Source organism: Paenibacillus sp. FSL R7-0204, assembly GCF_038002225.1.
Lineage (GTDB): Bacteria > Bacillota > Bacilli > Paenibacillales > Paenibacillaceae > Paenibacillus_AQ.
On sequence record NZ_JBBOCA010000001.1, the window covers coordinates 4,437,131 to 4,667,816 of the forward strand.

Below are 230,686 nucleotides of genomic sequence, written 5' to 3' on the forward strand. Positions count from 1 at the left end.
CTTATTATCCCTGCTCGGTATCCTGCTGTTTCTGGCAGTCGCCGCGCTGGAGAAGATTATTCTGAAGAAAAGAGGACGTTATTCATGACTACTACCCGCTATTCCCGTTATCTGCGCCATACAATTTCAAGGCCAGCCATGCTGCTGTCCGCTCTGCTGCTCTGTATGCTGCCTGTCCTGGCAGGCTGCGCCAATACGAACAATCCGGCGGCCTCCGGCTCCTCGGCGGGGACTGGAGCTGAAGACAACGCCCATAAGCTGACGATTATGCTCGACTGGTATCCCAATGCTGTTCACTCTTTTTTGTATGCGGCAGAGGCTGAAGGCTATTTCGCTGAGGAAGGTCTGGAGGTTGAGATTCAGATGCCGGCCGATACCAATGATGCGCTGAAGCTTGTTGCTGCGGGGAAGGTGGATCTGGCACTGAGTTATCAGCCGCAGGTGCTGATGGCACGGGGCGAGCAGATTCCGGTCAAATCGATCGCTGCGCTGGTGCGCCACCCGCTGAATCATCTCATGGTTGCCGCAGACAGCGGCATTACCCGCCCCGGAGAGCTGTCCGGCAAGCAAGCCGGATATTCCTCCGTCCCGTTGTATGAAGCCATGCTGAACACGATGGTGAAAAGCGACGGCGGGGACCCTTCCTCCCTCAAGCTGGTGGATGTCGGCTATGAGCTGATTCCTGCTCTCTCCACCGGACGGGTGGATGGAATTATGGGCGGGTTCATCAACCATGAGCAGCTGATTCTGGAGCAGCAAGGTCATCCGGTCCGTTCCTTCAATCCCGTGGATTACGGGGTCCCGGATTATTATGAGCTGGTGCTGGTCGCCAGTGAGCAGGGACTTCAGGATTCACAGGGCTTTTATCAGAAATTCGTGGATGCGATCAGAAAAGGCCAGCAGTATGTAGCCGATCACCCGGATGAAGCGCTGAAGCTGCTGCTTGCCCATCAAGAGGACACCGCGCCGCTGGATGAAGCCATTGAACAGCGCAGTCTTGAGATCCTTCTGCCGCTGATGGATGCCGGCTCCCAGCCCTTCGGCTATCAGGAGAGCCCATCATGGGAGAAGGTGAACCAGTGGCTGAGCGAGAACGGCTTGCTGGCTGCGGAAGTGGATATTAAGAATGCTTTTATTAATTTTTAAAAGGGTTCTGCAAGACGTACTAAAGATTTAACAAAAAGCAAAAAGAAGCGGAGGGGAAATTTGGAACTGAAGGAGCGATAGCGACCGCCTTTGTCCCCGGATTTCTACCACGATTAGTGGTAAAAATCAAGAAATCTGGGGACAACAGCGGCCGAAAGTCCAAATGTTCACCGCAGCGACGACAATGCTTCGAGCTAATATTAAGGTCGTCTTTTTAAACCCTTATCACTAATACATCTTTCAGGAGGAATTCATATGTCTTATCTGTCCAAAGTACGCCAGGCGAACCCGCTGGTGCATAATATTACGAATATCGTAGTCGCTAACTTCACAGCTAACGGGCTGCTGGCTCTGGGAGCCTCGCCATTCATGGCCGATGCCATTGAAGAAGTAGCGGATGTCGCTGCCATGTCCGGGGCGGTTGTGCTGAACATTGGCACACTTAATGAAGCCGCCATCGCTTCCATGATCGAAGCAGGGAAGGCTGCGAACCGCCACCAGGTGCCGCTCGTGCTTGATCCCGTTGGAGCTGGAGCTACCGCCTACCGCACGGTCGTTACAGCTAAGCTGCTCAGTGAGCTTCAGCTTACTGCACTGCGCGGCAATGTGGCCGAGGTTGCCAATGTGGCCGGTGAGAGTTGGGCCAGCAAAGGCGTGGATGCCGGAGCAGGCGAAGGCGATGTAGTCGCTCTAGCCAATAAGGCGGCTCAGAAGCTGCACTGTGTCGTGATTATCACCGGCAAGGAAGACATCATCACAGACGGCAACCGCACTTATATCGCCAGCAACGGCCACTCCATCCTGACCCGGGTAACCGGAACCGGCTGCCTGCTCAGTGCTGTGGTGGGTGCATTTCTTGCCGTAAGCGGCGGGGAGGTACTTGAGGCGGCTGCCGAGGCTCTTTCCTTCTATGGCGTGGCAGCAGAGCTTGCCGCTGAAGCGGCTGAAGCCCAAGGTCCCGGCAGCTTCCAGACCTTGTTCCTGAATCAATTGTCTCTGGTGACCCCGGAGCAATACAGCAGCCGCTCACGGCTGCAGCTGCTCGCCGAAGCCTAAACCGTACAGCCAAAGGAGAGAACAAGATGACTAGCATACGCAAAGCGTTGACCATTGCCGGTTCGGACAGCGGCGGCGGGGCCGGCATTCAGGCGGATTTGAAGACGTTTCAGGAGCTGGGAGTGTACGGCATGTCTGCACTTACTGCACTCACCGCCCAAAATACACTAGGTGTCCAGGGAGTCTTTCCGATGGAGCCGGAGACCGTTGCAGCCCAGCTGGATTCGATCGGCAGTGATCTGCCGCCGGATGCCATTAAGACAGGAATGCTGTTCAGCAGTGACATTATCCGCGTAGTTGCCGGTAAAGTGCAGCAGTACGGCTGGCAGCACAAGCTGGTGATCGATCCGGTCATGGTCGCCAAAGGCGGCTCACAGCTGCTGCTCCAGGAGGCCGTACAGGCGCTGATTACAAGCCTGCTTCCTCTCTCGCTTGCCATCACCCCCAATCTTCCAGAAGCAGAGATGCTGACAGGAATGAAGATTCAGGGCCGGGAAGACCGGGAACAGGCGGCAAGACTGCTTCATCAGATGGGACCCAAGTACATTATCTTAAAGGGCGGACATGACCTGTCAGGAGATGAGGCCGTGGATCTGCTCTATGATGGACGGGAATTCCAGTACATGTCCAGCCCACGGATTGCGACGAAGCATACCCACGGGACCGGCTGCACCTTCTCAGCTGCAGTGACGGCAGGTCTTGCGCTGGGCCATTCCATGCCTGAAGCCGTCCATATCGCCAAGGCATTCATTCAAGCAGCGATTGAGGATAGCCTGAACATCGGGGCCGGGCAGGGGCCGACGAATCATTTTGCTTACGGGAACCGGATGAGATCAAGGGGGATCACGCTATGACACGGATTGACAGCGAGGATATGCGCAGACTGCTGAAGCTGTACTTCATTATGGGCAGTGTGAACTGCCGCCAATCACCGGAGGACACTTTAACCGCTGCTGCCGCTGGGGGCATCACTCTGTTCCAGTTCCGGGAAAAGGGTCCTGCTGCACTCAAAGGCGCCGCACTGCTCCGTCTCGGGCAACAGCTCCGGCAGATATGCCGGGCCTATAACATCCCGTTCATCGTGAACGATGATCTGGAGCTTGCCGCAGCATTAGACGCCGATGGCATTCATGTCGGCCAGGATGACCTGCCTGCCCGGCTGATCCGGGAGCAGCTCGGCGAGCATAAGATCATCGGAGTCTCCGCACATAATCTGACGGAAGCCCGGCAGGCTATCGCGGACGGCGCCGATTATCTCGGAGTCGGTCCTGTCTATCCTACTAGGTCCAAGGATGATGCGGAGGCCGTCCGGGGAACTACTGTCATTGAAGAGCTAAGACGAAGCGGCCTGAGCATTCCTGTGGTGGGAATCGGCGGCATCTCCCTGGAGAATGCCCAGCCGGTAATCCGGGCGGGTGCGGATGGTCTCTCCATCATCTCGGCCATTGCCGGAGCTGAGGATATACGCGAGACTACGCGGAGATTCTCTCAGCTCGTCACTGCTTCTTAATTTCAATCCAAGCACGCTGCGGGTGGAACAATGCGGGTGCCTCATGCCACGCATAGGAGTACCTCACTTTTCCATCCGTCTGCTTTGTGGCGACATATGGCGTTAACCAGGGCGCACGCACATTATGATCGGTTTTCCGATTAGATTTCGCCTACGCGGCGCATCCAGTCCAATTATGATCGGTTTTCCGATTACATTTGGCCTACGTGGCGCGCCCAATCCAATTATGATCGGTTTTTCGATTACATTCGGCCTACGTGGCGCGTCCAGTCCAATTATGATTGGTTTTCCGATTACATTCGGCCTACGCGGCGCGCCCTGTCCGATTATGATCGGTTTTTCACATACATTTAGCCTTTGTCTGCCGAGATCAGAGATCAGTAATCTTCTGCTCTGTCCCCGCGTAATCTGCCCATAACAATAGTAGAATAGAATTGTCCGTCTGCCAGCCGCTTGTCTCTGCGCAGGACACCCTCAACCTCGAAGCCAAGGCTCTCATAGAGCCGGATCGCCTTGTCATTCCTCTCCAGAACCTTCAAGCTCAGCTTATCCAGGCTGATGGTATCCGCCCAGATGATAGACTGCTCTAGCAGGCTCCTGCCGATTCCGTATCCCCAGAACTCCTGCAGCACCCCGACTCCGAACTCGGCCTGATGGGCCAGCCTGCGGAGCGGACTTCCTTGACATCTGGCGAAGCCCGCCAGCCTGTCCTGAACCTCGGCAACCAGGAACAGGTTCGTGCCGCTGGCCGTATCCGCCGCTATAAGCGACCGGAAGCCCTCCGGGTCGATGAACCCTTCCCCCTGGACCCGGTCTAAATTCTCCGTCTCCCCGTCGACCTTCAGCCTCAGCGCGGACAACTGCGGGGCATCCTGCGGCGCGGCGGATCTCACCGTGTAGCGAAGCCCTTTATTTTCATATCCCTGAGCATCAATAATCATTCTGTTCCTCTCCTCCCGAACCTAAGTCTAATGCTGCAACCTCTTTCTCCGGTTCATGCCAGCTTATCCAGTTTAGCATTTACATCCGTAAAATCCAGGCGTATAATGCCCATGTCAGACCCTGCGCCGGATTATTTTTACATATATCGCATCCTAAAAATTCAAGCAAAGCTGGTGATCCTATTGTCGAGAGGCTTCAGAGCCATGGGACCCGGAGGAGGCTTCGGGCCTGGCAAATTAAAGTTCGATGAGGAGGAGGCGAAGCCGGATATATCCAAAGCGCTGCTATTACGCATCGTCAAATATTTCGCTCCGTACTGGAAGCAGACGCTGCTGGTGATGACCGTGCTGTGCATCTCCGCAGTGCTGGGGCTGCTCCCTCCCATCCTGATTCAGCAGATCATTGACCGGGCGCTCCCGGACAAGAATCTGCAGCTGCTCTTCCTGCTGGTTGCCGCCTCGCTGGCTACAACGGTTGTGTCAGGACTGCTGGGCGTGCTGCAGAATTTTTTGAACTCTTTTATCTCCCAGAATATTGTCCATGATATGAAAAACCAGATGTACCGCCATCTGCAGAGCATGCCGCTGCAGTTCTACTCAGGCGTCAAGCAAGGCGAGGTCATCACCCGGATGACCAGTGACATTGCCGGAATTCAGGGCGTCTTCAACAGCACCATCGTCAATTGTGCCAGCAATCTGTTCATTCTGATCTCCACGGCGGTAACCCTGTTCATCATGAACTGGAAGCTTGCGCTGCTAGGCATCCTGGTCATTCCCTTATTCATCGTGCCGACCCGCAAAATGGGCAATGTCCGCTGGAAACTGGCCAAAGAGACGCAGGAGAAGATCTCGGAGCAGAATCAGATCATTGAAGAGACGCTCAGCCTCAGCGGGTACATGCTTATGAAGCTGTTCACCAGAGAGGATACCGCGCTGGCTAGCTTCCAGACCGTAAACGCCCAGGCGACACGGCTGCAAATCCGCGAATCGATGGCCGGCCGCTGGTTTATGCTGGTCCTTACCACCTTCACCAGTATCGGGCCGATGCTGATTTATCTGTACGGGGGTTATTTATTCATTCAGGGAGAGCTGAGCATCGGAGCGATTATCACCTTTGTGGCACTGCTGAGCAGATTGTATATTCCGGTTATGCAGATGACCAATCTCTATGTGGATGTGAACCGTTCGGTCGCGCTGTTTGAACGGATTTTTGACTATTTCGATATGGACCCGCTGATTGTGGATGCTAAGCTGGCTCTTCCAAGCCGGGTTGAGGGACAAGACATCGTCTTCGAGCAGGTGAATTTCGCCTACGCCCCGGACAAGCCCGCTCTGAGCGGGATCTCCTTCACGGCAGCCGCCGGATCACTGACTGCCCTGGTCGGACCCAGCGGAGCAGGCAAAACCACCATTACCAACCTGATTCCCCGGCTCTATGAGCTGGATTCAGGCGTGATCCGTATCGGCGGCAAGAACATCCGCGAGTTCACGCTGCATTCGCTCCGCTCGCAGATTGGCCTCGTCACCCAGGACACGTACCTGTTCAACGGGACGATCCGCGAGAACCTGCTCTATGCCAACGCTGAAGCCACGGAAGCCGAGCTGACGGCCGCCTGCGAAGCTGCATACATTCATGATTTCATTCTGAAGCTGCCTGAGGGCTACAACACAGTCGTCGGCAACCGGGGCATTAAGCTGTCCGGCGGTGAGAAGCAACGGATGTCCATCGCGCGCGTGCTGCTCAAGAATCCGCCCATCATCATTATGGACGAAGCCACCTCGTCACTGGACACCGTATCGGAATATTACATCCAGCAAGCCATGCATGAACTGCTGCGGGGCAAGACCAGCATGGTCATCGCCCACCGTCTCTCCACCATCATGGCAGCCGACAATATTCTGGTTGTTCAAGACGGCAGGATTGTAGAGTCGGGGCAGCACGCTTCCCTGCTGGCAGAGAATGGGGTGTACCGGGATTTGTACAACAAGCAGTTTCAGCGTGAAGATTCATAAACCAATAGGTGCGAAGCCTTAATGAAAAAGGGATTCCCGGAGCAGCATCACCTGCCCTGGGAATCCCTTCTCTTCTTGTCCGCGATCAGTACGGCTTATCGCGTAGTACGCATCGGCTTCAGCTTGTCCATCCAGCCGCTGATTTGTTCAGCCGTCTCCGTGCTCTGCAACAGCCGTTGATAATCGTCCACGTAACCGCCGTCGCCGGCAAGCTGTCCGGCCCACTCATGGAACTCTTCGAACCGTGTCAGTGCGATACTGCGCTGCCCGAGAATCAGGTAGGCGTTCAGCAGCTGCTCTAACGACTGCTCGGACGGATTGTTTTTATACTCCTGCTCACTGAGCTGAAGCTGATCGACCGCATATTGCTTGGTTAGCAGCTTATCCGGCACATAATTCGTCCCTTCCAGCTGGTAGATCCCCATCAGCGCCGGACCCAGGGGGGATTGACCCGGATAAGGACTGGCCAGCAGATCCTCGCTCCCGTCCTGATCCACATCCTCATAATTCACGCTGAACAGATCGTTAACCGTCACCTGCATCGTTCCGTCGATCTCTTCGACCACAATAGACGCGTACGCCGGACGGTTGTCCATCAGACTGAACAAGAAGGTATTCCGGTTGTTCTGCACAATCGCTTCGGCCCAGAGCTGCTCCTCTTCATTCCAAATATCGCCGCCTTCCAGGGTAAGCCCGGCCTTTTTACTGTCAAAGACCATCTTCCCCTCTTTGACGATGGCGAACTGTGTATAGCTGAACTCCCCCTTATTCCAGTAATATACCTGAAAAATCTGCCCGTTCAACTGAACCGCATCCATATGTACGAACCCCGAATACTCATCTGCTATCTCAGGGGACACTTCCGCTAGCGCCGCGGCAGCCGCATCTTCCTCCTGATGCCCTCCAGGTGCTGTTGAGAGATCCGCTGCCGGGGAAGCGGTTGGCGCTGCTGATGGATCTGCTGATCCGCCATCCCCTGTTCTTGAGCAACCCGCTATGATTGCTAAGGCTAACAATAAGGTTATAATCCGCATGTAATCCTCCTAAATGTCGTGTCGTGGTAGCATGACCTCCTGTATATCCATCCGGGAGCCCGCTTCGGAAACATATACTGGTATGTGAGTTGCGGCTATCCTTCCAATCTGGCATGAAGCTCCGCGAGCTCTTCCTCCGTCAACCGTCTCCACTGCCCTTGCGGAAGACCGCTGAGCGTAATATGCATAATCCGTATCCGCTCCAGGCGGAGCACACGATAGCCCAGCGCCTTGCACATCCGGCGGATCTGCAGATTCAGCCCTTGGGTCAGAATAATCATGAACTCCTGATCCGAGATCCGCCGGGTGAGGCATGGCTTGGTCCGGGTCTCCAGAATATCTACACCCGCTGACATCTCCGCCAAAAAGTCTTCCGTGACCGGCTTATCCACGCTCACCCGGTATTCCTTCTCATGACTATGCTCGGAACGCATCATCCGGTTGACAATCGACCCGTCATTGGTCAGCAGAATCAGCCCTTCCGAGTGCTTGTCCAATCTGCCGACGGCAAAAATCCGGGATGGATAGTTGATATAATCTACGATATTCCCTTCCACATGCCGGGCGGCTGTACAGGTAATGCCTAGCGGCTTGTTCAGCGCCAGGTAGACCCGCTCCTCCCGGTCTGGAGTCACAGTAATTCCGTCTACAGCTACCGTATCTCCAGGCTCCACGCTTGCTCCAGGCGTACAGACCTGCCCGTTAATCGTGATCCTTCCGGCGGCAATCAGCCGATTCGTCTCTCTGCGCGGATAGACACCGGTCTCACTGATATATTTGTTAATTCTCATGAAGTACCCGCTTTCAGGTCCTACATATGAAAGAACACCTGATTCACATAGCCATCAGATGTTGCCTCCAACCTATAACCCTTATATTTGGTAATTATCAATGGGCAGATGTCCGCTTATTTAGCGCCTCCGGTTTTGTTGCTGCCGCTGCTGCTCTTAGCCGGTTTGGCTCCTTTGGCACCTGGGCTGCCGGGAGGGCCGCTTCGGGCCGGCTTCACGGGTTTTGCTGTCTTATTCCAGCGGGTCCAGCCCTTGCTGCCTGTTCCTCTACCTGTGCCGCCGCCTTTACTTTTTGCCACAATATCACTCCGTCAATATTCAGTTTTCGTCGTACATTACTCTATCTTACCATTATTTCGGGCGGATTGTCAGGTCCAACTGCAAACAGCCTGCGCGGAGAGCCTCCGGCAGGCTGCATAACAGGTATCTATCCAAGAGCATAGAGTGGCTTATTTAGGCTGAATATATCCTTCGGCCTTAAGCAATTCGGCGATCAGTACCGCACCGCCGGCAGCGCCTCTTACCGTATTGTGGGACAGGCTGACGAATTTGTAATCGTACAGTGAATCCTCGCGCAAGCGTCCTGCGGAGATGCCCATGCCGTTCTCAATATCGCGGTCCAGACGGGTCTGCGGACGGTTCTCTTCCTCAAAATACGTGATGAACTGCTTAGGAGCACTCGGCAGACCGAGCTCCTGCGGACGCCCCTGGAAGCTGTTCCAGCGTTCCAGAATCTCCTCGCGGGAAGGCTTCTGCTCAAAGGAAGCAAAGACAGCCGCCATATGGCCGTCAGCCACAGGTACACGAATACACTGTGTGGTGATTACCGGCTGCTCGCTTGGTACGATCCCTTCACTGGTTACCTTACCCCAGATCCGGAGCGGCTCCTGCTCGCTCTTTTCTTCTTCCCCGCCGATGAAAGGAATCACGTTATCTACCATATCCGGCCAGTCCGCGAAGGTCTTGCCTGCACCTGAAATCGCCTGATAAGTAGTTACAACCACCTTGGAAGGCTTGAACTCATGAAGTGCATTCAGGGTAGGCATATAGCTCTGAATGGAACAGTTCGGTTTCACGGCGATGAAGCCGGTCTCTGTCCCCAGACGTTTGCGCTGCTGGGCGATAACCTCCAGATGCTCCGGGTTAATCTCGGGAATCACCATCGGAACATCAGGTGTCCAGCGGTGTGCCGAATTGTTAGAGATCACCGGTGTTCCGGTACGCGCATAAGCTTCTTCCAGCGCCTTGATCTCTTCCTTCTTCATATCTACGGCGCAGAAGATCAGATCCACATCCGCAGCCACTTCCTCTACCTTGGAGGCGTCTTGAACCCTAATGCCTTTGACTGCTTCTGGCATAGGGGTAGAGAGCTTCCATCTGCCTTGAACAGACTCCTCATAGGACTTGCCGGCTGAATTCGCGCTCGCCGCAATCGCCGTTACCTGAAACCATGGATGATTCTCCAAAAGTGCAATGAAACGCTGGCCGACCATACCGGTACCGCCAACAATACCCGCTCTGAGCTTCCTCGACATAAGAAATTCATTTCCTTTCAAGCAGCGCCTAGCGAAAGACGCTTTTTAATAACCGATTATAAAGGATAGCGGCATGTTACACAATATGTGATTATAAAGTAAGTGTTTCCTCTTCTAATAAAATTACCGCGTCATCCCCAGCCGCTTCGCCAATTCACCCAGCTCCTGGCCCTTCAGCGCCCCTTCCACCAGGACAGGCAACAGTGCCGGAGTACAGGCGAAGCAAGGCGTTCCATCACGGGCGAGCTGAGCGGCCAGCCGTTCATCATAGGAAGGCTTACCCTCATCGGAGAGGGCCAGCAGCGTCATCGTCCGCACCCCGGATTCCCGCAGCTCGCGCATCCGCCGGACCAGACCGGCCTGATTGCCGTTCTCGTACAGATCCGATACGATAATGAACAGCGTCTTCTTCGGCTCCTCGATGAACTGCTCGCAATACTTCACCGACTTATGAATATCCGTGCCGCCCCCGAGCTGGATGCCGAAGAGCATGTCAACAGGATCATTCGCACATTGCTCCGTCAAGTCTACCACCTCGGTGTCAAAAGCAACGACACGCGTGTTCAGCGCCGGGATACTGGCGAAGATCGAGCCGATCACCGACGCCCAGATCACAGAGCTGGCCATCGAGCCGCTCTGGTCAATATCCACAATGACCGTCCATTCCTTGCTGCGGCGGGCCCGGTCGAAATAGAAGAAGCGCTCGGGGATAATCATCCGCCGCTCTGCATCGTAGTGCTTCAGGTTGCGCTCAATCGTCCGTTTCCAGTCCAGCCCGCTGAGTGAAGGCAGCGGGGAATGCTGCCGCTTGTTGAGTGCACCGGTGACCGCACGGCGGATGTCGGTCTCCAGCAGCTTGACCAGCTCATCCACAAGCGCCTGGACGAGCATTCTTGCGGTATCTTTGGTTTTCTCCGGGATTTTGCCCTTGAGTGCCAGCAGCGTACCGACCAGCTGAATATCCGGCTTCACTGCCGCCAGCAGCTCCGGCTCGAAGAGCAGCTGCTTCCAGCCCTTGCGCTCCATCGCATCGGTCTGAATAACCGAGACTACATCCTCCGGGAAGAAATTCCGCACATCCCCGAGCCATTTGGACAGGTTAATCGCAGCATGTCCCGAGCCTGCACCTCTGCCCTTCGAAGCGGCAGCGGCACTCCCTTCTGCCTTACCTGCGCCTGTCTCATTATAGATAGCAGCCAGCGCTGCATCCATAATCAGCTCTTCCTCGCTTAAGCTCCGGCCGCTGCCTGAGCCGAAGCCGGGCAAGGCTTCTTCCGCTTCCTGCCCCAGAATCAGCCGCCAGCGTGTAAGGGCGCTGTTCTGGTTATCCTCCTGTAACTCTTCCTTCAGCTCTTCTTCACCCATCTACAGGTCCCCGAAGTCAAAATCATTCAGATCATCCAGCATTTTGGCTTCCTCCTCCTTCAGTTCTCCTGTCAGAATCTCGGCGGCTTGCTCTGTGTTCACGCCCCACAGCTCACCCAGCAGCTCGGCGATCATCGTCTTCTCACGCGGGGAGAAGGTACTGAACGCCCGGCGCAGGAAGACCAGCGCACGCTTGAACTCCTCATCCTCCAAGGCGTTGATATAGTCATTCAGCTGCTCCCACAGGCTCATCCGCGACAGCAGTCCATAGCGGTTACGCATGGACAGGCCTTCGAACCAGCCTGCCCCAAGGTCTGCCGGTATCCCTGGGGACAAGCGGCGCGACACCTCTGCCGCAACCTCTCCGGCGGGGATGGCTCCACGCTCCATCAGGATCGCGCAGGCGAAGCCCGACAGCCGCGGGTTGCGGTCATCCCGCTGCGCCAGCTGCAGCAGCTCCTGCAGCCACAGAGCCGTATCCGCAATCTCGCTATGCTCCTGCGAGATGTTGTTCAGGTCATTCATTGCGCCGATCATCAGCGCCGCCGCTTCATCATTACAGCCGCTGGCATCCAGCAGGAACAGGCAGCCCCGGCGGAACAGCTCCTCCAGCAGCGGTACGAACGGGGCCGTATCCACCTTGCGGATGTCGCCGTATCCGATGATCTTGGCCAGTTCCCTTGCAGCCGTGGCAATCGAGACAACATCCCGGCTGTCTACCGCAAGGCGCTGCAGCACGCGGCTGCTCTCCTCCATCTGCGTGGTCATGGCACATTCGCAGGCGGTGACAATCAGCGCAGAGGCCTCAGCGATAGAGCTGCATTCCAGCAGCTTCTCGCGCAGAACGTAGGCTGCCGCCACCTCAATGGTCTCGCCCAGCAGTGTAGACTCCACGATCTCAATCTCTACCTCCGGCGCCCACTGGAGGACCCAGTGCTCTGCCCAGGTCGCCCCGGACTGGCCGCTCGGCACATTCCGGGCGAAGTGGATGCCGAGCAGCTCCAGCCGGTGGAACAGCACCGAGCGGTGCAGATCGAGATAAGCCGCTTCACTGCTTGACACCCGGCGGTTCTCGCGCAGATCCAGCGTCAGGTCGCTGGCTACAGTCGATCTGTACTTCTCCAGCTTGTAGCGCTTCAGCAGCCGGTTCAGGTCATCCTGAATCGGCGTCTGGCTGACGCCATCGGCCAGCCTTCCGATATTCGTACCGACATCCACCCGGGCCAGCGAATCGGCGATAACGGCCAGATCACCGTGGCCGAGCAAGGTCTGTGCGGCATCGCGCAGATCGCGCAGCGTAGGTGCGCTTCCACCGTGCAGCGCCGCCAGCGACTCTGCCAGCCGCACCGCTTCAATGACTTCGGCCGTGGAGCGGTGTGTCCCTGCTCTGCGCACCATCCGGGCCACAGAGGAGAGATAGAGATGGGGCAGCTCCTCAGCGCGGCCTGAGGCCATCAGCTCCCACATCATCTGGAAGTAGTGCGGAGCCGCGTTGCCCGCACCGTAACCCGACATGGTGGAGAGCTTATAGTAGGAATACGGCATCAGCGTCAGCTTGGTAGAGCGTGAAGGCAATGACGCAAGCTCCGTATCGCTCATCCCCTCCGAGAGATCAGCCAGTGCGGCGGCGTGGTATGCACCGCAGATCACAACAATCTTCTCCGGCAGATGCCCTTCTTCAATCTTGAGCTTAATTCTCCGCCTCATATAAGATTCGCGCAACGCGTTATAAGCATATTCCCGCGGCTGCTCTGCACGCTCCGTGGACTCCGACAGCTCCCGCATCTGGGCAGAGAAGGCCAGAATCGCGGCGCGGTATGCGCCGCCGCTGGCGTTATGCTCGTAATTACGCTCCCAGTACATATCATAGTCATGCTCACCGGCAAGCCGGGCAATCCGGCTGTATACGGACTCCGGCTCACTGACTTCCTCTTCCGCCGGCTCCCCCTGTTCTTCAGCTACAGGCTTCAGCTCCGGGCGTCCGCCAGCATCCTGCCGTAAAGCATCCTGCAGCCCCAGCGTTACAGAGGAAGGCAGGTCGATGAACTCGGCCTGTGCTCCATGCTCCTGAGCCCATTTCATCCCCTGATATTCCGGGGAATACACAGCGAACGGCCAGAGCACCGTCCGTACGGGCAGATCCTCGGTGAAGGCCAGAATAGCCACCGGCGGCTTCGTTACCGCGTGGGTTAAATGACGGATCTCTCCGCTTGCATCGCTCGGCCCCTCAATCAGCACGGCGGTCGGCTGCAGTTCGTTCAAATATTCCAGGACATGCCTGGCACCGCCCGGAGACAGATGCCGGACTCCGAAGACATGAACGCCGGCAACCGCTGCCCTGCTCACTCGTTCATCTCCTTGCAGGCTTGATAGAGTCCGCGCCAGTCCGCTCCTTTTTTCTTCATTACATTATCCAGATATTCCTTCCACACCAGCTTATCCTTGTCGTCATCCTTGACGATCGCCCCTTGGAGTCCCGCTGCCAGATCCTCGTCGGTCAGTTCTCCGCTCCCGAAGCTTGCCGCCAGTGCCATGCTGTTCGTCAGCAGCGAGATGGCTTCTGCTGTGGAGATTACACCGGCTGGAGTCTTGACCTTCTCCTTCTTGTCGAGGGTCATGCCGCTGCGCAGCTCGCGGAAGATGGTGACCACCTTCAGCAGCGCTTCATCCGCCGGAACAGCAGCCTGCAGCTCATACGAGGAGGCAATCTCACCCACACGCTTCTTCACAATGGACAGCTCCGTCTCAAGGTCCGATGGCGCAGGCAGCACAATGATATTGAAGCGCCGTTTCAGAGCAGCAGACATCTCATTGACTCCGCGGTCCCGCGTATTAGCGGTGGCTATAATGGAAAAGCCCTTGCGGGCACTGGTCTCCTTACCCAGCTCCGGCACGGAGATCGTCTTCTCTGACAGAATCGAGATCAGCGCGTCCTGTACCTCGGAGGCACAGCGGGAGATTTCTTCAAACCGGGCAATTCCTCCATCCTCCATCGCCCGCATAATCGGGCTCTTGACCAGCGCCTCCGGCGTCGGTCCGTTCGCCAGGAGCATGGCGTAGTTCCAGGAATAGCGCACATGCTCTTCGCTTGTTCCCGCCGTCCCCTGCACCACCATACCTGAGTTGCCGTAGATCGCCGCTGCCAGATTCTCGGACAGCCAGGATTTCGCCGTACCCGGCTCCCCGATCAGCAGCAGTGCACGGTCGGTGACCAGTGTGGCAACCGCCATCTCGATCAGCCGGGTGTTGCCGATGTATTTCGGCGTAATCACGGTCTTGCCCGCCTTGCCGCCAGTAATGAACGTGAGAACTGAACGCGGGGACATCTGCCATCCGGCCGGAATACGCCCGGTGTCCTCCTTGCGCAGAGCCTCCAGCTCATCCTGGTACAGGATTTCGGCAGGCAGACGCATGTAATCCTGAAGCTGATCTTGTTCTGTTGACATGTACACCTCTCCTTAGTTACAGCATTGTAGTGAAAAGATAAGTCCAGATGGCTCAGGTATTAGTTGGCACTCCGCAGGCTGTTCAGTACATATTCCAGCTGCTGCTTACATTCATATCTATATTTAGGAATGACCGCTTCCAGCCGGTCCGCATAGCTGGCAGGGAAGCGCTCCATCAATTTAAATAAATAGAACTCAAACGTATAAGGCGTATGGACATTCTTATTCTCCAAGGCGGTCATCAGCAGTTCCAAGCGCTCCGACTCCGGCACTCCCGCCCTTTCAAGGCCTTTGAAGAGATTAGGAATGAAATCATAAGTTTTTCGTTTATAAGGCTCCTGCAGCTTGCCAAGCAGGTAGTCCTGTACCCCCTGATGACCCGGGCGTGCAAAGGCACTGGCCAAATTCACCGCGTCACGCTTGATGAACCAATCCAGCCAGCGGGGATCCCAATCTGCGGCAATTTCTTCGGCAGACAGCAACTCCCTGCTGTAAGGCTGTCTGATTCCTGATGCGTCCCACTCTACCTCGTAAGTCCCCCGGCGGATATCCACGACCTGCTCCTCAATCGTATCAATCAACAATTGCGAGCGTTGAGCCGCATCCTTGGCCTCCTTACCCACCAATATTTTCAATTTATCCATGAAACTTCCGCCGAACCGGTTGTACAGCTCTTTTGGACTGAGTGACTGCTTGGCGACACGGAAATAGTTCGGCAGGAACCTTGCGCTCCGTTTATCCAGCTCTTCAAGCTCAGCCAGCGCAGCTCCATCCGGAGTTCTCTCTTTATACCAGGCCGCACGGTCAATGAGTGGAATCCAGCCCAGAGACGAGAAGCGTGCATACTCCTTAAGGATATAGCTGTAGATTTCATCCAGCTGCGGGCTCCGCACGTAGCGCAGCGCGGTCATGTAGGGAAGAAGCTCATTCCACATCTTGTCGGTCAGCTTCTTGTCTGCATTCGTCTGCGGCGCAGCCTGCAGCTCCTCCATAAATAATACCGCCAGCCTGTCGCTTACCTCTGCGGAATGCCCGCCTGCCAGCACTGCGGCTAACATCTCACGGTCCTTCTTCTGGCTGAACACCTCAATGAGCCGCTCTGCTCCCTCTGCCGATCCACCTGCTGCCAATGCTGTGTAGGCAGCTTCACGGATGATTTTCTTCTTGTCAGCAGACCACCCCAGCAGGAGTCCTGTATATTCCTCATACTCTCCCAGACACTTGATGGCGGCTGCCCGGATCTCATCGCTGCCGTTCTCGGCTGATTGAACAATAACGTCCAGGTGACTGGAAGCGCCTGCTTGAGCAATGACCTCCAGCTTGCGGACCTCGCTCCGTCCCCCTGCCGGGTTGAAGGTCTCCAGCAGGTATCCGGCGATCTCGGGCCCATAAGAAGGGAGAATATGGTTCTTCGCATATTCCGCCAGCTCCGAATACGGGTCGTTCAGTGCAGAGACAGCCAGCGGCAGCAGACGCAGATCCTCAAAGACTCCTTCTTTATAGGCGTCCAGTACAATCTCATATCTGCCGCTTCCGGTAGTGGTGAGCGCTTCAAGCACAGGCGCAAGCTTCCGGTAAGTCTGATTCGTCTGCAGGGTGAACTTCCGAACCGGCAAGGGTCCGGTAGTTCCATCCACGGTTGTCGTTCCCTGAGTGTACAGAACAGACTCCAGCAGCAGAGTATTCTCCTGCAATTGAATGCCCGGGGCAGGACCGTCCGGGCTCCCCGGTTCAATCAGTGCCGTGATTCCCTCGCCTAGCTTCTTAAAGACCGGTGACCGCTCGCCTAGCTGCTGAAATTGCGGAAGCAGCCGCTTCAGGCGGAAATCTCCAGCCGCCAGCTCACTTCCGGCAATATACAGTCTTCTGTATTCCTGATGCAGCTCCTGCAATAACGCTGTGCTCATGGATTGTCCTCCCATTTGAATAAAGGTTTGTGGATAATGTTGAATTGCACTAGTACAGCAGACGAATGATCTCTTCGCCCTTAACGACAGTCAGCGGCTGGGCACGCAGACGTCCCTGGTCCAGGTCATGCTCGAACATGACCAGAACTGTACAGTCCTCGCGGGCGCCGGCCGGAAGGAACGGCAGCAGCTCTACCGTGCCTTGCGCAACTGACGGAATATCCTCCAGGAGCAGCCTTGTTCCTTCCCCGTCCGTCATAACATACTGGCCGTTCTCTGTAACGCCCAGAGCTGCGGCATGCAGCAGCATGACCGGCTGCTTGTCGCTCAGCGGGTTCTTGATCTGATTCTTCACCTTCTTGAAGACCTCCGAATATGAACGGTGAGCCTTGGCGGCCGCCCGCTCTAGATCCGTGCCTTGCACCGGTCTTGAAGACATGGACTCGTATCTAATCCGGGCATTCATATCCCCGGGATAGGTGTACAGCTGTGGAACCACGGCAATGTCGAAGAAGCTGTCTTCCTCGCGCATCAGCTTCGCCGCCTTGTAAGGGCGGTAGTTAAAGGTCCGGCGGATCTCCCCGCCTTCCGCAGAGAGATCCAGCCAAAAGCCAAGGTCTACGAACTCCTGGCGGGCCCCATCGTTGTAGCTGTAGAAGGATAACTGCAGCAGCTCTGCCCCCTCTTTCACCAGCCCGTATTCCTTCAGCTCGCTAAGCTGCCAGGCATGGCCCAGCCATTCATCAATCGTGGATTCGTGATCGAGCGCCAGCTCCGGGTCCTCGCTCCGGGCCAGCAGATACGTCCGGCCCTTCTTGATAAATGCGTGTAGCCGTGTCAGCTGCTCCACCGCATATGTATAGTTCTGCTCCTGATCCTTGCCGCTGAACATCAGATTCGCGAAGCGGCGCAGCTCAATCTGGGCACCGGACAAATAATAGTTCCCGAGCTGCTTCACATGCCCCTGAAGCGTCTTGGCCGCAGACTTGTCAATCGTGGAAAGGCCGCTGCGTACGAAGGAGAGCACCAGCTTTTCCAGCAGATCAAGCCCTTCGAGCTGCGCGTTGATTTTTTTCTTCAGGGCGGATTTGTTAACCTTCTTCGGCTTGGGATCTGCTCCTTCAGCCGCCTGCTTCACCTTGTTCTCTTCCCGCTTCTCCGCCTTCTCGCGCTTCGATGCGATGTCTTCGGGAACCGGAGCAGGTGTGAACGTCTGGCCTTCGGTAAAGGCATACAGCAGACCTAGTGCGTGCTTGCAGGGGAATTGGCGGCTGGGGCAGCTGCAGCGGAAGACCGGGCTGTCTGGTACGATGAAGTCCACTGAGCACTCATAGGGCGTTTTGCCGCTTCCGGCACATTTTCCGAATAATAGCTCTCCGTTCTCCGACTGATGGAGCTCCACAAAGCTCTTTTTGCGGACCAGCCCCTGGCCGTTCTTGATCGCAGCAGCATTGGGTGCAAGTGAATCGACGTACGTGGATGTTAGCTCTGGCAAATTAGATTCCTCCCGGCTGAATTAGGATGTAAGCAGAATGAATAATCGTGCATATAGGGCACAAGTATTTATTACCCAACTTCACATGAAACGACTACAAATAGGATCATATGTTTGCATTCATTTTAGCAAATCTTAGCGTCCGATCCAATAGAGTAACCGCTTTCAGATGAAAAATGGGTGATAGGTCCTAGATTCCCTTCTAGTCAAGCTCCTTTATAAGCGCTTTATGTAACCTCTATAACCGAACAAAAGTCGAACAAAAAAAACGGCCAGCCCTCATGAAACAGCCGCCGTTCATGCTTCCCCGCCAGGGATATTTTATTTGAACCAGCCTTTCTCCTTGAAGCGTGTAATCGCCTCGATCCGGTTGCCCACATCCAGCTTGTCCAGAATGACCGAGATGTAGTTGCGGACTGTTCCGGTGGTGATATACAGCTGGCTGGCGATCTCCTTCGTATTCTTGCCGTCGGCAATCAGCCCCAGCACTTCCTTCTCCCGCTCGGTCAGCGGATTCGCTTCCTTGCTGTAGGCTTCATCCATCAGCTCCGGCGCGTACATCCGTTTGCCGTCCATGACACTGCGGATCGACAGCGCCAGCTCCTCGCTGGGACTGTCCTTAAGCAGATAGGCATCCACTCCGGCCTTGACCGCACGCTCGAAGTACCCTGCCCGGGCAAACGTGGTCAGAATCATGATTTTGCAGCCTGCCCCCTTCAGGGCTTCTGCCGCTTCCAGGCCCGTCATAGCCGGCATCTCAATATCCATAATACAGATATCAGGCTGCAGCTGCTTCACCAGCTTCACAGCCTCTTCCCCGTTGCTCGCCTTGCCAACCACTTTCATGTCTTCCTCCAGGTCCAGCAGCGCCGACAGTGCTCCCAGCAGCATCCGCTGGTCTTCGGCTATCACGATTGATATCATTGCGCGTTCACCTCCATGTCCGGCTGCTGCGACGCATTCGGCACCTTAATCACTAGCGTAGTTCCTTCATCCTGGATCACTTCCATCGAACCGTTCACGAACTCCAGCCGCTCCCGCATTCCCTGCAGGCCATGCCCCTTATGATACAGCCTGGTCCCCTCAATCCCCGTGCCGTTATCCTTCACCTTAATCACCAGGTCTGTCCGGGAAGGCTCAATCTGGATCAGGCAGAGCGAGGCGCCGCTATGCTTCACCACGTTGGTTACGGCCTCCTTCATGCACATGCTCAGCACATTCTCGGTAATCAGCGAGGTATTGGTCAGAACGGGATCACCCTCCAGCATATAACCGATCTCCGCCGCCTGGAGGAATTGCCGGATGCGCACCAGCTCATCTTCAACCCGGATGCCCCGCATCTGTGTGATCATCTCCCGGACTTCCTTAAGCGCGCTGCGGGCGGTTACGCGGACATCGTTAATTTCGATCATGGCCTGTGCCGGATTCTTGCTGATCAGCTTGCCGGCCAGGTCACTCTTCAGTCCGATCAGTGACAGGCGTTGTCCCAGCGTATCATGCAGATCCCGGGAGATCCGCTGACGCTCTTCCATAATACCCAGCTCGGAGATCCGTTTGTTGGCATCCTCCAGCTGTTCCTCCAGCTTATCCTGCCTGTTGCGGTTATAGGTAGTGACCGGAAGCAGCACCACAGCAATGATACTGACCAACACGAACGGCAGCTGCGAGAGGAATACGGGATTGCGCATAATCAGCTCATAGTTAATGGCTACAATCGTCGTCAGCAGATGGATCGGATAGAGGGTGAAGAAGGCCGCTCTTTTCTGAATATTCCCGATAAAAAAAGCCAGAAACAGCGCAAAGTACATGTATCCGAACAGCAGCGTCATCGTAACAGAAACTATCATCTGCACACTGGTCCAGAAATAGACTACCCAGCCCCTGGCCTTAAACGACAGCACGTAGCAGGCGAAGAAGACCATAATCATCAGAATGCCATACACCCAGCGGTCCGCCGAGGAGGATCGGAAGATGAAATAGAACGGAAGAATGTAAAAAACAACCCATACATAAGGGCTCAGTCCCGTACTTTTATGAAAAATATGATGCCACTTCTGCATGTTAGCCATCCTTTTTGCCAGCAAGTTTATACCCCCATTTTAACATAAACCAGCCTCAGACCGGCAACTTCCTTCGAAACAACCTGTGTGTATTCTAAAAAAGAAAGACCAGACCCGGCATCCTGCTCCCCGGATCTGTCTTTCTGCATGTTATCAAGTTACCGCTTCTATTCGCTCTGGAACCCCGGTTTGATTACCTTCAGCCCCTCTTTCACGGCAGGCTCACTCTTCCGCAACCGCTGCTTCAACTGCTTGAAGCTGACGAAGACCTTATGCTCTTCATCCCAAAGACGGTATTTCAGCGCTTCGAGACTGGTGCTGAGTGTAATGGTGGTTGCCTTTTGCAAAGGCGGGCTGGCATTGTGAGCCAATTCCAGATTATAATTCGGCACCTTTGGACTCAAGTGATGCACATGGTGAAATCCGATATTTCCGGTAATCCATTGCAGTAGCTTCGGCAGCTTATAGTAAGAGCTTCCTTCTACAGCGGCGTTCACGTAGCTCCACTCTTCATCATGCTCGAAGTAAGTATGTTCGAACTGGTGCTGTACATAGAACAGCCAGATGCCGAGGAACCCGGACACGAACACTATTGGAAGTTGCACCAACAGGAACGCCTGCCAGCCAATGAGCAGAATAATTCCAGTATATAGAGCCACAATGGACACATTGGTCAGGTAGGTATTCATGCGCTCCTTGCGTCTTGCCCCTTTGGCATTGAACCGGTACTGGATGAGGAATACAGCAATCGGTCCGATGACGAACATTACCAGCGGGTTGCGGTAGATCCGGTAATAGAGCCGCTGAAGCGGCTTGGCAGCCACATATTCATCCACCGTCATGATCCAGATATCCCCGATGCCTCTTTTGTCGAGATTGCTGCTTCCGGCATGATGAATCGAATGACTGTGCTTCCACTGGCGGTAAGGGACCAGGGTAAGCACACCGGTGATGGTGCCGACAATATCATTGGCCTTGCGGTTCTTGAAGAACGACCCGTGACAGCAGTCATGAAAAATAATAAAGGTGCGGATGACAAAGCCGGCAGCCGGAATAGCGAACAGCAGCGTCAGCCAGTAGGACACGGATAAGCTGAAGTAAGCGGCGGTCCATAATAGCACCAGCGGCCCAAGCGTATTAATGAGCTGTTTTATGCTCGTGCTGAGGTCTGTTTTCTCATAAGGGGCTACGCTTTTCTTCAATGTAGAGAGCTGGGGTATCTGGTTGTTGGTCATCGGGATCGGTTCCTCCTCGGATGCATCCATTCAAGGATACTTCTTATATTTCCAGTATAAAGAAAGAAGTGTCATCCCCGTAAGTCATAAATATCAACTCTGATGTATGACAAATGTCATAGTCGGCTCTGGAGTGCTTGTCTGCCCGCCTCTTTCGTTCTGAGCAGCGGCAGCAGAATCAGCACCGCAATCAGGAACAACACACCGCTCCCCGTGAAGACTGCGGACAGAGAGAGCATTCCTTTAGCATAGCCGGCTACAGACATTCCAATCACCATGAAGCCCATGAACATCGGCCCCATAATGCCGCCCACCCTGCCCATATAAGCAGTCTCCGTATGACGGATCAGCAGTGTATTGATACCGATATGAATACAAGGGTAAAAGAATCCGCTAACCGTCTGGAGCACCAGCGTGAGCGCTGTGTGATGCGACCAGCCTACCCCCGCCGTTCCTGCCGCACTGATCAGCAGGCCTAGGGATAACATCGTCTGCGGCTTCATAGTTTTGCCTTTACTCATAATAAACATTCCGCCCAGCAGCATGGACGCTCCGTTGGCCATCATCACCCACTGCAGGAAGTCTTTGTCTCTGCCCAGATTCTCCATAATGATGAAGACGCCCAGCGGCTGAACCAGTCCGGCGGCAAGCCCGGCGAAGGCAAAGGTTACTCCAAGATTCTTCAACACCCGGCTTGCGCGCACATAATTCAGTCCGGATATCATCTCTGCCAGGAATCCGCTGCGGGCCTGTCCGCTCTCCTCCTTCCGCTCAGCAGGCAACTTGACCAGAATGAGCGCCGAGCAGATGAACATCCCGCCCATCACAGCAAGTGAGGCCTCAATGCCGTAATGACTATAGATGAAAGTGCCGATGACCGGACCAATGACCATGAAGAACGCCGTAAGCGACTGAAACATAGCCATTACACTCTGCAGCTGCTCTTCAGGCACATGCTGCTTAAGTAGCTTCATCGCTGAAGGCTGCGAGAACTGGGACAGGATGGCCGACACCATTGTTGCAAACAACAGGGCGCGCCATGAGCCTGACATGACCACCAGCAGTACAACAAAGATTGAGCACGCGGACAACAGATCGCTTACGATCATGGTCCGTTTGGGCCGCCAGCGGTCTGCGAAGGTTCCCCCGATGATCGCGAACAGAAAGAGCGGACCATACTCTGCCACCGAAATGAGCGAGACATAATAAGGATCATTCTGTGTAATCTCCGTCACATACAGCAGAATCGCAAAATTCCGCACCCACACCCCGAGCTGCAATAACACATTTTGACAGCATAGTCGTCCGTACATACTTGTTACTTAACACGTTAACATCCTCCATTATTTGAATACATTCTAAATAGATAAATACCTAATCTGAATATTAATATATAGACTTTAATTTACTTTGTCTATCTATTAATAGATAAATTTTATTTTATCTACAAAAACACAAATAAGGATAGATGGTCATGACGGGATGGTTCATAAGAGGCGTTTGGCCCGGCGTAACGGACTGAGGTGCGCTTATGCAGGATGAAAGTCACCCCTTGAGTAAAGTAACGGACCTCATGGAGCTTATTCTTGGAATTGCCGCTTTTAAACCTCTCGTAAAGAGACGATATGGACTTCTGTCAAGAAAGTAGACTGTTACGCAACGGATTTTTTAGTGAATTGCTTAGCAAAGCGGGCGGGGGAAAGATACCCCAGTGAGCTGTGCATTCGCTTGCGATTGTAATAGAACTCAATGTATTGGAAAATAGCATCATATGCCTGTTCCGGGTTTTTGAAGCGCGGATTACAGTAGATGAGCTCTTTCTTTAAAATACTGTGCCAAGACTCAATGCAGGCGTTATCGTAACAGTTTCCTTTACGGCTCATGCTGGATTTCATGTGGTATGTCTTTAGTTGGTCGACATATTCTTTTGAGGTATATTGAGACCCTCGGTCAGAGTGGTGCAGTAGGCCCTCGCCGGGTCGCTTCGCCGTGTACGCCGCCTGCAGCGCGTCTAAGACCAGGCTCGTCTCCATATGGTTATACAGCCGCCACCCTACAATTTCTCGCGTGCATAGATCCATGACGCTAGCTAGGTATAAGCGACCTCCACGACAAGGGATATACGTGATGTCGGTGACCCATACGGTATTGGGCTTAAGCACCTTAAACTCTTGGTTCAGTGTGTTTGGTGCAATGGGATTATTATGCTTGGAATCGGTCGTCTGCACTCGGTATGGCTTAGATACAATAGAGCGGAGCTTCATTTCTCGCATGTACACACTCACTGTGCGTTCCGTGACCGTATAGCCTTCCTGATGCAGCAGGCGGGTGATCTTCGGACTTCCATACCGTTTTTGATGGTCGTCAAAATGGTACCGGATTCGCTCCATAACAGCAGCCTTGCGGAGGGCTTGCACACTGGCTTTGGCGTTCAGCCACTTGTAATATCCGCTCCTGGATACCTGTAGGGTACTGCACATCTTCTCCAAGCGAAATGCGGAGCGATGGTCCTTCATAAACTGGAATCTTAATTCCTTGGTTTGCTGAAGATGTGCACTGCTTTTTTTACGATTGCCAATTCTTCCTCTGTATCGGCAAGTCGACTGTCTTTCTCTTGGAGCTGACGGCGCATCTCTTGGAGCTCGGCTTCGAGTTCCCGTACCCGATCCATACTGGCTACCGGTTCATTCTTTAGCTCCCGGTATTTCCCCATCCACTGGTGCAGCGTACTTTTCGGAATGTCCAGCTCTTGCGCGATGTCCCCTATGCTCTTCGTCTGCTCTTGAATGAACTTTACCGTTTGCTTCTTATATTCTTCGTTGTACCGTTGTCGTTTTTCTCCCATAGGGATGCACCTCCGTTGCCCTTATTATCCCTCCGTCCGTTAACTGTCGTCTACTTTCAATTCTAATCCCAATAAGGTCTCCTCAGTCCGTCAAACCGCACAAGGTGGCGTTTTCCTGGAAATAACGTCTTTCAGGTCCGTTAAGGCTGGATTGATGGCGTAAAAATAACTAGGTGCATAGCGAGTCGGAGAACTGGCGGATGGCCGATATTTTGGTAGGCGGTTGGTAGTCAGGCAGGATGGCGTTCAGGTGGGTGACTCTCAGGGGGGTGGCTGGAATATCCTCCTCAAGATCCATTTGGAAGACAAAGTTAATCCGTGAATGTACAAAGAAATCGCTCCTTTGGGGATGGTTGGGTGGTACCTCCATTTACCAAAACGAGCGATTTTTTTTGTTTCTTTTTTAAGGTTCCGTCCTATTCAATTGCATATTACTCACCCGGGCTAAGCCTGCTTCACATGCTCCTCACGGTACTCTGTGGGAGTCTTGCCGGTCGCTTTTTTGAATACCTGAGTGAAGTATCTCGGGTCCTGATAGCCAACCAGCGGCGCGACTTGATAGACTTTCACATTGCTGTTGCGCAGAATGTATTTGGCGTTCTCCATCCGGCAGTGGGTGACGAATTCGAGGAACGTGTAGCCGGAGATTTGCTTGAACAGGGTGCAGAAATGGCTGATGCTAAGATCGGCCACTTCGGATACCTCCTCAATGCTGAGATCCTTATGGTAGTTGGATTCAATGTACCGCTGGACCTTCTCAATGATGCTCCGGCCGTCCTCCCGGGCTGCGGTCTTATGACTCTGCTCCAGCCAGTCGCGGAAGGTGGTCTTCAGGACATTCATCATGTCCGGCAACGTGCCCAGTCCGTTCAGCTTGCTGAACAGCCTTTCAATGGACCAGTCATTATGTGTATTCAGATGTTCGAATTGCCGGTATAGCACCACACTCATCTCAATCATCAGGCGCTCCGCCAGCGGCTGGGGCAAGCTCTGGGCTTCAATGAATACGGACATCTCGTCAAAAAGAGTCAGCATCCGCTCCATATTCAGAGTACGGATGCTCTCAATCAGCGACAGCTCCAGCTCCTTCGGATACTGCACCTCGCGGTTGCCTGCCGCTGCTGTCTCCTCTTCCAGAAAGACTCCGGCCTGGCCGGAATAGAAGCGCTGGTACAGCGCCTGGGAGGCTAACGGGTAGACCGTGCTAAGCTGATCAATCCCGCTGGTGCTTCTGCTGATGCCGACCGAACAGTTCAGCTTGGAATAACGCTTAATCCCGGCAATGAGCTGCTCTCCCAGTTCCCGCTTACCGTCATTCAAGCTGGCCGGGAAGAGCAGAATCCATTCCCCGTTGTAGAACGGGAAGATGGACAATGCCCCGTTCGTAAGCGACCACTCCTCCAGGATATTGCGTACGGCAAACAGCCATAGATGCTTCTCCTCGGCGCTCCATTTCGCCGTCAAGGCGGCATAGTCGTCCAGACGGACCACGGCCATGAAGTATTCGCCCTCCAGCTCGCTGTTCTCCAGCCATTTAAGGTGCTTAAGCGGCCGCGGATTGCCCAGCGTGAATTCGGCCAGCATGCGTTCGCGGGCCAGCAGCGACAGAGTCTGCACCGAGAGCATCAACTGCTCGTTCTCCTTCTGGCGGTCCAGGCGCTCCCTGGCCCGCTTAAGCATCTCCACCAGCTCGTCATGGTCGATCGGCTTCAGCAAATAATCAAAAGCCCCCAGCCGCAGAGCTTCCCTGGCATATTCGAACTCCCCGTAGCCGCTGATGAAGATGAAGATCAGCTTGGCATTGCGCGGCAGCACCTCCTTCATCAGCGTGATTCCGTCAATCACCGGCATCCGGATGTCGCTGATAATGATATGCGGGGCGGTCTGCTGAATCTGCTGCAAGGCGGCCTCCCCGTTCTTCGCTTCCCCCACAATGCTCAGGCCCAGCTCATCCCATGGAATCGCAACCATCAGGCTGCGAAGTATAATCGGCTCATCATCAACGAGCAGGACCTTGTATTTCTCCTGCTGTTCCTTCATCTACTACACCCCCAGGCTTATTGACCCGATGAACTCCGGATCAGATTCCAATACTGCTTGGATGCATCCTGCAGCTGCTGCAAGGCCTGCTCCGCCTGCAGCCCTCCATCAATCATCTCTTCAATGACACTTAGGAAGGTCTTCTTCACTTCAGGCGATAACAGATTGTCATACGGGACGAAGCTCTGCTGATTCTCCTCCATCATATCCATCACCTGGGCGAAGACCGGTCCGGTCTTCTCCGGGTCAAATGCAATCCGCATCGACGGAATCCGGAGGCCCTCATAGACAATCCGCGTCTGAATCTCTTTCGTATAGAAGCCCTTCATCAATTCCAGAGCCGCTGTCCGCTTCGCTCCGGTAAGGCTCGAAGACAGCCCGATGCCAATCGTATACCCCCCAGCGATAGACGGCTCTGTGCCGGCCTCCCGCGCAGGGAAGGGAATGGCTCCCACCCGGCTCTGAAAATCGTCCGGGGCATTGTCCCCCGAGAATAAATTGATATCCCAGTTGCCGTTCAGGTACATGGCTGCCCTGCCTTCAGTGAACAGACGGACCGCCCCCTCAGTGGAGGTATCGTTAGAGTCTTCACTGAAATAGCCTGCCTCCACCCATCTGTTCAGGTGCCCGAACGCTTCCAGGTAGCCGCTGTTCTGGAAGCTCGACCTGTCCTCGCCTGTAATCAGCTTCTGAATCAGGTCCGGTCCGGCGTAACGGTCCATCAGATAATGGGCGAATATCCCCGCCGGCCAGCGGTCTTCGTTCCCCAGCGCAAACGGGATATACCCCGCTGCCTTCAGCTTCGCCATCACCGTATCCAGCTCGGCCAATGTATTCGGAGTATTAATGCCTAGCTTGGTGAAGATTTTTTTATTGTAATAAAGCGGTTCCGCATTGCCCTCAATCGGCAGTCCGTAGATATGGTTGTTGAATGTCCAGAGATGCAGATCCTTGAACTGGTTGCTGAGACCGTTCTCGGCTGTGAAATCGGTCAGATCCATCAGCCGGGCTGAACGCACATATGGCTCAATCTCCGCCCCGCCGAACAGAACGAACATATCAGGCGCTGTGCCGGTTACCATCTCACTCTTCAGCTTCTGCTCGCGGTGGATATTCTGATCCAGCCCCTCGAAGTTCACCTTCACATTCGGATGGCTCTCCTGGTAGCTTCGGACAACCTCCTCGAAGATCGCCAGAAGCGGCCGGTCATGCTCCTTGATCCAGAAATGCCGGAAGGTCAATGTGATCTTCTCGGGCGAGGTATCCTCAATCTGCTCCCGGTCCTCCTGCATAATGAACCATACAGCGCCGGACATCAGCACAATATAGAGGAGAATCCATCCCCAGTTGGTCAACCATCTAAGCACATGCCGTTGGTCCTTCATTTGGCTTCTCCCCCTCATGACGGCTGTATCCTCGGAATCCGGATGCAGATGGCTGATCCGAAGCCCGGTGAGGAGCAGACCAGAATACCATAGGGATTGCCGAACCGGATGTTCAGGCGCTCATGCACATTTTTCAGCCCAACCCCGCTGTCGCTGTATTTCTTGAGGTTGCTCCGCTCCTTGTCCCACTGGCTCATCAGCACTTCAAGATCGAAGCCGGGCCCGTTATCCTTCACAATAATGATAATATCCTTGCCGTTCTCCTGGGCAGTGACTGTAATCGTCCCGTGCTCCTCCATCTGCTCAATGGCATGATACAAGGCATTCTCCACAATCGGCTGAACAATCAGCTTCTGGGTCATCACGTATTTCAGCGACTCCGGAAGCTCCAGCTCATAGGAGAATTTGTCCTCGAACCGGAATTTCTGGATATCCAGGTAATGGCGGACATGCTCGAACTCCATCTGCAGCGGGATCAGCTCCTGATTCTGACTGATGCTGATCCGCAGCAGCCGGCCGAGTGAGATGACCATTTTGCTGATATCCCGGTTGCCTGCCAGCACCGCCATGGAATTGATCGATTCCAGTGAATTATAGATGAAATGCGGGTTGATCTGGGCCATCAGCGCCTGCATCTCTGCTTCCTTTTTGCGTCCCTGCTCGGTCTGGACCTGATCAATCAGCTCATTGATCTGCGAGCTCATCCGGTTAAAGCCGTCAATCAGGGAATCGCTCTCATCATTGGCCCGCAGCGGTACCGGAATCGGGGTGAAGATCCCCTGCTTGACCCGCTTCATACCGTTCACGGCACTGTTAATGCTGCGGACGAGCCTGCGGATGAAATAACGGTCGAACAGGAAGGCCGACAGCAGCGACACCATGCCGAGAATAATCGCAATATTGCGGATGGAGACCGATTCGGAGGAGATCAGGTTCATCGGCGTAATGGCCGCCAGATACCAGTCCGCGTTATGTGAAGGCAGGAAAGTGATCAGTGACCGCTCCCCTTGATAATTGTCAATGTAATAATCCTGCTCCTGGTTATAATTCTCCTGCAAAAAAGGAAAATCCGTCCGTTCCCCGATATGCTCCCCGGACTTGTTAAAGACGATATTGCCCTGCTTGTTGACCAGCAGAATATCCCCTTTCTTCAGGGTCGCAGCCTCCCAGAAAATCTGATCGAGCAGATCCGGCTTCACGTATACAACCAGATAGCCGATATCCTCCAGCGAATAATAGTCCTTAATCACTCTGGCATGGACCAGCACCGGCTTATCGCCGCTGGCCGAGCCGTTCTCTCCGGGACCGGACCATACAGGGCGCCCTTCGGCAGCCTCCATGGCTCCGAACCAGACCTGCTTGTGCATATCTGCGAAAGACATCGGCGCATTGTACTGGTATAGCAGCCGGTCTTTGCCGTACAGGCTGAACGAGGTAATCATCGGATGGTTGATCAGCAGGTTGTTGATTTCCTGCTTGCGGTCATAGGTGAGGACGAAATTCTGCTGCTTCAGCGACTGCTGAATTGCAGGCTGTGTGATTGCTGAGTTGGTGATCGATGAAATCTCACTGAGGGCAAACTTCAGCTTGCGGTCCGTCTCCAGCAGGGAGATCCAGTAGAAATTGCTGGATTTCTTCTCCATGGCATTCGAATAATTCACGTACGTAACAATCCCCATAACAATCACGGGAATGAATACAAGAAGAATAATAGCGAACAAGATTTTGCGGCGGAGCTTCATGACGTTCCCTTCCTCCTGCGGTCTATGTCCAAAAAGTCGCTGAAACGGTACCGTCCTTTAAAAGGACGGCAAAGCCGTTTCCACTTGATTATTATTCTTCACAGCATTCTGTAAATCCTCTTACATACCAAATAGACAGACAGTTAACTCTTGATGGCACCTGAAGTCAGTCCGGCAATGACCCAGCGGCTGAACAGCAGGAAGACAACCAGCAGCGGCAGCGTGGCCGTGAAGGTAGCGGACATAATCATCCCGTAATCAAGCCCGTCACGTGTAGTGAACAGCTGCTGCAATGCAATCTGAATCGTGAAATGCTCCTTGTTCTTCAAGACCACCAGCGGCCAGAAGAAGTCATTCCATACCGTCATGAAATTCAGAATACCCAGGGTAGCCATCGCCGGTGTAATGACCGGAACGGCAATTCTCCAGAAAATCCGGAAGTGTCCTCCCCCGTCAATACGTCCGGCTTCGATCAGTTCGGTAGGCACGGCCGAGGAGATGTACTGCCGCATCCAGAAGATCCCGAAGGCATTGACCATAGCCGGAACAATCAGCGCCTTGAAGCTGTCGATCCAGTGAAGCTTGGCCATAATGACATAGGTTGGCAATACGCCTAGCTGCTGCGGAACAATCAGGGTGGCGATAACGAAGACGAACAGCACATTTTTACCAGGGAATTCATATTTGGCAAAAGCATACCCGGCCAGCGTACAGAAGAACACGACCGAGACCGTCACCATGGACGAGACGAACAGCGAGTTGCCGAGCGCCTGGAAGAAGTCCGATTTGTCCAGCACCCGCTTGAAGTTCTCGAAGAACTGGTCTCCGATGGTGAGCAGCGGCGGTACGTGGAATACGGCTCCCTTGTCATTGGTCCCGACCACAAACATCCAATAGAACGGGAAGATGGAGACCAGTGCTCCGAGAATCAGTAGAAGATAAAAGCCCAGCTTGCCGAAGAAGCCGAGATCATCCGGTTTTTTTCTGAATATACGCAGTGTACTCATGCTTTTTTCCCTCCAGTCGCTCTGCCGCCGCCTCTGGAAATCAGCATATTCAAGACAGAGAACAGAATCGTAACGAGGAACAGCAGAACTGCTGTAGCCGCCGCCGTGCCGAAGAAGCCGTTGCGGAAGGCCTCACTGTACAGATAAGTGACCATCGTAATCCCTTCCTGCCGGGTAGATCCGGTCCCGGATTGGCCGAGGAAGACATACGGCTCTGTGAAGAGCTGCAGGGCACCGATAGTAGATTGCAGGGAAACGAAGATAATGAACGGCTTAAGCAGCGGCAGTGTAATGAAGAACAGCTGCTGTCTGCGGTTAGCTCCGTCGATTTTGGCGGATTCGTACAGATCCATCGGAATGCTCTGCAGGCCCGAGAGGAACAGGATCGCATTGTAGCCCGTCCAGCGCCACATGACCATGGTGGAGATGGCAATTTTGACCCCCCACCAGCCGGAGTTGAAGGCCATGCTCTCTAACCCGATTCCGTTAAGCAGCCAGTTGATCATCCCGTTATTGCCGAACAGGGTACTAAATACCAGAGTAACGGCCACGATCGAAGTGATATTCGGCATGAAATAGAGGATACGGAAGGTCTTCTTGAACCGGGTCATCCCCGAATGCAGCAGCACCGCCAGAAGCAGCGCCAGCATAACCTGCGGCACAGTACCCATAAGCCCCATAATCAGCGTGTTACTGAAGGAGATCCAGAAGGTCGGGTCCGTGGTGATCAGCTCGAAGTTTTTGAAGCCCACGTATTTCATTGGACCTAAGGCATCCCACTTGAAGAACGATAAATAGAATGTGAAGAAGATTGGATATAGTCCGAATATCGAGAACAGAATAAAGAACGGTGAAATGAAAGTATACGCAGTGAAGCGGCTCCGTCTTTGTTCAGTGAAGAAAGGACGTTTGCTCTCGGCATGCGGACTCGTAATTACGGGCTCTGCCATGTCACACCTCCAGGGAATTCATATCTAAATCCGGATTCACAGAGGGAATGCTCCGTGAATCCGGATATTTGGGGAAGCCTGTTCCCCGCAAATTACAGGTTAGCCGCGTTCTGCAAGCGTTTTTGACTGCTTGACAGCATCGTCCCATTCTTTGGCCGGATCGGCTTTCTTCTCCAGCACGTTCTTCAGCGCATTCTTGAAGAAGGTATCGGTCTGGTCATGCAGCGGTCCGTAGTATACCGGCTTCACGCGGTTAGCCGCTTTGCCGAATTCCACTGCCGTCTGCTGTCCGCCGAAGAAGTCGTCCTTGAAATCCACGAACGCAGGATCTTCGTACAGTGCAGGGATAGAAGGCATCAGGCCTTTGGTCTTGAAGGATTCCAGCTGGTTATCCTTGTTCACGAGCCACTGGATGAAATCATAGGCTTCCTTGGAGTGCTTGCCTTCCTTCGGCAGCGTGATGAACGAACCGCCCCAGTTACCGGCGCCCTCGGGAAGCTGGGCAATTTTCCATTTACCGGAGGAGTCCGGCGCGTTGCTCTTGATATTGCCGGCCATCCAGGCCGGGCCCATCACGACGGCGAACGAACCATCGTTCATGCCTTGGCCCCATTCAGGCGACCAGAGCATAACATTGCTGATCCAGCCTTCTTGTATGCCTTTAACGGTAAAATCATATGCCTTCTTCACCTGCGGATTGGTATCGCCGATGAAGCTGCCGTCTGCTTTGCTGAAATAGATCTCGTCTGCCGACTGGTCACGAAGCGCATTGTACGTCAGGTCGGTCAGGTCGGAGAAATACTTGCCTGTCTTGTCTTTGAACGCTTTCGCTACCGTAGCGAATTTGTCCCATGTATCGATGGCTGCGCCGAAGCCTTCAGGATCGCTTGGCAGTCCGGCTGCTTCAGCCAGGTCAGTACGGTAGTAGACTACAGTCGGGCCGATATCTGTCGGAAGTCCGAGCTGGAAGCTGCCGTCGATGGAGGAAGCCTGCTTCCATTTCCAGTCGAGATAGTTGGCCTGGATGTCTTTGGCTCCGAGATCATTCAGGTTGTAGAATTTGTCCTGGGCTCCCAGGAAGCGTTCCATGAAACCGATCTCAAGCTGGAAAATGTCAGGTGCGCCTGAACCCGCCGAGAGTGCTGTGGTCAGATTGTTGTGGTGGGCCGTCTGGTCACCGGTATTCTGAATTTTAATAGTTACGTTAGGGTGTTCCTTGGTGTAGGCAGCCGCCAGCTCTTCATAATTCACGTTGCCCAGCGTCCAGAACGACAGCTCAACCTTCTCTGCCTTGTCTCCTTCACCTGCGGGTGCTGATGTGCTTGACGCGTTGTTACCCTTATTTACTTCCGCAGACTTGTTGCCGCTGTTATTACTTCCTCCGCACGCTGCAAGTGAGCTCATGAGCATGATGGAGACCAGCGCCAGCGCCAGGTTCTTTGTTTTTTTCATTCCTCTGTACCCCTCTCAAAGGTTTCTTTTACAAGATTCAGTGTACCGTAGGCCACTGTTTTTTTTGAGGAGGCATATTGCCGATTTAGGGTGGAAATACTTACGATTCTAAAATAGGTGTTAACGAAAGCAAATCACTTCACGTTTTAGCTAATCATGGATGTATTTATGATTTTCTTTGAAACCGTATTTAATGATGTGCAAGAGAGTGAGTGATTTTTTAGTGATTTTTATAATCGTTAAGTTGGAAGAAAATACTGCTCTAAAACCCGTTAGTTTTTGGGATTCTCACCGTCAACCTCAGCACTTCCAGCTTCCGCTGCAGCTCTCCAATCTGACCGTAGCCACACAAGATACGGAGTGGCTGAAAGAAATAAGCCGCCGGTAAGAGGCCCTGTGGCTGACCTGGAGGGCACCATATTTGTGAAAATGACAAGGAACCCCGCCAGAATAACTGGCGGGGTATTTTTAAAGTATATATTTCCTTATTACTAATTTAATAGGAACTTGATTTGCTGCAAATACCGATTTACTTGCACCACAACCCCGCAGACCTTTAGATCTTTGTAAGGGTCAAACAATACAATGTGATCTGCTCCTACAGGATGCTGGCAGCCAAGAGCACTCGCGGCGCTCCGGTGCTCAAACATGTGTCCCGGATTCAGCCATTACGGATGCCGAGGTTTCTATTTTACGTTGCGTAATCTTTTCCGACCTGTCCTACATATATTTCCAACTATTTTCCCGACTTTCATTTTCATATAATTTTCTACAATTAAACGAACATTTGTTTTTTTGCGAGTTTCCTCACATTTAAAAATGGATTGAATTCCCAATAAACAAAAAGCCTATCGACCAGTTAAGGTTGACAGACTTTTCATCCAACACACTTTCAAGAAGTTAAAACCACCAAGAATTTATTTGAGGTTTATAGCTGGCTCGATAAAGCCAAGAGCAAGTTTAAATAATAAATTCAGTTTCTCCAATCAAATTATAACGCAATGAATCAGAGTAATTAAACGTAACAGTGCGGTGCATTCTTTGGTATGCTTTTCCATCATGATACGTGATCTTTGTGTACCAAACATTCTTAATCGCAAGAGCGATAATTCCAGTTGCAAGTGAGACTAAGCCAGCATATGGAACATTATAAAGAGCAGATAAAATAGCTGCTAGTACACTGATAATACTATAATCAGTGTTAACATCCCCCTGTATATAACTTTCATAGATCCAAACACCGCTCCAGGCCATTGGACTTACCACAGAGTTTTGTTCGCTTACTGGACTTACAGTACTATTGCTATTCAATGCCTTTCCGTTCAAATACACAGTAGTACCATCCGTTGTAACTTTGTAAACTTTACCTTCATTAGTTGATATAGAAAAAGAATCTTTTCCGTCTACAGTGGTCTTTTCAACTATGTCATTTGAACCATCAAGTTCACTACTCACTTTTATTTTTGTCCAATCATCTATTACTCCATCTATCACTTCAATATTTACGTCAGCATAAGCAGTCTTAATTTCATAAACATCATTTTCATTATTTTTTGGGAACACTTTCTGCATAGAATATTCTGTTGAAATAGATTCGTAAGCAGACGTAGCGCCGGCTGGACTTGCTGCAGAAATCGAAGATAATGGACCTGTAAGGGTAACTGTTGCAATACAAATTACCGCCAAGGATTTCACTAGAAAAGTTTTCATTTAATACCTCCCAAAATATATTTTATTTCTCTTTTGTGGTATATTATATAGTTTATTTTGTCAAATTTTGTTTTTATTAAAAATAATCCTCTCTTTTTCCTTTTAAGCAATTATTTATGTATAATGTATATGTAAAAGTATTTTTTCACCTATGGGTTATACGCAGCTCATTTCATTCATATACTTTTCAATCCTTTGTTCATTGTTATTACACCCCAAATTAAGGAAGGTTGATCTATGTGATTAAAAAAATCCTACACACAGTAACAATCTCCGGAATCATTTTATTTGTAATCCTAATTGTAATACGGAATAAGCAGAATATTAATTGGGATAGACCCTTTTTATGGATAGTTGTAATCTTTGATGCTGCTATGCTCGCGTTGACCTTGTATCTGAGATATAAGAAGAAATATTAGAACTACACAATATAATCTAGAGTCTAGGCGTTTGATTCCAGAATTTACTCAACTTATGATTATTAAGAAATACACCGTTTAACTCTGATCGGTGTTTTTTCATCATATTTAAAAAAGGAACGTAGTCTGAAATAGTTGTTTTGGAACATATAATTGTTAACGTTCCACATTTTTTTGTAGAAAGCGAGTGATGTCATTTTCAGAGAATTAAAGATTGCAATTGGAAAAACACAAGTTGAGAGTTGCCAAATCAGAGTAAGAGTGAACACTTCGAAATAATGAAGGAATAGTATAAAATATACTCACCCTATGAGGATTTAGTTGATGTGATGAGGTTAATCGCATTCCCTTAGAGGAACAAAGAATATAACCCGGCGGGTTATTTAATGTAAGCTCGAATAAATAGAATCCCGCATACCTGTTAAGATTGGTGGGATTTTAAACATACTGTCGGGCTACGTTCTCAACGCAAATTGTGTATTTAGTATAATTTATGAAATGACTTCATCAATATACTTATCTAAAGCTTGTCCACCTGATACATTTCTAATATGACTCTTCATTTCATCAATAATTTCCATTGTCTTTTTAAAATTTCTACTAGCATTATTAACTCAACTTTCGCAGCTCAAATGTCCAAACAAACCCTTGATAAATCTAGGTAAACCGGAGATCCATTCCTTTAGTTGACAAAAAACAGCTGGATACAATCGTGGTATGGCTAATCAATTGGTCAAAAGAGCGTCTCTGAAACTCTGTCCCTAGTTTCAAATAGCTTTTGGTGACTTTGAAAAAAGTCTCAATACTACAGCGCATGCCGTAGATTAGTACGATTTCAGCAGCATCCAGCGTGACATCTGTACTCAAAATCGCAAGCCACTCCCGTTTTTTATTCCGGTTGCGCACAAAAAGTGGACCGCGGTGTTTGGTGGATCACCCACGCGTTTCAAACTGCTTGTACCCGACAGGACAGGCTGTTATACGACAGTCCGTTTTGTAGCAACCCCTGCTACTTCTGGAGGAGCTGTGTCTATAGAAGAGACCAACGGGAATGTTGTGCAGATGTCTTACGGAAATTATTCAACCGGCAAAAACCAGTCCCTTGAGGTGCAGCTGACTAATCCGGAAGCGCCGGCATTCTCTGTGGAGGCCGAAAGGAAGGATGACGTTCTTACCCTTCAGTATGACATTCAAGGTACTCCGTCCTCCTGCACTTATATTGCGAAGGATCAGACCAAGTAAGTGTTAAGTGGATTTCTGGTGGACAGACGGGTATACTGATCGTATTTGCTGAATCAGCAGTTATCCCTAGATAAAAGGAGATTTATTCCATGCCCATCAACCGACCACTACTCACTGACCAGGATCTGCAGGAAGCGATTGACCGCAAGCTGCCCGTCCGCGTCTTCCAGGATGACCATCTGGTGAATTCCGGCGCTACGATAGTGCGGTTCACGGATTCGGATGTTGTGATCCAGTCGCGGGTCAGTGATCTGACCTATTACTCGCGCAGCCGCTGTGAATTCTTCGAAGTCCGGCCTTAAGATATGACTGCCCGGGCCTTGGACACTTGTGAGCTGTGCGGCCGTTCTCCTCTTGCAACTACCGTTCATCATCTGATCCCCCGCGAGAAAGGCGGCAGCCTGCTCCCGACGGCCCTTCTGTGTAAGGCTTGCCACCGGCAGATTCATGCCCTGTATACCAACAGCGATCTCGTTGTTCTTGGCCTTACGACACTGGAGAGCCTGCGGAGCGACCCGCAGATTGCCGCTTATCTGAAATGGATCATGCGGCAGGCGCCAGGCTCGGAACCGAAGCTGCGCAAATCAAAGCGGGTGCGAAGCAAGCGTTAGTCTGCCGGATGGCAGGTGCGCTCATGTCCAGGACGCAGCAAAAAGGTGCCTTCCGAGTTCCGGAAGGCACCTTTTTTGCTGTTTGTACTGAAGGCTCTATGATTTGCTGCAAGGTCTTCTTAGTAAATAGTTCTGCGGCTCTATTGCTTATTTCTTCATGCCGCCATAGCTGCTCAGCTTCTCATTGAGGACTTCCTGAAAGCTCTGGACCTTGTCTTCCTGTCTCTGCACTTTGGGACTTAGAACGGGCTGAGGTCTAAAAAACTGATGATTAAAAGCCATAAGGTTATGTACGCTCATACTCATTGAAGTTCAACCTCCTTCCATAATCTTCACCCTGAATTTGCGTGAGTGCGAAGCATCTTATCCCTTATATAAACCGCTCTTTCCAATCCTAAACAGTTTTATCTGAATTATAGGTAAGGATGCTATACATTTATCCAATTAAAAAGAGCAAGCGGTTCCCCTCATGGAGAATCGTTGCTCTATGTTACGGCTTACAAGCCGGCATCATACTCTTCAATCAACTGGACTAAATAGCGGTAATTTTCCTGCGTGATCCCGAAAGTGTTCGCCGGATTCTGCTGATAATATGCCTCTGATTTCTTTACCGTATCCTCCGGTACCTGATTTGCCTCAAGAATATTCTTTTTCCAGTATAGAACACATTTTTCCGCTCTATCATCTTTTGCAGACAAGCGGTGTTCAGCACAGAAATCCAATTCCTTAATGAAGGTATTCCAAAGCTTAAGGTTAAAGGAAGCCGGTTTGCCTTTTGGAGAATCGCCTGTATCCGGCAGCTGTGAAAAAAGCGGAAGAATATAAGGGGTTACGTCCTGTCCCCCACTAACCTTCTCCTCGAGAACGGACAGACGCATGAATCGAAGCTGCAGATCCGATAGCGCTGTCTGAATCCTGTCTTTTTCCTCACGGATAAAGAGCCTGACGTCAAAGCTGTCATTGTTAAGATATTGCTGAATATCGCTGAGCGTCATTCCCATATTTTTAAGTGAAAGAATAACAAACATGCTGGAGAAGGAATCTGAGTCATAAAAGCGGTGCCCCTGCTCATTGACATAGGCCGGAGTGAGAACCTTTATGTCATCATAGTACTGCAAGGTACGCACACTAACTCCAGTCAGCTCTGCAAATTCTTTGGTTTTAATGTATTTTTCCATAGTCATACTCTCTACTCTATCGTATTTTCTGAGATCACCTTTGCTAAACAGGACAACCTCCCGGGAATCTGCCCCCAAGGCAGTTGTCCCCATTCCTTAGCTTGATATAGCAGTTCATAAGCAGCCTTTCCCATCAATTGGTTATCTGCGAAGGGTAAGGGCTGCATCAAAATCCCTCTGGAAGCATTGTCCTCAGCGAGTATAATATGACTTGGAAGCTGCTCGCTCTGTACTGTAAAGTGAGAAAACAGCATAACAACGCTATCCATATGCGCCTCAACTGTACTAGTGTGTATCCCTGTCTCCCAATTCCCTGTCGTGACCGAGACCACAGATTTACCGTCAAACAGATCAGCGGCTGTCCCGTCAAATTCATTCATTTCAGCACTATACTCCATAGTACAATTCGCATCAGAGATCTGGCAAAAAATTGAGACGCCTTGAGAAAGCCGGAAAGAAAAACTTATTTTAGAAGGAGCATCATTGATGGAAGATAATAATGCACAATTCGTTATGATCTCCTGCAAAAGGCTGCGCATTCCGGTTGTCCCGGTAAACGCATTTAATGCTTTTGAAGCTATCTGACGGGTATCCGCAACAGCCATTCTGAAATCTTGGTTCACGGACAGCATTCGTATAATATTATTCATTTCTATCACCTCTTACACCAATCGTACTGTATCACGTTACGTGATACACAACCCCTGATTGATACAACTGGAAACGGCTTTGCCGTCCTTTGTAAGGACGGTACCGTTTCAGCGAGAAATAGAAGGACAAGTTATCGTGTGAAACATATAATTTCTTATATTTTTAAGAAAGACTTATAACGAAAAATCAGTCACGCCTTTCTTGGCGGCGTACTTCAGCATATAGGTTCCTCCGCCCTCAAAAGGCATCGTGGCGATGGTGATCCGTGTATAGTCCAGCCTGTGATCTTTTAAGACTCTCTTGACCAGAGCAATTCCGCGGGCTTCATCTGTCACTACGCAGAATAGATTAAGCACATATTTGGCCGGGTCAGCCATACTCTTGCCCATATCAAAGCCATCCACATAACCAAGTTCGGCATCTGCCAGGAACAAATTCAAGTATTCGGTCACTTTCTCTCTAAGCCATTCATCACGCTTGCTTCCCTTGGAGCTCTTTAAAGGATACTGTACCACGAGCCAATGCTTATCATTCATTTGTGTTCACCACCAGACTTAATGATTTCTTCCAGGCTACTACTTCAGGGCTGCCCAGGAAGCCTCGTTCAGCAGCTCCAGCTCCTCCGGCTCCAACCGGAAGCTCATGGCGCCGACATTCTCCCGGGCATGGCGGGCCTTGGATGCGCCGGGAATGGCAACTACAGTGTCGCCATGATAATGAATCAGCCAGTTCAGCGCGATCTGCCCGGGGGTAACCCCGTATTTGTCAGCCAGTGCAGTCAGCGAAGTGATTAGCGGCTTGCTGCGGGCCAGGCTCTTGTCGTCCAGGCCGGACATCATCCGCCGGGAACGCGAGACGGCAGCCACCTGCGACGGATCGCTATGGAAACGGCCGGTCAAGATGCCCTGCTGAAGCGGAGAATATGCGATGATCGAGATACCCAGCTCCTTGGCCACAGCCATGATGCCGTTCTGATCGATGCTGCGGTGCAACAGATTGTATTTGACCTGATTGGAGACGAGCGACAGACCGTAGGTCTTTAGCAGCCGGTGTGCTTCTGTCATTTGCTTGGCGGAATAATTGCTCACTCCGACATAACGGATTTTGCCGGCCTTCACCAATCCTGCCATCGCTTTCATCTCACTGGCAATGGAGGATAACGAGAACGGCTGGTGGATCTGGTACAGATCAATGCCTCTGCCGCCAAGGCAAGCGATGCGCTGGTCGATAGTAGCGGTGATGGAGCCTGCCGTCCGCAGCATCGGCCACCATTTGGTCGCAATCAGCGGAGCCGCATGCGGGCTGCCTTCCTGCTGAAGCTGATCCAGTACATGAGCGAGCGCCTCCTCCGACTTGCCGCCGCCATAGATTTCTGCCGTATCCACCCAGTTCATGCCGCCTTCCAGGCTGACCCGCACGATATCCAGAATATCCGCGTCTGTGATATTACTCCAGTAACGGCCTACGAATCCTTTGCCCCGGCTGAACTGCCAGCAGCCCAGGCCAAGCGGCGATACAGACAGCTCAGAGCGTCCCAGGGGACGCAGCTGCACCTTGCTTGCCAATGTCTCCATGTTTCATCCTTCTTTCTATAAGAGCTAATAAAGCTATGAGACAATTTAACTGTACACAAAGCTTATGACTTCCGCAGCAGGCTGTCAATGACAGCAGTGCAGGCAGGAGCGGGGGGGGTTATGGATCACCTGGAACTGAGGAACGGCCCCCATCCTCTTTTATCGTGGCTTCAAAAAAGGATGATATGGTATAATTACCCTGCCTATTCATATCCAACTTGCAGGAAGCGCAATCGAACCACACACGTAACGGAGGGAATTCATATTCATGATTAAAATTCTAGGTTTCCTGCTGCTCTACCGGCTGCTCGGTAATCCGATTCTGGCCCTGATTATCCTGCTGGTTGTTCTCTATTTCCTGGACCGCCGTTATGTCGGCATCCTGCCCAGCTTCTCCAAGCCATTCCGCCGCAGCCGTCAGATGTCCAGACTGCGGACTGCCATTGCCCAGAACCCGAACGATGTCACCGCCAAATTCGATCTGGCCCGGCTGCTGATTGAGCGCAAGCGCTACAGCGAGGCCAAGGAGCTGCTGACGGCCATCGCCGACCGTTATGAGACCTCGGCTGAATACTGGGTGGAGCTCGGATACGCCAACCTCAAGCTGGGCCAGCTTGCCGAAGGCGAAGGCCAGATGCTTCAAGGCCTCGAGATCAACCGCAGAGCCCAATACGGGCAGCCTTACCTTCGTCTGGCCGAGACCTTCCGGCATATCGACCAGGACAAGGCGCTCCATTATGTGAGCCAATTCCAGGAGATCCAGACCTCCTCCAGCGAGGCTTATTATCTTGCCGGGTCGATGTATAAGGCGCTGGGCCGGACAGACGATGCCAAGCGCGCTTTTGAGGAATCGCTAGCGGTCTACCGTTCCTTGCCCAAATACAAGAAGCGCCAGGAACGCGGATGGGCGCTGCGCAGTTACTTTGCGAAGCTGCGCTGAATGCGCAGATACATAGACACCATGATGAAGGCTTCCTGCGCCTGGCACTAACCACAGTAATAAAACAAACAACCTCCGGCTACTGCACGTTACCGTGCCACGGAGGTTGTTATGTACTATTTTACAGGAACAGTTATTTCAAGTTCAGGAATGTAAAGCCTATCCCTATCCCCATTCTTCAAGATGTAAGGTTTAATAGTGATGCTCTCCGGCCTCTTCTCAAAAGGTTCAAAGACACAGCTGTATGATAGCGTATCCCCGGTACCACTATAGCCACCATTTACCATAACGGCCTCTTGATCTTGCCCATCCCACAGCTCAAACCAAATATTAGGTAACCCGTGTTGCTTATATTTATCTGGAATGGCTTCCTCAATAATCTTAATATCCGCTCCGGGGTCTCCCTTGATTTCAGCTAGCAGCCTGGTCGACGTTTGGCTTAGCTCCAGCCGTGTGAACCGCAAATGAATATGGTCATGTACCTTGACCTCTCCGGGAACAAGCACAAGCTCATCCAAAGTATTCTTACTCACGGGAAACTCAAAGCGAAATGGCTCATCCATTCCATTAATAGAGACCAACATTGTGAGATCAAATTGGTCTGGGAATTGCAGATCACTTCCACTCAGTGCTGTAACGATGACAGAGTCAGGTGCACCCGTACTTCTCTTACCAATGTTGTATCCCGTATTCACCGGTTCTCCGTTCACCAAAAACTCGATATCTTTTATCCCTCCCGTTACCTGACTGGGCGGGGTCGAAGGATCAAACCAAGCACCCAAATCTTGACCACCTTCGGACTCAACACGGGTAAGGACCAGTGACAAGCGGCTTCCGTCATACATTATTTCCGACACCCTGATAGTCATCCCGTCCTGAGTGACGCTCTGCTCAACATTGGTGGTTAAGCCTGCTTCATTTGCTTTTTGAAGCCCGGCATCTCCGACAAGCTTGAATACACTTTCCATGAACGGCAACTGTTTCAAGGTCTCTGCCATGGCCGGAGAGATGAACCCCAGACTAATAATGAATACCAGCCCGGCTGCCACAGATGCTGCACTAATCAGCACCCGGGATCCCCAGCTACGTTTTCTGTTGGGCTTAGAGCGGAGCTTTTTTGCTGGAGTCTCCTCCAAGCCTGCCTCGTCCCCTCCGCCAATTATCCGGTAAGTATCCTCCATGCGCAGGTGCACAAGCTCAGGCACTTCTGGAAGACTCTCTTCCTGGAGTCCTGCCAGCCTGCTTTCGAATTGCTCACGACTCATTGGATCCCCTTCCTTTCTGCAGGTTGTACCAAAGATTCATATAAGGTTTTTCTGGCACGGTGCAGTCTGGTTTTGACCGCGCTCTCTGACAGCTCAAGCAGCTCTGCAATCTCCTGAAGCCTCAATCCCTGATAATAATGCAGCTTAACAATCGTCCGCGTTACCTCTTCCAGCCCACTAATGGCCTGACGGAGATCCATATCTTCTGCGGTCGCAGAAGAGGACTCTATGCTCTCCGGCGGTTTGGACATGACTATCACCCTCTCCCGTTTGCGCAGAATCAAGTTGCATTCGTTGATCAGAATCCGAAACAGCCACGTGTTGAAATAAGCCGCTTCTTTCAGTCCTGAGATGGCTTTAAAAGCTTTCAGCACGGTCTCTTGCATCGCATCTGCACAATCCTCGTCACTCCTGACCATGGACTTGGCGACACTATACATCCGCCGCTCAAGAATCTTTACCAGCTGGATGAAGACCTCGCTGTCACCCGCCTGGGCACGCCTGACCAGATCCTCTTGTACGCTATCCAGGGTAGATTTCCTCCCTTCCTTCGGGATGCTGCTGCTTCCCGCTTGTTAGTTGTATATATCTGTTTAGATGAAGCACAGGCGCATAAGGTTACTCGGCATTAACAAATATTTTGACTTCTTCTTACGTAAACAGCAAAGAACAGGCTCCGCTTAGTAGCGAAAGCCTGCTCTTGTAGAGTGTTCCATCATTGAGTCACATCATATAATGCTGAACATTACATATCCAGTGATTTCGGGTGATCCTCCCCAGCCGCCGGACGGAACGGCCACCAGTTAGCCCGGCCGAACATCCGCACCATCACCGGCACGAAGAACGGCAGGAATACCAGTGCATACAGTGCCAGACCGGACAATACAACCGTGGCAATCTGCATCATCGACAGCACCCCGGAAGGATACATCGAGGCGAAGGTTCCGCCCAGAATCACTACAGCCGAGAGAATTACGGTTCCCATATTGCGCATGGCATGTAGAATTGCCTCCCGCACATCCCAGGTTTTGTTCTCATTGAAGCGGTCCATCAGGAAGATACTGTAGTCCACCCCGAGGGCAATCAGCATCACGAAGCTGAAGAACGGCGTCGTCCAGGTGATTCCCGAATAGTTAAGCAGATGCACGAAGATCGCTTCAGTGATGCCCAGTGCCGTAAAGTAAGTAATTAACAATGAGGCAATGATGTACAGCGGCATAATCATCGAGCGGAACAGCACCACCAGGATGATGAAAATACCGCTTAGCATCAGAATTACTGTACGCGTGTAATCTTCATTGGAGATGGTCTGCAAATCATTGTAGGTGCTGGTCACGCCGCTCATGGCCGTTTCCGCATTCGCAAGCTTGGTACCGGCCACGGCACGGTCCACCGCTGCCTGAATCTGTCCGACACTGTCAATAGCCTTCGCGCTGTATGGATTCCCAGCGAAGACCACATCCAGGGTCATGACTTTGCGGTCCCCGGACAGATAGGTATCAAATACCTGCTGCATGCCCTTGGCCTTAAGCGCCTCTGCCGGAACCAGGAACCCGCTTAGCTCATCATCCTTGGCATCCTGAATTTGCTTGAGGTAATCCTGCGCCGAGCTTAAGCCTCCTGTGATTTGTCCCAGACCATCCGCACTTTGCGTCAGTCCGTCCGTCAGCTGTCCAAGCTGGCCCGTAAGCTCGCCGAACCCGTCGGCAAGCTGCTTCTGCCCGCCCTGGAGCTGTGTAAGCCCGGTGGTAATCGCCGGAAGCTTACCGACAATCTGCCCTTGGCCGTCAGCCGCCTGCTTCAGCCCGGACTGCAGCTTGCCGATACCGGCTACCAGCTGATCCAGCCCTTTCGCCAACGCAGCCTGCCCCGCTGCCGCTTTGGAATATCCGGCATTGGCTTCCGTCAAACCGGCCGCCGCCCCGCTTAGCTGGGCCGAGATCTGGCCCAGTCCTCCGGCAAGCCCCGCAGCTCCCGTACCGCTCTGTGTGACTGTACCTTTGATCGTCTGGTAATTCACATCCTGGAGCAGCTCCGGATAGGCGGCTTCCAGTCCGGTGAATGAAGCTCCCAGACCATTAAGCGCATCTGCCACGCCTTGAAGCTGTTTCTGCAGACCGGTAAGACCTCCGTTCAGCGCGGTCAGGCCGCTGCCGATCTTCTTGTACCCTTCGAGCAGTGAGGCATTGGCCGCTGCCAGTTGCTTCGCACTGCCTGCCGCCTGCGCCAGGCCGGCTTTGATCTCTCCGGCTCCGGCTCCGCCGCTGCGGATACCTTCCTCGATCCGCGTTAAGCCAGTGCCCAGCGCGTCAATGCCTTTTTTCAGCTCAGCCGTTCCTTCCGTCAGCTTCGCACTACCCGAGGCGGCCTCGGCAAGCTTAGGACCATTATCCTTCAGTTGCTTGCTTGCTTCGCTCAGCCCGCTCTGAATCTTGGTTAACCCTTCACTGCTCTGATCCAGACCGTCCGACAGCGTAGCCACCTGAGTAGGAATCAGGAAGTCATTAATCTGCTCCCCGGTAGGCCGGGACATGCTGCGCACAGCCTTAACGCCATCCACCTTTTCCAGCTCGCGGCTGATTTTCTCGGCAAGTCCCATATACTCTGCAGTGTCCATCCGGTCGTCATTCTTGATGACAATCTTGCCCGGCATGGATTCACCCGGACCGAAGCTCTCAGATATAATATTGAACCCTTTGACCGAGGCGTAGTTAGGCCCAATCTCATCCATACTGTTGAAGCTCAGCTTCCCGCTGTAGGTAAGCAGGAACGGTGCCACAACCGCAGCAACGATCAGCAGCGCAGCCCAGGGTCTCTTCAGCGAGAACGAACCGGCCGCTCCCCAGATCCGGCTCTCACTGTGCTCCAGCTTGCCGCGGGAGGGCCAGAACATCTTAGGACCCAGCACCGCCATGAAGAACGGCACAACGGTAACAAGTGCAAGCAGCATCACCGCTATGCCTACCGCCACCGCCACCGCCGAACGGTAGAGCATGAACTTGGACAAGCCGATTGCCACGAAGCCGACAAAGACCGCCAGCCCTGAATAGAACACCGTTCCACCAGCCTTCCGGTAAGTGGCGATAATGGCGCTTTGCGTATCCTCCGACTGTGCAAGCTCCTCCTTGAACCGGCTGATCAGCAGGATACAGTAATCGGTCCCTATCCCGAACATGACAGCCACCATGAAGATCTGGGTGAACGTCGAGAGCGGAAAGTCAAAACGGTCTACCAGGAACGCGACAATCGACTGGGACACGATATAACTCAGCCCCACCGTCAGCAGCGGCACGAACGGAGCCACGAACGAACGGAACACCACGAACAGAATCAGCAGAATAAACACGACAGTGATGTATTCCGACTTTTTCAGACCGGCTTCCGAGCTGGCAATCGTATCCTCCGTAATCAGCCCTTCGCTGGTCATATAATGCTCCGCCGTAACGTTGCCCAGCAGCTCTGCAGACTTAGCCGGGAGTTCCTTGACTGTCTCCTCTCCGCCTTGCACCGACAATGCAACCATAATCGTCTTGCCGTCCCCGGCAATCAGCGTATCCTTCAGCTCAGGCTGTGAGAACGGATCTGTAATCGCGCTGAGCTTCAGGGAACCCTTGTTCCCGGCCAGCTTCTCCACACCCTGCTTAATACTCTCGGTGTCTGCGGCCGTCAGCCCCTCAGGCTTATGGAACACCAGGGCCACCTGATGCACCGTCTCCCCGTCCTTGGCCGCAGCCACCTCCTTCATAATCTCTGCAGCCCGCGATGAGGTGTAGCCAGCCGGAACAGCAATCTGACCCTTCTCGCGCACCAGATCGGGCATCCCGGGAGCCGTGAGGAATAACACCACCGCCACAGCCAGCCACACCGCGATAACCGCCCATCTTGCCTTCAAAATCGTTCTCAATTGCTTCTCCCCCCTGTATCCTGCATCAGAAATGCCAGCTTCTCAAACATCGTAATAAACAGCTCTATATTGTGATCCTCGAAGTGGAACAAGTATGGAGAGATCACCTGCTGCATCTGCATCTCAGAGGTCTTGTAGACACTCTCTCCGTACTCCGTCATGGTCAGATACACCTGCCTGCGGTCATTCTCGTCCCGGGTCCGCTGAATCATCCCGGCTTCATCCAGCCGGTTGATGATGGCAGTAATCGAGCTTTTGCCTACGGCGACTGCTTCAGCCAGATATGTGGAGGTACACCTCTCCTGTCCGCTGATCAGCCTGAGAATCAGGAATTGGTCCGTTGTCAGACCTTCGCCAAAAATATCCCGGAGCCGCGCATTGATCTGCCTCGTAACGACCATATAAGCATCTACGTAGCGATTGATCCATTCATCTGCGTCTTTCTTCAATGCTGCTTCCGCCTTTCCATATTAGTTCACGTGTCGAACTGTTTTACAGTAAAACTATATTGTCCTTTGCGTTAAAAGTCAACTGGTTTCATGAATTTTACATCATTCTTCATTTGGACGATCAAGTAGCCCTCCCGAACACAAAAAAACCACCCGGCACGCAAAGTGCAGAGTGGCTAATATTGTTTATCTCACCTATTGCATAGCCTGATACCGTCGTCCGGCTACTCCTCATCCTCCGTCTCTTCCACCTCATAGACACAGCGGAACATTTCGATGCCAGCAGCGTTCTCACCCAGGCTGTACACCATGAAGCCCAGGCTGCGGTAAAAGTCTGCGGCAATCTCGTCCTCGGTCTCGGCTACCAGATAACGCGGCTGACGGGAGGTGACCAGCTCAAGAATCATGCCGCGCGCATACCCTTTGCCCCGGTTCTCCGGAAGCACTGCGATATGGCGGATGTCGAGCGAGCCGTCTTCGGTCTCTTCGTAGCCGGTCAGTCCGACCAGCAGCCCGTCCTCCTCCCAGCCGCACAGCTGCATGGCCGCAAGCTTACTGTATTCCTCCGAAGTGCGGATCAGCGCATCCGGGTCATCTATAACCGCATAAGCCAGCAGCTCATTCACCTGCGGTGTGCCGACAAGCGGCTTCAAATCAATCAACATATATCTCATCCTCCTAAAAATATACCTGACCCCAGACCTCCGCTATCCCCGCACCAGCCGCAGCAGTGCATACCCTGTCCACACACCCAGCAGGTTAAGCAGCAGATCATCGATATCCAGACTCCCGACATGCAGCAGCATCTGCAGCAGCTCCAGCACCATAATGCCCAGTACAGACAAAAGCGTAAGCCTGATAAAAGAGCGGTAGCCGGTCACCACCAGCGGAAGCAGAATGCCAAAAGGCGCGAATACCGCCACATTCCCCAGAAGATTCACCAGCCTGTTAGCATACGATAATCCGTTAGTCATGTCAAAGTATAAACGCACGGTCCGCAGCGGTTCAAGATTGTAACGGAGCGGCCCGTCCAGCTGAACCGTCCGTCCGAATCCGATGAACATCCAGTACAGCAGCATTCCGCTATAGGCAATCAGCAGCAGCCAGGCCAGGAACCGGCGTCCGGGTGGAAGCGCCTGCTTGGCTGTAGAAGCCTTCCCTTTCCTGCGGCCTGTATGCGGCTTAGCGATCCTGGCCACCTTCAATAATCTCAATTGTGCCGTCGCTCTTGCCGATAATCGCCAGATCGGCGATCCCGATGAAGAGACCGTGCTCGACAACTCCCGGAATACGCTGGAGGGCAAGCGCCAGCTCTGCAGCCGATTTAATCGCTTCAAAACGGCAGTCGGCGATATAATTGCCGTTATCCGTCTTGTACAGGTCTTCTCCGCTGCGCCGCAGCTCCGTCTTGCAGCCCAGCTTAGCGAGATCAGCGACCGTCCACTCCCAGGCGAACGGCACAATCTCCACCGGCAACGGGAACTTCCCGAGCGTGGTCACCGCCTTGCTCTCATCGGCCACAACGATCATGCGGGCGCTGCCCATGGCGACAATCTTTTCCCGCAAAAGCGCACCGCCCCCGCCCTTAATCAGCTGCAGTGCCCCGTCCAGCTCATCCGCCCCGTCAATCGTCAGGTCGAGGCTGTCCACATCACTGAACGCTACCAGCGGGATGCCCAGTTCGCGGGCCTGATCCTCAGACGCCTGTGAGGTAGCTACGGCCGTAATCTGCAGGCCTTCGCTCACCCGTTCCCCCAGCTTGCTGATGGCCCAGTAAGCAGTGGAGCCTGTTCCCAGGCCTACCTTCATACCGTCCTGCACATATTCGACTGCCTTCTCCGCTGCCAGCTGTTTCACATTGATACTCATTTTATTCCCTCCATGTTATCCGTTATAATGAACGAAGTGGAATCGGCTGTGCCTGTCCACAAGGAATTCTTATTCATTACCATCAGCCTGACTACTAATAATCCATCAGGAGGCATCCGCATGAGAACCGAGAACCAAATCCAATCCAAAATCAACGAAATGACGCTCCAGCGCAGATCCCTGGAATCGCGGCTGGCTCCCCTGCCTCCCGGTGACCCGCAGAGGGCCGCGCTAGACGCACAGCTGACCAGGCTGGAAGATCTGATTCTAATGCTGGAATGGGTATTGAACGCACCCGTAGGCAAATATCACGCCTGACTTCCGGGCTTCTGCCCGGACAGGCTTTTGCCGTTCAGCTATAGTTCCCAAGCATGGCCCCATACAGCCTGGCATTCTCATGCTCGAAGCAGACGAAACCGATCTGCCGCAGCGGGAGCTCTGCCGGGCTCTTCGCGCGGACATATAGAGCTACAGCTTCCAGCGCCGTCTTGCAGGCCAGCTCCTTCGGGAAGTTGTAAATGCCCGTGCTGATATTCGGAAAAGCGAGGCTCTTCACCCCATGGGCGCAAGCCAGATCAAGGCTGCTCTTATAGCATCCCGCCAACACAGCCGCTTCACCAGCCGAACCGCCCTTCCAGATCGGCCCCACCGTATGTATCACTCCGCGAAAAGCAAGCCGCCCTGCACTGGTAAGCGCAGCTTCACCGGGAAGAATGCCGCCCTTCTTCCGGCGGATTACCGCGCATTCCTCCGCAATTTCCGGGCCTCCAGCCCGGTGTATTGCCCCATCCACTCCCCCGCCTCCATACAGACCGGAGTTGGAGGCATTGACGATCATTTCGCCCTGCCAGGAGGTGATGTCCCCTTCGTGAACCGACAGGACGACATCATTAACGTTGATCTGCATAGCTGGTCTCCTCCTTCGCCGCAGTTTCCAGCGCCTGAATCAGTTCCTTTTCGCCCCTGCGGGCTGCATTCCCCGAAAAAGAAACATGCGTAAGCCGGCCTCCCTGCACTGCGGCCTGGCGGAGAATGCCCAGCATATAATTCTGCGCATCAGATAACACGAGCTCGCCCGTACCGGCGGCAACTCTGCACAGGGCACGGGTTGTTCCCGCTTCTGACTCCGGCAGGTCTTCTTCCCCTGGCTTAACCACCGTGAATTGAAACAGCGGCACCGCCTCCGGCAGCTCCTCACCCGCAGAGAATCTCTGATTATATACTGAGTACATCAGATTGCCGGTATGCGCTCTGGAAGCATCCGACTCTTGCTCCGCAAGGATTCTGCTGTTCTGGTAAGCAATAATTCCGGCTGTGACCAGCAGAAACAGCACCACTCCCGCAATTAAAGTATACATTCCTGTCACCAGCCCATCGCCTGTAATGAACAATACCGCTTCTATAGTATCATGGACAGAAGTGTCCGTGAATGGTCCTACCCGTGTAAAAACATTTTTTTCGCCCGTTCCCATAAAGTTATTTTGAAAGATTCAAATTAACAGTTGAAACTTCACGTGGCATGTCTCATAATGAAGTGGAGCCTGCTGTTTTGTCAAATCCATACGAAATCAAGGGAGGATACCTGGAAATGAAATTTTTCTTGGATACCGGAAATATTGAGGAAATCAAACGTATTACCCGCCTCGGATTAGTGGATGGCGTAACGACGAACCCGTCGCTGATCGCCAAGGAAGGCAGATTGTTTAAGGACGTAATCAAGGAGATCGTAGCTATTGTCCCTGGTCCTGTAAGCGCTGAGGTTATCGGCCTTACGGCTGAAGAGATGCTTAAGGAAGCTTACGAGATCGCTGAATGGGCTCCGAACGTGGTCATCAAGCTGCCTATGACCGAAGATGGTCTGGAAGCTTGTTATGAACTGACCAAAAAAGGCATCAAAACCAACGTAACGCTCGTATTCTCCGCTGCTCAAGGCCTCATGGCCGCCAAGGCAGGAGCTACTTATATCAGTCCGTTCGTCGGACGTCTGGATGATATCGGTGTAGACGGGATGAAGCTGATCAAGGATCTGAAGACGATTCTGACCAACTACGACCTGAAATCCGAGATCATCGCCGCCAGTATCCGCAACATTGCCCATGTGGAGCAAGCTGCAATCGCCGGCGCCCACATTGCTACCATCCCGGGTTCACTCCTGCCATCGCTCTGGAAGCACCCGCTGACCGACAATGGTATCGAACGCTTCCTGAAAGACTGGGAGAAAGTACCACAGGTTTAAAACAAAGCAAATAGTCTAAGCCCCCTTCCGCATCATGCGGAGCGGGGCTTTTTTGTTGTTGTTAGATTGGACGGATACCTTTCCTCCTTGACCCATTTACTTGTTATGCTTATACTTGTTACAACAATTAATTACAAAGGAGCAGTTCATTTATGACTCTTTCCTCTCCCCAGCAATTCCTCGGCTTCCTGCTGGGCTCGACCCACCGGAGAATCTCAGTAAGCTTCGCCCGGGCGCTGAAGCCTTATGACATCACACCCGAGCAATGGTCCACCCTGCTGATGATCTGTGACCGCAGCGGAGTCAACCAGAAGGAGGTTGCCGTTGCCTCTGCCAAAGACCAGCCGACCACTGCCCGGATCGTGGAGCTACTGCTCAAGAAAGGCTTCATTACCAAAACGGCCAACCCGGAGGACCGCAGAGCATTCCAGCTCTATGCCACCGGAGAGGGTCGGGCGTTAATTGAGAACACTATAGCGCTGGAGCAGCAGACTATAGATATGGCTGTAGCCGGGCTCGAGCCGCAGCAGCTTGAAGACCTCCGCAGTATGCTGGAGCAAATCTATCACAACACCGGAAATCTACATCAGGAATAGGAGTCAAAACACTTGAATCAATCATCTGAACGTCTATGGACAACATCCTTCATTACACTCACCCTTTGCAATCTTCTGCTGTTCATAGGACTGCAGATGACCTTATCTACCCTTCCGGCTTATGCGGAAAGTGCCTTGCATGCTTCACCCGTGCAGGTTAGCCTTGTCACCAGCCTGTTCGCCTTCAGCGCGATTGCCTCCCGCCTCTTCTCCGCCAGGGCCTTGGAGAAGGGCGGGCGCAACCTGCTGATCTTCCTTGGTCTTGCCGTTGCCCTCTCTTCGGTGGCGGGCTATTATTTCGCAGGCAGCATCTTCACCCTGCTGCTGTTCCGCATGCTGTTCGGCGTAGGCTTCGGTATGGCCAGCACGGCGTTCCCGACCATGGCCTCTGATGTCATCCCTATCCGCCGGATGGGTGAGGGCATGGGCTATTTCGGATTATCCACCAGCCTCGCCATGTCGGCTGGCCCGCTGATCGGACTCAGCCTGCTGCAAGGACCAGGCTTCGGGTCCCTGCTGCTGGGGACGGCTGTAGCGCTTGCTCTGATCCTGCCGATGGGCTTCCGCCTGGCGAAGTCACTGCCTGGCGGACATCTGGAGCCGCCCGCAGTTCCGGCTGCAGCTGCCGGAAGCAGCCCTTACCGCAGGCTGCTGCTTCCCTGCCTGCTTAACTTTCTCTTATCCATCTCTTATGGCGGTCTGCTCGGCTTCCTGGCTCTCTACGGGCAAGAGAAGCACCTCCAGCATATCGCTTACTTCTTCCTGTTCAATGCTCTAGCCATTGTCGTGATCCGGCCGCTCTCCGGCAGAATCTACGACCGCTATGGTGCGCCTGCCCTGCTCATCCCGGGAAGCCTGTTCATCGCCACGGGGTTGCTGCTGCTATCCTTCGCCTCCACAACGGCAGGCTTGTTCCCGGCCGCTCTATGCTACGGCTTCGGCTTCGGCTCCATGCAGCCTGCGCTCCAGACCTGGATGATTCAGTCTGTCGAGCCGCGCCAGCGCGGGTTAGCCAACGGAATGTTCCTGAACTCGCTGGATCTCGGTGTCGCCATCGGCTCCATGCTGCTTGGCGCTGTCGCCATGTTCACCAGCTATGCCGTGATGTACCGGTACTCGATATTGGCACCTCTCCTGCTGCTCGCTGTCTATCTTCTGGTACTCATGATGACCCGGCAGAATAGTAAGCGTAAAGCTGCAATACAGGGATAGCTTTCACATACATTTGGTCCAACACACACCTTTTTGACAGCAGCAGGAAACTATAGTTTCCTAATATTAAGAACAAAACCGCCTCGCGTCACACGCGCAGGCGGTTTTTCGTCTGTACAACTATTACTCACTTCTCCTGCGTACCAGCCGTAACCGTTTCACGCACTGCAGCAGGCATGAATGGGCTTGGCTGTCCCAGACTGTAGATGTGAAGCAGATGCATGGCCCGCGTACAGGCGGTATAGAACAGCTTACGTTCATGTTCACGCCCGTATTTCTCAGCGGAACCGTCATAGATGATTACAGCATCGAACTCGACGCCCTTGGCAAGGTAGGCCGGAAGCACCAGCGTCCCTTTTTGAAAATTAGGTGTTTCCTTCGTGACCAGCCGCACCGGCAGCCGCTTCTCCAGTTCACCGTGCACCTGTGCGCTCTCTTCTGCGGTCTTGCAGATCACGGCCACATAATGATAGCCCTGAGCATGAAGCTTAAGCACATCCTGTTCCACAGAGGAGAGCAGATCCGCTTCACTGTCCACCAGCGTCAGGAGCGGCTCCTCCCCCCGGCGGTTAAAGGGTACGATCTTCTCGCCGCCGGGAATCATCGCCCGCGTGAATTCAACAATCTCATAGGTAGACCGATAGCTGCGGGTCAAGGAGATCACCTCGGTGTTCTCTTCGCCGTAGATGCTCACCAGCCCGGCCAGATCTCCCAGCACCTCGCCTTGGGCATAGATCGCCTGGTTCAGGTCGCCCAGCACGGTCATTTTGGCCCGGGGAAACAGTCGGCGCATGAATTCCAGCTGGAACGGCGAGTAATCCTGCACCTCATCGACAATGACATGACGGATCAGGGTGTTCGTCCGGAAGCCCTGACTAAGCTCCTTCAAATACAGGAACGGCGTCGCATCCTCATAGGCCAGCTCATTGCCCCTGATCGCAGCCAGCGTCTGCGCGCAGATCTCATCCCAGGCTTCGGGCAGCGGCTGGCTTGTATCCAGGCTCTCTATCAGCTCACGACCCTCGAATAAGCGGCTGTATAGCGCCTTCACATCCACGAAGCGTCCGCGCTTGGTCCAGCCGCGCAGCGGTTTGAGGCGCTGGCTGACTACGTAGCGAGCGAGCAGAATTCGCTCCGCGTCATAATCATCGAAGCTGTCGTTATGCCCTCCGCCCTTGCGGCGCATCTGGTTGTAGGCCCGCTGATAATCGCTGTTGTCCATCAGCTCAATCTGCTCGTCTACCCATGCCGCACTCCGCTCTTCTGCGCCGAAGGCCGCAATTTTTTTGAGCAGCCAGCCCGTCATCAGTTCAATCCGGTTCGCCAGCTTGATGCCCGGGTCATAGCTGTAGAACTGGCGCTCCATCTCTTCCTTAGAGACAACGGCCTTCCCTTGGAACATCAATGGCTTGAACAGCATGCCTTCATGCTCCAGCAGATTCACATATTGCCGGATGGCGCTAAGGAAGGCAACCGATGATTTATAAGCAATGCCTTCCCGGCGGATATGGGCTTCCTCCCCGTCCGGGGCATTCAGCAGACTCTCCGTCTGGCTGAACACATCCTCCAGCTGAAATTCCTGGCCCAGCCGGTGCTCCAGGTACATCTGGAAGGTGGTCTGCTGCATATTCTCTTCCCCCAGCTCCGGCAGCACAGTGGATACATAGCTGTTGAACAAGGGGTTCGGCGAGAAGAGCAGCATCTGATCTGCCTGAAGCACCTCGCGGTACTTGTAGAGCAGATAGGCTACCCGCTGGAGCGCCGCTGATGTCTTGCCGCTCCCGGCGGCTCCCTGCACAACCAGCATCCGGCTTCTGTCATTGCGGATGACTGCATTCTGCTCCTTCTGGATGGTGGCTACGATTGATTTCATCCGGTCATCAGCGCTGTGGCTCAGCACCTGCTGAAGCAGTTCATCGCCGATGGTGACGCCCGTATCGAACATGACTTCAATCTCACCGTTATCAATCACGAATTGGCGCTTCAGCTCCATGGTACCCGTAATCTGTCCGCCCGGCGTCTCATAGGATGCAGGTCCCGGTGCCCCATCATAATACAGACTGGAGATAGGCGCGCGCCAATCGTAGATCAGGAAAGTCCCGTTATCCTCCATTAGCGAACCGATGCCCAGATAGATAGTGTCAGCCGCAGCATCCCCCGCCTCCGAGAAATCAATCCGGCCAAAATAGGGCGAGACCACCAGCTTTTTATATTTTTTGAGCGCCTTGCTGGATTGCAGATGATGGCGTTCGCGTTCGTTCAGAATCTGTGCCTGCTGCCGCAGACTGGTTGAAGTCTCCCCCAGGTCGTCGGGGCTGCTGAAGTTCACTGTGACCTCTTCCCAGAAGTCTTTGCGCATATCCACGACATCCGTGCGGTGGAGTCCCAGCTCCTCTGACAGCAGCCGGATATGGGTAGACAGCAGCTTGGTGATGCCGTTTACCCGCTCCTGCTCCTTTTGCCACTCGTGATCATGTTTATCCAATTCATTTCATCCCCTTCGGAAGGTTGACTAACAATGTTACCAACTCTGTAGTCGTTTTACAAGTTTTTGCTATATTCAGCTTGTGCTCTAGATTTTCTCGCTCAGCACTGCACTTTCCTTGTCGTCTGCGTTCATCCGGTGGATTTGGTCCGCCACCTTATCCAGACGCTCCAGCTGATAGCCGTAGTCATAGATGGCCGCTGCCACCACCGACAGCCGGAGCTGCCCGGACTTCTGCGGATCATATCCGTTGATGGCGGATTTCAGGAAGCGGTCATTGTCCTCCGCCAGCGGTTCCGAATCATTGGCCCCGGGCTTCAGCTTATCCTCGAATTTCAGCAGGATATATTCATGATACTTGATCAGCTGCTCCAGATGATGGTCGAACAGCTCATCTGTATGCTCCGTCCGTTCTGCCTGGAAATAATGCCGGTCAATTGACTCAAGCACCTGATAGCCCTTTTGCAGGGAATTCAGCAGGTTTTTGTAGACTACCATCTGCCTCGTCTGGCTGTATTTAGCCCGGCGGAGCTGCTTCTGCTCTTCCTCGAACAACGCGTACTTGTCAGCCAGCGCTTTAATTGAGCCCTCCAGACCGTTCTTCTCATCCCGGAAGACACTTTCCTTCATCTCATGCGACACCGCCGTCCGCAGCAGCAGCGACAGGCTGGTGAACACATTCTCGATCTGCTGGATGTACTGCTTGCGCGGCTGGGGCGGAAATACAGAGATATTGATAATAAAAGCCGACAAAATCCCGGTCAGGGTCAGCAGGAACCGGGTTAACGCGAACTGCCACTGGCCGGAAGCCTCCATGACGGAGATGACTGTGACCAGCGTCAGGCCGATGGTGTCGGCGCGGTTCATTTTCATGCTGATCATAATCACCAGGATGCATACCAGTCCAACCGCAATCGGTTCATTGGAGAGCAGCATTCCGCCAAGCAGCGCTATCACCGCCCCCATCGTGCTGGTCTGGATCTGATCGAGGAAATACCGCCATGATCTGTATATGGAGGGCTGCATAGCAAAGATTGCCGCAATAGCCGCACCGACAGGAGAGGCGAAGTTGAATAGAACGGACAGATAAAGGGCAAGCGTTACGGCCATTCCTGTTTTGAGTATGCGGGCACCGAAAGCCAAATCCATCCCTCCCAAGAGCTTGAAGCTTATCATAATTACTGCGGATGTTCATCCTTTATGTATATCTTGTTATTACCCATGAACTGCGCTGGCGAATTTTAGTATGTCTTAAGCCGGGCTTCAGGATTCTTTCAGCTTTCAGGGAATACTGTTATACCGGGTAGTAACTACAACATTCAGAAGAGGTGTATTCATGAAAAAAACGACCCGAACCCTAACCGCATGGGCAGCAGCCATGATGCTCGCCCTGTCTCCAGCCGCCGCCTTCGGCGAGCAGCTTCCCAAAGGCACGGCCACCCCTCCTCCGGCCTCACCGCATACCGGCAGAGAGCATACCCCTCCCCGCAGCGGGGAGCGGAATCTCAGGGCTGGAGGCCATTTCATTATCAGCGAAACGGCTGAGCTCCTCGGAATGGGCCGTGAGGAGCTGATTACCAGCCTGAAATCGGGTAAGACCCTGACGGGTCTGGCCCAGGAGAAGAAGGGCTGGAGCGAAGACCAGTATGTCCAGAAGCTGAGCGATGCCGCCAGCCTGAAGCTGGATGGATTCGTCAAGGAAGGGAAGCTGACGCAGGAAGACGCGGCGAAGCTAAAGCCGGGCCTGCCGACGCTAATCAAGCGCAGCCTCGGCCGCGTAGCCCAGCTTCACCAGGGCAAGCCGTCACCGCCGCCTGCTGCAACGAAGGCCCCCTGAACTGTACGGCACCGTCCCGGGGGGAGACAAGCTAGCCAGACTGTCCTCCTTCCGGATACCGTATACAAGAGAACAGGCACCGAATGCCCGGAGTTACTACTTCCGGGCATTCTTTGTGTGATGCGGATTCGCTTTGTAATTCCGGTAAGCCTCGAAGCAGGCCGCCGACAGCATCAGCCAGGCTCCGCTCGCGGCATAGCCGCCGATCACATCACTCGGATAATGCACCCCCAGATAAATCCGGCTCCAGCCGATTCCCCCGGTCATCAGAACAGTGAACAGTATCAGCAGGAACCGCTCGCTCCGGTTGTGCATATGCCGCCACAGCAGGTAGGCAATGACCCCGTATAACGAGAAGGCCGCCATTGAATGTCCGCTGGGGAAGCTGTAGCCTGTCTGCTCAATCAGCCTGTGAATGGTGGGACGCTCCCGGTGGAACCACAGCTTCAAGAGCGTGTTCAACAATTGGGAGCCGAGGCCCACCCACAGGAACAAGGCAAGCTCCAGCCGGTGCTTCAGCGCGAAGAACAAGATGAGCATAGTCAGCAGAGAGATCCCGATCGCCAGCTTCGAGGACCCGACCAGAGATAAGCCTTTGGCCAGCGCCGTCAGCGGCGGAGATTCCATCGATTGCACGAACCGGATCACCACATGGTCGAAGCCCTGGGCTCCGCCCAGCTTAACCAGTAATGCGATCAGGATAAAAGCCAGCAAAAACCATATAAACCGCCGGAATCCGCGGGACCAGTAATGATAATATAGCATAACTACCCCCTTGTCTATTTGTCAGGACTATGAACACATTTCCTGGGAAGGTCTGTCCCGTGTTATAATGGCCTGGAGAAATTATTTTAATTAAAGATGGAGTGCTGCCAAGTGGAAAGTCTAAAATTGCAGGAACGTTTGTTGAACCAGTGCATCTCAACAAAGATGCCTGTGACGATCTTTACAACCAACGGAGTCAAAATGCAGGGACTGGTAACCTCTTATGACGCTTATACGATCACCTTGCAGGGTCAGGGTGACGGGAGACAGAACGTACTCTTCAAATCGGCAGTCTCCACCGTGGTGCCGCTGAAGCCCGTCTCACTCAAATAAGCTGTCTGCACGGCGCACATTCTAACCTAAGCTCTTACAAATGAACAGTCCACGAACTCAAAAGGAACACCGGAGCAGCATCCCGGTGTTCCTTTTGCCGTTGTCTCCTAGGGTCAGCCAGCCCGTCCTACGCGGGGAAAACCGCCGGCATCACGCACACCGGCTTCGACAGCTCAGCTGTGTTGCCGGTGAAGCTCAGGCGGCCGCTGCCTTCGTCCAGGGAGAAGACAACCAGATTATTGCCGTCCCGGTTGGCAACAATCAGATAGGCACCGTCCGGTGTAACCGTGAAGTGACGGGGATGTCCGCCTCTGGTGGATACATGCTCTACCAGGGTCAGCCCGGCCGTCTGCGGATTCACAGCATACTGTACGATGCTGTCATGTCCGCGGTTCGAGCCGTACAGATATTTGCCATCCTTGGAGAAAGTGATCTCTGCACAGCTGTTCCGGCCGGCTTCATAGCCTTCAGGCAGTGTGGATACAGTAGCAGCCGTCTTCAGGGTTCCTGCCGCAGCATCATACAGGAATGATGTCACCGTGCTGTCCAGCTCATTAATGACATAAGCGGACTTCCCGTCTGGATGAAATACGAAATGCCGTGGTCCAGCCCCGGCATGCAGCGGGGTGTCTCTAATCGCTTCCAGCGTTCTCGCCTCTGCATCTATCCGGTAGCTGCGGATCAGATCCAGTCCCAGATCAGAGACGAACAGGTAGCGTCCGTCAGGGCTGAAGATGGCAGAATGGGGGTGGGGACGGTCTTGACCCGGAGTCCCGCCATGTCCTGTATGCTGAGCGATATCCGTCAATGCCACAGGCAGTCCGCCCTTGTCCAGCGTGAGGAGTCCGACCGATCCCCCGTGATAGCTGCACACGACCAGATGTTCATTCCTCGCGTCCCGGTTAATGTTACAGGTCGTGCTCTGGCCTTTGCCTTCGGAAGGCATAGTCTGAATCCGCTGCAATTCGGTCAGCTTGCCTGTCTCAGGATCGATAGCGAAGGTTATAACCTCCCCTTCCTTACCGCCCGTACCGTTCGGCTTCTCCCCTATGGCATACAGCTTCCGCCCGGAAGGGTCCACATTGACGAACGTAGGATTCGTCAGGCCTTCTGCGGTATCCAGCCGCTCCAGCGTGCCTCCGGCTTCACCGTCAAAGGCAAACACCTGGATTCCGCTCTCTTCTGCGGTGGCATATGAACCGGTAAATAACAGCAGCTTCGTCTTCTCGTTCATCTAGAATTCCTCCTCAAGTTAAACAGCCATCTATATAATTTACAATTTTTCGTGAGGATTGACAAATGCAACGGAAAAAGTGACAAAAAACATTTCAAAAATAAGACTTCTCAAACCATTCTGAATATGCTATAATGAAAGCGCTAACATTATTGTTAATCAAGAATAAAGGGGGAACACGAATGAGCAGCCTGCTGGAAGCCAGAAATGTATATGAGGACTTCGAGGTGGAGACAGACATTCTGTTCTTTAAGGTCGGGGACCATGACCTGGTCATTTTTCACGGCAGAAACTACAATATTAAAAAGAGAATGACTGCCGAGCAACTGAACCGCTTATTGTCGAGCAACAGCTATTATCATGTGTACGGGGGCTGCTACGTGAACCTGAACAAGATCAGCTCCATCGAGGATGACTGCATCTACTTTGGTGAGATGGGCCTCTATGCCAAGTCTGTACGGGTTCCAAGACGTAAGCAGGAGAACATCCGCCATTTGCTTAAGGGACTGAGCTCCTAAGCCGGAAAGGTTATCCTCACACATCTTGCAGTTCGGTACTCTTCTATTCGAATCATTACAGTCTCTCTCATCAGGCCGGAGCGCATATGGGGACACCCGTGCTGCTCCGGTTTTTCCTGTGTTTCACCTGTTTCTTAATGGAATCTTAAAAAGTAATTGTGCTTTTTTATACTTTCTTAAGGTTTGGAATTCTGTTTTCTGGTAAAGTTGTAGAAAGACAGGCACCACCTATATTGAAGGGAGTCATTAATTATAATGGACAAAAAAGATTTCAATGAAAATGAAAAGCTAGAAAACGGCATTACGCCGGAAGAGAACGACGCTTCTGTGATTACTCCGGAAGAAGTTATTGAACCTGCCGGAACAGCCCCTGTACCGCAGGAACCTGTACGAACAGCTCCAAGAGTTGAAGAAAGCGTTCCCGTGATGAACAAAGTCGGCGGCGGAGGTACTCCTCCTTCCTCACCTGCTCCATCCGGCGGCGGCAAAGGCTGGATGATTGCATCGCTCGTCCTGGCAGCAGCGCTAATCGTAGTGCTGATTGTACAACCATTCAAGAAGGATGACAGCAAAGTTGCAGTTGCTTCCGTGAACGGAACAGACATCACCAAAGCGCAGCTGTATGATAAATTGGTTGAAGCCGGCGGGGAATCCACCCTGCAAAACCTGATTACCACCACGCTGGTGGGCCAGGAAGCCAAGAAAGCCAACATTAAGGTTACCGATGCCGACATCAACGAAGAAATCGAGAACCTCAAGACCCAGTTCGGCGGCGAGGAAGCTCTGAATAACGCCTTGCAGCAGAGCTCGATGACCATCGAGGACCTGAAGAAGCAAATGCCGCTCCAGGTTGAAATCCGCAAGCTGGTAGAACCGAAGGTAAAGATTACCGATGAGGAAATCTCCAAATATTTCGAAGAAAACAAAGCGAAATACAATCAGGAAGAGGAAGTTCGCGCTTCCCACATCCTGGTGAAGACCAAGGAAGAAGCCGACGCCATTGTGAAGCAGCTCAAAGAAGGCGGAGACTTCGCCGCACTGGCCAAGGAAAAATCTGCTGACACCGGCTCGAAGGACAAAGGCGGCGATCTTGGCTTCTTCAAACGCGGAGACATGGTTGCTGAATTCTCCGATGCTGCCTTCAAGCTGAAGGTTGGCGAAACCAGCGGCGCAGTGAAATCCGAGTACGGCTACCATATCATTAAGGTGACGGACCACAAGGACGCCAAAGAGTATACACTTGCTGAGAAGAAGGAAGAAATCAAGAAAACCCTGATGTCACAGAAGGTATCCGAGATGTCTGCTACGTGGCTGGCTGATCTGAACAAGAATGCCAAGATCACCAATACGTTGACCGACAAACCGGATGCATCCGCTACTCCGGCAGCCAGTGAAGCTCCTGCTGCGGCAACGGAAGCTCCTGCTACGAAATAACGATTACTGTATTAGTACAAGCTATAACAATGTAGAAGGATACAATAAAGAGGACAAGCGGAAGTGATATGATCCCTGTCAAGTAGACAGTAATAAAAAAGCAATATTTAAGCAGCCTGAGTTCGGTATTCATGAGGACTCAGGTTGTTTAGTTTCGTTTGGAAACGTGCATGGTTGTAAAAATGGATGTATTGCTGCACAGCATGCTTCACCTGCTTAGCAGAGTGGAAGGAGTGGAGGTAGAAACACTCGGCTTTAAAATGACCAAAGAAGTTCTCCATACAGGCATTGTCCCAGCAGTTTCCCTTTCGGGACATACTGGCCTTTATACCGTATCGCTTCAGTAGGCTGCTGTATTGGCGGCTAGTATACTGAAATCCTTGGTCGCTGTGCAAAAGAACCCCTTCAGTATCACGCCGTTTTCTCGCCTTTTTGACCGTATCAAATACCAGTTTTAAATCATTCTTAGGGCTAATCTGGTACGCTACAATTTCATTGTTAAACAGATCTTTAATCGCAGACAAATACAGCCTTTGCCCGTTGAAGATTAGATAAGTGATATCCGTAACCCACTTTTGGTTCGGCTGGTCTGCTGTACACTCTCTATTCAGATGGTTGTCAGAGATGACGTAAGCCTCTTTCTTGCCGTAATAAGGCCTTTTCCTCCGAATGACTGCTTGAAGTCCTAGTTCGCCCATGAGTCGCTGTACACGCTTGTGATTCACGTGGATGGCGTAGGTACGCTTTAGCCAAACCTTCACCCTGCGGTATCCATAAATACCTTTTAGCTTCTCAAAGCATTCGACGATTTTAAGCTTCAAGGCTTCGTCTTCGCGTTGCTTCAGTGAAACGAACGTTTGTCGATTCAACCACTTGTAAAAGCCACTCCTAGATACCCCAGCCAGGTTGCACAGCAGGGTAAGGTTGTATTTCTTATGAAGCATTTCCTTAATCACTGTAAACTTTTTGCTGCTTGGGACAGCGTCCATTCCTCCTTTCACATCTGTAAGAGCTTTTTTAGCATTTCATTTTCCGCCTCAAGGCGCTTGATCTTGGTCTCTGGATCTTCGGGACGTGTTCGGGGTCTGCCCATTCCGGGTCCTTTCGCCTTCCCTCTTTTTTCTTCAAGACCCTTTAATCCCTCTACCTTAAAGTGCTTCACCCATCGGCGAACCAAGGAATCGTTAATCCCCATTTCAAGTGCTACACTTTTATATCCCAACCCCTTTTTGAGGTAGAGGTCTACTGTCTTTTTCTTAAACTTCTCATCGTACGTTTTCCTCATTTCACCCATAAAAAATCCCCTCCATAGTAGACAGAATAATCGGCTTGCTTTTTTCTGTCTACTATAGGGGGATCATATCAAAGAACGCCTGTCCTCTTTATTTGTGTTCAGATGTATGCCTCAACTATTGTTCGTGCAGATTGAGCAGCTAATGCCCTTTTTTGCGGATCTGCTTATCACGGTTCTCGCCCCACTCTTTGGCCTGTTCGGTGGCAATAGCTATCGCCCGCCCCTCCTCGTAGCCTTCTTCCAGCAGGGCGTTGGCGATCTCCACCGCTTTGTTGCGAACGGGGGCCATGAAGTTCTTCAGTGAATCCGGGTAGTTATCTTTATCCCATGGCATTATAAAAACCTCCTTGATCTGGCTATATTCATACTTAGCCGGATCAGGGAGGTTCTAAACTGCTTATCGCAGGGTTTCCTTACTTAATTACCTTCACGCGTTCTTCAATCGGCTGGAATTCCTTCTCGCCTGGAGGAGTCAGGATGTTACCGAATGGCATTTGGGCAATCAGCTTCCAGTCCGCAGCAATACCGAAGGTCTCCTTCACTTCATCGTCGATCAGCGGGTTATAGTGCTGAAGGGAGGCTCCCAGACCTTCTTCGGCGAAGGCAGTCCATACTACGTATTGCAGAATCCCGGAGGACTGGTTGGACCAGATCGGGAAGTTCTCAGCATACAGTGCAAAGTTCTCCTGCAGGTGCTTCACCACTGCCTGATCTTCATAGAAGAGCACAGTGCCGTAGCCGGCTTTGAAAGAGGACAGCTTCTGAGCTGTACCTTCGAATTGTTCAGTAGGAACGATCTTACGCAAAGTTTCTGCTGTAATATCCCACAGCTTATCATGTTGTTCGCCCAGCAATACTACAGCTCTGGAGCTTTGCGAGTTGAAGGAAGTTGGGCTATGTAGAACAGCCTCTTCTACAATCTTCTGAATTTGTTCATCAGAGATTGGGGATTCTTTACTGATGGCGTATATGGAACGTCTGCCTTTCACCGCTTCAAAAAAAGTCTTAGACATAAAATAACTACCTCCATTTAATTAAGTAACTTACTTTTTTTAATCATAACACTTTTCCGGTCTGAATACAACACATCGTTCACAAGTTTTTCCTGTACCAGCTCTTTATTTTGTATATCCGCTCTTAGTGTCGCTGAATTGCCTTCAATTATGCACCTTCCACTATTTTCTATAAGCTATTATAGAGGTTTAGAAACAACGGCTAACATATCGTATATACAACCCGGTCATAAATAAGCTACAATAATTCAGCTAAAATACAGAAAGAAGGTTAAGCTATGCGCGTCCCGCTTCATAAGCGTACAACTCATATGGTGAAGCTCACCTTAATGACGCTCCTCTCTTCCCTCCTAATCCTCAGCGGGTGTGAAGACTCCGCTACTACTGCCTTGAACGCTGTTCCAGCGACAGCCGGGGCTGTGACCCCTGCTACAGAACCCGGAGAACCTGTCTCCTTCTGGGTCGCCACCGATACGCATTATCTGGACAAAGCCCTGGAGGACGGCGGTCAGGCCTTCCAGACCTATGTCACAGGCGGCGATGGCAAAATGCTTCCTTACAGTGATGAGCTGACCGAAGCTCTGGTCCGGGATGTGGAACAGAACAAGCCCGCCTTCCTCATTCTGAGCGGCGACCTCACCAATAACGGGGAAGCGGGCAGTCATAAGGAGCTGGCTGCGAAGCTCCACCGGATGGAGGCTGCGGGAACCCGCGTCTACGTGACTCCGGGTAACCATGATATCAACAACCCCTGGGCCAGATCGTTCGACGGTGACAAGCAGGTCGTTGCCAAGCATATTAATGTAGAGGATTTCCTGCGCATCTATGACGATTTCGGATATAACGAGGCGGTCTCGCGGGATGCGGACAGCTTAAGCTATGCGGTGAAGGCCGCACCCGGCCTTTGGCTGCTGATGCTTGACAGTGCGCAGTATGCACATAACGAAGAATATAATTTTCCGCAGACCGACGGCCGCCTTCTGCCCTCCACCCTTGCCTGGATTGACGATAATGTGAAGCTGGCCGCTCAGGAGCATGCGTCTGTGATTACCGTGATGCATCATAATCTGCTGAGCCACACCTCCATGGCCGTATCGGGGTTCAAGCTTAATAACAGCCAGGAGACGATGAAGGCTTTTCGCCGGAACGGTCTAAATCTGGTGTTATCCGGGCATATTCATATGCAGGATATCCGCCGCGATCCTCCAGAAGCCTCGATAGATCCGGCCTTGCCTGTCTATGATATTGCTACTAGCGCCATGGCGGTGAATCCGCACCAGTATGGCAGAATGACCTTCGATCCCGCCTCACGGGCCGTGACCTATCACACCGCTCAAGTTGATGTTGACGGCTGGGCTCAGGCCAACCACAAGACCGATCCGCACCTGCTGAATTTCAAAGCGTATGCGGAGCAGATCTTCGCAGAGAACTCATATGACAAAGCGATGAACCGGCTTAAGGAGAGCAGCTTCACAGAAGCGCAGAAGCAGTCGATGGCTGAGGTGATGTCGAAGCTGAACGTGAAGTATTTTGCCGGGAACGCTGCTGATTCGCTGGAGGAGATCCGGGCGATGCCGGGATTCAAGCTGTGGGAGAGTATGGAGGGCGGCTTCATGTCCGGATATATCCGCAGTATGGCGGAGCACGCAGAAGTGAGCAATACCTCGCTGGAGATGGTTCTGACTACACAATAGCAAAGACAAAGCCTCCCTTCCGGGATACAAAAGAGAGGCTTGTTCCAGGCTTATGCTTCTATGAACTGGAGCGCACAATCCGTATGATGATCGGCAATTCCTTGTGCGAGCTGCTGGTCAGGGAAGCCTCTGTGAACTAACTTCAACCCGCCTGAGATTAAAGAGAGATGATGATGGAACTTATAGAATAGCTTCCGGTTCTCATCGAGCTGAATATCGTTCAGATAGCGGTAGTGCTCCCCAAAACGCATTTCGAGGAAGCTGTGCTCGTGTTCAATATCATAAAATTCGGCTCCTTCAATATCAATCAGGCAAGGCTCAAGCTGATCCGTTACGATCACATGATTGGGTCCAAGCTCCCCGTGAATGAATCCGTAGCTGTTTCGGGGTACTATTTTGGACTCCAGATTGTATAGCTTGTCGAGCAGCTTCCCTTGATTCTTGCGGATTGCTTCCACATGCTCTGCGGGGTAAGTTAGCTGTTCGATCCCATTGTATAATTGATGCAAATGACATTGTATGTTGTTAGGGGCAGTCTGATCCGGTTTACCGTAGGTTCTGCTCTGAATCCTATGCATGGCGCCGATCATCTCTCCCACCTGCTGGAAGACCTTATCCTGAACCTTGCGGTCGGGATGCTTGTAATACCCCCCGGCATCTTGTCCGGCTACATATTCAACCAGCGCATAATCGAAATCGTACCGGTCTCTGTCCCTGTTCAGATCATAGAGTATTGGTGTGCGGATCGCATGCTCCATCAGGAACCTGTTATTGCTCTCAAATAAATCACTTCCGTAGGACTCAGCATGTAGGTTATGATTAACGATTTCTTCTTGAAAATAATTCATGCTAAGGTCCCACACGTACAGAATACAGGAGAACCCATTGCTGCAGTCGAGCTTATAGACCACCTTCTGGGCACCGCCCTGCATCTTGCTGACCTTAACGACGCTATAACGCGTACCGAAGACCTTCTCCACATACTTCTGTAATACAGCAGCCTCCAGATGACAATGAAATTTCAAGGAACCACACTCCACTTCTTCTTGTATTGCCGGCTACTCCACTCTATTCCATTTCCGGAAAAAAATATAGACTGTTTCTTTGCGTTCTGTTATTATGTTGAATTAGGTCTTGAAAAAAATCGGCATACAAAAGCGGTCGCTATCGCTCCTACAGTTCCAAATTCCCCCTCCGCTTCTCTTTGCTTTTAATTTACGGATAACAGGACTATGCCTTACGCTTACTTTGCGGTTCGCACTGGAGTAATTAGAAAAAAAGTTGAAGAAAGATCATTCAACGGTTGTATGACTATCGGGCTCATTTTGCCGGTGAATCGCAAGCGTATGAACTCACTACTCGTACCATGTAGAATGTCTGCAACATACTTTCCATTTAGCGAGATCGTGAAATCCTCCCCGTTCTTCTCGAGTATAGATACCTCGTCCTCAATATCTCCGATTTCTGCGGTTTGGGATAACAAAAGTAGTCTGTCGGCAGCGGTCTCTAACCTTATAATACTTTCACTCGCCAATACCGTCGTCCGTTCTACCGCTTTCATCAGAGGAACTGTTCCATTTGTAATCTCTGATATAAAAGTGTGCGGAATCACATGGTGCAGGGACGGGTACTCCCCCTCAATTAAAGCAGATTGAACCATAATGTGGTTAGCAGTGAATCTAACATGACGGTTGGTTACTTCAACTTCTGTCGTTCTGTCCTCGCCGTCCATGATTTTAACCGCTTCAATTAAATTTCTGCCAGGAATAATAATATGCCTCTCGGATCTGTCGACTTCCAAAGTAACAATCCCAGAATCAGACTTACGTATTATTTCGCAGAGCTACATTACAAATCACTAGACTCAATCAGAGATCGGATAAGCTCAGACCGGGACAATTTATGCTCCGCACAATGCTGTTCGACCTTCTCCCAAAGCTCACTAGTTAAGGTTACCGAGACTTTTTTCGTTACACCTATGTTCTTGCGGCCTGCTCCCTCCCGGGGACCTCCTCGTGCAGACATGAACCCTAATTGACCTTCTTTATTGGAGAGACCTATTTTTAGATCATTTTGAGTCAATTTGATTTGTCCTCTCTTTTTTGATTTAGGTTACCTATTTCAATAATTCCTATTATTATTTTATCACATGATCTATGGGCTTACAATGTTACGAATGGATGATGAACCTGGCTGTATACCAAAAAAACTGACCTTGCAATTAAGCAATGGCCAGTTCAATATAGTGCGTACCATAAGTTATAGGTTATGTCACCACCCGATCACCATTCCACCCGCCGCACCGGCCACCACAACCAACCAAGGCGGCAGCTTCCAGAAGACCAGCATTACGAACAGAATGATAGCCAAGGCAAAGTCCAGCGGTGCGAGGATGGCTGTCGTCCACAGGGGATCGTACCAGGCGGCAAGCAGGATGCCGACCACAGCGGCATTGATTCCGGTTAAGGCTCCTTGAATCCGGGGACTCCTTCTTAAGCTGTTCCAAAAAGGCAATGCGCCTGCAACCAGCAGAAAGGCTGGCAGGAAAATAGCGAGCGTGGCCACGATGGCCCCGGGCACACCGGCGGTCATTGCTCCAAGATAGGCTGCAAAAGTGAACAACGGACCCGGTACAGCCTGCGTGGCCCCGTATCCCGCCAGGAAGTCGGCTTGGCTCACCCAGCCGGTAGGAACGACTTCTTGTTCCAGCAGCGGAAGCACAACATGTCCGCCGCCGAACACCAAAGCACCGGAACGATAAAAGCTGTCAAATATCGCGACTCCTCCCGCCTCAGCCGTCCCTCTAAGAAACGGGAGTACGATCAGGAGTAAGCCGAACAATGCTAAACAAACGGTACCAGACAACCGGTGAATAGGGACCGTAAGATTCGTCAGGTTCTCCGCAGAACTGTGGCGATACAGCCATAACCCGGCTATGCCCGCTGCAGCAATCGTTAGAATCTGACTGTAGCCGGTCTGCCATGATAATGTAACAGCTGCCGCTATAGCCGCGATGGTGACTCTTTCCCGGTCCGGGGTCAGCTTCTGCCCCATGCCAAGGATGGCCTGGGCAACAATCGCTACAGCTACGATCTTCAGTCCGTGAATCCAGCCAGCACCGGCAATATCATAGCCCTGCAGCAGGAAGGCAAATGCGACCAGCACCAGGACAGAGGGCAAAGTGAAGCCCAGCCAAGCGGCCAACCCGCCCAGCCAGCCTGCCCGTACCATTCCGATACCAATCCCCACCTGACTGCTCGCCGGACCGGGAAGGAACTGGCAGAGCGCAACCAGATCCGCATAGCTTCGTTCATCGATCCATTTCCGGCGGCGGATATATTCATTGTGGAAATAACCCAGATGGGCGGCCGGTCCGCCGAAGGAGGTAAGACCCAGTCTGGCCGATACAAGCAGGATCTCAAGTAACCCCCCAGCCTTCCCCTCCCGATGTTCTCCCGGCACCGCCTGCTTCTCTGCTTGCATACCTATTGCTCCCTTGACCCTAGAATGTATATCTCATTCCAGATTATCATCCGCGTTCAAGCATTGGATAAAAGGTGCAGCAGTGTTCCGTAAATGTTGTGTAAAGAGCGTCATCTAATGTGCAAGCTTGACACTATCCAGCCGGTCGATCAGCTTACGTAGGCCAGCTTCATCTGCTCCATACGGGCGGACATCCCCGCCCAGCAGCTTATCCACCTCTTCTCTGGTAAATGTGAAGCTGTAACTTATCCCTTCATCCGCAAGCGAGTAATGAATGATATCTGCATTATCGATCAGGGTTAACAGCAGGACCGAATTCTTCAGGAGAGGGTCGCGGCTTACTGCCTTAAGCTCATCGTTCCACATTCCGGTAATATCGTTTACTTTATAATTGATGGTTAATGCATACGGGCGGGAGCCGGTTGTCAGCTCAATGCCTGCCCTCTCCAGTCCTTCCTGCAGCGGCATTGCACCAAGCAGCGCTGTGACTTTGCTGACGTCGCCAATATAATTTGTTTTGCTCTTCAGCAGCTGATCCACCGTATAACCCGAATATAGCTGCTGCTGCGGACGCTCCACAGGCTTGGGATTAGCGGTACATCCAATCAGCAAGACTACAAGGACGAGGGTAAAAGCGGCCGCGCTCCCCGGGGTGGGCTGACGGTACGCGAGAATATGCTTGATCCTTGCCTTTACGCTGCTCTCGCCAAAAGCCAGCGGGCTGCCGGTCATAAGACCGCTCCGGCGGGCTGAGAAGCCAAGCAGGGAGCCTGAGTAGCTGCTTTTAACCTGCGGACCCAGCTTCCGGATCACAGCTTCATCGCAGGACATCTCCATATCCTTGCTCATGAGCACAAAAGACAGCCACATCAGCGGATTGAACCAATGGAGAATGACCAGCAGGAACATCAGCGGCTTGATCAGGTAATCCCGCCGGTTAATATGAGTCTGCTCATGCAGCAGGATATAGGACAGCTCCTGTCCGCTCATTCCAGCCGGGATGTAGATCCTTGGCTTCAAGAAGCCGGATACGAACGGGGTCATGATCTGGTCCGTCTCGAAGACATGCCCCTTCACAAGGGTAGCTGTACGGACACTGCGCATGACTCTCACATAAGAGAACACGCTGTACAGCAGCAGCACTATGACACCTGTCAGCCAGATCATACTGCCGGCCCACAGGAGGATCTGCACCGGATTGACGCTTGCTGCCGGTGCAGCAGACGGAAGCAGACTGTTCCACAGGCTTCCCGCTGAATCTGTTCCGGTGTTCAATGCAGGCTGCGCTTGCATCCCTATATTCTTCGGAACGAACTGCAGCTGCCCTGTGCCGGACGAGCCTGCAGGCCCTGCCAGCCTCAGGATACTGAAGCTTGAAGTGAAGCTGACAGGCAGGATCAGCCTGATCATTACTGCGGACCACAGCATATAGGAGAAGATCTTGGGGGCGCGCCGCAGCAGGACTCTGGCCAGCATTACGGCGGCGGCAACATAGCTGGCAGTAATACTCATGTTCAGCATGCTGATCCACAGGTCCGTCATTGGGAGGCCTCCTCGATAATCTTCTTCAGCTCCGCCGCTTCCTGCGCAGACAATTTCTTATCTCCGAGAAAAGCAGTCAAAAACTGCGGCAACGACCCGCCAAAGGCTTTGTCCACTACCGTCTGGCTCTCATGCCGCTGTGCTTCCGACTTCGGGATGATGGCGGTAACCATAGCCCCCTCGTTCCTGAGAATTCCCCGCTCACATAGCTTTCTTAACACGGTATAGGTTGTGGACTTCTTCCAGCCCAGTACCGCGAGACTCAGCTTCACCAGCTCTGTAGAATTAATCGGCTCATGATCCCAGATCAGGCAAGCGAATTTATATTCGGCATCATATAATTTGTATGGCTCCATCCTGTTCACTCCTTATAAGTTTATTACAGTAGACCTAATGATACTAAGTCTATTGCAGTAAACCTATATTGTCAAGGTGGCACCCGGTACCTCCAGCACAAAATAACCCCACAAAGTGGGGATTTAGCTTCGATGATAACTCAGGTACTTTGCGGGGACCCCAAAACATATAAATTCTTATCTATCAAAAAAACCGGAACCGCCTGATTGCTCAGGGGTCCCGGTTGTTTGACTATAACTGTAATACTTACGGACGTTCGATCCAGATATAGCCGTCATCATCCACTTCAACCGTAGCATGCAGGCCTTCGGCCAATACACGCAGCGGCACATTAGCATCTCCGTACTCATCTACGAATACTGCTAATGGAAGCTTCACGGTCTTGCCGGCAATTTGCGCCTGCGCGGAACCGATTTTGAATACGAGCTGATCGCCGTATACATCGTCAGTCACCTTGATCGACCGGGTAGCTCCATCCCACTCTACCTTAGCGTCCAGATCCTCTGCGACATAGCGCAGCGGTACATAGGTAGTTCCATTCTTCACAACCGGATAATAATAATCGTCGTCCGGTGCGATCATCAGGCTCTTGGAAGTAAGTGCCATCTCCTCTTTGAGCAGCTTATAAATTGAAGAATTTGGATCGAAGCTTCTCAGCGTCTCCCCTGGAGTAAGATCTCCCTTGGAGTAATCAATCGCGCCTGTCGTACTGATCGGATCAGCCGTTACCGGACCATTCACATTCCAGGTCTCGGACACCAGCTTCATATTGATGCTCTGCAGCGGCAGATCTTCACTGGCCGGAAGCGCAAGATTGAAGCCGATGTTCTGTTTGCGGACATGGAAGCCGCTATCAACGAAGATATCCGCAGTCAGCTTCGTATCCTTGCCGAGAACAGTCTTGAGTTCAGGAGTTGTCTCATAGAGGTTCTCCAGTTGCTTGTCATAGACGAGCAGGAGAGCATCCACAGCCAGCTTGGCTGCATCATGTACTACAGTGACTACTCCTTCTTTGTCTTCCAGCGGAATATCGCCCAGACCGATGCTGTTCAGATCTTCAGCTCTGTCTTTGATCAGCGGATACATATAATCATATAGACCGCTGATCAGAGCAGTGAAGCCTTCGGTATCCTTAGACACTGATCTCAGGAAGCTCTTAAGCAATACCGGCAGCTCTTCCCCTGTAATTTCCGTATGTAGCTTCGTCAAGCTGGTTGGCTGGCCGTATACGGATTCCGTTACTGACGCTACTGTGATTGCACCCGGATTCGGGAGATTCTTAATCACAAACTGCGAGAGCTGCTTGGTGAATTCCAAAGTCTTGGCTGGATCGGTTGCTTCCAGGCCAAGCAGCATGTCATTGCTCTGAAGCGGCATGTAGAACGGCTGCTTCGCGCCTTCGGCGGTGAAGACCAGGTTCTTCTGGTCCGTGAAGAGGGAGAACGGAATCTTGAACTCCTTGTAACCCACAACTCCCGTAGCCGAGACATTGCCGTTATCCTGAACCTTCACATGGCCGAGCGTAAGCGATAAGGAATTAATAAGATCAACAACTTCCCGGTCCTCTGCGGTGATGCCTGCAGCAGGAACAGCGCTCAGGGTCATCGTAGTGCTTGATTCAGAGGATTTGACATCCAGATCTCCCAGCAATGCCTTATTGACATCGAAGCCGCCAACAGTCTGGCAGCCTGACAGAATCAGCAGCAGGGCGAGAATCGGCACCAGCCATTTGGTTCTTGCTTTCATTTTCTTCATAGCATGTCTCCTCTAGCTCATAATTTGGCAACGTACCCATCATCTCAGAGGAGCATGGATTTGTAAATACAGCACCTGGAAATGATGAACCCTCATACGCTAAATAAACTCCGCCACTCTATAAATACCCATTCTTTGAAAAAGAGAAACTTTACCAACGCAAGGATTGTTAAGTGGGCCGGATAAAAGCACCACCATACCCAGCGCGGCAGACGTCTCTTCTCCAGCAGCACCCAAAATCCGGGAGTCAGCGCAATCAGAACGGTCGGAATAATGCTGGCCATCTGCACCAGCCAATTATAATAGAACAGATAGAATACATTCAGCGCCAAATGCGCCAGCACGAGCACATAAGAACGGGTATAGCGGAAGATCAGCACCAGCAGCAGGCCGTAAGCGTTGTAGTCGAGCGGCAGCGCATCCATCAGCAGCACTGCGGCAGCCACTACCGGTATACCCGCCCACAGATTCGGCAGCTTATCAAGCAAGGCAAGGACCAGCGCTGAGATCAGCAGGGTGAATACGACGTTCCAGCCTCCCGGATGGATCGCCAGATTGTATGGAATCTGCGCCAGCACAGCGATCACAAGCAGCCGACGCAGATAGCGGGGTCTGGAGGAGGTATGAATATAGCCTTGCGCCAGCGCGTAGCAGTAGATCGGGAAGGCAATTCTCCCCACATATCTCCAGGCAAGCTCCCCCGGGAAAAAGATCAGGCCGACATGGTCAATCAGCATGGTCAGCATCGCAATAATCTGCATCTGTAGCCTCCTGTTACTATATAAATTGAACTAATGGTTTTTATGTTTTGGGATTAGCCGTGACTCCAGAGAAGTTTTGGACTTCCGGCCGCTGTTGTCAGCAGATTTCTTTATTCATCCCGTTATAACGGTTGAAATCCGCAGACAAAGGCGGTCGCTACCGCTCCTCCAGTTCCAAAATTCCCTTCCGCCACTTTTCCCTTAATTTAATTTTTTAGTTCAATCTATATAGCATGAAATATAAAGCACCTTAGGTGCTATTATCCATGCCAGAGCGGGATGCTGCAAGCTTCGCGGGAAGACTTGAACGACAGGCAAGCCGGACCCGCTCCCTCAGGAGCAGTGCCGGCCCGTTTTTATCCATAGATCAAGCTGTCTTCGACTTGTTGTAGATATCAAAGCCTACGGCAAGCAGGAGCACCAGCCCCTTGATTCCCTGCTGCCAGTCAACGCCGAGGCCGACAAGCGACATACCGTTGTTCATGACGCCCATGACCAGACCGCCGATAATGGCACCGACCACGGTTCCGATTCCCCCGGACGCGGAGGCTCCGCCGATGAAGCAGGCAGCGATAGCGTCCAGCTCGAAGTTCGTACCAGCCTTAGGGGTGGCTGAGTTCAGGCGGGCCGCAAAGACCAGACCGGAAAGGGCAGCGAGTACACCCATGTTGACGAATACCCAGAAGGTCACCCGTTTGGTTTTGACGCCGGAGAGGCTTGCTGCCTTCTCATTGCCGCCCAGGGCATAGATATGCCGCCCCATGGTCATGTGGTTCATGACGAAGGAGTAAATCACGATCAGCACCATCAGAATTACAAGAATGTTAGGAATTCCGTTATATTGCGCCAGAACATAGGTGAACAGGTTGATTACGATCACCAGCGCAGCAGCTTTGGCAACAGACATCCAGACTGGAGACTGATCGAAGCCGTACTTCACCGTAATCCGGCGGCTGCGGATTTCCTGATAGATCACCAGCAGCGACAGCAGAACGCCGATGACCAGAGTCAGTACATTCAACGAGCCCACGCTTGCGACATCGGGAATGAACCCGGAACTGATCTTCTGAAAGGTCTTTGGAAACGGCGCAATCGACTGCCCGTTCAGCACGATCATCGTCAGACCCCGGAACAGCAGCATGCCTGCCAGGGTAACGATGAACGCCGGGATTTTGACATAAGCGACCCAGAAGCCCTGCCAGGCCCCGACCAGCGCACCCATCAGCAGCGAGATGATTACCGCCAGTACCGGATTCAGCTCCATATCCACCATCATAATGGCCGACAGGGCACCGATGAAGGCAGCTACCGAGCCGACGGAGAGGTCGATATGACCCGTGATGATCACCAGTACCATCCCGATCGCCAGCACCAGTATGTAGCTGTTCTGCAGAATCAGATTGGTCACGTTCAGCGGCTTCAGCAGAATGCCGTCGGTCATAATTTGAAAGAACACCGAAATAAAGATCAAGGCAATGATCATTCCGTATTGGCGGATATTTTTTTTGAACAGTTCACTAATGGCTCCCATGCGGTGTTACCCCCTGCTTCGTGTCATAAATTTCATCAAAAGCTCCTGCGTGGCGTCCTTCCGCTCCACTTCCCCGCTGATCCGCCCTTCGCACATCGTGTAGATCCGGTCGCACATCCCGATAATTTCCGGCAACTCGGAAGAGATGACCAACACGCCCTTCCCCTCTGCGGCAAGACTGTTGATAATGGAATAAATCTCATATTTCGCCCCGACATCAATGCCCCGGGTAGGCTCATCGAGGATCAGAACATCCGGCTGGGCGTAGATCCATTTGCTGAGCACCACCTTCTGCTGGTTGCCACCGCTGAGATTCACAGTTTTTTGCAGGATGCTGGGGGTCTTGATGTTCAGCTTCTTGCGGTACTCCTCTGCGATCAGCACTTCCTCGTTCTCATTAATGACGCCATGGCGGGAGAGCTTTTTCAGGCTGCTGAGCGAGATATTCCGTTTGATATCGTCGATCAGGATCAGGCCGTAATGCTTGCGGTCCTCGGTCACGTAAGCCAATCCATGCTCTATCGCCTGGCTGATGTTATTCAGGTGCACTTCCTTGCCGTGCATAAAAGTCTGGCCGCTGATCCGCTTGCCATAAGACTTGCCGAACACGCTCATCGCCAGCTCCGTACGCCCTGCGCCCATTAGCCCGGCAATACCGACTACCTCGCCGCGCCGGATGTGGAGATTGATATGATCGAGCATTTTGCGGTCCGCTTGCGTCTCGTGATAGACATTCCAGTCACGGATCTCGAAGATCGTCTTTCCCGGATTGGGTGTGCGCTCAGGGTAACGGTTCGTCAGATCACGCCCGACCATGCCTTTGATAATGACATCCTCTGTAACGGCATCCTGCTTCATATCCAGTGTCTTAATGGTCTGTCCATCCCTTAGAATTGTGACGGAATCCGCTATCTTCTCGATTTCGTTCAACTTGTGGGAAATGATAATCGAGGATATCCCCTGCTTCTTCAGCTCCAGAATGAGCAGCAGCAGATTCTCGCTATCATCCTCATTCAGCGCCGCTGTCGGTTCGTCGAGAATAAGCAGCTTCACTTCCTTGGAGAGCGCCTTCGCGATCTCTACAAGCTGCTGCTTGCCGACACCTATCGTAGAGACTCCTGTAAACGGCGATTCCTTGAGGCCGACGGTGGTTAGCAGCGCCTTGGTCTTGACCGTCGTTTCATTCCAATTGATCACCCCGCGTCTGGCCTGTTCATTGCCGAGGAAGATGTTCTCCGAAATCGACAAGTACGGAATCAGCGCCAGCTCCTGATGGATAATGACGATCCCCAGGCCCTCGCTGTCCTTGATATCCTTGAACTGGCATACCTGCCCCTGGTACAAAATATCCCCTTCGTATGTCCCGTGCGGATATACTCCGCTAAGCACCTTCATCAGCGTGGACTTGCCTGCCCCGTTCTCTCCGCAGAGGGCGTGGATCTCGCCTGCCTTCACCTGCAGATTGACTGACGAGAGCGCTTTGACGCCGGGGAATGTTTTGGTAATGCCTTTCATCTCCAAAATAATTTCGCTCATGTGCCTCTCACCCAGCTTTCCTTGTGACTGTGCAGCGGTTCTCCGGCGGATATTATTGTTGTTAGATGCCGCCGGGAAACCGCGAGAATTGCTGCTGATTATTATTGTCCGAGCTGCTCTTTGGTGTAGTACCCGCCGTCTACCAGCACTTTATCCACGTTGCCCGCATCCACAGAGACCGGCTCCAGCAGGTAGGACGGGACGATTTTGACACCATTGTCGTAGGTAGTGGTATCGTTGACTTCAGCTTCGGTCCCCTTGAGCACACTCTCGGTCATCTCCACCGCCTTCTTAGCCAGCTCGCGGGTATCCTTGAATACCGTCTGAGTCTGCTCTCCGGCCAAAATGGACTTCACGGAAGCCAGCTCGGCGTCCTGTCCGGTAACTACCGGAAGCTTCTTGTCGCCGGAGCCGTAGCCTACGCCCTTGAGTGAAGACAGGATACCGATGCTGATGCCATCGTATGGAGACAAGACGGCGTCCAGATTATCGCTTGCATAGTTCGCGCTCAGCAGATTATCCATCCGTGACTGGGCGGCGGCGCCGTCCCAGCGCAGCGTAGCTACCTTATCCATCGTAAGCTGCTTGCTGCGGACCACCAGCTTGCCGGAATCGATGTACGGCTTCAGAATCGACATGGCGCCATCGAAGAAGAAATAGGCATTGTTGTCATCCGGCGATCCGCCGAACAGCTCGATGTTGAACGGGCCCTTGCCGTCCTTCAGGCCAAGCTTCTCCTCAATATAGGAACCTTGCAGCACACCCACCTTGAAATTATCGAAGGTCGCATAATAGTCTACGAATTCACTTTTTTTGATCAGACGGTCATAGGCAATCACCTTAACGTTGGCATCATGCGCCTTCTGCAGCACATCCGTCAGCGCCTCTCCGTCAATTGAAGCGATTACAATTGCGTTCACGCCTTTGGTGATCATGTTCTCGATCTGCGACACCTGATTCTCGACCACATCCTCCGCATATTGCAGATCCGTCCCGTAGCCCAGCTTCTCGAACTCCTTCACCATATTGTTGCCGTCATTCACCCAGCGCTCCGAAGATTTGGTCGGCATCGCAATGCCCACCTTGCCCTTGGATGTATCCCCGCCGCCGGAAGAGCTGCCAGCGCTGCTGGATGAGTTGCCGCTGTTACCGCATGCAGATAAGATGAGTACCAGTGTTAGCAGAAGCATGATCATTGAATATCTTTTCATTCCTGCACTACCCCCTGAACTATTCTGTTGTCTTCCACAGGTGTTCCCGTGTGACACATCGAGTATAGCAACCGGGAGCAGGTGCCGTATTTACACTGAGACTACTATTTTTATGAAAATATAACTTATGTATTAGCCGACGAAAAAACGCCTGTAGCCGATTGACCACAGGCGCTTCACAAATAATTTAATTAGCTGTAATTATAATTCCGGTTGCTAATCTCCCTTACTCTCAGCGCGTACCTCAGCTTGCACCCCTTTACGGAACTGCAGCGGTGCCACTCCAGTCTGCTTCTTGAAGGCCGTGCTGAAATAATGCTGGGTCTCGTAGCCTGACTGCTCCGCCACCTCGTTAATACTGAGGTCGGTGGAATGCAGAAGCTGGGCGGCCCGGCGGATGCGGGTCTGGGTCAGATACGCGCCGAAGGATTCACCCACCTCCTGCTTGAACAGTCGGCTCAGATAGACCGGGGAGGCTTGAAGCAGGCCTGCTGTGGCCTCCAGGGTAAGCCCGTATTCGCTGTAATGCTCCTGGATATGCTGCTTCGCCCGGCGGACGAGCGGGGACAGCGGCTGCTCCTTGACCAGCGCCACCCGGCAGCCCCGGTAAGCAGCGGCCAGCTCTGTAATCTCTCCCTGGATCGGCCGGGTGCCGACTTCAACGGCGATTTTGAGATGGCTGCGCACCGCAGCCTCCACTCCGGCCAGGATGCGCTCCCCTGCGGCATCCCACAGCAGGATAACGATCAGTCCGGCGGCGTCCCGGAACATCACCTTGGGATACGGGTCCAACAGCTCGGCGGCGATATTCTCGATGGCGAACAAGAAGAGCTGCCGCTCCTTCTCCTTCATCGCCGGATGCTGGCCCTCCCACCTCCAGCGGATGATACCGATCAGCTCCGGCCGCTGCGAAGGAAGCTTGAGGAATTGCAGCTGCTCCCGGATCTCCGCCTGGCTCAGATTGCCGTCCAGCCATTCCTGGCAGAAGCGCTCGCGCAGCAGCGGGAAGTTCTTCATCAGCTGGCGGGAGGCCTGCTCCAGATGCTGGCTCTGCTGCCGCTCGGACTCCAGCTCATCTCGGACGCCCCGCAGCACCTGCATCAATTGCTTCGGCTCCGCAGGCTTGAGAATATAATCATTCACCTGCAGCCGGATCGACTCCTGCGCATAAGCAAATTCATCGTGGCCGGTGATCACAACAATCTTGCATCCGGGCAGCGCTTCCCGCAGTCGTTTCATCAGCTCCATGCCGTGCATAATCGGCATATTCAGATCAACCAGGGCGATATGAATAGCATGCTCCACGGCCAGCTCCAGCGCCTCCTCTCCGTCTTCTGCCTCTGCGGCCACTTCCATACCGAGGCTATCCCAGTCCACACATTGCCGGATGCCCTCCCGGATAATGCGCTCATCATCGGCAATGATTACTTTCCATTTATCTATCATCTGCGGATCCTCCTCCTCTGTCCTAATACTTCTCAGGGTAACTCTCACGAACAACCGGGTGACGTACGGTTACAAGAGTCCCCTGCCCCGGTCCGCTCTCAATCCCGATACCGTACGGCGCTCCGTAGGTCAGCCTGATCCGCGCCTGCACATTCAATATGCCATAGCCGCTTCCTGCACTGCCTGTTCCAGCCATTTCCGTCTCTGTACGCTCCAATTCTTCTGTACCTACCGCTTCGAGCCGCCCCCTGAGCTCCTTCAGCTTATCTTCAGACATCCCTGCACCGTCATCGCGTACAGTAAGATACAGGTCGTTGTCCCGTTCCATGACCGCAATATAGAGGTGTCCGGGGCCGCGGCGCTCCTTGATGCCGTGATAGATCGCGTTCTCCACCATCGGCTGCAGCAGCAGCTTAAGCACATAGAGCTCCTGTAAGTGCGGCTCCACTTCAATGGAATAAGTCAGCTTAGTGCTATAACGGACATGCTGAATTTTCAGATAGCTGACGATGTGCTCCAGCTCATCGGAGAGCGGTATGATATCGCTCCCTTTGCTTAAGCCCAGCCGAAACAGCCTGGAGAGGGACTGAACCACCTCGGCGATATCCTCCGCTCCCTTGCTGCGGGCCATCCAGTGAATCGTATCCAGCGTATTGTACAGAAAATGCGGCTTGATATGCGCCTGTAGACTGCGCAGCTCCGCCTCACGCTTTTGCCGCGCCTGAAGCTCGGTCAGGGACAGCAGCCGGCCAATCTGGGCCAGCATCGTATTGAAGCTGCGGCCGAGCAGCCCGATCTCATCGGAACGCCTGCCCCAATAGCGGATCGTCAGATCGCCGGACTGCGCCTTGCTCATGAAGGAGGCCAGCTGGCCGATAGGGCGGGAGATCGAATAGGCCAGATAGAACGAAGCCGTCATGCCCAGCATACAGACCACAAACACAAAGGTGACAACATTGAACGTAATCTCGCGGATTCCATAAGCCGACTCATCCATCGGGAACACGCCCATCGTGGTCCAGCCCGTAAACGGGGATGTCCGGTAGATCAGCTGAAGCTTGCGGCCGTCTACGGTCTCCGAGGTAATGCCCGAGGACTCGGTGAACAGGCCTGCCGGGATGGTACGCATTAAAGGGTGCTGTGGCGCATAAATCATCTCTCCGCGATTATCCACCACCGTCAGATATCCGGTTTTGCCAAGCGTGACATCTCTGGCCGTCTCCGCGATCACCCGCAGCTTCAGATCCACCAGCACCACGCCCTGCACCACCTGCGTCTCGGGATTCACAATGGCCCGTACAGCAGAGACCACCTCGCTCTCCTTATAGTCCACATGAGACCTGACCGCACGGCCATACGGATGCCCGACGATCAGGAAGATCCCCTTATTCTCTGCCGCCTGCTTGTACCAGGTCTCCTCCGTCAGCCTTGTGCCGGAACGGGTATACATCTCATTACTGATGAAATCGCCTTCACGGTTGACCAGCATAATGCCGGCAATCTCGGAGCTCAGCGTGGTGAAGCCCTGCAGAAATTTGCGGATATTGTATTCCGCCGATTCCCCGTTGCCTGCTGCGGGGTCCGGCTGTGCCGGAACCGGCGGCTCTCCCTTCAGGAACTTCTGGACGCCCGGATCGAACGAGATCAGATATGTAATTTTCTGCAAATTCTCCACATCACTCTCAATGGCCGTATTCACCTTGCGGATGAGCTGCATCGTGTTCTCGGTGCTCTGCTCTTCCACGATCCGGTCCACCGTCCAGCCAATCAACAGCCCAAGTCCAATGGAAGGCAGGATGCTAATCAGCAAAAAGTGAATAATCAGCTTATAGCGGATCGGCATATTATTCAGCTTTAGCTTCTCCATGCTCACGCCGCTCTTGCGCATCGCAGGCTCCCCCTCTACCGCCTATTTGGCATAATAATTGTCCACATTCTGCCGCGTGACCACATCAATTCCGGTATCTACAGAATCGGGGACAGGCAGGGGCTTGTTATTGGCATAGGCTTCAGGATCAGCCTCCAGATCACGGTGCAGATGAAACAGCTCAGTCAGTGACCAATACCCCATATTCCAGGTGCCCTGGGCCATGGTTGCGGCAATCTTGCCTTCCTTCACCAGATCGAGTGTGCCCTTATCCGTATCGAAGCTGATAATCTGCGGGACCGGTCCGCTGCCCGGGGCGGCTTCCACGGCTTCCGCAACCCCGATACCGCCATTACTTTCCGTGGCAAAAATCCCGGCCAGCTGCGGATACCGCACCAGCAACTGCTCGGCAGCCTCCCTGGACGCCACCTGATCTCCCCGCCCATCCTTGACCGCCACCAGCTTCATCTGCGGGTATTTGCTGCGAATTGTATTCGTGAAGCCGTCTGTCCGCTCCTGATGATTATGCTGATCCGGTGTGGTGATAATGGCGACCTCGCCCTTGCCCCCGGTCAGTTCGGCCATCTTATCCGCCGCCTTCGTTCCGGCATTATAATTGTCCGTTCCCAGGAAGGAATACGCCTTGCTGCCCTCAGCGCCCGAATCAAACAGCACCACCGGAATACCGCTCTCCACAGCCTTGTTAATCGTCGCTGTTAGCAGCTTGGAATTCACGGCCGAGATGGCAATTCCCGCCGGCTTCTTGGCGATGGTCTGCTCCAGTACCGTCATCTGTTCACTTGCGTTGTGCTGAGTGGAGCCGTGATACTCGACGGATACATTAAGCTCCTCTGCGGCGTCCTCGAAGCCCTTCAGCACGCTTTTCCAGTAATCAATGCCGATCTGGAACGTAACCATCACGTATTTGTCCTCAATATTGCCGCGCAGTCCGGTTGTCTCCCACGGATCTGCCGCATTCCCCTGCTGCTTGTAATTCAGCACGTAGAGCACGAAGATACCGATTAGCAGCACGTAGACGAGCCCAAGTTTTTTCACATATGTAACCCCTTTCATAACAATGAATTCCGAAGGCCCACATCCCCCAGGTTCTTCCATCTATGTCCAATCTAGTCTACTGGCTTGGCAGCCGTTCCGTCAATTACGTTACAGGGCCTATAGTTAAAAACTCGTTATCTGATACGACATTTTATGTCGTACCGCTTGTTCTATACTGGACAGGTACTATCAATTCAATGAAACGAGGATTACAAGAATGTCAAAAACCAAACGCGGACGGGTACTCTGGACTCTTCCTTCGCGTGGACGCGGCACCTGTCCGGTCTGCGGAACCACCCGAATCAAGCTGCTCTACACCAAAATAAAATCCGACGGCACCGTCCTGAAGGTCTGCAAGCGCTGTGACAAAGCCACGCAGGTTAGAGTAGACGCAGCTGCCCGGTAAAATGACGCAAGGATGCCCCCTGCTTCATGCTTCGTGCATGGATGCCGGACAGCATCCTTGTTTCTTGCCGGGAACGGTTGTACTGGCCTTACAAGTCATCCCCAGCTATACTGGAGGCTTACAGAAAGGAGCGGAGCCGCAGTATGAGCCATATTCACCGGATTCAGTGGTTTGACCAGCAGATCCGCCAGCTTGCTTATCCGAACAGCAGGAAGCTGGCAGAGCAGTTCGAGATTTCAGGGCGCCAGGCGCAGCGGGATATTGAATACCTGACAGAATCCCTGCGGGCTCCGCTCCAGTATGTGGCGAAGCAGCGCGGATATATATATGAGGACAACAGCTTCGTGCTGCCTCATCTGTACATTACGGACGAGGAGCAGCGGGTGCTTAAATATCTGGCTTACCGGTATAGTCACTATGATTATGAGAATGCCCAGAATATCCGCAAGGTCGGGAGTCTGCTGGAGCGGTTCACCGAGCAATCTCTTACGGATAGAGAGCTGAAGCTGCCAGTCTTTGAAGTGAATGCCCACCGCATACAGATGATGGAGATGCTGGAGCAGGCGATCGTGGCCCGCAGGGTGCTCCATGTTCTCTACAGGAACGGACAGGACACTCCGCAGGAGTTGTATCTCTGCCCCCAGCAGCTAAGCCGGCGGGTAGAGGACGATTATCTGGTGGCTGCTGTGGAGGGAGAGGGGCGAAGCGAGTATTTCAGCCTATCCGGTATCCGCCAGCTAACGCTGACCGGCAGGGTCTTCATCCCCGGGGAGGACGGCCCTGCCGCACCGGCAGAGCAGACCAGACCCTTGAAGCCATTCACGGCGAGAATCCGTATGAACAATATGCCTCAAGATAGTTCATGGGGTGGTTACAGGCTCCGCACCGCTGGTGAGGATGTCTATGAGGTTGATTTTTATGATACCAGCGCGTTCATCGCACAATTGCTCCGCGCAGAGTGGAGTGTCCTCCTGTCTCCCAAGTGGCTGAAGGACAAGCTCCGCAGCATCTGTGAGACAGTAGTGAGCCGCCTGGATGAACAGGAGAATGATAAGTGAGCAAACGATCAGGCGTAATTCTTGACGTTCAGATGAAGCGTGAATCGAAATCTTTTACCGATGCGCTCTATGCCGTACTGACTGCCGCCGGGTTATTCGAGGGTCCAAAATTCATGCTCTCCGGGCTAAGCGGCATGGCCTTCAAATTCACCGTACATGAGAAGCTCCTCCCCATGTCTGTTACGGCTTATGGACAATGGGGCACGGAGCATAGTCCGGCCGTCGATAATCTCGGGATCTTCTTCCAATATGACGGCGGGAGAACCAGACATGCTTCGTTCGGGGAGTATCAACGGATCGCTATTGACAGTGTCAAGCAGAGTCTGGACCGCGGCCGGGCCTGCATCTACTGGATACCCGAATTCGGTGTGATTCATGGTTATGATGAGGACGACCGGGTGTTCTATGTGCAGGATGGCTGGTCCGGCGAGACACAGATTATCCTGTATGATAACTTCGGCCTTAACTTCACGCCCTTCTGGTTTTGTCACTATGTGGGGGAAGCGGTGAAGATTCCGCTGCAAGATGCTGTGCTGGAGTCGCTGCGGCTTGCGCTGGGGGATTGGGAGACTCCATATAAAACACTGCCCGACTTAAACATCGCTTCAGGCCGTCTGGCCTACAGCTTCCTGATCCGGGCTCTTCGGCAGGGCGGGTTCGACAGTAACGGTGCTGTCTACATCCTGGAATCCTTCCAGACATCGCGGATTGAAATCTCCGCTTATCTGCAGGAGGTTCAGTCTGTATTGCCGGGGCTGGAGGAGGTTCAGCGCTTTTATGCTGAGCTGGTGGAAGGGCTGAAGGGGCCGCTCGCGGCTGCAATCTCAGTGAAGAACAGCAGCAAGCTGCTGAACCAGGAACAGCTTCCGTCCCTCTGCTCTGCTTTGAAGAAGGCTTTGGCGCTGGAGGAACGGGCTATGCAACAGGTTAGTGTAATCTCAGAACAGTACCCGGACCGGAAAAGGTCCACACTGCCAAGATGGGGGGCGCATACCGCACGATGAATGACCAACATAGCAAGCAAGCTTCAGGTGCGGCGAATCAGCCGCGTGTGCCGCTCGCATCTTCTTTTGCAGATGCCATGCACCAGGTCCTGTCGGCAAAAGGCTGGTTCAAACTGCCCGTCCATATGCTGTCCGGCATGACGGCCTTATGTTTCCGCCTGTCCGTGCACAGAGAGCTTCACCCGGATTCAGTAACTGCTTATAACTGGGCGGCTGAACACACGGTAGCCGCCGATTTGATCGGGATCGTTGCCTCACAGGCGGCCGGCTTTCATTTCATGCCTACGTTCCCGCTTTATCAGAAGCAGGCCATTGCGGCAATCCGCCAATCACTTGAGCAGGGCACCGGAGTGGTCTGCTGGAAAGACCGCTTCGTAGTGATTACCCGCTGTGAGGATGAGCGGCAGCTTTTCTATTACACAGAGATTGCTTCTGCCGCAGAACTGGAGCTGCCTTACGATCAATTCGGAAGGAATGAATCGCCGTATTGGTACGGCCAAATCTATGAGGGTCAGATCCAAAAGGATATGCTTCAGGTGATCCGGGAGTCCTTCATTCAAGCGGTGTACAAGGCTGAGGTTCATGAACCGATGCTGCTGGAATCGCAATATGCCTGCGGCCTTAAGGCCTATGATGCTATGCTCGAAGCCTTGACGGACAAGACCTTTGATGCTGCCGGAACCTATGAGACGCTGTTCTTCTATGCAGGCATGAAACAGGATACGGCAGCCTACGCGAGGGAAGCCAGCCTGTACTGGCCCGAACTCGAAGGCATTGCCGAACATTATACGGCTCTAGCCGCTGTCTATAATGAAATTACAGATGCCCTAAATGAGAAGCCCGTACAAGCTCCAGAGGCACCATGTTCCATTGATGATGAGAGCCTGCTGCCGCTCCTCCGGGAAGCCAAACGTATCGAGACCGCAGCCATCCAGTCCATCCGCCATCTGCTGCGGGAGCCGATCGAGAACCGCTTCCATGATGTGGGGCTGCGCTAAGCCCCGGCGGAGTGCTCAGAACATCAGAGATTCCGCGTATTTCTCCCCTTCCAGCAGATCATATTCTACCAGACGGTAGTCATTCAGTAGCTCCTGCTGCTCCGGGGTCAGCTCCTTCAGGATTCCCTTATCGCCTGCACCGATCAGCACCTGCTTGCTGAGTCCAGGAATTTCCGCTTGCACTTGATCCAGCAGCTTGTAGAAGACTGGCAGCGTCTGCCCGGATAACCGGAAGACTGCAGGACCGAGAAAGGCCGGGCTAAGCGTCCCGAGCGGCTCCTTGCCGATCTCAAAGTTAGCGAGTACCAGCAGCTTCGTCTCATGCTTCAGCCTTGGCTCCTGATCCCAGCCTGCTGCGGTATAGATCCCGGCGCTGAGCGCGGGCAGATGATCTCCCCAGAACACCGCAATGGTGGGCCGCTTGATCTTCAGCAGCTCCTGCTGGAGATAAGCCATGGCCTCGTCTGTCAGCTTAGTATCCTGTACATAAGTCTCCAGCTCATCCTTCTGCTCCGGCAGGCCGCCTTGGACGGTGATAGTGTTCGGTCCGTTCACGCCTTTGACGAATGGAAAATGATTCTGCATCGTCACCAGATGCAGAAATGCCGGGCCCGATGCCGTTTGAAGCTGCCGGACTGCCTCTTTTACAGCCGCTTTATCCGAGATATACCCCTTTGGAGTCAGGCGGTCAGCGTCCGGCAGATCCTTCTCACTCGTGAAGCGGTCGAAGCCCAGCAGCGGATAGACACGGTTCCGGTTATAGAAGGTCTCATCGAACGGATGCAACGCCAGTGCTTCATAACCTCTGTCCTTCAGAATACTGACGATCGAGGGCAGGGAGGACATTTTGACGATGCGCTGCTGATAAGGAATCGTTCCATCCCCCATAAAATACATCGACAGCCCGGTCAGGGCTTCGAACTCCACATTAGCCGTATTGCCGCCGAATTCCGGGGACAGCAAATAACCGGACGGCGTCTGCCCCGCCACCCCATGGATGAACTTCAGCGGATCTTCGCTTAATGTATACCCAGGCAGGCGCGTAGGATCAAAGAATGCCTCATTCATCATAAACATAATGTTCGGCTCTTCCTTCGGCACAGCTTGCAACGGCGCATCCGGCAATGCCGAATACTTGGCAGCCACCGCTTCCACCGCTTCACGGCTGTAGCCCTCCGGCTTGTCCATCAGGCTCTGCCGCAGATTCCCGGCGAAGGCATACACAAACCCGTTCTGGGTATAATTCACCTTCTGATTCCAGAAGATGTTTTGATAGTTCATTGCTGCAACCACAGGATATTGACCGGTGACCAGCACAAGAAACCAAGCGCTTAGCCCCACAGATATTCCCGCCAGAGTCACGCGTAAGGACAATCTGATCCGGTTCTTCGGCAGCTTCATAATCACAAAGACCAGACCGCCAACAAGCAGAACAGTGGCCCCTATAGCAAACGGAGTGATTATCCCGCTGGTAATCTTGCTCATGCCTTCGGCATTCTTCAGCAGCATCAGATCCCACGGAAACAGCGGTTCGCCTCTCGTAGCCAGCTTCTGATCACTGGCAATCCCCAGCAGCACGAACAGCGCCGAGACGACTGCCGGTCCCGCATACACATTCGGCACAATTACCGAACTTAAGAGCAAGATGAAGAAAATAAACAGGCTTCCTGTACAATACAACCAAGGAAAGGCGCCAACCCACTTTAGCGCATGGAGCACATCCATCCGAAAAGAAGCCAACTGCAAAAACAAATTCAGCCCAAACCCTACAGCAAGCAAAATAATCAATAAATACGACAAACGCTTAGATGGCAATAACCGTGACAAGTTCATTCACTCCTAACTGTTAAAGGAGTAGTATACGCCTTTTAGCTTAAAGCTGCCTTAAAATTCAGTAGCCAAATGGGCACACCCTCTGTTGATCTCCTGCGTCACCATGATTTGGATAGGAAATGTGCGCTTGTTAGAGTATCCCTCTCCAAAAAAAACTATCAACGAAGTAGATGAAGGATAATAAATGGAAAAACATATCTTAATATTCCGGTTTCTACCGACTTTACTGATGCAATTGGAAAAACTACATCTATTCAAGCGGGTTAGGCTCTTTTGCAGGAAATCCGTTTCAACAAGTGCTATTTTTCCAACTGCTTCTCGCCCAGCCTTCTTCCGCCGACCAGTAAGTGGATTTTTTCCAGCTGTCTCTGCTTCAAATAGCACTCAATAAGGCGGATGAGCTTACAGCCCGTAACCCCCCGCAAAAAGAGAGCAGCATCCAAACATCAGACGCTGCTCTCTTTTCTATTCTCATCCCAGCGGGATAGCTTGAGTTTGTATGATACACTCAGGAAATACAAACCTAACAGCGGCCGGAAGCCCAAATATTCACCGGAATGACGCCTGTGCCTAAGCCTACTTCACGTATATCCGGCTGCTTTCCTCCCAATATTCCCCAGGCTCCAGCCCGAACAAGCCGATGTCATCAGCAGGCAGATCCACCTTCGGGGCGTTCACGAGGTTGATCTGCGGCTCTGGGCAGAAGAATCCTTCGGCCCCGCCGTTGTTCCAGATCATCCATTGCTTATACGAGGTTCCCACATCATATACCAGTGTAACTCCAGCCTTACTGTCGGTGAGCTCCATCCGGTTCCGTCCATTCTGGGCGGCTGCGGTGTAGTGGTTGTCCATCGACGCGTAGAACGGATATAATCCTTCGCCGCGCAGAGCCACCTCATCGGCAGTCAGCTCCTGGAATTTGCCGGTTGGCAGCATCCGCTCGTTAAGCTCCCAACGTTCGCCGATCGTCAGCTTAACACGGTAATCCTGCGCGCTGCTGCCTGGTGCGAATGGAGCATTGATAGCCGTGTGGAACGCCAGCAGGCAAGGCATCAGCACATCGCCGTCATTGTGGACCAGCAACTGCTGGGACAGGCCGCCTTCACCGAGCGTGTAGCGCAGCTTGACCGTGTATTTGAACGGCAGGTACTGATAGGACGGATGATTCTCATCCACCTTAATGGCAACAGTGACGAAGCTTTCGCTTGTGCCGGTGCCGAATTCCTCTACCTCCCATGCAGCAGTATGTAGGAACCCGTGCAGATGGTTGCCGGTCTTGGCTTCATTAACAGGCAGATGGTAGGTCTGTCCGTTCCACGGGAACTCTCCATCCTCATAACGGTTCGGCGGGAATAACACAGGAATGCCGTGAATGCCCGGGTTAGCCTTGAATGCTTCCATCTCCTCCGCGCCCGGCTCATGCAGGAAACGGTAACCGCTCTCAGTATCACGGAAGCAGATCAGATTCCCGCCGATGCCTGGCAGAATAGCCGCTTCATAACGGCCGGCCTTCAGCCAGACAGCAGCTTCGCCCTCATAGTGTCCTTCAAATGCTGTAATCGATGTCATTACATTAATCCCCTTCCATATGTTCGAAATGACTCTCTCATAGATAGAGTACCACATCTGCCGGAATGGCAACATGCCATTTTTACAGCTGCTCCACTTCGACACTCATGACATGCTCGATTTTTTTGACATCATAATAGATTTCCGTAGCGTAATCCTTGTCTGGCGCAGAAACGACCATGTCGATCATCTGCCTGCCATCCTCAAGATCCTTGATTTTCATCCGCCGGATGGTCCGGCCGGTTTTGCGCGTTTTGCGCTGGTCGGTCATGACATTCCGCTGCTCAATCTTTTGAATAACATCAGTAAGAATATAGTTCGGTTCCATAATGATTTTGATGGAGATCTCGTGCTTGTTCAGCACTTCGGGTCCGATGGCCTTGATTAGATGAGGTACCGCGTTGACCGCAAACATAAGCAGCACCACCGCATAACCCGCCTCTACAAAAAATCCCGCGCCGACTGCAATCCCGATACCGGATGCTGTCCAGATCAGTGCTGCCGAGGTCAGCCCGGAGATGGCATCTCCGCCTCTGCGCAGAATAACACCCGCTCCCAAAAAACCGATACCGCTGACGATCTGCGCCGCCAGACGCATTGGGTCCATGCTCGGATGCTCCGGTCCGCCGAATTTGTCATACGCATGAATAGATACCAGGGTTACCAGACAGCTGGCGATGCTGATGACCATACTGGTCCGGATTCCCAGCGGTTTCTGTTTCAATTGGCGGTCAATGCCGATGAACAGCCCGAACAGCATGGCCACCAGCAGCTTAATGATTGATTCCGTATGCAGCAGGTCCATATTCATAATTAATTCCCTCCTTTCTCGCCCGTCATGGCACATAGAATCAGTATACCTGAAATACGCTGCAATCTTTACTGAAATTTTCTGCCCCCGCTCAAAAAAAAGAAACGGACGCGTATCCCCGCTAACCGGGAGCTTCAGGCAGTACTGCCTGAGGCTCCGGCAAGGAACATCGTCCGCTTCAGAGAAGACCTCACTTATCCCATCATATGAGCGATGAGTGACTTATAGAAGGATTAGCCGTGCAGAAGCGATTCTGCTCCGTCACAGTAGATTTCCGTACCCGTAATGTGATCCGAATCCTCAGAAGCCAGGAACAGCGCCAGCTTGGCCACCTGATCCGGACGCCCCGGCCCCTTCTCCAGCGGCTGCCCGCCATCCGGGAACTCCACTTCAATCTGCACTTCCTTCAGATCATCCGAAGGATAGGTATTATCATCTATATTCGTGGTAATGGCTCCCGGACAGATAGCGTTTACACGAATCTTGTACTGGGCCAGCTCAAGCGCAGCCATCTTCATAAAAGCCACCTGACCCGCCTTGGTTGTACTATAGGCAGAGAACCCGACATTGGAGAATACCCGGTTGCCGTTGATCGAGCTGTTGATCAGAATACTGCCGCCCTTCTTCTTAAGATGGGGGATGGCATATTTGACGGTGGCGAAGGTGCCCCGCAGATTAATCTGAATCGTCTGATCCCATGACTCAATGTCCATCGTCTCAATCGGTGTCATGGCGCCGTTGATCCCGGCATTGGCGAAGACCACATCCAGTTGTCCCCACTTCCGGACAACCTGCTTAACAGCATGCTCCACCTGCTGCGGATCAGCAATATCACATTCAAACACTTCGGCTTCTCCGCCCTCTTGCTTGATCTGAGCGGCCACCTTCTCCGCATTCTCCACCGTCCGGTCCAGAAGTGCCACCTTGGCCCCGCTTCTGGCGAACTCCAGCACAGATGCCCGGCCGATGCCTGAGCCGCCTCCTGTAACAATTGCTACCTTGCCTTCCAGTTTCTTAGCAGTCATATATGCAGTCGCCTCCATTGGTGTTTGATGTTCAAGTTATGATCTTTCCCTTAACTTTACCTCTCATACGCGGAAGTGAATCGGAGCAGCGAGCCACACATGGCAAAAAAGCTTGACCCGCTGCCGGTTAAACCGGCGGCAGATCAAGCTATAGCGCTAAGGAATAATGATCCCGAATCAGCCCAGCATCATCCGGTCGTCAGCCAGCTTATGGCCGCTGATCGCTTCGAATTCGCCAAGCAGACGCTCTACCGTCAGATCCTTCTTGCGCGTCTCATCGAAATCGAGGATGATCGACCCTTTATCCATCATAATGAGCCGGTTGCCCAGCCGGATCGCCTGATCCATATTATGGGTAACCATCAGCGTAGTCAGCTTCATCTCGCGGACAATCGATTCCGTTAGCGTGGTGATCAGTTCGGCGCGCGAAGGGTCCAGCGCAGCTGTATGCTCATCCAGCAGCAGAATCTGCGGCTGGGTGAAAGTCGCCATCAGCAGGCTCAGCGCCTGCCGCTCGCCTCCTGAGAGCAGCCCCACCTTGGCCCGCAGCCGGTCCTCCAGGCCGATGCCCAGGCGGCTGAGCTGTTCGCGGAACAGCGTACGTCTCTGCGCATTGACACCCAAGGACAGCCCGCGGGGCTTGCCGCGCTTGTAGGCCATGGCCAGGTTCTCCTCAATGGTCATATGCGGCGCAGTCCCGGCCATCGGGTCCTGGAAGACCCGGCCGATCCAGCGTGCTCGCTGGTACTCCGCCAGATGGCTGATCGAGCTGCCTTCAATACGCGCTTCCCCCAGATCGGGCTTCATCACGCCTGAGATAATATTCATCAGTGTAGATTTGCCGGCACCGTTACTGCCGATAATCGTTACGAAATCGCCCGCGTTCAGTTCAAGATCGATCCCCAGCAGCGCGACCTTCTCATCCGGCGAGCCGGGGTTGAACAGCTTACATACATTGTCAAGCTTCAACATTGGCGGCCCCTCCTCTCTGCTTACTGCGCTGAGCCAGCTCAGCAAGCTCTGCGGTCCGTCTGCGGGCCGTGCTCTTCTGCTTCACATACCGCTGAACCGACGGGAAGACGAGGGCAATAATGACGATAATTGCGGTGATCAGCTTGAGGTCGGAAGCCTTGAGCCAAGGTACCCGGAGTGCCAGAGCGACAACGATCCGGTACACGATGGAGCCGAGCAGCACAGCCAGTGTCGCCCGGAAGACGTTCTTCGCACCGAAGATCGCTTCCCCGATAATCACCGACGCAAGCCCGATGACAATCATCCCGATCCCCATCGACGCATCGGCGAAGGTAGAGTACTGGGCGATCAATGCACCCGAGAGCGCCACCAGCCCGTTCGACAGGCTGATCCCCAGAATGGTTGTTGTATCCGTGTTCACCCCGAAGCTGCGGATCATCCGCGAGTTGTCGCCGGTAGCCCGCAGGGCCAGTCCCAGATCAGTACGCAGGAACAGATCCATCAGGATTTTGACCAGTACAACGATAAAAGGCATGACCAGCAGCGGATTCATGGAGCTGAATAACGTATCCTCCCCCATCAGGGAGACATTCGGCTTATCCAGAATCCGCAGATTGATCGAATACAAGGCAATCATCATCAAAATCCCGGACAACAGCCCGTTGATTTTACCTTTGGTATGGAGCAGACCGGTACACATCCCTGCCGCCATTCCCCCGAGCATTGCGCACAAGGTCGCCAAAAGCGGAGTATAACCGCTGCTGATCATCACTGCAGCAATCGCGCCGCCGGTTGTGAAGCTTCCATCCACCGTCAGATCAGGAAAATCCAGAATACGGAAGGTAATATACACCCCAAGTGCCATGAATGCGTAGAGCAGGCCCATTTCCAGAGCCCCGATTAATGAATTATACATTGCTGACTTCCTCCCTCAAGCGGCAAAGGGCGCCCAGCTCGGACGCACCCTGTTTATGAACTTTGTAGGTTATTGAATAATATTATTACCCGGGTCAGCCACTTCAGCCTTCATGGCATCAGTCACTTCAATTCCCTGTGCTGCCGCTGCCTTGAGGTTAAGAACCAAGTCCAGCTTCTCCTGCATGATTACCTTCATATCGCCGGGGCTTTTTCCGTTCTTAAGCACTTCTACCGCCATTTGGCCGACCTGGTAGCCATGATCATAGTATTTGAAGCCTACCGTAGCAAAAGCACCCTTCTCCACCGTATCACGGTCTGCTGAGAAGAACGGAAGCTTGTTGTCGTTAGCCGTCTGGATAATCGAGTCTACGCCGCTAACAACAGAGTTATCAAGCGTAATGTACAGCGCATCTACACGCCCTACAAGCGATTCCGCAGCCTGCTTCACTTCCGAAGTATTGGTAGTCGCCGCCTTCACCAGCTCAATCCCGTGCTTGTCCAGTTCACCCTTGGCGATATCCGCCATAACTACAGCGTTCGGCTCCCCTTCATTTATGACAAGGCCCAGCTTCTTCACCTTGGGGAACTGCGTGGCAATGAAGTTCATCAGGCGGGTAATCGACTCAGGATTGGTATCGGATACACCGGACACATTGCCTCCGGGGTGCTCCAGATCACTTACAATTTTGGCATCAAGAGGGTCGGTTACGGCAGCGAACAGAATCGGAGTGTCCTTCACGTTCTGCACGACAGCCTGAGCCGAAGGCGTTGCAATCCCCAGCACCAGATCGTTCTTGTCACCGGCAATCTTCTGGGCAATGGACAGGTTGTTGGCCTGATCGGCCTGAGCGTTCTGAAGATCCACCTTCAGATTCTCCCCTTCAACAATCCCTGCATCCTTCAGTGCGGCCAGGAATCCCTCACGGGTAGCGTCCAGTGACGGATGCTCAACGTATTGCGAGATGGCAATCTTGTAGGACTTGGCATCGCCGGAGCCTGCATTTGAGGCTGGAGCTTCCGTCGCTGCGGCCGGGGCATTCCCGGTGCCCGCGTCATTCTTCACTGCTGCATTATTGTTCCCGCAACCGGCAGCTACGAGCATCAAGGCCATACTAAGCCCCATCCAAATCTTCTTCGTCTTCATCAGATAACCCCTCTTCTTGTACGGGTTCAGCGCGAGAACCTGGGCTAGCGGTCCAGCATTATCGCTTTCATCTTTAAAAGCATTAAAGCGAAGGCCCGTACCCTGTCCACATCCGCTCCCCGAATCTATTAAACATATATTATATGTAGGTTGAATTCCCGTCAATCATTTAAGTGGGGTCCATATTTTACAAAATGCGCACAATGAATGTCCACTCGCTTCAACAATCTGCAGTTTATCTTGACATTGTTTGCTAAAGCCTGCAGCACATAAAAAAAGCGGTCCTGCACAAACTTACCTTAAAGTTTGAAGATGGAGCGTGCCCAATGCCAATAATCAATCTGCATACAAGCAAAATTTTATTATCCTCCGCCATTCTAGTTACCGCCATTACGGGAACAACCGCCTGCAGCTACACCAGCAAGGACAGTACTCCCAAGGTTAACTCGCTGACCCCAACCGGAACATTTGCGGGCAGCTATTATGAGAAGAATTCTTTTACCGACAAGGAAGGCAAGTACTGGATTCCGCTCAAACCGGCTGCCGCCTCCATCGGCTTCCGGATGAAGGATGACACGGCAAGCGGCGGCTATACCAAGCTCGGCTATAGTGATGTCATGTATATGCTGCGGCCGGATTCCAGCCAAGTGTTCTCACTCGGCCAGAAAATCACCCTTCTTGATGTCCCTATCCGCCGTGAAGGCCAAATCTACATCACCCCTACCGCCTTATCCAAGCTGCTGCAGACAGAGGTCGGGTGGAATCCCGTTACCGGCGAGATTAATATCGCGACTCCTTCCGACAGGGAGAGTACAGAGGACTCCGGTAAGGTGGAGGCTGCGAAGCCGCTGCGGATTCAGAGTGTATCAAATGTGGACACGGGCGAGCTGGTCGCATATGCCAAGAAATTTCTCGGTGTCCCATACGATTTTGGTGCTGGCTCCTATGAGGAGACCAAGCGCTTCGACTGCTCGTCCTTTACACGCCATGTCTTTAAGAAGTTCGGGGTAGATCTGCCCCGGCTGGCCAAAGATCAGGACAACATCGGCAGACGGGTGTCACGCAGCTCGCTGGAGCCCGGCGATCTGATCTTCTTCACCGTACCCGGACGTTTCGAGAGCGACGCCGTTCCCGGTCACGTCGGTATCTACATCGGCGGCGGGAATTTCATTCACACCTGGGGTGACCCCGGCGTACAGATTAGTGAGCTGGACAGCGGATACTGGAGCAACGTAATTCTGCACATGCAGCGCGTGCTCTAGACCCGGACACAATAAAAGCAAGGAAGACTGCCCGCGCTCGCTTACTTAGCGACCGGTTCACTTCCTTGCATTTTTTTGCTGCAAATCATTGTTATTCCAAAGGTTGCTCCCAGCTGTTCATGGAAGCATTCTCCGTTCAATTCAATAATCACCTGCTGACCCCGCTGTCCCTCTGCATCCCCGCCCGCACGAACCCTTTGAACCGGCTGCCTTGGTACGACAGCTCTCCCCGGTCTCCCTCTACAATCATGGCATACGCCTTCGGCTTCACTTCAAGCTCTCTACGGCTGCCATTATGGAATTCAAAGGTCACATAATAACTCGTATGAGTCCCCATATGGCCTCTTCCGCCCCAGACCTCTGTCCGTTTGGCTACTGCCGTAACGACCCTTGATTGCAGAGGACTGGTCTGGTTCGTCAACCAGGTCTTGAGCCCTCTCCAAATAGTATATGCAACAAAGCCTGCAATCAGCAGCAGAATGAGTTTTAACAAGAACGGCCCCTCCGTGAAAAATCCGCTCTGGCTGCTGGCCGCTGCCGGGTACAAACCGTTAAATACGCCTGCATTATGCAAATTAACCGCTCCTTCCGAACATTTTTTCACAAAAAGTTCAATTTACTAAAGAATACGCAGCGTAGCAGCTCCGGTTTCGTTATTCCGCAGTCGCAGGCATTGAAATAAAAGCCTATTATATTTGGCCCTGCTAAGATCCTATGATATGCTTTAACTACAATGTACAAAAAGGGGGTGTTCTCATGAGGAGAGATTGGACGCATCTGACGCTGCTGGACTTGCTGAAGGCTGTGTTCCTTCCGTTGCTGCTGCTGATTTTTCTGATCATGGCCCTCCAGATGCTTCACGAACAAGAGTCTAAGATGCATTCTGTAAGGCCGGACCGCTATGAGCATAAGCTGGCTCAGCCGGTACGCACCCATCATACGCAGATCTATGACACACAGCCCGCCTGGCTTGCTCCCCGTGAGAACCCGCTGACGCTGGAGTCCGGACCTCCCGGGCTGCTGCTCTGTGTATCGCTGCTCCCCTTCATTTACATCCTACTGAAGCGGCTGCTGCTGATTCCGCTCAAATATAATTCACATTTCGTAGGAGTGCGGCTATGCGCTGAATGAAGCCGCAACCACCGTAATCCGCAACACAAATACCGGTTTCCTGCTGAAAGGAGGAAATCTTATGAAAGTCAGATATAGAAATGCTGCACCCTTACGTTATTCCAAGACCTTGCGTCTGCTGTCTATTGTAGGCGGAGGATTACTAGCAGCCGTTGGTCTGGAGCTGTTCCTGATGCCGCATAAGCTGCTACCGGGCGGCATTGCCGGGTTATCCGCCCTGCTGTCCCATGTGACTGAAATGCGGCTTGGATTATTCCTGTTCCTGTTCAACCTTCCGTTTATTCTGATGTCACGCAGGCAGATTAATCTCCGCTTTGCCTTGTATACGATGCTTGGTCTGATTTGTCTAACAGCAGGGTCCCTGGCCCTGCACCATTTCCCGGCGGCAATCAGTGAGCCGCTGCCCGCGGCTATTGCGGGGGGACTATGCCTCGGGTTCGGCCTGGGCATCTCTGTGCGCTTCGGCGGACTGACCGCAGGAAGCGAGAAGCAGAGCGTACGGCTGCTGAACGGAGGGCCGCCCAAATCGGCTGAGATGCCGATTATGCTGTTCAACATGCTCATCCTGCTCTACGGCGGATCATTATTCGGCTGGGATCAGGCGATGTACAGTATCATCGCGTACCTGCTCGCCTTTGAAGCGCTGCGGTTCTCCTTAAGGGACCTCTCGCTCACGCAGGCGGTGTTCATTACAAGCAGCAAATGCGAGGAAATCCGCCGCAAGCTCCAGCAGTCGCTGGACCGCGAGGTGAAGCTCGTAAAATCCACAGGACCGGAGGGGGAGCCAGGTACGGTATTCTGTTTTGCCAGCAGGCTGGAGGAAGAGCAGCTTGCCTCTATCGTGCATGACTGTGATCAGGACAGCAAGATTGTGATCAATGCCGCGCGGAACAACCGGATCTCAGCGCTTTTCCGCAATAAGCCGCCGGGCTGAGCCGTATGGCCTTCCAGGACGGCGCAGAACAAGTAAAAAGCGTTCCCGTCTGTTACTTACGGGAACGCTTTTTGGATTGCAAGCCAATCGGAGATTCCTGAATCCCGCCATTCTCAGCGGAACATCCCCCATAAGCGGATTAAGTGAAACGTATTGTTCGGATCAATCTTTTGGGCGATGACGAATTTCACAATTTGCTCTTCCTGTGCGTTCGTCAGCTTCTCATGCATCACCGACGACGCATTACGCACCAGCTTACGCACCACTGCTGTATCCTGCAGCTCCTGTTTGGAGATGCCGGTAATCATATTCTTGACGCGTTCCTTGACCGCCGGATTCTTCATCTTCAGCTTGATGCGATCCACCAGCTGGGGACTGATTCCATATTGCTGATAACCCAAGTACAGCACCTCCTGTCATATCCAATCATTCACAGTATATGAAGGCAGGTGCCCAGATGTGCCTGTTCAGTCAATTAAATCCCCCTGGAAAATTTGTTCCTGCTGCAAATACCCGCGCAGCGGCGCAACATCCGCCGAGGTCCAGAATGAAGCCTCCCGCAGCAGCACAGCAGCATCATCGCGCGCCAGCTCCAGCGTCTCGAAGTCAGCGGTCATATCCGCCAGACGGAATTCGGGCAGGCCGCTCTGCTTCGTCCCGAAGAAATCCCCCGGTCCCCGCAGCTCCAGATCCCGCCGTGACACTTCGAACCCGTCATATGTATCTGTCATCGCGGTCATCCGCTCACGACCGATCTCCGACTTCGGATCAGCCATCAGCACACAGTAGGAAGCATGTTCCCCTCTGCCGACCCGGCCGCGCAGCTGATGCAGCTGAGACAGCCCGAAGCGGTCAGCGTCCATGATGATCATCAGCGTAGCATTCGGGACATCGACACCGACCTCTACGACCGTTGTAGACACCAGAAGCTGCAGTTCGTTACTGTAGAAGTTCCGCATTACCTCGTCCTTCTCGGACGGTGTCATTCTCCCGTGAAGCAAGCCCACCTTATAATCCGGAAAAGCCTGCGACATCTGCACATGCAGATCAATCGCATTCTGCACATCCAGCTTCTCCGACTCCTCAATCAGCGGACAGATCAGGTAGGCTTGCCGCCCCTGCTCAATCTCGCGGCTGATCAGGTTCATGACCCGCTCCATCAGATCCGGCTTCACCCAGTAGGTGGTGATCGGCACACGCCCCTTCGGCCGTTCGGACAGCGTAGACACATCCATATCGCCAAAGACAGTAATCGCCAGCGTGCGCGGGATCGGAGTGGCGGTCATCGTCAGCACATCCGGGTTGTACCCCTTGCGCCGCAAGACACTGCGCTGGTTCACCCCGAAGCGGTGCTGCTCATCCGTAACCACAAGCCCCAGGCTGCGGAAGAAGACATCTTCCTGGATCAGCGCATGGGTTCCGACGACCACATCGAGCATGCCCATCTGTAGAGAGGCCAGCAGATCCTTCCGTTTGCGGCCGGTTACGCTGCCGGTAAGCAGGCCCACGGTAATACCGAAGGGCTCGAACATCCTCGTGAGCGAGCGCATATGCTGCTCTGCCAGGATTTCAGTCGGCACCATCAGTGCACCCTGAAATCCGGATCTTACAGTCGCGTAGAGCGCTATGGCCGCGAGTACAGTTTTGCCGGAGCCCACATCGCCTTGAAGCAGCCTGTTCATGCAATACCCTGAACGCATATCCTGCAGAATCTCCAGCTCCACATGCTTCTGGGCATCGGTTAGCTCAAACGGCAGGCTGCGCACGAATTGCCTTACTGTTGCATTGTCTACCGTATGAACCACGCCATCCATCCGGCCACGGTTCAGCACGCGGAAGGCTTGTACCTTCAGTTGGAACAGGAACAGCTCCTCATACACCATCCGGCGTCTTCCCTGCTGGCCCTCGCGCGTATCCTCCGGCTGATGAATCGTGGCAATGGCCCGCTTGCGTGACATGAAGTCATATTTGCGCATAATGCTGTGCGGCAGAATCTCAGGGATCAGGTCCCCGTACTGCTGCAACGCCTGACCAATAATCCGGCGAATCCAGGACTGCGTAATCTTGCCCCCGACGGAGTATACCGGCTGCAGCGTTCCTGTCTTGCCTTCGCCCCGGTCAGGGAATTCATAGTTAGTCACCGTAATCTGATTGCGCTTCTGGTCCCACTTCCCCGTCAGCACCACTTCACGGCCGACCGTCAGTTGTTCACGCGCATAATGCTGGTTGAACCACGTAGCGGTGAACATCCACGGCTCGGCCACCATCTTGCAGCTCATTCGGGATTTGCCCCCGAAGCGCTGCAGCACCGGAATGCCGATAACCTTGGCTACTACGGTCGCCTTATCGCCGTGCTTAACCTCACTGAGCGATTTTGGTCGGAAATCCTCATACCGGAAAGGGTAATACTCCAGCAGATCCTTCACAGTAAAAACGCCAAAGGCGTGAAGCTCACTTTGCTTTTGAGCGCTCACGCCAGTTATTTGTTTCACTTCAATTGAATCCAAAGTAAGCACCATGTTCATCCCCTATACTTAGGCGGGCCAGATGAATACGGCTAAGGTTCCGTTCCCGACATGGCTGCCCACAACAGGGCCGACATTGGTCAGAACCTTCTCTTTCAAGGTGAAATGTCCGGCTAATTCCCGCAGGAACTCTTCGCCGGAAGCCGGTTCAGCCGTATGACCCACGGCCACATGTATTGTATTCACACCCGGCAGATCTGCCTTGAACAGCTCGATCATGCGGGCGACTGCCTTCTTGCGCCCTCTGACCTTCTCTACCGCATAGATAATGCCTTCCGCATCAATGGACAGGATCGGCTTGATATTGAGCAGCGTACCCAGGATGGCCGATGCCTTGCCGATTCTTCCGCCCTTTTGCAGATATTCCAGTGTATCCACAAGGAAATACAGCTTGCGGGCTTGGCGCAGACTCTCCACTTTCGCAAGAATCTCTGCAGGAGCATGCCCTTGCTCCGCCAGCCGGGCGGCTTCCACAACCATGAACCCGAAGCCGTAGGAGGCGGAGAGGCTATCCACCACGGTGATAGCTTCTCCTTCCTCTTCAAGCATGGATTTGGCCAAGACAGCAGACTGATAGGTACCGCTTAAGCCGGAGGAAATATGAAAGGACAAGATTGAACTGCCCGGATGCTTGTCCTGTATACTACGGTATACATTCATATATTCTACAGGAGACGGCTGCGAAGTGGTCGGCAATTGCGGCGAGCGGGGAAGACGCTCGTAGAATTGTTCCGGAGTCATATCTACATTATCCCGAAATGCCTCTTCGCCGAACATCAGCGTCAGCGGAACGACTTCAATGCCGTACTGCTCCGCCAGAGCAGGCGGGATATCGGAGGTGCTGTCGGTAACGATTACGGTACGATTCATAATGTTCCTCCCCATACTATGATTTGGCTGCGCCACTCTGCTTGATTAGGGCACTTAAGAGTAAGAGATTCTACGGCTCAACTGAGAAAAGATAATAGTACAGCGGCTGGCCGCCTTCATGAATCTCTACCTCAACCTGCGGGTACGTCTCTTCCAGCCAGCTGCCGAGGGCATCCGTAATGTCTGCCTCGGTGTCTGCACCGGTCAACACAGTAACGATCTCGTCACCATTCACCAGCATGCTTGACAGCAGTTCTTTGCTGACCGTTAGTAAGTCATCGGCAGCTGCAACAATCTTGGAGCTCTCGATGCCGATATACTGACCGGATTTGATCTCCAGATCCTCCATCACAGTATCCCGTACAGCATTGGTAATCTGCCCGGATTTGACCTGGGCAATCGCCTCCAGCATGTTGCTGGTGTTGGTATCTACCGCATCCTCTTCCTGGAAGGCAAAGGCTGCCGAGATTCCCTGGGGAATACTCTTGCTCGGAATCACTGTAATCTCACGTTCGCCCTCCAGCAGATCCTTGGCTTGCTGTGCAGCCAGGACGATATTGGAGTTATTCGGCAGAATGTAGATATGCTTTGCGGAAATGGAAGAGATCGCATTCACGAAATCCTCTGTACTCGGATTCATCGTCTGACCGCCGGCCAGGATCGCATCGACACCCAGACTGCGGAAGATATCCGAGATTCCGTCTCCCGAGGAGACCGCAATGAAGCCGTACGGCGCCAGATCATCCGCAGGAGGAACCGCCGGGGCCTGCACGCTGGCCTTCTCTTCCGGGATATCGGCGAAGACATCCGGCATCGGAGCGATATCCATACCGGCAGTCAACAGATCGCGGTGCTGCTCACGCATGTTAAGGATGTGAATCTGGGTAATCTCCCCGTGAACGAGTGCCAGGTTCAGCACCTCTCCCGGAGTCTTGGAATGCACATGCACCTTGATCGTCTCATCATCTGAGATGACAATGATCGAATCCCCGTTAACTGATAACGCTTTCCGAAAAGCTTCCTCATCAAAATCCGCTTTCACGGATGCGCCAAGCTGACGGTTAATGAAAAATTCCATATCATATAGAAATTCAATGTCTTCCGTATGGAGCTGTGATTGCGCGGAAGACTGTACGGAGGACAACGCATGCTCAGGTTTGGTTAGCACCGGCGTCGGCACGGATACAGGGGCCGCAGCTTGTCCTTGCACAAGAGTCTGTACAGGTGCTGAGACTGCTCCGCTGGTCAGATGCTGGTGAAAGCCTTCATAGATGTAGACCAGACCCTGGCCCCCCGAATCCACCACGCCCACCTGCTTCAGCACAGGCAGCAGCTCAGGCGTATGCGCCAAGGCTTCCTTAGCTTTGGCCAGGACTTCAGTCATCAGCTCGATAATATCCGTTGTGCGGCGTGCATAATACACTGCATGTCTTGCAGCTTCCTTGGCAACCGTAAGAATGGTGCCTTCAACCGGCTTAACCACTGCCTTATATGCGGTATCTACCCCGGTCTGCAGTGCTGCAGCGAACTGCTGTGTGTTAAGCTCATCATATTGGGCCGCATAACGTCCAAGACCTCTGAACAGCTGTGACAAAATAACGCCGGAGTTCCCCCGCGCGCCCATCAATAGTCCCTTCGACAGCACTCCCGCACATTGACCGACAGAGGCCGTGTTGTTTCTCTTCAATTCGTTCGCGCCTGCGGTCATGGTCAGATTCATGTTCGTGCCCGTATCGCCATCCGGCACCGGAAACACATTCAATGAATTGACATGCTCGGCATGCTGCTGCAGCATTTCCGCACCGGCTAGTACCATTGCGGTAAAATCTGTCCCGTTTATAGAACGCTTACTCAATGAGAATTCCCCTTCCTAACTTCATGCCTAATCAATTCAATGATCAACTGGACATAATGCACTAATTTATATTGTACTATAAGAGTCTACAGAAATAAATGTTTTTGAATCGGTTGACGAAGCAATTTTTGCTGTGATATGATATTCAAGTATTGTTTTACGCAGGTGTAAGTAACAAGGAGGTGTAATCTATGTCCCGCACATGTACAGTAACAGGCAAGAAACCGGGCAGCGGTAACCACGTGTCTCACGCTAACAACCGCAACCGTCGCTCTTGGGGAGTTAACGTTCAGAAGGTTCGTATCCTGGTGAACGGCAAACCGAAACGCGTGTACGTCAGCACCCGTGCTTTGAAATCCGGTAAAGTTGAACGCGTCTAGTATCCGGTTATTGCCGGGTCTAGCGGTATCTCATACCAAGTAGAAACGGACATGCCGTCCTTTCATAGACGGTATCCGTTTCAGCGAGAATAGAAGAGATATTATATTTGTAGCAAAAAGCACCCTTTACATTCGTAAGGTGCTTTTTTTCATATTTACTTGTCTTCTTAAATCTAACTCTTCTGAAACGTGTTCAAAATCGCTTTAACAAAACCTCCCAAAAATCTTGGCAGCTTGAACGTATAAAATTTCATAATTAACCCTCCCATCAATTCATGCCGTACAGTAGGAGACTATCCTGTCTAGATGAAAAATGTACCATCGATTGCAGACCTCCGCAAAAAAGGCTACATGAGATTTCTGCTCATGTAACCATATTTATGCGAACACAACTTGGCCTATACCTTCCGTATGCGAATGCAGCAGATTGAGGGTCAATTCGTTGATTAATAAATGGGCATCATCGCCTATTGCCGGACTGCACTGTCCGCCGCCTCACGAATGGCTTTGATCGCTCCTGCGCGGTCGCTGCGGCCGAACACTGCATTACCTGCCACAAGCACATCCGCCCCTGCTTCAGCTACGAGCGGTGCCGTAGCTTCGGCCACTCCGCCGTCTACCTCGATATGCAGACCCTTATGATGAATCTCTTCAGCCCACTTCCGGAGCTGCGTAATCTTATGCAGTGTGCGCGGAATGAAGGCCTGCCCGCCGAAGCCCGGATTGACGGTCATCACAAGTACCATATCCACATCCTCCAGGACCTCACGCACTGCCGCAGCCGGTGTAGCCGGATTAATGGCCACCCCTGCCATCAGGCCGAGCTCTTTGATCTGATGGATTACACGGTGCAGATGTACGCAGGCTTCGGCGTGAACTGTAATCACAGATGCGCCCGCAGCCGCAAAATCAGCAATATAGCGTTCCGGGTTCTCAATCATTAAATGTACATCCAGAGGTAAAGAAGTATGAGCTCTCACCGCTGACACAATCGCGGGACCCAGCGTAATATTCGGCACAAAATGTCCGTCCATCACATCTACATGAATCCAGTCCGCACCGCTGGCTTCCGCTTCGGCCACCTCTGCGCCAAGCGCTGCGAAATCTGCTGACAATATGGAAGGAGCAATTTTTACCATGAGTTTAGTACCTCCGCTTTTTATCTTTCATTTCATTATAAAACAGCTTGTAATGCTCATAACGGCTATCTGCAATATCCCCGGACTCCCAGGCCTCTATCACCTTGCAGCCCGGTTCGTGGAGATGGCTGCAGCCGCGGAATTTGCAATTCTCCGCATAAGTAGCGAACTCACGGAAGCACACGGACAGCTCATCCACGCCCAGCTCCAGGAAATCCAGCTGGCTGAAGCCCGGAGTGTCGGCCACAAACCCGCCATTACCTATATCCATCAGCTCTACATGGCGTGTAGTGTGACGCCCGCGTCCGAGACGGAGGCTAATCTCCCCTGTCTCCAGCGCCAGACCCGGTACAAGCCGGTTAAGCAATGTGGACTTCCCTACGCCCGACTGTCCTGAGAAGACGCTGATGATTCCGGCCAGTCGCTGACGCAGCTCATCCGCACCTGATCCGTTCAGTGAGCTTGTGACCATGACCTCGTAACCAATCTGCTCATATAGAGCTTTGACGGCTTCCGTGGCCTGGCCTTCATCGTCGGCCAGATCCTGCTTCGTGAGCACAATCAGCGTCTCCAGGCCTGAATGCTCGATATGAACCAGGAACTTGTCCAGCAGATTAAGATTCATATCCGGCTCCCGCACGGAGAACAGCAGCACTGCCAGCTTCACGTTAGCCACCTGCGGGCGGATCAGCTCCGATTCACGGGGAAGCAGTTCATCTACCATGCCCTCTCCGTTCTCAGTCAGCACATAGATTACCCGGTCACCGACCAACGGCGCAATGCCTTTCTTCTTCAGGATGCCGCGCCCCCGGCACTGTACCGCTTCTTCCTCAGTTACAATCTGTTCATCCTTGAGCGGCTTAACATAGTAATATCCGCTTAACGCTTTAATTATGATTCCTTCAAGCATACATGCTGAGCCTTCCTCTCCTGTATATTGCGCAAATGACCCAAGTGTGTAGTCCCCCGGGTCATTTCGCTGCTTCAACCCTGCCCGTATTCCCGGCAGCCCGGCTGAAGCTTATCTGTTCTATTATTTATGGCCTTTATCTTTGCCTGGCTTGTTGTCAGGCCCCTTACCGTTACTTTTCCCCTTACCATTACTGTTGCCATTGCTGAGGGCGGAAGCCAACTCATTGTTATTCTGTCCGTTACCCGGAACATAACCCGTCTGGTCCGTCTCGCCCGGCACCTCTCCTTCTCCGGTGTCCGGCGGAATAATTGCCGGCTCAGCTGTCGGGTCGGGAGCTGGAGTCTCAGTAGGCTGAGCAGGCTCGGTAGGAGCAACCGTCGGTGCAGGCGTCTGTGTCTCCACCGGAGGCGGTTCAGGCTGCTGCACAGTGTTATTCTTGACATCGACATAAGTGATCGGATAAGTCTCCAGGAACTCCCCGTCCCGGTATACCGATACCATGCCGTCTTTATTAGGGGCAAGCAGCATGTTCACGGATAAGGTCTGGCTTTTGCCAATCGTGCGTGTGCCCCACTCCTGGTTCTCGCCGCCGTTGCGCGCATCGGCAAACACGATACGAATCTTACTCTTCTTGCCTTCAGCAGCCGGTGCTACCGGAACATTAAACGTAAATTCCAAAGCTTCCGGAGGGTAACCTGTGCTGATGTAGATCGTAATCTTCTCGCCTGGAGGGACCAGATCCCCTGCCTCGTAGGCCCACTGCTTCGTAACCTTACCCTTCTCGTAAGTGAAGCTCGGCTCTTGTTTGACCGCATCCAGCACCAGACCTGCACTTTCCAGCGCAGCCTTGGCTTCCTTCTCGGTCTTCCCTAGGAGATCCGGCATCTGGGTGTTTTCTTTGCCTTTGCTCACAATTAGCTTGATAGTTACCGTATCAGGATCATATTCTGAGTTTGCGGCAGGCTCAGAGCTAATGACCTTCCCCTTGGCAAATTCCTCACTGAAGCGTTCATCCGGTGTTGCAATTCTATCCTGGGCAATACCGAGGGCGATCAGCTCCTTGACGGCATCGTCATAACTCAGGTTGGAGACATCCTTAAGCTTAGGAAGAACCTTGGCGGCACTTACCGTCAGGATAATATGAGTTCCTTCTTTGACCATCGTATTGGTCTTGTTCTGCTTCCAGACAATATTCTCTTCGAAATTAGGATTATACTCAACCAGTGCGGGCTCCTCGGCAAACAGTCCCACCCCCTCAAGCTCAGCCTTGGCCTCCTGGAAGGTCTTCCCTGTCACTGCAGGCACCGAGACTTCATCGACCGACAGCTTGGAATTGACATACCACACAATTCCGGTCATGGCAATTAATACGACCAGCGTAAGGCTGATCCACAGTGCTGCGCGGCCCTTACGCTTCACAGCAGCAGGCGGCGGAGTTTCCTCCATACTGCGGATTCGTTCCTCTCCGCCACCACGGCTGCTTAGCCCGCGCTGGAGCGGCTTGATCGCCGGAATGATGCGTGTTCTGTCCTCATCATCATCATCCTGGAACAGCATCTTGGCTTCGCTGCGCCGTTCAGGCAGCAGACAGGTCTCCAGATCCTGCAGCATTTGCTTGGCAGACTGGTAGCGCTCCTCCGGGTTCTTGCGCATCGACTTCAGAATGACATTCTCAACGCTTTGCGGAATCAGCGGATTCAGCAGTCGCGGCTCCTCGAATTCCTCCTGCAGATGCTTCAGCGCCACGCTGATCGGACTCTCCCCTAAGAAAGGCAGTACACCCGTAAGCATCTGATACAGTACGATGCCCAAGGAGTAGAGATCCGACTTCTCGCCTGTAGTTACGCCCTTGGCATGCTCCGGCGAGAAATAATGCACGGAACCGACCACAGATCCCGTCTGGGTAATCGTTGTAGAAGTAACTGCCCGGGCGATCCCGAAGTCGGTAACCTTAACCCGCCCGTTACGTCCTATTAGTATATTATGTGGTTTAATATCGCGGTGAATAATCTGGTTCATATGCGCATGATCCAGCGCATCACAAATCTGCGAGGCAATCCGTACGGATTCATCCACCTGCATCGGTGCCCGCTCTTTAATAATTTCATTCAGGTTCTTTCCTTCAATATACTCCATAACGATATAATGAATTTCATCTTCCTGGCCGACATCGTATATGCTGACTACGTTGGGATGAGATAATGATGCAGCTGATTGCGCCTCCCGCCGGAACCGGCGGATGAATTCCTCATCATGCACAAATTGATTGCGCAGTACTTTGATAGCAACATTCCGGTTAAGCAGAATATCATGGGCTCTATAGACGAGCGCCATGCCTCCTCCGCCGATCCGTTCGATGACTTGGTAACGGCCGCCCAATTCGTGACCGATCATCTTTCCCACTCCTTTGTCTCGGGCACTGCGGCCTCTCCTTGGTGTTCCAGCATAGCAACGCTTATATTATCGCTGCCGCCCGCAAGCAATGCCAGTTGAAGTAATCGCTCCGCTCTTTCTTCCAGAGATATTTCATTAATTCCGGCTACCTTGCCCAGATGCTCCAGACTGACATAATTGCTGAGCCCATCACTGCACAGCAGCAGGAGTTCACCAATTGCAAGCGTAACATATGCCAGATCCGCGGATACCACTGTATCTGTCCCCAGCGCCCTGGTAAGCACATTGCGGCGGGGATGATTATCCAGCTCCTCCAGACTGATCTGGCCGTTCCTGAACAGCTCATTCACCAGCGTATGATCCTCGGTTAGCTGGCTGGCTTCTCCGTCCCGGATCAGATAAGCCCTGCTGTCTCCGATATGCCCGATATAGCCTGCCGACCCTTTCAGCAGTGCAGCAACGATGGTGGTCCCCATATTATGGAGCTTCTCATCGCTCTGAGCTTCTCTGTGAACTGTGTTATTGGCTTCCATGATGGCGGCAGTCAGCGCTTCCTTCAGCTCTGCCTCCGGGAGATCAGGCTCCAGCTGGTCCAGAATCCCCCTGACCGTCTCAAGTGCAAGCCTGCTCGCGGTATCGCCAGCCAGATGTCCCCCCATTCCGTCGGCAATAATGCCGAGGGTATAACCGTGGCGCGTGGCGCCGATCCAGACTGAATCTTCATTGACGGTTCGTACCCGGCCAATGTCGCTGGCTTGAACTGTTCTGATCAAATATCCTCACCCCAACTCCATATGTTTGGCGCGCAGCTGTCCGCATGCGGCCGCAATATCATGGCCCTGCTCACGGCGGATGGTAACATTCACGCCATGATCGGCCAGTATACGCTGAAATTCAAAGATATCATTGCGGGAAGTCCGGACATATTTGCGCTCAGGCACATGATTGACCGGGATCAGATTCACATGGCAGAGCATGGTCTTCAGCACACCGGCCAGCTCCTCTGCATGCTCCTTCTGATCATTCACGCCTCCGATCAAGGCATACTCGAAGCTGATCCGGCGGCCTGTCTTAGCCTGATAATAGCGCAGGGACTCAATTACATCGTCGAACGGATAACGGCGGTTCACCGGCATCAGCTTGGAGCGGAGCGTATCGTTGGGAGCGTGAATCGAGATCGCCAGATTAATCTGAGTATCTTCATCGGCGAATTTGTAGATGTTCGGCACAATTCCGCTGGTGGATACGGTGATATGGCGCTGGCCAATATTCAGGCCCTTCTCATGGATCATCAGACGGAGGAATCTCATGGTTGCATCATAATTCTCGAAGGGCTCGCCTGTCCCCATAATGACAATACTGCTGACCCGTTCGCCGCGCGCATCAAGAATCTGCTGGGAGCGGACAACCTGGGCAACGATCTCCCCTGCAGTCAGATCCCGCTTGAGACCGCCAAGGGTAGATGCACAGAAGGTACATCCGATCCGGCAGCCTACCTGGGTGGTCACACACACGCTGTTGCCGTAATTATGCTTCATAATAACTGTCTCAATCGCATGATCATCATGCAGACCGAACAGGAATTTCACTGTGCCGTCCTTGGACTCCAGCTTCGTAATCTCGGTGAGTGCCGAAATACTGAACTGGTCAACCAGCTTGGCTCTGAGTGTCTTGGAGAGGTTACTCATGGATTCGAAGTCATTGACCCGCTTCACATACAGCCAGTCAAAGATCTGCCCGCCGCGAAAAGCCGGCTCTCCGTTGTCCTTAGCCCATTGCTGTAACTCTTCTAAAGAAAAATCATATATTAAAGGTTTCATTGTATTTTTGCACCTGTGCTTTCATAAATTATATGCGTATTGTTTCTCATTCTTCCTATTTTAACACAAAACTCAGAACCGGTAAAAGAAAAGCCCGCCGCGCGGAGGAATCTGCGGGCGGGAAGCTGTAGGCCGGAAGCACAATCGCTATATTACAAGAGTCGCTCCAGCCGGGCAATATAGAAGCCATCGCTGCCATAATGATGCGGGAGCAGCTGCATGCCGTCACCGGCAGCAAGCGCGGTTCCCTCCAGCCGTTCCCAGACGGCTGACTTGAAGCTGACCGGGGCGAAGCCGGGATTGCGCTCCAGAAAATCGGCAACAACCCGGCTGTTCTCCGCCTGCTCGGTAGTACACGTGCTGTAGACCAGCACACCTCCCGGCTTCAGCAGCCCGGAGACCGATTGCAGCAGTTCAAGCTGCAGCGCAGCTACGCTTGCAATATCCTCCGGCTGCTTGCGCCATTTCAAATCAGGCTTGCGGCGGATGACCCCAAGCCCCGAGCAAGGAGCATCCAGCAGAATCCGGTCATAGGATTCCGGTTGGAGGGCGGCGCCTAGCTCCAGCGCATCCCCGCTTGCGGTGGTGATGCACTCCAGGCCAAGGCGTGCTGCCTGCTCGGCAATGAGCTTAGCCTTATGCTCATGCAGGTCATTGGCCAGTATGGAGCCCTCGTCCTTCATCAGCTCGCCCATATGGGCGCTTTTGCCGCCGGGGGCAGCGCAGCAGTCCAGCACCTTCATCCCGGCTTCGGGAGCGACAACCTCGGCTACCAGCATCGAGCTCTCATCCTGAACGGACAGATAGCCGTCCCGGTACCAGGAGGTCAGCGCCAGATTGCCGCCGCCCCTGATGACCAGCCCCGCAGGGCTCACCTTTGATTCGGCGGCATCCAGACCGGCTTCCAGCAGCTCAGTCAGCATCGCCTCCCGGCTAATCATCGTTGTATTCACCCGGACACTGACTGCGGGCGGCTCATTATTCGCGGCACACATGGCGTCTGCCGTGTCCGGGCCGTATTCCGCCGACCAGCGCTTCACCATCCACAGGGGATGGGAGTGCAGGATCGAGATCCGTTCTTCCCGGCTCATCCCCTCAGGCAATACCGGGAGATCTCCAGCCCGCAGCACACTGCGCAGCACGCCGTTGACCATACCCGAGATGCCCTGATGGCCGCGTCTCTTGGAGATATTCACAGCCTCGTTAACGGCTGCATGCGAAGGTACCCGGTCCAGATACATGATCTGGTACAGGCTTAGCCGCAGCAGACTCCGTACCCAAGGTTCCAGCTTGGTTATCCCTTTGCTGACGAAGCTGCTGAGGACATAATCGAGGGTAATCATCCGTGAGAGGGTTCCGTACACCAGCTCTGTAGCAAGTCCCGTATCCTCCCGGCTGAGGTCCGCTTTCTGGAGGCTGCTTCCCAGCAGCAGGTTGCTGTAAGCACCCTGTTGCTCTACGCGCACCAGAATATCAAGGGCAACCTCACGCGCAGAAGCTGGCGCAGCAGGCTTGCCGCCCGGACGATTCCGGCCCGCTCCGCCGGTTCTGCCGGAGGCATGCTTTGTGCCGGAGGCCGCAGGCGGATTGCCGGAAGTACGCGTACGCGGTCCGCCGCCTCCCTTAACGCCCGCGCTCAACCTAGCACCGTGCCTGGTGCGAGGGTTGCACCACGGCTGAAGTCGGCTGCGCTCATCGCTTTTTTGCCGGCAGGCTGGACGCTTGTAAGCCGAAGCGTCCCGTCACCGGTCTTCACCTCAACGCCGCGTTCGCTCACCGACAGCACAGTGCCTGGAGCTGCGCTGCCGCCGGGCTGTTCCTCCGCCTGCGGCTTCACCGCAGCCCATGCCTTGAAGGTCTCGCCGTTCCACAGGGTGAACGCACCCGAGAACGGCACCAGACCGCGAATCTGATTGTACAGCTCCAGCGAGCCACGGCTCCAGTCGATGCGTTCATCTTCCCGGCTTAGATTCGGCGCATAGGTTGCTTCACTGTCATCCTGCACGGCAGCTTCCACACGGCCGGCTGCCAGTCGCGGCATCTCTGCCTTGAGGAGATCCCGGCCAGCAATGCTTAGCTTCTCAAACAGCGTGCCTGAGGTATCGTCATCCTCTATCGCTACCTCCACCCGTGAGATCATATCTCCGGTGTCCAGTCCTTCCGCCATATACATCAGCGTCACACCAGTCACCTTCTCGCCGTTCATGATACAGCGCTGTATCGGAGCACCGCCCCGGTACTTGGGCAGAAGTGATCCATGAACATTCACACATCCGTTCGCCGGCAGCTCAAGAACGCTCTTGGGAAGAATCTGACCATATGCGGCGGTAACAATCAGATCCGGCTCATAGGCAGCCAGCTCAGCCACTGATTCAGGGCGGCGCAGCCGTTCAGGCTGAAGGACAGGCAGTCCCAGCTCCAGTGCAGCCGCCTTCACCGGGGATGGCACCAGCGTCTTCTTGCGGCCTTGAGGCCGGTCCGGCTGACTCACCACGGCCACTACCTCATAGCCCTCTTCCAGCAGCATCCGCAAGGAGGGGACTGCAAAGGCTGGTGTTCCCATGAACACTATTCTCATTTCATTCACTCCTCAGTTTCACTGCGTTCTGCTGTGTATTCATAGACCTTCTCAGCAATATCCGTGAACAGCACGCCATTCAGGTGGTCAATCTCATGCTGAAAAGCCCGGGCCAGCAGGCCGCTTCCGGTAATGGTCACTTCCTCGCCTTCGCGGTTCAGGCCGCGTACGGTCACTGTCTCCGCACGGCGGACATCCCCGTTCAGGCCGGGAATACTCAGGCAGCCTTCGGGTCCGAACTGCTCCCCTTCCATACTAACGATCTCGGGATTGATCAGCTTGATCAATCCATGCTCTTCATCGGCATCTATTACAATCAGCCGTTTCAGAATGCCTACCTGCGGGGCTGCGAGACCTACACCTTCCGCGTCATACATCGTATCGGCCATATCATCGAGCAATTTTTGTACATTGGGGGTAACAGTGGTTACCATCTTTGCTTTCTTGTGCAATACTTCATCCGGTTCTTTCACAATCAGCCTGATTGCCATATACACTAACACCATCCTTGTTGTAAACATATCATTAATACTTATCGGTTCCTTAGGGCAAAACCGCCTTACTATTGTAACACGCCGGAGAATTACATCAACATCTGAGGATCGACATCAATGCTGATCTGCAGACCCTTATCGCGGACGGAATCCTCCAGCTCCTCCGCCACCTGGCGGGCCAGCGCAATGGCATCAATTGCACCGCGCCATTTGATAATGCACTGGAACCGGTAACGCCCCTTCAGCCGGGGCAGCGGCGAGGCCACCGGTCCCAGCAGATCCAGTGCATCCGAGGAAAGTTTATCCAGACTGCCATACCAGCGCAGCTGTCTGGCTTTGCCCTGAATGCTGAGCGCATAGTTCTCCGCAAGCTTCAGCAGCAGCGGAAGCTGCTCATGCGAGAGAGTGACCAGAATCAGACGGCAATAGGGCGGGTAATGCAGCTCTTTGCGGTGCTTCAGCTCGTCCCGGACGAATGAACGGTAATCATGCCCGCTGGCATGGATAATCGAATAATGCTCCGGTGTATACGACTGCACCACTACCTCGCCGGGGAGCTGATGCCGCCCCGCACGGCCGGCAACCTGTGTCAAGAGCTGAAAGGTCTTTTCAGCCGCCCGGAAATCAGGAAGATTGAGCGCAGAATCCGCAGTAATGACCCCAACCAGAGTTACATCGGGGAAGTCGAGTCCTTTGGCGACCATCTGTGTACCCAGCAGCACATCGGCCTTCTTGTCCCTGAACTGGTTCAGCAGCTTCTCATGCGAGCCCTTCTCCGTGGTCGTGTCCACATCCATACGGATAACCCGGATGCCGGGGAACAGCTTGCCCAGCTCTTCCTCTACCCGTTGTGTGCCTGTCCCGAAGAAGCGGATATGCTCACTGCCGCATTCCGGGCACAGCTTGGGCGCGGGCTGCGCATGCCCGCAGTAGTGACAGCGCAGATTGTCGCTGCGGCTGTGATAGGTGAGCGAGATATCGCATTCCGGACAGCCGGCAACGTAGCCGCAGCTCCGGCACATGACGAAGGTCGAGAAGCCTCTGCGGTTGAGCAGCAGCACCGTCTGTTCACCGCGCTCCAGCCTGCTTACCAGAGCGGCGTGCAGGCTGCGGCTGAACATGGAGCGGTTGCCTTCCTTCAGCTCCTCACGCATATCAACCACTGCCACCTTCGGCAGCTCGTTGCCGAGTGCACGGCTCGGCATCTCCAGCAGAATTGGCGAGAAGTGGATATCACTCTGCGATCTGGCAGCATGATAGCTCTCCAGTGAAGGTGTTGCAGAGCCCAGAATAACTACGGCGCCGCCCTGCTCTGCCCTGCGGACAGCCACATCACGGGCATGATATTTCGGATTCTCCTCCTGCTTATAAGAGCCTTCATGCTCTTCATCCATAATAATGAGGCCCAGATTGGCAAACGGAGCGAACACGGCCGAGCGTGCTCCGACCGCAACCATGGCCTTGCCTTCGCGGATCTTGCGCCACTCGTCATAACGTTCGCCAACAGACAGCCGGCTGTGCATCACGGCTACCCCGCTCCCGAACCGGCCCTTGAACCGTTCCACCATCTGCGGAGTAAGCGCAATCTCAGGCACCAGCACCACAGCCTGCCGTTCCTGCTCGATGCAGCGCTGGATCGTCTGGAGATAGATCTCCGTCTTCCCGCTGCCGGTCACCCCGTGCAGCAGGAAGACTTCATGCGTCTGCTGCTCTACAGTGCGCACAATCCGCTTGTATACAATCTCCTGCTCCGCTGTCAGCGGAAGCGGGGTACTTGGCTTGAAGTCCCTTCCCTGGTAGGGGTCACGGTAGACTTCAATTTCACTGATTTCAATATAACCCTTGTCTGCAAGTGCTTTGACCGTGCCCGCAGTAACCTGGAGGATCGCCAGAATATCCTTGAGCGGCATCGGCAGCAGGGCTTCCATTTCAATCAGGTAGGAAAGCACCTCCTTCTGGCGCGCCGAACGCGCCGGGAAGCTGGCGAGCGACTCCCGCGCTGCTGACAAGCCAATAGCCAAATCAACGGCCTTGATCTTCTTTTTGCCCATCTTATCCTTAATCGACTGGCTCTCTGCCAGTACACCGCGCCGCACCATGAACTTAATCGTCTCTGCAGCCTCAGGGAAGGTGCGGGTCAGCAGCTTCATGGATACCTCACTGTGTCGCCTAACGAAGTCAATGATCTGCTGTTCTTCGTTATCCGCCTCCAGGAAGAGCGGAAAGAGCTCATCTGCGGGGGCGCTGGCCGCCGCCTCTGTACTCCCAAGCGAGATCAGCCGCTCGGCTTTGCCCTTCAAGGCAGTCGGAAGCATCGCCTGCAGTGCGGAGATCCGTCTACAGGCGTACCTTTGGCTCATCCAGTCGGCCAGCTCAACCAGCTCCGGCGACAGCGGAGGAAGCAAATCCAGCACTTCTACAATCGGCTTCATCCGGGAGACACTGCCGGTCTCGCCCGATTCCAGGGACACTACGAACCCCTGGACCGTGCGGGGACCGAACGGAACAGCCACACGGCTGCCCACCTCAATCCACAGCTTCAGTGCATTCGGGATAATATAGTCAAACGGCCGGTCGGTGCTGCGTACAGGAACATCGACAATGACCTTGGCAATATCCATTATATTAAGGCTCCGGTAACACGCTCAGCCGCCAGCCGCAGAATCCGGCGCGCCACCTCATCTTTGGAAGCCAGCGGAAGGTCAAGCACCAGACCTTCGGCATCATACACCTTGACGATGTTGGTATCCGTACCGAAGCCCGCGCCTTCTACGGCTACATCGTTGGCTACGATCAGATCGAGGTTCTTGCGGACCAGCTTATCCTTGGCATAAACTTCGGCATTTCCGGTCTCGGCGGCAAAGCCGATCAGGAACTGCTTGTCCTTGATTCTGCCCAGGCTCTCCAGAATATCAGTTGTCTTCACCAGCTCCAGCGTCATGGTGCTGCCGCTCTTCTTAATCTTCGAGTCACTGCTCTCGCGTGGTCGGTAATCCGCAACCGCCGCTGCTTTCACAAGAATATCGCATTCACTCCAGCGGGCCATGACCGCATCGTGCATCTCCTGTGCTGACTGGACGCGGACCAGATCGATACCGGCATCACGAGGCGGCGCTTCATCGGTACGCGCGGCAATCAGCGTCACCGCAGCTCCCATGGTACGCGCGGTGCGCGCGAGGGCGAAGCCCATTTTACCCGAGGAATCATTGGAGATATAACGGACGGGATCTATGCGTTCTACCGTGCCTCCTGCGGTAATCACCACTTTTTTGCCGGCAAGCGGTCCGGAGGTCTTCTCCTTCTGCAGTACAAAAAAATTCTCAACCACCTTCACGATCTCTTCCGGCTCCTCGAGCCGTCCCTTGCCCACATACCCGCAGGCCAGCAGCCCTTCTCCAGGCTCAATAAACTGAACACCTCTGTTATAAAGGATATCCATATTGCTGAGGACCGCCGGATGCTGATACATGTGGACATTCATCGCCGGGGCTACCATAATAGGGGCTGTTGTAGCAAGAAGTGTGGTGGACAGCATATCGTCTGCCAGGCCGTGGGCCATTTTGGCGATAATATTGGCCGTAGCCGGAGCAATCAGGACCAGGTCGGCAGCATCTGCCAGATCAATATGCGAAATCGAAGACGGGTCGCGCTCCTGGAACGTATCACTGTATACCTTCTGCTTCGACAACGACTGGAGCGTCAGCTCCGTAATGAACTGCTTGGCCGATGACGTCATAATGACATGCACCTCGGCCCCCTTCTGGGTAAGCTTGCTGGTCAGCGCCGCCGCCTTATACGCAGCAATTCCGCCGGTGATTCCGAGTATAATTGACTTCCCTTGTAGGCTCTTCATTTGTGCTCTCCCCCCGCTACAGAATCTATATACAGCCTCAATCTTTCCCTATAGATAGAGAAAAAAATAACAACCTTCCGGTTGTCAGGAACAGCCCGGTACGGGCTATTATTTGTTATGAGCAGCCTGCCCGGCAGAAATGGTCCTGCCGCCCTTATCGTGGCGGCACCATTTCAAGCTGGACAAGTGCGGATAGATCATACACCCATGCCTCTCCAGGCTTAGGCTGTGAATCTGTTTCTATTCCTCGCCGCGCGTTACTATAATGCGGTCTTCATAGATTTCTTCAAGGGCAACACCGACATACTTATGCGATTTAGGCGCAACGATATCGGTCTTGCCGCCTTCACGGAGTGCTCTGGCCCGGCGGGCTGAAGCCACAACCAGGGAATACTTACTGTCGACCTTAGTCACCAGTTCGTCAATGGATGGATATAGCATGTAAGGCACCTCTTCATCTTTTACTGTGGATAATGAACCAATCCTGTAGAACCGATCATCTAACCTTACAATGTTCGGCGATAATAATGCTTTCTATTCGCTTGCAAGCCAAATCAATCTCATCGTTCACCACAGCATAATCATAATGCCGGATCAGACCAATCTCATCCTCGGCCACAGACATCCGGTGACTAATCACATCAGGATGCTCTGTGCCCCGGCCGCGGATGCGGTCCTTCAGCTCGTCCATGGACGGGGGAAGAAGGAACACAAAGATGCCTTCGGGGAATTTCTCCTTGACCTTGAGCGCTCCCTGAACCTCGATCTCCAGAATAATATCTCTTCCGCTCTCCAGGGTTTTCTCTACAAAGTCACGCGGAGTACCGTAATAATTGCCTACGTACTCCGCATATTCCAGCAGCATGTCGCCTTCAATCATATCGTCGAACTGCTCTCTGGATTTGAAAAAATAATTGACTCCGTTCTCTTCACCCGCACGCGGTAAGCGTGTGGTGGCAGAAACAGAATAGACGAGTTCAGGCATCTTCGGCCGCAGCGCTGTGCATACCGTACCTTTGCCGACACCGGAAGGGCCGGATAGTATAATCAGCAATCCTTTTGACATAGTACACTCCATTTGTTGTTATTCGTCGTTATCGTCGTCTTTGCTGGATAGGCGGTGAGCTACCGTCTCAGGCTGTACAGCCGAGAGAATCACATGGTCACTGTCAGTAATAATGACAGCCCGCGTCCGCCTTCCGTAGGTGGCATCGATCAGCATATGCCTGTCTCTGGCCTCCTGGATAATTCTCTTAATCGGTGCCGATTCCGGGCTGACAATGGAAATAATGCGGTTCGCTGACACGATATTCCCAAAGCCGATGTTGATTAATTTGATTGCCATGTTCCGGTTGTTCCCCCCATAAGTAACATCATAGCTTGCTCACTGGTTCCTGTCATTCCAGGTTCGCCGCCTGCTCCCGAATCTTCTCGAGTTCCGCCTTCATATCAAGCGTCAGATTCACAACCGCCAGATGACTGCACTTCGACCCTATTGTGTTGGTCTCCCTGTTCATCTCCTGGATGAGAAAATCAAGCTTGCGTCCGGCAGGCTCGCTGCCCAGCAGCAAGGCCCGGCACTGGCCGAAATGGCTGTGAAGCCGGGTCAGCTCCTCATCTATATTGCAGCGGTCGGCGAAAATAGCCATCTCCATGCCGAATTTATGCTCATCCCAGGGGAAGCTCCCGTCATTCAGCAGGTTAAGCCGTTGCCGCAGCTTCTCGCGCTGCTCCTCCACAACCAGAGGCGCATACCTGCTGATTCCGGCATGCAGCTCTTCCAGTCGGTCAAGTCTGCGCATCAGATCAGCCGCTAAATAGGAGCCTTCCCGTCCGCGCATCTCCAGCAGAGCCTCCAGACTAAGCTGGAGACCCTGCTCCAGAAGATCTGCAAGTTCTCCGGAGGAGTCAGCAGCAGCCGTCTCTTCCTTCGGTTCCATCACACCGGGCATAGCAAGGATATCCCGCAGGGACAACTCTCCCTTGAAGCCATACTCCCGGACCAGTACCTCCGCTGCATCAAGATAGGAGCTCACCCTGCGGCGGTCCAGCACATGCGTGTCAGCAGCCCCATCGGTGAGTTCTCTATTAATAATAACATCTACCCGTCCCCGTCTGATATGAGCCTGAACCATTCTGCGCAGCCTATCCTCATACCCCGTCCATTCCCTGGGCAACCGCAGTACAACTTCGCAGTACCGGTTATTCACCGATTTGACCTCGAACGTTATCTTGTGTCCGCCGGATTGCAGGGCTGACTGACCGTATCCGGTCATACTATATGACAACGGAATCACATCCATTACACTATTGTAATTGATTATTACTAGCGAAACAAGGGGGATAACTTACGTCCTTGCTTCTCCCAAATATACTCCAGCAGCTGTACGCTCATATCATAGAACATAAACGGCGTAATCAGATAGATTCCGTTAAAATGTGCAATGGCCGCATCCAGCAGCTCCTTGGCGATCAGAACCCCTTCGGCCCGGCCCGCTTCGCCTTCGAGTCCGGCCATCCGGCTGCGGACCTCGGCGGAGAGCTGAATGCCGGGAACCTCATTATGCAGATATTCGGCATTGCGTCCGCTGGCCAGCGGCATAATGCCGATGAAGATCGGAATATCCAGGTGCTCGGTAGCCTTGGCAATCCGGGCAATCAATTCAGGGTCATACACGGGCTGGGTCATAATATAATCCGCACCCGACGCAATCTTCTTCTCCAGACGCTCGACCGCTTTGTCCAGATGCTTAACATTGGGATTGAACGCTGCGCCGATGACGAACTTCGCGTTCTGCTTGAGCGGCTTGCCTGAGAAAGCCACGCCGTCATTGAGCTGCTTAATCATACGTATAATTTCAAAGGAAGTCAGGTCATAGATCGAGCTTGATCCTGGTAGATCCCCGAACCGGGCAGGATCTCCGGTCACGGCCAGCACATGGTCAATCCCCAGCGCGTCGAAGCCCATCAGATGCGACTGGGTACCAATTAAGTTGCGGTCGCGGCAGGCAATATGCACCAGCGGCCGCAGGCCTGTGCGGGCCTGCACCAGATGCCCCAGCGCCATATTGCTCATCCGGGTTACAGCAAGCGAATTATCGGCCAGCGTCAGCGCATCGGCTCCGGCCCGGCGCAGCGCCTCTGCCCCCTTCATGAACTTCGCGATGTCCAGATCGCGCGGAGGATCGAGTTCTACGATAACAGTGTGGCGTTCCTTGACCAGATCCACAAGCGTCGGTTCGCCGCCTCCCTGCCCCTCGTCATCCGCCAGATGCTCCTGCACCGCAATTCTCTCAGGCGCACTGAAGGCAGCGGGCTCAGGCAGCGGTTCCACCACATAGCCCTTCAGGGCAGCGGAGATTTCAGCGATATGCTTAGGGGTTGTGCCGCAGCAGCCCCCGATAATCCGGCTGCCCATATCCGCGAACACCGGTGCCATCTGGCCGAAATACTCCGGCGAGGCCCCATAGCGGTACTGACCGTCTACATAATCGGCCACGCCCGCATTCGGATAGATCGACACCGGCAGCGCCAGCTTGCCCTGTAGCGTACCCAGCGCACGCTTGATCCCGTTCGGTCCTGTGTTGCAATTGAAGCCGATCACATCCGCTCCGTCCTGCTGCAGAATATGGAAGGCTTCCGGCAAGGTTAACCCGTCCAGCGTCCGCGCCGAATCGTCCACGGCCAGCTGGCAGATTACAGGCAGCGTGCTAAGCTTGCGCACCGCCTTCAGTGCCAGATGAAGCTCCTCGACATCATAGAAGGTCTCCAGCATGATTCCGTCCGGCGCTTCCTCCAGAAGTGCAGCAATCTGCTGCGAGAAGAATTTCTTCAGCTCGGAGGAGGACAGATTCGCCCGTTTGCCGGCGCGGATCGAGCCGATGGCTCCGACCACATAACCGTTCTCGCCGGCAGCCCGGCGGGCAATGCGGACCCCCGCACGGTTGATATTCGCCACCTTGGCCTCCAGTCCGAACTTCGACAGCTTGTCGTAGTTCGCGGAGTAAGTATTACTCTCCAGCAATACAGCACCTGCATTAATATAGCTGCGGTGCACATCCTCAATGACCTCCGGTGAGGTCAGATTCAATTCTTCGTAGGAGATGCCGACAGGGAAACCCTTTTGATACAAAAAAGTTCCCATCGCTCCGTCTCCGACCAACACGCCATTCTCCCATGCAGAGCGCAAATCCGGCTTCACCGCAAGAACCTCCCCTTGACTGACATTAGTTTCATACTAATGTAACATAAATCGGGATGGATGATAAGCTTTAGCAGGCAAAAGAGGCGGCCGACCGTTATTCTTGTATGCCAGTCCGGCAATTGAATCATACTACGCTTAATCTAGCCGGAAGGAGACTGCATAAATGAAGAAAAAAACAAGAAAACTGCTGCTGCGCAAATATACCGTAATTCTCCTGCTGTCGGCGCTCTCGCTGCTGTACCTGTACCTGCTGGACTTGATGCTCGGCTACGGAGCGGAGAATATCCGCTATATTCTGAATTATCTGCTCTATACTACCTCGGAGAAGCTGACTGCCGCTGTGCTGGTGCTGCTTCTGATTGTGCCGGATTCCATTTATTGGGTGAGCGGCCGTCAGCCTGGCCGGGGGGCAGAAAAATGATCCCGGACCGCGGTTACAATGACCAGCAGCACTGGAATGACTATCATTAAATAAGGATATACCCTGTACAGCAGGGTCCCGCCTTCATCGAGATGTTCAATGAAGCTGCGTGCATCCAGCATGGAGGTGAAGAGGATGATCAGTCCGCAGGGATAGAGCATTCTCCGGTACGGCAGCTTGAACAGGTCCGAGATTCCGATAAGCGCGGCAGCAAAGAAAACGGCCATTTTGAAAAATACCCCGATGATCAGCACCATAACCACGAAAATATCCACCCGCTGGATGATATCCGAAACGGAGATCTTGCTGATTGTCGGCATCAGCGGGAGCGGTGAACGCCCAACAATGTCAGCCCCCAGAACCGAAACATTCAGCGCCATCGTGAAGCTGAGCAGCAGCGCGGAGAACACCATGGCGGCGGCGATGATCCACGGTCCTTTTTTGACACTGGATAAATACGGCATCAGCATAGTGAAGCACACCATCTCCCCGAACGGAAACATATAATTCTGATGAATCACCGAGCTAAGCACGGGCTGAAAGCCATTCTCCAGTACAGGCAACAGTCTGTGCAGATTGATCGTACCGGAGAGTATCAGCATCACTGTCCCGAACAGGCCGATCCCCAGAACGACAAACGCAAATACCATGGACGTTCTGCTCAGCACCTCCACCCCCTTATGCAGCACATAAGCTCCCGAGAGCAGCATCAGGGCGCTTAAGATAAACAGCGGAGTATGATGCATGGTCGACATTGCGAGCATGGTGCTGCCATCGCGCAAATCCCGGGCGGCCAGGTTTATGTAGAGAATAATATAGAGCAGGCCTACCGGTGCCCCGATATATTTTCCGAGAATTTGCCGTGTATAGGCTGTAAAAGGCTGGTCCGGGTGCTTACGGTACAGATAGGCGTATCCCGTGAACATAATCAGCCCCGCCGCGCAGCCGATCAGGATCGAGAGCCAGGCATCCCGGCCTGCCTCCATTCCCAGATTAACCACCAGCGCCGTGCCCAGCTCGAACAGCACCGTCAGGCTGAAGAATTCGCCCAGTCCGATTTTGACCTTACCCATTTCGTGGACCTCCTCACCCGGTTACCCTACCGGCAGACTTATTGAATCTGAAAAGAGTTGCTGCGCATATCCGTATGCCGGATGACCACATCCGCATCGAACCGGATCTCACAGTCTGCGAATACGTCCTCCCATTGGTCCCTGACTTTCTTCCAGCCGCGCGGGTCCTTCCGCTGCAATGCCCGTCCAAAGCCGAGATAATCGCTGCCCAATTCTTTGGCGGTACTTATAGCTGCTTGGATATGCTTAACGCTTTCTTTTATAAGCCGTTCTGACAGCTCTTCCAGCACTTTAGGGGAGGTAAGATCGAGCGGATTCGGAGCTTCCTTGAGCGCAGCCTGCTGCGTGATCTTGACCGTAAAGACAGGATGCTCCGGGTCAGACGTATTGACCGCAAGCGACACCTGGGACTGATAGATGTTGAAGGAGAGATAACCGCCCTTCTGCTGCTTGAGCAGAACCGGGAACTCTTTGATCCGATTATGCAAAAGAACAGTGCCTAGTGCAGCGTCACCCGTAAGCCAGCCCTTCAGCTTGTCATCCTTGAACGCCGCAAGGGAGGAGACTCTCAGGATCGACCCGGGTTCGATATTCTTCAGGCTGTCATTGCTGCCCGATGCCGGAGTCCACTCTCCTCTGGTGTATACCCCGTTGATCACCGGACCGCCTCCTCTGATCTGAATCCCCCGGATCACATCGTCCACGGCCATACGGAAGTTATAGCCGAACTGCTTGGAGGTCGTCTCCAGCTTCTCCACCAGATCATTGGCCGGGATTTTGCTGAATACAGTCATTGTGGACATGATTTCACGCGCAGGCTGTCCCTTGGAGATGAAGATCAGGCTGTTCAGCCGGGTATCGCTCTCCCGCTCCAGCACATCCAAAAGACCCTTGATGCCTTCGCGGGCGAACGCCTCCGAGATCACGAGCACCCGCACATGGCCCAGGGAGAGGAAACGTGCTGTCTGGCGGGAAGCGTCTGCCAGCGCCTCGAACATCGTGCGGCCTGCTCCTGTGTAGAGAGCAACTGGTGATATGCCTCTGCTCTTCTCTCCGGAGATTTCCTCCGCTACTATCACCTGAAAGGACAACTTGTACCGCTCAGCCTCAGAGTCGCCTTTGTCGATCGCTACCCCCGACACAATCGCCCGCCGGTTTAGTTCAACACTGTCCCAACATCCGGTAAGCAGCAGCATTGGAAGGACGAACAGCAGCACCAGGCAGAAAATTCTATTCATCACGGCTGTCCTCCTCAGCCCTGCTATTCTTGCGGATTAACGGGGGGAGCTGCTCCTCATGACCGGTCGTTAGCAGCATGTAGTGCGGCATTTCCCCGCGCATCTCCGCCGGCGGCATATCCGGCCCGATCAGCCAGAGCGGCATTCTGAACAGCGTGTCCTTTTGCCCTTTAATGGAGAGCGGCACGAAGGGGAAGAGATAAGGAACACCGAAGGATCTCAGGCTGCTCATATGTGCCACCAGCAGGATCAGGCCCAGAGTAATTCCATAGAAGCCGAATATACTGGCCATGATCAGAAAAGCAAACCGGATAATTCTCCCGGCAATCGCCAGGTTGTACGCCGGAAGGGCAAAGCTGGCAATTCCGGTCAACGCCACTACGATGACCATGATGGGCGTAATTATTCCGGCCTCTACCACTGCCGTGCCCAGGATAAGTGCACCGACCACAGAGACCGTCTGCCCGATGGCGCGCGGCATGCGCACCCCGGCTTCACGCAGAATCTCAAATGCCGTCTCCATCAAGAGCAGCTCCACAAAGGCCGGGAAGGGTACATTCTCCCGCTGGGAGAGCAAATTGATCAGCAGCGTCGTCGGAATCATCTCATAATGATAAGTGGTCAGCGCGAGATAGACCGAAGGACCCAGAATCAGAACGAGGAAGCTCAAGTAACGGACCAGCCGCATCAATATGGAAATGTCGAACCGCTGGGAATAATCCTCGGCAGATTGAAAAAACTGCGTAAACACCGCCGGAAGAATCAGCACAAACGGCGTGCCGTCCACAATAATAACCACCCGGCCTTCGAGCAGATTGCCTGCAGCCACATCCGGCCGTTCTGAGTTGTAGATCGTCGGAAATGGGGTGAATGTCTTGTCCTGAATTAATTCCTCAATGTACCCGGATTCCAGAATCTCATTGATGACAATCTTGTTCAGCCGGTCTCTGGCTTCGCGGATCAGATCCTCCCCCGCAATCCCTTCCATATACATCAGCGCCACATGGGTATGGGTCTCGGAGCCGATCTTCATGACTTCCAGGCGCAGCTTGGCAGATTTAATTCTGCGGCGGATCAGCGAGATGTTCGTGGCCACCGACTCGACGAACCCGTCCTTCGGCCCCCGGACCACGAGCTGGGAGGAAGGCTCACTGACCGCCCGCTGCTCCCCGCCCCTGGTCCCGCACAGAATTGCTGCCCGGCAGCCCTCCAGCAGAATTGCAGTGTCCCCAGACAGAATAGCGAGCATAATTCCCTTCCAATCCTCCTGGAGCTCCGCGTCACCTATCTCCATAGCACGGCTAAGGATCCGCTGCGGGAGCGCAGCATCCTCCCGCGGACTGTCAGCACCTCCAGCCGAGCCGTCAGGGAACAGCTCCTCTGTATGATTCAGCAGCGAGCCGAGCACGAATTCATTCACAGCCGCAGGGTCCGACAGTCCGCTCAGATGAACAGCGGCCGCTTCCAAGCGGCGTTCTCCCCCGATCTGGATTCTGCGGATCAGGAGATCCGGACTGCCGCCAAGCTCCGTCTGAATGTGGAGCAGACTTTGGGCGACCGTATCCGCGAGGCCCAAGGCAACACCGCCCTGCGGCTGTCCCGGTCCCGGTGCTGTATCTGCTCCCGCATTTTTCGACTTTCGGTTTGCCCCAGACTTCATCTCCGCTCCTCCTCCCTGATTTCATACAGGATTCTATTATTCGCGGATATGTCTGCCATTATTCGGCTTTCCTTTCGTACTCCAGCTCCATACCGGCTCTGAATTACATAAAAAAACCCCTGCATTAGGTATGCAGGGGTTTGCAAATAGTTATATGGGAATCAAAAATCAGATATCCACCGAGCCGGTGTATACCACCTGGGCAGGGCCGGTCATATACACATGATTATCGTCCTCGTTCCATTCGATGAACAAGTCGCCGCCCTTCAGGCTGATAATCGCCGAGCGGTCCGTCACTCCGTTCAGCACGGAGGAGACCAGCGTCGCGCAGGCACCTGTGCCGCAGGCCAGGGTAGGACCGGCACCGCGTTCCCAGACGCGCATGTCTACATGGCTGCGGTTAACGACGGTGGCGAATTCCACGTTTACTTTACGCGGGAAGAGCGGATGAACCTCAAGCTTCGGCCCCCACGTAGTGAGATCGAACGACACCGCATCGTCCACATAAATGACCGCATGTGGATTGCCCATAGAAACTGCGGTGAACCGGAACGCTGTGCCGTCCGCTTCAATCGGCTGGTCCAGCACAGGCTCCGCGTCGATCGCTACAGGAATCTGCGGTCCGGACAGGACCGGCTCGCCCATATCGACCGTTACACTCTCCACGATCCCGTCCTTAACCTTCAGGGAGACCTTCTGTTCTCCGGCGCCAATCGTCTCAATGACAATCTGCTCCGATTCCACCAGACCATGCTCATATACATATTTGGATACACAGCGGATCGCATTGCCGCATTGCTCAGCCTCGGAGCCATCGGAGTTCATGATACGCATCATGTAGTCGCCGCGCTGCGAAGGGAGAATGTACACCAGTCCGTCTGCGCCGATGCCGAAGAACCGGTTGCACAGCATAACGGCCAGCTCCGGGGCATTGCCCGGCAGCTCATCCTCGCCGAATACGATAATAAAATCATTGCCCAAACCGTGCATTTTAGTAAATTCCATTGTCAGGTCCACTCCTAATAAGTAAGATCAGCTATTTCCACATTCCTGATTCATCATAAACCAAGCTTCTCAGTGAAACCAGCATACCTTATAGGAGTCGGGTGACGCTATTGATTTTATGCTGAAAACTTTGTACTTTTTATCATCTGGCGTCCGCCGCTGCGGCTGCGATTCTTCTTGCCGCCCCAGACGCTGCCCGCTCCCATCAGGAAGGTCGGGATTCCGGCCATCACCAGCACCAGGCACCATTCACGGAAGCTGAGCGGAACAGTCTTGAACACCGGCTGAAGCACGGGCAGATACATAACAGCCAGCATTAAGAGTACAGAGGACAGGACCGCCAGGACCAGATATCTGTTCTGGAACGGATTCCGGTAGAAGACCGAGCGCGAGCTGCGGCAGTCGAACACATGAATGAGCTGGGCCATCACAAGGGTAGCAAAAGCAACCGACTGCGCGCGGATTAACTGCTGCGCACTGCCTGGATCAATCCGCAGCGTGAGCCAGAAAGCGGCCAGCGTACAGAGGCCGATCAGCAGCCCGCGGCTGACAATCTTCCAGCCTAACCGCCGGGCAAAGATGTTTTCTTTCGCACCGCGCGGCTTGTGCTCCATCAGATCCTTCTCCGGCTGGTCTACGCCCAACGCCATTGCAGGCAAGCCGTCTGTAACCAGATTAACCCACAGAATCTGGATCGGCACCAGCGGCAGCGGCAACCCAAGCATCATGGCGAAGAACATGGTCAGAATCTCGCCGACATTCGAGGCCAGCAGATACCGGATGAACTTGCGGATATTCTCGTAGATATTCCGCCCCTCTTCAATGGCAGCCACGATGGTCGAGAAGTTATCGTCTCCAAGGACCAGGGCCGAAGCCTCCTTCGTCACATCCGTGCCGGTGATTCCCATCGAGATCCCGATATCTGCGGCCTTAATTGCAGGCGCATCGTTTACTCCATCGCCGGTCATCGCTACGACATGGCCGTGGCGCTGCAGCGACTTGACGATCCGCAGCTTATGCTCCGGAGATACCCTGGCATAGACGAAGACATTATCGGAGACCTTATCCAGTGCATCATCGTCCATCCGGCTAAGCTGGCTGCCGGTCAGGACCGTACCGCCGCGCTGCAGAATGCCGAGTTGATGGGCAATAGCCTCTGCCGTTGTCCCATGGTCGCCAGTAATCATGACTGTCTTGATGCCTGCCCGGCGGGTCACGCTGATTGCATCGCGTACTTCCTTGCGCGGCGGATCGATCATCCCGGCCAGACCCACGAAGACAAGCTGGCTCTCCGCTTCCTTCTCGCTGCCGGCCGTTTCACCGCTCCGCAGATCGCGGTAAGCCATCCCGAGCACACGCAGCGCGCCGGAAGCCATCTGTTCATTAGCATCCAGCACCTTCTGGCGCAAGGTCGGCGTGCAGGGCACGACTCCGCCCTCCCACAGCATATACGTGCAGCAATTCAAGAGCACATCGGGTGCGCCTTTGGTGCAGATCATCCGGCCGCCGGGGTGATTCACAACCACCGACATCAGCTTGCGTTCGGAATCGAACGGAAACTCCGTCTCCCGGGTAAAGGTTACGGCAAGTGCCTGGGCAGTTAGTCCCATTTTGGCAGACAAAGCGACCAGTGCACCTTCCGTAGGATCGCCCTTCAGTTCCCAGACCGGCTGGGCGTTAGCCGCCTTATCCGCTTCTGCGCCTTTGCCTTTCTTTTTGCTGCGCGTATCGGGGAAGCTCTCATAAATCTCTGCGTTGCTGCATAATGCACCCACCTGAAGCATGCGCCGGAGACTCTGGTCATTCTTCAGATCAACGGGCCGGCCCTTCTGGAGCACACTGCCTACCGGGGCATAGCCTTCCCCTGATACCTCAAGGGTCCGTCCGGCGTTCCAGAGCTGGGTGACGGTCATTTTGTTCTGCGTCAGAGTTCCTGTCTTATCCGAGCAAATCACGGAGGCGCAGCCGAGCGTCTCTACCGAAGGCAGCTTGCGGACAATCGCCTTGCGCTTGATCATCCGCTGGACACCCAGTGCGAGCGCAATCGTCACAATGGCCGGAAGTCCTTCGGGAATAGCTGCCACCGCCAGACTCACCCCGGCCAGGAACATCGCCGTTGCCGGCTGACCATGCATAATTCCTGCCAGGACCACAACAATGGTCAGTCCCAGTGAGACGTAGATCAGAATCTTGCCGAGCTGCTCCAGGCGGTGCTGCAGTGGAGTCTCCTGGGATTCGGTATTCTGGATCAGGTCGGCAATCTTGCCCATCTCGGTAGCCATACCGGTGCGGATGACCACGGCCCGGCCGGTTCCCCGGGTCACCATCGTACCCATGAAGCCGATATTCTTCTGATCGCCCAGCGGGATGTCTTCGGCATAGATCGCCGAGGCATGCTTGGAGACCGGCAGCGACTCCCCTGTCAGCGCCGACTCTTCGGCATAGATGCTGCTGCACTGCAGCCAGCGGACATCTGCAGGTATCCGGTCCCCGCTCTCCAGAAGAACTATATCTCCGGGGACCAGCATTCTGGCGGGTAGCACCTCCTGCTTCCCGCCGCGCATCACTTTGGCCGTAGGCGCAGAGAGCTGCTTCAGTGCTCTTAACGAACGCTCGGCGCGGAACTCCTGCACGAATCCGAGTACCCCATTAAGCAGAATAATTGCGATAATCGTAATGGCGTCTAAATATTCGCCGAGCAGGCCGGATACCAGGGTCGCCCCCATCAGCACCAGTACCATGAAATCCTTGAACTGATTGAGCAGCAGCGTAAAAGGTGATACCCTCTTGCCCTCAGACAGCTCATTGTACCCGCTCTCTTTGCGTCTTGCGGCGGCGTCCTCGGCGCTTAGCCCCGTTCCCGGCTGAACGCCGAACATCTCCTGCAGCTCCTCTGCACCGAGCCGGTGCCAGCTTTTTTGTTCCATAACTAATCTTTCCCCTCCCGGTCGTTTCTTGACTTCCGGCGGCGCACAGCTTTTCCACCTGTTCATGTCCAAGTGTATTCATGGTCGTCCCAAAATATCACCGCATCTAGTTTTCTCCTTTTGCGCGAACCGGTAAAAGTGTGGCATCATAGAGGGAGTACTTCATTATCAGGCGACAGGAGAACTTTATCATGGCATTAGACGGCATTGTTACCCAAGCGATCGTGCATGAGCTTCAGCCCTTCATCGGTGCACGCATCGGCAAAATATATCAACCCAGCACACATGACCTCATCTTCACCCTGCGCGGTGCGGGCGGCGGCGGCAAGCTGCTGCTGTCGGCAAACCCGACCTACCCCCGGCTGCACCTGACCGAGAGAAGCAGCATCAACCCGGCGGAAGCACCGATGTTCTGCATGCTGATGCGCAAGCATTGTGAAGGCGGCACCATCGAGAGCATTACCCAGGTGGGACTTGAGCGGATTATTCATATCACCGTCAGAACCCGGGATGAGCTGGGAGATGTCTCCGCTAAAAAAATCATCATCGAGCTGATGGGACGCCACAGCAACATCATTCTGACCGAGCTGGCCACGGGGACGATTATCGACGGCATTCATCATGTCACACCTTCGATCAGCAGCTACCGGGTCGTTATGCCGGGTGCGGCTTATACCCAGCCGCCGCAGCAGCATAAGCTGAATCCCCTGCAGATCAGCCAGTCCGATTTCCTGACCCTGCTGGCCTCAGCAGAGGAAGCGGCCCGCTACGCCGCCGAGCATCCGCAGGAGCCGGAGGAGGATATGATCGAGGGCGAGATCGCAGCATTGCTGGCCTCGCTTGAGGCCCCGCAGGCTGACGGCTCCGGCGGCCCTGCCCCTTCAGCCGATCCGGCCGGCTGGCTGGTCCACGCCTTCAGCGGCCTGAGTCCGCTGATCGCCGGGGAGATCCTCCACCGGTACAAGGAGATAGGCGGAGAAGCTGAGGATTTCAGCAGCGTGATGGATATGCCCGAACAGCTCTGGAACGCCTTCCAATCCGTCATGGAGCCGGTCAGCAAGCAGGAATTCGCTCCGGTCACTGGCTGGAACGCCAAGAGCAAGCCGGTCTTCTCGGCCATTCCGCTGAAGCTGATGAGCGGGAATGTGAAGCATTACAGCTCCATAAGCCTGTGCCTGGAGGATTATTATGGGGACAAGGCGGAGAAGGACACCGTTAAGCAGCGGGTCAGCGACCTGATCCGCTTCCTCAGCAACGAGCGCAGCAAGAACATCAAGAAGCTGGCCAACCTGCAAAAGGATCTGAACGAAGCCGAGGATGCAGACCAGTTCCGCATCTGGGGCGAGCTGCTGTTCGCTTCCCTGCACACCGTGAACAAAGGCGACAAGCAAGCAAAACTAGTAAACTACTATGATGAGAATCAGGCAGAGATTACCGTTCCGCTTGATCCGCTGCTAAGCCCTACGGACAATGCGCAGCGGTATTTCAAGAAATATAACAAGTACAAGAACAGCCTGCGGGTAATCGGCGAGCAGGTCCAGAAGACACACGAAGAGATCGCCTATATGGAACTTCTGCTCCAGCAATTGGCCCATGCCTCACTGAATGACATCGAGGAGATCCGTGATGAGCTGGTCGGCCAAGGCTACTTACGCGACCGCAGCAAGAAAGGCAAGAAGAAAAAGAAGGCTGCCAGACCCACGCTGCAGGTATTCACTTCCTCTGAAGGGGTGGACATCTATGTCGGCAAAAACAATCTGCAGAACGAATATGTCACCAACCGGCTCGCTTCACCGAACGATACCTGGCTGCATACCAAGGATATTCCCGGCTCGCACGTGGTCATCCGCAGTGAGGAGTTCGGCGATGCCACCCTGGAGGAAGCCGCCCAGCTCGCCGCCTACTTCAGCCAGGCCAAGCAATCCAGCAGCGTGCCGGTGGACTGCACCCTGATCCGTTACGTACGCAAACCAAGCGGAGCCAAGCCGGGCTTCGTCATCTACGATCATCAGCGCACACTGTTCGTCACGCCGGATGAAGAGCGGATCAAGCAGCTGCCGAATGTGCTGCGGAGTTAGGGCTCCAGTTAAATGTGCAACCACATTGGGCTCGCGCAAAGGTAATTTGCACATTGTATGCAGAAAACCGAACAGCAATGGGTTCGCTCAAGGCGCATGGGCCAAATGTGTGCGGAAAACAGCATACATCAGGCTCGCTCAAGGCGCATGGGCCAATTGTATGCGGAAAACAGCATACAATGGGTTCGCTCAAGGCGCGTGGGCCAATTGTATGCGTAGCAGGTGGTTTCCTCTTACTGATCATGCGCTTTACTAACATTAAGGATTGCTCCTACCAAAAAACCTCCGTCCTGTAGCGCCTGCGCTAAGGGTCGGAGGTTTTTTGGTCTTGTGTCTTGTGTCTTGTGTCTTGTGTCTTATTTCTTGTGTCCTGCGGTCAGCCTCTAGCAGCCTTAAGCTGCTCCAGCACAGCGGCAGGCACACTTACACTGCCGATATCCCCGTGGAAAACAACACCCTGCCGTGCACCATGGAAATCGGAGCCGCCGGTTACCCGGAGGCCAAATTCCGCAGCCAGCACAAGGTAGCGCTCATGCTCTGCCGGTCCATGGTCGGAATGATATACTTCGATGCCGTCCAGATCACATTGCTCCACGATACTGCGCACCAGAGCGTCATCCCCGTAGATTCCCGGATGCGCAAGCACCGCTGCACCGCCTGCTTCACGAATCCACTCGCAGGCTGTCCCCGGTGTAATGCGCGGAGGCGAGACAAAAGCCGCCGCCCCTTCGCCCAGATACTTGTCGAAGGCATCCCGCATATCCACGGCTGCACCCAGCCGCACCAGCTCATCCGCGATGTGCGGCCGGCCGATGCTCTCATCAGGCTTCAGCTCCCGGCCCAGCCCTGCTACTACCTGCTCCAGGGTGATCGCAATGCCCAGTCCGCGCAGCTTCTCCAGAATTGCTTCATTCCGCCCAAGCCGGGTTCCCCGTTGCTCCTCCAGGCGGGACAACAGCAGTTCCTGCTCTATGTCAATATAGTAACCGAGGACATGGATCTCCTTGCCGCCCTGCCGTGTGCTGATCTCAACACCGGGAACCACAGTAATCCCGTACTGCTTGCCTGCTTCCAGCGCTTCAGCTACACCGCTGACTGTATCATGGTCAGTAATGGCTACCGCTGCCAATCCGGCCTCATAGCCAAGCCGTACATTCTCAGCAGGCGGCTGCATGCCGTCTGAGGCCTGGGTATGGGTGTGAAGGTCGCATCTGCCGGCTGGTTCAGCAAGACCCGCTGTAACTAGCTCTGCCTCAGATTTACCGTTATAACTTTTGTTTTCTGTCATGGAATGCCTCCGTTCTTTCAATTAAGTTCATGCGCTTTCCTATACATATACGCAGTTGTTCCTATCTGTTACTGTCCGCCGGCATGCTGGCGCAGGAAGCTCAGGAAGGTTACCGCCGAGATCGGCAGCAAGGTCGATTTCAGATGAATGGCATAGAATTGCCGCTTGAAAGAGGCATCCGTCAGGTTGACAATTTTCAGCAGGCCGAGCGCCACTTCATGCTTGACCGAGGAGGTCGAGATGATCGTAATCCCCAGCCCCGCCTCTACCGCCGACTTCACCGCCCCGGTACTGCCCAGCTCCATCACAATCTGCATCGCCGCAGGATCAAGTCCGTTAGCCTCAAACTGCTCCTCCATCACCCGCCGTGTGCCCGAGCCGCGCTCACGCAGCACGAACGGATAGGCGAGTGCCTGCGCCAGCGTCACTTCCGACTGACCCGCCAGCGGATGCTCATGGGGCACGATCAGCTTCAGCTCATCGCCCATTACCGGTTCAATTACCATGTCCGGATGGGAGACCGGTGCTTCAATCAGCCCGAAATTGAGCTGATGCTTATGAATCTCATCCATAATCTGTGAAGTGTTCATCACCTTCATCATAATCGAGATATTCGGATATTCCTTGCCGAAGGGCCCCAGCAGGCGGGGAAGCACATATTCGCCGATGGTCAGGCTGGCTCCGAGCATCAAGCGGCCCTCCAGCATTTGGGTGAAGGCTGACATCGCCTGATCCGTCTCCCGCATCAGCTGCATGCTGCGCACCGCGAACGGCATCAGTGTCAGGCCAGCCTCGGTGAGTATGATTTTTTTGGTGGAGCGGTCGAACAGCTTGGTTCCGAAATAGTCCTCCAGCGCCTGAATCTGCATCGTCACCGCAGGCTGGGTCATATGCAGAGTCTGTGCCGCCGCCGAGAAGCTTCCCCGTTCAGACACGGTATAGAAAATATGAAGCTGATGAAAATTCATACGTTACTGGCTCCTTCGCTAATTACAGTTGTAGAGCAAAAAGGCACGCAGCCCTAAGCCGCATGCCTCCCTCGTTCAAAGTACCTTACTTGCGCCTGCGGCGTTTCTTGGACAGCTTCATGCGCCGGGAATGTCGCAGCCAGGAATAGTATCGCTTGAGATCCCGGAGCTGCGGAGTCACCGATATTTTGCCCAGAAAAGATACGATTACCATGACATACAGCGGCTCTCCGGAGAGGGCCGTGACGCCCTCAAGCTGCCTGAAATCAACCACGATCACCGTATCATTATCGATCAGATAGGCATTATAATCACTGTTCGAGTAAGGCCTCAGCCGGTTCTGCTTCAGGGCCTGCCAGATCCAGGCGGTCACCTCCACATTTCCGCTGTCCTCAGCAGCTACCCAGTCCGCATAACGGCTCTTGGCATGCCGGGTCAGCACGATGTCGGCAATCCCGTAGTTATTCAGCATGATATGGAAGGGTTCGTGCACCCCCCACCAGTCCATCCCCTTGCCCTGCATAGTCATCACACTCCACGTAAAAAGGGTCTTGGCATGCTCTTATTGTTGTCAATCTTACCGCATTGACGACCGTTGTTCAAGCATACCGCCATCCCCGGGAGAGTTACATGGCGAAACCTCAGCTGCCCGTCCGGTGCATACTGATATCGCTGTCATCGACATAGCTGCTGCCTCTGATCATTTTGCAGCTTTTTTTGAAGCGGGCCGCCTCTACAGACAGCTCCTCAATGGAAGCAAACCGGCGGCTGCGGTTCGTAACCACGGCAATCGAGATCGAGACCAGCGGGATCTCCTCCAGTTGTCCCGAACGGCTCTCGGTCAGCACATATTTCTGGGCCAGATGTCCGGCATGATAGAAATCCTTAACCGCCGTATCGAACGCCGCGATGATGCTTCTGCAGCATTCCTCGTAGTGATAATCGCTGATAAAAATAATAAAATCATCCCCGCCGATGTGCCCCAGGAATCCGTTCATCCGCAGCGCCTCATGCTTCAGCAGCTCCGCAGTGGACTGAATCATACGGTCGCCTTCCTTGAAACCGTAGGTGTCGTTGTACGCCTTGAAATGGTCAAGATCGATGTAGAGTACACTGAATTCATCCTGCAGCAGCGTCTTCACCATCCACTCAGTAATGCTGATATTCCCCGGGAGCCCTGTTAACGGATTCAGGAAGCTGGCGGCCACCGCCTGAATCTCCGCGAAGTTAAGCAGCAGATCCCGTACGCTAACCGCTCCGAACAGGGCCTTCTCATGAGTCACGATCACATAGTCGTACAGATTCTCTTCCTGCCTCGACATCGCCTGCCTGCTTACCTCAATAATCGGCGTGTTATAGTCTACCACCAGCGGATTTTTGTCCATCACCAGTTCCACAGGTCTGCCCATATAGAGCGTATACCCGTACAGCGTACCTATTTTCTGATAAAAGCTGATCCTCATAATTAATCCGGCAGTCCGCCCGTTTTCCGTTACGGCTACGCCTTGGAGCTGGGGATTGCTTTTGAAAATCTGGTCCACAAACCCGCATTTGTGATGAATCGAAATGTCCGGGATTTGTTCAGCGATTTCACCGATCTGCAGAAACATGCTTACACCCTCCCTTGACTGGATACTGGAGCACCGGAGACGAAAGCGCTCCACGCTCAGGCCGATGAGCCGGTCTTCCGAGCGCGTAGCCCTGACCATATTCCACACCCGCCATCTGTAAAAAATGCAGCTCGGGCGCAGTCTCAATCCCCTCGGCGATCACCCGGGTAGAGGCACGGTCAGCATATTCCCGGACCAGTCCCAGCAGTTCCTGCTGCTCCCGGCTGGTATGGATTCCCCTGATCAGGGACTTGTCCAGCTTGATGAATTCCGGCTTCAGATAGACCAGCGTCTTGAGACTGTTGTAGCCGGAGCCGGCATCATCCACTGCAATGCGGAAGCCCTGCTCCCGGTAATGGGACAGCACCTTTTCAAACCGGACATAATCCAGCACCGCCTGACGCTCTGTCAGCTCGAAGACGATCCGCTCCGGCGCGAGCCCCAGCTCCTTCAGATAGGCCAGGGTCTCTCCGCTCTTGTGGCGGGGGTCATACAGCACACCGGGCTGCGCATTCACGAACAGCAGCTTCCCGTTCCCGGCCTCTGCCTCCGGCAGCCGCTCCATGTACCGGGATAGCGACATTCTCCGGCAATACTGCTCAAAGCGGAACATCTGATCCGTCCGCCCCGCAAAATCATAAAAATGCTCCGTGCTCGGAAACTGCGGCGAAGCGGGCGGCCGGTTCAGCGCCTCATGTCCCAGTGTCTCCCCGGTCCGCAAATGCAGAATGGGCTGAAAATACGTATCCAGCAATTCATGCTCCATAATATCAAGTAGCACAGCTAATCTGCCCAGCTCCTGAACCTCATCCCTGAATCTCCCGCTCATATACCTAAGATATTGCGGCAGGGCCGCAAGCTTGCGGGACAGGGTCCCTGTCTTATTCATCTAATCCCCCGTATACTTGTCTTCGTGAATTCAATAACTTCTCTTCAGCATAGATTGGAATTATTAAGCAGGGATAAACTTCGGGACGGGGCATTGCCTTCTGCGCATTTTTTTGTCATTAACGACTTATTTCGACAATACTCCCGCCCGGTTAATCGTATAGAGCACAGGGATCGCCGCTCCAATGAGGATCACCCCCATGAATGCCGGTGCAGCCGGTCCCAGTAACACGTAGAGCTGTCCTCCAACCAGAGGCCCAATCATTCTCGCCAGTGCCTGAATCGATTGACTGCCCCCTTGAACCCGTCCCTGCTCGCCCGCAGCGGCAGATTTGGACAGCATTCCGTTGAACGAAGGCCCGAAGACCGAATCGCCGAAGCCGAAGATAAACATCCCTGCGATAAAAAGAGGATAAAAGGCGAGCAAGGCCGACAACGCAAACAGGACGTAGCCAACAATTTCCGAGACCATTCCAAGGAGGGCTATTTGCCTGTCAGTGTATCTTTTCAAAAGCTTCGGCATAATGAATCCTTGGGACAGGATATCCTGCAAGCCCATGATGGAGAACATCACTCCAATGATAACCGGCTTCCAGCTGAAATTATCCAGCGTGAACTGTGAAAAAATAGCCTGGAATGATCCATTCGGTATCCACAGCAGGAACGCGGAGACAAACAGCCTGTTAAGGTTCTTCATGGACAGCAGGTTCGCAAGCTGCGAGAAGGGATTCAGCCTGACTAAGGGGATTACCTTCAGTCTCTTACTTTTCTCAAGACTCTCCGGCATGAACAGGAAGCCATAACCCACATTCAGTAGTGTTACGGCTGCGCCAGCATACATGGGCACCGAATACCCGAACTTTGCCAGCAGCCCGCCCATAGACGGACCGATAATAGTTCCCGCCCCTACCACCGCGCTCACCCAGCCGAAGTACTTGGTCCGTTGCTCCGGCGGAAGAATGTCTGCAAAATAAGCGAAGATTGTACCGATGCTCCCGCCTGTGATCCCTTCAATGATCCGCCCGGCGAACAGCACCCATAAAGCCCCTCCAAGGCCAAATATGAAGTAACCGGCAGCAGAACCCAGCAAGCATAGCAGAAGCAGCGGACGTCGTCCGTATTTATCACTCAGCGCACCCAGCACAGGCGCCGCGCAGAACAGGCAGGCCGCATACGCTGAAGTCAGCAGGGTAACCATCACCGCTTGTTTTCCGGGATCGCTAATGTAAGGCTGGACAAGAAACGGAACCACAGGAGCTATGATGCTGAAGCCTATTCCGCATAAAAATACTGAGATTAGACCGAATATAAGCGCGTGTTTATCTACTTTTGGTTCTGAAGATTGATCTTGATGGTGAGCAGGTCTGAATGTGGACATGTATCTTCTCTCCTTAGAGTTTATTATTTGTTTCCTAAGAAACAATATCATCCTAACACACTTTTGATTCCGAGGAAACAAAATATCAAGCATAAAAAAACACCCTGCCGGGTGAAGGTAGCTCTGCCTGAACTATTATGCCTAAAGTATATAGGGGAATCAATCTTCTTCCGTGCCGTCCTCCAGCTCCTGCTTCTTAATCTCTTCATCCAAGTGCCTATTGTACTTCTCCATGAAGCTGAGCATACCGGCATACTGGCTGTCGGTCACCTGCTCAAACACAGGTCTGTCCCGCTCCCGGAACTCACGGTGCAATTCGTCATGGATCTGATATACAGCCATCCCTTGAACAGTAAGTCTGAAATAGATTTCCTTCTGATTGTCCGGTTTCTGGTAGCTCTCGATAAGCCCCTTGTGCAGGAGCTTCCGTGTAATCTTGCTGATCGCCCCCCTAGTCATGTACAAGGCCTCTGCAAGCTTGGTCACGTTCGCGTCTGCATGTGTTCCGATGTATTCAATACAGTGCACCTCGGAGGGTTTATTGCCCTTAAGACTAATCTCCATCTTCGACTTGTTCAGCCAGTTCATCTTATTGAATAATTCCCGGAAGGCGGTTAAGACCTGTTCCTCTTTGTTCATTGCTGGTCCCCCTCAAGTGGAAACGGCTTTGCCGTCCTTTAATAGGACGGTACCGTTTCGGCGAGAAATAGAAGGATAATGTATAGCGTGTAACCTATACATTATCCTTCTATTTCTAAAAAAACAGACGCCAGCGGCGTCTGTCTAAATAACCTTTATCCCTGAACTACAGACCGTAGTACTTGGACTTGTCCGGTCCGTTGCTGGTATATTCCGTCTTCAGTTCATTGCGGTACGAACGCTCAATCTTGCGCACATATGAAAGTCTGCGGACATTCTTCATGACTTCCTCGGCGCGCTCCGCATTGACGTACATTACCGCATAGTGCATTTTACGGGAAACGTAGTGCAGTGTGCCGTACTTCTCCAGGTTGCGCGCCGCCTTGACGTCGCTAACCCATACAATATAACCTGTCCGTTCCGCAAACATAAGCTCCTCCGCCTCTCTTTCTCTATCTCCTTACGGGTCAGCTTATCCGCAGGAACATTTGCCGCCGCTGCCGCATCCGCCTTTGGGGGACGGGTCGTTACCGGGAACCTTAATGCTGTCCGAGACCGAGAATGCGATCGCCTCAGACATGGAATGAAGAATATCATCCAGCGTCTTCTCAGCATTCTTGAACCGGACCACCGCTTCGAACTGCTCCAGTTCCCGCTCTACAGCCTCAACCTCATCCTTGGCCGAGTGATAGTTCGGGTGAAAATGACCAAACCGCTGTGTCTCGTCAAACAGCTCCTTCTTGCCTTGCAGCCGTTTGATCATGGCCTGGATTTCGGGATGGTTATCCACCTGTCCCTTCCAGTATAGGTAATCCGACACTTCTGCGGATTGATTAATCATATCGCCTAATTCATAGGCGTATGTCAGCACTTCGGCCATATCGACCGTATTTAATTCCGCTACGCTCATGAACTTCAACTCTTTTCTGCATTTAATGTTCTACCGCAGCGATAGACTACCTTATCATAACATATCCGCCCGCCTCAGCAGAAGAAGAATTTCTGTACCTGAGCGGATGCAGCAGCTGAATTTCCTGCCAGTCTTCCGCTGCGAGCTCTATCTCCTCTGCCGTCTCCGTCCCCGGAAGCAGCAGAATGCCCCGCACCTTCCATGGACGTCCGTTGATCCGCTCTGGAATGAAATCCGCCGCCTTGCCCCCGTAAGAGAGCCGGACCTTGATTCCCCAGCTTAGGGCCTGCTCCATTACCTTTTGCGCTGTGGTGACATGATACTGCCTCCACTGGTTGAACCACATCTGCGGCACGGCCTCCTCACCCGGCAGCTCCAGCATAGGGGGGCCGCTGCTGTCCAGCGGCAGGAGCTTCGGGGACGGTCCCGTTCCCAGCAGGCCCCGTTCCCCGGCTGCGGCAGGAAGCACGTAACGCTGCCCTGACCCGGACAATTCAAACAGCTGGGGATAGGGGGCAGGCCCGTTCAGTTCCCTTGCCCTTACGGACGGCGCCAGACCGGCGGCGGCAAGCTCCTTGCGCAGCTGCCCGGCAGCCTCCGGCCGGACGATGAAGTGGAGCGGGCCGATCCGGGTAACAATATCCTGCAGCCGGGGATGGGCGGCGATTATCTCGCTCTCCTGCTCTCCGGCGCAGGACAGCAGAAGAACCTCCGCCAGCTCAGTCCGCCCGATCGCTCTGGCCCACTGCCGGAGCGCCAGTAGGGCCTGCTCCGGCAATCCTCCGGCGGCATGGGCGTTCAGCCAGGAGATCACCTCACCCGGAGCGAAGCCCTGGTCCGCTGCCGCCTCCAGCCGCTCCCGGGTCAACCGGAAGCTCCAGAGATCCTCGTGATGTATTAGCTCCGCACACCCGGCCAAGGTCCAACGCACCGTATAAGAGACCTCCGGCGGAACCAGCACCTCAAAATCCGGCTGGACAATGAAACCGGGGGATGCAGAAGCCAGTGCTTGCGGCAGGGAACTCCGCGCGGCTTCAGCTGCTACGGGGCTCTGCGGGCTGAGGACGGTATCTTGGGCTTCGGCGGCGCTGTCTAGAATTCCTTGGCTATTGGCGGACATGGTTGGGTTGCTACTAGCTGTTTCCGGGACACTGTCTGCTTCCTCTCCCCCCTCTTGATGCTGCAGGGTTGTTCCTAGACTACATTCCGTTAGCTTCGGTTTCACTGCCTTCCAGCGGAAGCACGCCTCCCCTTCCGCTGAAAATCCCAGCTCACACCAGCCAAAGGCGGCCAGAAGGCAAATCCAGGCATGTGCTGCCTGTTTAAGCTCTGAGTCTGAATCTGAGTCAGACCCTGCCGTTTCCGGTACAAGCTGCTCCCCGGCAAGACCATTCTGTCTCATCCAGCTTAGAACAGGCGCTACTGCAAACCACTTGTCCGGCCAAAACTCCGTTACCGAAAGCAAGTGTCTGAAATGCTGCTCTTCAGGCAGCGGAGCACCATAACGGCTGATGATCAAGGTATAGAGCGTATCCGTCATCTCTTGTGCGGTAAGAGCCAACCAGCGTTGCAGCATTGGTCTGTCTACTACATACCCGCTGTTGTCGCGGGTAATCAACCCTAGTACGCTCAGCAGATCAATGATTAATGTAACCGGCAGCGGATAGCTCTGGTGACCTGCGGAGGACTCAAGCAAGGCCAGATACTCCTCAGGTATGGACAACCTTCCGGCTAACCGGCTAAGCTGCTTCTTATGTATCACTCCCTTAGATGTCAGAGGCAGACCTTCCTGGGCTATGAACAGCAGGCCTTGAAATATCTCCCCTGCCAGCTCTGAACACGCCGCATGCTTAACCTGGACTGCCCCCTCCACCTGTTCCTGCGGGCAGTCCGCCCAGAAGCTCCTCAGGATCAAGGGATACTGCTGCTGCGGAATCTGATACAGCCGCTCGCCCCATACCTTTTGCCGCAGCTCCAGCATCCCTGTGTGAAGCAGTTCCTTCAGGGCCAGCATCTGCTCGGCCCTGCACAGGAGTTCAGGCCGCAGACGCTCTACAGAATCCGCTGTACATGGCGAAGCCGCATGCTCTGCCGCTATCCGCAGCAGTACTTCACAGGCGTCCGAAGACAGTCTGCTAATATCATCTGCCGGTTCCAGTTCCATCAGAGAACAGCTCCTTCCGCCGGGTCCAGCATCCGGACCCCGTATTCGTAGCCTTGCTCAGTCAGAAACATCCGGCGGCGCAGGGCGAAGTCCTGCTCCCGGCTGTCTCCCGTGACCAGCGTGTAGAAATACGCCCGGTTATCCCCCGGCTTCGGACGAAGAATGCGCCCCAACCGCTGAGCCTCCTCCTGGCGGGAACCGAAGGCGCCGGATACCTCAATTGCCACCGAGGCATCCGGCAGATTCACGGCAAAGTTCGCTACCTTGGAGACAATCAGCACCGGCAGCTTGCCTTCATTGAACGCAGCGTAGAGCGCGTTCCGTTCCTTCTGTGGAGTCTTCCCTGTGATCAGCGGGGCCGCAAGCGCCTCTGCCAACTGCTCTAACTGGTCCAGATACTGGCCGATCACCAGTATCGCCGCTGCGGGATGCGCCGCTGCAATCTGCGCTGCAGCCTGCGCCTTGGCCTGGTTGCCCGCCGCCAGCCGGAACTGCTCCTTCGCCCCGGCATACATATACTGCTGCCGCAGCTTCTGGTTCATCGGGACGATGACCTCGATGCAATCGACAGCCGCAATCCACCCCTGCCGCTCCAGCACCTTCCAGGGCAGGTCATAACATCTCGGGCCGATCAGGGAGAATACATCCCCCTCCCGTCCGTCCTCCCGGACCAGCGTTGCTGTCAGCCCCAGCCGCCGCGTAGCCTGAATATCTGCGGTCGCCCGAAAGACAGGTGCCGGAAGCAGATGGACCTCGTCATAGATAATCAGCCCCCAGTTCCGTTCATGGAACAGATTCATGTGGACAAACGCTCCTCCCTTGGAGCGCCTGTGGGTCAGCATCTGATAGGTTGCAACGGTTACAGGCCGTACCTCCCGGTGCTCTCCCGTGTATTCCCCGACCTCATCTTCGCTCAGCGTGGTCCGCAGCAGCAGCTCCCCGCGCCACTGTTCTACAGAAGTCGTGCTCGAAGTAAGGATCAGCGTCTCACACTGCAGCTGCTCTAATACTGCAAGACCGACAACTGTCTTGCCTGCCCCGCAGGGTAGCACGACCACACCGCTGCCGCCATGTCCTCCGGTCCCCTGAAATTGGCGGACAGCCTCCCGTTGATAATCCCGTAGCCTGAATTCGGAGCTGCTCTCTTCGCCATTTCCCCCTAAAGATCCCCGCCAGGCTAACTTCAGCTTCTGCCCGTCCCGGTAACCGGCATAATCAAGAACAGGATAACCCAGCCTGGTCAACTCCTGCTTCAACAGGCCCCGGTTCATCTTCGGACAATGGCTATGCAGCTCCCCGGCCCGGCGCAGGCCCAGCTCCTTCAGTTCCTGAGAGTCATCCAGTTCATCCAGCATACTCACCCGGTCAGCGGTTAACCTAACAAGCTGTGAATCACTCTCATCCGCATGCAGGTGCAAGCTTCCGTAACGGGACATCAGCAGTTCCATCTCCCCCTCCACTTCGGAAGGAATGCCCCACCTGGACAGCCTGCGGAGTCCTTCAATGACCTCTGCCGCTGTCTGTCCCCCGGCTGCGGCGTTCCATAGGGACAACGGCGTGAGCCGGTAAGTGTGATAGGCTGGAGGACTTTTGACAAGCTCAGCAAATCCGCTCAGAACCGCCCGCGCCTCCTCAAATCCCGGATGTCCGCAGTCCAGCAGAATCGTCCGGTCATTCCGTATGATACATGGCCCCGCCCCTGCTCCGCTCATCCTGTTCCCTCCTTGTGTGTGATAGTGGTTCAAGCTGTTAATGTTACTTAATGGCTCACCAGCGCCCGCATCTCTCCCTACAACGAAAAAGCCCACCTCCGCCTAACGGATATGAGCCATTCGTCATTCTATTAATGCAGCTGCTGGCGCTGCGAGATTTCATGGAGCGCCTCAGCAGCCTCATCTGCGAACATTCTCTTGTCTGCCAAATCACCTAAGGAGACTACTCCGGTCAGCTTCTTGCCCTGCATCACCGGAATGCGCCGGATCTGCGCCGATGCCATCAGCTCTGCCGCTTCCTCCACGGAGGCGGACTCCTGAACGGAGAGGACCTCCCGGCTCATGACTGTCTCCACGGCGGTTGAGCCGGGATGCTTGGCCGCGTACCCGCGGATGACCAGATCGCGGTCCGTAATCACACCAATCAGCGTTGCCCCGTCAGCCGGATCTACCACAGGAATGAAGCCTGTCCCGCTATCTCTCATAGCGACGGCAACCTCATAGATATTGTCCAGCAGAGTAACCGACACCGGCTGCGCGGTCATCACTTCTTTGACTGTCTTCAGAATGAACCCTCCTGTCCACGTTACCATGGCATTTGAGAGTAGTTTTTCCTGGAGCGGTAACATTTATACGGATAATGGCTCATTCAGGCAGGAGTCGGCCATAGCGATCAGCAGCTTCGCGCCATTGAGCATGGCATCCTCATCGAAATCAAATTTGCTGTGATGATGCGGATAGACGGCATCCTTGGCCGCATTGCCCGCACCGACAAAGATGAAACAGCCGGGAATCTCCTGAACATAATAGGAAAAGTCCTCCGCCGGCATAATCTTTTCCATCAGCATCACATCGGCATCTGTACCCAGCGCCTTAGGGGCAACACGGGCGAAGCGTTCATACTCCGTATCGTCATTCACCAGCGGCGGGTACCCCATCAGATAGTCCACCTTCGCCTCGGTACCATAGGCTGCGGCTACGGACGCAGCCATCTCTTCAATGCGGCGGCGGATCAGATGACGCGTCTCTTCATCGAATGCCCGCACTGTCCCCGTAATCCGGCAGCGCTCGGCGATGATATTCTGGGCCGAGCCGCCTTGAATCGTTCCCACGCTGACTACGGCCGGACGCAGCGGATCAACGTTGCGGCTGACAATCGTCTGCAGCCCGGTGACCAGTGCCGCACCTGCCACAATACTGTCTGCTGTGCGGTGGGGCATGCCGCCGTGTCCGCCCCGGCCGGTCAGATCAATGAAGAACTCATCGGCCGAAGCCATCAGCGGCCCCGGCGCACTGCCTACCGTCCCTAGCGGGAACGGCGTCCACAGATGCAGCCCGTAGACGGCATCCGCACCCGCAAGCACGCCTTCCGCAATCATGCCCACTGCACCGCCGGGACAGACCTCTTCCGCCGGCTGGAAGAGAAAGCGGATCTCCCCCTTCAGCTCTTCCCTACGGGAGCTGTAATACGCTGCCGCAGCCAGCAGCATGGCAGTATGCCCGTCATGTCCGCAGGCATGCATGACACCGGGATGCTGTGAAGCATATTCCCGGCCGCTCTCCTCCGTAATATTCAGCGCGTCCATATCGGCACGCAGGACTACCGTTTTCCCGGGCTCCCGGCCCTTTAGTATACCTGTCAATCCGTAGCCTGCTGCACTCCGCAGGACCTCAATCCCCAGCTCCGTGAGCCTTGCTTCAACATAAGCGGAGGTCTCCTTCTCCTGATAGGACAGCTCCGGATGACGGTGCAGATGGCGGCGCCATTTGACCATTTCCGGGAACAGCTCCTCGATCTCTAACCTCTCCATAACTCTCCATTCCCTTCTCTGGCAGCATCCTGCGGATTAACCATCAGGACAAGCCCGTAAGCTCTGCCCGCTCCGCAGCCTGCCAACTTTCTTTTATTGTAGCAGAAACACAAAAAAGTGGGTATCGATCAGCCCGTTCTACCTTGCACAACCCCGGGAAACAGACTATCATGAGGAAGAACAATAACAAATTTTAATTACAAATGAATCATTATACTTCATTAAGGGGAGTTGTGCGCTATGATATTTGAGAACACGGGTCTCGAAGGATTAAAGAGCGACCTTCTTTATCTCGACGAAAGTGCATCCAAGGCAGGATTCATCAGATGGCAATGGGAATACTACCGCGCGACTTATGACTGCAAGATAGAAGACCGCAAGGACGGCGGAGAATACTTCCTGCGCATCAATACCCGTGCTGTGGAGGGGAAGCTGGAGAAGGCGGACGCGGTGCTGGCGATTGAAGCCGTCTATCTGGGCAAGGCCACATTCCCCCACGGACTGGAATACGAATCTCCGGTGCCTCAGCCGGTGCTTGAGGTAGCCCGGAAGCATATCCATGAATTGAAAGCGCTGCTGGAAGCTTGAGTACTGCGAAGGGAAAGACGGCCTCCAAGGCCAGCCCGCCCAAAAGAGGAACGCCCGATTTCCAGTTACTCATTCTCACCCTGCTGTTCGTAGGCTTCGGCCTGCTTATGGTATTCAGCTCCAGCTCCAGCCTGACACTGGCCAACAAGCTGTTCAGCAATAACGCATTCTTTTTCGTCAAACGCCAATTTGTCTGGGCCGTGCTGGGTACCTTCATCATGTTCGTTGTCATGAATATCCACTACAGCAAATTCAAGAAATGGTACGCGCCGATCTTCGTGATCACCCTCGTCCTGCTGCTGTTCGTCGCCACCACAGAGGGGATTAACGGCGCAAAGAGCTGGATGAGCATCGGCACCTTTGGGATTCAGCCTACCGAGCTGGCCAAACTCTCCATAATCCTCTATCTGGCTGCCCTGATCACCAAAAAAGGCGAGCGGCTGCGCGATTTGCGGACAGGATATATCCCGGTCATGATCATTGTCGGCATCGTAGCCGGACTGATTATGCTCCAGCCGGATCTCGGCTCCTGTATGATTCTTGTCGCTACCAGCGGACTGATCGTCTATGCCGGCGGTGCCAGCATGAAGCACATTATGGGCTCAATCGGCTTGCTGATTCTGGGTGTAGCGCTCGTCTGGGGGGCCAAGACCGCCATCGACTCCCTGTCTCCGCACACCGAGAAGGCTGAGATCAAGCAGGATTACCGTCAGGGCCGGATTGAAGCCTTCCTTGACCCGGAGAAAGATCCCTCGGGCAACGGCTATCAGATCATGCAATCCCTGATCGCCCTGGGCGAAGGCGGAACACAAGGCTCCGGGTTCGGTAAAAGTATCCAGAAGCTTCACTACCTGCCTTATCCGTATACAGACTTTATATTTTCCGTCATCGGTGAGGAGCTGGGCTTCGTGGGAACAGCGTTGTTCCTTCTGCTGTACCTGTATTTCATCTGGAGGGGCATCCTGATCTCCCTGCGGTGTACAGATCCGTTCGGCACCCTGGTCGGCGTCGGCATTATGGGTCTGATTGCCATTCAGGCCTTCATCAACATCGGCGGTGTCACGAAAACGATCCCGATGACCGGGGTCACCCTGCCCTTCATCAGCTACGGCGGCTCCTCCCTGCTCGTCACCATGCTCTGTATGGGGATTATGCTCAGCATCTCACGGGAAACCAACCGGCCGGCCAAGGAGGAAGTCGTGAAGTCTGTGACTACAGTCAGACAGGTGCGCAACAGCAGAAGTGCAGGCACACGCGCACGCTAAGAGGCTACCTACATACAGATGAGGGTTGAGCCAAGTAGAAAGGCAGTCCGGAATATATCCGGACTGCCTTTTGCATGGATGCCTAATATAATTGTGCTTAAGAAATCTCGTCGTTCTTGAACGCTACGCCTTCGACCTTAACGTTGACCTCTACGATGTGAAGTCCAGTCATACTCTCCACAGCCTCGCGGACATTCTGCTGAAGCATGCGGCACACTTCATGAATCGGAGTTTCGTACAGTACGATGATGCGCAGATCTACTGCGGCTTCCAGTTGGCCCACTTCGACAGTAACACCCTTCTGCACGTTCTTGCCGCTCAGGCGCTTTGCCCAGCCCTCTGACAAACCGCCAGACATGGCTGCAATTCCGGGAGTCTCAAGCGCGGCCAGGCCGGCAATTTTTGAGACAACGTCATTCGATATCCGTATATTACCCAATTCCAGTTGAAGCTGTTCTGCCATGCCATATCCCCCCTACTCTCATTATCAATTATTGTAATTCCAAAGCAGGCTAAAAAGCAAATGACTTTCTCTCACCCCCGTTTACAGCCAGGAACAATTTGGGTATATTGATTATGAATTCAACCTACATATAGAGACTGGAGAGTGCTTAACCTTGAAAAAATGGATCTCACCGGCGCTGCTGGTCATCAGCTTTATCCTCAGCGCCATAGGGCATTACGCGAATTGGGATCATACCCTTCAGTTCGTATTATCCGCCGTTTCGGTCATCTTCGTGGCCGGCTTCCTCGGCCGGGCCACCGAGAGTGTAGCTCACTACGCCGGGCAGCGGCTTGGAGGGTTCCTAAACGCAACCTTCGGCAATGCGGCCGAGCTGATCATCGCCTTCTTCCTGGTCAAGGAAGGACTGTTTGACATGGTCAAAGCGAGTCTGACCGGCTCCATTATCGGTAACCTGCTGCTCGTCCTCGGATTAAGTATATTTGCCGGGGGCATGAAGTTCAAGGTTCAGAACTTCAATGTCACACTCGCCGGTCTGAACGGCTCGCTGATGATCGTTGCGGTCATCGCCTTGTTCGTCCCGGCCATGTTCTTCAACACGCATTCCATCACCGAGAAAGACACCAATGTACTTAGTCTTGTCGTCGCCGGCCTGCTGATTGCCGCCTACCTCGCCTGGCTGGTCTTCTCCATGATCACACACAAGAAGTATCTGGCAGATGTTACGGACGATACGGCGGAAGAGCTGCCGAATGAGCATGCTCCAGTCTGGTCCCGGAACCGTTCAATCCTCTATCTCGTCCTTGCCACCGTGATGGTCGCCTTCGTCAGTGAATGGCTGGTCGGAACGCTGGAGACGCTCACCGAGCGCTTCGGCTTCAGCGAGCTGTTCGTCGGTGCATTCCTCGTAGCGATTATCGGTAACGCCGCTGAACACAGCGCAGCCATTATGCTCGCCATGAAGAACAAGATCGGAGCCGCAGTCGAGATTGCCGTAGGCAGCAGTCTGCAGATTGCCCTGTTCGTCGCTCCGGTGCTGATCTTCGCCAGTTATTTCATGGGCAACACCATGTCGATTGTGTTCACCACAATTGAGATTGTAGCCATTGCCGTATCGGTGTTCATCGCCAAATCCATTATTCAGGACGGCGCAACCAACTGGTATGAGGGTCTCCTGCTGCTGGCGGTCTACTTGATTCTCGGCGTATCGTTCTATCTGGTCTGAAGTCCTTCTGAGGTCCTATAGCTCCATTAAAAAAAACGCACATGATCGACCCCCGGGTCCTTCATGTGCGTTTTGTTGAAAATATAAGAATTAAACGGAACCGTCCTTAACAAGGACGGCAAAGCCGTTTCCACTTGATGACCGGGACTTACATCTCCCGCTCCTCAGCCTTCTTGTTCAGTGCCTCATACAGCACAGCCAAATTGCGTTCCAGCTTGCTCAGCACCTGCTTGCCTGTAAGCTCCGGCACCAGCCCCGCTCTGACCGCAAAATCGACCTCTCTGGAGAAGCCGTACATCTGGGTATCCAGCACTTCCTCATAGAGAGGGCAGTAACGGGTTGCCAAATTCTCCATCTGTACTTCAATGAGCTTCTGAATTTTATCGGCATCTTCTTGAAGAAGATTGATTGCTTTGATATTGAGCTGTTCCTGCAAATCCGATGAAGTCATGCATTTTCCCCCCCATGTCCAAAAGTTACAGCAGCGATTGCTTATTATTCTTAATATTAGTCGAAATTAGGACCTAATACAAGATTTCAGTTTGGGTTATTGCTGAAGTCCCTGCAAAATCACCCCGCTGCACAGCAAAGACGCCCAGCCGCAAGGCCGGACGTCTGAGAAGAAACTGGAATTACTCTGCTACTACTGTAAAATTCAAATTGTGTTTGGCAAAAACTTCGCTCATGGCTTTCTTAGCTTCCTCGGCATCTGTACCATGTACATGCAGCTCGTAGCTTTGGCTGGATACCAGAGTAGTGAACAAGCCCAGGATGCTCTTAACATCAATGTACTTGTTGTCCGCTTGAAGAACGATAGATGAATTAAATTGGCTTGCTGTCTGTGCAATATCCACGATTGCCGCATTGTTGGACATAGGAATCCCTCCGCAACTTGATTATAAACTTATGTTCACTTGTTACCAATTCCATGATACATTGAATCCGCTTACTCACGCAAGGTGTTTCTTGGAAACAGGCATTACGTGCTTTTGGAATCACCGCTTTTGTACTATTTTATTTCAGGTTCTCCGGATTCAGACCTTCCAGCTCCGGCACCACAAAAATTCCATCCTTACGGATCAGCACATCGTCGAAGTAAATTTCGCCGCCGCCGTAATCAGGACGCTGAATCAGCACGAGGTCCCAGTGAATGGACGAACGGTTGCCGTTGTCCGTCACATCATAAGCCTGGCCCGGTGTGAAGTGCAGACTGCCGGCAATTTTCTCATCGAACAGAATATCCTTCATCGGATGCAGAATATAAGGGTTGAAGCCGATGGCGAACTCACCAATATGGCGCGCGCCGTCGTCGGAATCCAGAATTTCATTCAGGCGTGCGGTATCATTGCTGGCAGCCTCTACGATCCGGCCGTTCTCGAATGTGAACTTCACATTCTCGAAGGTCACCCCGTTATAGATCGAAGCGGCATTATAGCTTATCGTTCCATTCACGGAATCGCGGACAGGCGCGCTGTACACTTCTCCGTCCGGGATATTTTTCTGGCCGGAGCATTTCTCCGCCCCGATTCCCTTGATGGAGAATGTAAGATCTGTTCCGGGACCGGATATACGCACCTTGTCGGTTCTGCGCATAAGCTCAGCCAGCGAATCCTGGGCTTTATCCATTTTGGCATAATCCAGATTGCAGACTTCGAAGTAAAAGTCCTCAAAGGCCTCGGTACTCGTGTTCGCGAGCTGGGCCATACTGGCGTTAGGATAACGAAGTACTACCCATTTGGTGTACTTGACGCGCTGCTCGCTATGTACCGGGTGGGAATACAGGGAGTTGTATAGCTTCATGTTCTCTTCCGGCACATCGGACAGATCATTGACATTCTCACCGGCACGGATGCCGATATAGCAGTCCATCTGTTTCATTCGGTTCAGGTCAATCTCCGCCCAGGTCTTAATTCCTTCAGGTGTTGCATATTTGAGCATACTGCGCAGAACAGTGCGGTCAGTCAGCTGCACAAATGCATGGCCTCCGGCCTTCCCCACTTCCTCCACAACGGCTTTGATCAAATCTCGTTCACTGCCGATCATTTCGACGAGCACATTCTCGCCGGGCTGTACGTTTACGGAGTAACCTACAAGGTTCGCCGCAAGCTTTTGAATCCGGGGATCATTCATCTGTCTCTCTTCCTTCCTCTTGCTGAAAATAAACATACCGTTATATTGTAGCATGCCTGTTCTAGAGCGCAAGCCATCTGCGGGAAGGAAACCGCTCACTCATAACCGTAAAAATCCACCTGCGTAATATAGGCTTCTTCCGTGATCCCTCCGGCCTTGCCGGGATAGGTTAGGGTGCGGTTCCAGGTCAGCCGGGTGGGCAGATTCCGCTTCAAGTCGACCTTAAGATAATATACTGTGCGGATATCCGCCTGGTTCAGCCTCTGCTGGAGCTCTGTCCGCTTCTGTTCCCATAGTGCGCTCTTAGCCGCAAGTGCCTTAGCGTGAGTGTCAGCGTGCGTAGCAGCGTCTATTCTGGCAGCCGGCTTGATCGCCTGCATCTTCTGCGCAAGCTCTGCCGAGAGCTGTCTGCGCGCCTCCGCTGCCGTTAATTCAATCCTCAGGACCCGGGTCCCTCTGGCGCTGCCCGCTTCCTCCGTCACCTTCTTGCCCATCTTCTCCAGCGCCTCCATCTGGCGCAGCGGATTCAGCTCCTCCAGCGGATTGCTGCCGCTAAGGGCCGGAGAGGCCTGCTTCATCGTCCATTTCCCGTCTTCCTTCACCATCCGCGTATAGTAGACTGGCGCATCACCCGAGCCCTGCTTCAGAGAATGCAGTCCGGACTCCGCTGCTGGAGCAGGTTGCCCGCCGTCCGGCAGGAGCGAATAGAGGCTGATCTGGTTGTGATCCACAATCTTCCCCCCATAGTAGAGCGAAGATTCCGGGACCGTCTTCCCGTCGATCAGCAGAGCAGCTCCTCCTTCGAAGGACACTCCGTCAGTGCCATCCATCCCCGCCATTACCAGATTCAAATCCTCCGCAGCCGGCCTGTCCTTCATCACCGTGCACCCGCTGAATGCAAGGCTGGAGAGCATCAGCAGTGCTAGAAATCCCATGCGGACACGTGGTAAGTTCATCATGGCCATCAAGCCCTTTCCGCAAAAAGTTGAGTGCACCTGCATTCTACCTAGGGTCTCCCTGAATGCTGGGCTTATACGCCGGATGACTCCCCCCCCCCCACAAAGTGACGCTTAAGTTTCGATGTCTATTCAAAAAGAAAAATCCTTAAGGACTAAGCCCAAGGATTCTTCGAATTATTTCTCTGTGGTTTTGTTATCGATCACTACCTGGTTGCGCCCGTTGTTCTTGGCTTCGTAGAGCGCCATGTCCGCCCGGTAAAAGAGAGATTCGACACTGACCCGGTCATCGGTCCAGCTCCACTCGGCGACCCCGCAGGACACGGTCACACGCGGCTCCGTCTCTCCCATCACACGCTTGCGGATACGTTCCCCTACGAATACAGCCTGCTGCACTCCAAGCTGAGGCAGATAGACCGCAAGCTCTTCCCCGCCCCATCTGGCGGCGACATCCCCCTGACGTATCGAGGTCTTCACGATGTCGCTGACCTGCTTCAGGATTTTGTCCCCCTTCTGATGTCCATAGGTGTCGTTCACCATCTTGAACTGGTCAATGTCGACCACAATCAGGGTTCCGCAAAAATCACTCGACTGCCGCTGCTTAATCTCTTCATCCAGATAGTGACGGGCGAAGAGTCCGGTCAGCGTATCCCGGTTCGCCAGGCGGCGCACCTCGGCATGAAGCCTCGCATTTCCGACAGCCAGCCCGATATGACCGGCCATCGCCTGCAGCAGCCTGTAGCTGTCATAGGAGAAGAAGTGGGCCTGCTTATGCGCCAGCATAATGGCTCCCCGCACCTCCCCGCCCACATTCAGCGGAGTAGCGATCAGCGACTGTGAGCCGGTAGCATCCATCAGCGTCGAGGTCTGCCCCGCAGCATATTTGTAATCGGAGAGCAGCAGCGGCTCTCCCGTAGCGTAAACCTTACTGCCGAGTCCCATATTGCCATCCAATATTTCACGCAGCAGCGGCAGATAATTGCAGGCTATTACCTCAAGCCCGCCGCGTTCTTCATTCATATGGAGAATACAGCAATAATCCGCCTCGAACATAGCTAGCAGCTCTTCAAAAGCAAACTGGAAAATATCGCCGAGCCTGAGACTCTGATTCAGCCGCTGCGTAAGCTCATTGCTCATGCGCAGCTCCCTGATCAGCTGATTGGAGCGTTCATACAGCTTCGCATTCTCGAAGGCTGTACCAGCGGTATCCGCGACCATGGTCAGGAAGCTAAGATCCAGCTCATGGAAGGACGCCTTGTCCATAATCATATGAAACACACCGTATACCCCCTGCTTGCCGCCGAGCGGAAGCCCTACCTCTACATTCCCGTTCTCTTCCCTCCCGGTATGAAGCGTAACCCGCCCATCCTTGAAGGCCCGTGCACAGACATCATTATCTGCCCATGTCAGCGGAAGCGGCTTGACCTGAGGATGCGTGCTGCGATGGTCCTGGGACATGAACAAATCAAGCCGCGCTCCCGGGTACATCGCAGCGATACTGTCAATGACTTCCGTCAGCACGGCGTCTACATCGATGTTGTCATGCATACGCTGGACAATCTGAAAAAGCAGCGAACGGCGGCTGCCCTCACGCTCGGCATGCAGATGAATCCCCGCAAGATCCGAGACAAACACATGCTCAAACCGGTGATAAAAGCAGGTCTGGAAATGCATCGACATGGCTTCAGCCGTATGCTTCCCTCCCGACTCATACTGCTCCGCAGGCATTCTGCAGCCAAGCACAGCAAATATTTCCCGGTGCCCGCGCGTAAATACCGGCAAAGCCAGAAGTGAATAGGCTTGTCCTTCCTCCAGAACCTCGGCAGCATACATCCCGCCTGTCTGCAGGCAGATTCCCGCCGCTTCTTCCCACTCTGCTCTCCAGCGCCCCTGCCGGAATTCAGAGCCGGGCTCAATCCAATCACCTTCATAATTCAGCACACACCAGCTCCAGGTCTTCGCGAAGGAGGGGACTCCCTGTCCTTGCCATTCCCTGAAACTCTCGGCAATCAAGCTGGCGGCGTAGGGAAAATCGTGAGACACGATATCCGTCTCCTTCAGCCAGGCGGCGGGATCTTCATACTCTCCGCCGGATTGCCTCATGTCCTGTAACAGCATACGGCCGTCCCGATCCCTATGGCCGTATGCCTCCTGCTCTGACATAAAGAGGACCTCCTTTGCATCTTCAATCAGGCCAGACCGGAGTAGCCCCCAGATTTTATAATAGAGACATTACCAATCCAGCGTAAATATAGTCAGGATATTTTGAAATCACAGTTTTCCGATAACATCCAATTAGTTATATTTTACTCCCTTTCTTGAGGTATTGCATTATATTTTCCGCAAAACCGGGTTTTTTTTTAGGACCAAAGAACTAACGACAAAGAAAGACAAAAACTCTTTCAAGTTGCGCTTGACTTTGCCTGTCATTTTCATATAATATTTATTGTTGAACAAGACTGTAATAAGTCTTATTGGGCGTAACGTTGTGTCACCCTCTACGCATTTCGTTACTGCCAGGGCAGCGGCTGAACTTCCCTCGGCAGTGTGAAACCATTTAACGCTTTCACGGATACGAATTGCGGCGCAAATAGGCCCTACAATAAATTTTTTCATTAAAAGGAGTCTACTATAATATGGCACGTTACACCGGACCTAAATTCAAACTCAGCCGCCGTCTGGGCATTTCCCTTAGCGGTACAGGCAAAGACCTGAAACGCCCTTTCCCACCAGGACAGCACGGCGCTAACCAACGCAGAAAAGTAAGTAACTACGGAATGCAGCTTTTGGAAAAACAAAAACTGCGCCACATGTACGGCCTGGGCGAAAAGCAGTTTAAAACTCTTTTCACTAAGGCACAAAAGCTCCAGGGTATTGCGGGCGAAAACTTCATGTTCCTGCTCGAAAGCCGCCTGGACAACCTGGTTTACCGTCTTGGATTCGCTAACTCCCGTGCAGGCGCACGCCAGTTGGTATCCCACGGCCACGTAACCGTTAACGGCAAAAAAGTCGACATCGCTTCTTACCGTGTAAGCATTGGCGACGTTATCGGACTTCGCGAAAGAAGCCGCGCTATGACTTCGATCAAAGAAGCTCTCGACAACCGCTCCCACCTTCCAGGCTACCTGGAATATGCTGACGGATCATTCGAAGGTAAATTCCTTCGTCTGCCAGAACGTGCCGAGCTGTCCCAGGATATCGATGAGAAGCAAATCGTCGAATTCTACAACCGTTAATAGCGGTTGATCGCAAACAAGTCTTTATTAAACCCCGAAAGCCCTATAACACTGGGCTTCCGGGGTTTTTTCGTTCAGAGACATACGGCAGGATAATGCAATAAAATGCACCGAAGTGGGGCTAATCATTATGTGGGTAGACGCTAATAACGTGTATATTAGATCATGAAAAGAGCCGCATGGAGGATTTCCATACGGCTTTTTTTATAATTCATCCTTCTAATTCGATAAATTCTGCATGTTCTGGATCATACATCGCCCATTCAATTCAAGCACTCTAAATAATCGATCTATGCCACTGACAATCCGGTTCTCGATCCGCAGCAGGCCGCAGAGGTAGCACAAAGGCACTCCATCAGTATCCCTTATGCTATTGCCTTGTACCAATATGCAGGTATCGTCCGCTGCGAAGAGGCTGAGGAGTCGCACGGTAGGCCGGTGCTGATAATCAAGCACAAGCCGTACGACATGCTGAGGTTCTGAGGTCAGGCAAATTTGCCTGAACAGCAAAAGAGCCGTCCAGGTTATCCCTGCGGCGGCTCTTCCTTATCTCGCTTCATCTTCTCTTCTATGGCTGTAATGATGTAATCGTTCAAACTCATACCGGCAGCCTTAGCTGCTTCCTCATAAACACTGCTTTTTGACCTTTTGGAACAAATGGATAGAGCCGATCATAATTCGCTGAATTGTATTTATTCTTTGCTCGGGTTGAAGCAGCGCTAGTCCTTCTAAGGAAAGCCACAAAGGAGACAAACAAAAAAGGAACCACAAAACGCAGCCACCGCGGCAAACGTAAATAGGTGTACAGCTTTGTACTAACACATCGCTATTTACCGTAGCGTAAACAGCCGGATTTAACGATCGGAATCATACTTACAGCTTTTGCAATAGTTTTAAATGCCCCGCCCGCCGTATTAGCAAACCCCGTATTGGCGTCTTTGCCGTCTGTACGGACATAGTAGGTGATATCCGCTGATGTGGCTGTAACCACGGGCGTATTGACTCTCGTCCCGTTGCCGATTACCAGTTCCCTGGTATTCGTGATATAGCCCGGTTCTCCAACATCCAATGGACCATAGGCACACAAGCCCAGGCGGAAGCTGGCACCGATAACACTACAGATATGTCGCCTTTGCGAGTGGCGCAGGCGATTACAGCGCGGACGGCAGTCATTGACGGCGGTACATTTTAAGGAGGGATAGGCGTGGCGAATAAGATACAGTTTAAACGCGGCACCAAGGCTCAACTTACCTTAAAGATACTGAAAAAACCCTGATCTCTAAGACTATACAATTGATTTTATAAAGGGAGTTTGGAGCTTCACAACATACGGCCAAATTTTCATTGATTGCTGCATATCTCCAACAACTGATAACTGACTAACTTAATTAATGAGCTTGGAGGCACAGGTTCTTCATTAATTTTTGAGATACAAAAAGCCCCGCCAGTTTGGCGAGACTCCGTAAATGGATAAGTTATTTTTAAATCCTTCCGCGCTCAATAGCTCTAATCAGTTCCTTATTCCGTTGATCCGCTTTATAACTGTTAACAATAAATAAAGCATGAATCACTCCTGGTACATAGCCAGCAATGCATAAAATAATATTCAGTATGAACGATCCGGGTTTTTTGCAGAAAAGAACAGCAAGTGGCGGAATAAAGCAGAGAAAGTAAAGCATAACGAACCCCCAATTAAAATAAATGTTAGGTATATAGTACCATATTTGAGAGTTAAACAGTTTTTATTTTTGTAATGCTGCTATCTGGGCATCCAGGTCGCTAATTTCATTTTTGGATTTACCGCCCCAACCTTGAGCTGCAGCAGGTCAGAGACGTGCAGCCCGCTATGAATGCCCATGCTGAAGAAGATGTAATTCCGTAAGCTGGTCACCTTCAGGTAGTTCTGAATTTGGACAATGATCTCCATGCCCCGGATCGGCTGGACTCGTTCATATCATCACCTCATTAATTCATTTTGGCAAACAAAAAGAGCCGCTTTTCAGCGACCCTGCTCTGATCATTATCTTATACTATCTACAGATAGAACCTCTTGGTCCTATCTGAGAAATATTCGCAGCGTTGTTGCTAATCATTACAAAGCCACCGTTATAAATTAAGTATGTGAAATCTCCGTAAGTGGAATTCTGAGGATCTACTTCTGGAGATACATAAATAATAAATGCATTACATACCCTTTGTCCGCTAATCATTGTAAAGTCGACCGCTTGGTAAATATATGAAGATACTTGATTTGGATTCATGAAGTGCGGCGGCACTCTCCTTCCATTTTGTTGACTTTGAAGTCCATAACTTTGCATACTATTTTCTCTCCCTTGGAAATATTTTGCTTTCGAGATATACTATGCAATGACCTTTCTAGGTGTTAACCCTAATTATGAAAAATTACTGCTTTTCAGTCCCCCATCGTTTGATGCTTCCTGTTTTAATTGAAAACGGTATGCCGCCTCGTTAAATTACTACGCTATCAATATATCACGAAAGAAAGGTCACCTTTCTGCCGCTTGAGCAGCTCCGATATATTCACATGGCTTAACGCCTCAAAAACAAACAGCAGTTTGAAAATGGCTTTGTTCCGGCGCTTTGTATAAGTGTCCTTGCTGATCGGATAATCATGCTTCTGTAGGTACACGACAAAATCAGGAACATAGGCTGATTTCATATACCTTTCTTCAATTAATCAGCCGTTCCGGCTCATCTAGCCGGTTCACCGCTTCCCGGATGTTCCGGGCGAAAGCGTCCTGATCTTCAATGCCGGTGATAAAGTTACGTGTGTGGTAACGCTCGAACAAATTCTCTATTCTCCACAGCGCTCTTCTTATGTCCAGGTCTTTAACTTTGATGTCGTCAGTATTCAATCTACGACCTCCCCGCTGCCAGTTGGTCAAATACCTTTGTTTCAGCAAAATTAATCTTGAGGTCAACGACGACCTGGACAATGTGTTAACAGCGCAGGAATTGAATGTGTTTCTTAAGTCAGCTGAGCAAGAAAACATTACCAACTACACCATGCTGATGCTTCTTGCTTATTCAGGAATCCGCAAGGGGGAGGCGATGGCGCTCAGATGGAAAAACATCAATTTTGAGCAATCAACTTTGACTATCGAAGCCACGCGAGATATACATGGATATCGTACGCCAAAGACTAGACGCAGTTTCCGTACCGTTCCAATTGATGCGCTTCTAATCAAGCAACTGGCCGCTTATCAAAAATGGTGTGTAGAAACCAAGTTCGCTTATGGGATGAAGCTCGACAAGATGAATGATTTTATCTTTATTTCGTTCCAGGACGGACAACCTGTAGCTGGCAACATAACGTTCTATTCTTTCAAGCGGGTATTTGACAGACTGAAGAAGCAGGGCGTAGATATCAAACCTATATCCGCTCACGGACTTCGACACACGCATGCAACGTTGTTAATTAATCAGGGTATTCCAGTGCAAACGATCGCCGACCGCTTAGGCAATACACCCGATATGATTCTTAATATCTATTCTCATTCCTTCAAGGAGTTTGAGATGAAGGCAGTCTCCGCTTTCAGCGAAAGTCTTACGAGTGGGGCTAATGTTGGGGCTAACTAGAAATCAAAAACCGCTAGACCGCTATACTGCTGGGGTTTTAGACTTGAGCGAATTCTACAACCGTTAAGATTCGCTTACAGTGGAATCTGATCAAAGCTCCCGGATTTCTATCCGGGAGCTTTTTTTAATGATAAGAATTTATATGTTTTGGGGCCCCCGCAAAGTATCTGAGTCATCATCCAAGCTGAAGTCCCTACTTTGAGGGGTTATTATAAAAATCCTCTCCGGCAGAAGCGCATTCAAAATCGCCAAATTGTGCTATAATAGTTCCGTTAAAAGGAGGATTATCGTCGATGGTTGAGGAGAAGAAAAAGAAGACCGCAAAACAGCGTCCACCGCGCAGATCCTGGCTCCGCAGGTTCGGTTCAGTTGTGAAGTGGATGTTCATACTCGGTATACTCGGCTGCCTGTTCGCCGGCGGCGCTGTAGCCGGCTACGTCACTTCAATAGTGAAGGACGACCCGGTCCGGCCCGAAGAACTAATCCAGCAGCAGGTTGGGCTGAACGCCATTACCGGCTTTGCCTATTTCAGTGACGGACAGCCGATCGGCCAGCTCCGCACAGAAGAAGACCGCAGACTTATTGAATTCAACGATATTCCGCAGCTTGTGATTGATGCCGTTCTCGCTATAGAGGACAATAATTTCTACAATCATAAAGGGGTGGATTTCAGCGGCACCCTGCGGGCCGTCAAGCAAAAGGTACTGAACGAATCCGTTCAGACCGGGGGCAGCACCCTTACCCAGCAGCTTGCACGGCGCGTGTTCCTGAACCTGGACCGCACGGAAGACCGTAAGGTGAAGGAGATCCTGCTGTCCCTGCGGCTGGAACGCTTCTTGTCCAAGCAGGAAATTTTAACGGCTTATTTAAATAAGGTTCCTTTCGGGAACGGTTCCAACGGCTATAATGTATTCGGTATCAAGGCTGCCGCCAAAGGCATCTTCGGCCTGGATGATCTGGAGAAGCTGAACGTGGCCCAGGCGGCATATCTCGCCGGCTTGCCGCAGCTCCCCTCCAAGTATTCTGCGTTCAACGGCGTAGGCGAATTCAACGAGACGGCCTTCGGCCGGGCGATGGACCGCCAGAAGCTGGTCTTACGGCGGATGCTGGAGGAGAACAAAATTACCACTTCCCAGTACGACGAGGCGCTGCTCTTCGACATCAAGAGCTCTCTTGCACCGCATACCAAGAAGGCCTATGCCACCTTCCCTTATCTCATGATGGAAACTGAACGCAAAGCGTCCGAGATCCTGTTGAAGCTGAACCAGGGTACGTCAGACAAGGCGGCCACTGCTGCCGATTCTGCACAGCTTCTGGAGGAAGCCCGCCAGCAGTTAATGACCGGCGGCTACCGTGTGTACACCACCATAGACAAGAAAGTGTACAGTGCGATGCACAGCATCTCGGATGACAGCAGTAATTTCACCAAGGACAGCAAAGCCAGAGGCAAGGAACAGACGGCCGGTATGATGATCAACAATAAGACGGGCGCGATTCTCGGTATGATTGAAGGTCGTGATTTCAACATCGAGCAGATGAACTACGCCACTCAGATGATCCGCCAGCCCGGCTCCACCATGAAGCCGATTGCAGCGTACCTGCCTGCATTGGATGCAGGGCTCATTCAGCCTGCCGGCATTCTGGATGATGCGCCGATTGTCATGAAGGACGGGGGTAAAGGCTACCACATTCCCAAGAACGCCAACAACCGTTATCAGGGTCTCGTTACCGCCCGTTATGCCCTGAACAAATCCCTGAACCTTCCGGCCTTGAAGCTGTTCAACGACAAGGTGGGTATTGAGAAGGCCTGGGCCTTCTCCAAGAAGCTGGGGATTACTACCATCCAGGACAATGACTATAGTGCTCAGACCGGGGTTATCGGGGGGCTGCGTTACGGGGTATCCGTGGAAGAGCTGACCAACGCTTATTCCTCCATCGGTAACGGCGGTGCCTTCAATGATGCTTATATGATCGAGAAGATCGTGGACAGTCAGGGTAAAATCGTCTACCAGCATAAAGTTAACCCGGAGCAGGTCTTCTCCAAGCAGACCGCTTATCTGATGACGGATATGCTGCGCACCGTAATTACTGACGGAACAGCAACTACAGTGAAGAGGAGCTACAAGCATTTCAAGGAAGTTCCGATTGTCGGCAAAACCGGCTCTACCCAGAACTATGGGGATGTCTGGTTCATGGGCTATTCCCCGGATGTCACCCTTGGAATTTGGGTGGGCTACAAAGAGCAGGTCAATACCCTTCAGGGGGATACGCAGAAGCGTCAGGCGCAGACCCTGTGGGCCAAGGTAATGAATACAGTGATTGACAAACGTCCCGAGCTGTTCACCACGAAGGAATTCGCCCAGCCGGAGGGTATCGTCAAGGCGACAGTCTCGGCATACAGCGGCAAGAAGCCATCCAAGCTGACGGACAGATTCACAACGGATCTGTTCAACGCGAAATTTGTTCCTAAGGAGAGCGACGACGGAATTTCCAATGCCAAATACATCACTTATAACGGGGTGAACTACATCCCTCTGGAAGGAACTCCTGAGGATTTCTTGAAGGAGAAGATCGTAGTCAAGCGCGAGAAGCCGATTCAGGAGCTGGTCAAAGAGCTGCGGGCCGCCTTCCCGGCGATGAAGTCGCATGAGTCACTATCGTACTACATGCCGCAGGATGCCAAGACCGACTATCCGACCGAAGTCGATCCGCGTGTCGATGATGGCAACGGGCCAAGTGCTCCCGGTGAAGTCATGGTCTCCTACAGTACGGGTAAAGCTGTAGTTACCTTCACTCCAAGCGGTTCGCCGGATGTTGTGGGCTACCGCCTCTACCGTTCTTTGAACGGCGGATCTTTCCAGAAGCAGGCCGTTCTTGCGGCTGGAGAGAGTACCGTCTTCAAGCCGGGTACTCCGGCAAGCGCTAATGCTACCTTCTATGTGGCTGCCGTAGACGTAGCCGGACATGAGACTGCTTCCGGCAGTGTGGCTGGCGGCATTAAGCCGACACCGGAGCCTACGGCTACTCCAGAACAGACGCCGGATGCTGAGCCGACACCGGACGCCGGAATCATCCCGGACAGTACGGAAGACCCTGGCATGATCATTGTTCAGCCGCCTGCTGTGGATACTTCAATTCCGCTAGGCGGAAACAGCGGCGGAAATGCCACGGGTAATAACAGCGGGAAGCCTGCAGGCAATGCCAACGGGAATACGGGCGGGAATGCCGCCACTAACGCAACAGGCAATACCGGACGTTAAGCTGGACAGACAGACTTCAGTGTAAGCTTCAAAAGCCCGTTCCCCGGGATAAGGGGAACGGGCTTTTTTTATAAATCCCACCACTCCGGAGCTGCCTAGTCTTCGATGGTGGACAAATCGCCTGCCGGAAGATGCAGCTCCCAGGCTTTCAGTACACGGCGCATAATTTTACCGGACCGGGTCTTGGGCAGCTTATCCTTGAACTCGATTTCACGCGGTGCAGCATGGGCAGACAGGCCTGCTTTGACAAATGCCGCGATCTCTTCCTTCAGCTCAGCGGTTGGACTGTATCCTTCCCGCAGCGAGATGAAGGCCTTGATGATCTCTCCGCGCATGACATCCGGCTTGCCGATTACTCCAGCCTCCGCCACAGCCGGATGCTCCACCAGCTTGCTCTCGACCTCGAAGGGCCCGATCCGCTCCCCGGAGGAATTGATCACATCATCAATCCGGCCCTGAAACCAAAAATATCCGTCTTCATCCATGTAAGCCGAATCCCCCGAGATATACCATCCGGGAATTCGGAAGTATTCATCGTATTTAGCCTGGTTATTCCACACCTTGGCCATCATAGACGGCCAGGGAGTGCGGATGGCCAAATTACCCATGGAATACGGCGGCAGTACGTTGCCGCGGTCATCAAGGATAGCTGCTTCAATCCCCGGCAGCGGCCGCCCCATGGAACCGGGCTTGATGTCCATTCCCGGGTAGTTGCAAATGAGCTGCGCCCCCGTCTCGGTCATCCACCACGTATCGTGAATCCGCTGCTGATAGATTTTGTCTCCCCAACGCACGACCTCCGGGTTCAGCGGCTCGCCTACAGACAGCACATGACGCAGACTACTGAGATCGATCCCCTCCAGCGTCTCCTTGCCAGCCCCCATCAGCATGCGGAACGCCGTAGGCGCACTGTACCATACCGTCACCCCGAAGCGCTCGATCGTCTTATACCAATCCAGCGGACTGAAGCGGCCTCCCCGGACTACATTCGCTACCCCATTGAGCCAAGGAGCAAAAATCCCATAAGAGGTTCCGGTCACCCAACCCGGATCGGCAGTGCACCAGTACACATCGTCCGGCCGCAGGTCCAGAACTACCTTACCTGTATAATAGTGCTGGATCATGGCTCTCTGCACATGGTAGATGCCTTTGGGCTTCCCGGTGGAACCGGAGGTATAATGCATAATCAGACCGTCCGTAAGGCTCAGCCATTCCGGTTCCAGCTCGGCGGACGCTTCAGCCATTTCCGTTTCATAGCTCAGCAGCCCGGAATCATCATCAGCAGAGGCTCCGACTACAAAGATATGGCGCAGTCCTGGAAGCTGCGCCCGCTTCACCCGGTGCAATAGCTCCGGTGTAGTCACCAGTGCCACGGCTCCGCTATCCTCCAGACGGTCCTTGACCGCCGTCTCCATGAACGCCTCGAACAGCGGACCTGCCACGGCTCCCGTCTTCAGAATGCCGAGCAGGCTGAAATACAGCTCCGGGGTACGCGGCATGAAGATGAACACCCGGTCTCCTTTGCCGATTCCATATTTGCGTAGTACATTACCGAACTTATTCGACCGTTCCCGTAAGTCGGCGAAGGTGTACCGCTCCTCACGCACCGCATCGCTGTAGATCAGTGCCGTAGCAGCCCCCCGCCCCTCCTCGACATGACGGTCTATCGCTTCATGTGCCATATTCACCTTGCCGGTCCCATGCCAGGAGAAGCTGCGCTCGACATCCTCCCACCGGAATTCATGAACTGCCCGGGAATAATCCTCCATATTCGAATGCTGCACCCGGCCCGGCAAAATTTCGCCTTGAACTTGCCCCATTACTCTTGCCTCCCCTACTGGTTTGCTTTAAGCTTTAAGGGTACCATCTACTTCTATTAATTCCGTCAACGCTCTAAATGTGAATATTCCGTGTCGGAATCAGTATATCACAGGAAGCGGTTACATTCCATATTATAGTGAACCGGAGGGGAGCCCAAGCATGGAGCATCATAAAATCCCTGTATCCCATACGATAGAGCATCAAGGCCGACTGATTTCTGTCCGCGGCCCACTATCCCCCGATACACTTCAGACCTTAAGCATGCACCGCGATTTGGACGCCTTCCGTAAGCCGCAGGAGCAGCTCGAAGCCTTGATAGAGATATCGGGCTTACCTGAAGGACGCATCATGGCAGCAGTGGTCTCAGGCGTTATCGTGGGCTATGTCACCTTTCATTATCCGGATGAATTGGAGTTATGGTCTCAGGGCGGGATGGAAGATCTGATTGAGCTGGGGGCTATCGAAGTGGCTGACGAGTATCGCGGAAGCGGACTTGCGAAGCTGCTGGTTTCAAGCGCTTTTGAAGAGGGACAACTGGAGAACTGCATCGTATTCACAACCGAATATTATTGGCACTGGGACCTCAAGGGGAGCGGCCTTACCGTATGGGAGTACCGCCAGATGATGGAGAAGCTGATGAAGACGGTAGATATGGTGTGGTATGCCACCGATGATCCGGAGATCTGTTCGCATCCGGCCAACTGCCTCATGGTCCGCATGGGCCAGGATGTACCGCTGTCCTCCCGCGAGACCTTCGACCGGGTGCGCTTCAGACAGCGGTTTATGTATTAATGCAGGCGGCCTGCCAGCAGGCTACATAGCCTTAAGCATATGCTCCAGAATGGCATGCGAATGCTGCGAGGCGGTTACGGTGAATTCACTGTAATTCACATGGGCTGAGCCGTCTGCTTTATCTGACATTGAGCGTACGATTACAAAAGGTATCCCGTTCATATGGCAGACCTGGGCGACCGCCGCACCCTCCATCTCTGCACAGGCCCCGTCCAGCTGCTCACGCAGCATAGCTACGGACGCCCTGCTGGCAATGAATTGATCCCCGGACAGCACAATGCCAGTTACACACTTCTGTTTCAGCTCTTGACAAGCCTCTTCGGCTAACTTCACCAGCAGAGGATCTGCCTGGAAGGCAGAGATCTCCTGATAAGGGATCACCCCTCTGGCATAACCGAGGGCTGTAACATCCATATCATGCTGAATGCAGGATGACGAAATAACAATATCCCCGATGTTCAGTTCAGGATGCAGCGCTCCGGCCACTCCGGTGAACAGCACCTGCTCTACGCCGAAGCTGTCCAGCAGAATCTGTGTAGTTACTGCGGCGTTCACCTTCCCTACCCCTGATTTGCAGACCACAGCTGCCTTCCCGAATACTGTCCCTGTATAAAAGGTAATTCCGGCCTTCACCATAGTCTGCTGATTCTCCATCTCTTCCAGCAGCAGCTTGATTTCTTCATCCATTGCACCAATCAGACCCAGCACTCCGCTCATTTCATATCCCCCTTGAACTTTCTGCCCGCAAACATAAAAAGCTCCCGAAGGAGCTTCTTAAGAGACCTATGTTCACGCGCTAAACATACTGATCTTATTTGTTGACATGATTGACAGACAGACGAAGAATGGTCTCATGCGGCAAAATAACCCGCGGATTCTCAACCGTCTCCTTCTTCATCAGCTTCGTCAGCAGTCTCATCGCCACAGCACCGAGATCATACATCGGCTGTGCTACAGTAGTGAGGAGCGGACGAACCATTGAAGCCATCCGGATGTTGTCTACACTGATAATCGAGAAGTCATCCGGCACCTTGAGACCTTCATCCTGAATACTGTGAATGGCGCCAATTGCCATCTCATCAGTAGCGGCAAAGATAGCTGTCGGCTTCTTCTTCAAACCCAGGAAGTACTTCATGGCTTCGACACCGGATTCGTAACGATAGTTACCGATGCGTACCAGATCCTCCTGATACTCGATACCTGCCGCTTCCAGCGCCTTCTTGTAGCCGTGGAACCGGGCATAACCGTTCGCAGGGTCCTGCAGCGTGCCGCTAATCATTGCGATCTCACGGTGTCCGTGGCGGATCAGCGTATTCACTGCATCAAATGCAGCCGTCTCGTGGTCGATATCCACGGAAGGATACGTTCCCTTCTCATCGCGGGTCGCACAGAGTACGATAGGCACAGCAGAGGTCTGGAACGCCTGGATATGCTCTTCCGTAACGGTTCCGCCCATGAACAACAGCCCGTCCACCTGCTTCTCCAGCAGTGTGTTAATGACACGAATCTCTTTCTCTTTGCGCTTGTCCGCGTTACAGAGAATAATGTTGTAGTGATACATATTGGCAATATCTTCAATCCCGCGTGCAATTTCCGCAAAAATCGAGTTTGAGATATCAGGGATAACAACCCCTACGGTTGTCGTTTTCTTGCTGGCGAGACCTCTCGCCACAGCATTCGGACGATAGCCCAAACGCTCAATCGCTTCAAAAACCTTCTTCCGGGTCTGCGGTTTCACGTTGGGGTTATTATTCACAACCCGTGATACCGTAGCCATAGATACGCCTGCTTCTCGAGCTACATCGTAAATGGTTACCGTCAAATTACTCTCTCCATTGCGATAAATTTTATCGTTCGACTAATTAAAATTATGATACGACACTTTGTACAATTGTGCAATGATAACGCTTCATTTTCCTTTCAAAATTTCTTTCAAAGGTTGAAACGCCAGTCCTGGCGCGGCTTTAACGCCTTCCGCCAATTCCTGATCCTCCAATAGCTTCCAGTTGAAAGCCCTTAAAATTTCAAGAATTCTGTATGCTTCCTCTATCGTATCAAAAAGCGCGTGAAAAATCCAACATTCGTTGAAAGTTTTTCATTGTTTTTGCAGACTTTTTTTCAAAATGTCAAAAAATGCTCTTTATTTGGCATTTTCTACCGATTGAGCAGTCAACTGGGAGAGCCGCAGGCCGATCTCTTCCATCCATTTCTTGTCGGACAGATCCGCCGCCGTGCGGTATACATCCAGCAGCAGATCAATCCGGCTCTGCATAGCCTTGCGGATCGATTCCTCCAGCTCCGGCAATCCGCCGGCAAACAGGCCCGCAGAAAGCGTATCCTTCAGCACACTAGCCCACTCATTGCGGTCCGCAAAGGACAGATGCAGCTTGCCCGCAGGACGCTCTCCAAGCTCCCGGATCAGCAGACCCAGGTCACGCTTAATAACCGGCAAGGGCTCATAGCGGGCGCATTGCCCGCAGGTATATACAGGGACATGAGTAATTTTGATCTTCGCACTATAAATCAGCGTATGCATATGTATGGTCATGATCCCGCCGCAGCCACAAGACTTCTTCATTAATTGTTCCTTATACATCTCCCACACCTCAGAATGATCTTTTAAAAACGCATAGTTTTGGCTTTTCCCTTTCTAGTATTCGACCTCATTCCCCTGAATCCCTGCAAGTTTGCATATCATGTTTTAATTGGCAATAGTTTTAGGATTTTCCATATCGAAATGTGACTTCAAGTGTCTCTTTTGATAGAATGACATAGATATCAATAAGGTGAGACGAAGGGAGCTGTACAGAGTGAGACTGTCAGGTAAAAAAGTCATTGCGCTGGTGGACGATGAATTTGAAGATCTTGAGCTGTGGTATCCCGTATACCGCGTCCGCGAGGAAGGGGCCGAGGTTCATTTGGCCGGCCTTGAGAAGGGGAAGACGTATGTCGGCAAATATGGCGTTCCGGCCACTGCTGAATACAGCTGGGATGAGCTGAAGGCAGCCGACTATGATGGCATCCTTGTTCCCGGAGGCTGGGCCCCCGACAAAATCCGCCGGTACAGCGCTGTGCTGAAGCTGGTGCAGGATTTCAATGCTGCGAAGAAGCCGATTGGCCAGATCTGCCATGCCGGCTGGGTCTTAATCTCCGCCAAAATTCTTGAAGGTGTAACGGTCACCTCCACACCGGGTATCCGTGACGATATGGAGAACGCCGGAGCCATCTGGAAGGACGAGCCGCTCGTCCTGGACGGCCACATCATCTCCGCACGCCGCCCGCCGGACCTGCCGCCTTACGGCAAAGCGTTCTGCGATGCGCTGGCCGGTGAATAGCCGGCAGTAGTGATATCTGATACAAACAACAAGCCCTGCCCTGTCGTCTGACAGGGTTCAGGGCTTGTTTCCGCTTTTAAAGGAGAATTAGCGGATAGGGATGGACAGCTTCTCTTTGATCAGAGCAGGATACGCCTTAATGGTGAACGTCAGCGGCTGCGGGTATTTATTGCTGCCCAGACCTTGGTAGTACATTTGAGGGATTGACTTCGCATTCTCCGGCTCAGTGCGCTGCGGAATATCGAACTCAAACTTGTCTGCTGAATGAACCGTACCTGCTCCATCGGTAAATGTTTGCCCCAGCCTAAAGTCATTGTAGATACTGTTAGTCTGTGCCTGAGAATCATATTCCAGCACCAGCGTGGAGCCCCTCTCCGTGTTGTGAACAGACATTTGCAGATTGTGGTCCGGAGCCTTGATAATTTGTTGCTTGTCGGTATCGATAATCAATTGGGTTGCCTGCTTATCCAGCGCCAGAATCCCATTGATTTGCAGCTGGAGCGATTGTGTCGAGCTCCTGTCGTTCGCAAATATCAGTCTGCCCCCACTGTCCGTAAAGCTGGCGGCGCGTAAAGCCAGATACGTATAATCACCACTGCCGCCCGCTAAGAGACCCGGTTTATACATAGAGAAGATCTGTTTGGAGTTCAGCGGGTCGCAGGTATAGTCCAGATAAATGCCGGAGGCGGCCAGATAGACCTCATTAATTTCAATTTTCTGACCGTCTATTTCCAGTGTTTTGTCTACATGTACGGTTTCTCCTGCCTTAGCAATCTGCTCCCTGTCCAGCGGAAGAGCTACAGAAAATTTAGCGAGAGGGCTATCTGCTGAAGCTGGCGTGAACTGCTTGTACTTACCAAGCTCAAGCTCAAACTTAATTTGATCGGGAAGAGCGCCTGCATCATCACTCTCCCACTGCCTTACCTCATAACCGTAGGTTATACGATTTGGGGAAATTGAACTCCCCGGTTCCCTGGAAGTATTCAATGGGTTTAAAGCTGCTGATGTAAGCTGCATAAGTTCAACTTTGGCATTCTCTTTAGTCTTGTTCTGCAATGAATACAAAACGATAATCCCCTTCTGATCCGCAGCAATTCCATCTACAGTCAGAACAAATCCGTTCTGCTCCGCAGTAACACCCGTGATGCGCTGTACAAGGCCAGCCTCGATTGCAGAAGATACGGCGTTGGTGGTCATTACAGCTGGAATGTACTTTTCAAAGGGTCCGTAGCTCTGAAATATTGCTGCCTGATCCGGAGCAGCTCCCTGTGTCTTCAACACCTCGCCAGCCCGGGGAAAAGAGTACAACAGCACAATCCCAAGTACTGCCGCCGCTGTAGCCAGAGCATAACGCTTCCTTAATGACATAGAGCTTCTCCGGGAACGCGTTATACCGCTGCGCACCGCCGAGTTCAGCTTCATCTCTGCAACTTCCTCCGCTTCTGCCGACAGAGTGTGATAGTACTCCTTCAGCAGCTCTTCTTCTGTCTTGACCATGCTATAGCCCCCCTTTGATTTTCATCTTGTCGCGCAACTGCTTAAGCCCCTTGTTCAGCCAGGTCTTGACCGTTCCTTCCGGCTTGCCCAGCACCTCGGCAATTTCTGTCAGCGTCATATCCCGGTAGTACTTCAGTACAAGCACCTGACGGTATTTCGGCTTCACTGCTTCCAGGGCCTGCTCCATATCCAGCTTACGGTCACTGGTCATCTCCTGCAGTCCAGCGCTTGCCTGTTCCGGCACAGGAGCAGTCAGCCGCTTCCTCCGTTTCAGTTCATCCTTGCAGCAGTTGATCAGAATCCGGGTCAGCCAGGGTGCGAACCGGTCCTCGTCCTTCAGGCTCCTGCGCTTCACCCAGGCCCGGTATGTAGTTTCCTGAACCATCTCAAGTGACTCTGCCTCACTGCGCAAGTAGCTGTATGCAATGCTGTAGAGTATTTTCTTCTGGGCCAGTACCCGGCTGATAAACAGCTGCTCCTGTTCATTCAAGTGGCGCACCTGCTCGCCTTCCCACGTATGCTCCATCCAGGCTTAGTCTCCCCTTTCTTTTTTTGACTTCTGTATATACTGACTGTCCTGCAGCCCAAACGGTTTTACTTTTTTGACAGCGGGCTTGTTCCCCCGTAATTTTCAAAGCAAAAAGCCCGGTGTGTATGGCCCCCTTGACCCTCACCCCGGACTTAATATCAATGTTCTTGTTCACCTTGTCTTTGTTCCGCCGTTAACATTCGGCCGCTAGAAGGCTATGACGTCTTCTCTTTGGAATCTCCGCCGGCGCCCAGCGGGAATCCGCTCCGTCCTACAAAAGCTGTAAGCTGCTCCTCTGTCTCAGAGCTGGTGCGGTTGCGGAAGCAAACCTTCGCAATCTCCCTGGCTTCAGAAGCCAGGGTGTTCAGCGTACGGTGCTTCACCTTCAGCAAGGCTTGCGGCGACATGCTCAGCACACTGATCCCCAGCTCCAGCCAGAGCGGCAGTGAGCGCTCGTCTGCGGCCATCTCGCCGCAGACACTGACATCGATGCCTACGCTGCGTGCCGCATCCACCGTCATGCGGATCATGCGCAGCACTCCCGGATGGTACGGATGATACATATGGGCAATCTGCTCATTCATCCGGTCCACAGCCAGTACATACTGCACCAGATCATTCGTACCGATACTGAAGAAGTCCACTTCCTCCGCCAGCAGGTCAGCGATCATCACAGCCGCCGGCACCTCGATCATAATGCCTACCTTTATCTCGCGGTTATACGGTACTCCCCGGCTGTCCAGCTCGCTCTTCACCTCGTTCAGCACCGCTTTGGCCGCCTGCACCTCTTCGACCGAAGAGATCATCGGGAACATCATCCGCACATTGCCGTAATGACTGGCCCGCAGAATGGCTGTAATCTGGGTTTTGAACATATCCTTGCGGTCCAGGCTGATCCGGATGGCCCGGTAGCCGAGGAACGGGTTCTGCTCCTCCGGCAGCTGGAAGTAATCCAGATGCTTGTCTCCCCCGATATCAAGCGTGCGGATGACCACAGACTCCTTGCCGACTTTTTCCGCGACCAGCTTATAGACTTCGAACTGCTCCTCCTCTGTCGGAAAAGAACTGCGGTCCATGTACAGAAACTCTGTGCGGAACAGCCCCACTCCCTCGGCCCCGTATTTCAGCGCCATATTCAGCTCCTTCACGGAACTGATATTACCGGCCAGCCGCAGAGACACACCGTCCTTCGTCACCGCTTCGACGGTTGCAAGCAGTTCCAATTGCTCCCGCTTCCGCTGCTGCTTAGCGCGTCTGGTGTTGAAGTCAAGAAGTGTGGATTCATCCGGATGAATCATGACCGCCCCGGTCTCCCCATCCAGCACCAGCATGTCCCCCGTCTGGATAGGAGTCAGGATCTTGTTCTCCAGGCCCGCCACCAGCGGAATGCCGAGCGCACGGGCCATGATGGAGGAATGCGAGGTTTTGCCCCCCATCATCGTCACGATGCCCAGCACATACGCCGGATTCAAATGCGCCAGCTGTGAGGGGGACAGCTCCTTCGCTACCAGGATGTAAGGCTGGGTATCCGACGGAAGAGTGACCTCAGGCGCACCCAGAAGATGCTTCAGCAGACGGTTGCCGACATCCTTGATATCCACCGCACGTTCCTTCATATATTCATCGTCGAGCAAATCGAACATCGCCACGAAGTGGTCGATCGCCTCCTTGACCGCCACCTCGGCTGCCTTGTATTGGCGTTCGATAATGCCGCGGATTTCGCTCATGAACACCGGATCATCCAGGATCGCCAGATGGGCATCAAAAATGCTCGATTCCTCCGGTCCGACGACCTCGCGGAATTCTTTTTTGATAAACTCGATTTCGTCCTTGGAGGTCCGAATGCCTTCGTACAACCGTTCGAACTCCTTCGCCAGATCCACCGGATTCACCTGGGTGTCCGGCAGACTCCATTCCCAGTTCGGCAGGACAAAGGCCTTCCCGATGGCAACACCTGCTGCGGCGCCTATGCCTTGTATCATGCTTCGATCCCTCCAACATTGCTTTCATGTAGTACCACGGACATGACGGAAGACTGCCCCTTTTTCACGTTTTTGAATGGCGCATAGCTCCAGGATTTGACCCGGTCCGGGTTGGTAATCACCATCGGTGTCGCCAGCGAGGCGGCATGCTCTTTCAAGAAGGCCAGATCAAACTTGACCAGCAGCTGCCCCGGCTCCACGCTGTCACCTTCCTGTACAAGCGCCTCAAACGGCCCTTTAAGCTGCGAAGTGTCGATCCCGATATGCATGAGCACCTCAAGCCCTTCGGGCGTAGCAATGCCCACTGCGTGCATCGTAGGGTAAACGTGCATCACCTTGCCGAATACGGGCGAGACCAGCTCTCCCTTTTCCGGGACAAAGGCCACTCCATCCCCGACCAGCTTCGCGGCAAAAATATGATCCGGCACCTCTTCAATCGGCATCATCCGCCCCTGGATCGGCGCACTGAACAGCACCTGCGGCAGATCGCGCAGCATCAGCTTGTCAATCTCCTCACGGATCAGCTCCGAATATGTACCGAAGACGACCTGCACGTTGCCCCCGCCAAGCTTGATAATGCCTGCGGAGCCAAGGCCCTTAAGCGCCCCTGTATCTATGAAGCGATCATTATGCACCGTTAATCTCAGCCGGGTGATGCAGGCCTGAACCTGCACAATATTCTCCTTGCCGCCCAGCGCCTCCAGAATCAGCGGAGCCTGATAAGGGATATTACCCGCCCAGTCTCCCAGCTCAGAACCTTCCTCACGGCCCGGCGTAGGAATCTGGAACCGGCGGATCGCCCAGCGGAACACGTTATAATAGACAATACCATAGCCGATCCCGATCGGAATCAGCAGCCAGGCCCGCTGGGACAGATGCATGTTGAGGAAGAAGTCGATAGTCCCTGCCGAATAGGAGAAGCCGTGATGAATCCCGAGCGAGTAGGTCAGCACCATCGCAAGCCCGGACATGACCACATGCAGCGCAAATAAATACGGCGACGCGAACAGGAAGGCAAATTCAATCTGCTCCGACACACCGGTCAGAAAGCACACCAAAGCTGCACGCAAAAAAGTCTTCTTGATCTTAGGCTTGAGGTCCTCGCGCGCTTCCTGAATGATCGCAAAAGCAATTGCGGGCAGGGCGAACATCATAATCGGGAACAGCCCGGCCATGAACACTCCCGCTGTAGGATCACCGGCAAAAAAGCGCGGCAAATCTCCCTGTACGACTGCACTGCCGTCAGGCGTCGTAAAGGAGCCCAGTTGGAACCAGAACACATTATTCAGAATATGATGCAGGCCAAAGGCCGTCAGCACCCTGTATAGCACCCCGTAGACAAACACTCCATAGCCGCCGGTCACCTGCACTACCCTGAACAGCTCATTAAGCAGCTCCTGTAGTAGCGGAGACACTCCGAGCATGACCCAGGCGAACAGCGCCGAGAATAAGCCCATGAACAGCAAAACAAAACGCGACCCTCCAAAAAACTGGATCGCCTCCGGCAGCTTGATATTCTTAAACCGGTTATGTGCTACACCGGCTACAATCCCAAGGATAATCCCAATTAATGTTGCAGGCTGTACAGCCCCGTCTCCCATGTTGGACACAATCCGGTCATAAGTGAACATCCCTGCGAGTGCGGCCAGTCCGGCCGGTCCGGCCTGATTGGACAACCCCCACGCCACACCGACAGCAAACAAATAAGGCATGAAATAGAATATTCCTTGCCCCGCGTACGTCGTCACTTCGGATACCGAAGAAAGTCCCCATGCAGACCACGGTAAGCTGCCCAGACTCAGCAGGATAGCTGCCGCCGGAAGCACCATGGTAGGAAGCATAATGGCTCTGCCCAACTGCTGCAAAGATCCGAGCCAATTCAAGGCGACCCTCTCCTTTCTTTCTATATTGAATGGTAAGCGTTACAGCAGTTTTTGTCAAAAGAATCTGGGGATGAAGAGGAGGTGAAGCGCGCTACGAAGACGGCACCGTCAGCTCCCTTTGCACCCTTTGCACCCTTTGCACCCTTTGCACCCTTTGCACCCTTTGCACCCTTTGCACCCTTTGCACCCTTTGCACCCTTTGCACCCTTTGCACCCTTTGCACCCGCTAAAGTGTAGCATGAGCATAGACAGCCTACCAATAGAGCGGTGATTGTATTTTGTACAACAGATTGGCCGAAATTCCGCTCATATCCACGATCTATTGTATTTCGTACATTAGAATTCTCAGAATTACATCATAACCAACCATAAATCAAAATTCTACTGTATAAAATGCAACAGAAGCTCGAAATCGCGGGTTTAGACTAAATTCTAATGTACAAAATACATTCACACTGGTGAGGCTGCGACTATTCAAATCCTTTTAAACAATGATGTCCCGTTTTCTCACCAACTCTGATCCTGATTCATAGGTCTAAGTACATAGGATCTTATCCCTCTTCCGCCAGCCACAGGCTGGAGCAGTCCTTTCTCGCTCAGAACGCTCAACAGCTTGCGCGCCGTTCTATAGTTGATCTGAAAATAGTCTGTAACATCCTTCGGCCTAAGTGGTCTGCCAATCTGCCAAGCTAAACGTAACACGTCTTTTTCTCCAGACAACAGTAGCTCCCCACCACTCCTGCTCCGCGCCAAATACGGCGCCAGCGCCAGCTGCAGCAGCATCCGGCACACTTCGGGACGCTGCTGGATATCGTCGAACGAGAAGTGCAGCATTTTCCAGCCCATGGCTGTCAGGAAGGTATCCCGGTTCAGCGCATAGTTGAACTTCTCCCGATCCATATCCTTAATATGGCTCTGATAGCCGTCACACTCAATCCCGAAGCGCGTTCCATTCTGCGGCAGAAAGGCAAAATCCAGAAACTGCGACTTCCGGTTCCAGTCATACACCTCATATTCCGGGTGCAGCTGCTCCAGTGACTCAAATAACGGCCACCATACATTCAACAGAAACAGCTTCTCCGCATAGTTATGTCCGCGCAGCAGCCTCCCCCTGCGTTCCCCCGTTCTTCCATTCGTATGTACCTCTATAAAGCTGCTGTGCGCCACCTCAAATTCCATATCTCCTTCCCCCTCCCTGAAAATACAAAAAACGCCCTTTCCCCATTTAAAATGGAGTAAAGGACGTTCTTCGTCTTGCTCAAATTATACCCATGATATTTGTTGAAATCCAGTGTGGCAAAAACACTTATGCTTCCGCCCGAGACCTTCCAGTCCACCAGGAATATGCTCCCGATGCAGCCGTCCCGTCTTAGCCCCGGCTCCGGCCCTTCATCGTGATCGCTTCCTCCACCTTGATGCAGCGGTCCATGATTGCGATCATATGATTTGCAGCGGCAATGTCCGCCGCCTCCTGACTAATGATACCCTGCTGCAGCCAAAGAACACGCGCGCCGATATCAGCGGCCTCCTGCGCCACAGCCGCGCAGTATTCACTGCGGCGGAACACATTCACAATATCCACCGGCTCCGGAATCTCCGCCAGCGTATGGTAGCATTTCTCGCCCAGAATCTCACCATCTACCGACGGATTGACCGGAATGATCCGGTAGCCCCGACTCTGCATAGCACCAGCTACCATATAAGAGGTGCGGTCTGTTTTGTCGGATAGGCCAACAACAGCGATATTGCCTGCCGTAGCCAGAATCTCGCCGATCTCTTCCCTGCTCGGGTTCTCAAAGCTCATGTGTATTACCCCTTCCGTCTGATTTCGTCCATGCCCTCCGCTACATTACTGCCGCTTAAGTCACAGTTTTATCATTTTCAGCAACAACTACATCATACAGCGCTGCGCCTGAAGTTCCAAATTCTCATCAGCTTGCGTACCCTGTTAATTCATCTCTGGCTCTATGAGTCCTCTGGGTCCCTCACGCTGCATAGCCATACCATATGAACGGAATCCGGTCCCCAGTAATCCTGCACTGCTGCATAGGGCGTTCCGAATTTCCGCAGCCATCTGTCCTGGGCCCGCTTATATCCGCTGTCCAGGCAGAATTCGGAAATTCCCCGCTTTCTGAGAAAGGCCATGACCTCCTCAATTAAAGCTGAGCCCACACCCTGCCCCTGAAATTCAGGCAGGACATACAGGCTTCCCAGCTCACCGACAGCCGATAGGCGGTTATCGGTGCACTTCCGTATGTCCTCTCCGCAAGGCGCATAAGAAACAGTGCCGATTACCGCTCCGCCGCTTCTAGCCAGCCAGAAATACACATCCGTATCCTGCGGATTCAGCGCAGCATTGGCCATCTGTATCTTGGCTGCGGTCTCCTGCCGAATGTCTGCCTGCAGGTGACCCAATCCTTCCCGTTCGAAGGCGTCGGCGATCGTCACCTTGAACAACTTCGATATGGAAGGGATGTCCTTCGGAGCAAGAGGTGTGATGCTTAATGAATCTAAAGTGCTCACTTCACCCATTCCACATCCGCACCCAACAAGCGCAAATGATCGAAATACTGCGGATAAGACTTCGCCACATGATGGGCATCTTTGATAAGCAGCGGCTGGCGGGCCCGCAGGCCTACTACAGTAAGTGCCATAATCACACGGTGGTCATAGTGGGCATTAATCGTTACGCCGCCTTCCACGCCTTCCGGTGTGCCATGCACAATGATCTCGTCCCGGCGTTCCTCAACCTTCGCACCGGCCCGGGTCAGCTCTGCCAGATAATCCGTGATGCGGTCACATTCCTTGTAGCGCAGGTTCTCCACATTGTAGAAGCGTGAGGTCCCTTCAGCAAAAACCGCCGCGGCCACCATAGCCAGGACCGCATCAGTTGCCGCATCGCCGTCGAATTCCACCGCCTTCAGAATACCGTTCCCCTGCACATGCACTGTTCCGTTCTCATGGGTGAGCGGCACCTCCATCATCCGCAGCACATCAACAATGGCCCGCTCCCCCTGCTTGCTTCTCTCAGCCAGCCGGTGAATGGTCACATCCGACTTCGTCACCGCTGCGGCCGCAAGCACTGCGGCTGATCCCGGATAATCGCCTTGCACCGTATAGGTCTTGGCAGCATAGGTCTGGCGTCCAGGCACCTTGAAGGACATATAATCGTCCGCCGCATGTACGATAATCCCTGCCTGCTCCAGCACCTCCAGCGTCTGCCCGATGACCACCTTGGATTTCAGATCATCCAGCACGATGATCTCACTGTCTTCTTCAAGCAGCGGGGTCAGGAATAGGAGTGCGCTAAGATACTGCGAGCTGACAGCGCCGGAGACGGTAATCCGTCCGCCCTGCGGCTTACCGCCGCGGATCGTAATCGGCAGCCTTCCGTTATTATGCTCTACTTCAACGCCGAGCTGTCCCAGTGCCAGAATCAGGTCGTCATGCGGCCGTTTGCCGAGGGAATCGGGATACGTATTCACGAAGGTAACCTCCGGGCTAAGAGCAGCCACCGCCATCAGGAAGCGCAGCACAGCGCCGGCATTCCCGACATTCAGCTCCTTGACGTCACGGGGATGGCGTCCGAACCCCTGTACTACGATTTTCTCATCATCTTCGGTGAGGACTGCGCCGAGATCGGCGATACATCTGCGGATCGCGTCGCTGTCCTCGCTGTGGGCGGGATGGTAAATCGTGCTGACTCCTTCAGAGAGAGCGGCTACCAGCAGGTAGCGCGTAGTGTAGTTTTTGGAGGACAGGGCTCCGAATTCTCCTTGCAGCGTCGGCGTAGGCCTAACAATAACGTCCATAGTATAAGCGCTCCTTCATCATATATAGTCTGTATGTACGGTCCTGTTTGACAGGGTAATCCGCAGTTGTGTTATCATTGCTTGAAGAGAATCCATCCCCATCTGGGCAGAAAAGAGGGTACTACCATGAATGAAATTCCGCAAATTACACCGCAGGAGCTGCGTAAGCGGCTCGCTGCCGGTGAAGAGCTTGTACTGATCGACGTCCGTGAAGAGGATGAGGTTGCCTTCGGCATGATTCCCGGCGCGCAGCATATCCCGATGGGCCAGATCCCGCAGCAGACGGAGAAGCTTCCGGCAGACACTGAGATCATCTTCATCTGCCGTTCCGGCAACCGCAGCCAGCGGGTCTGTGAATATCTGCAGCAATTCGGCATTCAAGGCTCTAACCTGAGCGGCGGCATGATCGAGTGGGATGATACCAGCGAGGAATAATCTTCATCCTGATGAATAACGCCAACACACATAAAAGCTCAAGCGCGGTAACGCAGTAAAATGTATTGCGAGACCTCAGCCACATTCAGCTCCGTTGTATCGACCGTGCAATGCGCGAAACGGTAAGCTTCCCTGCGCTGTTCCATAATGGAACGGACCCGGTTTGCCGCATTGCCGGCGAGCAGCGGCCGGTTCTCATCCCCGCTGACCCGTTCAATAATGGTATCCTCCGAGGCTGTAAGAGCCACAACGAATCCATGCTCGAGCATGACTTCCGCATTCCCTGGCGCAAGCACCGCCCCTCCGCCTGTAGAGATCACTTTGCGCTCTCCCAGCAGCATTTCCTGAAGCACCGCTGATTCAATGCTCCGGAATGCCTGCTCTCCGCCTTCTGCGAAGATATCCGCAATACTGCGCCCTTCTCTCCCGGTAATCACTGCATCCAGATCAACCAGTTCATAGTCAAGCTCCTCGGCCAGAATGGCGCCTACTGTAGATTTCCCTGTAGCCATCATCCCGACGAGAATGATATTTCGATCGTCCATAACAACCTCCAAGCCGCGACATTTGTCATATCATAACACAGGGTGAAAAGTTTGCACAATGCCGGCAGCCTTCATTTTGAAGCGGGCTGTACCTGCCATGGCTATGCCTCATGGATGCAAAAAACCCGAAAGCCCTCCGCATGAAGCGAAAAAGCATCTCGGGTTCCTAAGCATTAAGCTGAACGCTGCCTGTTACTCCGCCAGCCAGTTGTGGTGGAACACGCCTTCTTTATCCACACGCTTAAAGGTGTGAGCGCCGAAATAATCGCGCTGCGCCTGCAGCAGGTTCGCCGGAAGACGTTCTGTACGGTAGCTGTCGTAGTATGCAAGGGCGCTGGAGAATCCCGGAACCGGAATACCCAGAGTTACTGCCGAAGCGATAACCTTGCGCCATGCCGACTGGTAGTTGTCCATAACATCCTTGAAGAACGGATCAAGCAGAAGGTTCTTCAGCTCAGCATTGCTCTCATATGCATCTGTGATGTTCTGCAGGAACCGGGAACGGATGATACAGCCGCCGCGCCAGATCTTGGCCAGCTCGCCGTATTTCAGATTCCAGCCGTATTCGTCAGAAGCCACACGCAGCTGGGCGAAGCCCTGGGCATACGATACGATCTTGCTGGCGAACAACGCTTTACGCACGTTCTCGATGAATTCAGCCTTGTCACCATCGAATGGAGCCGTAGCAGGGCCGCTTAGCACCTTGCTGGCTTCAACGCGTTCTTCCTTCATGGCAGACAGGAAGCGGGAGAAGACGGATTCGGTAATCATGGACAGCGGTACGCCGAGATCCAGCGAGCTTTGGCTTGTCCACTTGCCGGTACCCTTTTGTCCGGCAGCGTCAAGGATGACATCCACCATCGGCTTGCCGGTCTCTTCGTCATACTGGGCGAAGATATCCTTCGTAATCTCAATCAGATAGCTGTCCAGCTCGCCATTGTTCCATTCGGCGAAGGTGCTGTGCAGCTCCTTGGCATCCAGACCCAGGACGTCCTTGAGCAGATGGTAGGCTTCGCCAATCAGCTGCATGTCGCCATACTCGATGCCGTTATGCACCATTTTCACATAGTGTCCTGCACCGTCCGGCCCGATATATGTACAGCAAGGCTCTCCGCCCACATGGGCTGAAATCGCCGTAAGGATAGGTTCAACCAGCTTATACGCGCTTTCCTGACCGCCTGGCATAATGGAAGGGCCCTTGAGCGCGCCTTCTTCACCGCCGGACACGCCGGTGCCGACGAAGCGGAAACCTTTGTCTTCAAGATATTTACTGCGGCGTACCGTGTCAGGGAAATAAGCGTTACCGCCATCGATGATGATATCGCCTTGATCCAAGAACGGCAGAAGCTGCTCAATGGTGGCATCCGTAGCCTGGCCTGCCTGAACCATGATCAGAATCTTGCGCGGTACTTCCAGCGACCCTACGAACTCTTCAACGGAGAACGTGCCCACCAGATTCTTGCCTGCTGCTTCTGCGACCAGATCATGTGTCTTCTCCGGGGAACGGTTAAACACGGATACGCTGAAGCCTTTGCTCTCGATGTTAAGAGCCAAATTTTTGCCCATTACCGCCAAGCCAATAACGCCGATTTGTTGTTTTGACATCTGGTTCTCCACCCTTTGCACCCTGTATTTTTGTGAAATCCATTTCTCGCAGTATAAGAATACCACCCTTTGTCAGAGACAGCAAAGTTCTGCCTGCGAAAGAGAGATCAATTTCATTGACAAACTTCGATCCATCAGGGAAATTGCTCACAATGACTATTTTAACGGTTTTGTGCGCAGAAGTGAACCCCCTCCTCCAGAAAGGCACAACAAGTGGAAACGGCTTTGCCGTCCTTTTAAAGGACGGTACCGTTTCAGCGAGAAATAGAAGAATAATGTATAGCGTGAAACCTATACATTCTTATAATTTAAAAGAACACCCCGCTATGGGATGCCCTTAATCGTAATTATTCACTCTGCGCACTACCACTCCAGCGCTGCAAGCTCCCTGGTCAATTGCTCAAGCCTCGCTGTGCTGGCCGCCACCGCTTCCGTATCGCGCTCACGCATAGCATCATTCAGCAAGTCGAGCTGTTCATCCACGGCAAGCCTGCGGTCGCGGATTCGCTCTTCGCCCTCAATGGAGTAGAACAGCTTCGTTAACTCCTGATCCGACAGCAGCGGCCCCTTCTGGTACAGCACCCGCTGCTGATAACCGGAAATCTCTACCAGGCGGATGACTTCACCGAATAAAATATTCTCTATAATGATCTGACGGTCGCGGAAGCGCTTGACAACGGCATGACCTCTCATATCCCCAATCAGCTTCTCCATCCATTCTGACAGGCGCGCATCACGGATCATGTAGTCTCCCACCAGCTTGAAGCCGTCCTTAATCCGCTGGAAGCGCAGCTTCACAAGCTTGCGGCCGGTGCGCACCGAAATAAGAAAAACACTCTCGTTCTCACTCCAGTACAGGGAATAACCTTCCTTGATCAAGTCCTTGATTAGATCCTGGATATGTTGTCTGTCAAACCGCAGCTCCAGATTGCAGTACTCCACTTCATCGTTTTTGTTCACGGCACTCCCCCCTAACTGCTTGATTTAAGCATAGTCAGCTTCATGGCCTAACCTAAGAGTAGAACAGACTGCCGGACCTCCGCTTGCACCTTGGTTCTTTGTTTGGCTTACACTTATTTTATACTTCATAATATGTAGCGGTAACTTGGTTTATTGACTATTTTTACCCGTTTTCGGCCTTTTCCAAACGCTGGTACCCGCTTTAGATGTTATGAACCAGCCCTTTATACGCAAAAACAGCAATAAAGCCGCATTCCTCCTCTTTTTCAGGCGGTCTGCGGCTTATTGCATTTCCACACCGGGTTCAGTCCCTTGTGCTCGCTCTTGTCAGTGTGCCCTGGCGTGCTTCAGCTTTGTCCGGTGGACGATCAGCAGATGCAGGCCGAATAATACAACCATTACTCCTGCGCTGGCCAGAAAAGGAGCACCGTGGCTGACCGTATCCCATAGCTTGCCTGATACCACCGGGCCAGCAACCATCCCTGAGCCCTGCAGCGTCAGGAAGAGCCCCCAGACGGTCCCGCGTTCGCCCTCCGGCACCTGCTTGGCCAGGAAGGCGTTCCACGCCGGAAGAATCAACGCATAGCTGATCCCGACCAGAGCTACCGCTACGAAGGCCAGCGGCAGCCAGCGGACCTGTGAGAAGAAGGCCATGGAGCAGGCTGCCAGCAGGAATCCGATATTGAGGAAGATGGAGGTGCCGACCTTATCGACCAGCTTCCCGGCGGGTATAAGTGTCAGCACGGTAATCCCTCCCCCGGCAATCAGCAGCAGGCTGAACTGGTTGGGGGTGACATGCAGCTCCGAGCGTGCGAACAAGGTGACCACCGGCGTCATAAGCCCGATCGCAAAGGCCTGCAGGAACAATGCCGGGAACAGCAGGCGGCTTACCTTCAGGGAGGAGGTGACCTGCTGCCAGGTCCGCTTCAGACTCTCCAAGGGCCTTACCGGCTTACGCGGCACTGGCGGTCCCTCCGCCGATATCTCGCGGACAGCGCGCGGCGCATGGCCGCCGATCTTTGAAGGCAGGAACAGCGCCACGGCTACCACAGCGGCAGCGAAGCCCATCAGCACCAGAAAGACCGTCCGGTAGCCCTGTCCGCCATGATCCATCATGAAGTTGACGATAATCGGACCGACGCCGGTTCCGGCCAGTGACGCCATCTCCACCGCCCCCATGGCTGCACCGCTGCTGCCGCTACGGGTAGAGCCCGCCAGCTCGGTGATGCCCGTCATCGTACAAGGCCACAGCGGCGAGGTGCCTATCCCCAGAATCAGACAGGCGATGGACAAGCTTACGGCATCTTTGGCATAGATAATCAGCCCGACAGCCACCACAAGCAGCACCAGAGCACCAGTCATCGTCCAGCGGTAACCGATCCGCTCCATGACCCAGCCGAACGGGCTGCGAAACAGGTTATCCCCGAGATACTGCAGCGCGAAGGCGAACCCGACCACCGTTACGGAGAGGCCCAGAATATTCTCCATATAGACCGGCAGCAAGGCTACCAGCAGCGATCCTTTGACGAATTCGACCAGGAAAATAATGATCCACATTTCTAATATGAACGGTGAGGCTAAACTGATATGCATACGTTCCGCTGCTTTGCCAGACATTTCATCACATCCTAGTATTATGTTGATTGATTTGTTATACTGATGCTTGCTCAAGTAGAAATGGGTATTCAGTCCCTTTGGGGACACCTTTTTGCTTCAGCGAAATCAAAAAACCACTCTTCGCGAAAGGTTGTGACAGCATTAAATGAATCAACAAGCTACTCCCCTCTTCACTGCTCTCAAAAAGCATGCCGCCGGAAATCCAGTTCAATTCCATATTCCGGGACATAAGAAGGGGCTAGGGACCGATGCCGAATTCCGTGAGTTTATCGGCGATAACGCTCTATCCATAGATTTGATCAATATTGCACCGCTTGATGATCTTCATCAGCCCACCGGGGTCATTCTTGAAGCTCAGAAGCTGGCTGCAGAGGCTTTCGGCGCCGATTACACGTATTTCAGTGTACAAGGCACGAGCAATGCCATCATGACTATGATCCTCTCTGTCTGCTCAGAAGGAGACAAAATTATTGTGCCGCGCAATATTCACAAATCAGTGATGTCGGCCATTATTTTCTCCGGAGCCAAGCCTATTTTCGTCTCTCCTGTACAGGATGAGAATCTTGGGATAGACCACGGCATAACCACCAGCTCGCTGGAACGGGCTTTAAGGCGCCATCCGGATGCCAAAGGTGTCCTCGTTATCAATCCAACGTATTTTGGCGTATGCGCCGACCTCCGTTCGATTGTCGACCTGGCCCATAGTTACGGGGTTCCCGTACTTGTGGACGAGGCACATGGAGTACTGATTCATTTTCATGAGGACTTACCGGTATCGGCCATGCAGGCCGGCGCAGACCTGGCAGCAACCAGTGTGCATAAGCTGGGCGGCTCCATGACGCAGAGCTCGGTACTGAATCTCAATGCCAAGACGGGTCTTGTCAACCCACAGCGGGTACAGACCATTCTCAGCATGCTGACCACTACTTCAACCTCATATATTCTGCTTGCCTCTCTGGATACCTCCAGACGCAATCTTGCCCTGAACGGACATGAGATGGCGGCCAGAACTATTGCCCTGTCCAACTATGCCCGTAATTCGATCAATGAGATCGAGGGGCTGTACAGCTTCGGCAAAGAAATTCTCGGAACAGAAGCCACCTTCAATCATGATCCGACGAAGCTGAACATTCATGTACGGCATCTGGGCATTACCGGTTACGAGACCGAGAACTGGCTACGGCAGAAGTATAACATCGAAGTTGAACTCAGCGACATGTATAATATTCTTTGCCTGATTACCCCTGGAGATACCAAAGAATCTGTAGATAAGCTGCTTGCTGCGCTACAGGTGCTCTCAGCGATCCATTACAGCAAGGGTGAGATCTATGAGCTTAAGGTACAGGTGCCGAATATCCCGCAGCTGGCCCTAATCCCGAGAGATGCCTTCTACGCGGATACGCAGCTGATTCCCTTCCGGGAGTCTGCCGGTTACATCATTGCAGAGTTCATCTACGTCTATCCGCCGGGTATCCCTATTCTTCTCCCTGGAGAAGTTATTACCCAGGATAATATCGACTATATCATCGACCATGTAGAAATCGGATTACCTGTCAAAGGACCCGAGGACCGCAGCATTACCAATATAAAAGTCATTGTCGAAGCAGAGCCTATCTCCTAAGGCTTGTCCCATAGCAGTGCGACATGCAAAACCCCGATACGTATAGAGTATCGGGGTTTTGCATGAATGCCTGAAATCTATTCTTGCTGGGCAAGCAGCTCGTTATAAGCTTCTTCAACAGCTTTCCATTCAGCTTCATCTTCAATGTTGTACAGAACCATTTCCTCATCTTCTTCTTCCATACGAAGGATGATTCCGTCCGCTTCCGGGTTCTCGCGCTCAAGCAGCAGGGCGTACAACTTCTCGCCTACGTCGAACGTTTCTACCAGTACCATTTCTACATCTTCGCCCTGCTCGTTCGTCAAGGTCAGCACAAACTCCTCGTGCTCATGGTCGTGATCATGTCCGCAACCGCATGCTTCACCATGTTCATGGCCATGCTCATGTTTGTGATCGCTCATTGTAAAACCTCACTTTAATTGAATTATCCTACATTTGGTATCGTAACACGTAAGATAAGGACAGGTCAATTTGCAGGAGGGACTTAATTCTTGGATGAAGCCGTAACTACCTTCTCGGACACAAGAATGTAATCTCCGTTCCTCGACGCCTTCATGAAGAAGCCTACGCTATATTTGCCAGGTTCCTTGAAATCATAGGTGAATTCCGGTGTGGAGAACCAGAAATCCTCATTCTTGGAGCCGACGGCATCCTCGAGAATATCCTTCACATTCCCGGCAGGATCGGTGATTGCCACCTTCACGGCAGCGATGCTGTCCTTGAGGCTGTCCACCTGCGTCAGAATCTTCATCTTCAGCTTGCCTGTGTTGACATTGCCGAATACCGTGTCGCCTTTGAACAGTACAATATGAACATTCGGCTTGAGGATCGTCACTCTGCCCGAGCCGTCCCAGCTGACGATACCCCCGGCCTCCCTGGCGGGAATATAGGTCTTGCCGTCAATCAAATAGCCGCCATCGGCTATTTCCTTTCCATTGCTCCATACTTTGATCCTCTGGTTCACAGCGTCCGCGAACAAATAGGAGCTTCCCATCATGAAAAACACAACCGTGCACAGAGCAATTTTTCTCCATCTCATTGTAAAGCCCCTCCAAATAATTCATGCTGTTAATGTATACTGCTAAGCCTTCGACAAGTTGCGCAGAATTCAGGGATTTATTTCTTTTTGCAGAAGAAAAGAAAACCAAGCTCTTCAGCAACCGGTTTCGGTATGTGCAGCAGACCTTAACGATGCATTTCCAGAGAGTCCGAAGGTGCCCTTAACACATAGAAACGACCGGACTTCAGCGCCTGTAAGACGCCTGTCCGGCCGTTCCCCCTGTTATCTATGCCCGGCTAAAATTGCGGAAGCTGATCCAGATTGTTCGTAGGATCTCCGTCTGCATCGCCGCGGATATACATTTCGCCATCTTTGCCTTTAAATACATTGACGCCTGCTATGCTGCCGGACTGAACCTCCTGAAGTGCCTGCTGATAATCCAGCACGCGTCCGGAGGAAGTCTGGAACCCGGTCAGATCCCCGTCACCGTTACGTTTGGCGGCAATAAAGCGTTCCCGTTCCTGATTCATCACTTAGGATCGTCCCCTTCGCACTAGAAATTAGCCATCTATCCTGGCCCGATTCTAGCTTGTCCATCACAGCGAAAGAGTATGTACCCGGCAGATTACAGAGCCTTACTCATTCTGACATGCAGAATCCCGGCATCATAGAAGGGCTCCTTGGAGATCACTTCATAGCCAAGCTTGCTGTAAAAGGGTTCTGCTTGACACTGGGCATCCAGAATGGAAGCCTGCAGACCCAGCTCACGTGCACGTTCTTCCATAGCCAGCAGCAGGATACGTCCGCATCCCTTAGCGCGGAAAGCCTCCTGAACGGCAATCCGCTGCATCTTGGCGGTGTCCGCTTTATAATAGATCAGCCGGCCGGTTGCAGCCGGCTGCCCGCCCTCCATGAGCAGGAAATGATGCACATGCTCATTGATGGCATCATATTCGTCGATTTCCTCTTCTACAGGCACCTTCTGTTCTTCCACAAACACCTTCTTGCGGATCTCCAGCGCCATTTGAAGCTGCTCCTCTGTAGTAACATGTACGATTTCCACTGCCATCTCTCTGGCTCCTCTCTATAGGTCCGATCAATATGGAGCATTATACAGAATTATTAATATCCTGTATAGAGCCTGAGAGCTTTCGGGCAGGGAACCGCATGACACTGGTTTCAGGGAGTGTCATAGACCTCCTCGGGAATTGAGCGGTCATACACATCCCGCAGAACCGGCGAGGTCAGGCTATCCCGTGAATTCAGACTCCCGTCTAGTCCGGTCATGTTGTGAACATCCGTATATTCAGGAATCTCCTTGCCTGACGCACATCCGGAGATTCCCAGAAGGAGACATGCTCCAATCCATAATAGACATACTCTTGCCATGCGCATTGTTATTACCCCCTCATCCTTCTCGGCTCTTTACAGCTTTGACGAATCGGGAGATTCATAAACGAAGCTTTACAGATTTACATTGCCGACTACATGGACAAGATACATCATACCCCCAAGCACTCCGGCAAGGACAAAATACGCGGCCCCATATCTCCAGCGGGAAGCAGCCGGCACATCATAGTACTTATCATTGTCATATACTGTGAAGCTGATCTCACAGGTCATCTTCAAGTGAAGGCTGACGTCTACGTACAGCTGATCGAGCTGCACGACTTTGACTTTTCCGATCAGCGACTGTACCGGCAGGGTCGTCGTTCCATAGTAATCCAGGTTATCCCAACGTACCCCGACGAACTGCTGGCGGTTCAAATCACTGTAGGTGGTGAACGGCAGCTCCCGTTTATGCTCAGGACCGGGGATCAGATACCCTTGCTCCTGCAGATCCCCGATGGGGATCAGGAAGCTTTTGAGCACAGTATGCATCTGATTCTTCGTCCGCCGGCTGATGTACTTCTTATACATATCATAAGCAAACATTACCCAGATGATGCCGAACAGGATAGATTTCAGATAGATGATTACAGCTAATCCTCCAATGAGCCCTACCAGCCATAACCAGCGGGTAACTGCTGTGGCAATTCTCCCCCCGTCCAGCGGATGGATCGGCAGCAGGTTAATCAGATTCAGGAAGAAGCCGATGTAGGCCAGTGAATATAACAAGGGGCTATGATAATAATAGGCTGCTCCGAACACGATCAGTGCACCGATACTCCCCAATATAGGACCGCCAAAAGCGACATATGCTTCCTCTCTGGCATCCAGCGGCTGCTTCTTCATCGTAATCAGTGCGCCCATAAAAGGAATGAACAGCGGAGCGCTTACCGGCAGTCCGATCCGCTTGGCAGCGATCACATGGCCGATCTCATGAACGAATAATAACGCAACGAAGCCCACAGCGAATTGCCATGGCGAAATTAGTGCATAGGCCCAGATCGATACCATCATGGAGATCAGCGGACCTGCGATTTTACCCAGCTTAAGCAGAGAGATAATGGCTTTTCCCTTAAGCAGCAGCAATACCGCCCCGCTGCCCAGCCATCCCCATGCGCCTGAGCTTTTTTTCTCCTGTTTGTTTTCCTGCAATAGTCTCAATCTCCTTTTGATCACTATGTCGCTTCACTTCCAGGCCACAGAACAAGCACTCCTCTGCTTCCCGTTTGCCCTTACTCTCTACTGTCGCACAGGAGTGCGGTAGATTGCAAATAGACTTATGGTGTTGACAAATCTCCCGGCCTGCATATATGATATCCAGTAATTAGGATAACCACAATAGCTGCGAAGAGAAAGAGTACCCTGGCAATTCTTCCACAGAGAGCTCCGGCTGGTGAAAAGGAGCAAAGAAAACCCTCGGGAATATGGTCTCAGAGCTGCGCACCGAACCCCGGCATGAACGGGTCGTAGGCTGCGCCGGAACCCGCATCCGTTACCATGCTAGGGTATACCCGCATTTTTATGCGGACGTACCTGAAGAGGTGGATGCCGCAAGGCATTGATGAATTTGGGTGGTAACACGTGAGCACAGGCTCTCGTCCCTTTAGGGGATGAGTGCCTTTTTTGCGTCCAATTAATTTGAGGAGGAGAGAAATATGACTAACATTTTTATCGGAGGAGCTTGGCCTTATGCCAACGGCTCCCTGCATTTGGGCAGACTCGCCAGCATTCTTCCGGGAGATATTCTGGCCCGCTACCACCGTGCCAAAGGTGACGCTGTACTCTATGTTTCCGGCAGTGACTGCCACGGCACCCCCGTTGCTGTACAGGCCGCGCAGGAGGGTGTATCGCCGGGTGAATTCGCCAGCCGGTATCATGAGGAGTTCGCTGATTGCTTCCGTGCCTTAGGCTTCACCTATGACTTGTATACCCGGACCGATCAGGCACATCACCACACTACGGTTCAGGAGCTGTTCCTCAAGCTGCTGGATCACGGGTATCTGTACCAGAAACCCGGTCTCCAGTGCTATTGTGAGCAGGACCAGCGCTTCTTACCGGACCGTTATGTCAATGGCCTCTGCCCGGTCTGCGGACAGAAAGCCCGGGGGGACCAATGCGATTACTGTTCAACGATTCTCGATCCGGTGGATCTGCTGGAGCGCTCATGCGCCCTCTGCGGCTCTACGCCTGTGCTTCGATCTACTCAGCATTACTATCTGTCACTGTCCAGCTTCCAGCAAGCACTCACAGAATATGCTGATTCCGCGCAGGGCTGGAGAGACAATGCCGTCCGGCTAACCCGCAGATATCTGCAGGAAGGCCTGCTGGACCGTGCAGCAACACGCGATCTGGACTGGGGCGTGGATGTGCCCACTCCCGGCTTCGCAGACAAGAAAATCTATGTCTGGATCGAAGCAGTCAGCGGCTATCTGTCCGCCAGCAAGCAGTGGGCGGCGGAGACGGGGGGACGCTGGGAGGATTTCTGGTCAGTATCGTCCGCACAAGATAACGATAGGCAGCCGCCTATAACCGCTTACTATGTGCATGGGAAGGACAATATTCCTTTTCACAGCCTGATCTGGCCGGCTCTCCTGCTCGGAGCTGAGGAACTGCATCTGCCGGACCGGATCTTCTCTTCTGAATATTTAACCCTGGAAGGGCAGAAATTCTCCACCAGCCGCAATTGGGCGGTCTGGGTACCGGATATTCTTAGCCGGTATGACCCGGATTCTGTCCGTTATTTCCTGACCGCGAACGGCCCTGAGAAACGGGATGCCGACTTCTCCTGGAGAGAGTTCATCTATAGCCATAACAGCGAGCTGCTGGGCGCTTTCGGCAATTTCGTCAACCGCAGCCTCGTATTCGTGAATAAGTTCTGGAACGGCAGAGTTCCAGATGGAGTCTTGGACGAAGCATGGGCTAGCAGTCTGGAGCAACTGTATAAGGAGGCAGGAAGGCTGACCCAAGCCGGACACTTCAAGGAGGCCCTGGAATTCATTTTCTCGCATGTCCGCCAGGCCAACAAGTATTTCGATGAGCAGCAGCCGTGGCTCCAGATCAAGCATGATCCTGCAGCCGGGGGCAACACGCTGTACACTTGTGTTCAGATTATTGCCAACCTGGCTAACCTGCTGAACCCGTTCATCCCTTTCTCCTGCGAGAAGATTAGAGGCTTCCTGTCCATAGAACAGCCTGTATGGCACCCGGTATCCATCCTTGCAGGGCAGCCTATATTGGAGCTTGAATTACTGTTTGAGCGGATAGAGGTGCAGCGGATAGAAGAGGAGCTGGAGCGGATGGGGATGGGTTAAAAAAGCGTTCTTCCCCGCATACCGCTCACTAAAGCAAGCGGCGCAGGCAAAAACGCTCCGGGGTCTTAATATTGATGAAGACACAGCGGCTGTCCGCTCTGTGGGATGACTTAGTTCTGGCCGGGGTAACGTGCTCCGGCTGCAATACCTTGCGGGGATATCCGCTCAATCCGGGCGAGATCCTCAGCCGTCAGTGTAACCTCAAGCGCTCCGAGGTTCTCTTGTAACCGCTCCAGCCGCTTCGTGCCGGGAATCGGCACAATCCGCTCTCCTTGTGCAAGAAGCCAGGCCAGGGCAAGCTGTGCCGGGGCGCAGCCTTTTTCGGCTGCCATCTGCCCGATCAGCGAGACGACCTCCAGGTTCCGGGCGAAGTTCTCTCCCTGGAACCGCGGGTAATGGCGGCGGTAATCATCCTCCGGCAGATCATCGAAGCTCTTGATCTGTCCAGTCAGAAAACCTCGGCCCAGCGGACTATAAGGAACGAAGCCGATGCCCAGCTCTTTGACCAGCGGCAGAATCTCATCCTCCACCACCCGGCTCCAGAGCGAATACTCTGTCTGCAGGGCGGTCAACGGATGCACCGCATGTGCCCGGCGGATCAGTTCAGGCGAAGCCTCGGACAAGCCGATATAGCGGATCTTCCCTTCCTTGACGAGGTCAGCCAGTGTACCGGCTGTTTCCTCAATAGGGGTGTTCGGATCAGGACGGTGCTGATAGTACAGATCGATATAATCTGTGCCGAGTTGATAGAGGCTGGCATCTACGGATTTTTTGATATAGGCCAGGTCTCCCTTGGGTCCCTGAGTATGCGTAATGCCGAATTTGGTCGCAATCACAGCCTGATCTCTCCGGCCTTTAAGCGCCCGCCCGAGAAGCCGTTCATTACCGCCGAAGCGCTGCTGCTCGAAGGCTCCATAGATATCCGCTGTGTCCAGCAGAGTTACGCCCAGATCAAGCGCACCATGAATGGTTCGTACAGACTCTTCATTATCAGGCATCATCATCGTTCCGAGTCCCAGAGCCGATACGCTCAACCCTTCGTTCCCGAGCATTCTTGTATGCATTTGGTTGCCTCCCTCTTGTCCCTGTAATAGATCTTACGAACATGTCTTTATTCTAACCGTCCTGCCGTGGACCAGCCACAGTACGTTCATGCTAGTAAGATCATTACCAGGGAGCAGCGGAAACGTATGGCGTATGTCCCCACAGAATCGTCTGCTACGTTATAACAGGCGTATAGATACAAATATGCAGCCCCGGGTGATCGGCCAAATTCGCCATCCAATTGATATCGTAGACGACAGGCTGACTTGTACCCAGACTCTCTATGACCACACGGTTAACCTTTTTGCCCAGAATATTGTAGTACCTCAGACCGCTCATTCGTTATAAAAGACGGATAAGTCAATTAGCGGATAATATCCCGCCACTGCGGGTTCAGCTCCGGACTGACCTTATCTATAGAAGTAAGTGTATCCGGCAAGCCAGGATTCCAAAGCTCAAACAGATGCTTACGCTCATCTGCCGACAATCGCAGCGCCTGACTGAGACTCTCCATGACCTCTCTGGAGGCGGTAACCTCCCTGCCCTGCTCCAGCCATGTATAATAAGTGCTGCTGAGACCGGTCAGAACCGCAACCTCCTCCCGCCGCAGCCCTGGTGTTCTGCGCTGACTGTTCGTTTCCTTGATCCCTACAGCTTCTGGCTGCAGACGGTCCCGCCGTGATCTCAGGTAATCGCCAAGACGCTTAAACCTCGTAATCTCATTGCTCAAGAGCTGGACCTCCTTTCAGCATTACAATTAACTCACAGCTGCTTTACATACTCACACACTCTCGCATATAGCGTGGGGTAAATCCCCGGGTAGGTCACCGCCTGCGGCAGCTCGCTGAAGCTTCGAAGCTCTGCCATTTCGTACGGGGGCAAAGTCCCGAAACTTTTGACATCTGCATAATACAACATCCCGTAGCTCTCTGCCAGCTCATCACTGCTGACCGAATAGATGCATAGCGGATGCAGCTCATATTCTTCAGCGCCTGTCTCTTCGTAGAGCTCTCTTACCGCAGCTTCCCCGGGGCTCTCTCCCGCCTCAATATGCCCGCCGGCAAACTCCCATGTGGACCGCTCACGGTGCCGCACAAGCACCCAATCCTCCCCTTGCTTCATAAAAATCACTACATATGTAAGACTCACCCCAGGGCACTCCGCTTCATGCAACATTACAATCATGATAGAATTCCACCTTTTATGTTGGTTAAGGAACTTCCAGACAAGTTCCATTATTGTAAACTAATATGGATGGGGTGTCGTGGGTTTTTGTCACTGCTTTAAATGTACATAAAAAAAAGCCACAACATTGCATTAGACACGTAAAGTCATCTGCTGCCGAACGTCAGTAGCTTCTCTGTTTGTTATTCTGTGTTTATAAAAAGAAAGAAAGCCTTGAATATCAAGGCTTCCTGCATATAGGACGGATGGGGTTCGAACCCATGACCCCTACCCTGTCAAGATAGTGCTCTCCCGCTGAGCTACCGTCCTGCAACGAGATTTATAATAACACAGGACGTAAAGGAATGGCAAGATATTTTTACAACATGACGGGAAATGCTTCTCTTCCCCTAATGCCTCGCATGAAAGAGATTCTGTATATTTCAAGGGACATACCCAAGCAAGTAACGGTTATCAAGTTTATAAAGAAGGAGCCTCTGGGCCAGTTAGTACTTATGTCGTTAGGGTGCTATCCGATAATGGCGGCTTATGGATATGACTATAATTATGGGGTAGCAGCTAGAGCTTATTAAATTAATTGAAATAATTATAATCCATTGGGAGCGCCTCATCCCGCAAATACTTCATCCGGGCATCATATTCCATACGTGTAGCGGCATCCTGACTCAGGAACTCCAGCGTATCCATTGCTTTTTTTAACATCGGTTCATTCATGGTCAGCACCTCCCAATTTGGTTGTTCAACACCCTTCAGGAATAACAGCCAGTTGATCAGACCACCAGTCAATGGAACGGCCTGCTCCTCGAGCTTCGTTAATTCCATCACATGTATCTCAAGATCATTGTTAAAAGGTATCCCGGTGTGATCTTCCCGAAGGCGAAAGACATTATGATGGCGGTCATTCGGCAGGCATGAGTAGTTCAATATATTAATCGTTACACACTTCTTCAATTGGCTGTAATCATCACCTTTTTGAATCTGGTGGTAATATATCTCGCTCCAGTAGAAAAGTGTCCGCTTCTCCATATTGTATGGATTGAACAGCTGCATTTCGATGTTGATTCTTGTTATTCTCACTGCCGAAAATTTTCTTGAAGATAAAGTCATTCCGTGCGTCGAGTAATTCCACGATTATCACTCCAATCATATACATTGATTATATCATGGCAGAACTACTCGTTGTAGACAAAGCTAGCCTTGAAGGTCCCTATATTGCTATTCTGTCCCCAAAGCTCAAAGAAACATACTAGCACATGCTTGATCGTCAGCCCTCCCCCCTCTACCTAAACGTAATAGCCATTCGCTTATCCACCAGCACAATACCATCCGCAGCCCCCTTACCGTTGAACATGGCTGAAATCACATATATTTTCGTGTCATCTTCAGCTTTCGCTACCCATTCTTTTTCCTTCAAATAAGTCTTGTTAATCGAATCGTAAGCATAATCCAGGTTGCGCTCCATATCCTTCAGATATTGATCGCCATAGATTTGTTTGAAGTCATCCTTAGACATACCAATTTTAAACCCGCCGGTGGTTTCATACGCACCTTTCGATTCCTCGGCCAGAGTGATACCTGCCACTTTATCCTCACGGTACATAATTCTTACGCCAGAGCTGTACATGACTGAATTCGCAATATCCTTATCTTCTCCTTTGCCCAATACCTCTTCTGCTTCCGTGCGGCTCATACCATACTCAACAATGGCTTTATGATCGTTCACCTTTTGGATGGCCAAGTCTTTAGTGGTTACCCCGTCTTTGGAATCCGCACAAGCCGTCAACACGAACAAGAACAATACTACCAGTACCGTTTTTCTCATAATGTCCTCCCGGATGTTTTTACCTAAACCTTACCATGCCAGGAGGATTAAGAAACAAAAAAAGACTGCATGAGCACATGCCCACCCAGCCTCTATTAATGACGGTTATGAATTTACAGCAATCAAGCTGCTCCCATGACTTCCTTAGCTAAGCTTATATCTCTCAGTAATTACAGATGCACTTACCGAAAATCCTCTTTTTTGCATGGTCTTTGTCAAGGTCTTCTGAACACCGCCATCCGGATCACATACCAGGTATTTATCAAAACCGGAAGCGGAGGAGTCATGCCCGTCCACAATAACATAGTGGGAGTTTCCGTTTTGTTCAAGTCTCATCATGCAGATGTTCCCTTTTTCAGCTTCCACGGATACGTCCGCAATAGGAGTAATGCTTACAGTGATACTCTGACTTCCAATTTTTGCAGTGAATCCACTAGCCGTGAAATCAGCAGCGTTGTTTGTTCCCTTTTTAGTTGCTTCTAAAACGGCGTAATACACATTGGATTTCGTTGCATTAGAGAGCCCACCTTTATATAAAATAAACATGGCAAGATCACAAATAGGACAACCAAATTGTTTAATAGTCCCTGTCGCTGCTGTTTTTCCACAATTCTTAAAAAAATTTGAATCTGTAAAAGCTGAGGTAGAAGTCCCTGGATAGTAAATCGAAGTATCTCCCTGGTTAATCAGATGGGTAGACGATAGTTTATGTGACATAAACTATACCTCCTAAAATATATTTGAGAGGATCATAATCGCTGCGCTGCCTGCGTCCTCACAATACATAGGATATGTTGATAGATTAAGAGTCGCCACCAAGCAGAGTACCCTTATTTGTGAAGATTTGTTGAAACGGTCCTGAATCAATCTTAACTTCCTCCCTTGCATTCTATATAATAGAGGCAGCTTACACACGGAAGGGACTGAACTATGCGCAGATATCAATAGTTGTACCTCACCAATACCATATATATTTAATGGAGGTAACTTATTGATGATTACAGAATTACAAACCGAGAGATTAGTATTAAGACAAATGCGCACCGCCGATTCAGCCAGCCTGTTCCCGATCTGGTCCGATCCTGAAGTCACCCGGTTCATGAATATCAGCAGCTTCACGGATGAGAGTCAGGCCGTGGAGATGATTGAGCTGCTTCATAAGTTAGCCACCGAGAATCAGGCGATCCGCTATTCCATCACGGAAGCAGAATCCGGCCGGATTATCGGCTCCTGTGGTTTCAATGCGCTGGACTATGACAATGCCAAGACAGAGATCGGTTATGACCTTAGCCGCGAGTGCTGGGGAAAAGGATATGTGCCTGAAGCTCTTCGCGCACTAATAGATTATGCGTTTGATACACTGGGCTTCAATAGAATAGAAGCAAAAGTCGAGCCTGCTAACGTCAATTCCATAAAGGTATTGCAGAAATTAAACTTTTCGCTGGAAGGAATATTGAGGCAGAGTGAACGGTCCAAAGGAAGCTTCATTGATCTGTGTATGTATTCCAGATTAGCTGCAGATTAAGCTAACTTGAACAAGGCTGGCCCGGGGCACATCAACTGTGCAGGGTCGGCCTTATTTAATATGCGGTCATAAAAAATAAAGCTACCACTGGGGCAGCTCCACTAATTGTATATCCGATGCGGATGTCTTTACGTATTTGAGAATTTCTTTATAGCCCTTCTCTGACAGAAAACACTTTTGTTCGACTCCTCTGTGGTCTTCCCCAAAATAAGCAATATGAAACGTCTTATCCAGCTGGATAATGTTAGAAACCTGAATTAACGTGTTTCTATCTGCTAGAACGAAATTATATCCTGAACTGGCCAGGGTATTAAGCCAATATTTCAGCGTACCTACTGTATAAAAGGTCTGATCGTACGTATGGACAATGATCCGATAGATAGTCCGTTCAAATTCCATAAAAGTTATTTTTTCAATATCGAGTGAGAATACACCAGTGTTTCCCTCTGTGTCTCTAGTAACAGATATCGTGCTCAAAGGGATCAACTCCAATGTTATTTAAGTAACTCTTCAGGTACCTCCGGTTGGTTAATGTAGAATACACTCGCTGAAACCAACACGATTAGAGCAGCTAAGGCGGACAAACAAGAAGCAAGCTTATACACTACTTTGCGCTGCAAAGCTCTCATTGTCAGATGTTCACCTCCCTTCTAGCTATAATCAGACTGATGGATTGTGCCAAAAAGCTGGCTGCGATAACAGATGATCCTATAACGATATTGGCAGCAACAAGCAGTAAAGCCAAGATTCTCAGCTTAGGCCAGTGCCGGCTCGGAATCCGGGTCTGTCGTTCAATCCCAATGGGCGCCAGCCACAGAACTATTAACAGACTAGTTCCATTCATTAGCATAACGTAAAGGGAACTAACCTCCACCAAGGATAGGACCGTGAACAAGGTTGCCGTAAATAATATGCAGGCTGTACCGGACCTGAGATGAGCCCCGCCCGACACCTGACGTAATACGGCAAAGGAGATCAGAATCTGCAGAGCTTCACTTGTCCTGCCCGTCAAAAGGGATACTACGAGCGTCAGCCCAATAATAAACACCACATTAAGAACTACGCTAATAGCAAATTTCAGGACAGCATGGGATGCCGGGTGTTCAGGTACGATATTTTTAATCGTAAATGCCAGCTTGCCGGACATGAATTCAAGCATCTTCCCGCTCCCTCCGAGTGGAATAATATAGAAGGAATACAGACATCACAAGGAAAATCACGGCATTTAGCAGAATATCATTAAAGTAGAGTAGGCCAGATACTCCGATGACGAATGCAGATATCAGCACGGACAGCAGGATATCCTCTATCTTAAAGCGGAGTTTATCTAAATCGAATGTGAAGCCCTTGCCTCTGCGGTACAGAAACCCAAAGATACCAAACACGACAGCCGCAGTCGCCACCTGCAGAAAATATCCGTTGGCCGTACTGCCCACGTTCGAAATGGAGCCGAAAATAAGCAGGATGAGCAGCGTCTGAATCCCAGCGAAAATAGCAAATCCCGATATCGTTGCGATGATAGACAAGATGAGAGGCATCCTCACTACCGCAGCAAAGAAGAAGATAAAAATCAAGATTAAAACAAGTGGTGCGACAGTCGACATACCCAGTTCGTTGCGTAACAGATAGCTTTGCAGATTGTTCAGCAAGATGACAAATAAAGCTTCCCAGATGTACCATCTCCACTTGAATCTATAGAGAGACATAATCAGATAATAGAGCGCAAGCGTTTCTATCGTAGAGAAAAACATAAATCCTACAGGTTCCCACGGCAAACCATAACACCGCCTGACTAATTTTCGTTTACAAAATTAATTATATATCCCCGCCACACCTGACGTATACTACTTAATTACAAAATTCGACACTTTTTGTCCGATCACAAAAAAACATCCGTTGGCTGCTCTGAAGCGAGTCTCAACGGATGTTCCTCTGTGGACAGCAGCTTGGCTGTCAGTATTAAATTTCAGACCAGCTGATGTTAACCTCCACGATTCCCTCCTGGGAAGTAAGCGGACCGCCAATAACTGACCAACTGTGTTTGTTGTCTTTGGTCTTACCCTGAATGATTAGATTCTTGGCATCAATGGTCTTCACAGACTGGTCCCCAATTTGGGCAGACAGATAATCATCATAAAGCTTCGTTACAGCTTCCATACTATCGGACGTTCTATAAATCAGCATCACCGATGTTTTGCCTTCGTTCTTAGATGTTGTGGACAGCACCGTCTCTGTTATATTATCCGGCATCGGAAAATCCGCTGGCAGCTCTTTCGGAATGTCTACGCTACCGGAAGCAGTACCGCCTCCAGCGTCCGACTGTTCAGGTGTCTGTTCCGGCTCTGCCGATGGTGCGGGCGTCTGCTCCGGTTCATCCGTTGCTGGTGGTGTCTGCTCCGGCTCTGTTGATGCCGCTGGGGTCTGCACCGCTTCGGCTGCCGGGGTGGGTTCCTGGGACGGCTCGGCAGATGGCGCATTCGCTGAATTGCTGCACGCACTCAGGACCAGCAGGGACAACGTCAAGGATAAGGACAGTATTAGTTTTTTGGTGTACATCTTCTCACTCCTCATGAATTCAATGAACAATTACACGGCCGGTTAGATTCACCGGCTTACCGGATAATACCCATTTCAGCCTTCATCCAAACAACGGATGTAGACAAAAAGAAGCCCGGAAACCAAGGCTCCCGGGTCATTCGTGAATGAAGTATAAGTTCAGAATTTATTTATAATACGATGTCGTAAGCGGAACGAAGACCGAGGTTCCATCCTTCACATCTCCGTTGACATACAGGCTGCTTACTCCGGCAATATCCACTTCGATGGTCGTAAGTCCGCTGGCCGGGTCAATAGTCTGCTTCTTCAACACAGTATTGGTGTCGCTGTCTTGTACCGCGAAGTCTTTAATCTCTCCGCCGATCGCGGCTACCTGGAGATAAAGCTTCTGATATTTTTTGTTCGGGTGGAGCATGAATGAACTGCCACGGTCACCACTGGCGTTATCGAAGAAGACATCCTTGTAATCCTTGTCCTTGAAGACCGTCTTGCCCGGATCTTTGGTGTGATACATGTCATCAAAACCTGTAGCGATTGGTACGCCCGCTGTCTGTTCCCCCAGAGATATGGTGTTGGTTGCAGCATCGAACTTAACGGTAACCCCCAGCAGATCGGATACGGAACGGACCGGCAGATACGTTGTGTCCTTATAGGAAATCGGGGCAATCACTGCACCGCTGCCATTCTTAAGCTGCACCGGCTGACCGTTCATCTTGAATTTGATGCTTGGATTCAGAAAAGCCTTGATCTCCTGCAGGTTGGCTCCGGCATACACACCCGTGCCCATTCCTCCCAGTACGGCAAATGCAGTCAGCGCAGCAGTCATCTTCTTCTTCATTCGCTCAAACTCCTCTCCAGATATGACAAATTTGAATATTCCATATTGGGAGTATAATAAATCCTGCCATCAGATGCAATCATTCAGAAATCATCTCTCCGACCAACGGATTCGTAACGTTCGCGGATCTCCAGATTTTTGGAGTGATTGTACAAGTCCAGCGCGATGATTCCCCTGCGGGCAAGCTTCACCACCAGAACCAATAAATATATCCCCATCCCCAGACAAGTCAACCAGATTGAACCTCCACACCCTTAAAAGGGTGGGATTCTTAGCTAGTTAGCGGGCGCATCCGTTTCCGCTTTGCCCTACTGCTAAGTTAAGGGCGAGTTCATTCGCCCATCCTAGATCAGAGCCTATAGCTACCTAGGCTGGCAGACTGTTACCATCTGCCACAGGTTGACGCATGATGTTGATGGCACCGACCCGATCCCGATGTGCTGTATACCCGCAGTCGCACTGATACGTTCGATCCTTTGCTTTGTTCCGCTCTCCACAAGAGGGACAGGTTTGCGAAGTGTATGCCGGATTCACTTTGACCACTTTGATTCCAGCGAGACTCGCCTTATATCCGATGAACATTTGCAACTGATAGAACGACCAATGATGCAGATTTTTAGCGTTTTTACGACTTGTTCTTGTCGTCTTACGAATATTCGTCAGTTTCTCTAGCTTGATGACAGACACCTTTTCTTGAATCGCCATATTCACGATCTGGCGGCTGATTTTGTGATTCTGATCTTTCATATAACGACTTTCCTTGTTGTTCTGTTTACGGATCGCGGATAGCTTTTTAAGCTTTCCTAATTTGCGGCGATGGGTACTGTACTTACGGCGAACAAATTTATTTTTACGTCTGTTTCCGCAAAATTTGGTCTTCCCGCTAGAGGTTACGACAACAGCAGGCACTTTCAAGCCTAAATCAATCCCCATCACTTCATGACCATCGGCTGGCTTAGTGGGTCGTTCGATTGAAATTTGAACAAACCATTTCGCTGATTTTTGAACCACACGCAGAAGTCCGAGCTTCCCATCCGAAAGCATGTTTCGCTCTCGATCCGAAAGAAGCGCAGGAACCACCAGACGTTGTACTTTTCCATCCAGGATCACGGGGAAAGAAATGGGGTTGCCCCAAATCGTATAATTTTGATTGTTCACGTAGTACACACTCTTTTGGAGCAGAGGCCGCTTCTTCGTTTTCTTGAACCGCTGAAACAGGCTTTTGGCGTCGCGAATCACTTGATTCTTTACGGCAGAGGGTAGATTGGCGCGAACGGTTTTTGAAGTTAGTTTCGGAAACGTTCCAGACCTTTCGGCTTGCTCCGTTAGTTCGTTGACGGTTCGAATGTATTCACCCCCCATATCCACTAATACAGACGGATGGGTTGGAAAAATGCGGATTTGAATCGTTACGGTTTGCAGGGTCTCACCCCCTTGCTTTTTGTTCCTCAACATATCGTTGGATCGTCTCGCTGGAAACGTTCTCTGCCGTGCTGACCAAGTAGGAACGAGTCCAGAGGGATTGCAAGTGGTTCAAGTGCTTAAATTGTTCACGTTCGGCACATATCTCTATAACGATTTGCTTAAACTGAATCTCCACTTGATCGACTAGCACTTTACGTCTGTATCTAGGGCAAAAAACAAAATGATAGTTAATGAAGGATACGGTTGTTTTGGTATTTCCGTAGGATTGTCAATTTTGACAGCATAAGGATGCGCTTAAACAAGACGATTCATCCCCCTAAAGGAGTGGGCTTTCTCGGACAATCTCTGTAAGGAACGCAAAGTAAAAGCCTATTCTACCTCATAATCTCCAGTGATTTCAATAAAGTTACCATCCGGATCTTCCAGCATGAAGCAGTAATAAGGACGCACAACATTAATATAGAAAATCTCTGAGACTGCACCAATATCAAGTGATTGTACTCTCGCATATTCTGCGTTCAAGTCAGTAACGTTGAAGTTAAGGATTACATTATTTCCATACCGCAGCTCGCCCGCCTGTTTGTAATTCAAATAGGCTTCATTAAAGTGTTCCGACACTTCGCCGTTATTTCTTATCAGTTCCTTGTCGAATTCCGGGTTCCACAAAGCTAGGGTATTCCCGCAATGGAATTCTACCCAGCGCTCCGGCTTTCGGGAGTCCGCTCTCCTATTTAATAATGCTTCGTAAAAGGCAATCGAACCTTTCATATCCCGAACGACTAGATACGTACAACCCAGTTGCATAGGAATGCATCTCCTCATCTTTAGTAGACTTATTCTTCATAAAAACACTATAGCAAACATACGTTCCTGATATTGTGAGAATTTGTACACCTCGTGGGCAAAAATTTTCAAACTAAAATCTTCCGGCAAACGATTGACCTCCAGCCCTGATTATTTTACAATAAGCTCATAAACGCGCGTTTACATTAGAGGGGGTACATTATGCGAAGCGAAGATATTGCCAAGCTAGCCGGGGTTTCGCGAAGCACCGTATCCCGTGTGATCAACAATTATTCAAACGTCCCTGAAGAGACCCGGGCTAAGGTGCTGAAGGTAATTGAGCAGCATCAGTACGAGCCGAACAGCTTCGCCCGGGCTTTGGCCGGCAAGAAAACCGACACGATCGGGCTGTTTGCCATCAGCATGAACGAGAAGGAGAACGCAACGCGGATTTATCAGAATAATTACTTCGCCCCCTTCGTCGATGCTGTGGTAGATACGTCGAATGCCCGCGGCTGTTATGTTCTGATTCACACCGTCTATTCTCCCGACGACTTCCTGAAGGTCAAGCAGGCCTTCCTCCAGAAACGGATTGACGGAGGCATCATTGTCGGCACCCAGAAGGATATCGAGATTGTACGGGAGATGGTGGGCCTTGGCTCCCCGCTTGTGCTGATCGATTATGACATTTCGGAAATTATGTCGGAGCATCTGGACCGCAATCATCTCGCCATTGTGAATTCCAAGGATTATGAAGGTACGGTTGAAGCCATTGAGTACTTAATCGGTCTCGGCCATACGGAGATCGGCATGATCTGCGGACGGATGAATACTTATTCCGGGCGGGAGCGCTACATGGCCTACGAGAATACACTGAAGCGCCATGGACTTGCCCTGCAGAAGGACTTCGTCCTTCAGGGTGATTTTCTCAAGGAGACCGCCTATCAGGAAGTGAAGAAGCTGCTCAGTTCCGGCGGCCCGCTGCCAACCGCCTTCTTCTCCTCCAACGACGACATGGCTATCTCGGCGATGGAAGCGTTCTCGGAGCATGGCATTTCCGTACCGGAGGATATCTCCATTGCGGGGTTCGACGATGTGCAGCTTGCTGCACGGATTCATCCCAAGCTGACCTCCGTCCGTCTGCCGATTTATGAAATGTCCAAAGCCGCTGTCGAGAAGGTCATTGAGCTATGCGATTCGCAAGCGCCGACCTTCAGCACCATCAGTTTCCCGGCGCGCCTGATCACCCGCGATTCCTGTCAGCCGCCGAAGAAGTAGAGTCCAGCTGCAGAAAAATCCCTTGCCCCGAGGGACTTTTTTCTCTGCTTTGTAAACGCGCGTTCACAATCGAAAGGAGACTTGTCTCTCATGAAATTCGGAACTTTTGACGATACCCGTAAAGAGTATGTAATCAACACCCCCAAAACACCTTATCCTTGGATTAACTACCTCGGCAACGAGCAGTTTTTCGGCCTCATCTCTAATACTGCCGGGGGTTACACCTTCTACCGCGATGCGCGGATGAGAAGACTTACCCGTTACCGGTATAACAATATTCCGCTGGATACCGGCGGCCGTTACTATTACCTGTATGATGGAGGAGATTTCTGGACACCTGGCTGGATGCCGGTGAAGCGGGATCTCGACTTCTACGAATGCCGCCACGGCCTTGGCTACACTTCCATTACAGGCGAGCGTAACGGCATTTCCGTGAATCAGCTTGCTTTTGTACCGATGGGCCACAATGCGGAAGTTCACCGTCTGGTTGTAAAGAACACTGGCGATGTGAAGAAGACCGTGAAGCTGTTCTCCTTTGCCGAGTTCTGCCTGTGGAATGCCAACGATGATATGACCAACTTCCAGCGTAACCTCAGCACCGGCGAAGTCGAAGTGAAGGATTCCGTCATTTATCACAAAACAGAATACCGCGAGCGCAGAAACCACTACGCCTTCTATTCTGTAAATAAGGAAATTGCCGGCTTCGATACGGACCGCGAATCGTTCGTGGGCATGTACAATGGCCTGGATGCTCCTCAGGCAGTTGCTGCCGGCGAGGCTACTAACTCTGTCGCCAGCGGCTGGTCGCCAATCGGCTCCCACGCACTTGACATCACGCTGGAGCCGGGCGAAGCCCAGAGCTTCATCTTCGTACTCGGCTACATCGAGAACCCTGAGGATGAGAAATGGGAAGCCCTGAACGTTATCAACAAGAAGCCGGCCCAGGCTGTCATCGATCAGTTTGCTACAGATGCCCAGGTGGATGCCGCCCTCGCTGTTCTGGCTGCGCACTGGGATAACCTGCTGTCCAAATACCAGATCAAGAGCGGTGACGACAAGCTGAACCGGATGGTGAACATCTGGAATCCGTACCAGTGTATGGTCACCTTCAACATGTCCCGTTCCGCATCGTACTTCGAATCCGGGATTGGCCGCGGTATGGGCTTCCGCGACTCCAACCAGGACTTGCTCGGCTTCGTTCACCAGATTCCTGAGCGTGCCAGAGAACGGATTCTCGATATCGCCGCTACCCAATTCCCTGACGGCAGCGCATATCACCAGTACCAGCCGCTTACCAAGAAGGGCAACAACGAAGTCGGCTCCGGCTTCAACGATGATCCGCTCTGGCTGATCTCGGGTACAGCAGCCTACATTAAGGAGACCGGCGATTATTCGATCCTTGATGAGCAGGTTCCTTTTGACAGCAATCCGGATCACACTGCAACCCTGTTCGAGCATCTGAAGCTGAGCTTCGAGCATGTTACGAACAACCTCGGGCCTCACGGCCTGCCGCTGATCGGACGCGCGGACTGGAATGACTGTCTGAACCTGAACTGCTTCTCTACCGAACCGGGAGAATCGTTCCAGACCACGGAGAATATCGCAGGCGGCGTAGCGGAATCTGTGTTCATTGCAGGTCTGTTCGTCTTCGTTGGACCGGACTATGCCGAGATCTGCCGGATGCGCGGACTGGATGATGTAGCCGCTGACGCTGTTGCCAAGATTGAGAACATGAGTGCCATCACGTTGTCCCACGGCTTCGACGGCGACTGGTTCCTGCGCGCTTATGACCACTATGGCGACAAGATCGGCAGCAAGGAGAACGAAGAAGGCCAGATCTTCATTGAGCCGCAAGGCATGTGCGTAATGGCCGGAATCGGTGTAGAGAACGGTGAAGCGGCCCGCGCCCTGACTTCCGTGCAGGAACGTCTGGATACGGACTATGGTATCGTTTTGCAGCAGCCTCCGTATTCCAAGTACTATGTGAACTTAGGTGAAATCTCCACGTACCCTCCGGGCTACAAAGAGAATGCCGGGATCTTCTGCCATAACAACCCGTGGATCATGATTGCAGAGACGGTCCTTGGACATGGCGACAGAGCTTTTGACATCTACAAAAAAATCGCTCCAGCCTACCTGGAGGACATCAGCGAAGTGCACCGGATGGAGCCTTACGTGTACTCCCAGATGATCGCCGGTAAAGATGCCGTACGTCACGGGGAAGCGAAAAACTCCTGGCTGACAGGTACAGCCGCATGGAACTATGTAGCGATCACCCAGTCTATCCTGGGGATTCAGGCAGACTTCGCCGGGCTCAAGGTTGACCCTTGTATCCCTGCAGAATGGGACGGCTTCGAGATTACCCGCGTCTTCCGTGGCGACACTTATGTGATCTCGATCCAGAACCCAAACCATGTCTCCAAAGGCGTAGCCAGCCTGACCCTCGACGGCGCTGCCGTGGAAGGCAACATTATCGCGCCTGTGGGCGACGGTGCTGTTCATCAGGTCGTAGTTACTCTCGGTTAATTATCTATCACTCCTATAAAAGCATAACAACCCGGTTGTCCGCCAAGGCGGTACAGCCGGGTTGTTTGTTTATGGACAGGCGGAACCCGGGCCAGGGATACGGAACTGATGCAGCTCCCGGCAGTAGGATAACCCGCGAATCCGCACGGATTGCGGCGTGTAGGCTCTGATCGGGCCCGCCTCGAGCTGCTCCTCCGTCCCGCTCTTCAGCAACACTGCCACTGGCACCTCCGATAGCGCAGCAGCCAGCAGCTCCATATCGGTCTCCAGTATTTTATAGAAATAACCCATTTCAGATTTTCACCTGCTTTATTGTCAATTGATTCGGGCAGCGCAGAACTTTTAGCTATTTTTTTCCAGATGGGCGCATAAAGATTAAGACATGCCTCAATTCTGGAGATGTTGACTATGCGATCCTTCCCAAGCTATGTTATTATTCTGCTGGCCAGCCTGCTGATAGCAACAGGAACGAACTTCTTCCTGGTCCCCTATAAAATCCTTGATGGAGGAATTATCGGCATTGCCCTCATTATTAATTATATCTCCGGCACCAAAATCGGACTGTGCATTATGCTATGCAGCCTGCCTATCTTCCTGCTGGCCTGGTTCCGGCAACGGGAAATCTTTTACAACAGTATTCTGGGTCTGCTGGCTTCCTCCCTGCTAATCGAGCTGCTCTTTCCGCTCCAGTATTATTTCCTGTACTATATTGAGCTGGGCTCCATTTCAAGCGCCATTATCGGCGGCTTCCTGATGGGCACCGGACTAGGGCTGATGCTGCGCTTCAAAGCCAGTACAGGCGGAACCGACCTCCTCGCCAGATTCATCCAACGCTATATTCCGCTGAATGTCGGCCTGATTATCTTCCTGACGGACTTCCTGATCATCGGTGCTGGCGGTATTCTGATCTCCAAGGAGACCTTTTTCCATTCGATTCTGACGATTATTGCAGGAGGGGTGGCTACAGGATTATGCACACTGGAGGAATAGACAGTAAACATTATGCCGCTGGAATCTTGATTTCTGTGCTATTTCTGATAAAAAGCTGTGATTTGCCGGATGCTATGGAATAAAGGTTGAAATTTTCAGACTTTCAGGCGACAATCGAATAGATAACATTCCCGGGGAGGATTAGCGAAGTTGGATAGTACAAGCACGAATAGCAACACTTCCACACATGACATTATCGATCTGTGCCTGCTGGCAGGCAAGATCATGCTCCAGAGCGGTGCAGAGACCTACCGTGTGGAGGATACCATGAGCCGGATGGCGGCAGCACTTGGCTTCCCCGGTGCGCATAGCTACGTCACGCCGACGGTCATTATGTTCACCACCAGCCGGACCGAGCCGGTGAAGCTGTTCCGGATCGCCGAACGGACAACAGACCTGCAAAAGGTATCCGAGGTGAATGACATCTCCCGGCGGCTGACCGAACGCCAGCTCACAGCTGCTGAAGCCCGCGAACGCCTTGGCGTGGTCGATGACGCGGCCCATGCTTACCCGGTATGGGTACAGATCGCAGCGGCAGCCCTGACAGGAGCCTGCTTCACGGTCATGTTCAAGGGCAGCCTGCAGGATGCTCTGCCGTCGCTGCTGATCTCCGGGACAGGCTTCGCAGCAGCCACTTATCTCCACCGCCTGGTGCAGATCCGTTTTTTCGCAGAATTCATTGCTTCCTTCATTATCGGCCTGCTGGCCTTCTTCTCCGTCAAGCTCGGCGTGGGACGGGAGATGGACAAGATTATTATCGGCTGTGTAATGCCGCTCGTACCGGGGCTGCTCATCACCAATGCGGTCCGTGACCTGATGGCCGGGCATCTGGTATCCGGCATCTCCAAAGGGGCCGACGCCTTTCTGACTGCGTTCGCCATCGGGACCGGCATTGGGCTGGTCCTGTCGATTTTTTAACACCCACTTGAAAGAGGTCGTCCTGCCATGATTTTGCAATTGATCACCAGCTTCATCGCTGCCTCAACCTTCTGCATTCTATTCAATGCACCGGTACGCGCGCTGCTGCAGTGCGGCTTCGCCGGAATGATCGGCTGGATGCTGTACCTGCTGCTGGATAACAGCTCCGATACTGTCGTCGCAACCTTTGGTGCTACTGTTGTAGTCGGACTGATCAGCCAGTTTTTTGCACGTTCCTTCAAGATGCCGGTCATTATCTTCAGTGTCGGCGGCATCATCCCGCTTGTGCCGGGCGGTCTTGCGTATGATGCCATGCGCAGGTTCGTGGAGAATGATAATAACCTCGGCATCCAGTTTGGAGTTCAGGCGCTCCTGCTGTCCGGAGCCATTGCTACCGGGCTGGTGCTGAGCGAGGTGCTGGGCCAAGTCTTTATGCGCCTCAAGAAATTGCCCAAACAACCGTAACGCTTCATTCCACAGATAGCAGGCTGAACCTTCAGGCAGCACAAACAAGCCCGCTTGCAGCAAGGACTCCGGGTCCCTGCGCAAGCGGGCTTTGTATATCTGAACTTAATCCTCCCAGATTGAGGTTTCGAGCTGATCGACGAACCGCCGCAGCCTGCCGGCAATCTTAAGATTAATTGCCCCGTTCTGGTACATCTCCTGCACGGTATTCCGCTGCTCCTGAATCGCCTGCAGCTTCAGCTCCAGCTTGTCATCATCCAGTACGCCGTCATTACTCCAGCCTTCCCCCCGCACCAGCTTGGATTCCAGCCGTTCGTACTTGTCGATGACCTTCTGTGAGGCGAGCCGGTTCTCGTCACTCATTCCTGCACTAACGGCGGATACTGCCGCCTTGCACATCGCAATCTTCGCCGTCCGCGCACTTTCGGCATTCTGCAGGGCGAGCTGTCCTTCTTCCCCGCCGAGCTTACCTGAGAACAGCCCAGAGAACAGCCGCTGAATTTCTGTCAAAGAGAACTTGATCTGCGTATTCAGCCGTTTGCACAGCAGAGACTCCGTATGGTCCAGCAGCTCCTCCATCTTCACGGCAACAGGCTCCGGCAGTGCCCCGTTCTCCATAATCCGCCGCAGCTCTATGCGTTCGGCTTCGAGCGCACTTTTGCGTGCCTCGACTCCCAGACGGAGGAATTGCTCATGGGCGGGATCATGATCCGGTCTTGCAGCACACAGTCTGTCAACCTTATCTGTGAATTCCAGCAGCACAGGCTGTGTCGAGCGCTCCGGACTCTCGGAGACCAGGCTGCGCAACATCGACATCCCGGCGTCAATGACCACATTTCTGGCCGTCAGCTCCGCATTCCCGTGCACAACTCCCGCGTTCCGAACTACCGTCTCTTCACTGTCCGCAAGCAGCGGAAGGAAGATGCTGGCGATGACCAGCGACATCAGAATCACACCTGCCGCCAGCGCAATAATGAGATCCCGCTCTGGAAAAGGTGTCACCCCGTCCCCAAGCACCAGCGGAATGGAGAAGGCACCCGCAAGGGTTACCGCTCCACGCACCCCTGAGATCGACGTAATAATCTGTGACTTGAGCGGAGCCTTCTCTGCCTTCAGCCGCTTGCTCTCCCATAAGGAGTAACCATAGACCCACAGAAACCGCAGCACAATCAGCAGTGCCGTGATCGCCAGAACATAGCCGGCAACCATGAAGTTATTCAGCGTCTGATCCCGGTAGATCACCTCGATCACATCCGGAACGGACACGCCGAGAATCAGGAAGACCAGCCCGTTCAGCACCAGCAGCAGCACTGACCAGGTACTGGCGGATACCAGCTGAAGTTTATATTGCGGAGAGACTGCCCTGTCCTTCTCAATCGCGTACATAACTCCCCCTGCCACCACGGCCAGGATACCCGAGACCCCGATCTCCTCGCTGATCAGATAAATAATGAACGGGGTAAGGATCTGCAGCAGGACATGGATGGTCACATCCTCCATACCGAACCTGCGGATGAACACGCTGAGCCGGATCAGCAGGAACGACAGCACCACACCAAGCAGCAGTCCTCCTGCGGCAATCAGCACAAAGCTGAGCGAAGCCTTAGGCAGAGAGAACACGCCGGTAACCATAGCTGCAATCGCGAATTTAAAGGCAACCAGGCCGGAGGCATCGTTCATCAGTGATTCTCCCTCGAGAATCCGGTGGATGCTCGAGGGAAGATGAACCCTTCCAGCCAACGCACTCACTGCTACCGCATCGGTAGGAGACAGAATAGCCGCCAGTGCGAAGGATGCCGCCAGCGGAATCGAGGGAATCATCCAGTTAATCGCATAGCCCGCCACAAATACCGTGACAAACACAAGTCCAAGCGCCAGGAGCAGAATCGGTGCCCTAAGGTTCCACAGCTCACCGCGCGGAGTCCGCCGCCCGTCATTGAAGAGCAGCGGAGCGATGAATAATACAAAAAACAGCTCGGGCTCGAAGTGCATATGTATTCCCGTTGGAATGAGTGCAGCAATGATTCCAAGTCCTATCTGAATCAGGGGAACCGGGACAAATGGAATGAAGCGGTTCAAGATATTCGATACTGCGATTAATCCAAGCATTAACAGCACAGCCAGAAAAGTCTCCAAGCCCATCATCTCCCCTTCTGATAATCAATTATAATATTGCAGTGACCCGGCTAACGTCAACAAACGGAAGGCACCACGGAAATTATAATTCTCCGCCCGTACCTTCCGTTGCCTTATCATTCACGGCTTTCCGCCGCGGGTCTAGCAGTAGATAGTAACGCGATGCTGTCCGTCCACTTATTTTAACGTTTCACTAGCAGCTGTATGCCTATATTCCACGGGTCCCTCAGGGTGACTATACCGCCGCCTTCTTCAACACGGTATCCGGCACGCTTCACACGTTCAGCCACTTCATGCACTTCCTGAATATCAGGGAGCAATAATGTAAAATAATCAATACCTGCCGCATTCGCAGGAGCCGCCGGAGCACCCTTGCCAGCCCAGGTATTCAGTCCCATATGATGATGATAGCCTCCAGCCGAAATGAACATGGCCGCATCGCCGTAATGGGCGGTCACCGTGAATCCAAGCGCATCCACGTAGAATTTCTTGGCCTCTGCCAGATCGCCCACATGGAAGTGAACATGCCCCATCACAGTGCCGGCAGGTAGCCCGGTCCAGCTCCGTCCTTCCGAGGCAGCCAGCAGACCGTCCACATCCACCGGATCTGTGGTCATGACCACATCGCCTGTTGCTTCATATTTCCAGGTATCACGGGGCCGGTCGCGGTACAGCTCGATTCCGTTATGATCAGGGTCTTCAATGTATAGAGCTTCGCTGACCAGATGATCCCCCTGGCCCACCGATATCCCGGAGTCGATCAGATTGCGCAGCACTAGTCCCAGAGAAGGCCGGTCCGGCAGCAGAATCGCAAAATGGTACAGTCCGGCCACCGAGTTCCGGCGCATCACCTGAGCCTGCTCAATCTCCCGCAGAACCAGCAGCACCTGCTGGCCGTCCGCCGTCAGTTCTGCCGTACGCCCTTGCTGCCGCAGGATCTTCAGTCCAATCACATTCTGGTAAAAGCTGAGCGAGCGCTCCAAATGACTTACACGAATCTGTACAAGTCCAATTTCCAGTGCCTGCGGTAAAATAGCTGTTGCTGTCATAGAAATCCCTCCTGAAATGAATAGATGCTAATTCAAATACAATCTCCGGTGCATAATAACGGTTAGTGTTAACTGTTCCTATCCTGTCCATGCAAAGGTAATTACGATTTCCGTTACATACTAACTTACTTAATATTAGTAGCATTATATATGTTTGTCAATTACTTTTACAATACATATCATGTCCAACAAAAAAGCCCAGCCTATAGGCCGGACTTCGAAGCAGTCATTCCTTTATTTAAGTTCCCCAAGAATCTCTATCGATACATCCTGTGCAGTAATTCTTAGTTCACTTGGCGGGGAATCCATCAGTACCCGTAGCTCGAACCCCTGCTCCACGGCATAAATCTCGTCATACAGCCAATATTTCTTCTCAAGCGGTTCCGGCAAGCGCAGTCCGCTCACACCACTGAACGTTAGCTTCATCTCACACTGGTAATGCATTGCCCCGCCGCAGTCCAGGATCATCTCCAGCACCCCTTCAGCAGGTAGGGCATAAGAGATTATTCTTGCATCATGCAGACTCTTCTCGACTAGCTGTACGGCGCCCTCCGGGAGTTCATGCTTAACAGCTTCGTACCCTTTCCGGTATTCCCTGAAGAGCGCTTGCATCCGTTCATCATATTCCCTGCCCCACTGCAAGGCCCGTTCCTTGAACTCAGACGCAGGATAGGTGGAGTTTATCGTTCCGTCATGTATCGAGGCGTGGAAGTACCCGGGAAGATATTTAAGCAGATCTTTTTTCATATATTCCAGAAAATCCTTAGCCCGCTCCTCATAGCTGATCCCCTCCGCCACATGCCAGGCCACATCCTCCAGCCAATCCTGCTCCGTCTCCGGGAAGACCATGAATCCGCGCACCTGCATTTCTTCATACCAGGGTATAGTAAAAAATTTCATTCTGCCGTCCCCTTTACGCTATAGCAATCCTTATTTACCTGCCAGCTTCTCCCCCAGATATACCCTCTGCTCCTGCGAAGCCGCCAGAATCCAGACCGTCACTTGCTGCTTGTTGAACCGGAACTCATTATCTATTCTGAGATACGGGAGCTTCGTCCTCCCGAAGGGGCCGTCATTACGCAGCATTGCATTCTCCGCCTTCAAAATATTTTTCACCTGATCTTCACTCAGACGCAGGAACTGTGCAGTCTCTGCAAGTGTCATGAGCGGATGGTCCTCAGCTTGGCTCTCCGTCTGCGCTCCGGCAGGTGTCTGCTGCTGTAGCTCATAACCCGCTCTAATCCGATCGCCAATTACGAAGCTGCTTGCAACCAGACACAAGCCCAGAATCAGAGCAGCTCCCAGGATGGTATATTGATTCTTCATGTACAGCATCTCCTTGTATGTATGGTTAGATAACCATCACTCCTAATATCCCTGTAGTCCTGTCACATATGTGTCAGTCTAAACGATAGAAATTGCAGTGTAAAGTGAACGCCAGGCAGCTACGCATCAAAAAAGTGGCCCCGCCGGTAACCGGCAGGGCCAAAAGTCTATTGTAAGGGGGTCATGTGTCTACTATACTGAGCGAAGCTTAAAGCGAGATGAAAAACACATAAAGGTTTAATAAAAATGAATGAATATATCCAGTAACAAAAAGAAAGACCCTGCCGAGGCACGGCGGGATCTCCCATAAATGGTTCCACTGGGGGGTGGAGAACTTCACTATACTCCCCGAACCTTAAAAAAACATAAAGCGGGGCTGAAGGTTTCCTTAAATTTACTTACATCAGATCCCTGTCTCAACCCACAGGAATCTGATGTACGATCTCATCCAGGGTGACCTCCTGCAGCACATTCTCCATCGCCTTTTGCGCAAGAGAGAACACTGGAACAATAGCGCCTGCAATATTCTTGCCTACCGGACACTCCGGGTTCGGATGCTCATGGACAGAGAACAGGGAGTCCTCTTCCACCGCATTCACCGCCTTATAAATCTGCAGTAGCGTAATGTCAGCCGCACTACGGGCAAGCTTCGCTCCGGGTACACCGGGACGAACCTCCACAAGTCCTGCCTTATTCAGCATACCCGTAAGGCGGCGAATCACTACGGGGTTCGTATTCACGCTGCCGGCGATCCACTCGGAGGTGCTTTTGCCGTCTTTGTTGCTGTCGATTAAGGTTAGAATATGAATAGCCACCGCAAACCGCGTGCTAATGTTCATGTCAATCACTCCTTCACACTGGCCGGAAAACTTCCGCCAGATGCAACTATAATAGTTACATTTAGAGCAATTGTCAATCCCGTGAGGCGTTTGCAGACAACAGAACACTATTCACTATCATAAGCCTGCAATGCCACCGGCAGGGCTTGAATCACCACATTGCCTACCGCCGGAAGGGGCAGAAGCACTGCGCTGATGATCTCATCACGGGTTGCACCCAGTGCTTTGGCATGCTTAACATGAAAGGGCAGCCCGCTTTCCAGCCTAACTGCCGCGAGTACAGAGATATAGGCAATCTCCTCGGTTTTGGCATCCAGGCTGCTTGCGGCATCCAGTTTCTTCACGATTTCGCCAAGGGCCTTTTGCTGCTCCGGCGCTTCCTTCATAAATGTCATAAAAGCTTGACTGACTTGCGGTACATTGTCCACTCAATTAACCCTCCGATTCTGGAAACAGATACTTGCATTCCAAATTATACATCATCTTTAGTATGAGGGCTTCTTGCGTAATGCATACATTACAACTGTTAAATATTCCTATATATAAGACACATTTAAGGTCTGCACTAAAAGCTGGGTCGTCGCTGCGGTGAACATTTGGCCCTCCGGCCGCTGTTGTGTTTGGATTTCTTCATATAAACCGCTCCTCGCGGTAGAAATCCAAACACAAAGGCGGACGCTATCGCTCCTCCAGTTCCAAATTTCCCCTACACTTCTTTTTGCTTTTTATTAATAGCTTTAGTGCGTCTTATATATCTTCACGCATTAGTCAGAATAATCGGCTTGCCCTTGGTGACCACAATTGTGTGTTCAAACTGGGCCACTCGGCTGTTGTCGGCGACGCTGAGTGTCCAGCCATCCGGCTGCTGCTCTACGAAATCAGTGCCTGTGGACAGAAACGGCTCGATGGTAATGACCTGGCCTTCTTTGAGCACCGTCGTTACACGCGGATTATAGAAGGGCAGAATCTCAAACGGCTTCTCATGCAATGCTTTGCCGATGCCGTGGCTGCACAGGTTGCGCACTACTTTATAGCCGCGCTTCCGTGCTTCCGACTCCATAACCCGGCCGATCTCGTTAACCTTCATTCCTGCACGGAGGTGATTAATCACGCTCATCATAGTCTCTTCTGTACTCCGGCAAAGGTGGATCAGCTTCTCATTATATGGAGGCAGTTGAAACGATACCCCGGCATCACCAAAATAACCGTTCAGCTCGGCAGAGACATCAATATTGATCAGATCTCCGGCCTGAATGACACGTTGTCCCGGAATTCCATGGGCTACCTCTTCATTGACACTGATACAGGTCGTTCCAGGGAAGTTGTAGGTTACCTTTGGAGCAGATTTTGCGCCAAAACGGCTCAGAATCTTCGCTCCCACTTCATCCAGCTCCGCAGTCGTCATTCCGGGAACCACACTTTTCTTCATCTCGGCGATGGTGTGGCCTACCACTGCACCCGCCGCTTTCAGTCCTTGCATATCCTGGAGCGTATCGCTCGTCATCCCTGCTCACATTCCTCTCGTTATCAAAGCTTTACCTTGAGTATGTATCCTACAAGTATAACAGCCTTGTTACGCAGAGTGAAATCAACGTACCTCTTAGCTTATTGCACCTACGGCCTTCATCCAGGCATCGGCGATTAAGGCATGTCCGGCAGGCGAAGGGTGTACGCCATCCGCCGCCCAGTAGGCAGGTTCAGCCTTGACGGATGCCGCTGCGAATAGGCCATCCAGCGGCACGAGTACAGCGCCGTATTCACGGGCCAGCTCACGGACTACGTGGATTTTGGGGTCCAGATCCTGACGCCAGCCCTTGCGGTCTTCCGGCACCGGCAATACGAACGGCTCCACCAGCACCAGCTTGGCATCCAGTTGCTGCTTGGTCCGTTCAATCAGATCACGGTAGGACGACTCGAATTCAGCCGCTGTAGTCTCCTGCCCGGAATCATACCACCGCCAGGTATCATTTATGCCAATATAGATAGACACCCAGGTTGGCTTCAGCGCAAGACAATCCCGCTCCCAGCGCTCTTGCAGATCGACCGCCCGGTTGCCGCTGATTCCGCGGTTCAGGAACGTAAGATTCTTCTCCGCATACTGAAGGCCAAGCCGGGCACCCGCCATCAGCGCGTAACCTACACCCAGCGATGAGGCATCGGCGTAATTGCGTCCACAATCCGTGATACTATCCCCCTGGAACAGGATGATATCGTTCTTTTGAAATGGCATGCCTGAAATCCTCCTATGAAAACGTAGTATGTAAACATGATCATTATAGCAAAATGATATTCCTGCGGACACGTTTTCATAGAAAATTATTCCTGCCTGCAAATAGAAATCCCCCTGAACTGCCATATGACAGCCCCAGGGGGATCTTAGGATAAAAGATTAATAGGCCAGGCTGAACAAGCCATGGATATGAGTCAGGTAACGGATGTTACTGGCTTCCTTCATCAGCGTGGCCGGCAGACCCTTCAGCGGAGTGGAGTTACCGCCGACAATGGCTACCCCGTCTTTGCGTCCGAGGCTGGCGAGTGTGCCGGAATTGACCGGGCTGAAGGCTTCCAGCGGCTTATCATTAAGATAAGCGAACAGATTGTAGCCAATCAGCTCACCCATCTGCCAGGCGATCTGTGCCGTTGGCGGATAAGGACGGCCATCCGGTGCAAAGACAACAGCGCTGTCTCCGGCTACAAATACATTAGGGTGTGAAGCGGACTGCAGGAACTCATTCACCGTGGCCCGGCCGCGGTTGACTTCAAGACCGGATTCGCCAACCAGCGGATTGCCCTGTACCCCGCCGGTCCAGACGAAGGTGTTCGCCACAATCTGCTGGCCATCCTTCAGATCAATCGTATTGTCAACCACCTTCGTAACCGGAAGACCCGTCAGGAACTGCACCCCGCGCTTCTCCAGGCTGGCCGTAGCGCGCTCAATCAGATGATCCGGCAGGACGGGGAGAATCTTCGGACCCGCCTCAACGAGCAGCAGCTTGATCTCAGCAGGATTAACTCCGTATTGCTTAGTCAGCTTAGGCAGAATGTCGGCAATTTCGCCTACCAGCTCAACGCCGGTCAGTCCGCCGCCGCCGATCAGAATCGTAGCATCTGCTGCGTTGCGGGTTTTGGAATAGTCACGAATCCGGTCTTCAATATGACGGCGAATCCGCAGCGCATCTGCTGCTGATTTCAGCACCATGCTGTACTCTTCAAGTCCCGGAATACCAAAGTATGCAGTCGTGCTGCCCAGACCGACAACGAGCGCATCATAAGTCAGCATAACGCCGTCCGAGAGAATAACCTGTTTGTTCTCTGCGGAGAACGAGTTGACCTTGGCGATTTTCAGATCAATATCTTTACCGGCGAACAGCTTCGCCAGCGGCATGGCCACCGCCTGTTCAGACGCACTGCCCGCTGCAAGCCGGTGCAATTCCGTAATAATCTGATGTGTCGGATATTGATTGACTACCGTAATTTTGGCTTCCGCTTTGCTCATATATTTACGAACGGTTAAGGCACTGAGCAGACCGCCATAGCCTGCACCTAGAATCACTATATGTTTTGACATCATAATTCCTCCATCATTAAGTATTACGGGTTTATTTGCCCGATTGACGCTCACCGCTGACCTGCAGATAGGCATTCATGAACCGGAGAGCCTTCTGTACCTGCGGGTCCTTGATCATCTTCATCATGCCGAACAGGCTGATGGTTTCGCTGCTTGCCTCCGCGCGGTCCTTCGCTTCAATGACAGTGGCCGCCAGATTCTTGGCCGTGCCCACCACAGGACCCGCCATTTCCTTAATCGCACCGACTGTATCATTCTTAAGTACTTCATCCGTGGCCACCGACTGCACAAAATCTAGTGATTTGGACAATACACTGACCATTTGTGTGATCTGCGGCAGCTGCTCGACCAGTACCATCAGAGATTGCTGAACCTCCGGCTTCAAGAGCTCTTTCAGCACATCCTCTCTGGGAAGAGCTGCTTCTGGTATTTCTTGTTCAGGAAGATTTTGGGTAACGGTTTCTGACATATCGAAGTCTCCTTTTACAAATCGTATTCTTGCATACTGACATCCAATGAAACTATGTGACTATTATAACACTCTATTTGTTATTATTGTCACAATCTTTTTGCCTTTGCAACCTATTTTTGTGATTTTTATCACTCCCTCATCAGTTTTATCGGACTCAGTCGTTTAATCAGGTTAAATTTACAAATTATTATGTTTTTCCTCATTGACGTATGCAAAGAGTCGTGATATCTTAAGCAAGTAACTTAATGTAAGTTCATTAATTAATATCAGCAATTGATTATAACTAAGCAGCATACATAATTAGATGGAGGTAATGACTTATGAGTACTTTTTCCGAATTGGTGCAATCCCGCAGATCAGCTAATAATTTCGTGGAAGGTGTTACCATCCCGCAGAGTGAGCTTGAAGAGATGTTCTCCCTGGCCCGTCTGGCCCCCTCAGCTTATAATCTTCAACATGCACATTATAAGGTAATCAGCGATGACGGCATGAAGGAAGCCATCCGCAAGGACGCGTATGGCCAATACAAGATCCACACTGCTTCTGCTGTTATTGTGGTGCTGGGTGACAAGAATGCCTATCTGCAGGCTCCTGAAATCTATAGCGGGCTTAAGCTGCTGGGAGCGATGAGCGAAGATGCTTACGAGCAAACCATTCAATCCATTAACGATGCTTATACCGGGAATGACGCATTCCAGCGGGATGAAGCGATCCGCAATGCTTCTCTGTCGGCGATGCAGTTCATGCTGATTGCCAAGGATAAGGGCTGGGATACCTGCCCGATGATCGGCTTCGATCCGGAGGCTGTGAAGGCTACCCTCGGTCTGGGCGACCATATGGTTCCGGTAATGCTGATTACGATCGGCAAGGACAACCAGCACAAGATCAGACCGCGCGGCTACCGCAAGCCGGTTAATGAGTTTGTTGAATTCATCTAATAAAAAGGGTCTTCCGGTTAAACCACCGGAAGACCCTTTTTGTATATAATCCTGCCGTATTATCAATCCATACTCACCGCGCATACTGCAGAATCGCCACAGCCGCACGCTCCTGCCGCTCCACATCCGTGCTGTTCAAGGCTGCCTTCAGGACAGCCAGCGCCTGTGCTACTGTAGCTTCATCCACCTGAACCGGACAGGCACCGGCGGCACTCCCGCCATCCCCTGCCTGATTCCCCAGCCAGAGATCGATTCGGGCTGCGGGCAGCACTCCTGAATAGGCAGTTATTCTGCTGTCAGAGGCAAGCAGCTCTGCTACAACCGGATTAACCGCCGCGAGAGGCAGACTCTTCAGCCAGGTGACACCGCGCCGGTGGGCTGTACTATCCTCTGCGCCGCTATGCCGGGTATCATAGAAGTAATCGCCAAGATCCCCCAGGTATACCCACTCTTCATCGGCAATCAGCACATAATCCCCATCCTGCATCGCATTGACGAAGGTATTCAGGGTATGGGTTGCACCCTCCAGCTCCTGCCCGCGGTAGCCGGCGGCAGCTAACTTGCTGCTGATCTCTTCTCTGCTATGCTTCTCCAGATCACCCGTACTGGGATAGCCTGCACATATATAATTATCCTCCAAAAAGGACTTCAGCAGCCCGCTGCCGAGTTCCTCAAGCTTCATTCCATACAAGCTCATTTCCGTATCCTTTCCCTCCCAGGCAAAGCTGCCGGAGTCTACGCAGCATTGAAACCATCCTTTTCATTATACAGCAAAGGCAGTGGGATTTGAATTCAGCAGATTCTAAGGAAAACGCAGGATAACAGCGCTTACAAGATCTTTTTCCAAACAGGAAGTGCAAATTTGAAAATTTCGGCTTTTTACTATTCTCCGCACGGACGGTATAATTCAATTATCAGCTCAAGGAAACAGACACTGCAGGAAGAACGTAAGCCAGGGCAGAATCTCCGGCAGCTAATCTTAAGCAGCGCTCCTCCTTGTGACTGAGACTATATCTTTGATCCTGACATTCCCGCCTGAAGTGAGTCCCTGCACGAAACGGTATGAGCTTCTTAAAGCTCACTGGCTTCACAGGCCCCATCCAATCGTGGTAAGCGGATCAGTTGAGAGCAGTTTGAATGTGCAGGATAGGCAAATATACTGCCGCCTCGGACCATTTCTACCCGGCTGAGTACAAAGGATAGGATAAGGAGTCTGAGACTAACATGGGTATAGTGGTAACAATATAAACCTCTATTGTTGATTCAGTACATCAACAATAGAGGTTTATATGTGTTTGCATGGTCTTACGCTGTTCTATGTTAACGCAGGCCTTCCGCCACTTTTAGCAGCATCTCTCTGGTGACTTCAGGCAATCCGGTCCCTACCTCATGCATTATATTTCTCTCCTCGTTCTCCCGCAGCTCAATCCAGCGGATGTAAGCATAATAGCCATTGCTGTTATACTCATAGGCCTGGTGATCCTCCACATACAAGGCCTCCTCAGAACCTACCTTCAGATGCTCAACCTTTGTATCCGCCCAGACATCAGACATTAGCTGTGCCCACGGTGTAAGGGGGGAATAGGTAACGGAGATGAAATCATTTTCTCCCTTAGGACCTTGATATACCAGTTCAGGTCTTACCGTCCCGGCCAGCTGGTTGGGTACATTGAAGCTCTTGATCCAGGCATAATGATCACCGGGCTTCAGCCGTTTGGTTAGAACATTAGTGTATTTTTTAACCCAGGAATTATCGGTAATGCCCACCGTACTGTCGGATCTTCCTTCGGCAAAATGATATCCTTCCGGCAATCTGCCCGGCACGCTCAGCTTACCAGCGACAGGCTCTATAGCCTCCCTCCAGCTCTCGATATCCTTGAATATCTGCGGACGGTTAATCATACGGAGCTCTTTCATTCCGTTTGGCCTGGCAATTAACAGCATAGCCGATTCATTCACTCCTAGCTGAGACTGAATGTCCCCAATCATCCGCCGGGTCTTGTTGCCAAAGGCTGCAGATTCATTCTCTTCCTGCTGAATGTTCACTTCCAAGCTGGTGGCTCCATAGGTAACCTGCCATAGCCGCTCCGCACCATAGACCACGCCTCCGAAGAGCATCAGTCCGCAGAGTACCAGGGCGATCCTAGCTGTCCCGCGCACGCGCACGGGCCTCCCGGTAAGAATATTTCTTCTCTGCTGCGGCTGATGGAATTGCTCAAAGCTCGCTGCTAACCGCTGCTCCAGCGGCTCCGGCATCGTTGTATATTGTTTATACCTGTTGAACTTCTGTTTCAGTTGACTTTCGGCAGACATGTCCATTCCCCCTTCATCTCCTCGTCCGCTGTAAATGCCACATTCTGGCGCAGCGCCTTATGGTGCCTGGATTTGGCGGTTCCCAGCGGTATGTCCAGGGCCGCTGCAATCTCGTCATAGCCGGCCGAAGGTTCCCTTAATGTGCAATTTATTACATCCTGACATATCAAAAACCGGCTGCCCATGAATTTCATCATGTGCAACCGGTTCTTTTGCTGCCGCCGGAACCTCCCTGGCTATGCGTTACAGATTACAAGGGCTCATTCCCCCATACCAGACTGCCGGAGATATAGGCCGGAAGCTTGGCCCAATCCGCAGGAGCTGTGCCTGCTGGATTGAAGGAATAATCGCCGGTCTGGGAGTAATTGCTCCAATCTGCCTTGGAGGCCCGCATCTGAATATCTATGCTGGCTCCCGGAGCAAGCGAGCCTGCTGCTGCTGTGAAGCCCAGCTCCAGGTAATGATCCGCGCCGCTCAAGGCTGCCGGAAGCTTCACGAACGTCCCAGTCACATTGGCGCTCCCTACCTGCGACCAGTCACAGAAGAAATTCTGGGCCTGCTCGCCATCACTCGTGTAATAATATCTGAGCTTCACATCAGCGAGGGAGACCGCAGCCGTGCCGGTATTCACCAGCTTGATCCGCGGGCTGAGGGCATTGACAGCATTAGCCGTGCTGCTATTAAACATCTGGACCTTCAGACCGCCGTCCACCGGCGCTGTCGTATCTGTTACCGTGACCGCCAGGCTCTGCGGTGCGCCGGCACTGAACTGGAAGCTCAGCGTGGTTGTTCCCGCAGCCTGTGCTGCCAGATAGGCCTTGTGGATCGTTACAACCGACCCGCTCACTGTATAATCCGTTCCGGCGGTTAACACTGCCGGGCCGTTTTTAATAGAAGCTAAAGTATTCCCGTTCAAGGTCATCGCTATTTCGATGTCGCTCTGATTGCCCGTCTTCTTGTCGAAGCTGGCAGTGACTGGTGTTATGGTTGAATCATTGGCCGTAGATGTCGTATCTGCCACCGTAACCGTTAAGGTCTTCGCAGCTCCGGCACTGAAATGGAAGCTTAATGTGGTAGTTCCCACAGCCTGCGCTGCCAGATAAGCTTTATGAATCGTCACTGTTGAACCGCTGACTGTATAATCCGTGCCAGCAGTTAGTGCAGCTGCTCCATTGGTTATGGAATCCAGGGTATTTCCGTTCAAGGTCATCGTCACTGCAATGTCGCTCTGATTCCCTGTCTTCTTATCAAAGCTGGCAGTGACCGGCGAAATTAATGAGCCTGCTGCCGGAGGATTCACCGGATCAGCATATAAGGTCCCGCGTCCGTTCGTCCCGAGATAGACGCGGCCATAGACGCGCGGATCTCCTGTAATCGCCATATTGATTCTGGCATACTGGTGGGCGTCATCGTTGATCCGCACCCAACTGGCTCCGGCGTCATCCGAGCGGAATACTCCTCTTACCCCGTCGATCTGGGCTACCGTATAGAGTGCCATATAATTCTCACCCGGTGCGGCCTTACCGAATCCGATCAGATCCGCCTCTTCCACATTACTCAGCTTCGTGAAGCTGGCACCTGAGTTGGTGGAGTGCCATATGCCGTACTTGTCCAGCGGGTGTCCTCCGGCAAACCAGATATCCCCTTCCACGCCTGGCATGGCCTTCAGGCTTACTTGCGCCTGGCTCGGCTGCAGGCCGTTCACGTTATTGGCTGGCAAGCCGGTCGCAGCCGTAGCTGTGAAGGTGGCTCCGCTATCTGTACTGACATAGAGCTTGCCCTCATAGAAGCCGTAGAATTTATTCGGATTCACCCGGTCGGATGCTATCTTCGCTCCGGCAGGAATTCCGCTGCTCGCTGTCCAGGAGTTGCCGCCTGACTTGGAGTAAAAGACCCCGATATCCGAGGTGCTCCACAGAAGCGCATTCCCACTGGCAGATACAGCTACCTGACCCTGCCCTACCGTGGTACTGCCTCCTTTGGAGGGTTCTGCATTCGGCATGTACCAGTTTTTGCCGTTGTCATTCGAGATCCCAATCGACTTACCGTTCGGATATTTCTCTTTGTCCACACCGCCGACACGGACAACATAGGCCGGGTCCAGCTCCGCATAATCGATACTGTTCGTGCTGGCCCAGGAAGGGCTGGTCTGGAACTTGACCGGTGCCGCTGTTAGATCCTCATACCGGAAGCCGGACACATCGCCAAGCGCGGTAATCAGGTGGGCACCCGCTGGCGGGCTGATCAGCCCGAGCACTGCGGTCTCTTCTACCCCTTTGGCCATCACGGATATCTTGACCTTGCCGCCGGTGTCCCAGGCTCCGAGGTTATTCGTACCGTAGATCGTAGCACCCGTGCCGTACATCATCCGGTCCGAGTTGAACGGATCAATCTCAAGGTCCCCGATCATCCAGCCCATCTTCGGTGCAGGATCAAGCGAGCTCGAAGTCAGCCCAAGATTAAGCCACGGCGCCGCCGTGATGTCCATCTCGAACTTGTAGTTGCGCTCCGGATAGAAGCCCCAATCCCAGATCCGGCTCCAGGTCTCTCCGCCGTCCTTACTGCGGAAGATCACCTCGTCCGGCCACCAGGCATTAAGGCTGGCGACCATAAGCGTATTCGGATGCTGGGCATCCAGCGCAAGTCCCCCGAAGCCGTAGAAGTTGTCAGCTCCGGTAGTCGGGCTGATGTTTTTCCAGACGCCGCTGGTTGTGTTATACTTCCAGACCTCGCCTTTGCGTCCGTCATACGGCCCGACCCCGTCACTATAGGTAAGGTACAGATCGCCGGTTGCCGACAGCTCCCCATGATGCGGAAGCAGGCCTACCGGCTGCCCCGGCAGCGCTGACCAGGTTGCACCTCCATCTGTGCTGCGGAACACACTTTTAGCGGTATCCGCGACACCGACATAGATCGTCTGGGTAGCTTGTCCGGCAGAGCCCGTGCTTTTATCAAAAGTAATCCAGGACAAGCCCACGATATCACTCTGATACTCATTCGCCGGATTCTGAACATACGTCCCTACATTAGTGAAGGAGGTAACCTTAGACCAGGTCACGCCGGAGTCCATACTCTTCCACAGACCGTTCCCGCTCCGCGCCCCGAAGAACAGGATGCTGTTCTTATTGGGATCAATCACCAGCCGTTCCCCGGCTGAACGTCCTGGCATATTGCCTCCAACCTTGAACGGTAGCGGCGTAGACTGCCAGGTATCCCCACGGTCGCTGGAACGCATAATTTGACCGTTGCCATCCCAGGAATTCGTGTACGTGCCCGTTGCCATATACACCTTGTCCGGATCAACCGGATCAGTAGCCAGCGCGTCTACGCCGTTCTTGTTCCAGTCCACCCAGCCGACCGAGTCAGTCAGCGGAATCCAGCTCCCGTTCGCCTCATTCCAGCGGTAAGCCCCGCCAATATCCGTCCGCGCATAGATCAGATTCGGTTCCGTCTGGTTGAAAATAATCCCCGGCACAAAACCGCCGCCCGCACCGGTAACCACACTTTTCCAGCTGTAGTCTTCACTGGCTGCGGCATGGGTTACAGCGGGAGCAACGTTCAACAAAGAGCCTGACATCGCTATCAGCAGGACGAGTATTCCTAGTCTTCGGATACGTTTTCGACTCATGATCCTTACCTCCCCAAGCATACTTTGGTAACGCTTCCATTATAGAGCAGATTTCGCCCAGCCTGTGAGAGAAAACGGTTGATTATGCGGGAATTTTGTCAGCAATTAGCGCACCATTTTCACACTTGACGAAATTGGAGGTTGGGTAATACGAAAAAACCTCGCGATCAGCAATCGCAAGGCAGTTCAAAGTTAGTTCTCCATTGGGGGCGGCAGCACAATCGGCTGATAACATAGCGCAGCATCTACAATCTCCTCCGGTGTCAGCTCCGGCTCATTCCAGAAGATCAGGTCGCTCACGCCGGGATGAGCCACATTGCTCGCTACGACCTCCAGCCACTCATCCAGCTCCGCCTCTGTTCCCTCGGCGTTCACGATCTTGGTTACGAGAGCGATCAGTTGTTGTCGGGATAGGGACATTTTAGGGGCCTCCTTTTATGTGTTAAATATCCATTTCACCACGTTGTGACTATTGCGCATCATCTTATTTGGGTCGGTATGGTAGTCCACCACCACTTCCACACCTAATGCGGCAACAAGGAAATCATTCATTAGCTCGGAAGATAACAACAGGTTTGATAGTGCATCATAGAAGGGCTGGCTACGTTCGTTCAGCGTATCGTCTAAGTAATCTAAATGCTGCGTATTGATTGCAATACTTGTTAGATAGATGCCTTCTTCCATGCTAAAAAAAGCTACAAACCTATTCAGCTTAGCCTCTCCTTGGATTAGAATAATTCTCCCTTCCTCAAGAAGAGCGGAAAAAGGGTCTGCCAGCATTTCCAGAATCGTGTGGGTTCTCGCATCTTCATATTCCCAGTTTTTTATTGATTCGATATGCTTGATAACAGGTTCAAAACCCTTGTCTCGCACAATTCTCAACAATTTATCCGGGTCAATGATGTCCCCAGAGTAGATGACTATGTTGAAGTTAGCGGCTATGGGAATCACCTCGCTCAATAAATATGTATTAGTCAAATTAAATGGGCCTGCTGGAGTAGCAGCTTATCATGATCGGTTAACTGCAGCTTAATTCCAGACAGCATTTTGTTAGAGAAATAAAAACTAATATTCTCTCCCACTTGTACAATCTCGTCAGGTTGACTTGCATTCAATAAGCAAAAGATGCTTTTGTCTTTATAAGCCACTGTTAACTCGCCTTTCTCCTTAATAAGATAGTCATCATCCATCCTTTCCACTGATGTTAAAGATAAAGCGGGAAGCCCGGAGGTTCTTATCTGCGGATCATTTACAAACTTATCTGAAAATGAGTCAACAAAAAATGTCAACTCATTAGGGAGCAAAACCTCTTCACTTGTATAAGTCCCCCAACTTTTTTCAAAGTAAATAATGATAGGTTTTATACTATATATTATAGATAATCAAGTGCTAATGCAGTTCCTGCAATACCCTGCCGGTTAATGAAGTCAAGCAAACCCGTTATAAAATGGTCATATGCATTCACTCTCTCGTCAAAGTTTATTAAATATCCATTCATTTCGCGAGAATCAGATACTTTTTGAAAACAAGCCATTCTGTACGATTTATCTTTTATTATATTTTTAAAATGAACAGTATCGATAATTATCGTATTTGTAAGGACCGCTTCAGCCTTCAATAGCCCCTTAATTTCCAGGTATATCTCACTATTAATGAGGATAGAATTATCCAACTCTTCATCACTGCAATAATCATTTAGCATATCAAAAAAGTATTGCCTTTAAAATTCATCTTTATAGGGTGCCCCTCACCACTCACTAAATTAACGGTTATTCTACTTCCTTTAGATAATTCAAGCACTATTTCTTTAGTGGTCCTATTTGTCTTAGTATTCATAAAACAACGCTGATCAGATAAATTTTTTCATGTTGTTCCAATAAATCTGCACCAATTATTGTTGGTTCGGGTATATTTTCTTCTGGTATATCTTCAAGGTATAGAGCCAGTGCCTCTTTTGCCATCTCAATGGCCTCTTCAGTACGATATCCGCATGTAATGCAACCTGGCAGGTCAGGGAAAGTTACGGTTATTCCATCTTCAACATATTCAAATTTTGCATAGTATTCATACGACTTCCTTTTCAATTTTACCCACCTTCTAGTTAGTGTTTATCAACGTGTAACATCAGTAAGGGCTACTCTACTTTATTAATAGGAATTACTATACGAGAATTCTCAAAGATTCGCATACTATAAGATGTCTCTATTCTTTTTGATTTTACAGTTTACTGGAAGTGAATTTGCTCATTTATAGATTAGAAGCTACTTTGACAGCACCGTTCTCCACAAGTAAAAAGTTTCTTTTTACAAACTCTGATGCGGCTGCTCCTCTTACATCCATAGAGTATCTTCCGTCACCCATAATTTGCGTTAATTCAAACTGATTCATATCTGAAAAATGCTTAAACTCTAAATCCGCCCCTGATCCGGCATCTGCCCCACCAATGCTATCAGAACCAATTGTTAGACTATGTCCTGTTGGGTCCAAATAAATCAACGGATTATTAGGCACATACGTATACAAATTCAAACTCAACGGATTATCAATCTGCCCCTCATACGTATCCTAGTTTATAAAGCGGAGCTTTGAATAAAGAAGGTGGCAACTGAGAATGAAATCCCAGCTACCACCCATTCTATCATCCCGCCTGCTGTACTGGTGTATTTGGCATCACGTAGGCTGACTTTTTCTTCATCATGACGTAGATGATATTTACCAGCTTCCTCATTAAGCACACAATCGCTTGCTGTTTCGTCTTCCCCTCTGCTATCTTTCGCTCATAATAAGCATGAAAATAGGCATTCTTTGGTTCTCTCTTGGTACGGGTAACACCAATCTGACGAATCGCAAGGCTTTTGATAATCTCATGCAATACCCGATTGCCCTGCTTACTCTTATAATTTCGAAACTTATTACCAGAACCTACGATGACTGGTGCAATGCCAGCGAATCGGGCAAGTTTATCGGAGGAAGAGAATCGGTGAATATCACCAATCTCTGCCACAAGCTGCGCTGCTGTCACCACATGGATCCCTGTCATGGATTCAAGCTGGAAACCAAGCTGCTGCATCAAATGCTCAATCTTACCCTCGATACTGACCAATTGTTCTTGAAAAAATCGAGCGGATTCCACTTGACTCACCACTACTGAATCTCTTGAATCCTGAAAATCCCGATACGTTTCTCCATCTGCGTCGATCAGACTAAGAATTTGATTTGCCTTCTTATGAGACAATCCATTGTTGCTGTGCTTTCGCAAGAAGGCAGCAAGGGCTTCCTCTGACATGTCCTTCAAGGTATACGGTGAAGGGTAGGTCTCCCAGAAGGCAAGCGCCGTTTTCCCCTCTACTTCAGAGAAGAACTTTTTGTAACTGGGATAGGAATAGCTGATCTGCTGGTGCATCTTTTTTACCGTTTCCGTTAAACTGTTAGCCAACCATTTCCGCTGCGTCACAAGCTGGCTTATCGCCCAGAACAGGTCAACGGGCTGAGCATCTGGCAGGCGCTCCAACTCGTCTCTGAGCACCTTGGCAACGCATTCCGCATCCCAGCTATCCGACTTCTGAACGGTCACATGGCTTTTTCGTCTGGCGTTAGCGAGCTTTGCGTTCACTTCCTTCACCCAGCAACGATTGTCCTTCAGATACACGGCAAGTCCTCTACCGTAACCTCCAACATCCTCCAGTCCATAGACAACAGACAAGCCCTTCTTGATGTACTTCTTTAATTCTTTAAGCAGCAAGGGAAAGGCAGACGGCTTGTTATCGAATTTTAGTTCCCCTAGCTTCTTGCTCCAGCAGTCAATAATGACGGCTGTATGATGCTGTTTATGCAGGTCAACTCCTACATAGATTAAATTTTGCTGTTCAATCATCTTCTTTTGCTCCCTCTGTATTTGAATGGTTACTAATGGATTTGATTCGTAGCATTCAAGAATCTTTGCTGTCTTTATCGCTTGATCTGTATGTATCCAGCCCATTAGTAACTACTCAAACGAGTGGCGAAAACATCAGGGATAAACAAGTTTGCATCCTCAGTTCGAGCGGTCGGTGCCGCAAAGATACGTTAGCAATCTCTTGTTTTCGATAATGCTTAGAAAGCTGTAAGTTTTAACATCCCAGCAACATGTGACTTCTCCAGACGTACATAAAGCAGGTCTAGCCGCAGTTCTTCTGTGTACTCGTGAATCTTATCTATAATTTTCTCCGCTGTCGGCAAATCAATTTCCGCAGCTTGTTCATGTGTAATTTGAAAAATGGCATTTTCGTAAGCAGCAGTAGTTCGGAGACTTGTTAGAAGCTGATCTTCTTGCTCCACCAGCGATTCATACTTCTCTTGTAATATCGTCACAAGCACATCCCTCCAGACCGTAGGATCGCTTGATGTTTACCGTCTGCTTCGATCTGTCCATAACGATACGTTCCTTGGTAAAATGCTTTACGATCTAGGATTCGTTTCACCTGTACTTTGGTGAACCTCTTCCCTTGTTCTGTTGTAAATCCTTCTTCGTTTAGCTTCTCGGCTAAAGTCGACAATGACCATATAGGATATTGTTCTTTCAATTGAAATAACCGCTGAACCGTAGAAGCCTTCTGTTCATCAATGAACATTTGCTTTGATCCCCGTTTCCCTTTGTAACCAAAAGGAATACCCCCACCAGCAAACTTGCCTTCAGAAGCCTTTTTGTTTCGTCCACGTCCCAGCTTCATAGCAATCTCCAGCCGCTGATAAGCATCCAGCAACTGATTGTTGAAGATTCTGAAGCTTAAGGTGCTCAAATGGAAGTCGGGTCGGGCGCTGGATGTGCTACGCCTTATTCCTCAACAAGAATCATGCTTTTTGATGTAAACCACCCCCGGGTGTTTTCCTATCGTAATGGTGAACATTTCCCGGAAGGGAGGGGTTGTAATCTCTTTATTTTCAAGTACAATAGAGACTATGTTATTTTTATTTCATCCAACATGTTGGACTTTTTATCGTTATCGGCAAAATAACGTGTCCGTCGGTGAGGATGTGTCTTCTAGCTATTTATAGCAAGACGATCTAGGCAGTTCCCTTGGGGGATTGCTATTTTTTTTGCCATGGTTTTGCGACTGGCATACGTAGATGATGTGTAAAGCTGCCTTAATACGGATTCATCAAACATGCTTTGCAGCAGTCGGAAACCAAGAACAGTTTCGATCTTGGATATGTTTTCTCTGTTCTCCATTAGCCAAGACAAATCCATATCGCTGACTTCCTCTGGATACTCAATCTGTGCAAGTGTCCTCTCCATCGTATAGTCAAAGAATAGTTTTTGGAGTAATTCTACTGCCTTCCTCGTTGGCGAGAATCTTCTCAGATCATTGTCACTAGGTCGGACTTCGAGTCGAAGGAGACCTTTAGAACGTTCAATAATCTCGTTTGATTCTTCTTCCTTTCGAGTCTGCTTATGCTTATCATAAAACATAATTCTGCTGCTCTTGTTCCGGTATTCAACGGTCTGTTCTTGGTTGTATGCTATTGTATTCTTGTAAGCAAGCTGCTGCCCACTTAGCATCCGCACATATTCACTGACCTTTTTACCTACTTGAAAATTGCAACAGACATCACATCGGCTTATTATCCATTCAGAGTGTGGAACATACACATCAAAGAGCTGGAGCAGCCTGTCTTGCAATTGTTCAAAGAACAAGGGGATATCTGCTTCTGTGAGCATCGTAACGTTGTCTCCATATAGAAACTTCGGCATGGATACTTGTACTGTGAGTGTTTGGCTATTCTCGATATACTTCATGTATGGCAACTTTTCATCTTTTAACGTATAGCTTGTGTTCAATGCACCTGTTTCTTTACTGTAGAACGTAGTTGAATTAGCGCTATATTGATTCAATGTATCTGGATCAATAGGAATAGGTCTTGCCTTTAGTATGATAGTGTCAAACACAAGGAACCTTCTTTCATTTCTAGTAGTCTAATATATTGGATGTGATTGGAGATGTTATAAGAACGGGAACCAACGGCTCGAGTCGGGCTATTGTTCAACTCGTGTCATACTTGTTCATCGTGTTCACCACCTATTAAGGCTTAATTCCAGTTTCCTCAAACAGCTTGTCAAGCTTCTCAAAGAACTGTTTCTGTTCGTATTTTGCATAATCTGGATGTACTCCCCATTCGTTATCTCGGTGAACGAGATAATATAAGACCAATTCCAACGCTGTCTTTTTATTACGATTCTGTTCTTGGATTACCGTAACTGCATCTTCTAAAAGGTTGAAATTTGCGCTTTCGTTGATTGGATCAGCATTCAGCAAGGAACTTACCTGTTCGATCAATCTTTCTCTTTTTTGTCCTGCTTGAACAAACTCAAGAAGGCTAAAGTGCTGTGAATAGTGTTGTGTTGTAGTGTATTCGTTTCCTTCATCATCAAAGTTTGTAACCTCAATTTCCTCATGTTCATCCGTTTTGGTTAAGTAAACCATAAGAATTTCCGACTTTTCTGATGGAAGCAACTCCTTCTGGAACAACGTTTTATCCTCGATTCCGAATAACTCGGACAACTGCTCAAGACGTGGTTCAGGTATCTTCCGTCTTTCTTTGATCCAGTCCTGAAATGTTTGTTTGGAAACCCCGATGGCTTCTGCTACCGATTTGTACTCCATGTGAAACGTGTCAGCTATAAATTGTAATCCGATCATCTCAATCACCGCCATACTCAGTATGCTTTACGAGAATTATTATATACCGACATACTCAGAATGTCAAACGTTAAGTCAAAAGAAAAACCACATGCAGCAATCCCACATGTGGCAAGAATGGATATTAAAATTAGATTTCCGAAAGACTTATTGCCTTTAGCAATGCCTCCGCTAGATAAAACTCATTTAATTCTTTACCCAAGAAAAAGGTTTTTTCCTCTTGATGAACATACCCTTTTTTAACAGTATAAGTAATGGGGATAACTTGATAACCTTCCTCATCCCAGTGTAGACCAACAATTTTCTTTTTTTTCACTGCTTTTTTATAACCTTTTACTTTCAAATGTTTCTCTATTGCAGTAACCTTTGGAAAATCTCTATCTACATACTGAGAATAGCACCGTCCGAAACTCTCTTTTATAGCAAATTCAAGTTCTTCTAAGGTATAAGGATATTTAAGGTCCAAAATATCATTTATTTCTGCAGTAACATCGTGTGTTGTCCAAATCCCATGTGGTACAAAATACAAATCATTATTTTTATCAATATACACTGTCACATTTTTGTAATCAAAATCCAATTGAATCACTCCTATTCAACTATTTTAACTATTATTTGTCCTCCTCTGTTACTGGCTTCAGTTATCTCTCAATCTAGTTGACGGGAGTATAAGTTCACTTGTCAGCTATAAATTATAATGCAATTAGTTCAACACCGTGACACTAGAATGTCGAACGTTAAGTCAAAAGCCATATGCAGCAATTCCGCATATGGCAAAGGTAAATAATCCTATTTCTGAAAGGTCTATTGTTTTTAACAATGCTTCAATTACTCAAGTTCATTTAACATCTTTCTAATATTCTCTATATCCTTAGTAAGACTCTCAGCCAAAATTTTATTCTCTTCAGAATCACGTGTTGTAAAATCCATTCCGCCAAAAAAATCAATATCCAACGTCATAACTTTCTGCTTAATCTCATTTTCAGCCCCTGTATACTTTGTATCATAAAATTTGTTTAGCACATCCATTTTGGAACGAACGACACCAACATGCTGAATATTAATTTCAAATATTTCAAGAATCTCCGATACCCTCTGTTTAAAATCATTTTTATCAGCATTTTTATTTTTTGAATTCATAGAACACCCCGATATTAGTATCATTATAATAAACAGTAGCAAAGTTTTTCTCATATCATTTCTTCCCTTTTCCCGGTTTTAATTGTATGAAATCAGAAAGATCAGGCCCATAGTCAAAGTTTGCTTGTACATAGTATGCAGCCTCGAAAGTAGTCAAATTCATGATTTTTCCCTCCCCCAAATCTAAATAGAAATCATATAAAATTTTTCCTTTATCATGAAATGTAATATTCATTCTAAGCAAATCAACGATTTCTATTCCGTATATGTTTTCAAATTGTTGTCCCCTAATTAACTTAGAATTTAAGGATGCATAATTATTAAGTTGTTCTTCAGCATTTTCATAGATACCATCATAGGATTGTTTTAGATTTAATACGTTGCTCCTTGGCTTAACTTCCCACATTTCATAATCGCTAGATACAATATCAGCCCAATAATGTTTGTTAAGACGCCACGGAATATCCTTTTCAAGATGGTACTCAAGTTGAACATCAAGCCCAGTTTGCTTATGAATTGCACTCCCTGCAATTACTTGAGTAATTTCATGAAAAGCTTGATATAT

General features: G+C 52.4%; 225 protein-coding genes, 1 tRNA gene and 3 pseudogenes (2 of these 229 cut by a window edge). 47 read left to right on the plus strand and 182 right to left on the minus strand.

The genetic code is table 11. The features are described from left to right. The 5 genes from MKX42_RS19600 to thiE form a co-directional block, all read left to right on the plus strand. A protein-coding gene (locus MKX42_RS19600) for an ABC transporter permease (protein ID WP_340753970.1) crosses the window boundary here: on the plus strand, positions 1-88 show its final stretch. The gene continues 689 nt to the left of window position 1, outside the view; the window shows 88 of its 777 coding nt (coding positions 690-777); its start codon lies off the left edge, out of view; the stop codon is at positions 86-88. After that, entirely contained in the window at positions 85-1,146 is a 1,062-nt protein-coding gene (locus MKX42_RS19605; protein ID WP_340753971.1) for an ABC transporter substrate-binding protein, read from the plus strand. Before MKX42_RS19600 ends, MKX42_RS19605 begins: the two co-directional genes overlap by 4 nt. A gap of 249 nt (positions 1,147-1,395) precedes the next feature. Further along, a complete protein-coding gene (thiM, locus tag MKX42_RS19610; protein WP_340757742.1) occupies positions 1,396-2,202 on the plus strand; it encodes a hydroxyethylthiazole kinase in 807 nt (268 codons plus the stop codon). A gap of 26 nt (positions 2,203-2,228) precedes the next feature. Beyond that, positions 2,229-3,056 (plus strand): bifunctional hydroxymethylpyrimidine kinase/phosphomethylpyrimidine kinase, encoded by an 828-nt coding sequence (gene thiD, locus MKX42_RS19615; protein WP_340753972.1) that lies wholly within the window; start codon positions 2,229-2,231, stop codon positions 3,054-3,056. Then, the gene (thiE, locus tag MKX42_RS19620; protein ID WP_340753973.1) at positions 3,053-3,712 is read left to right on the plus strand and encodes a thiamine phosphate synthase; all 660 of its coding nucleotides are present in this window, start codon (positions 3,053-3,055) and stop codon (positions 3,710-3,712) included. Before thiD ends, thiE begins: the two co-directional genes overlap by 4 nt. 377 nt (positions 3,713-4,089) lie before the next feature. Here the strand turns inward: thiE and MKX42_RS19625 are convergent, their stop codons facing one another. Then, a complete protein-coding gene (locus tag MKX42_RS19625; protein WP_340753974.1) occupies positions 4,090-4,653 on the minus strand; it encodes a GNAT family N-acetyltransferase in 564 nt (187 codons plus the stop codon). 204 nt (positions 4,654-4,857) lie between these two features. On the opposite strand from MKX42_RS19625, the gene MKX42_RS19630 reads away from it, so the two are divergent. After that, positions 4,858-6,666: an ABC transporter ATP-binding protein gene (locus MKX42_RS19630; protein WP_340753975.1), complete on the plus strand. Its 1,809-nt coding sequence runs from the start codon at positions 4,858-4,860 to the stop codon at positions 6,664-6,666. A 95-nt stretch (positions 6,667-6,761) separates the two neighbouring features. Here the strand turns inward: MKX42_RS19630 and MKX42_RS19635 are convergent, their stop codons facing one another. The 23 genes and pseudogenes from MKX42_RS19635 to MKX42_RS19745 form a co-directional block, all read right to left on the minus strand. Continuing rightward, positions 6,762-7,700 carry a hypothetical protein gene (locus MKX42_RS19635; protein WP_340753976.1) on the minus strand — a complete coding sequence of 313 codons (939 nt, stop codon included), beginning with the start codon at positions 7,698-7,700 and terminating at the stop codon, positions 6,762-6,764. Between the two features lie 95 nt (positions 7,701-7,795). Beyond that, the gene (locus MKX42_RS19640; protein ID WP_340753977.1) at positions 7,796-8,491 is read right to left on the minus strand and encodes a pseudouridine synthase; all 696 of its coding nucleotides are present in this window, start codon (positions 8,489-8,491) and stop codon (positions 7,796-7,798) included. Between the two features lie 116 nt (positions 8,492-8,607). Next, positions 8,608-8,793 (minus strand): DUF3934 family protein, encoded by a 186-nt coding sequence (locus tag MKX42_RS19645; RefSeq protein WP_036729188.1) that lies wholly within the window; start codon positions 8,791-8,793, stop codon positions 8,608-8,610. Positions 8,794-8,940: 147 nt separating this feature from the next. After that, positions 8,941-10,026: an aspartate-semialdehyde dehydrogenase gene (gene asd / locus MKX42_RS19650; RefSeq protein ID WP_340753978.1), complete on the minus strand. Its 1,086-nt coding sequence runs from the start codon at positions 10,024-10,026 to the stop codon at positions 8,941-8,943. Between the two features lie 123 nt (positions 10,027-10,149). Next, a complete protein-coding gene (locus MKX42_RS19655) occupies positions 10,150-11,391 on the minus strand; it encodes a VWA domain-containing protein (RefSeq protein WP_340753979.1) in 1,242 nt (413 codons plus the stop codon). Next, complete coding sequence (locus MKX42_RS19660; RefSeq protein WP_340753980.1) at positions 11,392-13,737, minus strand: DUF5682 family protein; 2,346 nt, start codon at positions 13,735-13,737, stop codon at positions 11,392-11,394. It abuts the gene before it with no gap. Then, a complete protein-coding gene (locus MKX42_RS19665) occupies positions 13,734-14,837 on the minus strand; it encodes an AAA family ATPase (protein ID WP_076074576.1) in 1,104 nt (367 codons plus the stop codon). The genes MKX42_RS19660 and MKX42_RS19665 overlap by 4 nt, the downstream gene beginning before the upstream one ends. A gap of 59 nt (positions 14,838-14,896) precedes the next feature. Beyond that, positions 14,897-16,744 carry a HEAT repeat domain-containing protein gene (locus MKX42_RS19670; RefSeq protein WP_340753981.1) on the minus strand — a complete coding sequence of 616 codons (1,848 nt, stop codon included), beginning with the start codon at positions 16,742-16,744 and terminating at the stop codon, positions 14,897-14,899. A gap of 49 nt (positions 16,745-16,793) precedes the next feature. Continuing rightward, the gene (locus MKX42_RS19675; RefSeq protein WP_340753982.1) at positions 16,794-18,239 is read right to left on the minus strand and encodes an SWIM zinc finger family protein; all 1,446 of its coding nucleotides are present in this window, start codon (positions 18,237-18,239) and stop codon (positions 16,794-16,796) included. A gap of 321 nt (positions 18,240-18,560) precedes the next feature. Further along, positions 18,561-19,163: a response regulator transcription factor gene (locus tag MKX42_RS19680; RefSeq protein WP_340753983.1), complete on the minus strand. Its 603-nt coding sequence runs from the start codon at positions 19,161-19,163 to the stop codon at positions 18,561-18,563. Continuing rightward, positions 19,160-20,299 carry a sensor histidine kinase gene (locus tag MKX42_RS19685; protein WP_340753984.1) on the minus strand — a complete coding sequence of 380 codons (1,140 nt, stop codon included), beginning with the start codon at positions 20,297-20,299 and terminating at the stop codon, positions 19,160-19,162. The genes MKX42_RS19680 and MKX42_RS19685 overlap by 4 nt, the downstream gene beginning before the upstream one ends. Before the next feature lie 167 nt (positions 20,300-20,466). Next, complete coding sequence (locus MKX42_RS19690; protein ID WP_340753985.1) at positions 20,467-21,534, minus strand: fatty acid desaturase; 1,068 nt, start codon at positions 21,532-21,534, stop codon at positions 20,467-20,469. A gap of 116 nt (positions 21,535-21,650) precedes the next feature. Beyond that, on the minus strand, positions 21,651-22,796 hold the full coding sequence (locus tag MKX42_RS19695) for an MFS transporter (protein ID WP_340753986.1): 1,146 nt from the start codon (positions 22,794-22,796) through the stop codon (positions 21,651-21,653). Between the two features lie 390 nt (positions 22,797-23,186). After that, on the minus strand, positions 23,187-24,050 hold the full coding sequence (locus MKX42_RS19700; RefSeq protein WP_339311273.1) for an IS3 family transposase: 864 nt from the start codon (positions 24,048-24,050) through the stop codon (positions 23,187-23,189). An 11-nt stretch (positions 24,051-24,061) separates the two neighbouring features. Then, positions 24,062-24,379 (minus strand): transposase, encoded by a 318-nt coding sequence (locus MKX42_RS19705; protein ID WP_340750981.1) that lies wholly within the window; start codon positions 24,377-24,379, stop codon positions 24,062-24,064. A 444-nt stretch (positions 24,380-24,823) separates the two neighbouring features. Then, positions 24,824-26,419, minus strand: a complete 1,596-nt coding sequence (locus MKX42_RS19710) for a response regulator (RefSeq protein ID WP_340753987.1) — start codon at positions 26,417-26,419, stop codon at positions 24,824-24,826. 17 nt (positions 26,420-26,436) lie between these two features. After that, entirely contained in the window at positions 26,437-27,804 is a 1,368-nt protein-coding gene (locus MKX42_RS19715; protein ID WP_340753988.1) for an ABC transporter substrate-binding protein, read from the minus strand. A gap of 14 nt (positions 27,805-27,818) precedes the next feature. Next, positions 27,819-29,546, minus strand: coding sequence for a cache domain-containing sensor histidine kinase (locus tag MKX42_RS19720; protein WP_340753989.1), 1,728 nt, complete (start codon positions 29,544-29,546; stop codon positions 27,819-27,821). Positions 29,547-29,689: 143 nt separating this feature from the next. Next, complete coding sequence (locus MKX42_RS19725; RefSeq protein ID WP_340753990.1) at positions 29,690-30,553, minus strand: carbohydrate ABC transporter permease; 864 nt, start codon at positions 30,551-30,553, stop codon at positions 29,690-29,692. Continuing rightward, positions 30,550-31,503, minus strand: a complete 954-nt coding sequence (locus tag MKX42_RS19730; RefSeq protein ID WP_340753991.1) for a carbohydrate ABC transporter permease — start codon at positions 31,501-31,503, stop codon at positions 30,550-30,552. Before MKX42_RS19730 ends, MKX42_RS19725 begins: the two co-directional genes overlap by 4 nt. A 99-nt stretch (positions 31,504-31,602) precedes the next feature. Beyond that, complete coding sequence (locus MKX42_RS19735; protein WP_340753992.1) at positions 31,603-32,955, minus strand: ABC transporter substrate-binding protein; 1,353 nt, start codon at positions 32,953-32,955, stop codon at positions 31,603-31,605. 960 nt (positions 32,956-33,915) lie between these two features. Next, positions 33,916-34,665: a hypothetical protein gene (locus MKX42_RS19740; protein WP_340753993.1), complete on the minus strand. Its 750-nt coding sequence runs from the start codon at positions 34,663-34,665 to the stop codon at positions 33,916-33,918. 1,109 nt (positions 34,666-35,774) lie between these two features. Next, positions 35,775-35,996: pseudogene (locus tag MKX42_RS19745) on the minus strand (IS4 family transposase); the annotation flags it as partial. Positions 35,997-36,110: 114 nt separating this feature from the next. On the opposite strand from MKX42_RS19745, the gene MKX42_RS19750 reads away from it, so the two are divergent. The 3 genes from MKX42_RS19750 to MKX42_RS19760 all read left to right on the plus strand — a co-directional run bounded on the left by MKX42_RS19750 (position 36,111) and on the right by MKX42_RS19760 (position 36,937). Then, on the plus strand, positions 36,111-36,326 hold the full coding sequence (locus MKX42_RS19750) for a hypothetical protein (RefSeq protein ID WP_340753994.1): 216 nt from the start codon (positions 36,111-36,113) through the stop codon (positions 36,324-36,326). Positions 36,327-36,415: 89 nt separating this feature from the next. Continuing rightward, entirely contained in the window at positions 36,416-36,628 is a 213-nt protein-coding gene (locus MKX42_RS19755; RefSeq protein WP_209873220.1) for a hypothetical protein, read from the plus strand. A gap of 3 nt (positions 36,629-36,631) precedes the next feature. Further along, entirely contained in the window at positions 36,632-36,937 is a 306-nt protein-coding gene (locus tag MKX42_RS19760) for an HNH endonuclease (protein ID WP_340753995.1), read from the plus strand. A gap of 147 nt (positions 36,938-37,084) precedes the next feature. Here the strand turns inward: MKX42_RS19760 and MKX42_RS19765 are convergent, their stop codons facing one another. The 5 genes from MKX42_RS19765 to MKX42_RS19785 form a co-directional block, all read right to left on the minus strand. Beyond that, positions 37,085-37,243 carry a hypothetical protein gene (locus MKX42_RS19765; protein WP_340753996.1) on the minus strand — a complete coding sequence of 53 codons (159 nt, stop codon included), beginning with the start codon at positions 37,241-37,243 and terminating at the stop codon, positions 37,085-37,087. Positions 37,244-37,434: 191 nt separating this feature from the next. Continuing rightward, positions 37,435-38,115, minus strand: a complete 681-nt coding sequence (locus MKX42_RS19770) for a MerR family transcriptional regulator (protein ID WP_340753997.1) — start codon at positions 38,113-38,115, stop codon at positions 37,435-37,437. A gap of 11 nt (positions 38,116-38,126) precedes the next feature. Further along, a complete protein-coding gene (locus MKX42_RS19775; protein WP_340753998.1) occupies positions 38,127-38,765 on the minus strand; it encodes an Hsp33 family molecular chaperone HslO in 639 nt (212 codons plus the stop codon). 174 nt (positions 38,766-38,939) lie between these two features. Further along, positions 38,940-39,302, minus strand: coding sequence for a hypothetical protein (locus MKX42_RS19780; protein WP_340753999.1), 363 nt, complete (start codon positions 39,300-39,302; stop codon positions 38,940-38,942). Positions 39,303-39,341: 39 nt separating this feature from the next. Continuing rightward, a complete protein-coding gene (locus MKX42_RS19785; RefSeq protein ID WP_340754000.1) occupies positions 39,342-40,340 on the minus strand; it encodes an aldo/keto reductase in 999 nt (332 codons plus the stop codon). Between the two features lie 268 nt (positions 40,341-40,608). On the opposite strand from MKX42_RS19785, the gene MKX42_RS19790 reads away from it, so the two are divergent. Further along, positions 40,609-41,280, plus strand: coding sequence for a tetratricopeptide repeat protein (locus MKX42_RS19790; protein WP_340754001.1), 672 nt, complete (start codon positions 40,609-40,611; stop codon positions 41,278-41,280). 116 nt (positions 41,281-41,396) lie between these two features. Here MKX42_RS19790 and MKX42_RS19795 read toward each other — a convergent pair whose 3' ends face one another. The 7 genes from MKX42_RS19795 to rpiA all read right to left on the minus strand — a co-directional run bounded on the left by MKX42_RS19795 (position 41,397) and on the right by rpiA (position 48,761). Then, positions 41,397-42,545: a DUF4179 domain-containing protein gene (locus tag MKX42_RS19795; protein WP_340754002.1), complete on the minus strand. Its 1,149-nt coding sequence runs from the start codon at positions 42,543-42,545 to the stop codon at positions 41,397-41,399. Next, the gene (locus MKX42_RS19800) at positions 42,542-43,102 is read right to left on the minus strand and encodes a sigma-70 family RNA polymerase sigma factor (protein ID WP_340757743.1); all 561 of its coding nucleotides are present in this window, start codon (positions 43,100-43,102) and stop codon (positions 42,542-42,544) included. The genes MKX42_RS19795 and MKX42_RS19800 overlap by 4 nt, the downstream gene beginning before the upstream one ends. Positions 43,103-43,290: 188 nt before the next feature. After that, positions 43,291-46,449 carry an MMPL family transporter gene (locus MKX42_RS19805; RefSeq protein WP_340754003.1) on the minus strand — a complete coding sequence of 1,053 codons (3,159 nt, stop codon included), beginning with the start codon at positions 46,447-46,449 and terminating at the stop codon, positions 43,291-43,293. Continuing rightward, a complete protein-coding gene (locus MKX42_RS19810; protein ID WP_340754004.1) occupies positions 46,446-46,898 on the minus strand; it encodes a MarR family winged helix-turn-helix transcriptional regulator in 453 nt (150 codons plus the stop codon). The genes MKX42_RS19805 and MKX42_RS19810 overlap by 4 nt, the downstream gene beginning before the upstream one ends. A 224-nt stretch (positions 46,899-47,122) precedes the next feature. Next, on the minus strand, positions 47,123-47,563 hold the full coding sequence (locus MKX42_RS19815; RefSeq protein ID WP_340754005.1) for a GNAT family N-acetyltransferase: 441 nt from the start codon (positions 47,561-47,563) through the stop codon (positions 47,123-47,125). Between the two features lie 42 nt (positions 47,564-47,605). Continuing rightward, positions 47,606-48,112 (minus strand): VanZ family protein, encoded by a 507-nt coding sequence (locus tag MKX42_RS19820; protein ID WP_340754006.1) that lies wholly within the window; start codon positions 48,110-48,112, stop codon positions 47,606-47,608. Beyond that, positions 48,081-48,761, minus strand: a complete 681-nt coding sequence (gene rpiA, locus MKX42_RS19825) for a ribose-5-phosphate isomerase RpiA (RefSeq protein WP_340757744.1) — start codon at positions 48,759-48,761, stop codon at positions 48,081-48,083. The genes MKX42_RS19820 and rpiA overlap by 32 nt, the downstream gene beginning before the upstream one ends. A gap of 126 nt (positions 48,762-48,887) precedes the next feature. Here rpiA and MKX42_RS19830 point away from each other — a divergent pair, with 126 nt between their 5' ends. After that, complete coding sequence (locus MKX42_RS19830; protein WP_036729275.1) at positions 48,888-49,085, plus strand: hypothetical protein; 198 nt, start codon at positions 48,888-48,890, stop codon at positions 49,083-49,085. A gap of 34 nt (positions 49,086-49,119) precedes the next feature. On the opposite strand, the gene MKX42_RS19835 is transcribed toward MKX42_RS19830, so the two are convergent. Both MKX42_RS19835 and MKX42_RS19840 read right to left on the minus strand, forming a co-directional pair. Beyond that, entirely contained in the window at positions 49,120-49,674 is a 555-nt protein-coding gene (locus tag MKX42_RS19835; protein WP_340754007.1) for a macro domain-containing protein, read from the minus strand. Further along, positions 49,658-50,125, minus strand: coding sequence for a hypothetical protein (locus MKX42_RS19840; RefSeq protein WP_340754008.1), 468 nt, complete (start codon positions 50,123-50,125; stop codon positions 49,658-49,660). Before MKX42_RS19840 ends, MKX42_RS19835 begins: the two co-directional genes overlap by 17 nt. A 230-nt stretch (positions 50,126-50,355) precedes the next feature. Between MKX42_RS19840 and fsa the strand changes: the two genes are divergently transcribed. From fsa to MKX42_RS19855, 3 genes are all read left to right on the plus strand, one after another. Next, positions 50,356-51,003 (plus strand): fructose-6-phosphate aldolase, encoded by a 648-nt coding sequence (gene fsa, locus MKX42_RS19845; protein WP_036694437.1) that lies wholly within the window; start codon positions 50,356-50,358, stop codon positions 51,001-51,003. A gap of 152 nt (positions 51,004-51,155) precedes the next feature. Beyond that, on the plus strand, positions 51,156-51,599 hold the full coding sequence (locus MKX42_RS19850; RefSeq protein WP_340754009.1) for a MarR family winged helix-turn-helix transcriptional regulator: 444 nt from the start codon (positions 51,156-51,158) through the stop codon (positions 51,597-51,599). Between the two features lie 12 nt (positions 51,600-51,611). Next, a complete protein-coding gene (locus MKX42_RS19855) occupies positions 51,612-52,811 on the plus strand; it encodes an MFS transporter (protein WP_340754010.1) in 1,200 nt (399 codons plus the stop codon). Positions 52,812-52,938: 127 nt separating this feature from the next. Here the strand turns inward: MKX42_RS19855 and helD are convergent, their stop codons facing one another. Both helD and MKX42_RS19865 read right to left on the minus strand, forming a co-directional pair. Continuing rightward, positions 52,939-55,296 (minus strand): RNA polymerase recycling motor HelD, encoded by a 2,358-nt coding sequence (gene helD / locus MKX42_RS19860; RefSeq protein WP_340754011.1) that lies wholly within the window; start codon positions 55,294-55,296, stop codon positions 52,939-52,941. 87 nt (positions 55,297-55,383) lie between these two features. Further along, on the minus strand, positions 55,384-56,439 hold the full coding sequence (locus tag MKX42_RS19865; RefSeq protein ID WP_340754012.1) for an FUSC family protein: 1,056 nt from the start codon (positions 56,437-56,439) through the stop codon (positions 55,384-55,386). Between the two features lie 193 nt (positions 56,440-56,632). On the opposite strand from MKX42_RS19865, the gene MKX42_RS19870 reads away from it, so the two are divergent. Next, on the plus strand, positions 56,633-57,133 hold the full coding sequence (locus MKX42_RS19870) for a hypothetical protein (protein WP_340754013.1): 501 nt from the start codon (positions 56,633-56,635) through the stop codon (positions 57,131-57,133). A gap of 96 nt (positions 57,134-57,229) precedes the next feature. Here the strand turns inward: MKX42_RS19870 and MKX42_RS19875 are convergent, their stop codons facing one another. Next, positions 57,230-57,898: a phosphatase PAP2 family protein gene (locus MKX42_RS19875; protein ID WP_340754014.1), complete on the minus strand. Its 669-nt coding sequence runs from the start codon at positions 57,896-57,898 to the stop codon at positions 57,230-57,232. Between the two features lie 111 nt (positions 57,899-58,009). On the opposite strand from MKX42_RS19875, the gene hfq reads away from it, so the two are divergent. Further along, positions 58,010-58,231, plus strand: coding sequence for an RNA chaperone Hfq (gene hfq / locus MKX42_RS19880; RefSeq protein ID WP_051478328.1), 222 nt, complete (start codon positions 58,010-58,012; stop codon positions 58,229-58,231). Between the two features lie 127 nt (positions 58,232-58,358). Here hfq and MKX42_RS19885 read toward each other — a convergent pair whose 3' ends face one another. Next, positions 58,359-59,465, minus strand: a complete 1,107-nt coding sequence (locus tag MKX42_RS19885) for a lactonase family protein (protein WP_340754015.1) — start codon at positions 59,463-59,465, stop codon at positions 58,359-58,361. Positions 59,466-59,647: 182 nt separating this feature from the next. On the opposite strand from MKX42_RS19885, the gene MKX42_RS19890 reads away from it, so the two are divergent. Further along, positions 59,648-59,983 (plus strand): LytTR family transcriptional regulator DNA-binding domain-containing protein, encoded by a 336-nt coding sequence (locus MKX42_RS19890; RefSeq protein ID WP_173126417.1) that lies wholly within the window; start codon positions 59,648-59,650, stop codon positions 59,981-59,983. A 255-nt stretch (positions 59,984-60,238) separates the two neighbouring features. Next, positions 60,239-61,417: a peptidylprolyl isomerase gene (locus MKX42_RS19895; protein WP_340754016.1), complete on the plus strand. Its 1,179-nt coding sequence runs from the start codon at positions 60,239-60,241 to the stop codon at positions 61,415-61,417. A 107-nt stretch (positions 61,418-61,524) separates the two neighbouring features. Here MKX42_RS19895 and MKX42_RS19900 read toward each other — a convergent pair whose 3' ends face one another. From MKX42_RS19900 to MKX42_RS19915, 4 genes are all read right to left on the minus strand, one after another. Continuing rightward, a complete protein-coding gene (locus MKX42_RS19900) occupies positions 61,525-62,406 on the minus strand; it encodes an IS3 family transposase (protein ID WP_340752982.1) in 882 nt (293 codons plus the stop codon). Positions 62,407-62,414: 8 nt separating this feature from the next. Beyond that, a complete protein-coding gene (locus tag MKX42_RS19905; RefSeq protein ID WP_340752983.1) occupies positions 62,415-62,711 on the minus strand; it encodes a transposase in 297 nt (98 codons plus the stop codon). A 139-nt stretch (positions 62,712-62,850) separates the two neighbouring features. After that, a complete protein-coding gene (locus MKX42_RS19910) occupies positions 62,851-63,045 on the minus strand; it encodes a DUF2188 domain-containing protein (protein ID WP_340754017.1) in 195 nt (64 codons plus the stop codon). A 79-nt stretch (positions 63,046-63,124) separates the two neighbouring features. Beyond that, entirely contained in the window at positions 63,125-63,724 is a 600-nt protein-coding gene (locus MKX42_RS19915) for a nitroreductase family protein (RefSeq protein ID WP_036729316.1), read from the minus strand. A gap of 278 nt (positions 63,725-64,002) precedes the next feature. On the opposite strand from MKX42_RS19915, the gene MKX42_RS19920 reads away from it, so the two are divergent. Further along, on the plus strand, positions 64,003-65,418 hold the full coding sequence (locus MKX42_RS19920) for a metallophosphoesterase (protein WP_340754018.1): 1,416 nt from the start codon (positions 64,003-64,005) through the stop codon (positions 65,416-65,418). Between the two features lie 50 nt (positions 65,419-65,468). Here the strand turns inward: MKX42_RS19920 and MKX42_RS19925 are convergent, their stop codons facing one another. The 14 genes from MKX42_RS19925 to MKX42_RS19990 form a co-directional block, all read right to left on the minus strand. Continuing rightward, positions 65,469-66,398 carry a phosphotransferase gene (locus tag MKX42_RS19925; protein WP_340757745.1) on the minus strand — a complete coding sequence of 310 codons (930 nt, stop codon included), beginning with the start codon at positions 66,396-66,398 and terminating at the stop codon, positions 65,469-65,471. Positions 66,399-66,661: 263 nt separating this feature from the next. Then, positions 66,662-67,219, minus strand: a complete 558-nt coding sequence (locus MKX42_RS19930) for a DNA polymerase III subunit beta (protein WP_340754019.1) — start codon at positions 67,217-67,219, stop codon at positions 66,662-66,664. Positions 67,220-67,266: 47 nt separating this feature from the next. Then, positions 67,267-67,443 (minus strand): ribbon-helix-helix protein, CopG family, encoded by a 177-nt coding sequence (locus MKX42_RS19935; RefSeq protein WP_340754020.1) that lies wholly within the window; start codon positions 67,441-67,443, stop codon positions 67,267-67,269. Positions 67,444-67,689: 246 nt separating this feature from the next. Then, the gene (locus tag MKX42_RS19940; protein WP_340754021.1) at positions 67,690-68,901 is read right to left on the minus strand and encodes a chromate transporter; all 1,212 of its coding nucleotides are present in this window, start codon (positions 68,899-68,901) and stop codon (positions 67,690-67,692) included. Between the two features lie 114 nt (positions 68,902-69,015). Then, positions 69,016-70,443 (minus strand): M56 family metallopeptidase, encoded by a 1,428-nt coding sequence (locus MKX42_RS19945; RefSeq protein ID WP_340754022.1) that lies wholly within the window; start codon positions 70,441-70,443, stop codon positions 69,016-69,018. Then, positions 70,440-70,799, minus strand: coding sequence for a BlaI/MecI/CopY family transcriptional regulator (locus MKX42_RS19950; RefSeq protein ID WP_340754023.1), 360 nt, complete (start codon positions 70,797-70,799; stop codon positions 70,440-70,442). Before MKX42_RS19950 ends, MKX42_RS19945 begins: the two co-directional genes overlap by 4 nt. Positions 70,800-71,046: 247 nt before the next feature. After that, on the minus strand, positions 71,047-72,555 hold the full coding sequence (locus MKX42_RS19955; RefSeq protein WP_340754024.1) for a copper amine oxidase N-terminal domain-containing protein: 1,509 nt from the start codon (positions 72,553-72,555) through the stop codon (positions 71,047-71,049). A gap of 92 nt (positions 72,556-72,647) precedes the next feature. Beyond that, positions 72,648-73,316 (minus strand): TraX family protein, encoded by a 669-nt coding sequence (locus tag MKX42_RS19960; protein WP_340754025.1) that lies wholly within the window; start codon positions 73,314-73,316, stop codon positions 72,648-72,650. A 367-nt stretch (positions 73,317-73,683) separates the two neighbouring features. Further along, on the minus strand, positions 73,684-74,847 hold the full coding sequence (mmsB, locus tag MKX42_RS19965; RefSeq protein ID WP_340754026.1) for a multiple monosaccharide ABC transporter permease: 1,164 nt from the start codon (positions 74,845-74,847) through the stop codon (positions 73,684-73,686). A gap of 6 nt (positions 74,848-74,853) precedes the next feature. Continuing rightward, a complete protein-coding gene (mmsA, locus tag MKX42_RS19970) occupies positions 74,854-76,383 on the minus strand; it encodes a multiple monosaccharide ABC transporter ATP-binding protein (protein ID WP_340754027.1) in 1,530 nt (509 codons plus the stop codon). A gap of 101 nt (positions 76,384-76,484) precedes the next feature. Then, the gene (gene chvE / locus MKX42_RS19975; protein WP_340754028.1) at positions 76,485-77,594 is read right to left on the minus strand and encodes a multiple monosaccharide ABC transporter substrate-binding protein; all 1,110 of its coding nucleotides are present in this window, start codon (positions 77,592-77,594) and stop codon (positions 76,485-76,487) included. A 216-nt stretch (positions 77,595-77,810) separates the two neighbouring features. After that, positions 77,811-79,040, minus strand: a complete 1,230-nt coding sequence (locus MKX42_RS19980) for a response regulator (protein ID WP_340754029.1) — start codon at positions 79,038-79,040, stop codon at positions 77,811-77,813. Between the two features lie 22 nt (positions 79,041-79,062). Continuing rightward, a complete protein-coding gene (locus tag MKX42_RS19985; RefSeq protein ID WP_340754030.1) occupies positions 79,063-80,928 on the minus strand; it encodes a cache domain-containing sensor histidine kinase in 1,866 nt (621 codons plus the stop codon). Between the two features lie 21 nt (positions 80,929-80,949). Further along, positions 80,950-81,963 (minus strand): substrate-binding domain-containing protein, encoded by a 1,014-nt coding sequence (locus tag MKX42_RS19990; RefSeq protein ID WP_340754031.1) that lies wholly within the window; start codon positions 81,961-81,963, stop codon positions 80,950-80,952. Between the two features lie 217 nt (positions 81,964-82,180). Here MKX42_RS19990 and MKX42_RS19995 point away from each other — a divergent pair, with 217 nt between their 5' ends. The 4 genes from MKX42_RS19995 to MKX42_RS20010 are packed head-to-tail and all read left to right on the plus strand — an operon-like array spanning position 82,181 to position 85,429. Then, positions 82,181-82,369: a hypothetical protein gene (locus MKX42_RS19995; RefSeq protein ID WP_340754032.1), complete on the plus strand. Its 189-nt coding sequence runs from the start codon at positions 82,181-82,183 to the stop codon at positions 82,367-82,369. Between the two features lie 26 nt (positions 82,370-82,395). Next, a complete protein-coding gene (locus tag MKX42_RS20000) occupies positions 82,396-83,427 on the plus strand; it encodes a helix-turn-helix transcriptional regulator (RefSeq protein ID WP_340754033.1) in 1,032 nt (343 codons plus the stop codon). Next, positions 83,424-84,431, plus strand: a complete 1,008-nt coding sequence (locus MKX42_RS20005; RefSeq protein WP_340754034.1) for a hypothetical protein — start codon at positions 83,424-83,426, stop codon at positions 84,429-84,431. Before MKX42_RS20000 ends, MKX42_RS20005 begins: the two co-directional genes overlap by 4 nt. Beyond that, complete coding sequence (locus MKX42_RS20010; protein WP_340754035.1) at positions 84,428-85,429, plus strand: hypothetical protein; 1,002 nt, start codon at positions 84,428-84,430, stop codon at positions 85,427-85,429. Before MKX42_RS20005 ends, MKX42_RS20010 begins: the two co-directional genes overlap by 4 nt. 15 nt (positions 85,430-85,444) lie before the next feature. On the opposite strand, the gene MKX42_RS20015 is transcribed toward MKX42_RS20010, so the two are convergent. The 7 genes from MKX42_RS20015 to MKX42_RS20045 form a co-directional block, all read right to left on the minus strand. Further along, on the minus strand, positions 85,445-87,256 hold the full coding sequence (locus MKX42_RS20015) for an LTA synthase family protein (protein WP_340754036.1): 1,812 nt from the start codon (positions 87,254-87,256) through the stop codon (positions 85,445-85,447). 582 nt (positions 87,257-87,838) lie between these two features. Beyond that, positions 87,839-88,831 carry an aldose 1-epimerase gene (locus MKX42_RS20020; RefSeq protein ID WP_340754037.1) on the minus strand — a complete coding sequence of 331 codons (993 nt, stop codon included), beginning with the start codon at positions 88,829-88,831 and terminating at the stop codon, positions 87,839-87,841. An 82-nt stretch (positions 88,832-88,913) separates the two neighbouring features. Beyond that, the gene (locus MKX42_RS20025; RefSeq protein ID WP_340757746.1) at positions 88,914-89,636 is read right to left on the minus strand and encodes an MgtC/SapB family protein; all 723 of its coding nucleotides are present in this window, start codon (positions 89,634-89,636) and stop codon (positions 88,914-88,916) included. A gap of 239 nt (positions 89,637-89,875) precedes the next feature. Continuing rightward, on the minus strand, positions 89,876-90,667 hold the full coding sequence (locus MKX42_RS20030) for an SDR family oxidoreductase (protein WP_340754038.1): 792 nt from the start codon (positions 90,665-90,667) through the stop codon (positions 89,876-89,878). A gap of 177 nt (positions 90,668-90,844) precedes the next feature. Then, positions 90,845-91,639 (minus strand): ABC transporter ATP-binding protein, encoded by a 795-nt coding sequence (locus MKX42_RS20035; protein WP_209985520.1) that lies wholly within the window; start codon positions 91,637-91,639, stop codon positions 90,845-90,847. After that, positions 91,626-92,555: an ABC transporter permease gene (locus tag MKX42_RS20040; protein WP_340754039.1), complete on the minus strand. Its 930-nt coding sequence runs from the start codon at positions 92,553-92,555 to the stop codon at positions 91,626-91,628. The genes MKX42_RS20035 and MKX42_RS20040 overlap by 14 nt, the downstream gene beginning before the upstream one ends. A gap of 69 nt (positions 92,556-92,624) precedes the next feature. Next, positions 92,625-93,701, minus strand: coding sequence for an ABC transporter substrate-binding protein (locus tag MKX42_RS20045; RefSeq protein ID WP_340754040.1), 1,077 nt, complete (start codon positions 93,699-93,701; stop codon positions 92,625-92,627). Between the two features lie 326 nt (positions 93,702-94,027). Between MKX42_RS20045 and MKX42_RS20050 the strand changes: the two genes are divergently transcribed. Then, positions 94,028-94,963 carry a C40 family peptidase gene (locus MKX42_RS20050; RefSeq protein ID WP_340754041.1) on the plus strand — a complete coding sequence of 312 codons (936 nt, stop codon included), beginning with the start codon at positions 94,028-94,030 and terminating at the stop codon, positions 94,961-94,963. A gap of 148 nt (positions 94,964-95,111) precedes the next feature. On the opposite strand, the gene MKX42_RS20055 is transcribed toward MKX42_RS20050, so the two are convergent. Continuing rightward, positions 95,112-95,537, minus strand: coding sequence for a DUF2500 domain-containing protein (locus MKX42_RS20055; protein ID WP_340754042.1), 426 nt, complete (start codon positions 95,535-95,537; stop codon positions 95,112-95,114). A 182-nt stretch (positions 95,538-95,719) separates the two neighbouring features. Here MKX42_RS20055 and MKX42_RS20060 point away from each other — a divergent pair, with 182 nt between their 5' ends. Both MKX42_RS20060 and MKX42_RS20065 read left to right on the plus strand, forming a co-directional pair. Beyond that, complete coding sequence (locus MKX42_RS20060) at positions 95,720-96,094, plus strand: hypothetical protein (RefSeq protein WP_340754043.1); 375 nt, start codon at positions 95,720-95,722, stop codon at positions 96,092-96,094. Positions 96,095-96,155: 61 nt separating this feature from the next. Continuing rightward, the gene (locus tag MKX42_RS20065) at positions 96,156-97,028 is read left to right on the plus strand and encodes a YitT family protein (RefSeq protein WP_340754044.1); all 873 of its coding nucleotides are present in this window, start codon (positions 96,156-96,158) and stop codon (positions 97,026-97,028) included. A gap of 113 nt (positions 97,029-97,141) precedes the next feature. Here the strand turns inward: MKX42_RS20065 and MKX42_RS20070 are convergent, their stop codons facing one another. From MKX42_RS20070 to MKX42_RS20085, 4 genes are all read right to left on the minus strand, one after another. Next, complete coding sequence (locus tag MKX42_RS20070; RefSeq protein WP_036729378.1) at positions 97,142-97,429, minus strand: stage VI sporulation protein F; 288 nt, start codon at positions 97,427-97,429, stop codon at positions 97,142-97,144. A gap of 66 nt (positions 97,430-97,495) precedes the next feature. After that, a complete protein-coding gene (gene recG, locus MKX42_RS20075) occupies positions 97,496-99,547 on the minus strand; it encodes an ATP-dependent DNA helicase RecG (RefSeq protein ID WP_340754045.1) in 2,052 nt (683 codons plus the stop codon). Positions 99,548-99,562: 15 nt separating this feature from the next. Beyond that, on the minus strand, positions 99,563-100,423 hold the full coding sequence (locus MKX42_RS20080; RefSeq protein WP_340754046.1) for a DegV family protein: 861 nt from the start codon (positions 100,421-100,423) through the stop codon (positions 99,563-99,565). Positions 100,424-100,493: 70 nt separating this feature from the next. After that, on the minus strand, positions 100,494-102,278 hold the full coding sequence (locus MKX42_RS20085) for a DAK2 domain-containing protein (protein WP_340754047.1): 1,785 nt from the start codon (positions 102,276-102,278) through the stop codon (positions 100,494-100,496). 191 nt (positions 102,279-102,469) lie between these two features. Between MKX42_RS20085 and rpmB the strand changes: the two genes are divergently transcribed. Continuing rightward, positions 102,470-102,658, plus strand: a complete 189-nt coding sequence (rpmB, locus tag MKX42_RS20090; RefSeq protein ID WP_076074411.1) for a 50S ribosomal protein L28 — start codon at positions 102,470-102,472, stop codon at positions 102,656-102,658. 173 nt (positions 102,659-102,831) lie between these two features. Here the strand turns inward: rpmB and spoVM are convergent, their stop codons facing one another. The 16 genes from spoVM to MKX42_RS20170 form a co-directional block, all read right to left on the minus strand. Then, positions 102,832-102,912 (minus strand): stage V sporulation protein SpoVM, encoded by an 81-nt coding sequence (gene spoVM, locus MKX42_RS20095; protein ID WP_020431362.1) that lies wholly within the window; start codon positions 102,910-102,912, stop codon positions 102,832-102,834. A gap of 213 nt (positions 102,913-103,125) precedes the next feature. Next, positions 103,126-103,797, minus strand: coding sequence for a ribulose-phosphate 3-epimerase (gene rpe, locus MKX42_RS20100; RefSeq protein WP_340754048.1), 672 nt, complete (start codon positions 103,795-103,797; stop codon positions 103,126-103,128). A 4-nt stretch (positions 103,798-103,801) separates the two neighbouring features. Beyond that, the gene (gene rsgA, locus MKX42_RS20105; RefSeq protein ID WP_340754049.1) at positions 103,802-104,707 is read right to left on the minus strand and encodes a ribosome small subunit-dependent GTPase A; all 906 of its coding nucleotides are present in this window, start codon (positions 104,705-104,707) and stop codon (positions 103,802-103,804) included. Positions 104,708-104,830: 123 nt separating this feature from the next. Further along, positions 104,831-107,104 (minus strand): Stk1 family PASTA domain-containing Ser/Thr kinase, encoded by a 2,274-nt coding sequence (gene pknB, locus MKX42_RS20110; RefSeq protein ID WP_340754050.1) that lies wholly within the window; start codon positions 107,102-107,104, stop codon positions 104,831-104,833. Then, the gene (locus tag MKX42_RS20115) at positions 107,101-107,877 is read right to left on the minus strand and encodes a Stp1/IreP family PP2C-type Ser/Thr phosphatase (RefSeq protein ID WP_340754051.1); all 777 of its coding nucleotides are present in this window, start codon (positions 107,875-107,877) and stop codon (positions 107,101-107,103) included. Before MKX42_RS20115 ends, pknB begins: the two co-directional genes overlap by 4 nt. Positions 107,878-107,883: 6 nt before the next feature. After that, entirely contained in the window at positions 107,884-108,924 is a 1,041-nt protein-coding gene (gene rlmN, locus MKX42_RS20120; protein ID WP_340754052.1) for a 23S rRNA (adenine(2503)-C(2))-methyltransferase RlmN, read from the minus strand. Positions 108,925-109,076: 152 nt separating this feature from the next. After that, positions 109,077-110,564: a 16S rRNA (cytosine(967)-C(5))-methyltransferase RsmB gene (gene rsmB / locus MKX42_RS20125; protein WP_340754053.1), complete on the minus strand. Its 1,488-nt coding sequence runs from the start codon at positions 110,562-110,564 to the stop codon at positions 109,077-109,079. Then, positions 110,561-111,502, minus strand: a complete 942-nt coding sequence (gene fmt, locus MKX42_RS20130) for a methionyl-tRNA formyltransferase (protein WP_340754054.1) — start codon at positions 111,500-111,502, stop codon at positions 110,561-110,563. Before fmt ends, rsmB begins: the two co-directional genes overlap by 4 nt. A 5-nt stretch (positions 111,503-111,507) precedes the next feature. Further along, positions 111,508-111,993: a peptide deformylase gene (gene def, locus MKX42_RS20135; RefSeq protein WP_340754055.1), complete on the minus strand. Its 486-nt coding sequence runs from the start codon at positions 111,991-111,993 to the stop codon at positions 111,508-111,510. 92 nt (positions 111,994-112,085) lie between these two features. Continuing rightward, positions 112,086-114,617, minus strand: coding sequence for a primosomal protein N' (gene priA, locus MKX42_RS20140; protein WP_340754056.1), 2,532 nt, complete (start codon positions 114,615-114,617; stop codon positions 112,086-112,088). After that, the gene (coaBC, locus tag MKX42_RS20145; protein ID WP_340754057.1) at positions 114,617-115,849 is read right to left on the minus strand and encodes a bifunctional phosphopantothenoylcysteine decarboxylase/phosphopantothenate--cysteine ligase CoaBC; all 1,233 of its coding nucleotides are present in this window, start codon (positions 115,847-115,849) and stop codon (positions 114,617-114,619) included. The genes priA and coaBC overlap by 1 nt, the downstream gene beginning before the upstream one ends. A 240-nt stretch (positions 115,850-116,089) precedes the next feature. Continuing rightward, entirely contained in the window at positions 116,090-116,290 is a 201-nt protein-coding gene (gene rpoZ / locus MKX42_RS20150; protein ID WP_036694519.1) for a DNA-directed RNA polymerase subunit omega, read from the minus strand. 55 nt (positions 116,291-116,345) lie between these two features. Beyond that, positions 116,346-116,915 (minus strand): guanylate kinase, encoded by a 570-nt coding sequence (gene gmk, locus MKX42_RS20155; protein WP_340754058.1) that lies wholly within the window; start codon positions 116,913-116,915, stop codon positions 116,346-116,348. Between the two features lie 18 nt (positions 116,916-116,933). Continuing rightward, positions 116,934-117,194, minus strand: coding sequence for an extracellular matrix/biofilm regulator RemA (gene remA, locus MKX42_RS20160; protein WP_006209218.1), 261 nt, complete (start codon positions 117,192-117,194; stop codon positions 116,934-116,936). Between the two features lie 52 nt (positions 117,195-117,246). Next, complete coding sequence (locus MKX42_RS20165; protein WP_340754059.1) at positions 117,247-118,137, minus strand: YicC/YloC family endoribonuclease; 891 nt, start codon at positions 118,135-118,137, stop codon at positions 117,247-117,249. 38 nt (positions 118,138-118,175) lie between these two features. Further along, positions 118,176-120,050 carry a bifunctional homocysteine S-methyltransferase/methylenetetrahydrofolate reductase gene (locus MKX42_RS20170; RefSeq protein WP_340754060.1) on the minus strand — a complete coding sequence of 625 codons (1,875 nt, stop codon included), beginning with the start codon at positions 120,048-120,050 and terminating at the stop codon, positions 118,176-118,178. 166 nt (positions 120,051-120,216) lie between these two features. On the opposite strand from MKX42_RS20170, the gene MKX42_RS20175 reads away from it, so the two are divergent. Further along, entirely contained in the window at positions 120,217-120,474 is a 258-nt protein-coding gene (locus MKX42_RS20175; RefSeq protein WP_340754061.1) for a hypothetical protein, read from the plus strand. On the opposite strand, the gene MKX42_RS20180 is transcribed toward MKX42_RS20175, so the two are convergent. The 5 genes from MKX42_RS20180 to MKX42_RS20200 form a co-directional block, all read right to left on the minus strand. Beyond that, positions 120,447-121,547 carry a GerAB/ArcD/ProY family transporter gene (locus MKX42_RS20180; RefSeq protein WP_340754062.1) on the minus strand — a complete coding sequence of 367 codons (1,101 nt, stop codon included), beginning with the start codon at positions 121,545-121,547 and terminating at the stop codon, positions 120,447-120,449. The two genes, MKX42_RS20175 and MKX42_RS20180, sit on opposite strands and share 28 nt — an antisense overlap. A gap of 38 nt (positions 121,548-121,585) precedes the next feature. Further along, positions 121,586-122,785 carry a Ger(x)C family spore germination protein gene (locus MKX42_RS20185; RefSeq protein ID WP_340757747.1) on the minus strand — a complete coding sequence of 400 codons (1,200 nt, stop codon included), beginning with the start codon at positions 122,783-122,785 and terminating at the stop codon, positions 121,586-121,588. Then, positions 122,778-124,445, minus strand: coding sequence for a spore germination protein (locus tag MKX42_RS20190; protein WP_340754063.1), 1,668 nt, complete (start codon positions 124,443-124,445; stop codon positions 122,778-122,780). Before MKX42_RS20190 ends, MKX42_RS20185 begins: the two co-directional genes overlap by 8 nt. A 168-nt stretch (positions 124,446-124,613) precedes the next feature. Further along, positions 124,614-125,450, minus strand: coding sequence for a diaminopimelate epimerase (dapF, locus tag MKX42_RS20195; protein WP_340754064.1), 837 nt, complete (start codon positions 125,448-125,450; stop codon positions 124,614-124,616). Positions 125,451-125,566: 116 nt separating this feature from the next. Then, a complete protein-coding gene (locus MKX42_RS20200; RefSeq protein ID WP_340754065.1) occupies positions 125,567-128,377 on the minus strand; it encodes a calcium-translocating P-type ATPase, SERCA-type in 2,811 nt (936 codons plus the stop codon). A gap of 191 nt (positions 128,378-128,568) precedes the next feature. On the opposite strand from MKX42_RS20200, the gene MKX42_RS20205 reads away from it, so the two are divergent. After that, positions 128,569-130,455 (plus strand): Rqc2 family fibronectin-binding protein, encoded by a 1,887-nt coding sequence (locus MKX42_RS20205; RefSeq protein WP_340754066.1) that lies wholly within the window; start codon positions 128,569-128,571, stop codon positions 130,453-130,455. Positions 130,456-130,831: 376 nt separating this feature from the next. Here the strand turns inward: MKX42_RS20205 and MKX42_RS20210 are convergent, their stop codons facing one another. The 13 genes from MKX42_RS20210 to MKX42_RS20270 form a co-directional block, all read right to left on the minus strand. Next, positions 130,832-131,743 carry a PHP domain-containing protein gene (locus tag MKX42_RS20210; RefSeq protein WP_340754067.1) on the minus strand — a complete coding sequence of 304 codons (912 nt, stop codon included), beginning with the start codon at positions 131,741-131,743 and terminating at the stop codon, positions 130,832-130,834. A 68-nt stretch (positions 131,744-131,811) separates the two neighbouring features. After that, positions 131,812-132,711: a selenium metabolism-associated LysR family transcriptional regulator gene (locus MKX42_RS20215; protein WP_340754068.1), complete on the minus strand. Its 900-nt coding sequence runs from the start codon at positions 132,709-132,711 to the stop codon at positions 131,812-131,814. An 85-nt stretch (positions 132,712-132,796) separates the two neighbouring features. Next, positions 132,797-133,234 (minus strand): hypothetical protein, encoded by a 438-nt coding sequence (locus MKX42_RS20220; RefSeq protein WP_340754069.1) that lies wholly within the window; start codon positions 133,232-133,234, stop codon positions 132,797-132,799. Between the two features lie 118 nt (positions 133,235-133,352). Then, positions 133,353-134,321: a GGDEF domain-containing protein gene (locus tag MKX42_RS20225; protein WP_340754070.1), complete on the minus strand. Its 969-nt coding sequence runs from the start codon at positions 134,319-134,321 to the stop codon at positions 133,353-133,355. Then, positions 134,302-135,210 carry an EAL domain-containing protein gene (locus MKX42_RS20230; RefSeq protein WP_340754071.1) on the minus strand — a complete coding sequence of 303 codons (909 nt, stop codon included), beginning with the start codon at positions 135,208-135,210 and terminating at the stop codon, positions 134,302-134,304. Before MKX42_RS20230 ends, MKX42_RS20225 begins: the two co-directional genes overlap by 20 nt. A 126-nt stretch (positions 135,211-135,336) precedes the next feature. Continuing rightward, entirely contained in the window at positions 135,337-136,587 is a 1,251-nt protein-coding gene (locus MKX42_RS20235) for an MFS transporter (RefSeq protein ID WP_340754072.1), read from the minus strand. A gap of 159 nt (positions 136,588-136,746) precedes the next feature. Next, the gene (locus MKX42_RS20240; protein WP_340754073.1) at positions 136,747-137,226 is read right to left on the minus strand and encodes a MarR family transcriptional regulator; all 480 of its coding nucleotides are present in this window, start codon (positions 137,224-137,226) and stop codon (positions 136,747-136,749) included. Positions 137,227-137,392: 166 nt separating this feature from the next. Continuing rightward, positions 137,393-137,656 carry a YlbG family protein gene (locus MKX42_RS20245; RefSeq protein ID WP_036694997.1) on the minus strand — a complete coding sequence of 88 codons (264 nt, stop codon included), beginning with the start codon at positions 137,654-137,656 and terminating at the stop codon, positions 137,393-137,395. 42 nt (positions 137,657-137,698) lie between these two features. Beyond that, positions 137,699-138,136, minus strand: a complete 438-nt coding sequence (locus MKX42_RS20250) for a YlbF family regulator (RefSeq protein WP_340754074.1) — start codon at positions 138,134-138,136, stop codon at positions 137,699-137,701. Between the two features lie 46 nt (positions 138,137-138,182). Next, on the minus strand, positions 138,183-140,300 hold the full coding sequence (locus MKX42_RS20255) for a helicase-associated domain-containing protein (RefSeq protein ID WP_340754075.1): 2,118 nt from the start codon (positions 140,298-140,300) through the stop codon (positions 138,183-138,185). Further along, a complete protein-coding gene (locus MKX42_RS20260) occupies positions 140,300-142,012 on the minus strand; it encodes a DNA repair helicase XPB (protein WP_340754076.1) in 1,713 nt (570 codons plus the stop codon). Before MKX42_RS20260 ends, MKX42_RS20255 begins: the two co-directional genes overlap by 1 nt. A gap of 131 nt (positions 142,013-142,143) precedes the next feature. Next, positions 142,144-142,578 (minus strand): CBS domain-containing protein, encoded by a 435-nt coding sequence (locus MKX42_RS20265; protein ID WP_340757748.1) that lies wholly within the window; start codon positions 142,576-142,578, stop codon positions 142,144-142,146. 63 nt (positions 142,579-142,641) lie between these two features. Then, positions 142,642-143,823, minus strand: coding sequence for an amidohydrolase (locus tag MKX42_RS20270; RefSeq protein ID WP_340754077.1), 1,182 nt, complete (start codon positions 143,821-143,823; stop codon positions 142,642-142,644). A 240-nt stretch (positions 143,824-144,063) separates the two neighbouring features. Here MKX42_RS20270 and MKX42_RS20275 point away from each other — a divergent pair, with 240 nt between their 5' ends. Together MKX42_RS20275 and ftsW are read left to right on the plus strand one after the other, a co-directional pair. Beyond that, on the plus strand, positions 144,064-144,411 hold the full coding sequence (locus tag MKX42_RS20275) for a YugN family protein (protein ID WP_340754078.1): 348 nt from the start codon (positions 144,064-144,066) through the stop codon (positions 144,409-144,411). Continuing rightward, a complete protein-coding gene (gene ftsW / locus MKX42_RS20280) occupies positions 144,408-145,676 on the plus strand; it encodes a putative lipid II flippase FtsW (RefSeq protein WP_340754079.1) in 1,269 nt (422 codons plus the stop codon). The genes MKX42_RS20275 and ftsW overlap by 4 nt, the downstream gene beginning before the upstream one ends. Before the next feature lie 97 nt (positions 145,677-145,773). Here the strand turns inward: ftsW and MKX42_RS20285 are convergent, their stop codons facing one another. Next, complete coding sequence (locus tag MKX42_RS20285; RefSeq protein WP_036695005.1) at positions 145,774-146,139, minus strand: Asp23/Gls24 family envelope stress response protein; 366 nt, start codon at positions 146,137-146,139, stop codon at positions 145,774-145,776. 154 nt (positions 146,140-146,293) lie between these two features. Between MKX42_RS20285 and cax the strand changes: the two genes are divergently transcribed. Beyond that, on the plus strand, positions 146,294-147,364 hold the full coding sequence (cax, locus tag MKX42_RS20290; RefSeq protein ID WP_340754080.1) for a calcium/proton exchanger: 1,071 nt from the start codon (positions 146,294-146,296) through the stop codon (positions 147,362-147,364). 148 nt (positions 147,365-147,512) lie between these two features. Here the strand turns inward: cax and MKX42_RS20295 are convergent, their stop codons facing one another. The 5 genes from MKX42_RS20295 to MKX42_RS20315 form a co-directional block, all read right to left on the minus strand. Beyond that, entirely contained in the window at positions 147,513-147,815 is a 303-nt protein-coding gene (locus tag MKX42_RS20295) for a YlaN family protein (protein WP_036695007.1), read from the minus strand. A 181-nt stretch (positions 147,816-147,996) separates the two neighbouring features. Then, a complete protein-coding gene (locus tag MKX42_RS20300) occupies positions 147,997-148,239 on the minus strand; it encodes an HPr family phosphocarrier protein (RefSeq protein ID WP_036695008.1) in 243 nt (80 codons plus the stop codon). A 139-nt stretch (positions 148,240-148,378) separates the two neighbouring features. Beyond that, positions 148,379-149,494 (minus strand): aminopeptidase, encoded by a 1,116-nt coding sequence (locus tag MKX42_RS20305; RefSeq protein ID WP_340754081.1) that lies wholly within the window; start codon positions 149,492-149,494, stop codon positions 148,379-148,381. A 95-nt stretch (positions 149,495-149,589) separates the two neighbouring features. Beyond that, positions 149,590-150,453: a hypothetical protein gene (locus MKX42_RS20310; protein WP_340754082.1), complete on the minus strand. Its 864-nt coding sequence runs from the start codon at positions 150,451-150,453 to the stop codon at positions 149,590-149,592. Between the two features lie 174 nt (positions 150,454-150,627). Continuing rightward, positions 150,628-152,613 carry a sensor domain-containing diguanylate cyclase gene (locus tag MKX42_RS20315; protein ID WP_340754083.1) on the minus strand — a complete coding sequence of 662 codons (1,986 nt, stop codon included), beginning with the start codon at positions 152,611-152,613 and terminating at the stop codon, positions 150,628-150,630. 473 nt (positions 152,614-153,086) lie between these two features. Between MKX42_RS20315 and rpsD the strand changes: the two genes are divergently transcribed. Further along, positions 153,087-153,686, plus strand: a complete 600-nt coding sequence (gene rpsD / locus MKX42_RS20320) for a 30S ribosomal protein S4 (protein ID WP_340754084.1) — start codon at positions 153,087-153,089, stop codon at positions 153,684-153,686. A gap of 826 nt (positions 153,687-154,512) precedes the next feature. On the opposite strand, the gene MKX42_RS20325 is transcribed toward rpsD, so the two are convergent. From MKX42_RS20325 to MKX42_RS20340, 4 genes are all read right to left on the minus strand, one after another. Then, entirely contained in the window at positions 154,513-154,755 is a 243-nt protein-coding gene (locus MKX42_RS20325; protein WP_340754085.1) for a hypothetical protein, read from the minus strand. 412 nt (positions 154,756-155,167) lie between these two features. Further along, complete coding sequence (locus MKX42_RS20330; RefSeq protein ID WP_340754086.1) at positions 155,168-155,365, minus strand: YqaE/Pmp3 family membrane protein; 198 nt, start codon at positions 155,363-155,365, stop codon at positions 155,168-155,170. Positions 155,366-155,445: 80 nt separating this feature from the next. Then, positions 155,446-155,613: a hypothetical protein gene (locus tag MKX42_RS20335; RefSeq protein ID WP_445669334.1), complete on the minus strand. Its 168-nt coding sequence runs from the start codon at positions 155,611-155,613 to the stop codon at positions 155,446-155,448. 763 nt (positions 155,614-156,376) lie between these two features. Continuing rightward, complete coding sequence (locus MKX42_RS20340) at positions 156,377-156,562, minus strand: hypothetical protein (RefSeq protein ID WP_340754087.1); 186 nt, start codon at positions 156,560-156,562, stop codon at positions 156,377-156,379. On the opposite strand from MKX42_RS20340, the gene MKX42_RS20345 reads away from it, so the two are divergent. Both MKX42_RS20345 and MKX42_RS20350 read left to right on the plus strand, forming a co-directional pair. Further along, complete coding sequence (locus MKX42_RS20345) at positions 156,546-157,286, plus strand: site-specific integrase (RefSeq protein ID WP_340754088.1); 741 nt, start codon at positions 156,546-156,548, stop codon at positions 157,284-157,286. The genes MKX42_RS20340 and MKX42_RS20345 overlap by 17 nt on opposite strands. A 293-nt stretch (positions 157,287-157,579) precedes the next feature. Beyond that, positions 157,580-160,546, plus strand: coding sequence for a transglycosylase domain-containing protein (locus MKX42_RS20350; protein WP_340754089.1), 2,967 nt, complete (start codon positions 157,580-157,582; stop codon positions 160,544-160,546). Between the two features lie 95 nt (positions 160,547-160,641). Here the strand turns inward: MKX42_RS20350 and acsA are convergent, their stop codons facing one another. Continuing rightward, positions 160,642-162,366 (minus strand): acetate--CoA ligase, encoded by a 1,725-nt coding sequence (acsA, locus tag MKX42_RS20355; RefSeq protein ID WP_340754090.1) that lies wholly within the window; start codon positions 162,364-162,366, stop codon positions 160,642-160,644. A 160-nt stretch (positions 162,367-162,526) separates the two neighbouring features. On the opposite strand from acsA, the gene MKX42_RS20360 reads away from it, so the two are divergent. Next, positions 162,527-163,159, plus strand: coding sequence for a GNAT family N-acetyltransferase (locus MKX42_RS20360; RefSeq protein ID WP_340754092.1), 633 nt, complete (start codon positions 162,527-162,529; stop codon positions 163,157-163,159). A 21-nt stretch (positions 163,160-163,180) separates the two neighbouring features. Here the strand turns inward: MKX42_RS20360 and MKX42_RS20365 are convergent, their stop codons facing one another. From MKX42_RS20365 to MKX42_RS20375, 3 genes are all read right to left on the minus strand, one after another. After that, a complete protein-coding gene (locus MKX42_RS20365; protein ID WP_340754093.1) occupies positions 163,181-163,876 on the minus strand; it encodes a 5'-methylthioadenosine/adenosylhomocysteine nucleosidase in 696 nt (231 codons plus the stop codon). Positions 163,877-163,970: 94 nt separating this feature from the next. Then, positions 163,971-164,981, minus strand: a complete 1,011-nt coding sequence (gene ccpA / locus MKX42_RS20370; protein ID WP_036695017.1) for a catabolite control protein A — start codon at positions 164,979-164,981, stop codon at positions 163,971-163,973. A 318-nt stretch (positions 164,982-165,299) separates the two neighbouring features. After that, positions 165,300-165,737 carry a hypothetical protein gene (locus MKX42_RS20375; protein WP_340754094.1) on the minus strand — a complete coding sequence of 146 codons (438 nt, stop codon included), beginning with the start codon at positions 165,735-165,737 and terminating at the stop codon, positions 165,300-165,302. A 232-nt stretch (positions 165,738-165,969) separates the two neighbouring features. Between MKX42_RS20375 and MKX42_RS20380 the strand changes: the two genes are divergently transcribed. Beyond that, entirely contained in the window at positions 165,970-166,494 is a 525-nt protein-coding gene (locus MKX42_RS20380; RefSeq protein WP_340754095.1) for a type 1 glutamine amidotransferase domain-containing protein, read from the plus strand. 87 nt (positions 166,495-166,581) lie between these two features. Here MKX42_RS20380 and MKX42_RS20385 read toward each other — a convergent pair whose 3' ends face one another. The 8 genes from MKX42_RS20385 to aroA form a co-directional block, all read right to left on the minus strand. After that, positions 166,582-167,991, minus strand: a complete 1,410-nt coding sequence (locus tag MKX42_RS20385; protein ID WP_340754096.1) for a DUF4179 domain-containing protein — start codon at positions 167,989-167,991, stop codon at positions 166,582-166,584. 1 nt (position 167,992) lies between these two features. Continuing rightward, entirely contained in the window at positions 167,993-168,517 is a 525-nt protein-coding gene (locus tag MKX42_RS20390; RefSeq protein ID WP_340754097.1) for a sigma-70 family RNA polymerase sigma factor, read from the minus strand. 218 nt (positions 168,518-168,735) lie between these two features. Next, a complete protein-coding gene (gene ptsP, locus MKX42_RS20395; RefSeq protein ID WP_340754098.1) occupies positions 168,736-170,502 on the minus strand; it encodes a phosphoenolpyruvate--protein phosphotransferase in 1,767 nt (588 codons plus the stop codon). Further along, positions 170,499-172,385: a glucose PTS transporter subunit IIA gene (locus tag MKX42_RS20400; protein ID WP_036729487.1), complete on the minus strand. Its 1,887-nt coding sequence runs from the start codon at positions 172,383-172,385 to the stop codon at positions 170,499-170,501. The genes ptsP and MKX42_RS20400 overlap by 4 nt, the downstream gene beginning before the upstream one ends. A gap of 507 nt (positions 172,386-172,892) precedes the next feature. Further along, positions 172,893-173,564 carry a hypothetical protein gene (locus MKX42_RS20405; RefSeq protein ID WP_340754099.1) on the minus strand — a complete coding sequence of 224 codons (672 nt, stop codon included), beginning with the start codon at positions 173,562-173,564 and terminating at the stop codon, positions 172,893-172,895. A gap of 190 nt (positions 173,565-173,754) precedes the next feature. Further along, positions 173,755-174,189, minus strand: a complete 435-nt coding sequence (locus tag MKX42_RS20410) for a CoA-binding protein (RefSeq protein WP_340754100.1) — start codon at positions 174,187-174,189, stop codon at positions 173,755-173,757. A 161-nt stretch (positions 174,190-174,350) separates the two neighbouring features. Next, the gene (locus MKX42_RS20415) at positions 174,351-174,917 is read right to left on the minus strand and encodes a GNAT family N-acetyltransferase (protein ID WP_340754101.1); all 567 of its coding nucleotides are present in this window, start codon (positions 174,915-174,917) and stop codon (positions 174,351-174,353) included. Then, positions 174,905-176,197, minus strand: a complete 1,293-nt coding sequence (gene aroA / locus MKX42_RS20420; RefSeq protein WP_036695025.1) for a 3-phosphoshikimate 1-carboxyvinyltransferase — start codon at positions 176,195-176,197, stop codon at positions 174,905-174,907. Before aroA ends, MKX42_RS20415 begins: the two co-directional genes overlap by 13 nt. Before the next feature lie 126 nt (positions 176,198-176,323). Between aroA and MKX42_RS20425 the strand changes: the two genes are divergently transcribed. Next, positions 176,324-176,632: a rhodanese-like domain-containing protein gene (locus MKX42_RS20425; protein WP_340754102.1), complete on the plus strand. Its 309-nt coding sequence runs from the start codon at positions 176,324-176,326 to the stop codon at positions 176,630-176,632. Positions 176,633-176,670: 38 nt separating this feature from the next. Here the strand turns inward: MKX42_RS20425 and MKX42_RS20430 are convergent, their stop codons facing one another. From MKX42_RS20430 to MKX42_RS20445, 4 genes are all read right to left on the minus strand, one after another. Next, positions 176,671-177,177, minus strand: a complete 507-nt coding sequence (locus MKX42_RS20430; protein ID WP_340754103.1) for a shikimate kinase — start codon at positions 177,175-177,177, stop codon at positions 176,671-176,673. Between the two features lie 192 nt (positions 177,178-177,369). Next, a complete protein-coding gene (gene gndA, locus MKX42_RS20435; protein ID WP_036695028.1) occupies positions 177,370-178,782 on the minus strand; it encodes an NADP-dependent phosphogluconate dehydrogenase in 1,413 nt (470 codons plus the stop codon). A 363-nt stretch (positions 178,783-179,145) separates the two neighbouring features. Next, entirely contained in the window at positions 179,146-179,742 is a 597-nt protein-coding gene (locus MKX42_RS20440; protein ID WP_340754104.1) for a hypothetical protein, read from the minus strand. 327 nt (positions 179,743-180,069) lie between these two features. Beyond that, complete coding sequence (locus MKX42_RS20445) at positions 180,070-181,359, minus strand: MFS transporter (protein ID WP_340754105.1); 1,290 nt, start codon at positions 181,357-181,359, stop codon at positions 180,070-180,072. A 145-nt stretch (positions 181,360-181,504) separates the two neighbouring features. Between MKX42_RS20445 and MKX42_RS20450 the strand changes: the two genes are divergently transcribed. Continuing rightward, entirely contained in the window at positions 181,505-182,980 is a 1,476-nt protein-coding gene (locus MKX42_RS20450; RefSeq protein ID WP_340754106.1) for an aminotransferase class I/II-fold pyridoxal phosphate-dependent enzyme, read from the plus strand. A 77-nt stretch (positions 182,981-183,057) separates the two neighbouring features. On the opposite strand, the gene MKX42_RS20455 is transcribed toward MKX42_RS20450, so the two are convergent. From MKX42_RS20455 to MKX42_RS20480, 6 genes are all read right to left on the minus strand, one after another. After that, a complete protein-coding gene (locus MKX42_RS20455; protein WP_019911532.1) occupies positions 183,058-183,381 on the minus strand; it encodes a DUF1292 domain-containing protein in 324 nt (107 codons plus the stop codon). 83 nt (positions 183,382-183,464) lie between these two features. Further along, positions 183,465-184,019 carry a copper amine oxidase gene (locus MKX42_RS20460; RefSeq protein ID WP_340754107.1) on the minus strand — a complete coding sequence of 185 codons (555 nt, stop codon included), beginning with the start codon at positions 184,017-184,019 and terminating at the stop codon, positions 183,465-183,467. A 257-nt stretch (positions 184,020-184,276) separates the two neighbouring features. Beyond that, complete coding sequence (locus MKX42_RS20465; protein ID WP_036695032.1) at positions 184,277-184,513, minus strand: DUF3892 domain-containing protein; 237 nt, start codon at positions 184,511-184,513, stop codon at positions 184,277-184,279. Positions 184,514-184,605: 92 nt separating this feature from the next. Next, positions 184,606-185,049 (minus strand): GNAT family N-acetyltransferase, encoded by a 444-nt coding sequence (locus MKX42_RS20470; RefSeq protein WP_340754108.1) that lies wholly within the window; start codon positions 185,047-185,049, stop codon positions 184,606-184,608. 110 nt (positions 185,050-185,159) lie between these two features. After that, positions 185,160-185,375, minus strand: a complete 216-nt coding sequence (locus tag MKX42_RS20475; RefSeq protein ID WP_340754109.1) for a hypothetical protein — start codon at positions 185,373-185,375, stop codon at positions 185,160-185,162. Between the two features lie 69 nt (positions 185,376-185,444). Continuing rightward, on the minus strand, positions 185,445-186,521 hold the full coding sequence (locus tag MKX42_RS20480) for a site-2 protease family protein (RefSeq protein ID WP_340754110.1): 1,077 nt from the start codon (positions 186,519-186,521) through the stop codon (positions 185,445-185,447). Positions 186,522-187,024: 503 nt separating this feature from the next. On the opposite strand from MKX42_RS20480, the gene metG reads away from it, so the two are divergent. Then, positions 187,025-188,680: a methionine--tRNA ligase gene (metG, locus tag MKX42_RS20485; RefSeq protein ID WP_340754111.1), complete on the plus strand. Its 1,656-nt coding sequence runs from the start codon at positions 187,025-187,027 to the stop codon at positions 188,678-188,680. A 110-nt stretch (positions 188,681-188,790) separates the two neighbouring features. Here metG and MKX42_RS20490 read toward each other — a convergent pair whose 3' ends face one another. From MKX42_RS20490 to MKX42_RS20520, 7 genes and pseudogenes are all read right to left on the minus strand, one after another. Beyond that, the gene (locus MKX42_RS20490; protein WP_340754112.1) at positions 188,791-189,744 is read right to left on the minus strand and encodes an aldo/keto reductase; all 954 of its coding nucleotides are present in this window, start codon (positions 189,742-189,744) and stop codon (positions 188,791-188,793) included. A 344-nt stretch (positions 189,745-190,088) separates the two neighbouring features. Further along, a complete protein-coding gene (locus MKX42_RS20495) occupies positions 190,089-190,454 on the minus strand; it encodes a helix-turn-helix domain-containing protein (RefSeq protein ID WP_340754113.1) in 366 nt (121 codons plus the stop codon). A 32-nt stretch (positions 190,455-190,486) separates the two neighbouring features. Further along, positions 190,487-190,909, minus strand: a complete 423-nt coding sequence (locus MKX42_RS20500; protein ID WP_340754114.1) for an NUDIX hydrolase — start codon at positions 190,907-190,909, stop codon at positions 190,487-190,489. Positions 190,910-191,146: 237 nt separating this feature from the next. After that, a tRNA-Val gene (locus MKX42_RS20505) sits at positions 191,147-191,218 on the minus strand. 294 nt (positions 191,219-191,512) lie between these two features. Continuing rightward, positions 191,513-192,056, minus strand: a pseudogene (locus MKX42_RS20510) (Rpn family recombination-promoting nuclease/putative transposase); the annotation flags it as partial. Positions 192,057-192,188: 132 nt separating this feature from the next. Continuing rightward, entirely contained in the window at positions 192,189-192,731 is a 543-nt protein-coding gene (locus MKX42_RS20515; protein ID WP_340754115.1) for a hypothetical protein, read from the minus strand. A gap of 144 nt (positions 192,732-192,875) precedes the next feature. Further along, positions 192,876-193,448: a hypothetical protein gene (locus MKX42_RS20520; RefSeq protein ID WP_340754116.1), complete on the minus strand. Its 573-nt coding sequence runs from the start codon at positions 193,446-193,448 to the stop codon at positions 192,876-192,878. A gap of 277 nt (positions 193,449-193,725) precedes the next feature. On the opposite strand from MKX42_RS20520, the gene MKX42_RS20525 reads away from it, so the two are divergent. Beyond that, complete coding sequence (locus MKX42_RS20525; protein ID WP_340754117.1) at positions 193,726-194,256, plus strand: GNAT family N-acetyltransferase; 531 nt, start codon at positions 193,726-193,728, stop codon at positions 194,254-194,256. An 81-nt stretch (positions 194,257-194,337) separates the two neighbouring features. On the opposite strand, the gene MKX42_RS20530 is transcribed toward MKX42_RS20525, so the two are convergent. The 9 genes from MKX42_RS20530 to MKX42_RS20565 form a co-directional block, all read right to left on the minus strand. Next, entirely contained in the window at positions 194,338-194,733 is a 396-nt protein-coding gene (locus MKX42_RS20530) for a LytTR family transcriptional regulator DNA-binding domain-containing protein (RefSeq protein WP_209877684.1), read from the minus strand. A 17-nt stretch (positions 194,734-194,750) separates the two neighbouring features. Further along, positions 194,751-194,885 (minus strand): cyclic lactone autoinducer peptide, encoded by a 135-nt coding sequence (locus MKX42_RS33465; protein WP_445669335.1) that lies wholly within the window; start codon positions 194,883-194,885, stop codon positions 194,751-194,753. Positions 194,886-194,887: 2 nt separating this feature from the next. Next, positions 194,888-195,415: an accessory gene regulator ArgB-like protein gene (locus MKX42_RS20535; protein ID WP_340754121.1), complete on the minus strand. Its 528-nt coding sequence runs from the start codon at positions 195,413-195,415 to the stop codon at positions 194,888-194,890. After that, a complete protein-coding gene (locus MKX42_RS20540) occupies positions 195,408-196,031 on the minus strand; it encodes a hypothetical protein (RefSeq protein WP_340754122.1) in 624 nt (207 codons plus the stop codon). The genes MKX42_RS20535 and MKX42_RS20540 overlap by 8 nt, the downstream gene beginning before the upstream one ends. 184 nt (positions 196,032-196,215) lie before the next feature. Beyond that, complete coding sequence (locus tag MKX42_RS20545; protein WP_340754124.1) at positions 196,216-196,812, minus strand: hypothetical protein; 597 nt, start codon at positions 196,810-196,812, stop codon at positions 196,216-196,218. Between the two features lie 166 nt (positions 196,813-196,978). Next, positions 196,979-197,650 (minus strand): stalk domain-containing protein, encoded by a 672-nt coding sequence (locus MKX42_RS20550; protein ID WP_340754126.1) that lies wholly within the window; start codon positions 197,648-197,650, stop codon positions 196,979-196,981. A gap of 366 nt (positions 197,651-198,016) precedes the next feature. Beyond that, positions 198,017-199,105, minus strand: a complete 1,089-nt coding sequence (locus MKX42_RS20555) for an RNA-guided endonuclease InsQ/TnpB family protein (protein WP_340754127.1) — start codon at positions 199,103-199,105, stop codon at positions 198,017-198,019. Then, complete coding sequence (locus MKX42_RS20560) at positions 199,077-199,307, minus strand: transposase (RefSeq protein ID WP_340757749.1); 231 nt, start codon at positions 199,305-199,307, stop codon at positions 199,077-199,079. The genes MKX42_RS20555 and MKX42_RS20560 overlap by 29 nt, the downstream gene beginning before the upstream one ends. A 137-nt stretch (positions 199,308-199,444) precedes the next feature. Beyond that, entirely contained in the window at positions 199,445-199,879 is a 435-nt protein-coding gene (locus MKX42_RS20565) for a VOC family protein (protein ID WP_340754128.1), read from the minus strand. Positions 199,880-200,080: 201 nt separating this feature from the next. On the opposite strand from MKX42_RS20565, the gene MKX42_RS20570 reads away from it, so the two are divergent. Both MKX42_RS20570 and MKX42_RS20575 read left to right on the plus strand, forming a co-directional pair. Then, complete coding sequence (locus MKX42_RS20570; RefSeq protein ID WP_340754129.1) at positions 200,081-201,136, plus strand: LacI family DNA-binding transcriptional regulator; 1,056 nt, start codon at positions 200,081-200,083, stop codon at positions 201,134-201,136. A gap of 90 nt (positions 201,137-201,226) precedes the next feature. Beyond that, positions 201,227-203,662 (plus strand): GH36-type glycosyl hydrolase domain-containing protein, encoded by a 2,436-nt coding sequence (locus tag MKX42_RS20575; protein ID WP_340754130.1) that lies wholly within the window; start codon positions 201,227-201,229, stop codon positions 203,660-203,662. Between the two features lie 69 nt (positions 203,663-203,731). Here the strand turns inward: MKX42_RS20575 and MKX42_RS20580 are convergent, their stop codons facing one another. Next, the gene (locus MKX42_RS20580) at positions 203,732-203,953 is read right to left on the minus strand and encodes a hypothetical protein (protein ID WP_340754131.1); all 222 of its coding nucleotides are present in this window, start codon (positions 203,951-203,953) and stop codon (positions 203,732-203,734) included. Positions 203,954-204,070: 117 nt separating this feature from the next. On the opposite strand from MKX42_RS20580, the gene MKX42_RS20585 reads away from it, so the two are divergent. From MKX42_RS20585 to MKX42_RS20595, 3 genes are all read left to right on the plus strand, one after another. Further along, a complete protein-coding gene (locus MKX42_RS20585) occupies positions 204,071-204,652 on the plus strand; it encodes a YitT family protein (protein WP_340754132.1) in 582 nt (193 codons plus the stop codon). A gap of 150 nt (positions 204,653-204,802) precedes the next feature. Then, entirely contained in the window at positions 204,803-205,570 is a 768-nt protein-coding gene (locus MKX42_RS20590; RefSeq protein ID WP_340754133.1) for a threonine/serine exporter family protein, read from the plus strand. Positions 205,571-205,597: 27 nt separating this feature from the next. Then, positions 205,598-206,035, plus strand: coding sequence for a threonine/serine exporter family protein (locus MKX42_RS20595; protein ID WP_340754135.1), 438 nt, complete (start codon positions 205,598-205,600; stop codon positions 206,033-206,035). Positions 206,036-206,140: 105 nt separating this feature from the next. Here the strand turns inward: MKX42_RS20595 and MKX42_RS20600 are convergent, their stop codons facing one another. From MKX42_RS20600 to MKX42_RS20645, 10 genes are all read right to left on the minus strand, one after another. Then, positions 206,141-208,171: a Na+/H+ antiporter gene (locus MKX42_RS20600; RefSeq protein ID WP_340754137.1), complete on the minus strand. Its 2,031-nt coding sequence runs from the start codon at positions 208,169-208,171 to the stop codon at positions 206,141-206,143. A 182-nt stretch (positions 208,172-208,353) separates the two neighbouring features. Next, positions 208,354-209,220, minus strand: a complete 867-nt coding sequence (locus MKX42_RS20605; RefSeq protein ID WP_340754139.1) for a VOC family protein — start codon at positions 209,218-209,220, stop codon at positions 208,354-208,356. Positions 209,221-209,454: 234 nt separating this feature from the next. Further along, complete coding sequence (locus MKX42_RS20610) at positions 209,455-210,120, minus strand: DUF4085 family protein (protein WP_340754141.1); 666 nt, start codon at positions 210,118-210,120, stop codon at positions 209,455-209,457. 30 nt (positions 210,121-210,150) lie between these two features. Further along, the gene (locus tag MKX42_RS20615) at positions 210,151-210,546 is read right to left on the minus strand and encodes a hypothetical protein (RefSeq protein WP_340754142.1); all 396 of its coding nucleotides are present in this window, start codon (positions 210,544-210,546) and stop codon (positions 210,151-210,153) included. A 416-nt stretch (positions 210,547-210,962) separates the two neighbouring features. Next, entirely contained in the window at positions 210,963-211,385 is a 423-nt protein-coding gene (locus MKX42_RS20620; protein ID WP_340754143.1) for an Rrf2 family transcriptional regulator, read from the minus strand. A 107-nt stretch (positions 211,386-211,492) separates the two neighbouring features. Then, the gene (locus tag MKX42_RS20625) at positions 211,493-211,780 is read right to left on the minus strand and encodes a carboxymuconolactone decarboxylase family protein (protein WP_036695137.1); all 288 of its coding nucleotides are present in this window, start codon (positions 211,778-211,780) and stop codon (positions 211,493-211,495) included. Positions 211,781-212,142: 362 nt separating this feature from the next. Next, a complete protein-coding gene (gene map / locus MKX42_RS20630) occupies positions 212,143-212,889 on the minus strand; it encodes a type I methionyl aminopeptidase (protein ID WP_340754145.1) in 747 nt (248 codons plus the stop codon). A 96-nt stretch (positions 212,890-212,985) separates the two neighbouring features. After that, positions 212,986-213,615 carry an SGNH/GDSL hydrolase family protein gene (locus tag MKX42_RS20635; RefSeq protein ID WP_340754147.1) on the minus strand — a complete coding sequence of 210 codons (630 nt, stop codon included), beginning with the start codon at positions 213,613-213,615 and terminating at the stop codon, positions 212,986-212,988. A 159-nt stretch (positions 213,616-213,774) separates the two neighbouring features. Next, positions 213,775-214,953, minus strand: a complete 1,179-nt coding sequence (locus tag MKX42_RS20640; RefSeq protein ID WP_340754149.1) for an NAD(P)/FAD-dependent oxidoreductase — start codon at positions 214,951-214,953, stop codon at positions 213,775-213,777. 31 nt (positions 214,954-214,984) lie between these two features. Beyond that, a complete protein-coding gene (locus MKX42_RS20645) occupies positions 214,985-215,422 on the minus strand; it encodes a DUF1641 domain-containing protein (protein WP_340754151.1) in 438 nt (145 codons plus the stop codon). A 323-nt stretch (positions 215,423-215,745) separates the two neighbouring features. Here MKX42_RS20645 and MKX42_RS20650 point away from each other — a divergent pair, with 323 nt between their 5' ends. Beyond that, a complete protein-coding gene (locus MKX42_RS20650) occupies positions 215,746-216,363 on the plus strand; it encodes a nitroreductase family protein (RefSeq protein ID WP_340754153.1) in 618 nt (205 codons plus the stop codon). 73 nt (positions 216,364-216,436) lie between these two features. Here MKX42_RS20650 and MKX42_RS20655 read toward each other — a convergent pair whose 3' ends face one another. The 17 genes and pseudogenes from MKX42_RS20655 to MKX42_RS20735 all read right to left on the minus strand — a co-directional run. Next, complete coding sequence (locus tag MKX42_RS20655; RefSeq protein WP_340754155.1) at positions 216,437-217,045, minus strand: hypothetical protein; 609 nt, start codon at positions 217,043-217,045, stop codon at positions 216,437-216,439. Positions 217,046-217,683: 638 nt separating this feature from the next. Beyond that, on the minus strand, positions 217,684-218,676 hold the full coding sequence (locus MKX42_RS20660; protein WP_340754157.1) for a hypothetical protein: 993 nt from the start codon (positions 218,674-218,676) through the stop codon (positions 217,684-217,686). Next, the gene (locus MKX42_RS20665) at positions 218,655-218,873 is read right to left on the minus strand and encodes a hypothetical protein (RefSeq protein ID WP_340754158.1); all 219 of its coding nucleotides are present in this window, start codon (positions 218,871-218,873) and stop codon (positions 218,655-218,657) included. Before MKX42_RS20665 ends, MKX42_RS20660 begins: the two co-directional genes overlap by 22 nt. Positions 218,874-218,926: 53 nt before the next feature. Next, a complete protein-coding gene (locus MKX42_RS20670; protein ID WP_340754161.1) occupies positions 218,927-222,304 on the minus strand; it encodes a X2-like carbohydrate binding domain-containing protein in 3,378 nt (1,125 codons plus the stop codon). A 192-nt stretch (positions 222,305-222,496) separates the two neighbouring features. After that, a complete protein-coding gene (locus MKX42_RS20675; protein WP_340754163.1) occupies positions 222,497-222,724 on the minus strand; it encodes a hypothetical protein in 228 nt (75 codons plus the stop codon). A gap of 15 nt (positions 222,725-222,739) precedes the next feature. Continuing rightward, complete coding sequence (locus MKX42_RS20680; RefSeq protein WP_340754165.1) at positions 222,740-223,282, minus strand: hypothetical protein; 543 nt, start codon at positions 223,280-223,282, stop codon at positions 222,740-222,742. Continuing rightward, positions 223,279-223,608, minus strand: a complete 330-nt coding sequence (locus tag MKX42_RS20685; protein WP_340754167.1) for a hypothetical protein — start codon at positions 223,606-223,608, stop codon at positions 223,279-223,281. Before MKX42_RS20685 ends, MKX42_RS20680 begins: the two co-directional genes overlap by 4 nt. A gap of 528 nt (positions 223,609-224,136) precedes the next feature. Further along, a complete protein-coding gene (locus MKX42_RS20690) occupies positions 224,137-224,388 on the minus strand; it encodes a type II toxin-antitoxin system HicB family antitoxin (protein ID WP_340754169.1) in 252 nt (83 codons plus the stop codon). Positions 224,389-224,551: 163 nt separating this feature from the next. Next, entirely contained in the window at positions 224,552-224,839 is a 288-nt protein-coding gene (locus MKX42_RS20695) for a hypothetical protein (RefSeq protein ID WP_340754171.1), read from the minus strand. Between the two features lie 103 nt (positions 224,840-224,942). Next, positions 224,943-226,178 carry an IS110 family transposase gene (locus MKX42_RS20700; RefSeq protein ID WP_340754173.1) on the minus strand — a complete coding sequence of 412 codons (1,236 nt, stop codon included), beginning with the start codon at positions 226,176-226,178 and terminating at the stop codon, positions 224,943-224,945. A gap of 218 nt (positions 226,179-226,396) precedes the next feature. Beyond that, positions 226,397-226,654: a hypothetical protein gene (locus MKX42_RS20705; protein ID WP_340754175.1), complete on the minus strand. Its 258-nt coding sequence runs from the start codon at positions 226,652-226,654 to the stop codon at positions 226,397-226,399. Next, positions 226,651-227,049 (minus strand): annotated as a pseudogene (locus MKX42_RS20710) (recombinase family protein); the annotation flags it as partial. The pseudogene MKX42_RS20710 and the gene MKX42_RS20705, both read right to left, overlap by 4 nt. Positions 227,050-227,324: 275 nt before the next feature. Continuing rightward, on the minus strand, positions 227,325-228,230 hold the full coding sequence (locus MKX42_RS20715; protein ID WP_340754177.1) for a hypothetical protein: 906 nt from the start codon (positions 228,228-228,230) through the stop codon (positions 227,325-227,327). Positions 228,231-228,363: 133 nt separating this feature from the next. Then, positions 228,364-228,981, minus strand: a complete 618-nt coding sequence (locus MKX42_RS20720; RefSeq protein ID WP_340754179.1) for a helix-turn-helix domain-containing protein — start codon at positions 228,979-228,981, stop codon at positions 228,364-228,366. A 130-nt stretch (positions 228,982-229,111) separates the two neighbouring features. Next, positions 229,112-229,561 (minus strand): hypothetical protein, encoded by a 450-nt coding sequence (locus MKX42_RS20725; RefSeq protein ID WP_340754182.1) that lies wholly within the window; start codon positions 229,559-229,561, stop codon positions 229,112-229,114. Between the two features lie 248 nt (positions 229,562-229,809). Continuing rightward, a complete protein-coding gene (locus MKX42_RS20730; RefSeq protein ID WP_340754184.1) occupies positions 229,810-230,175 on the minus strand; it encodes a hypothetical protein in 366 nt (121 codons plus the stop codon). A gap of 1 nt (position 230,176) precedes the next feature. Then, positions 230,177-230,686, minus strand: partial view of an RHS repeat domain-containing protein gene (locus tag MKX42_RS20735; RefSeq protein ID WP_340754186.1) — the 3' end only. Its footprint extends 4,599 nt past the window's final position; only the last 510 of its 5,109 coding nucleotides appear in the window; its start codon lies beyond the right edge, outside the window; it ends in the stop codon at positions 230,177-230,179.

Excerpts from the sequence above, each read along its gene's own strand:
- MKX42_RS19605 (WP_340753971.1), top strand. The coding sequence starts at position 85 with ATGACTACTACCCGCTATTCCCGTTATCTGCGCCATACAATTTCAAGG.
- thiD (WP_340753972.1), top strand. The coding sequence starts at position 2,229 with ATGACTAGCATACGCAAAGCGTTGACCATTGCCGGTTCGGACAGCGGC.
- thiE (WP_340753973.1), top strand. The coding sequence starts at position 3,053 with ATGACACGGATTGACAGCGAGGATATGCGCAGACTGCTGAAGCTGTAC.
- MKX42_RS19625 (WP_340753974.1), bottom strand. The coding sequence starts at position 4,653 with ATGATTATTGATGCTCAGGGATATGAAAATAAAGGGCTTCGCTACACG.
- MKX42_RS19630 (WP_340753975.1), top strand. The coding sequence starts at position 4,858 with ATGGGACCCGGAGGAGGCTTCGGGCCTGGCAAATTAAAGTTCGATGAG.
- MKX42_RS19635 (WP_340753976.1), bottom strand. The coding sequence starts at position 7,700 with ATGCGGATTATAACCTTATTGTTAGCCTTAGCAATCATAGCGGGTTGC.
- MKX42_RS19640 (WP_340753977.1), bottom strand. The coding sequence starts at position 8,491 with ATGAGAATTAACAAATATATCAGTGAGACCGGTGTCTATCCGCGCAGA.
- asd (WP_340753978.1), bottom strand. The coding sequence starts at position 10,026 with ATGTCGAGGAAGCTCAGAGCGGGTATTGTTGGCGGTACCGGTATGGTC.
- MKX42_RS19655 (WP_340753979.1), bottom strand. The coding sequence starts at position 11,391 with ATGGGTGAAGAAGAGCTGAAGGAAGAGTTACAGGAGGATAACCAGAAC.
- MKX42_RS19665 (WP_076074576.1), bottom strand. The coding sequence starts at position 14,837 with ATGTCAACAGAACAAGATCAGCTTCAGGATTACATGCGTCTGCCTGCC.
- MKX42_RS19670 (WP_340753981.1), bottom strand. The coding sequence starts at position 16,744 with ATGAGCACAGCGTTATTGCAGGAGCTGCATCAGGAATACAGAAGACTG.
- MKX42_RS19680 (WP_340753983.1), bottom strand. The coding sequence starts at position 19,163 with ATGATATCAATCGTGATAGCCGAAGACCAGCGGATGCTGCTGGGAGCA.
- MKX42_RS19685 (WP_340753984.1), bottom strand. The coding sequence starts at position 20,299 with ATGCAGAAGTGGCATCATATTTTTCATAAAAGTACGGGACTGAGCCCT.
- MKX42_RS19690 (WP_340753985.1), bottom strand. The coding sequence starts at position 21,534 with ATGACCAACAACCAGATACCCCAGCTCTCTACATTGAAGAAAAGCGTA.
- MKX42_RS19700 (WP_339311273.1), bottom strand. The coding sequence starts at position 24,050 with ATGAAGGACCATCGCTCCGCATTTCGCTTGGAGAAGATGTGCAGTACC.
- MKX42_RS19705 (WP_340750981.1), bottom strand. The coding sequence starts at position 24,379 with ATGGGAGAAAAACGACAACGGTACAACGAAGAATATAAGAAGCAAACG.
- MKX42_RS19710 (WP_340753987.1), bottom strand. The coding sequence starts at position 26,419 with ATGAAGGAACAGCAGGAGAAATACAAGGTCCTGCTCGTTGATGATGAG.
- MKX42_RS19715 (WP_340753988.1), bottom strand. The coding sequence starts at position 27,804 with ATGAAGGACCAACGGCATGTGCTTAGATGGTTGACCAACTGGGGATGG.
- MKX42_RS19720 (WP_340753989.1), bottom strand. The coding sequence starts at position 29,546 with ATGAAGCTCCGCCGCAAAATCTTGTTCGCTATTATTCTTCTTGTATTC.
- MKX42_RS19725 (WP_340753990.1), bottom strand. The coding sequence starts at position 30,553 with ATGAGTACACTGCGTATATTCAGAAAAAAACCGGATGATCTCGGCTTC.
- MKX42_RS19730 (WP_340753991.1), bottom strand. The coding sequence starts at position 31,503 with ATGGCAGAGCCCGTAATTACGAGTCCGCATGCCGAGAGCAAACGTCCT.
- MKX42_RS19735 (WP_340753992.1), bottom strand. The coding sequence starts at position 32,955 with ATGAAAAAAACAAAGAACCTGGCGCTGGCGCTGGTCTCCATCATGCTC.
- MKX42_RS19740 (WP_340753993.1), bottom strand. The coding sequence starts at position 34,665 with ATGAAAACTTTTCTAGTGAAATCCTTGGCGGTAATTTGTATTGCAACA.
- MKX42_RS19755 (WP_209873220.1), top strand. The coding sequence starts at position 36,416 with ATGCCCATCAACCGACCACTACTCACTGACCAGGATCTGCAGGAAGCG.
- MKX42_RS19760 (WP_340753995.1), top strand. The coding sequence starts at position 36,632 with ATGACTGCCCGGGCCTTGGACACTTGTGAGCTGTGCGGCCGTTCTCCT.
- MKX42_RS19765 (WP_340753996.1), bottom strand. The coding sequence starts at position 37,243 with ATGAGTATGAGCGTACATAACCTTATGGCTTTTAATCATCAGTTTTTT.
- MKX42_RS19770 (WP_340753997.1), bottom strand. The coding sequence starts at position 38,115 with ATGGAAAAATACATTAAAACCAAAGAATTTGCAGAGCTGACTGGAGTT.
- MKX42_RS19775 (WP_340753998.1), bottom strand. The coding sequence starts at position 38,765 with ATGAATAATATTATACGAATGCTGTCCGTGAACCAAGATTTCAGAATG.
- MKX42_RS19780 (WP_340753999.1), bottom strand. The coding sequence starts at position 39,302 with ATGAATGATAAGCATTGGCTCGTGGTACAGTATCCTTTAAAGAGCTCC.
- MKX42_RS19785 (WP_340754000.1), bottom strand. The coding sequence starts at position 40,340 with ATGGAGACATTGGCAAGCAAGGTGCAGCTGCGTCCCCTGGGACGCTCT.
- MKX42_RS19790 (WP_340754001.1), top strand. The coding sequence starts at position 40,609 with ATGATTAAAATTCTAGGTTTCCTGCTGCTCTACCGGCTGCTCGGTAAT.
- MKX42_RS19795 (WP_340754002.1), bottom strand. The coding sequence starts at position 42,545 with ATGAGTCGTGAGCAATTCGAAAGCAGGCTGGCAGGACTCCAGGAAGAG.
- MKX42_RS19815 (WP_340754005.1), bottom strand. The coding sequence starts at position 47,563 with ATGTTGATTGATTTGAAGCCGCTTGTCGGCACACCGCAGGTGAATGAG.
- MKX42_RS19830 (WP_036729275.1), top strand. The coding sequence starts at position 48,888 with ATGAGAACCGAGAACCAAATCCAATCCAAAATCAACGAAATGACGCTC.
- MKX42_RS19835 (WP_340754007.1), bottom strand. The coding sequence starts at position 49,674 with ATGCAGATCAACGTTAATGATGTCGTCCTGTCGGTTCACGAAGGGGAC.
- MKX42_RS19840 (WP_340754008.1), bottom strand. The coding sequence starts at position 50,125 with ATGTATACTTTAATTGCGGGAGTGGTGCTGTTTCTGCTGGTCACAGCC.
- fsa (WP_036694437.1), top strand. The coding sequence starts at position 50,356 with ATGAAATTTTTCTTGGATACCGGAAATATTGAGGAAATCAAACGTATT.
- MKX42_RS19850 (WP_340754009.1), top strand. The coding sequence starts at position 51,156 with ATGACTCTTTCCTCTCCCCAGCAATTCCTCGGCTTCCTGCTGGGCTCG.
- MKX42_RS19870 (WP_340754013.1), top strand. The coding sequence starts at position 56,633 with ATGAAAAAAACGACCCGAACCCTAACCGCATGGGCAGCAGCCATGATG.
- MKX42_RS19875 (WP_340754014.1), bottom strand. The coding sequence starts at position 57,898 with ATGCTATATTATCATTACTGGTCCCGCGGATTCCGGCGGTTTATATGG.
- MKX42_RS19885 (WP_340754015.1), bottom strand. The coding sequence starts at position 59,465 with ATGAACGAGAAGACGAAGCTGCTGTTATTTACCGGTTCATATGCCACC.
- MKX42_RS19890 (WP_173126417.1), top strand. The coding sequence starts at position 59,648 with ATGAGCAGCCTGCTGGAAGCCAGAAATGTATATGAGGACTTCGAGGTG.
- MKX42_RS19895 (WP_340754016.1), top strand. The coding sequence starts at position 60,239 with ATGGACAAAAAAGATTTCAATGAAAATGAAAAGCTAGAAAACGGCATT.
- MKX42_RS19900 (WP_340752982.1), bottom strand. The coding sequence starts at position 62,406 with ATGGACGCTGTCCCAAGCAGCAAAAAGTTTACAGTGATTAAGGAAATG.
- MKX42_RS19905 (WP_340752983.1), bottom strand. The coding sequence starts at position 62,711 with ATGGGTGAAATGAGGAAAACGTACGATGAGAAGTTTAAGAAAAAGACA.
- MKX42_RS19910 (WP_340754017.1), bottom strand. The coding sequence starts at position 63,045 with ATGCCATGGGATAAAGATAACTACCCGGATTCACTGAAGAACTTCATG.
- MKX42_RS19915 (WP_036729316.1), bottom strand. The coding sequence starts at position 63,724 with ATGTCTAAGACTTTTTTTGAAGCGGTGAAAGGCAGACGTTCCATATAC.
- MKX42_RS19920 (WP_340754018.1), top strand. The coding sequence starts at position 64,003 with ATGCGCGTCCCGCTTCATAAGCGTACAACTCATATGGTGAAGCTCACC.
- MKX42_RS19935 (WP_340754020.1), bottom strand. The coding sequence starts at position 67,443 with ATGTCTGCACGAGGAGGTCCCCGGGAGGGAGCAGGCCGCAAGAACATA.
- MKX42_RS19940 (WP_340754021.1), bottom strand. The coding sequence starts at position 68,901 with ATGCAAGCAGAGAAGCAGGCGGTGCCGGGAGAACATCGGGAGGGGAAG.
- MKX42_RS19945 (WP_340754022.1), bottom strand. The coding sequence starts at position 70,443 with ATGACGGACCTGTGGATCAGCATGCTGAACATGAGTATTACTGCCAGC.
- MKX42_RS19950 (WP_340754023.1), bottom strand. The coding sequence starts at position 70,799 with ATGGAGCCATACAAATTATATGATGCCGAATATAAATTCGCTTGCCTG.
- MKX42_RS19955 (WP_340754024.1), bottom strand. The coding sequence starts at position 72,555 with ATGAAGAAAATGAAAGCAAGAACCAAATGGCTGGTGCCGATTCTCGCC.
- MKX42_RS19960 (WP_340754025.1), bottom strand. The coding sequence starts at position 73,316 with ATGCAGATTATTGCGATGCTGACCATGCTGATTGACCATGTCGGCCTG.
- mmsB (WP_340754026.1), bottom strand. The coding sequence starts at position 74,847 with ATGGGAGCCATTAGTGAACTGTTCAAAAAAAATATCCGCCAATACGGA.
- mmsA (WP_340754027.1), bottom strand. The coding sequence starts at position 76,383 with ATGAGCGAAATTATTTTGGAGATGAAAGGCATTACCAAAACATTCCCC.
- chvE (WP_340754028.1), bottom strand. The coding sequence starts at position 77,594 with ATGAAAAGATATTCAATGATCATGCTTCTGCTAACACTGGTACTCATC.
- MKX42_RS19980 (WP_340754029.1), bottom strand. The coding sequence starts at position 79,040 with ATGATAGATAAATGGAAAGTAATCATTGCCGATGATGAGCGCATTATC.
- MKX42_RS19985 (WP_340754030.1), bottom strand. The coding sequence starts at position 80,928 with ATGCGCAAGAGCGGCGTGAGCATGGAGAAGCTAAAGCTGAATAATATG.
- MKX42_RS19995 (WP_340754032.1), top strand. The coding sequence starts at position 82,181 with ATGTCAAAAACCAAACGCGGACGGGTACTCTGGACTCTTCCTTCGCGT.
- MKX42_RS20000 (WP_340754033.1), top strand. The coding sequence starts at position 82,396 with ATGCTTCGTGCATGGATGCCGGACAGCATCCTTGTTTCTTGCCGGGAA.
- MKX42_RS20010 (WP_340754035.1), top strand. The coding sequence starts at position 84,428 with ATGAATGACCAACATAGCAAGCAAGCTTCAGGTGCGGCGAATCAGCCG.
- MKX42_RS20020 (WP_340754037.1), bottom strand. The coding sequence starts at position 88,831 with ATGACATCGATTACAGCATTTGAAGGACACTATGAGGGCGAAGCTGCT.
- MKX42_RS20025 (WP_340757746.1), bottom strand. The coding sequence starts at position 89,636 with ATGGACCTGCTGCATACGGAATCAATCATTAAGCTGCTGGTGGCCATG.
- MKX42_RS20030 (WP_340754038.1), bottom strand. The coding sequence starts at position 90,667 with ATGACTGCTAAGAAACTGGAAGGCAAGGTAGCAATTGTTACAGGAGGC.
- MKX42_RS20035 (WP_209985520.1), bottom strand. The coding sequence starts at position 91,639 with ATGTTGAAGCTTGACAATGTATGTAAGCTGTTCAACCCCGGCTCGCCG.
- MKX42_RS20040 (WP_340754039.1), bottom strand. The coding sequence starts at position 92,555 with ATGTATAATTCATTAATCGGGGCTCTGGAAATGGGCCTGCTCTACGCA.
- MKX42_RS20045 (WP_340754040.1), bottom strand. The coding sequence starts at position 93,701 with ATGAAGACGAAGAAGATTTGGATGGGGCTTAGTATGGCCTTGATGCTC.
- MKX42_RS20050 (WP_340754041.1), top strand. The coding sequence starts at position 94,028 with ATGCCAATAATCAATCTGCATACAAGCAAAATTTTATTATCCTCCGCC.
- MKX42_RS20060 (WP_340754043.1), top strand. The coding sequence starts at position 95,720 with ATGAGGAGAGATTGGACGCATCTGACGCTGCTGGACTTGCTGAAGGCT.
- MKX42_RS20065 (WP_340754044.1), top strand. The coding sequence starts at position 96,156 with ATGAAAGTCAGATATAGAAATGCTGCACCCTTACGTTATTCCAAGACC.
- recG (WP_340754045.1), bottom strand. The coding sequence starts at position 99,547 with ATGGTGCTTACTTTGGATTCAATTGAAGTGAAACAAATAACTGGCGTG.
- MKX42_RS20080 (WP_340754046.1), bottom strand. The coding sequence starts at position 100,423 with ATGAATCGTACCGTAATCGTTACCGACAGCACCTCCGATATCCCGCCT.
- rpmB (WP_076074411.1), top strand. The coding sequence starts at position 102,470 with ATGTCCCGCACATGTACAGTAACAGGCAAGAAACCGGGCAGCGGTAAC.
- spoVM (WP_020431362.1), bottom strand. The coding sequence starts at position 102,912 with ATGAAATTTTATACGTTCAAGCTGCCAAGATTTTTGGGAGGTTTTGTT.
- rpe (WP_340754048.1), bottom strand. The coding sequence starts at position 103,797 with ATGGTAAAAATTGCTCCTTCCATATTGTCAGCAGATTTCGCAGCGCTT.
- rsgA (WP_340754049.1), bottom strand. The coding sequence starts at position 104,707 with ATGCTTGAAGGAATCATAATTAAAGCGTTAAGCGGATATTACTATGTT.
- pknB (WP_340754050.1), bottom strand. The coding sequence starts at position 107,104 with ATGATCGGTCACGAATTGGGCGGCCGTTACCAAGTCATCGAACGGATC.
- rlmN (WP_340754052.1), bottom strand. The coding sequence starts at position 108,924 with ATGAAACCTTTAATATATGATTTTTCTTTAGAAGAGTTACAGCAATGG.
- fmt (WP_340754054.1), bottom strand. The coding sequence starts at position 111,502 with ATGAGAATAGTGTTCATGGGAACACCAGCCTTTGCAGTCCCCTCCTTG.
- def (WP_340754055.1), bottom strand. The coding sequence starts at position 111,993 with ATGGCAATCAGGCTGATTGTGAAAGAACCGGATGAAGTATTGCACAAG.
- priA (WP_340754056.1), bottom strand. The coding sequence starts at position 114,617 with ATGGATATTGCCAAGGTCATTGTCGATGTTCCTGTACGCAGCACCGAC.
- coaBC (WP_340754057.1), bottom strand. The coding sequence starts at position 115,849 with ATGAAGAGCCTACAAGGGAAGTCAATTATACTCGGAATCACCGGCGGA.
- rpoZ (WP_036694519.1), bottom strand. The coding sequence starts at position 116,290 with ATGCTATATCCATCCATTGACGAACTGGTGACTAAGGTCGACAGTAAG.
- gmk (WP_340754058.1), bottom strand. The coding sequence starts at position 116,915 with ATGTCAAAAGGATTGCTGATTATACTATCCGGCCCTTCCGGTGTCGGC.
- remA (WP_006209218.1), bottom strand. The coding sequence starts at position 117,194 with ATGGCAATCAAATTAATCAACATCGGCTTTGGGAATATCGTGTCAGCG.
- MKX42_RS20175 (WP_340754061.1), top strand. The coding sequence starts at position 120,217 with ATGAAGAAAAAAACAAGAAAACTGCTGCTGCGCAAATATACCGTAATT.
- MKX42_RS20180 (WP_340754062.1), bottom strand. The coding sequence starts at position 121,547 with ATGGGTAAGGTCAAAATCGGACTGGGCGAATTCTTCAGCCTGACGGTG.
- MKX42_RS20185 (WP_340757747.1), bottom strand. The coding sequence starts at position 122,785 with ATGAATAGAATTTTCTGCCTGGTGCTGCTGTTCGTCCTTCCAATGCTG.
- MKX42_RS20190 (WP_340754063.1), bottom strand. The coding sequence starts at position 124,445 with ATGAAGTCTGGGGCAAACCGAAAGTCGAAAAATGCGGGAGCAGATACA.
- dapF (WP_340754064.1), bottom strand. The coding sequence starts at position 125,450 with ATGGAATTTACTAAAATGCACGGTTTGGGCAATGATTTTATTATCGTA.
- MKX42_RS20200 (WP_340754065.1), bottom strand. The coding sequence starts at position 128,377 with ATGGAACAAAAAAGCTGGCACCGGCTCGGTGCAGAGGAGCTGCAGGAG.
- MKX42_RS20205 (WP_340754066.1), top strand. The coding sequence starts at position 128,569 with ATGGCATTAGACGGCATTGTTACCCAAGCGATCGTGCATGAGCTTCAG.
- MKX42_RS20210 (WP_340754067.1), bottom strand. The coding sequence starts at position 131,743 with ATGACAGAAAACAAAAGTTATAACGGTAAATCTGAGGCAGAGCTAGTT.
- MKX42_RS20215 (WP_340754068.1), bottom strand. The coding sequence starts at position 132,711 with ATGAATTTTCATCAGCTTCATATTTTCTATACCGTGTCTGAACGGGGA.
- MKX42_RS20220 (WP_340754069.1), bottom strand. The coding sequence starts at position 133,234 with ATGCAGGGCAAGGGGATGGACTGGTGGGGGGTGCACGAACCCTTCCAT.
- MKX42_RS20225 (WP_340754070.1), bottom strand. The coding sequence starts at position 134,321 with ATGTTTCTGCAGATCGGTGAAATCGCTGAACAAATCCCGGACATTTCG.
- MKX42_RS20230 (WP_340754071.1), bottom strand. The coding sequence starts at position 135,210 with ATGAATAAGACAGGGACCCTGTCCCGCAAGCTTGCGGCCCTGCCGCAA.
- MKX42_RS20235 (WP_340754072.1), bottom strand. The coding sequence starts at position 136,587 with ATGTCCACATTCAGACCTGCTCACCATCAAGATCAATCTTCAGAACCA.
- MKX42_RS20240 (WP_340754073.1), bottom strand. The coding sequence starts at position 137,226 with ATGAACAAAGAGGAACAGGTCTTAACCGCCTTCCGGGAATTATTCAAT.
- MKX42_RS20245 (WP_036694997.1), bottom strand. The coding sequence starts at position 137,656 with ATGTTTGCGGAACGGACAGGTTATATTGTATGGGTTAGCGACGTCAAG.
- MKX42_RS20250 (WP_340754074.1), bottom strand. The coding sequence starts at position 138,136 with ATGAGCGTAGCGGAATTAAATACGGTCGATATGGCCGAAGTGCTGACA.
- MKX42_RS20255 (WP_340754075.1), bottom strand. The coding sequence starts at position 140,300 with ATGGAACTGGAACCGGCAGATGATATTAGCAGACTGTCTTCGGACGCC.
- MKX42_RS20260 (WP_340754076.1), bottom strand. The coding sequence starts at position 142,012 with ATGAGCGGAGCAGGGGCGGGGCCATGTATCATACGGAATGACCGGACG.
- MKX42_RS20270 (WP_340754077.1), bottom strand. The coding sequence starts at position 143,823 with ATGGAGAGGTTAGAGATCGAGGAGCTGTTCCCGGAAATGGTCAAATGG.
- MKX42_RS20275 (WP_340754078.1), top strand. The coding sequence starts at position 144,064 with ATGATATTTGAGAACACGGGTCTCGAAGGATTAAAGAGCGACCTTCTT.
- MKX42_RS20285 (WP_036695005.1), bottom strand. The coding sequence starts at position 146,139 with ATGGCAGAACAGCTTCAACTGGAATTGGGTAATATACGGATATCGAAT.
- MKX42_RS20295 (WP_036695007.1), bottom strand. The coding sequence starts at position 147,815 with ATGACTTCATCGGATTTGCAGGAACAGCTCAATATCAAAGCAATCAAT.
- MKX42_RS20300 (WP_036695008.1), bottom strand. The coding sequence starts at position 148,239 with ATGTCCAACAATGCGGCAATCGTGGATATTGCACAGACAGCAAGCCAA.
- MKX42_RS20305 (WP_340754081.1), bottom strand. The coding sequence starts at position 149,494 with ATGAATGATCCCCGGATTCAAAAGCTTGCGGCGAACCTTGTAGGTTAC.
- MKX42_RS20310 (WP_340754082.1), bottom strand. The coding sequence starts at position 150,453 with ATGATGAACTTACCACGTGTCCGCATGGGATTTCTAGCACTGCTGATG.
- MKX42_RS20315 (WP_340754083.1), bottom strand. The coding sequence starts at position 152,613 with ATGTCAGAGCAGGAGGCATACGGCCATAGGGATCGGGACGGCCGTATG.
- rpsD (WP_340754084.1), top strand. The coding sequence starts at position 153,087 with ATGGCACGTTACACCGGACCTAAATTCAAACTCAGCCGCCGTCTGGGC.
- MKX42_RS20330 (WP_340754086.1), bottom strand. The coding sequence starts at position 155,365 with ATGCTTTACTTTCTCTGCTTTATTCCGCCACTTGCTGTTCTTTTCTGC.
- MKX42_RS20335 (WP_445669334.1), bottom strand. The coding sequence starts at position 155,613 with ATGGAGATCATTGTCCAAATTCAGAACTACCTGAAGGTGACCAGCTTA.
- MKX42_RS20345 (WP_340754088.1), top strand. The coding sequence starts at position 156,546 with ATGTCGTCAGTATTCAATCTACGACCTCCCCGCTGCCAGTTGGTCAAA.
- MKX42_RS20350 (WP_340754089.1), top strand. The coding sequence starts at position 157,580 with ATGGTTGAGGAGAAGAAAAAGAAGACCGCAAAACAGCGTCCACCGCGC.
- acsA (WP_340754090.1), bottom strand. The coding sequence starts at position 162,366 with ATGGGGCAAGTTCAAGGCGAAATTTTGCCGGGCCGGGTGCAGCATTCG.
- MKX42_RS20360 (WP_340754092.1), top strand. The coding sequence starts at position 162,527 with ATGGAGCATCATAAAATCCCTGTATCCCATACGATAGAGCATCAAGGC.
- MKX42_RS20365 (WP_340754093.1), bottom strand. The coding sequence starts at position 163,876 with ATGAGCGGAGTGCTGGGTCTGATTGGTGCAATGGATGAAGAAATCAAG.
- MKX42_RS20375 (WP_340754094.1), bottom strand. The coding sequence starts at position 165,737 with ATGAAGAAGTCTTGTGGCTGCGGCGGGATCATGACCATACATATGCAT.
- MKX42_RS20385 (WP_340754096.1), bottom strand. The coding sequence starts at position 167,991 with ATGGTCAAGACAGAAGAAGAGCTGCTGAAGGAGTACTATCACACTCTG.
- MKX42_RS20390 (WP_340754097.1), bottom strand. The coding sequence starts at position 168,517 with ATGGAGCATACGTGGGAAGGCGAGCAGGTGCGCCACTTGAATGAACAG.
- ptsP (WP_340754098.1), bottom strand. The coding sequence starts at position 170,502 with ATGATACAAGGCATAGGCGCCGCAGCAGGTGTTGCCATCGGGAAGGCC.
- MKX42_RS20405 (WP_340754099.1), bottom strand. The coding sequence starts at position 173,564 with ATGGAATTTGAGGTGGCGCACAGCAGCTTTATAGAGGTACATACGAAT.
- MKX42_RS20410 (WP_340754100.1), bottom strand. The coding sequence starts at position 174,189 with ATGAGCTTTGAGAACCCGAGCAGGGAAGAGATCGGCGAGATTCTGGCT.
- MKX42_RS20415 (WP_340754101.1), bottom strand. The coding sequence starts at position 174,917 with ATGGGTGAAGTGAGCACTTTAGATTCATTAAGCATCACACCTCTTGCT.
- aroA (WP_036695025.1), bottom strand. The coding sequence starts at position 176,197 with ATGGACGTTATTGTTAGGCCTACGCCGACGCTGCAAGGAGAATTCGGA.
- MKX42_RS20425 (WP_340754102.1), top strand. The coding sequence starts at position 176,324 with ATGAATGAAATTCCGCAAATTACACCGCAGGAGCTGCGTAAGCGGCTC.
- MKX42_RS20430 (WP_340754103.1), bottom strand. The coding sequence starts at position 177,177 with ATGGACGATCGAAATATCATTCTCGTCGGGATGATGGCTACAGGGAAA.
- gndA (WP_036695028.1), bottom strand. The coding sequence starts at position 178,782 with ATGTCAAAACAACAAATCGGCGTTATTGGCTTGGCGGTAATGGGCAAA.
- MKX42_RS20445 (WP_340754105.1), bottom strand. The coding sequence starts at position 181,359 with ATGTCTGGCAAAGCAGCGGAACGTATGCATATCAGTTTAGCCTCACCG.
- MKX42_RS20450 (WP_340754106.1), top strand. The coding sequence starts at position 181,505 with ATGAATCAACAAGCTACTCCCCTCTTCACTGCTCTCAAAAAGCATGCC.
- MKX42_RS20455 (WP_019911532.1), bottom strand. The coding sequence starts at position 183,381 with ATGAGCGATCACAAACATGAGCATGGCCATGAACATGGTGAAGCATGC.
- MKX42_RS20460 (WP_340754107.1), bottom strand. The coding sequence starts at position 184,019 with ATGAGATGGAGAAAAATTGCTCTGTGCACGGTTGTGTTTTTCATGATG.
- MKX42_RS20470 (WP_340754108.1), bottom strand. The coding sequence starts at position 185,049 with ATGGCAGTGGAAATCGTACATGTTACTACAGAGGAGCAGCTTCAAATG.
- MKX42_RS20475 (WP_340754109.1), bottom strand. The coding sequence starts at position 185,375 with ATGCGCATGGCAAGAGTATGTCTATTATGGATTGGAGCATGTCTCCTT.
- metG (WP_340754111.1), top strand. The coding sequence starts at position 187,025 with ATGACTAACATTTTTATCGGAGGAGCTTGGCCTTATGCCAACGGCTCC.
- MKX42_RS20490 (WP_340754112.1), bottom strand. The coding sequence starts at position 189,744 with ATGCATACAAGAATGCTCGGGAACGAAGGGTTGAGCGTATCGGCTCTG.
- MKX42_RS20500 (WP_340754114.1), bottom strand. The coding sequence starts at position 190,909 with ATGATTGTAATGTTGCATGAAGCGGAGTGCCCTGGGGTGAGTCTTACA.
- MKX42_RS20515 (WP_340754115.1), bottom strand. The coding sequence starts at position 192,731 with ATGAGAAAAACGGTACTGGTAGTATTGTTCTTGTTCGTGTTGACGGCT.
- MKX42_RS20520 (WP_340754116.1), bottom strand. The coding sequence starts at position 193,448 with ATGTCACATAAACTATCGTCTACCCATCTGATTAACCAGGGAGATACT.
- MKX42_RS20525 (WP_340754117.1), top strand. The coding sequence starts at position 193,726 with ATGATTACAGAATTACAAACCGAGAGATTAGTATTAAGACAAATGCGC.
- MKX42_RS33465 (WP_445669335.1), bottom strand. The coding sequence starts at position 194,885 with ATGAGAGCTTTGCAGCGCAAAGTAGTGTATAAGCTTGCTTCTTGTTTG.
- MKX42_RS20535 (WP_340754121.1), bottom strand. The coding sequence starts at position 195,415 with ATGCTTGAATTCATGTCCGGCAAGCTGGCATTTACGATTAAAAATATC.
- MKX42_RS20545 (WP_340754124.1), bottom strand. The coding sequence starts at position 196,812 with ATGTACACCAAAAAACTAATACTGTCCTTATCCTTGACGTTGTCCCTG.
- MKX42_RS20550 (WP_340754126.1), bottom strand. The coding sequence starts at position 197,650 with ATGAAGAAGAAGATGACTGCTGCGCTGACTGCATTTGCCGTACTGGGA.
- MKX42_RS20555 (WP_340754127.1), bottom strand. The coding sequence starts at position 199,105 with ATGTTGAGGAACAAAAAGCAAGGGGGTGAGACCCTGCAAACCGTAACG.
- MKX42_RS20565 (WP_340754128.1), bottom strand. The coding sequence starts at position 199,879 with ATGCAACTGGGTTGTACGTATCTAGTCGTTCGGGATATGAAAGGTTCG.
- MKX42_RS20570 (WP_340754129.1), top strand. The coding sequence starts at position 200,081 with ATGCGAAGCGAAGATATTGCCAAGCTAGCCGGGGTTTCGCGAAGCACC.
- MKX42_RS20575 (WP_340754130.1), top strand. The coding sequence starts at position 201,227 with ATGAAATTCGGAACTTTTGACGATACCCGTAAAGAGTATGTAATCAAC.
- MKX42_RS20580 (WP_340754131.1), bottom strand. The coding sequence starts at position 203,953 with ATGGGTTATTTCTATAAAATACTGGAGACCGATATGGAGCTGCTGGCT.
- MKX42_RS20585 (WP_340754132.1), top strand. The coding sequence starts at position 204,071 with ATGCGATCCTTCCCAAGCTATGTTATTATTCTGCTGGCCAGCCTGCTG.
- MKX42_RS20595 (WP_340754135.1), top strand. The coding sequence starts at position 205,598 with ATGATTTTGCAATTGATCACCAGCTTCATCGCTGCCTCAACCTTCTGC.
- MKX42_RS20605 (WP_340754139.1), bottom strand. The coding sequence starts at position 209,220 with ATGACAGCAACAGCTATTTTACCGCAGGCACTGGAAATTGGACTTGTA.
- MKX42_RS20610 (WP_340754141.1), bottom strand. The coding sequence starts at position 210,120 with ATGAAATTTTTTACTATACCCTGGTATGAAGAAATGCAGGTGCGCGGA.
- MKX42_RS20615 (WP_340754142.1), bottom strand. The coding sequence starts at position 210,546 with ATGAAGAATCAATATACCATCCTGGGAGCTGCTCTGATTCTGGGCTTG.
- MKX42_RS20620 (WP_340754143.1), bottom strand. The coding sequence starts at position 211,385 with ATGAACATTAGCACGCGGTTTGCGGTGGCTATTCATATTCTAACCTTA.
- MKX42_RS20625 (WP_036695137.1), bottom strand. The coding sequence starts at position 211,780 with ATGACATTTATGAAGGAAGCGCCGGAGCAGCAAAAGGCCCTTGGCGAA.
- map (WP_340754145.1), bottom strand. The coding sequence starts at position 212,889 with ATGACGAGCGATACGCTCCAGGATATGCAAGGACTGAAAGCGGCGGGT.
- MKX42_RS20635 (WP_340754147.1), bottom strand. The coding sequence starts at position 213,615 with ATGCCATTTCAAAAGAACGATATCATCCTGTTCCAGGGGGATAGTATC.
- MKX42_RS20640 (WP_340754149.1), bottom strand. The coding sequence starts at position 214,953 with ATGTCAAAACATATAGTGATTCTAGGTGCAGGCTATGGCGGTCTGCTC.
- MKX42_RS20645 (WP_340754151.1), bottom strand. The coding sequence starts at position 215,422 with ATGTCAGAAACCGTTACCCAAAATCTTCCTGAACAAGAAATACCAGAA.
- MKX42_RS20650 (WP_340754153.1), top strand. The coding sequence starts at position 215,746 with ATGAGTACTTTTTCCGAATTGGTGCAATCCCGCAGATCAGCTAATAAT.
- MKX42_RS20655 (WP_340754155.1), bottom strand. The coding sequence starts at position 217,045 with ATGAAGCTTGAGGAACTCGGCAGCGGGCTGCTGAAGTCCTTTTTGGAG.
- MKX42_RS20660 (WP_340754157.1), bottom strand. The coding sequence starts at position 218,676 with ATGTCTGCCGAAAGTCAACTGAAACAGAAGTTCAACAGGTATAAACAA.
- MKX42_RS20665 (WP_340754158.1), bottom strand. The coding sequence starts at position 218,873 with ATGATGAAATTCATGGGCAGCCGGTTTTTGATATGTCAGGATGTAATA.
- MKX42_RS20670 (WP_340754161.1), bottom strand. The coding sequence starts at position 222,304 with ATGAGTCGAAAACGTATCCGAAGACTAGGAATACTCGTCCTGCTGATA.
- MKX42_RS20675 (WP_340754163.1), bottom strand. The coding sequence starts at position 222,724 with ATGTCCCTATCCCGACAACAACTGATCGCTCTCGTAACCAAGATCGTG.
- MKX42_RS20700 (WP_340754173.1), bottom strand. The coding sequence starts at position 226,178 with ATGATTGAACAGCAAAATTTAATCTATGTAGGAGTTGACCTGCATAAA.
- MKX42_RS20720 (WP_340754179.1), bottom strand. The coding sequence starts at position 228,981 with ATGATCGGATTACAATTTATAGCTGACACGTTTCACATGGAGTACAAA.
- MKX42_RS20730 (WP_340754184.1), bottom strand. The coding sequence starts at position 230,175 with ATGAGAAAAACTTTGCTACTGTTTATTATAATGATACTAATATCGGGG.